The organism is Pseudomonas sp. 8(2025), from assembly GCF_052665325.1.
Genome location: NZ_JBQOIE010000010.1, coordinates 56527 through 285254, shown reverse-complemented (window position 1 = coordinate 285254; position 228728 = coordinate 56527). Strand labels below are relative to the sequence as shown.

204 protein-coding genes, 1 tRNA gene, 1 other RNA gene and 1 pseudogene (1 of these 207 running past the window's edge) are annotated in these 228728 nt (G+C 61.3%); 124 read left to right on the top strand and 83 right to left on the bottom strand.

Annotated elements, in window-relative coordinates; translation table 11 throughout:
* Window positions 1–196 precede the first annotated feature (196 nt).
* Window positions 197–829, bottom strand: coding sequence for a LysE family translocator (locus tag ACUXVH_RS20455; RefSeq protein ID WP_015634690.1), 633 nt, complete (start codon window positions 827–829; stop codon window positions 197–199).
* A gap of 41 nt (window positions 830–870) precedes the next feature.
* Window positions 871–1497, bottom strand: coding sequence for a hypothetical protein (locus ACUXVH_RS20450; RefSeq protein WP_011060090.1), 627 nt, complete (start codon window positions 1495–1497; stop codon window positions 871–873).
* An 89-nt stretch (window positions 1498–1586) separates the two neighbouring features.
* On the opposite strand from ACUXVH_RS20450, the gene ACUXVH_RS20445 reads away from it, so the two are divergent.
* Window positions 1587–2540, top strand: coding sequence for a LysR family transcriptional regulator (locus ACUXVH_RS20445; RefSeq protein ID WP_011060091.1), 954 nt, complete (start codon window positions 1587–1589; stop codon window positions 2538–2540).
* 106 nt (window positions 2541–2646) lie between these two features.
* Here ACUXVH_RS20445 and ACUXVH_RS20440 read toward each other — a convergent pair whose 3' ends face one another.
* Both ACUXVH_RS20440 and ACUXVH_RS20435 read right to left on the bottom strand, forming a co-directional pair.
* A complete protein-coding gene (locus tag ACUXVH_RS20440) occupies window positions 2647–3054 on the bottom strand; it encodes a PA2817 family protein (RefSeq protein WP_011060092.1) in 408 nt (135 codons plus the stop codon).
* An 86-nt stretch (window positions 3055–3140) separates the two neighbouring features.
* Window positions 3141–5588, bottom strand: coding sequence for an acyl-CoA dehydrogenase (locus ACUXVH_RS20435; protein ID WP_065363414.1), 2448 nt, complete (start codon window positions 5586–5588; stop codon window positions 3141–3143).
* Between the two features lie 214 nt (window positions 5589–5802).
* Here ACUXVH_RS20435 and ACUXVH_RS20430 point away from each other — a divergent pair, with 214 nt between their 5' ends.
* From ACUXVH_RS20430 to ACUXVH_RS20415, 4 genes are all read left to right on the top strand, one after another.
* On the top strand, window positions 5803–6462 hold the full coding sequence (locus ACUXVH_RS20430; protein ID WP_011060094.1) for a transglutaminase-like domain-containing protein: 660 nt from the start codon (window positions 5803–5805) through the stop codon (window positions 6460–6462).
* Window positions 6463–6504: 42 nt separating this feature from the next.
* Window positions 6505–7128: a glutathione S-transferase family protein gene (locus tag ACUXVH_RS20425; RefSeq protein ID WP_011060095.1), complete on the top strand. Its 624-nt coding sequence runs from the start codon at window positions 6505–6507 to the stop codon at window positions 7126–7128.
* Window positions 7129–7260: 132 nt separating this feature from the next.
* Window positions 7261–8193: an ABC transporter ATP-binding protein gene (locus tag ACUXVH_RS20420; RefSeq protein ID WP_011060096.1), complete on the top strand. Its 933-nt coding sequence runs from the start codon at window positions 7261–7263 to the stop codon at window positions 8191–8193.
* Complete coding sequence (locus ACUXVH_RS20415; protein ID WP_011060097.1) at window positions 8190–8969, top strand: ABC transporter permease; 780 nt, start codon at window positions 8190–8192, stop codon at window positions 8967–8969. The genes ACUXVH_RS20420 and ACUXVH_RS20415 overlap by 4 nt, the downstream gene beginning before the upstream one ends.
* A 53-nt stretch (window positions 8970–9022) precedes the next feature.
* Here the strand turns inward: ACUXVH_RS20415 and ACUXVH_RS20410 are convergent, their stop codons facing one another.
* On the bottom strand, window positions 9023–9538 hold the full coding sequence (locus ACUXVH_RS20410; RefSeq protein WP_015634695.1) for a DUF2062 domain-containing protein: 516 nt from the start codon (window positions 9536–9538) through the stop codon (window positions 9023–9025).
* Between the two features lie 139 nt (window positions 9539–9677).
* Between ACUXVH_RS20410 and ACUXVH_RS20405 the strand changes: the two genes are divergently transcribed.
* From ACUXVH_RS20405 to ACUXVH_RS20350, 12 genes are all read left to right on the top strand, one after another.
* The gene (locus ACUXVH_RS20405) at window positions 9678–11915 is read left to right on the top strand and encodes a DNA internalization-related competence protein ComEC/Rec2 (protein WP_065363415.1); all 2238 of its coding nucleotides are present in this window, start codon (window positions 9678–9680) and stop codon (window positions 11913–11915) included.
* A 102-nt stretch (window positions 11916–12017) separates the two neighbouring features.
* The gene (locus tag ACUXVH_RS20400) at window positions 12018–12653 is read left to right on the top strand and encodes a MotA/TolQ/ExbB proton channel family protein (RefSeq protein WP_011060100.1); all 636 of its coding nucleotides are present in this window, start codon (window positions 12018–12020) and stop codon (window positions 12651–12653) included.
* On the top strand, window positions 12650–13078 hold the full coding sequence (locus ACUXVH_RS20395) for an ExbD/TolR family protein (RefSeq protein WP_011060101.1): 429 nt from the start codon (window positions 12650–12652) through the stop codon (window positions 13076–13078). Before ACUXVH_RS20400 ends, ACUXVH_RS20395 begins: the two co-directional genes overlap by 4 nt.
* Window positions 13078–14088 carry a tetraacyldisaccharide 4'-kinase gene (gene lpxK, locus ACUXVH_RS20390; RefSeq protein ID WP_011060102.1) on the top strand — a complete coding sequence of 337 codons (1011 nt, stop codon included), beginning with the start codon at window positions 13078–13080 and terminating at the stop codon, window positions 14086–14088. The genes ACUXVH_RS20395 and lpxK overlap by 1 nt, the downstream gene beginning before the upstream one ends.
* Window positions 14089–14112: 24 nt before the next feature.
* A complete protein-coding gene (locus tag ACUXVH_RS20385; protein ID WP_011060103.1) occupies window positions 14113–14298 on the top strand; it encodes a Trm112 family protein in 186 nt (61 codons plus the stop codon).
* Window positions 14295–15059 (top strand): 3-deoxy-manno-octulosonate cytidylyltransferase, encoded by a 765-nt coding sequence (kdsB, locus tag ACUXVH_RS20380; protein WP_011060104.1) that lies wholly within the window; start codon window positions 14295–14297, stop codon window positions 15057–15059. The genes ACUXVH_RS20385 and kdsB overlap by 4 nt, the downstream gene beginning before the upstream one ends.
* Complete coding sequence (locus ACUXVH_RS20375) at window positions 15059–15523, top strand: low molecular weight protein-tyrosine-phosphatase (protein WP_015634698.1); 465 nt, start codon at window positions 15059–15061, stop codon at window positions 15521–15523. The genes kdsB and ACUXVH_RS20375 overlap by 1 nt, the downstream gene beginning before the upstream one ends.
* On the top strand, window positions 15520–16539 hold the full coding sequence (murB, locus tag ACUXVH_RS20370; protein WP_011060106.1) for a UDP-N-acetylmuramate dehydrogenase: 1020 nt from the start codon (window positions 15520–15522) through the stop codon (window positions 16537–16539). The genes ACUXVH_RS20375 and murB overlap by 4 nt, the downstream gene beginning before the upstream one ends.
* Window positions 16540–16781: 242 nt before the next feature.
* The gene (locus tag ACUXVH_RS20365) at window positions 16782–17252 is read left to right on the top strand and encodes a (2Fe-2S)-binding protein (protein WP_011060107.1); all 471 of its coding nucleotides are present in this window, start codon (window positions 16782–16784) and stop codon (window positions 17250–17252) included.
* Window positions 17249–19564: a xanthine dehydrogenase family protein molybdopterin-binding subunit gene (locus ACUXVH_RS20360; protein ID WP_065363416.1), complete on the top strand. Its 2316-nt coding sequence runs from the start codon at window positions 17249–17251 to the stop codon at window positions 19562–19564. The genes ACUXVH_RS20365 and ACUXVH_RS20360 overlap by 4 nt, the downstream gene beginning before the upstream one ends.
* Window positions 19564–20559 (top strand): XdhC family protein, encoded by a 996-nt coding sequence (locus ACUXVH_RS20355; protein ID WP_019092974.1) that lies wholly within the window; start codon window positions 19564–19566, stop codon window positions 20557–20559. Before ACUXVH_RS20360 ends, ACUXVH_RS20355 begins: the two co-directional genes overlap by 1 nt.
* Window positions 20556–21167, top strand: coding sequence for a nucleotidyltransferase family protein (locus tag ACUXVH_RS20350; RefSeq protein ID WP_065363417.1), 612 nt, complete (start codon window positions 20556–20558; stop codon window positions 21165–21167). Before ACUXVH_RS20355 ends, ACUXVH_RS20350 begins: the two co-directional genes overlap by 4 nt.
* Before the next feature lie 50 nt (window positions 21168–21217).
* Here ACUXVH_RS20350 and rne read toward each other — a convergent pair whose 3' ends face one another.
* Window positions 21218–24418 carry a ribonuclease E gene (rne, locus tag ACUXVH_RS20345; RefSeq protein ID WP_445495735.1) on the bottom strand — a complete coding sequence of 1067 codons (3201 nt, stop codon included), beginning with the start codon at window positions 24416–24418 and terminating at the stop codon, window positions 21218–21220.
* 714 nt (window positions 24419–25132) lie between these two features.
* Here rne and rluC point away from each other — a divergent pair.
* Genes rluC through sppA form a run of 3 tightly spaced genes read left to right on the top strand, consistent with a single transcriptional unit; the run spans window position 25133 to window position 27752 of the window.
* Window positions 25133–26089, top strand: coding sequence for a 23S rRNA pseudouridine(955/2504/2580) synthase RluC (gene rluC / locus ACUXVH_RS20340; protein ID WP_011060111.1), 957 nt, complete (start codon window positions 25133–25135; stop codon window positions 26087–26089).
* Entirely contained in the window at window positions 26079–26741 is a 663-nt protein-coding gene (locus ACUXVH_RS20335; protein WP_047284721.1) for an HAD-IA family hydrolase, read from the top strand. The genes rluC and ACUXVH_RS20335 overlap by 11 nt, the downstream gene beginning before the upstream one ends.
* A gap of 21 nt (window positions 26742–26762) precedes the next feature.
* Window positions 26763–27752 (top strand): signal peptide peptidase SppA, encoded by a 990-nt coding sequence (sppA, locus tag ACUXVH_RS20330; protein ID WP_011060113.1) that lies wholly within the window; start codon window positions 26763–26765, stop codon window positions 27750–27752.
* Window positions 27753–27805: 53 nt separating this feature from the next.
* Here the strand turns inward: sppA and ACUXVH_RS20325 are convergent, their stop codons facing one another.
* Window positions 27806–28384 carry a Maf family protein gene (locus ACUXVH_RS20325; RefSeq protein ID WP_041116791.1) on the bottom strand — a complete coding sequence of 193 codons (579 nt, stop codon included), beginning with the start codon at window positions 28382–28384 and terminating at the stop codon, window positions 27806–27808.
* 105 nt (window positions 28385–28489) lie between these two features.
* On the opposite strand from ACUXVH_RS20325, the gene ACUXVH_RS20320 reads away from it, so the two are divergent.
* The 20 genes from ACUXVH_RS20320 (at window position 28490) to ACUXVH_RS20225 (ending at window position 46498) form a co-directional block, all read left to right on the top strand.
* Window positions 28490–29017: a YceD family protein gene (locus tag ACUXVH_RS20320; protein WP_011060115.1), complete on the top strand. Its 528-nt coding sequence runs from the start codon at window positions 28490–28492 to the stop codon at window positions 29015–29017.
* Window positions 29018–29030: 13 nt separating this feature from the next.
* Window positions 29031–29213, top strand: a complete 183-nt coding sequence (gene rpmF / locus ACUXVH_RS20315; RefSeq protein WP_003179396.1) for a 50S ribosomal protein L32 — start codon at window positions 29031–29033, stop codon at window positions 29211–29213.
* Window positions 29214–29216: 3 nt separating this feature from the next.
* On the top strand, window positions 29217–30227 hold the full coding sequence (gene plsX, locus ACUXVH_RS20310; RefSeq protein ID WP_072451636.1) for a phosphate acyltransferase PlsX: 1011 nt from the start codon (window positions 29217–29219) through the stop codon (window positions 30225–30227).
* 126 nt (window positions 30228–30353) lie between these two features.
* A complete protein-coding gene (gene fabD, locus ACUXVH_RS20305) occupies window positions 30354–31292 on the top strand; it encodes an ACP S-malonyltransferase (protein ID WP_011060117.1) in 939 nt (312 codons plus the stop codon).
* Between the two features lie 16 nt (window positions 31293–31308).
* Entirely contained in the window at window positions 31309–32049 is a 741-nt protein-coding gene (fabG, locus tag ACUXVH_RS20300) for a 3-oxoacyl-ACP reductase FabG (protein WP_011060118.1), read from the top strand.
* 196 nt (window positions 32050–32245) lie between these two features.
* The gene (acpP, locus tag ACUXVH_RS20295; protein ID WP_003175607.1) at window positions 32246–32482 is read left to right on the top strand and encodes an acyl carrier protein; all 237 of its coding nucleotides are present in this window, start codon (window positions 32246–32248) and stop codon (window positions 32480–32482) included.
* A gap of 110 nt (window positions 32483–32592) precedes the next feature.
* Window positions 32593–33837 (top strand): beta-ketoacyl-ACP synthase II, encoded by a 1245-nt coding sequence (fabF, locus tag ACUXVH_RS20290; protein WP_011060119.1) that lies wholly within the window; start codon window positions 32593–32595, stop codon window positions 33835–33837.
* A complete protein-coding gene (gene pabC, locus ACUXVH_RS20285) occupies window positions 33837–34652 on the top strand; it encodes an aminodeoxychorismate lyase (protein WP_019092971.1) in 816 nt (271 codons plus the stop codon). Before fabF ends, pabC begins: the two co-directional genes overlap by 1 nt.
* 3 nt (window positions 34653–34655) lie before the next feature.
* A complete protein-coding gene (gene mltG, locus ACUXVH_RS20280; RefSeq protein ID WP_065363421.1) occupies window positions 34656–35849 on the top strand; it encodes an endolytic transglycosylase MltG in 1194 nt (397 codons plus the stop codon).
* Between the two features lie 19 nt (window positions 35850–35868).
* Window positions 35869–36501 (top strand): dTMP kinase, encoded by a 633-nt coding sequence (tmk, locus tag ACUXVH_RS20275; protein WP_011060122.1) that lies wholly within the window; start codon window positions 35869–35871, stop codon window positions 36499–36501.
* Entirely contained in the window at window positions 36494–37480 is a 987-nt protein-coding gene (locus ACUXVH_RS20270; protein WP_065363422.1) for a DNA polymerase III subunit delta', read from the top strand. The genes tmk and ACUXVH_RS20270 overlap by 8 nt, the downstream gene beginning before the upstream one ends.
* 84 nt (window positions 37481–37564) lie before the next feature.
* Window positions 37565–38350, top strand: coding sequence for a TatD family hydrolase (locus ACUXVH_RS20265; protein WP_065363423.1), 786 nt, complete (start codon window positions 37565–37567; stop codon window positions 38348–38350).
* 812 nt (window positions 38351–39162) lie between these two features.
* A complete protein-coding gene (locus tag ACUXVH_RS20260; RefSeq protein WP_011060125.1) occupies window positions 39163–39801 on the top strand; it encodes a TetR/AcrR family transcriptional regulator in 639 nt (212 codons plus the stop codon).
* Between the two features lie 139 nt (window positions 39802–39940).
* Window positions 39941–40909, top strand: a complete 969-nt coding sequence (locus tag ACUXVH_RS20255) for a GTP 3',8-cyclase MoaA (protein WP_011060126.1) — start codon at window positions 39941–39943, stop codon at window positions 40907–40909.
* Between the two features lie 100 nt (window positions 40910–41009).
* The gene (locus ACUXVH_RS20250) at window positions 41010–41612 is read left to right on the top strand and encodes a DUF4823 domain-containing protein (RefSeq protein WP_011060127.1); all 603 of its coding nucleotides are present in this window, start codon (window positions 41010–41012) and stop codon (window positions 41610–41612) included.
* A 22-nt stretch (window positions 41613–41634) separates the two neighbouring features.
* Window positions 41635–42198 (top strand): DUF1285 domain-containing protein, encoded by a 564-nt coding sequence (locus tag ACUXVH_RS20245; protein ID WP_065363424.1) that lies wholly within the window; start codon window positions 41635–41637, stop codon window positions 42196–42198.
* Window positions 42199–42268: 70 nt separating this feature from the next.
* Window positions 42269–42982, top strand: coding sequence for a GntR family transcriptional regulator (locus tag ACUXVH_RS20240; RefSeq protein ID WP_011060129.1), 714 nt, complete (start codon window positions 42269–42271; stop codon window positions 42980–42982).
* The gene (locus ACUXVH_RS20235) at window positions 42979–43977 is read left to right on the top strand and encodes an ADP-ribosylglycohydrolase family protein (protein WP_011060130.1); all 999 of its coding nucleotides are present in this window, start codon (window positions 42979–42981) and stop codon (window positions 43975–43977) included. Before ACUXVH_RS20240 ends, ACUXVH_RS20235 begins: the two co-directional genes overlap by 4 nt.
* A 141-nt stretch (window positions 43978–44118) precedes the next feature.
* Window positions 44119–45585: a purine-cytosine permease family protein gene (locus ACUXVH_RS20230; protein WP_041116809.1), complete on the top strand. Its 1467-nt coding sequence runs from the start codon at window positions 44119–44121 to the stop codon at window positions 45583–45585.
* Window positions 45578–46498, top strand: a complete 921-nt coding sequence (locus ACUXVH_RS20225; protein ID WP_015634716.1) for a PfkB family carbohydrate kinase — start codon at window positions 45578–45580, stop codon at window positions 46496–46498. Before ACUXVH_RS20230 ends, ACUXVH_RS20225 begins: the two co-directional genes overlap by 8 nt.
* A gap of 26 nt (window positions 46499–46524) precedes the next feature.
* Here the strand turns inward: ACUXVH_RS20225 and ACUXVH_RS20220 are convergent, their stop codons facing one another.
* The 3 genes from ACUXVH_RS20220 to ACUXVH_RS20210 form a co-directional block, all read right to left on the bottom strand.
* Window positions 46525–46905 carry a Rho termination factor N-terminal domain-containing protein gene (locus ACUXVH_RS20220; RefSeq protein ID WP_019094643.1) on the bottom strand — a complete coding sequence of 127 codons (381 nt, stop codon included), beginning with the start codon at window positions 46903–46905 and terminating at the stop codon, window positions 46525–46527.
* Window positions 46906–46958: 53 nt separating this feature from the next.
* Entirely contained in the window at window positions 46959–47285 is a 327-nt protein-coding gene (locus tag ACUXVH_RS20215; RefSeq protein WP_011060134.1) for a hypothetical protein, read from the bottom strand.
* 84 nt (window positions 47286–47369) lie between these two features.
* Entirely contained in the window at window positions 47370–48587 is a 1218-nt protein-coding gene (locus ACUXVH_RS20210) for an MFS transporter (protein WP_065363425.1), read from the bottom strand.
* A gap of 212 nt (window positions 48588–48799) precedes the next feature.
* Here ACUXVH_RS20210 and ACUXVH_RS20205 point away from each other — a divergent pair, with 212 nt between their 5' ends.
* Complete coding sequence (locus tag ACUXVH_RS20205) at window positions 48800–49279, top strand: GNAT family N-acetyltransferase (protein ID WP_011060136.1); 480 nt, start codon at window positions 48800–48802, stop codon at window positions 49277–49279.
* A 92-nt stretch (window positions 49280–49371) separates the two neighbouring features.
* Here the strand turns inward: ACUXVH_RS20205 and ACUXVH_RS20200 are convergent, their stop codons facing one another.
* Complete coding sequence (locus tag ACUXVH_RS20200) at window positions 49372–50424, bottom strand: NAD(P)-dependent alcohol dehydrogenase (RefSeq protein WP_019094642.1); 1053 nt, start codon at window positions 50422–50424, stop codon at window positions 49372–49374.
* Window positions 50425–50604: 180 nt separating this feature from the next.
* Between ACUXVH_RS20200 and ACUXVH_RS20195 the strand changes: the two genes are divergently transcribed.
* The gene (locus tag ACUXVH_RS20195) at window positions 50605–51495 is read left to right on the top strand and encodes an AraC family transcriptional regulator (RefSeq protein WP_011060138.1); all 891 of its coding nucleotides are present in this window, start codon (window positions 50605–50607) and stop codon (window positions 51493–51495) included.
* A gap of 169 nt (window positions 51496–51664) precedes the next feature.
* On the opposite strand, the gene ACUXVH_RS20190 is transcribed toward ACUXVH_RS20195, so the two are convergent.
* Window positions 51665–53329, bottom strand: a complete 1665-nt coding sequence (locus ACUXVH_RS20190; protein ID WP_065363426.1) for an electron transfer flavoprotein-ubiquinone oxidoreductase — start codon at window positions 53327–53329, stop codon at window positions 51665–51667.
* A 549-nt stretch (window positions 53330–53878) separates the two neighbouring features.
* Here ACUXVH_RS20190 and ACUXVH_RS20185 point away from each other — a divergent pair.
* The 14 genes from ACUXVH_RS20185 (at window position 53879) to ACUXVH_RS20120 (ending at window position 65453) form a co-directional block, all read left to right on the top strand.
* A complete protein-coding gene (locus ACUXVH_RS20185) occupies window positions 53879–54628 on the top strand; it encodes an electron transfer flavoprotein subunit beta/FixA family protein (protein WP_015634720.1) in 750 nt (249 codons plus the stop codon).
* 2 nt (window positions 54629–54630) lie between these two features.
* A complete protein-coding gene (locus ACUXVH_RS20180) occupies window positions 54631–55560 on the top strand; it encodes an electron transfer flavoprotein subunit alpha/FixB family protein (protein WP_011060141.1) in 930 nt (309 codons plus the stop codon).
* 81 nt (window positions 55561–55641) lie between these two features.
* The gene (locus ACUXVH_RS20175) at window positions 55642–56466 is read left to right on the top strand and encodes a substrate-binding periplasmic protein (RefSeq protein WP_011060142.1); all 825 of its coding nucleotides are present in this window, start codon (window positions 55642–55644) and stop codon (window positions 56464–56466) included.
* A gap of 9 nt (window positions 56467–56475) precedes the next feature.
* The gene (locus ACUXVH_RS20170; RefSeq protein WP_011060143.1) at window positions 56476–56832 is read left to right on the top strand and encodes a DUF4398 domain-containing protein; all 357 of its coding nucleotides are present in this window, start codon (window positions 56476–56478) and stop codon (window positions 56830–56832) included.
* A complete protein-coding gene (locus ACUXVH_RS20165; protein ID WP_011060144.1) occupies window positions 56829–57641 on the top strand; it encodes an OmpA family protein in 813 nt (270 codons plus the stop codon). Before ACUXVH_RS20170 ends, ACUXVH_RS20165 begins: the two co-directional genes overlap by 4 nt.
* A 205-nt stretch (window positions 57642–57846) precedes the next feature.
* Window positions 57847–59286, top strand: coding sequence for an aminotransferase-like domain-containing protein (locus ACUXVH_RS20160; protein ID WP_011060145.1), 1440 nt, complete (start codon window positions 57847–57849; stop codon window positions 59284–59286).
* A gap of 77 nt (window positions 59287–59363) precedes the next feature.
* Window positions 59364–59864, top strand: coding sequence for a translation initiation factor 2 (locus tag ACUXVH_RS20155; protein WP_065364693.1), 501 nt, complete (start codon window positions 59364–59366; stop codon window positions 59862–59864).
* A gap of 170 nt (window positions 59865–60034) precedes the next feature.
* On the top strand, window positions 60035–60289 hold the full coding sequence (locus ACUXVH_RS20150) for a YkgJ family cysteine cluster protein (RefSeq protein ID WP_011060147.1): 255 nt from the start codon (window positions 60035–60037) through the stop codon (window positions 60287–60289).
* Between the two features lie 43 nt (window positions 60290–60332).
* The gene (locus ACUXVH_RS20145) at window positions 60333–60941 is read left to right on the top strand and encodes an START domain-containing protein (RefSeq protein WP_011060148.1); all 609 of its coding nucleotides are present in this window, start codon (window positions 60333–60335) and stop codon (window positions 60939–60941) included.
* 143 nt (window positions 60942–61084) lie between these two features.
* Window positions 61085–61318 carry a hypothetical protein gene (locus ACUXVH_RS20140; protein WP_015634724.1) on the top strand — a complete coding sequence of 78 codons (234 nt, stop codon included), beginning with the start codon at window positions 61085–61087 and terminating at the stop codon, window positions 61316–61318.
* Window positions 61319–61530: 212 nt separating this feature from the next.
* Entirely contained in the window at window positions 61531–61872 is a 342-nt protein-coding gene (locus tag ACUXVH_RS20135; RefSeq protein WP_011060150.1) for a ribonuclease E inhibitor RraB, read from the top strand.
* 439 nt (window positions 61873–62311) lie between these two features.
* Window positions 62312–63721 carry a circularly permuted type 2 ATP-grasp protein gene (locus ACUXVH_RS20130; protein WP_065363427.1) on the top strand — a complete coding sequence of 470 codons (1410 nt, stop codon included), beginning with the start codon at window positions 62312–62314 and terminating at the stop codon, window positions 63719–63721.
* Window positions 63722–63732: 11 nt separating this feature from the next.
* Entirely contained in the window at window positions 63733–64683 is a 951-nt protein-coding gene (locus ACUXVH_RS20125) for an alpha-E domain-containing protein (RefSeq protein WP_011060152.1), read from the top strand.
* Window positions 64680–65453: a transglutaminase family protein gene (locus ACUXVH_RS20120; RefSeq protein ID WP_019093261.1), complete on the top strand. Its 774-nt coding sequence runs from the start codon at window positions 64680–64682 to the stop codon at window positions 65451–65453. Before ACUXVH_RS20125 ends, ACUXVH_RS20120 begins: the two co-directional genes overlap by 4 nt.
* A 69-nt stretch (window positions 65454–65522) precedes the next feature.
* Here the strand turns inward: ACUXVH_RS20120 and ACUXVH_RS20115 are convergent, their stop codons facing one another.
* From ACUXVH_RS20115 to ACUXVH_RS20105, 3 genes are all read right to left on the bottom strand, one after another.
* Window positions 65523–66329 carry a c-type cytochrome gene (locus ACUXVH_RS20115; protein WP_065363428.1) on the bottom strand — a complete coding sequence of 269 codons (807 nt, stop codon included), beginning with the start codon at window positions 66327–66329 and terminating at the stop codon, window positions 65523–65525.
* Window positions 66326–66775 carry a rhodanese-like domain-containing protein gene (locus ACUXVH_RS20110; RefSeq protein ID WP_011060155.1) on the bottom strand — a complete coding sequence of 150 codons (450 nt, stop codon included), beginning with the start codon at window positions 66773–66775 and terminating at the stop codon, window positions 66326–66328. Before ACUXVH_RS20110 ends, ACUXVH_RS20115 begins: the two co-directional genes overlap by 4 nt.
* Before the next feature lie 101 nt (window positions 66776–66876).
* The gene (locus ACUXVH_RS20105; RefSeq protein WP_015634727.1) at window positions 66877–67032 is read right to left on the bottom strand and encodes a hypothetical protein; all 156 of its coding nucleotides are present in this window, start codon (window positions 67030–67032) and stop codon (window positions 66877–66879) included.
* A gap of 352 nt (window positions 67033–67384) precedes the next feature.
* On the opposite strand from ACUXVH_RS20105, the gene ACUXVH_RS20100 reads away from it, so the two are divergent.
* From ACUXVH_RS20100 to ACUXVH_RS20090, 3 genes are all read left to right on the top strand, one after another.
* Window positions 67385–68590: an acetyl-CoA C-acetyltransferase gene (locus ACUXVH_RS20100; protein WP_011060156.1), complete on the top strand. Its 1206-nt coding sequence runs from the start codon at window positions 67385–67387 to the stop codon at window positions 68588–68590.
* 25 nt (window positions 68591–68615) lie between these two features.
* Window positions 68616–70760, top strand: coding sequence for a 3-hydroxyacyl-CoA dehydrogenase NAD-binding domain-containing protein (locus ACUXVH_RS20095; RefSeq protein WP_065363429.1), 2145 nt, complete (start codon window positions 68616–68618; stop codon window positions 70758–70760).
* A 105-nt stretch (window positions 70761–70865) separates the two neighbouring features.
* Entirely contained in the window at window positions 70866–71588 is a 723-nt protein-coding gene (locus ACUXVH_RS20090) for an amidotransferase (protein WP_015634730.1), read from the top strand.
* 43 nt (window positions 71589–71631) lie between these two features.
* Here the strand turns inward: ACUXVH_RS20090 and ACUXVH_RS20085 are convergent, their stop codons facing one another.
* From ACUXVH_RS20085 to ACUXVH_RS20075, 3 genes are all read right to left on the bottom strand, one after another.
* Entirely contained in the window at window positions 71632–72603 is a 972-nt protein-coding gene (locus tag ACUXVH_RS20085) for a magnesium and cobalt transport protein CorA (RefSeq protein WP_019093266.1), read from the bottom strand.
* 145 nt (window positions 72604–72748) lie between these two features.
* Window positions 72749–73471, bottom strand: coding sequence for a lysophospholipid acyltransferase family protein (locus ACUXVH_RS20080; protein WP_011060160.1), 723 nt, complete (start codon window positions 73469–73471; stop codon window positions 72749–72751).
* Between the two features lie 218 nt (window positions 73472–73689).
* Complete coding sequence (locus tag ACUXVH_RS20075) at window positions 73690–74379, bottom strand: crotonase/enoyl-CoA hydratase family protein (RefSeq protein ID WP_011060161.1); 690 nt, start codon at window positions 74377–74379, stop codon at window positions 73690–73692.
* 318 nt (window positions 74380–74697) lie between these two features.
* Here ACUXVH_RS20075 and ACUXVH_RS20070 point away from each other — a divergent pair.
* A tRNA-Ser gene (locus ACUXVH_RS20070) sits at window positions 74698–74787 on the top strand.
* A 182-nt stretch (window positions 74788–74969) separates the two neighbouring features.
* Here ACUXVH_RS20070 and ACUXVH_RS20065 read toward each other — a convergent pair.
* On the bottom strand, window positions 74970–75239 hold the full coding sequence (locus ACUXVH_RS20065) for a hypothetical protein (protein ID WP_019093267.1): 270 nt from the start codon (window positions 75237–75239) through the stop codon (window positions 74970–74972).
* Between the two features lie 918 nt (window positions 75240–76157).
* Between ACUXVH_RS20065 and ACUXVH_RS20060 the strand changes: the two genes are divergently transcribed.
* The 4 genes from ACUXVH_RS20060 to ACUXVH_RS20045 all read left to right on the top strand — a co-directional run bounded on the left by ACUXVH_RS20060 (window position 76158) and on the right by ACUXVH_RS20045 (window position 78481).
* On the top strand, window positions 76158–76598 hold the full coding sequence (locus ACUXVH_RS20060) for a hypothetical protein (protein ID WP_065363430.1): 441 nt from the start codon (window positions 76158–76160) through the stop codon (window positions 76596–76598).
* A 399-nt stretch (window positions 76599–76997) separates the two neighbouring features.
* On the top strand, window positions 76998–77363 hold the full coding sequence (locus ACUXVH_RS20055) for a glycine zipper domain-containing protein (protein WP_073698924.1): 366 nt from the start codon (window positions 76998–77000) through the stop codon (window positions 77361–77363).
* Between the two features lie 108 nt (window positions 77364–77471).
* Window positions 77472–77633, top strand: a complete 162-nt coding sequence (locus ACUXVH_RS20050; protein WP_011060168.1) for a hypothetical protein — start codon at window positions 77472–77474, stop codon at window positions 77631–77633.
* Between the two features lie 152 nt (window positions 77634–77785).
* Complete coding sequence (locus ACUXVH_RS20045; RefSeq protein ID WP_011060169.1) at window positions 77786–78481, top strand: HAD-IA family hydrolase; 696 nt, start codon at window positions 77786–77788, stop codon at window positions 78479–78481.
* 83 nt (window positions 78482–78564) lie between these two features.
* On the opposite strand, the gene ACUXVH_RS20040 is transcribed toward ACUXVH_RS20045, so the two are convergent.
* Window positions 78565–79311: a 3-oxoacyl-ACP reductase family protein gene (locus ACUXVH_RS20040; protein ID WP_065363432.1), complete on the bottom strand. Its 747-nt coding sequence runs from the start codon at window positions 79309–79311 to the stop codon at window positions 78565–78567.
* 123 nt (window positions 79312–79434) lie between these two features.
* Between ACUXVH_RS20040 and ACUXVH_RS20035 the strand changes: the two genes are divergently transcribed.
* Entirely contained in the window at window positions 79435–80358 is a 924-nt protein-coding gene (locus ACUXVH_RS20035) for a LysR family transcriptional regulator (RefSeq protein ID WP_065363433.1), read from the top strand.
* Window positions 80359–80394: 36 nt separating this feature from the next.
* On the opposite strand, the gene ACUXVH_RS20030 is transcribed toward ACUXVH_RS20035, so the two are convergent.
* The 3 genes from ACUXVH_RS20030 to ACUXVH_RS20020 all read right to left on the bottom strand — a co-directional run bounded on the left by ACUXVH_RS20030 (window position 80395) and on the right by ACUXVH_RS20020 (window position 83942).
* On the bottom strand, window positions 80395–81123 hold the full coding sequence (locus ACUXVH_RS20030; RefSeq protein ID WP_123397605.1) for an aspartate/glutamate racemase family protein: 729 nt from the start codon (window positions 81121–81123) through the stop codon (window positions 80395–80397).
* A gap of 54 nt (window positions 81124–81177) precedes the next feature.
* A complete protein-coding gene (locus tag ACUXVH_RS20025) occupies window positions 81178–82719 on the bottom strand; it encodes an NCS1 family nucleobase:cation symporter-1 (protein WP_065363435.1) in 1542 nt (513 codons plus the stop codon).
* 488 nt (window positions 82720–83207) lie between these two features.
* A complete protein-coding gene (locus ACUXVH_RS20020; RefSeq protein ID WP_011060174.1) occupies window positions 83208–83942 on the bottom strand; it encodes a phosphoadenylyl-sulfate reductase in 735 nt (244 codons plus the stop codon).
* A 175-nt stretch (window positions 83943–84117) separates the two neighbouring features.
* Here ACUXVH_RS20020 and thrH point away from each other — a divergent pair, with 175 nt between their 5' ends.
* Window positions 84118–84735: a bifunctional phosphoserine phosphatase/homoserine phosphotransferase ThrH gene (thrH, locus tag ACUXVH_RS20015; protein WP_011060175.1), complete on the top strand. Its 618-nt coding sequence runs from the start codon at window positions 84118–84120 to the stop codon at window positions 84733–84735.
* Between the two features lie 337 nt (window positions 84736–85072).
* On the opposite strand, the gene pabB is transcribed toward thrH, so the two are convergent.
* The 4 genes from pabB to rloA form a co-directional block, all read right to left on the bottom strand.
* A complete protein-coding gene (gene pabB, locus ACUXVH_RS20010) occupies window positions 85073–86416 on the bottom strand; it encodes an aminodeoxychorismate synthase component I (protein WP_065363436.1) in 1344 nt (447 codons plus the stop codon).
* Between the two features lie 176 nt (window positions 86417–86592).
* Window positions 86593–87579: an alpha-L-glutamate ligase-like protein gene (locus ACUXVH_RS20005; RefSeq protein ID WP_015634740.1), complete on the bottom strand. Its 987-nt coding sequence runs from the start codon at window positions 87577–87579 to the stop codon at window positions 86593–86595.
* Window positions 87579–89111 carry an osmotic stress tolerance membrane protein RloB gene (rloB, locus tag ACUXVH_RS20000; RefSeq protein ID WP_011060178.1) on the bottom strand — a complete coding sequence of 511 codons (1533 nt, stop codon included), beginning with the start codon at window positions 89109–89111 and terminating at the stop codon, window positions 87579–87581. The genes ACUXVH_RS20005 and rloB overlap by 1 nt, the downstream gene beginning before the upstream one ends.
* A gap of 5 nt (window positions 89112–89116) precedes the next feature.
* Window positions 89117–89653: a retropepsin-like aspartic peptidase RloA gene (gene rloA, locus ACUXVH_RS19995; protein WP_011060179.1), complete on the bottom strand. Its 537-nt coding sequence runs from the start codon at window positions 89651–89653 to the stop codon at window positions 89117–89119.
* Between the two features lie 267 nt (window positions 89654–89920).
* On the opposite strand from rloA, the gene ACUXVH_RS19990 reads away from it, so the two are divergent.
* The 6 genes from ACUXVH_RS19990 to prpD all read left to right on the top strand — a co-directional run bounded on the left by ACUXVH_RS19990 (window position 89921) and on the right by prpD (window position 98545).
* A complete protein-coding gene (locus tag ACUXVH_RS19990; protein WP_065363437.1) occupies window positions 89921–90643 on the top strand; it encodes a GntR family transcriptional regulator in 723 nt (240 codons plus the stop codon).
* Window positions 90640–91533 carry a methylisocitrate lyase gene (prpB, locus tag ACUXVH_RS19985; protein ID WP_011060181.1) on the top strand — a complete coding sequence of 298 codons (894 nt, stop codon included), beginning with the start codon at window positions 90640–90642 and terminating at the stop codon, window positions 91531–91533. Before ACUXVH_RS19990 ends, prpB begins: the two co-directional genes overlap by 4 nt.
* Before the next feature lie 174 nt (window positions 91534–91707).
* On the top strand, window positions 91708–92835 hold the full coding sequence (gene prpC / locus ACUXVH_RS19980; RefSeq protein WP_011060182.1) for a bifunctional 2-methylcitrate synthase/citrate synthase: 1128 nt from the start codon (window positions 91708–91710) through the stop codon (window positions 92833–92835).
* A gap of 201 nt (window positions 92836–93036) precedes the next feature.
* The gene (gene acnD, locus ACUXVH_RS19975; protein ID WP_065363438.1) at window positions 93037–95631 is read left to right on the top strand and encodes a Fe/S-dependent 2-methylisocitrate dehydratase AcnD; all 2595 of its coding nucleotides are present in this window, start codon (window positions 93037–93039) and stop codon (window positions 95629–95631) included.
* A 61-nt stretch (window positions 95632–95692) separates the two neighbouring features.
* On the top strand, window positions 95693–96883 hold the full coding sequence (prpF, locus tag ACUXVH_RS19970; protein WP_015634743.1) for a 2-methylaconitate cis-trans isomerase PrpF: 1191 nt from the start codon (window positions 95693–95695) through the stop codon (window positions 96881–96883).
* Window positions 96884–97060: 177 nt separating this feature from the next.
* Complete coding sequence (gene prpD, locus ACUXVH_RS19965) at window positions 97061–98545, top strand: 2-methylcitrate dehydratase (protein WP_011060185.1); 1485 nt, start codon at window positions 97061–97063, stop codon at window positions 98543–98545.
* 118 nt (window positions 98546–98663) lie between these two features.
* Here prpD and ACUXVH_RS19960 read toward each other — a convergent pair whose 3' ends face one another.
* Window positions 98664–99617 (bottom strand): DMT family transporter, encoded by a 954-nt coding sequence (locus ACUXVH_RS19960; protein WP_065363439.1) that lies wholly within the window; start codon window positions 99615–99617, stop codon window positions 98664–98666.
* 93 nt (window positions 99618–99710) lie between these two features.
* On the opposite strand from ACUXVH_RS19960, the gene ACUXVH_RS19955 reads away from it, so the two are divergent.
* Window positions 99711–101135 carry an aminotransferase-like domain-containing protein gene (locus ACUXVH_RS19955; protein ID WP_065364694.1) on the top strand — a complete coding sequence of 475 codons (1425 nt, stop codon included), beginning with the start codon at window positions 99711–99713 and terminating at the stop codon, window positions 101133–101135.
* Window positions 101136–101183: 48 nt separating this feature from the next.
* Here the strand turns inward: ACUXVH_RS19955 and ppsR are convergent, their stop codons facing one another.
* Window positions 101184–102002: a posphoenolpyruvate synthetase regulatory kinase/phosphorylase PpsR gene (ppsR, locus tag ACUXVH_RS19950; RefSeq protein ID WP_011060188.1), complete on the bottom strand. Its 819-nt coding sequence runs from the start codon at window positions 102000–102002 to the stop codon at window positions 101184–101186.
* Window positions 102003–102176: 174 nt separating this feature from the next.
* Here ppsR and ppsA point away from each other — a divergent pair, with 174 nt between their 5' ends.
* The 8 genes from ppsA to ACUXVH_RS19910 all read left to right on the top strand — a co-directional run bounded on the left by ppsA (window position 102177) and on the right by ACUXVH_RS19910 (window position 110304).
* Window positions 102177–104552, top strand: a complete 2376-nt coding sequence (gene ppsA, locus ACUXVH_RS19945; RefSeq protein ID WP_041116859.1) for a phosphoenolpyruvate synthase — start codon at window positions 102177–102179, stop codon at window positions 104550–104552.
* Between the two features lie 102 nt (window positions 104553–104654).
* On the top strand, window positions 104655–105644 hold the full coding sequence (locus ACUXVH_RS19940; protein WP_065363440.1) for an alpha/beta fold hydrolase: 990 nt from the start codon (window positions 104655–104657) through the stop codon (window positions 105642–105644).
* A 247-nt stretch (window positions 105645–105891) separates the two neighbouring features.
* Window positions 105892–106383, top strand: coding sequence for a ribonuclease E activity regulator RraA (rraA, locus tag ACUXVH_RS19935; protein ID WP_011060191.1), 492 nt, complete (start codon window positions 105892–105894; stop codon window positions 106381–106383).
* 25 nt (window positions 106384–106408) lie between these two features.
* Window positions 106409–107404 (top strand): zinc transporter ZntB, encoded by a 996-nt coding sequence (locus tag ACUXVH_RS19930; protein WP_015634750.1) that lies wholly within the window; start codon window positions 106409–106411, stop codon window positions 107402–107404.
* Between the two features lie 63 nt (window positions 107405–107467).
* Entirely contained in the window at window positions 107468–107713 is a 246-nt protein-coding gene (locus ACUXVH_RS19925; RefSeq protein ID WP_011060193.1) for a hypothetical protein, read from the top strand.
* A 2-nt stretch (window positions 107714–107715) separates the two neighbouring features.
* Window positions 107716–108540 carry a mechanosensitive ion channel family protein gene (locus ACUXVH_RS19920; RefSeq protein WP_011060194.1) on the top strand — a complete coding sequence of 275 codons (825 nt, stop codon included), beginning with the start codon at window positions 107716–107718 and terminating at the stop codon, window positions 108538–108540.
* Between the two features lie 88 nt (window positions 108541–108628).
* Window positions 108629–109219, top strand: coding sequence for an RNA polymerase sigma factor SigX (gene sigX, locus ACUXVH_RS19915; RefSeq protein ID WP_011060195.1), 591 nt, complete (start codon window positions 108629–108631; stop codon window positions 109217–109219).
* Window positions 109220–109326: 107 nt separating this feature from the next.
* Window positions 109327–110304 (top strand): OmpA family protein, encoded by a 978-nt coding sequence (locus tag ACUXVH_RS19910; protein WP_011060196.1) that lies wholly within the window; start codon window positions 109327–109329, stop codon window positions 110302–110304.
* On the opposite strand, the gene ACUXVH_RS19905 is transcribed toward ACUXVH_RS19910, so the two are convergent.
* Window positions 110292–110495 carry a hypothetical protein gene (locus ACUXVH_RS19905; RefSeq protein ID WP_073698925.1) on the bottom strand — a complete coding sequence of 68 codons (204 nt, stop codon included), beginning with the start codon at window positions 110493–110495 and terminating at the stop codon, window positions 110292–110294. The genes ACUXVH_RS19910 and ACUXVH_RS19905 overlap by 13 nt on opposite strands.
* Before the next feature lie 232 nt (window positions 110496–110727).
* Between ACUXVH_RS19905 and ACUXVH_RS19900 the strand changes: the two genes are divergently transcribed.
* Complete coding sequence (locus tag ACUXVH_RS19900) at window positions 110728–111747, top strand: quinone-dependent dihydroorotate dehydrogenase (RefSeq protein ID WP_065363441.1); 1020 nt, start codon at window positions 110728–110730, stop codon at window positions 111745–111747.
* A gap of 133 nt (window positions 111748–111880) precedes the next feature.
* On the opposite strand, the gene rmf is transcribed toward ACUXVH_RS19900, so the two are convergent.
* Window positions 111881–112096, bottom strand: coding sequence for a ribosome modulation factor (gene rmf, locus ACUXVH_RS19895; RefSeq protein WP_015634760.1), 216 nt, complete (start codon window positions 112094–112096; stop codon window positions 111881–111883).
* 544 nt (window positions 112097–112640) lie between these two features.
* Between rmf and rlmKL the strand changes: the two genes are divergently transcribed.
* On the top strand, window positions 112641–114905 hold the full coding sequence (gene rlmKL, locus ACUXVH_RS19890) for a bifunctional 23S rRNA (guanine(2069)-N(7))-methyltransferase RlmK/23S rRNA (guanine(2445)-N(2))-methyltransferase RlmL (RefSeq protein WP_053150032.1): 2265 nt from the start codon (window positions 112641–112643) through the stop codon (window positions 114903–114905).
* Window positions 114906–115041: 136 nt separating this feature from the next.
* On the top strand, window positions 115042–117441 hold the full coding sequence (locus ACUXVH_RS19885) for a sensor domain-containing diguanylate cyclase (protein ID WP_065363442.1): 2400 nt from the start codon (window positions 115042–115044) through the stop codon (window positions 117439–117441).
* 42 nt (window positions 117442–117483) lie between these two features.
* On the opposite strand, the gene dacB is transcribed toward ACUXVH_RS19885, so the two are convergent.
* A complete protein-coding gene (dacB, locus tag ACUXVH_RS19880; RefSeq protein WP_015634763.1) occupies window positions 117484–118944 on the bottom strand; it encodes a D-alanyl-D-alanine carboxypeptidase/D-alanyl-D-alanine endopeptidase in 1461 nt (486 codons plus the stop codon).
* A 234-nt stretch (window positions 118945–119178) separates the two neighbouring features.
* Between dacB and ACUXVH_RS19875 the strand changes: the two genes are divergently transcribed.
* A complete protein-coding gene (locus ACUXVH_RS19875; RefSeq protein ID WP_011060201.1) occupies window positions 119179–119523 on the top strand; it encodes a YggL family protein in 345 nt (114 codons plus the stop codon).
* Window positions 119524–119713: 190 nt separating this feature from the next.
* Here ACUXVH_RS19875 and ACUXVH_RS19870 read toward each other — a convergent pair whose 3' ends face one another.
* Complete coding sequence (locus tag ACUXVH_RS19870; protein WP_065363443.1) at window positions 119714–120904, bottom strand: benzoate/H(+) symporter BenE family transporter; 1191 nt, start codon at window positions 120902–120904, stop codon at window positions 119714–119716.
* Window positions 120905–121223: 319 nt separating this feature from the next.
* Here ACUXVH_RS19870 and ACUXVH_RS19865 point away from each other — a divergent pair, with 319 nt between their 5' ends.
* The 3 genes from ACUXVH_RS19865 (at window position 121224) to ACUXVH_RS19855 (ending at window position 124129) form a co-directional block, all read left to right on the top strand.
* Window positions 121224–121988, top strand: a complete 765-nt coding sequence (locus ACUXVH_RS19865) for a GntR family transcriptional regulator (RefSeq protein WP_011060203.1) — start codon at window positions 121224–121226, stop codon at window positions 121986–121988.
* A gap of 208 nt (window positions 121989–122196) precedes the next feature.
* A complete protein-coding gene (locus ACUXVH_RS19860; RefSeq protein ID WP_015634765.1) occupies window positions 122197–123147 on the top strand; it encodes a LysR family transcriptional regulator in 951 nt (316 codons plus the stop codon).
* A 148-nt stretch (window positions 123148–123295) separates the two neighbouring features.
* Window positions 123296–124129 carry a hypothetical protein gene (locus ACUXVH_RS19855; protein ID WP_015634766.1) on the top strand — a complete coding sequence of 278 codons (834 nt, stop codon included), beginning with the start codon at window positions 123296–123298 and terminating at the stop codon, window positions 124127–124129.
* Window positions 124130–124213: 84 nt separating this feature from the next.
* On the opposite strand, the gene guaD is transcribed toward ACUXVH_RS19855, so the two are convergent.
* The 4 genes from guaD to xdhA form a co-directional block, all read right to left on the bottom strand.
* Entirely contained in the window at window positions 124214–125518 is a 1305-nt protein-coding gene (gene guaD, locus ACUXVH_RS19850; RefSeq protein ID WP_041116876.1) for a guanine deaminase, read from the bottom strand.
* Window positions 125519–125542: 24 nt separating this feature from the next.
* Window positions 125543–126385: a xanthine dehydrogenase accessory protein XdhC gene (xdhC, locus tag ACUXVH_RS19845; RefSeq protein WP_445495710.1), complete on the bottom strand. Its 843-nt coding sequence runs from the start codon at window positions 126383–126385 to the stop codon at window positions 125543–125545.
* Window positions 126386–126470: 85 nt separating this feature from the next.
* Window positions 126471–128870: a xanthine dehydrogenase molybdopterin binding subunit gene (xdhB, locus tag ACUXVH_RS19840; RefSeq protein ID WP_065363444.1), complete on the bottom strand. Its 2400-nt coding sequence runs from the start codon at window positions 128868–128870 to the stop codon at window positions 126471–126473.
* Window positions 128863–130317, bottom strand: a complete 1455-nt coding sequence (xdhA, locus tag ACUXVH_RS19835; RefSeq protein ID WP_019095887.1) for a xanthine dehydrogenase small subunit — start codon at window positions 130315–130317, stop codon at window positions 128863–128865. Before xdhA ends, xdhB begins: the two co-directional genes overlap by 8 nt.
* A gap of 266 nt (window positions 130318–130583) precedes the next feature.
* Between xdhA and ACUXVH_RS19830 the strand changes: the two genes are divergently transcribed.
* The 7 genes from ACUXVH_RS19830 to ACUXVH_RS19800 all read left to right on the top strand — a co-directional run bounded on the left by ACUXVH_RS19830 (window position 130584) and on the right by ACUXVH_RS19800 (window position 140643).
* Entirely contained in the window at window positions 130584–131243 is a 660-nt protein-coding gene (locus ACUXVH_RS19830; RefSeq protein ID WP_011060210.1) for a GntR family transcriptional regulator, read from the top strand.
* Between the two features lie 2 nt (window positions 131244–131245).
* The gene (gene smc / locus ACUXVH_RS19825; RefSeq protein WP_053157085.1) at window positions 131246–134734 is read left to right on the top strand and encodes a chromosome segregation protein SMC; all 3489 of its coding nucleotides are present in this window, start codon (window positions 131246–131248) and stop codon (window positions 134732–134734) included.
* Between the two features lie 257 nt (window positions 134735–134991).
* Entirely contained in the window at window positions 134992–135846 is an 855-nt protein-coding gene (gene zipA / locus ACUXVH_RS19820; RefSeq protein ID WP_047284900.1) for a cell division protein ZipA, read from the top strand.
* Between the two features lie 125 nt (window positions 135847–135971).
* Window positions 135972–138338, top strand: a complete 2367-nt coding sequence (gene ligA / locus ACUXVH_RS19815; protein WP_065363445.1) for an NAD-dependent DNA ligase LigA — start codon at window positions 135972–135974, stop codon at window positions 138336–138338.
* Between the two features lie 120 nt (window positions 138339–138458).
* Window positions 138459–139625: a zinc-binding metallopeptidase family protein gene (locus ACUXVH_RS19810; protein ID WP_065363446.1), complete on the top strand. Its 1167-nt coding sequence runs from the start codon at window positions 138459–138461 to the stop codon at window positions 139623–139625.
* Window positions 139626–139850: 225 nt separating this feature from the next.
* An RNA gene (ffs, locus tag ACUXVH_RS19805) (signal recognition particle sRNA small type) lies at window positions 139851–139947 on the top strand.
* 192 nt (window positions 139948–140139) lie between these two features.
* The gene (locus tag ACUXVH_RS19800) at window positions 140140–140643 is read left to right on the top strand and encodes a GrpB family protein (protein ID WP_065363447.1); all 504 of its coding nucleotides are present in this window, start codon (window positions 140140–140142) and stop codon (window positions 140641–140643) included.
* Window positions 140644–140696: 53 nt separating this feature from the next.
* Here the strand turns inward: ACUXVH_RS19800 and ACUXVH_RS19795 are convergent, their stop codons facing one another.
* Entirely contained in the window at window positions 140697–141563 is an 867-nt protein-coding gene (locus tag ACUXVH_RS19795) for a LysR family transcriptional regulator (protein ID WP_065363448.1), read from the bottom strand.
* A 105-nt stretch (window positions 141564–141668) separates the two neighbouring features.
* Here ACUXVH_RS19795 and ACUXVH_RS19790 point away from each other — a divergent pair, with 105 nt between their 5' ends.
* Complete coding sequence (locus tag ACUXVH_RS19790; protein ID WP_065363449.1) at window positions 141669–142598, top strand: DMT family transporter; 930 nt, start codon at window positions 141669–141671, stop codon at window positions 142596–142598.
* A gap of 55 nt (window positions 142599–142653) precedes the next feature.
* Here ACUXVH_RS19790 and ACUXVH_RS19785 read toward each other — a convergent pair whose 3' ends face one another.
* The 3 genes from ACUXVH_RS19785 to ACUXVH_RS19775 form a co-directional block, all read right to left on the bottom strand.
* Window positions 142654–143547 carry a DUF2167 domain-containing protein gene (locus tag ACUXVH_RS19785; RefSeq protein WP_065363450.1) on the bottom strand — a complete coding sequence of 298 codons (894 nt, stop codon included), beginning with the start codon at window positions 143545–143547 and terminating at the stop codon, window positions 142654–142656.
* Between the two features lie 132 nt (window positions 143548–143679).
* Complete coding sequence (locus ACUXVH_RS19780) at window positions 143680–144051, bottom strand: VOC family protein (RefSeq protein WP_015634775.1); 372 nt, start codon at window positions 144049–144051, stop codon at window positions 143680–143682.
* A 146-nt stretch (window positions 144052–144197) separates the two neighbouring features.
* Window positions 144198–144512: a helix-turn-helix domain-containing protein gene (locus ACUXVH_RS19775; RefSeq protein WP_011060220.1), complete on the bottom strand. Its 315-nt coding sequence runs from the start codon at window positions 144510–144512 to the stop codon at window positions 144198–144200.
* Between the two features lie 444 nt (window positions 144513–144956).
* Here ACUXVH_RS19775 and ACUXVH_RS19770 point away from each other — a divergent pair, with 444 nt between their 5' ends.
* Window positions 144957–146522, top strand: coding sequence for a methyl-accepting chemotaxis protein (locus ACUXVH_RS19770; protein ID WP_011060221.1), 1566 nt, complete (start codon window positions 144957–144959; stop codon window positions 146520–146522).
* Window positions 146523–146540: 18 nt separating this feature from the next.
* Window positions 146541–148259 carry a putative bifunctional diguanylate cyclase/phosphodiesterase gene (locus ACUXVH_RS19765; RefSeq protein WP_445495709.1) on the top strand — a complete coding sequence of 573 codons (1719 nt, stop codon included), beginning with the start codon at window positions 146541–146543 and terminating at the stop codon, window positions 148257–148259.
* On the opposite strand, the gene ACUXVH_RS19760 is transcribed toward ACUXVH_RS19765, so the two are convergent.
* On the bottom strand, window positions 148232–149002 hold the full coding sequence (locus ACUXVH_RS19760) for a substrate-binding periplasmic protein (protein WP_019093852.1): 771 nt from the start codon (window positions 149000–149002) through the stop codon (window positions 148232–148234). The genes ACUXVH_RS19765 and ACUXVH_RS19760 overlap by 28 nt on opposite strands.
* A 139-nt stretch (window positions 149003–149141) precedes the next feature.
* On the opposite strand from ACUXVH_RS19760, the gene dnaX reads away from it, so the two are divergent.
* The 5 genes from dnaX (at window position 149142) to ACUXVH_RS19735 (ending at window position 154791) form a co-directional block, all read left to right on the top strand.
* A complete protein-coding gene (gene dnaX, locus ACUXVH_RS19755; protein ID WP_065363451.1) occupies window positions 149142–151220 on the top strand; it encodes a DNA polymerase III subunit gamma/tau in 2079 nt (692 codons plus the stop codon).
* A gap of 66 nt (window positions 151221–151286) precedes the next feature.
* Window positions 151287–151625 carry a YbaB/EbfC family nucleoid-associated protein gene (locus ACUXVH_RS19750; protein WP_015634779.1) on the top strand — a complete coding sequence of 113 codons (339 nt, stop codon included), beginning with the start codon at window positions 151287–151289 and terminating at the stop codon, window positions 151623–151625.
* 210 nt (window positions 151626–151835) lie between these two features.
* Window positions 151836–152879: an NADP-dependent oxidoreductase gene (locus ACUXVH_RS19745; protein ID WP_011060226.1), complete on the top strand. Its 1044-nt coding sequence runs from the start codon at window positions 151836–151838 to the stop codon at window positions 152877–152879.
* A gap of 58 nt (window positions 152880–152937) precedes the next feature.
* The gene (gene recR, locus ACUXVH_RS19740; RefSeq protein WP_011060227.1) at window positions 152938–153540 is read left to right on the top strand and encodes a recombination mediator RecR; all 603 of its coding nucleotides are present in this window, start codon (window positions 152938–152940) and stop codon (window positions 153538–153540) included.
* Between the two features lie 102 nt (window positions 153541–153642).
* Window positions 153643–154791, top strand: a complete 1149-nt coding sequence (locus tag ACUXVH_RS19735; RefSeq protein WP_011060228.1) for an acyl-CoA dehydrogenase family protein — start codon at window positions 153643–153645, stop codon at window positions 154789–154791.
* A gap of 7 nt (window positions 154792–154798) precedes the next feature.
* Here ACUXVH_RS19735 and ACUXVH_RS19730 read toward each other — a convergent pair whose 3' ends face one another.
* Complete coding sequence (locus ACUXVH_RS19730) at window positions 154799–155347, bottom strand: adenine phosphoribosyltransferase (protein ID WP_011060229.1); 549 nt, start codon at window positions 155345–155347, stop codon at window positions 154799–154801.
* Between the two features lie 81 nt (window positions 155348–155428).
* Window positions 155429–156163: a Crp/Fnr family transcriptional regulator FnrA gene (fnrA, locus tag ACUXVH_RS19725; protein WP_011060230.1), complete on the bottom strand. Its 735-nt coding sequence runs from the start codon at window positions 156161–156163 to the stop codon at window positions 155429–155431.
* Between the two features lie 153 nt (window positions 156164–156316).
* On the opposite strand from fnrA, the gene ACUXVH_RS19720 reads away from it, so the two are divergent.
* A complete protein-coding gene (locus ACUXVH_RS19720; protein WP_065363452.1) occupies window positions 156317–156796 on the top strand; it encodes a hypothetical protein in 480 nt (159 codons plus the stop codon).
* Here ACUXVH_RS19720 and hemN read toward each other — a convergent pair.
* The 14 genes from hemN to ccoN (ACUXVH_RS19650) form a co-directional block, all read right to left on the bottom strand.
* Window positions 156793–158175 (bottom strand): oxygen-independent coproporphyrinogen III oxidase, encoded by a 1383-nt coding sequence (gene hemN, locus ACUXVH_RS19715; protein ID WP_011060232.1) that lies wholly within the window; start codon window positions 158173–158175, stop codon window positions 156793–156795. The two genes, ACUXVH_RS19720 and hemN, sit on opposite strands and share 4 nt — an antisense overlap.
* A 148-nt stretch (window positions 158176–158323) precedes the next feature.
* Window positions 158324–159007, bottom strand: coding sequence for a sulfite exporter TauE/SafE family protein (locus tag ACUXVH_RS19710; protein WP_011060233.1), 684 nt, complete (start codon window positions 159005–159007; stop codon window positions 158324–158326).
* Window positions 159000–159230, bottom strand: coding sequence for a cbb3-type cytochrome oxidase assembly protein CcoS (gene ccoS / locus ACUXVH_RS19705; protein ID WP_011060234.1), 231 nt, complete (start codon window positions 159228–159230; stop codon window positions 159000–159002). The genes ACUXVH_RS19710 and ccoS overlap by 8 nt, the downstream gene beginning before the upstream one ends.
* Window positions 159231–159251: 21 nt before the next feature.
* The gene (locus ACUXVH_RS19700) at window positions 159252–161702 is read right to left on the bottom strand and encodes a heavy metal translocating P-type ATPase (RefSeq protein ID WP_065363453.1); all 2451 of its coding nucleotides are present in this window, start codon (window positions 161700–161702) and stop codon (window positions 159252–159254) included.
* Window positions 161703–161801: 99 nt separating this feature from the next.
* Window positions 161802–162338, bottom strand: coding sequence for a FixH family protein (locus ACUXVH_RS19695; RefSeq protein ID WP_011060236.1), 537 nt, complete (start codon window positions 162336–162338; stop codon window positions 161802–161804).
* 11 nt (window positions 162339–162349) lie between these two features.
* Complete coding sequence (gene ccoG / locus ACUXVH_RS19690) at window positions 162350–163765, bottom strand: cytochrome c oxidase accessory protein CcoG (RefSeq protein ID WP_065363454.1); 1416 nt, start codon at window positions 163763–163765, stop codon at window positions 162350–162352.
* 393 nt (window positions 163766–164158) lie between these two features.
* Window positions 164159–165136 (bottom strand): cytochrome-c oxidase, cbb3-type subunit III, encoded by a 978-nt coding sequence (gene ccoP / locus ACUXVH_RS19685; protein WP_011060238.1) that lies wholly within the window; start codon window positions 165134–165136, stop codon window positions 164159–164161.
* Complete coding sequence (locus ACUXVH_RS19680; RefSeq protein WP_011060239.1) at window positions 165133–165318, bottom strand: CcoQ/FixQ family Cbb3-type cytochrome c oxidase assembly chaperone; 186 nt, start codon at window positions 165316–165318, stop codon at window positions 165133–165135. The genes ccoP (ACUXVH_RS19685) and ACUXVH_RS19680 overlap by 4 nt, the downstream gene beginning before the upstream one ends.
* 5 nt (window positions 165319–165323) lie before the next feature.
* Entirely contained in the window at window positions 165324–165932 is a 609-nt protein-coding gene (gene ccoO, locus ACUXVH_RS19675) for a cytochrome-c oxidase, cbb3-type subunit II (RefSeq protein ID WP_011060240.1), read from the bottom strand.
* Window positions 165932–167374, bottom strand: coding sequence for a cytochrome-c oxidase, cbb3-type subunit I (gene ccoN / locus ACUXVH_RS19670; RefSeq protein WP_011060241.1), 1443 nt, complete (start codon window positions 167372–167374; stop codon window positions 165932–165934). Before ccoN (ACUXVH_RS19670) ends, ccoO (ACUXVH_RS19675) begins: the two co-directional genes overlap by 1 nt.
* A gap of 498 nt (window positions 167375–167872) precedes the next feature.
* Complete coding sequence (gene ccoP / locus ACUXVH_RS19665) at window positions 167873–168814, bottom strand: cytochrome-c oxidase, cbb3-type subunit III (RefSeq protein WP_011060242.1); 942 nt, start codon at window positions 168812–168814, stop codon at window positions 167873–167875.
* Window positions 168811–169041, bottom strand: coding sequence for a cbb3-type cytochrome oxidase subunit 3 (locus ACUXVH_RS19660; protein ID WP_011060243.1), 231 nt, complete (start codon window positions 169039–169041; stop codon window positions 168811–168813). The genes ccoP (ACUXVH_RS19665) and ACUXVH_RS19660 overlap by 4 nt, the downstream gene beginning before the upstream one ends.
* Before the next feature lie 3 nt (window positions 169042–169044).
* Complete coding sequence (gene ccoO / locus ACUXVH_RS19655; RefSeq protein ID WP_011060244.1) at window positions 169045–169653, bottom strand: cytochrome-c oxidase, cbb3-type subunit II; 609 nt, start codon at window positions 169651–169653, stop codon at window positions 169045–169047.
* 10 nt (window positions 169654–169663) lie between these two features.
* A complete protein-coding gene (gene ccoN / locus ACUXVH_RS19650) occupies window positions 169664–171088 on the bottom strand; it encodes a cytochrome-c oxidase, cbb3-type subunit I (protein ID WP_011060245.1) in 1425 nt (474 codons plus the stop codon).
* Window positions 171089–171187: 99 nt separating this feature from the next.
* Here ccoN (ACUXVH_RS19650) and ACUXVH_RS19645 point away from each other — a divergent pair, with 99 nt between their 5' ends.
* On the top strand, window positions 171188–171883 hold the full coding sequence (locus tag ACUXVH_RS19645) for an alpha/beta family hydrolase (protein WP_065363455.1): 696 nt from the start codon (window positions 171188–171190) through the stop codon (window positions 171881–171883).
* Window positions 171884–172051: 168 nt separating this feature from the next.
* Here ACUXVH_RS19645 and ACUXVH_RS19640 read toward each other — a convergent pair whose 3' ends face one another.
* Window positions 172052–173617 carry a methyl-accepting chemotaxis protein gene (locus ACUXVH_RS19640; RefSeq protein ID WP_047284945.1) on the bottom strand — a complete coding sequence of 522 codons (1566 nt, stop codon included), beginning with the start codon at window positions 173615–173617 and terminating at the stop codon, window positions 172052–172054.
* A 476-nt stretch (window positions 173618–174093) separates the two neighbouring features.
* On the opposite strand from ACUXVH_RS19640, the gene ACUXVH_RS19635 reads away from it, so the two are divergent.
* Window positions 174094–175542, top strand: a complete 1449-nt coding sequence (locus ACUXVH_RS19635) for a mannose-1-phosphate guanylyltransferase/mannose-6-phosphate isomerase (protein ID WP_015634788.1) — start codon at window positions 174094–174096, stop codon at window positions 175540–175542.
* 42 nt (window positions 175543–175584) lie between these two features.
* Here ACUXVH_RS19635 and ACUXVH_RS19630 read toward each other — a convergent pair whose 3' ends face one another.
* From ACUXVH_RS19630 to ACUXVH_RS19585, 10 genes are all read right to left on the bottom strand, one after another.
* Window positions 175585–176697 carry a glycosyltransferase family 4 protein gene (locus ACUXVH_RS19630; protein ID WP_065363456.1) on the bottom strand — a complete coding sequence of 371 codons (1113 nt, stop codon included), beginning with the start codon at window positions 176695–176697 and terminating at the stop codon, window positions 175585–175587.
* A 12-nt stretch (window positions 176698–176709) separates the two neighbouring features.
* Window positions 176710–177453: a glycosyltransferase family 2 protein gene (locus tag ACUXVH_RS19625; RefSeq protein ID WP_041116914.1), complete on the bottom strand. Its 744-nt coding sequence runs from the start codon at window positions 177451–177453 to the stop codon at window positions 176710–176712.
* Window positions 177454–178389 carry a GDP-L-fucose synthase family protein gene (locus ACUXVH_RS19620; RefSeq protein ID WP_041752055.1) on the bottom strand — a complete coding sequence of 312 codons (936 nt, stop codon included), beginning with the start codon at window positions 178387–178389 and terminating at the stop codon, window positions 177454–177456.
* Window positions 178390–178396: 7 nt separating this feature from the next.
* Window positions 178397–179482 (bottom strand): GDP-mannose 4,6-dehydratase, encoded by a 1086-nt coding sequence (gene gmd / locus ACUXVH_RS19615; RefSeq protein ID WP_015634792.1) that lies wholly within the window; start codon window positions 179480–179482, stop codon window positions 178397–178399.
* Window positions 179483–180328: 846 nt separating this feature from the next.
* Window positions 180329–181339, bottom strand: a complete 1011-nt coding sequence (locus tag ACUXVH_RS19610) for an FkbM family methyltransferase (RefSeq protein WP_015634793.1) — start codon at window positions 181337–181339, stop codon at window positions 180329–180331.
* The gene (locus ACUXVH_RS19605) at window positions 181332–182675 is read right to left on the bottom strand and encodes an ABC transporter ATP-binding protein (protein WP_065363457.1); all 1344 of its coding nucleotides are present in this window, start codon (window positions 182673–182675) and stop codon (window positions 181332–181334) included. The genes ACUXVH_RS19610 and ACUXVH_RS19605 overlap by 8 nt, the downstream gene beginning before the upstream one ends.
* Window positions 182665–183495 (bottom strand): ABC transporter permease, encoded by an 831-nt coding sequence (locus ACUXVH_RS19600; RefSeq protein ID WP_041752056.1) that lies wholly within the window; start codon window positions 183493–183495, stop codon window positions 182665–182667. The genes ACUXVH_RS19605 and ACUXVH_RS19600 overlap by 11 nt, the downstream gene beginning before the upstream one ends.
* A complete protein-coding gene (locus tag ACUXVH_RS19595; protein ID WP_065363458.1) occupies window positions 183492–185435 on the bottom strand; it encodes a glycosyltransferase family protein in 1944 nt (647 codons plus the stop codon). Before ACUXVH_RS19595 ends, ACUXVH_RS19600 begins: the two co-directional genes overlap by 4 nt.
* 57 nt (window positions 185436–185492) lie before the next feature.
* The gene (locus tag ACUXVH_RS19590) at window positions 185493–186494 is read right to left on the bottom strand and encodes a GDP-L-fucose synthase family protein (protein WP_041116927.1); all 1002 of its coding nucleotides are present in this window, start codon (window positions 186492–186494) and stop codon (window positions 185493–185495) included.
* 876 nt (window positions 186495–187370) lie between these two features.
* Complete coding sequence (locus ACUXVH_RS19585; protein ID WP_065363459.1) at window positions 187371–189251, bottom strand: acyltransferase family protein; 1881 nt, start codon at window positions 189249–189251, stop codon at window positions 187371–187373.
* 211 nt (window positions 189252–189462) lie between these two features.
* On the opposite strand from ACUXVH_RS19585, the pseudogene ACUXVH_RS19580 reads away from it, so the two are divergent.
* A pseudogene (locus tag ACUXVH_RS19580) lies at window positions 189463–190598 on the top strand (IS3 family transposase).
* Between the two features lie 243 nt (window positions 190599–190841).
* Here the strand turns inward: ACUXVH_RS19580 and ACUXVH_RS19575 are convergent.
* The 7 genes from ACUXVH_RS19575 to acnA all read right to left on the bottom strand — a co-directional run bounded on the left by ACUXVH_RS19575 (window position 190842) and on the right by acnA (window position 200251).
* A complete protein-coding gene (locus ACUXVH_RS19575) occupies window positions 190842–193271 on the bottom strand; it encodes a hypothetical protein (protein WP_073698927.1) in 2430 nt (809 codons plus the stop codon).
* Between the two features lie 23 nt (window positions 193272–193294).
* Window positions 193295–193684, bottom strand: coding sequence for a GtrA family protein (locus tag ACUXVH_RS19570; protein ID WP_081305188.1), 390 nt, complete (start codon window positions 193682–193684; stop codon window positions 193295–193297).
* Window positions 193681–194409, bottom strand: coding sequence for a class I SAM-dependent methyltransferase (locus ACUXVH_RS19565; RefSeq protein ID WP_015634799.1), 729 nt, complete (start codon window positions 194407–194409; stop codon window positions 193681–193683). The genes ACUXVH_RS19570 and ACUXVH_RS19565 overlap by 4 nt, the downstream gene beginning before the upstream one ends.
* A complete protein-coding gene (locus ACUXVH_RS19560; RefSeq protein WP_015634800.1) occupies window positions 194406–195383 on the bottom strand; it encodes a glycosyltransferase family 2 protein in 978 nt (325 codons plus the stop codon). Before ACUXVH_RS19560 ends, ACUXVH_RS19565 begins: the two co-directional genes overlap by 4 nt.
* A 39-nt stretch (window positions 195384–195422) precedes the next feature.
* Window positions 195423–196403, bottom strand: a complete 981-nt coding sequence (galE, locus tag ACUXVH_RS19555; RefSeq protein WP_041752059.1) for a UDP-glucose 4-epimerase GalE — start codon at window positions 196401–196403, stop codon at window positions 195423–195425.
* 141 nt (window positions 196404–196544) lie between these two features.
* A complete protein-coding gene (locus ACUXVH_RS19550) occupies window positions 196545–197333 on the bottom strand; it encodes a CPBP family intramembrane glutamic endopeptidase (RefSeq protein ID WP_065363460.1) in 789 nt (262 codons plus the stop codon).
* A 176-nt stretch (window positions 197334–197509) separates the two neighbouring features.
* Window positions 197510–200251, bottom strand: coding sequence for an aconitate hydratase AcnA (gene acnA / locus ACUXVH_RS19545; protein ID WP_011060249.1), 2742 nt, complete (start codon window positions 200249–200251; stop codon window positions 197510–197512).
* Between the two features lie 208 nt (window positions 200252–200459).
* Here acnA and rlmM point away from each other — a divergent pair, with 208 nt between their 5' ends.
* Window positions 200460–201533, top strand: coding sequence for a 23S rRNA (cytidine(2498)-2'-O)-methyltransferase RlmM (gene rlmM, locus ACUXVH_RS19540; RefSeq protein ID WP_015634804.1), 1074 nt, complete (start codon window positions 200460–200462; stop codon window positions 201531–201533).
* A 192-nt stretch (window positions 201534–201725) separates the two neighbouring features.
* Window positions 201726–201977, top strand: coding sequence for a sulfurtransferase TusA (gene tusA, locus ACUXVH_RS19535; RefSeq protein ID WP_011060251.1), 252 nt, complete (start codon window positions 201726–201728; stop codon window positions 201975–201977).
* Here the strand turns inward: tusA and ACUXVH_RS19530 are convergent.
* Window positions 201974–203383: an MATE family efflux transporter gene (locus ACUXVH_RS19530; RefSeq protein WP_019093726.1), complete on the bottom strand. Its 1410-nt coding sequence runs from the start codon at window positions 203381–203383 to the stop codon at window positions 201974–201976. The two genes, tusA and ACUXVH_RS19530, sit on opposite strands and share 4 nt — an antisense overlap.
* A 190-nt stretch (window positions 203384–203573) precedes the next feature.
* On the opposite strand from ACUXVH_RS19530, the gene pdxB reads away from it, so the two are divergent.
* Window positions 203574–204716, top strand: coding sequence for a 4-phosphoerythronate dehydrogenase PdxB (gene pdxB, locus ACUXVH_RS19525; RefSeq protein WP_053157146.1), 1143 nt, complete (start codon window positions 203574–203576; stop codon window positions 204714–204716).
* Window positions 204717–204773: 57 nt separating this feature from the next.
* On the opposite strand, the gene ACUXVH_RS19520 is transcribed toward pdxB, so the two are convergent.
* Window positions 204774–204953: a PA1571 family protein gene (locus tag ACUXVH_RS19520; protein ID WP_011060254.1), complete on the bottom strand. Its 180-nt coding sequence runs from the start codon at window positions 204951–204953 to the stop codon at window positions 204774–204776.
* Between the two features lie 259 nt (window positions 204954–205212).
* Here ACUXVH_RS19520 and ACUXVH_RS19515 point away from each other — a divergent pair, with 259 nt between their 5' ends.
* On the top strand, window positions 205213–206976 hold the full coding sequence (locus ACUXVH_RS19515; RefSeq protein ID WP_162470467.1) for an ABC transporter transmembrane domain-containing protein: 1764 nt from the start codon (window positions 205213–205215) through the stop codon (window positions 206974–206976).
* Between the two features lie 203 nt (window positions 206977–207179).
* Here ACUXVH_RS19515 and ACUXVH_RS19510 read toward each other — a convergent pair whose 3' ends face one another.
* Complete coding sequence (locus ACUXVH_RS19510) at window positions 207180–209108, bottom strand: transglycosylase SLT domain-containing protein (protein WP_011060256.1); 1929 nt, start codon at window positions 209106–209108, stop codon at window positions 207180–207182.
* A 213-nt stretch (window positions 209109–209321) separates the two neighbouring features.
* Between ACUXVH_RS19510 and ACUXVH_RS19505 the strand changes: the two genes are divergently transcribed.
* The gene (locus tag ACUXVH_RS19505; RefSeq protein ID WP_011060257.1) at window positions 209322–211241 is read left to right on the top strand and encodes an ATP-binding cassette domain-containing protein; all 1920 of its coding nucleotides are present in this window, start codon (window positions 209322–209324) and stop codon (window positions 211239–211241) included.
* A 95-nt stretch (window positions 211242–211336) separates the two neighbouring features.
* Here the strand turns inward: ACUXVH_RS19505 and ACUXVH_RS19500 are convergent, their stop codons facing one another.
* Entirely contained in the window at window positions 211337–211774 is a 438-nt protein-coding gene (locus ACUXVH_RS19500) for a universal stress protein (RefSeq protein WP_011060258.1), read from the bottom strand.
* A 100-nt stretch (window positions 211775–211874) separates the two neighbouring features.
* On the opposite strand from ACUXVH_RS19500, the gene ACUXVH_RS19495 reads away from it, so the two are divergent.
* From ACUXVH_RS19495 to ACUXVH_RS19450, 10 genes are all read left to right on the top strand, one after another.
* Window positions 211875–212312 (top strand): hypothetical protein, encoded by a 438-nt coding sequence (locus ACUXVH_RS19495; RefSeq protein ID WP_015634809.1) that lies wholly within the window; start codon window positions 211875–211877, stop codon window positions 212310–212312.
* A 555-nt stretch (window positions 212313–212867) separates the two neighbouring features.
* Entirely contained in the window at window positions 212868–215015 is a 2148-nt protein-coding gene (fadB, locus tag ACUXVH_RS19490) for a fatty acid oxidation complex subunit alpha FadB (protein ID WP_011060260.1), read from the top strand.
* 28 nt (window positions 215016–215043) lie between these two features.
* Complete coding sequence (gene fadA / locus ACUXVH_RS19485) at window positions 215044–216219, top strand: acetyl-CoA C-acyltransferase FadA (RefSeq protein ID WP_011060261.1); 1176 nt, start codon at window positions 215044–215046, stop codon at window positions 216217–216219.
* A 98-nt stretch (window positions 216220–216317) separates the two neighbouring features.
* Window positions 216318–216554: a DUF1653 domain-containing protein gene (locus ACUXVH_RS19480; RefSeq protein ID WP_019093731.1), complete on the top strand. Its 237-nt coding sequence runs from the start codon at window positions 216318–216320 to the stop codon at window positions 216552–216554.
* Between the two features lie 114 nt (window positions 216555–216668).
* On the top strand, window positions 216669–219281 hold the full coding sequence (gene topA, locus ACUXVH_RS19475) for a type I DNA topoisomerase (protein WP_011060262.1): 2613 nt from the start codon (window positions 216669–216671) through the stop codon (window positions 219279–219281).
* A 164-nt stretch (window positions 219282–219445) separates the two neighbouring features.
* Window positions 219446–219970 (top strand): DUF6586 family protein, encoded by a 525-nt coding sequence (locus ACUXVH_RS19470; RefSeq protein WP_047336171.1) that lies wholly within the window; start codon window positions 219446–219448, stop codon window positions 219968–219970.
* 50 nt (window positions 219971–220020) lie between these two features.
* Window positions 220021–221055 (top strand): hypothetical protein, encoded by a 1035-nt coding sequence (locus ACUXVH_RS19465; RefSeq protein WP_065363461.1) that lies wholly within the window; start codon window positions 220021–220023, stop codon window positions 221053–221055.
* On the top strand, window positions 221055–222071 hold the full coding sequence (locus tag ACUXVH_RS19460; protein WP_065363462.1) for a hypothetical protein: 1017 nt from the start codon (window positions 221055–221057) through the stop codon (window positions 222069–222071). The genes ACUXVH_RS19465 and ACUXVH_RS19460 overlap by 1 nt, the downstream gene beginning before the upstream one ends.
* A gap of 3 nt (window positions 222072–222074) precedes the next feature.
* The gene (locus tag ACUXVH_RS19455) at window positions 222075–222632 is read left to right on the top strand and encodes a LemA family protein (protein ID WP_011060266.1); all 558 of its coding nucleotides are present in this window, start codon (window positions 222075–222077) and stop codon (window positions 222630–222632) included.
* Between the two features lie 158 nt (window positions 222633–222790).
* A complete protein-coding gene (locus tag ACUXVH_RS19450; protein ID WP_011060267.1) occupies window positions 222791–223024 on the top strand; it encodes a hypothetical protein in 234 nt (77 codons plus the stop codon).
* A gap of 106 nt (window positions 223025–223130) precedes the next feature.
* On the opposite strand, the gene sulA is transcribed toward ACUXVH_RS19450, so the two are convergent.
* Both sulA and lexA read right to left on the bottom strand, forming a co-directional pair.
* A complete protein-coding gene (gene sulA, locus ACUXVH_RS19445) occupies window positions 223131–223604 on the bottom strand; it encodes an SOS-induced cell division inhibitor SulA (RefSeq protein WP_011060268.1) in 474 nt (157 codons plus the stop codon).
* A gap of 10 nt (window positions 223605–223614) precedes the next feature.
* A complete protein-coding gene (gene lexA / locus ACUXVH_RS19440; protein WP_011060269.1) occupies window positions 223615–224220 on the bottom strand; it encodes a transcriptional repressor LexA in 606 nt (201 codons plus the stop codon).
* Between the two features lie 251 nt (window positions 224221–224471).
* Here lexA and ACUXVH_RS19435 point away from each other — a divergent pair, with 251 nt between their 5' ends.
* A complete protein-coding gene (locus tag ACUXVH_RS19435) occupies window positions 224472–225179 on the top strand; it encodes a TetR/AcrR family transcriptional regulator (protein ID WP_011060270.1) in 708 nt (235 codons plus the stop codon).
* Between the two features lie 180 nt (window positions 225180–225359).
* Window positions 225360–226358 (top strand): beta-N-acetylhexosaminidase, encoded by a 999-nt coding sequence (nagZ, locus tag ACUXVH_RS19430; protein ID WP_176707084.1) that lies wholly within the window; start codon window positions 225360–225362, stop codon window positions 226356–226358.
* Window positions 226359–226412: 54 nt separating this feature from the next.
* Here nagZ and ACUXVH_RS19425 read toward each other — a convergent pair whose 3' ends face one another.
* On the bottom strand, window positions 226413–228728 hold the 3' portion of the coding sequence (locus ACUXVH_RS19425) for a DEAD/DEAH box helicase (RefSeq protein WP_011060272.1). Its footprint extends 375 nt past the window's final position; the window shows 2316 of its 2691 coding nt (coding positions 376–2691); the start codon falls outside the window, past its right edge — the gene reads right to left on this strand; its stop codon occupies window positions 226413–226415.

Sequence of the window (228728 nt, the reverse complement as noted above, 5' to 3'; positions counted from 1 at the left end):
CGGGAATAGCTCAGTTGGTAGAGCACGACCTTGCCAAGGTCGGGGTCGCGAGTTCGAGTCTCGTTTCCCGCTCCAAATTCACAAGAACGCCGCTCATTGAGCGGCGTTTTTGTTTGCCTGCGATTCAACACTGCAGCCAGTGCCCAGAAAAAAGGCCCGCCAGTACACCTGTGCGGGCCTTTGTCGTTTGCCTTGTCTACAGCGACAGCAGCAACCGCCCGGCGAACAGCAGCAGGATCAGCCCCATGCAGCGCTCGAACCAGTGCCCCAGGCGCATGAACAGCAAGCGCACCCGAGAGCTGGAGAAGAACAGCGCGACGATCACGAACCACAGCGCATTCACCAGGCACATCCAGGCGCCATATAGGGCCTGGATGCTCAGTGGGGTGGTGGCGCTGACCAGGGTGGTGAAGATCGCCAGGAAAAACAGGGTCGCCTTGGGGTTGGTGGCATTGGTCAGAAACCCCGTGGTAAAGGCTCGCAGCAAGGTCTGTTGGGGCTCATCGGTGGGCGCCTCGCCGGGAAGGCTGGTCTTGGCCTTGCTGCGCAGCAGGCTGATACCCAAGTACAGAATGTAGGCGCCGCCCAGCAGCTTGGCCGCGCTCAGCAACCAGGGCGTAGCGTGCATCAGGGCGCCCACCCCCAGCAGGGTGTAGAGCACGTGCACCGAGATGCCGGCGCCGATGCCCAGGGCGGTACAGACCCCGGTCATGCGGCCAAAGCGCACGCTCTGGCGGATGGTCACGGCAAAATCCGGCCCGGGAGCGACCACCGCGAGAAAGTGAACCAGGGCCAGGGCGAGGAACTCGCCAAGATAGTTGGACAGCATGCGGACTCCGCAAAGCAGGATGATTGAGTGGCAGGCCGTTTTCAGTCGAGGCTATAGCTGACCGAAAGGGTGCCTTTCTTGAGTGAGACCGCGGTGATGAGCACCGCGCCCAGCTGCTGCAGGTGGCTGACGTGGGTGCCGCCGCAACCATAGGCCGGCAGTTGGCCAAAGCTGATCTGGCGCGAACCGTCCGCCATTGTGCTATGCCGTTCCAGGTCGGCCTCTATCCACTGCGCAATCGCGTCCTGCACGCTGGCGCCGTCGATCTCCCGGGGCTGCTCTGCCGGTTTGAACGACACCCGGCCTTCACCTGGCCAGTGATGGGCCTTGATCGGTATCCAGCCCTGGCTTTGCACGAAGTGGCCGATCAGGTGCCCGGCGGAGTGCATGCGGCTGTTGAACAGGCGCGCGGCCTCATCGACCCGGGCCTCGAAAATGCCCGGCTCCAGCGGCTGGTCCAGGTAATGCACGATCTGCTCGCCTTCCTGGGCCACCCGCAGAACGGCGGCCTGGCCGATCCAGCCGGTATCGCTGGGCTGGCCGCCACCCTGGGGGTGGAAGGGCGTGGCGTTGAGGGTGATCGCGAATTGCTGTTCGTGGGGGATGCAGCTCAGGACCTCGACGGAGGTCAGTAACTGGTCATTGTCGTAATACAGGCGCCGCGTCATTTCTCTAACCCTGGAATTCAGTGTTTTTTTATTATGCGGCCTGGGCAATTGCGTGATAATCCGTTCGAAACTCAATGGACTATTGCGTCATGAGCATAAATCTACCCCTGCCTTTGCTGGCAGAAATGGCCATTTTCGTCAGGGTCGTGGAGACCGGCAGCTTCTCCGAGGCGGCACGCCAGCTGGGCTCCTCGCCTTCGGCGGTCAGCCGCAGCATCTCGCGCCTGGAAAAGGCCCTGGCCACCCGGTTGTTGCAGCGCACCACACGCAAGTTGCGCTTGAGCGACGGTGGCGAAGAGGTGTTCAAGCGTTGCAGTGAAATGGTCAGTGCGGCCCGTTCGGTGATGGAGGTCAGCGGCCAGTTCACCCACGAAGCCGAAGGCGTGGTGCGGGTCAGCGTGCCCAAGGCGGTGGGGCGTTTCGTGGTGCACCCGCACATGCCGGAGTTTCTGCGGCGCTATCCCCAGGTCGATGTGGAACTGCTGCATGAGGACCGCGATGTCGACCTGATCGACGACAACGTCGACCTGGCGATCCGCATCACCGATCGCCCGCCGCCCGGGTTGATCGGCCGCCAGCTGTTGCGCATCGATCACCTGCTCTGCGCCACCCCGCAGTACCTGGCCGAGCACGGTACGCCGGCCCATCCCCAGGACCTGCGCCAGCACAGTTGCATCTACCTGGGCGAGACCCCCAGCGATGCGCGCTGGAAGTTCACCCAGGGCAGCAAGGCGGTCACGGTGGGGGTGCGCGGGCGCTATGCGGCCAACCACACCGGGGTGCGCCTGGATGCGGTGCTGCAACACCTGGGGATCGGCAGCCTGCCGTACTTCACCGCGCGCCATGCCCTGGAGCAGGGGCTGATCGTCCAGGTGCTGCCGGAGTGGACCTTCCTGGCCTCCTACCACGGCGGTGCCTGGCTGCTGCATTCACCGACCCGTTACCTGCCGCCCAAGTTGCGGGTTTTCATCGACTACCTGGTGGAGTGCCTGGCCAAGGAGCCGACCCTCAACCGCCCGGGCAAAGCGGAACGCCCGCTGTAGGAGCTGGCTTGCCAGCGAATTCTCTGACAGGCCGGCGCTAAAAGGCGCCCATGAAAAAGGCCCGCCGGGCGAACCGTGCGGGCCTTGGCTGCGCCGGGCGCAGTGATCAGTGCTTGCTGTCCTGGGCAGAAAGCGCCAGCAGCTGCTTTTCCTGGTTCCAGTCGAAGGGCTCGTCGTTCTGCTCGGCTTCGAAACGGCGCTCTTCCAGGGCCTGGTACAGGTCGATTTCTTCATCGGGCATGTAGTGCAGGCAGTCACCGGCGAAGAACCACAGCAGGTCACGAGGCACCAGGTGGGCGATCTGCGGGTAGCGCTGCATGATCTGGCACAGCAGGTCCTGGCCCAGGTACTGGCTTTCGATCGGGTCGATCGGCAGCGAGGCGCGCAGTTCGTCGAAGCGCTCCAGGAACAGCGCGTGGCTTTCCTCGGGCACCTGTTCGGCTTCACCTACGGCGACCAGGATGCTGCGCAGGTGGTCCAGCAGGACGAGATGATCGGCGACGATGTTGGACATGACAGGGTCCTCAAGAGCAAAACGGGCGCGGGAGTATATAGCTCCCGCGCCCGGTTTCATAATCGACCTGCCCCGAAGGCGGCCGTCTAGCGGGTCTTGCCTTCGCTCAGGGTCAGCTCCTCCTTGGCAAAATCATCCACATTGATGACCTTGCGCCGCGCCGCCTCGGCCTCGTGCAGGCTCTGGGCCTCGGCGGCCTGCAGCACGCCGGCTTCCAGCGCCGCGTCGATGGCCGATTCGCCGGCAGCCGGTTTGACCTGGCCGCTTTTCAGCGCTTCGTGGAGCTTCTTGTGCAACGGGTGTACGGCGCTCAGCAGGTTGCTGGCATGTTGCAGGGCGCCCACCGGGTCGTCCTTGGATTGCGGGCGGTAGCAGCCGGCAAGCACCGCTTCCAGGGCCGGATCGCCCTGGGCTCGACCGATGATCGCCGCCACTTCGGCATCCAGCTGGTCCGATGGCCCGGTATGGCGACGGCCGAAGGGGAACACCAGCACCCGCAGCAGGCAACCGAACACCCGGTTGGGGAAGTTGCTGAGCAACTCGTCCAGGGCCCGTTCGGAATGCCCGAGGCTCTCTTCCATGGCCCAGGCCAGCAGGGGGCGCAGGTATTCCGGGGAGTCCAGGTCGTGGTAGCGCTTGAGCGCTGCCGACGCCAGGTACAGGTGGCTGAGCACATCCCCCAGGCGGGCGGAAAGGCGCTCGCGGCGTTTGAGTTCGCCCCCCAGCAGCATCATCGAGAAGTCCGCCAGCAGGGCGAAGGCCGCGGCCTGGAGGTTCAGGGCACGGAAGTAGCCCTGGCTGACCTTGTCTCCCGGAACGTGTTCGAAGTGGCCCAGGCCGAGGTTCAGCACCAGGGTGCTGGCGGCGTTGCTCACGGCGAAACCTATGTGCTTGAGCAGCAGGGCGTCGAACTCCTGCAGCGCCTGGTCGTGGTCTTCGCGACCGGCCAGGGCCATTTCCTTGAGCACGAACGGATGGCAGCGGATTGCCCCCTGGCCGAAGATCATCAGGTTGCGCGAAAGGATGTTGGCGCCTTCCACGGTGATGAAGATCGGCGCTCCTTGCCAGCTGCGGCCCAGGTAGTTGTTGGGGCCCATGATGATGCCCTTGCCGCCGTGCACGTCCATGGCGTGGCTGATGCACTCGCGGCCGCGCTCGGTGAGGTGGTACTTGAGGATCGCCGACAGCACCGAGGGTTTTTCCCCTAGGTCCACGGCGTTGGCAGTGAGCATGCGTGCACTGTCCATCAGCCAGGCATTGCCGCCGAGGCGGGCCAGAGCCTCCTGGATGCCCTCGAAGGCGGCGAGGGGCACGTTGAACTGCTCCCGCACCTGGGCGTACTGGCCGGTCACCAGGCTGGTGAATTTGGCGGCGCCGGTGCCCACCGCGGGCAGGGAGATCGAACGGCCCACGGACAGGCAATTCATCAGCATCATCCAGCCCTTGCCGAGCATTTCCTGGCCGCCGATGAGGAAGTCCAGGGGAATGAACACGTCCTTGCCGGAGTTCGGGCCGTTCATGAAGGCCGCGCCCAGGGGCAGGTGGCGGCGGCCGATATCCACCCCGGGGGTGTCGGTGGGGATCAGTGCCAGGCTGATGCCCAGGTCTTCCTGGTCGCCCAGCAGGTGGTCCGGGTCATGGGCCTTGAAGGCCAGGCCGAGCAGGGTGGCCACCGGGCCCAGGGTGATGTAGCGCTTTTCCCAGTTCAGGCGCAGGCCCAGTGTTTCTTCACCCTGCCATTGGCCTTTGCAGATGATCCCGGTGTCGGGCATGGCCCCGGCATCGGAGCCGGCCAGGGGGCCGGTGAGGGCGAAGCAGGGAATGTCGTCGCCCCGGGCCAGCCGCGGCAGGTAGTGATTGCGCTGTTCGTCGGTGCCGTAGTGCAGCAGCAGTTCGGCCGGGCCCAGGGAGTTGGGCACCATCACGGTGGAGGCCAGGTCGCCGCTGCGGGTGGCCAGCTTCATGGCCACCTGGGAGTGGGCGTAGGCCGAGAAGCCCTTGCCGCCGAACTCCTTGGGAATGATCAGGGCAAAGAAACCGTGCTCCTTGATGTGGGCCCAGGCTTCGGCCGGCAGGTCCATGTGCTGGCCGATCTGCCAGTCGCTGACCATGGCGCACAGCTCCTCGGTCGGGCCGTCGATGAACGCCTGCTCTTCTTCGGTCAACTGGGCCTTGGGGTAGGCCAGCAAGGTATTCCAGTCGGGGCGGCCACTGAACAGCTCGCCGTCCCACCAGACGGTGCCGGCATCGATGGCATCGCGCTCGGTCTGGGACATCGGCGGCAGAACCTTCTGGAACCAGCTGAATAGCGGCGCACTGAAATACTTGCGCCGCAGATCGGGCAGCAGCAGAGGGGCGGCGACCGCTGCCAGCAGCACCCAGAAAATCAGCAGCAGCCAGCCGGGGGCGCGGCTAAAGGCGCCCATGGCCAAGAGGTAGATGGCGACCACGCCCAGGGCGGGCAGGGGGGCGGTACGGCGATGGGCCAGGTAGGCCACTGCGAGCACCAGAACCAGTATCCACAACAACAGCATATTCAATCCTCCGTGAAACCAGGGGTGAAATCACCCTCAGAGCGTAGTCGGCCTTCGACAGCGCGGGTGAGCAGGGCAGTGCGGGTGCAATGCAAGTCTGTATCTTGCGGGCCAGGCCCGGTTGATCGTGGGGGCCATGATCTTTGGCCGATACGTCGTTATCACTGGGGCGGACGCCTCGATAGACTCAGGCTTCCTCTCGGAGGTCATGCCCATGCACGAGTACCTGCGTCCCAGCCGCTTCATCGATAGTGACCACCCGGCGGTGGTGGAGTTCGCCGAAACTCATCGCGGTGCCAGCCGCGATCCCCGACAGCAAGCCGTCAGCCTCTATTACGCGGTGCGCGAGGCCGTACGCTACAACTTCTACAGTTTCAGCCGTGATCCCCAGACCTTGCGCGGCAGCCATGCCCTGGCCACCGGCGAGAGCTATTGCGTGCCCAAGGCCACCTTGCTCGCCGGTTGTGCCCGGCATTGCGGGATACCGGCGCGCATCGGCCTGGCCGATGTGCGCAATCACCTGTCCACACCCAGGCTGCTGGAGCTGCTGCGCAGCGATGTATTCGCCATGCACGGCTACACCGAGTTCTATCTGCAGGGTCGTTGGGTCAAGGCCACGCCGGCGTTCAACCGGCAATTGTGTGAAATGTTCGATGTGGCGCCGCTGGATTTCGACGGCCTGGAGGACAGCGTTTTCCAGCCTTTCAATCGCCAGGGCGAACAGTCGATGGAGTACCTGGTGGACCACGGGCAGTTTGCCGACGTGCCGCAGGAGCTGTTTTTCGGCCACCTGGAAAAATGCTACCCGCACCTGTTCGACGCGCAGCAGCCGCAAGTGCTGGCAGACCTGCGCGGCGATTTGAGTCGCGGCTGATCAGGCGTAGACTGCCCCGGCATTCATTACTGAGGGATGGTCATGCTGAAGATCTGGGGTCGCAAGAACTCGTCGAATGTCAGGAAGGCACTCTGGTGCGCGCAGGAACTGGGGCTCGCCTATGAGTCCCTGGACGCCGGCGGCGCCTTTGGGGTGGTGGACACCCCGGCGTACCGGGCGCTGAACCCCAATGGCCGGATTCCACTGATTGAAGACGGCGACTTCGTGCTCTGGGAGTCCAATACCATCGTGCGCTACCTGGCTGCGCGCTACGCCGCCGATAGCCACTGGTACCCGGCCGACGTGCAACTGCGGGCCAGCGCCGAGAAGTGGATGGACTGGACCACCTCGACCTTCGCTGAACCCTTCCGGCATCTGTTCTGGGGCGTATTGCGCACCCCGGCCGAGCAGCAGGACTGGGCGCAGATCAACGCCGCCAAGGCCACGTGTGCCGAGCTGCTGGCGCGGGTCGATCAGGCCCTGGGCGAGCAGCCTTACCTGTCCGGGCAGGAGATCGGCGTAGGCGACATTCCCCTCGGCAGTTTCATCTACGCTTGGTTCGAGATGCCCATCGAGCGTCCTTCCATGCCCCATCTGCAAGCCTGGTATGAGCGCTTGAAACAGCGCCCGGCCTATCGCCAGGCCGTGATGACCGCGTTGACTTAATACCCACTATCGATACGGGTGACTGTACTTGCACGACGCAGGCACGCAACATGGCGGGCGTCCGGCGTCGTTGCAATCGGCTCGGGCCGCCCTTACTTATAAAATTCCCCCTTCTTGGTGCATGAATCCGATATGAGTTCCGCTCTGTCCATCCGGCAGCTAACCAAAACCTACGGCAACGGTTTCCAGGCCCTGAGTGGTATCGATCTGGATGTCGCCGAAGGTGACTTTTTCGCCCTGCTCGGCCCTAACGGGGCCGGCAAATCCACCACCATCGGCATTCTCTCGACCCTGGTGAACAAGACCAGCGGTACGGTGAGCGTCTTCGGCCACGACCTGGATCGTGAGCCGGCGGCGCTCAAGCGTTGCATCGGCGTGGTGCCGCAGGAATTCAACTTCAACCAGTTCGAGAAAACCTTCGACATCGTCGTGACCCAGGCCGGCTACTACGGCATTCCGGCGAAGATCGCCAAGCAGCGCGCCGAGCAGTACCTGACCCAGCTCGGCCTGTGGGACAAGCGCGATGTGCCTTCGCGTTCCCTGTCCGGTGGCATGAAGCGGCGCCTGATGATCGCCCGCGCGCTAGTGCATGAACCGCGCCTGTTGATCCTTGACGAACCTACCGCCGGGGTCGATATCGAGCTGCGCCGTTCCATGTGGAGCTTTCTCACCGAGCTCAACCAGAAAGGCATCACCATCATCCTCACCACCCACTACCTGGAAGAGGCTGAGCAGCTGTGCCGCAACATCGGCATCATCGACCACGGCACCATCGTCGAGAACACCAGCATGCGCCAGTTGCTCAGCCAGCTGCATGTGGAGACTTTCCTCCTCGACCTGAAGAACGACCTGAGCGTGGCGCCGCAACTGGCCGGCTATCCGACCCGGCTGGTGGACAGCCATACCCTGGAGGTCCAGGTGGACAAGGCCGTGGGCATCACCGCGCTGTTCGGCCAACTGGCCCTGCAGAACATCGAGGTGCTGAGCCTGCGTAACAAAACCAACCGTCTTGAGGAGTTGTTCGTGTCCCTGGTGGAGAAGAATCTGTCGAAGGTGGCGGTATGAGTTCGGAGTTCAAACCCAACCTGGTGGCGCTCAACACCATTGTCTATCGCGAAGTCCGGCGCTTCACCCGGATCTGGCCGCAGACCCTGCTGCCCCCGGCCATCACCATGGTCCTGTACTTCGTCATCTTCGGTAACCTGATCGGCCGGCAGATCGGCGACATGGGTGGTTTCACCTACATGGAGTACATCGTCCCGGGGCTGATCATGATGTCGGTGATCACCAACTCCTACGGCAACGTGGTATCGAGCTTCTTCGGCAGCAAGTTCCAGCGCTCCATCGAGGAGTTGATGGTCTCGCCGTTGTCGCCCCATACCATTCTCATCGGCTACACCTTGGGCGGGGTGCTGCGGGGGCTGATGGTGGGGGTCATCGTGACGCTGCTGTCGCTGTTCTTCACCACGCTGCAGGTGCACCACCTGGGCATCACGGTGCTGGTGGTAGTGCTGACCGCGACCATCTTCTCGCTGCTGGGCTTCATCAACGCAGTCTTTGCACGCAACTTCGACGATATCTCGATCATCCCGACCTTCGTGCTGACGCCCCTGACCTACCTGGGCGGGGTGTTCTACTCGATCAACCTGCTGCCGCCGTTCTGGCAGACGGTGTCCCTGGCCAACCCGGTGCTGCACATGGTCAACGCCTTCCGTTTCGGCATCCTCGGGGTGTCGGACATCAAGATCAGCATCGCCATTACCTTCATGCTGGTGGCCACCCTGGTGCTGTATATCGGTTGCGCACGGCTGCTGGTGAGCGGGCGCGGCATGCGTCAGTAAATGCCTTTAGTGCGTCATGCAAACGGCCTCCCTCGGGAGGCCGTTTTCGTTGGTCACTGCCGTTGCTGCTTGCGCCTGGACCATTGGCGCGCGACCCACCAGCGCCAATAGAGCATGGTCAGGCAATAGGCAGTGGCCCCCAGCACCAGCCCGGCCACCACCGAGCCGAGGAGGAAGGGTTGCCACAGGGTTGCCAGCTGGCTGCTGATCCACTCCCAGGTCAGCTCGTCGGGCAGGGTGCGCGGCGGCACGTTCATCAGCCAGGCCCCCAGTTGGTAGGTGCAGAAGAACACCGGCGGCATGGTGATGGGGTTGGTCAACCAGACCAGGCTGACACTGATGGGCATATTGCCGCGTAGCCAGATGGCCAGTACCGCAGCCAGCAACATCTGCATTGGAATGGGAATAAAGGCGGCAAACAGGCCCACGGCCATGGCCCGGGCCACCGAGTGTCGATTGAGGTGCCAGAGGTTGGCGTCATGCAGCAGGGTGCCGAGAAAGCGTAAGGACTTGTGTTCCCGGATGCTGGTCGGATCTGGCATGTAACGTTTGAATAAGCGCCGGGGCATAAGGCTTCTCGGTCGGGTCAGGCGACGATTATGACCGGATTCTAGTCGGCGAAAATTCAGACATTGTGACAAATGATAAAGCCGCGCTGCCCATCCTCGACTAAGCCAAGAGTATGAACTCCCAAGGAGGGGCGGGCGGATGCGTAGCGCAATGCTGGCGCTGGCTGCGGGGCTGCTGGCGCTGGGTTTCATGCCGGCCTTGCCCCCAGGCTGGCTGCTGCTGTGTATGGCGATACTGGCCTTGATGCTGTTGCCGTTTCGTACACATCCAGTGGCATTTTTCCTGTTCGGTTTCACCTGGGCCTGTGTCTCCGCGCAGTCGGCCCTTGATGATCGCCTGGCGCCGCGCCTGGAGTCACAGACCCGCTGGCTGGAGGGGCGGGTGAGCGGCCTGCCGGAGCAGGCGGGCGGCGTGGTGCGTTTCGAGCTGGAAGATGCCCAGGCCCGCCGTGAGCGGCTGCCCCGGCGCATGCGCCTGGCCTGGCATGAGGGCCCGGCGCTCAAGAGTGGCGAGCGCTGGCGGCTGGCGGTCAAGCTTCGCCAGCCGATGGGTTTGTTGAATCCCCAGGGCTTCGATTACCAGGCCTGGCTGCTGGCGCGCCGTATCGGCGCCACCGGCACGGTCAAGGCCGGGCAGTTGCTGGCACCGGCCCCGGCCCCGCAGGCCTGGCGGCAAGGCTTGCGCCAGCGCTTGCTAGAGGTCGAGGCTCAGGGGCGCGGTGCGGGGTTGGCGGCGCTGGTGATGGGCGACGGTTCCGGCCTGACGCGGCAAGACTGGCAGCTGTTGCAGGACACCGGCACCGTCCACCTGATGGTGATTTCCGGGCAGCACATCAGCCTGCTGGCTGGGGTGATCTATTTCGCGGTGGCCGGGCTGGCCCGCCATGGTCTCTGGCCCGAGCGCTTGCCGTGGTTGCCCTGGGCCTGTGCCCTGGCCTGGCTCGGCGCCCTGGGCTACGGCCTGCTGGCGGGGTTCGATGTGCCAGTGCAGCGCGCCTGTGTGATGGTCGCCCTGGTACTGCTCTGGCGCATGCGCTTTCGCCATCTGCGGGCCGGCTGGCCCCTGCTGCTGGCGTTGAATGCGGTGTTGCTGGCCGAGCCGCTGGCCAGCTTGCAGGCGGGGTTCTGGCTGTCCTTTGCCGCAGTGGCAATCCTGATCTTGATCTTTGCCGGGCGCCTGGGGGCGTGGAGCTGGTGGCAGGGCTGGACCCGGGCCCAATGGTTGATCGCCATTGGCCTGCTGCCGCCGTTGCTGGCTCTGGGGCTGCCTATCAGCCTCAGCGGGCCGCTGGCCAATTTGCTGGCGGTGCCCTGGATCAGCTTTCTGGTGTTGCCGCCGGCTTTGCTCGGCAGCCTGCTGCTGCCGGTGCCTTATGTGGGTGAGGGCCTGTTGTGGCTGGCCGGTGGATTGCTGGGCGGGTTGTTCCGCTTGCTCGGATTGATTGCCGGTGGGTGGCCGGCCTGGGTGCCGCCGCAGATCCCTCTGTGGCTATGGAGCATGAATGCTCTGGGCTGCCTGTTGCTGCTGTTGCCCAGGGGCGTGCCCATGCGGGTTCTGGGTTGGCCGCTGTTGCTCCTGGCGGTCTGGCCACCCCTGGCGCGCGTGCCCGAAGGCGAGGTGGAGGTCTGGCAGCTTGATGTGGGGCAGGGCCTGTCATTCATCCTGCGGACCCGTGATCACGCCCTGCTGTATGACGCTGGCGCGCGGGTCGCCGAGTTCGACCTGGGAGAGCGAGTGGTAGTGCCGACCCTGCACAGGCTCGGCATCCGGCGGCTGGACCTGATGCTGCTCAGCCATGCCGACAACGACCATGCCGGTGGCGCCCAGGCGGTGCAGCGCGCAATGCCCGTGGGCGAGGTCCGCGGAGGCCAGCCCGACGCCTTGCCCGCGGGCCTGCAGGCAAGGCCTTGCGACAGTGGGCTGAGCTGGGTGTGGAATGGCGTGCGCTTTCGCCAGTGGCAATGGGCGGCGGCGACCGACGGCAATCAGGCTTCGTGCGTGCTCCAGGTCGAGGCTGCCGGCGAGCGCCTGCTGCTCACCGGGGACATCGACGCCCGTGCCGAGCGAGCCTTGCTCGACAGCCCGCTGGCGGTGCGGACCCACTGGCTGCAGGCCCCCCATCACGGCAGCCGCACCTCTTCATCCATGGCCTTACTGCAACGGCTGGCCCCCGACGCGGTGCTGATTTCCCGTGGGCGGGGCAATGCCTTCGGCCATCCCCATCCTCAAGTGCTGGCACGCTATCGGCGCCTGGACATGGCAATTTATGACAGTGCCGAACAGGGCGCCCTGAGGCTGCAACTGGGGGCCTTCGGAGCGGCGCATGGCCTTCGCGAGCAGCGGCGATTCTGGCGTGAGCCGCCCGCAATGCCTTAAATAACCGTGGGTTATTAAAGCCTGTGAGCATGCGACATCACGGTCTTCGGTGCGTCCGGCCCCTATGTTAGAGTGGCGCACTTTTTCGAGGGGGCTGTCACTGTGTGGGAATTGGTCAAATCCGGCGGCTGGATGATGTTGCCGATCATTCTGAGTTCCATTGCTGCCGTGGGCATCATTGCCGAGCGTCTGTGGACCCTGCGGGCCAGTCGTGTCACCCCGCCCCACCTGCTGGGGCAGGTCTGGCGCTGGATCAAGGACAAGCAGCTGAACAAGGAAAAGCTCAAGGAACTGCGCGCCGATTCGCCCCTGGGCGAGATTCTGGCGGCGGGCCTGGCCAACTCCAAGCATGGCCGCGAGATCATGAAGGAATGCATCGAAGAGGCTGCCGCCCGGGTCATCCATGAGCTGGAACGCTACCTCAACGCCCTCGGCACCATTGCCGCCATGGCACCGCTGCTGGGGCTGCTGGGCACCGTGCTGGGCATGATCGACATCTTCAGTTCGTTCATGGGCTCGGGCATGACCACCAACGCGCACATCCTCGCAGGCGGTATTTCCAAAGCACTGATCACCACCGCCGCCGGCCTGATGGTGGGCATTCCCTCGGTGTTCTTCCACCGCTTCCTGCAACGCCGGGTCGATGAACTGGTGGTGGGCATGGAGCAGGAGGCGATCAAGCTGGTGGAAGTGATCCAGGGCGACCGCGATGTCGATCTGGCCGAGGGCAAAGCGTGAAATTCCGTCGCAAGCCCCGGGAAACCGTGGACATCAACCTGGCGTCGTTGATCGACGTGGTGTTCATCCTGCTGCTGTTCTTTGTTGTCACCACCACCTTCACCCGGGAAACCGAGCTGCGGGTCGACCTGCCGGAAGCGGTCAGCGGCTCGCCGGCCGAAGACCAGCAGGTCAAGCAACTGGATATCGCCATCAGCGCCGACGGCGTGTTTTCGGTGAACAACCAGGTCCTGCCCAAAAATGACCTGGAGACCTTGATCGAGGCCCTGCAGAAGGAGTCGGCGGGCGACACCAACCTGCCGCTGTCCATCAGCGCCGACGGCAAGACCCAGCATCAAGCGGTGATCACTGCCATGGATGCAGCCGGCAAGCTCGGTTTCAGCCACCTGCGCATGACCACCGTCGAGGCGGACCCGGCACCCTGATGGCACTTTCCGATCGCCTGCTCAATGCCTGGTACAACGGCCACCCCGCGCTGAAACTGCTGCGCCCCCTGGAATGCCTGTATCGCCGAGTGGTGACGGGCAAGCGCCAGCGCTTTCTTGCCGGTGAGGGGGCGATCTATCAACCACCTGTGCCGCTGATCGTGGTGGGCAACATCACCGTCGGCGGCACCGGCAAGACGCCGTTGATCCTGTGGCTGGTGGAGCACTGCCAGCGCCTCGGATTGCGGGTCGGGGTGGTCAGCCGCGGCTACGGTGCCAAGCCGGCGCAACTGCCCTGGCGCGTCAGCGCCGAAGATTGCGCCGCGGTGGCCGGTGATGAGCCGCTGCTGATCGTCCAGCGCTGCGGCGTGCCGCTGATGATCGATCCGGATCGCGGCCGCGCGGTACAGGCCCTGTTGGCCGCCGAGCCGCTGGACCTGATCCTGTCCGACGACGGCCTGCAGCACTACCGCCTTGCCCGTGACCTGGAGCTGGTACTGATCGATGCCGCCCGCGGCCTGGGCAACCGCCGCTGCCTGCCTGCCGGGCCGCTGCGCGAGCCGGCGGAGCGTTTGCAGAGCGTCGACGCGGTGCTCTACAACGGCGCAGTTGATGACCGTGACGACGGGTTCGCCTTTCATCTCAAGCCCTCGGTGCTGGTCAACCTGCGCAGTGGCGAGCGCCGTGCGCTGGAGCATTTCGCCCCCGGCCAGGCGCTGCATGCGGTGGCGGGCATCGGCAATCCCCAGCGTTTCTTCAACACCCTTGAAACGCTACACTGGCGGCCTGTTCCCCATGCATTTGCCGATCACGCTCAATACAGTGCGCAGGCCTTGACCTTCACCCCGTCATTGCCGCTGGTCATGACCGAGAAAGATGCGGTCAAGTGCCGGGCTTTCGCGGCAGACGACTGGTGGTACCTGGCGGTCGATGCCCAGCCTTCGCCGGCCTTCGTCGCCTGGTTCGACACCCAGTTGATGCGCCTGCTGCCTGATCGTCTGCTGCCTTAATTCGCTTTTATCCAGGGAATCCTCATGGACACCAAACTGCTCGACATCCTCGCCTGCCCGATCTGCAAAGGCCCCCTCAAACTCAGCGCCGACAAGACCGAGCTGATCAGCAAGGGCGCGGGCCTTGCCTATCCGATTCGCGATGGCATCCCGGTGATGCTGGAAAGCGAGGCGCGCACCCTGACCACCGAAGAGCGCCTGGACAAATGAGCAGCGCCTTTACCGTTGTCATCCCGGCGCGCTACGCCTCCACTCGCCTGCCAGGCAAGCCGCTGCAACTGATCGCCGGCAAGCCGATGATCCAGTGGGTCTGGGAACAGGCGCGCAAGAGCAGCGCCGAGCGGGTCGTGGTGGCCACCGATGATCAGCGCATCGTCGAGGCCTGCCAGGGCTTTGGCGCCGAGGCGCTGCTGACCCGGGAAGATCACAACTCCGGCACCGACCGGCTGGCGGAAGTCGCCGCCCAGCTGGGCCTGGCCGCGGATGCGATCGTGGTCAACGTACAAGGCGACGAGCCGTTGATCCCGCCGTCGGTGATCGATCAGGTAGCGGCCAACCTGGCAGCCCACACCGAAGCGCGCATGGCCACCCTGGCCGAGCCGATCGAGGATGTGCAGACCCTGTTCAACCCCAATGTGGTCAAGGTGGTCAGCGACCTCAACGGCCTGGCCCTGACCTTCAGCCGCGCCACCTTGCCCTGGGCTCGGGATGCCTTTGCCCAGAGTCGTGAGCAACTGCCCGAAGGCGTGCCTTATCGCCGTCACATCGGCATCTATGCCTACCGCGCCGGCTTTCTTCACGACTTCGTCAGTTGGGGCCCGTGCTGGCTGGAAAACACCGAATCCCTGGAGCAACTGCGTGCCCTGTGGCATGGCGTGCGGATCCACGTGGCCGACGCCCTGGAAGCACCGCCTACCGGCGTCGATACCGCCGAAGACCTTGAGCGCGTTCGGCGCCTGCTGGAGGCCTGATGCGGGTTCTGTTCGTCTGCCTGGGCAATATCTGCCGCTCGCCCACCGCCGAAGGCGTGCTGCGCCGCAAGTTGCACGAGGCCGGCCTGGGTGACCAGGTGCAGGTCGCCTCTGCGGGCACCAGCGACTGGCACATCGGCAAGGCCCCGGACAAGCGCAGCCAGCAGGCTGCCTTGCGGCGCGGCTACGACCTGTCGGCGCAACGGGCGCAGCAGGTCGGCAGCGCCGATTTCGCTGCCTATGACCTGATCTTCGCCATGGACCAGAGCAACCTGCGCAACCTCAAGGCCCTGCAACCGGCCCGGGGCAAGGCCGAGCTGGACCTGTTCCTGCGTCGCTACGAGGCGGCGCTGGATGAAGTGCCGGATCCGTACTACGACGGCGAGCAGGGTTTCGAGCAGGTGCTGGACCTGATCGAGGATGCCTGCGACCGGCTGGTGGTCGAATTGAAGGGGCGGCTATGACCCTGGACATTCAGGCCGATGTGTCCCTCAAGCCGTTCAACAGCTTCGGGGTCGAGGTCAAGGCGAAGTGGTTTGCCCAGGCCCACAGCGACGACGAGGTACGCGAGGCCCTGGCCTATTGCGCTACCCACCAGTTGCCGCTTCTGGTGATCGGCGGCGGCAGCAACCTGCTGCTGACGGCGGATATCCAGGCCCTGGTGCTGCGCATGGCCACTCGTGGCATTCGCCTGCTCAGCGATGACGGGCAGCGGGTGGTGGTCGAAGCCGAGGCCGGGGAAACCTGGCATCCCTTTGTCCAGTGGACCCTGGAGCAGGGCCTGTCCGGGCTGGAGAACCTGAGCCTGATTCCCGGCACCGTCGGCGCCGCACCGATGCAGAACATCGGCGCCTATGGGGTGGAGATCAAGGACGTGTTCGCCGGCCTGACTGCCCTCGATCGGCAGACCGGCGAGCTGCGGGAATTCGACCTGGCGCAGTGTCAGTTCGCGTACCGCGACAGCCTGTTCAAGCATCAGGCCGGTCGCTGGTTGATCCTGCGGGTGCGCTTTGCCCTGAACCGTGTCGATCATCTGCACCTGGAATACGGTCCGGTGCGCCAGCGCCTGAGCGAGCAGGGCATCGAACAGCCGACGGCCAGCGATGTCAGCCGGGCGATCTGCAGCATTCGCAGCGAGAAGCTCCCGGACCCTGCCGTGCTGGGCAATGCCGGCAGCTTCTTCAAGAACCCGGTGGTGCCGGCGGCACTGGCGGCGCAGATCAAGCAGTCGCATCCGGGGCTGGTGGGTTACCCCCAGGCCGATGGGCAGGTGAAGCTGGCGGCCGGTTGGCTGATCGAACAGGCGGGCTGGAAGGGCTTTCGCGAGGCGGATGCCGGGGTCCATCGCTTGCAATCGCTGGTGCTGGTCAACTATGGCGGCGCCAGCGGCCTGCAGTTGCTGGAACTGGCGCGGCGGATCCAGCGCGATATCGCCGAGCGTTTCAGTGTCGAGCTGGAGATGGAGCCCAACCTCTATTAACGAGAGCCGGCTTGCGGTGGATAGCAAAAAGCCTTGCCCGGCTGACGTTCGGGCAAGGCTTTTTTGTTAATTGCGGCTTAACTTAGCAGGCTAAGAATCAGCATTCTGCTGTTCCCAAGGGCCCGGTGAAGCCTGTCTTCACAAGAGAGCCCGATTAGCCTGAGCCGATCTGCGTGCACCGCAGCCGCGGTACTGCACGGCGGATGACTCGACCCCATCACTCAGAAAATGCGGGCGTGCCCATGATTACCCTGAAGCTCAACGGTCAAGATCATCAACTGGACGTCACCGAGGACATGCCGCTGTTGTGGGCTATCCGCGACGTGGCGGGCTACAACGGTACCAAGTTCGGCTGCGGCATGGGCCTGTGCGGCGCCTGTACGATTCATATCGATGGCGACCCGGCGCGCAGTTGCATCACACCGATAGGCTCGGTGCAAGGCAAGAACGTCAGCACCATCGACAACCTGCATACCGACCCGGTCGGGCAGGTGGTGCAGCAGGCCTGGCTGGATACGGCGGTGGCCCAGTGCGGTTACTGCCAGGGCGGGCAGATCATGTCGGCCACTGCCTTGCTCAAGGTCCACCCCAACCCCAGCGACGAGCAGATCGAAGAGGCGATGCTCGGCAATATCTGCCGCTGCGGCACCTACAACCGGATCAAGACCGCGATCCGACAGGCTTCCAGCCATCTGCAGGAGGCCAAGGCATGAACCGCCTACCGCAGGATTTTGCCCTGAGCAACCTCAGCCGCCGGGGCTTTCTCAAAGGTGTGGGGGCCACCGGGGCCCTGGTGCTGGCTGCGAGCTGGGGCTGGCAGGAAGCCTTTGCCGAGGACAAGAAATTCGGTGCCGACGGCATGCCCCACGGCTGGGTCGATGACCCCAAGGTCTACGTGAGCATTGCCAGCGACGGCAGCGTCACGGTGATCTGCAATCGCTCGGAGATGGGCCAGGGCGTGCGCACCAGCCTGAGCATGGTGGTGGCCGATGAACTGGACGCCGACTGGACGCAGGTCAAGGTTCGCCAGGCACCGGGTGACGAGGTGCGTTTCGGCAACCAGGACACCGACGGCTCGCGCAGCATGCGTCATTGGTACGAGCCCATGCGCCGCTGTGGCGCGGCTGCGCGGACCATGCTGGAACAGGCCGCCGCTGCGCAGTGGCAGGTGCCATTGGCGCAGTGTCGGGCGCAGTTGCACAAGGTGGTTCACCAGCCCACCGGGCGTGAGCTGGGCTATGGCGCCCTGGCCGCTGCGGCAGGCGCCCTGGCGGTGCCTGCCCGGGATAGCCTGCGCCTGAAGCAGCCCGGGGAGTTCCGCTACATCGGCAAGGAGGCCACCCGGGCCATCGATGGCCAGGACATCGTCAACGGCCGTGCGGTGTACGGCGCCGATGTGCATTTCGACGGCATGCTGTTCGCGGCGGTGGCGCGGCCCCGGGTGTATGGCGGCAAGGTCAAGTCGGTGGATGACAGCGCAGCCTTGAAGGTACCGGGGGTGATCAAGGTCGTGCCCATCGACAGCCGCCCCTTGCCTTCGGAGTTCCAGCCCCTGGGCGGCGTGGCTGTGGTGGCGAGCAACACCTGGGCGGCGATCAAGGGCCGCGATGCCTTGAGGATCGAGTGGGAGGATGGTGCCAACGCTGGCTACGACTCCATCCAATACCGCAAGCAACTGGAGGCGGCGGCGCGGCAACCGGGCAAGGTGGTGCGCAGTACCGGCAACCTGGATGAGGCCCTGAAGGGCGCCGAGAGCAGCCTGGAGGCCAGCTATTACCTGCCGCACCTGGCCCAGGCGCCGATGGAGCCGATGGTGGCCGTGGCGCGATTCCAGGACGGTCGCTGCGAGGCGTGGGCACCGAGCCAGGCGCCACAGGTGACCCGCGAGCGAATCGCCGAACGCCTGGGGATCGGCTTCGAGCAGGTCTCGGTGAACGTCACGCTGCTGGGCGGCGGCTTCGGGCGCAAGTCCAAGCCCGACTTCATCCTGGAGGCTGCGATCCTGGCCAAGGCCTTTCCCGGCAAGGCGGTGCGGGTGCAGTGGACCCGCGAGGACGATATCCACAACTCCTACTTCCATACCGTGTCGGCGGAATACCTCAAGGCCGGGCTGAACAAGGACGGCCTGCCGGCGGCCTGGCTGCACCGCACCGTGGCGCCGAGCATCACCGCGCTGTTCGCCCCGGGGATGAATCACGAAGGCGCCTTCGAGCTGGGCATGGGCTTTACCAACATGGCCTACGCGATTCCCAACGTGCGCCTGGAAAACCCCGAGGCCGCGGCCCATACCCGGGTCGGCTGGTACCGTTCGGTGTCGAACATTCCCCATGGCTTCGCGATCCAGAGTTTTGTCGACGAACTGGCCCACAAGGCCGGCCAGGATCCGCTGCAGTACCAGCTCAAGCTGCTGGGGCCGGATCGTCAGATCGACCCCCGAACCCTGAGCGAGGAGTGGAACTACGGCGAATCCCCCGAGCGCTACCCCATTGATACCGGGCGCCTGCGCACGGTGCTGGAAACCGCAGCCAAGGCGGCCGGCTGGGGGCGCTCGCTGCCCAAGGGGCGCGGTCTAGGGCTGGCCGTGCACTACAGCTTCGTGACCTATGTGGCGGCGGTGATCGAGGTGGAGGTGAAGGACGATGGCACGCTGATCGTGCATCAGGCCGATATCGCCGTGGATTGCGGCCCGCAGATCAACCCCGAGCGTATCCGCTCGCAATTCGAAGGGGCCTGCGTCATGGGCCTGGGCAATGCGGTGCTGGGGGAGATCAGCTTCAAGGAGGGCAAGGTCCAGCAGGACAATTTCCATATGTACGAAGTGGCGCGCATGTCCCTGGCGCCGAAACAGGTGCAGGTGCACCTGGTGACGCCGCCGGGGGACGTGCCCCTGGGCGGGGTGGGAGAGCCCGGTGTGCCGCCGATTGCGCCGGCCCTGTGCAACGCGATCTTCGCCGCCACCGGCAAGCGCATACGCAACCTGCCGGTGCGCTACCAGTTGCAGGGCTGGCAGCAGGCGAGCGCCTGATGGACAGCGTCGACCTGAATGTCCTGCGCAGTGTCCTGGAATGGCGGCGCGCCGGGCGCGGCGTGCTGCTGTACAGCGTGGTGCAGACCTGGGGCAGCGCGCCGCGGCCACCCGGCGCCATGCTGGCCTTGCGCGACGACGGGGTGGTGATCGGCTCGGTGTCCGGAGGCTGTATCGAGGATGACCTGATCAGCCGCCAGGGCGATGGGCGCCTGTCTCGCCACGGGCCGCCGGTGCAACTGGTGACCTACGGCGTGACCCTGGAGGAAGCGGCGCGATTCGGCCTGCCCTGTGGCGGCACCTTGCGCCTCACCGAAGAGCGGGTTGGCGACCCGGCCTGGGTCGCCGAATTGCTCCAGCGCTGCGAGGCACACCAGATCGTGGCCCGGGAGCTGAACCTGGGCACCGGCCAGGTGCTGCTCAAGACGGCGAACCGCGGCGATGAATTGGCGTTTGACGGGGTCACCCTGCGGGCGATCTACGGACCGCGCTGGCGCTTGCTGCTGATCGGCGCCGGGCAGTTGTCGCGCTATGTGGCGCAGATGGCCCGCTTGCTGGATTTCGAAGTGCTGATCTGCGATCCGCGCCAGGAGTTCGTGCATGGCTGGGAGGGGCAGGATGGACGTTTTGTCGCCGGGATGCCCGACGATGCGGTGCTGAGCATCGAGCCCGACGAGCGCACGGCAGTGGTGGCCCTGACCCATGATCCGCGCCTGGATGACATGGCGCTGCTGACGGCGCTCGACTCCCGGGCATTTTACGTCGGCGCCCTGGGTTCCCGGGCCAACAGCCAGAAACGCCGGGACAATCTGGCGCTGCTGGGTCTTTCGGCGCAGGCCATCGAGCGCTTGCACGGGCCGGTCGGATTGCCCATCGGCAGCCATACGCCGGCGGAGATTGCCTTGTCGTTGCTGGCGGAAATCGTCGCGCTGAAAAATGGCGTCGAACCGCTGCAGAAGAAGCTCCCGGTGCGAGTGGCGGAGACGGTGAGGTGAGCCGCAAGCCTTGCGCGATCATCCTGGCGGCGGGGCAGGGCAGGCGTTTTCGCCAGGTGGCCGGGGCCGGGCAGGACAAGCTGTTGGCGCCCTGCCGCGGGCGTGACGGGGTGCAGCGGCCGGTGCTGGAGCAGGTGCTGGTGAGCCTGCCGGTGGACGTTGCCCAGCGAGTACTGGTGACCACGGCGGATCGACCCCAGGTGGTGGATCTGGCGCGTGCCTACGGTTGTCAGGTACTGGTGCTGGAGTCCGTGGGCATGGGGCATAGCCTGGCCGCGGCAGTGGCTGCCTGCGCCGATGCTCATGGCTGGATGGTCTGGCTGGGGGACATGCCCTTTATCCTGCCCGCCACCGCCAGTCGGGTGATGGAGGCAATGACCGAGGAGGGCATCAGCGTGCCGCGGCTGGGGGATGAGTTGGGTCATCCGGTGGGCTTTGGCCGGTCTTATGGCGCAGCGTTGCAGGGCCTGTCTGGTGATCGGGGAGCCCGGCCGCTGTTCGCTTCGGGGCGGGTGGTGGAAGTTCCGGTGACGGATCCGGGGGTGACCTGGGATGTGGACGTTCCGCAGGCGTTGCTGTTTCCGGATTGTCAGGTGCTCCAGGTATAAAAAAGCCCCGCCCGGTTACCCGGGCGGGGCTTTTTCATGGGCTGCTGGAATCAGACGAGAGGTTTAGGCTCGTGCTGTTCTTCCTCGGCATGCACAGCGTGCTCGACAGCGCGCGGTGCTTGCTCAGCCACAGGGGCCGATTCTTCCACTGCAGGTTCGGCCACTGGCGCCGGTGCAGTCTCTTTGGCTGGCGCAGGGGCGGCCTCGACCACCTCCGGCGCTTCTACCGGAGCCGGCTCGGCGGTCACCACGGCTTCAGCCGGAGCAGCAGCGGCAGCCAGCTCGGCTTCCTTCTGCAGGCGCTCGGCTTCACGCTTGCGGCGACGCACTTCGCGTGGGTCGTTCGGTGCACGGCCATTGCTGGTCAGGGTGCTGACCGGCGCGGCTTCAGCTTCGACAGCGGGTGCAGGCTCTTCGGCCACCACCGGTGCTGCAACCGGAGCCGGCTCTTCAACCTGGGCAGGATGCTGGGCCGCTACAGGCTCTTCAACCACCACTGCTGGCTCGGCAACCGGGGCTGGCGCAGGGGCTTCCTGAACCGGCTCGATGGCCTTTTCTTCAGCCACTGGCGCCTGGGCTACAGGTTCTGCTGCCGGTTGTTCGGCAACCACAGGCTGGGCTTCGGCAGCCACTTCAACCTGAGCCTGCTCTTCAGCCACTGGAGCCACTTCCACTGCAGGAACCACTGGGGCTTCTACCGGCGTGGTGGCTTCAACCACTGGGGCTTCCGGAGCCTTGTCTTCTACAGCGGCAGTCGCACGTTCGGCTTGCTGGTGAGCTTCGGCTTCAGCGTTGGCGCTGATGGCGGTGCTGGCAACCGCGGCAGTTACCGCAAGGCCGGCAGCCAGATCGGCGCTGCTTGGCTCTTCGGCGTTTTCTTCCGAGCCTTCGATCACATTGCCGTTGGCATCACGTTGACGCTCGCGACGGTTGCTGCGACGACGCTGGCCGCGGGAGCGACGACGTGGGCGTTCGCCTTCGGCGTTGTCCTGGCCGTCTTCCTGCAGTTGCTCTTCGTTCGGCAGCGCTTCTTCTTCGCTGGCGGCAGCGGCTTGAGCCTGTTCGGCACGTGGTTGGCGCTCTTCACGTGGCGCACGTGGCTGGCGCTCTTCGCGAGGCTGGCGCGCCGGACGTTCTTCGGCAACAACGGCGGCGGTAGCAGCGGCTGCAGCTGGAGCGGCGTCCAGAGGCTCGCGCAGTTCACGCACGCGTTCTTCACGCTCGCCACGTGGCTTGCGCTCTTCACGCGGGGCGCGTGGCTGGCGTTCTTCGCGCGGTGCACGGGGTGCGCGTTCTTCGCGGGCTACCGCTTGAACTTCTTCACGGGCTTCGCGAACTTCGCGTGGCTGACGCTCTTCCCGTGGTGCGCGTTCTTCTCGCGGAGCACGTTCTTCGCGCGGCTTGCGCTCTTCATCGCGGCGACCGTTACGGTTGCGGCTCTGCTGGCGGCCATTGCGACGCTGTTCTTCGTTGCTGCGAGCAGGGCGCTCGGTCACTGGCTTCTCGACCACGACCGGTGCGGCTGGCTCTTCCTTGGTAGCGAACAGGCTGACCAGGGACTTCACCAGGCCTTTGAACAGGCTTGGTTCGGCCACTGGAGCCGGTGCAGCTACAGGGGCAGCGACGACTTCGGTCGGAACCGGAGCGTTGGCGCGGGCCGGGGCAGTCTTCACTGCCGCTTCCTGGCGAACCAGGGTGCGGGTGGCGGCGGTTGGCTGGACTTCTTCGGCTTCGGCGGCGGCCGCTGCGATTTCGTAGCTGGACTGGTTGGTGTTGGCTTCCGGGCTGTCATCACGCAGGCGCTGAACTTCGAAGTGTGGCGTTTCGAGGTGATCGTTCGGCAGGATGACGATGCGGGCACGGGTGCGCAGTTCGATCTTGGTGATCGAGTTGCGTTTTTCGTTGAGCAGGAAAGCGGCGACCGGAATCGGCACTTGGGCGCGCACTTCGGCGGTGCGGTCTTTCAGGGCTTCTTCTTCGATCAGGCGCAGGATCGCCAGGGACAGCGACTCGACGTCACGGATGATGCCGGTGCCGTTGCAGCGCGGGCAGACGATGCCGCTGCTTTCGCCCAGGGATGGACGCAGGCGCTGACGGGACATTTCCAGCAGGCCGAAGCGCGAGATGCGGCCGATCTGCACGCGGGCGCGGTCGGCTTCCAGGCATTCGCGGACTTTTTCTTCCACGGCACGCTGGTTCTTGGCCGGGGTCATGTCGATGAAGTCGATGACGATCAGGCCGCCGATGTCACGCAGGCGCAGTTGGCGAGCGATTTCTTCCGCTGCTTCCAGGTTGGTCTGCAGGGCGGTTTCTTCGATGTCGCTGCCTTTGGTAGCGCGGGCCGAGTTGATGTCGATGGACACCAGGGCTTCGGTCGGATCGATGACGATGGAGCCGCCGGAAGGCAGTTCGACCACGCGCTGGAAAGCGGTCTCGATCTGGCTTTCGATCTGGAAACGGTTGAACAGCGGCACGCTGTCTTCGTACAGCTTGATCTTGCTGGCGTACTGCGGCATCACCTGGCGAATGAAGGTCAGGGCTTCGTCCTGGGCTTCAACACTGTCGATCAGCACTTCGCCGATGTCCTGGCGCAGGTAGTCGCGGATCGCGCGGATGATCACGTTGCTTTCCTGGTAGATCAGGAATGGCGCGGAACGATCCAGGGACGCTTCCTTGATGGCGGTCCAGAGTTGCAGCAGGTAGTCGAGGTCCCACTGCATCTCTTCGCTGCTGCGGCCCAGGCCGGCAGTGCGCACGATCAGGCCCATGTCGGCGGGTGCCACCAGGCCGTTCAGCGCTTCACGCAGTTCGTTGCGCTCTTCGCCTTCGATGCGGCGGGAGATACCGCCGGCACGCGGGTTGTTCGGCATCAGTACCAGGTAACGGCCGGCGAGGCTGATGAAGGTGGTCAGGGCGGCGCCCTTGTTGCCACGCTCTTCTTTCTCGACCTGGACGATGACTTCCTGGCCTTCGCTCAGGACGTCCTTGATGTTGACGCGGCCTTCGGGGGCTTTCTTGAAGTATTCGCGGGAGATTTCTTTGAGGGGCAGGAAGCCGTGGCGCTCAGAGCCGAAATCGACAAAGGCAGCCTCGAGGCTTGGTTCGATGCGAGTGATGCGGCCTTTATAGATGTTGGCCTTTTTCTGCTCGCGGGCTCCGGACTCGATGTCCAGGTCGTAGAGGCGCTGGCCGTCTACCAGAGCAACACGCAACTCTTCGGGTTGAGTTGCGTTAATCAGCATTCTTTTCATGTAGTACCGTCGGTTTCCGGGCTGCCGGAAACGGCGTTCGGCACACACGACTTCTCACGGTCGGTGTCAGGTGCGTCAGGAGTGGTTGACCACTCGAGTGTCTAGCGAGGTTCGTCCGGGTAACTAAGAACGAAGTCGCGACTTACGCGTCCTGCTTGCTGTGGTGACTAAGGCACCGCTTAAGCAAAAGTCTGTCAGGAGGAGGAATCAACCGGCGACTGTGGACGAGATGAAGCGTCTTGATAAAGCCTAATGCTACACAGTCCGACGGTTGTGCATCTCCACCCTACACGTATCCCTGATAATTCGGGTGCTGCCGCGCGCAGAATCCGCAGCGGGTTGGCATTTACCGTGAACTCCGAAAGGGGAGGTCACGCATCATGGCTAAAGGCGTTGTTTCCGCAACTTTCGCTCGGGATCGTTTGTCGCTGACTGCACTTTGTGAACTGGCCGTTAATCGCTGCGTAAAAGGCGAGTAGTCACTCTGCTTTCTACGGGTTTCAGGCCTCATGTCACCTGCGCTTGTTACAACGCCGAACTCTTCCGTTAGATAGTGAAAACTGCGTAGGACGGCCTTGCGTCCTTATGAATTGCGTTGGTCAGGGCCGGCTGTTTGCCGCTGTTCCTCTGCCCAGCCGCTTTTGGCGGCGTTCGCGACTATAGCAGCAATCATTAAGTGCTTCAAATCCATAAAAAATTGTTATCATTCGCGCCATGACGACTACTGCCCCCTCGACTCCAGGCGTTCAATTGCTTGAGGTCTCGCCGGAATATGCCGGCCAACGTATTGATAACTTCCTTCTCGCCCGGCTCAAAGGCGTGCCCAAGACCTTGATTTACCGCATTTTGCGTAAAGGCGAAGTGCGAGTGAACAAGGGGCGGATCAAGCCCGAGTACAAGCTGCAAGCGGGTGATGTGGTGCGCGTGCCTCCCGTGCGGGTGCCCGAGCGCGATGAGCCGGTGCCGTTGGCTCAAGGGCTGCTGCAGCGCCTGGAAGCCTCGATCGTCTTCGAAGACAAGGCCCTGATTGTGATCAACAAGCCTGCCGGGATTGCCGTGCATGGCGGCAGCGGCTTGAATTTCGGGGTGATCGAAGCCTTTCGTCAGTTGCGCCCGGACGCCAAGGAGCTGGAGCTGGTGCATCGCCTCGATCGGGACACCTCCGGCCTGCTGATGATCGCGAAAAAACGCAGCATGCTGCGTCATCTGCATGCCGCGCTGCGGGGCGATGGCGTGGACAAGCGCTACATGGCGCTGGTCCGTGGCCATTGGGCCACGGCGGTGAAGCAGGTGCGTGCGCCGCTGCTCAAGAGCAACCTGCGCTCCGGCGAGCGCATGGTGGAGGTCAACGAAGAGGGCAAGGAGGCCTTGACCGTGTTCAAGGTGCTGCGCCGCTTCGGTGATTTCGCCACCATGGTCGAGGCCAAGCCGGTGACCGGGCGTACTCACCAGATTCGTGTGCACACCCTGCATGCCGGGCACTGCATTGCCGGTGACAGCAAGTACGGCGATGACGATTTCACTCGCGAGATCCGTGAGCTGGGCGGCAAGCGCCTGTTTCTCCATGCCTATATGTTGACGGTGCCGCTGCCCGATGGCGGCGAGCTGAAATTGCAGGCCCCGGTGGATGAGATGTGGGCCAAGACCGTGGAGCGCCTGAGTGCACCCTGATTACAAACTGCTGATCTTCGACTGGGACGGCACTCTGGCCGATTCCATTGGTCGGATTGTCGAGTCGATGCACGCATCTGCTGATCGTTCCGGCTTTCCTCGCCGCGATGACTACGCCGTCAAGGGCATTATCGGTCTGGGATTGCCAGAGGCGATTCGCACACTGTATCCGGAAATAGATGATGGGCAGTTGGTAGCCTTTCGTCAGCATTATGCGGATCACTACATTGCCCTCGAGGCCGAGCCTTCGCCTCTGTTTGCTGGTGTGGTGCAGTCTCTCGACGCCTTTCGGGATGAGGGATATCAGCTGGCTGTCGCCACCGGCAAGGCCCGGCGAGGGCTGGATCGAGTGTTGAAGGCCCATGGTTGGGAAGGGTATTTCGATATCACCCGGGCGGCCGACGAAACCGCCAGCAAGCCTCATCCGTTGATGCTGGAGGAAATCCTTGCTCATTGCGGGGTTGGGCCGCGGCAGGCTTTGATGGTTGGCGATTCGTCCTTTGATCTGTTGATGGCGCGCAATGCCGGAATGGATTCGGTGGCCGTGAGCTACGGTGCTCAGTCCATCGAGGCCTTGCAGGCATTCGAGCCGCGCTTGTCCATCGACCGTTTTCCTCAATTGCACGCCTGGCTGAGCCAGGGTGCCGATTAAGTTTTTGCTGGGGTAGCAGGCATGACCGACGAATGGAAGGCGCCGAGCAAGGCGGGCGCTGAAGGTGGTGATGATAAAAGCTGGAAACTGCTGGAGAAGACGCTGTTGGCCAGTGTCCAGGAACAGCGTCGCTCGCGGCGCTGGGGCATTTTCTTCAAGCTGTTGACCTTTGTTTATCTGTTCGCGGCGCTGGCGTTGTTCACGCCGCTGATGACCATGGAAAAGAATGCCACTCGTGGCGGTAGCTACACCGCGGTGATCGATGTCACGGGGGTGATTGCCGACAAGGAATCGGCCAGTGCTGACAATATTGTCGGCAGCCTGCGTACTGCGTTCGATGATCCCAAGGTCAAGGGTATTGTGCTGCGTATCAACAGCCCTGGCGGCAGCCCGGTGCAGTCCGGCTACGTCTATGACGAGATCCGTCGTCTGCGGGCTTTGCACAAGGACACCAAGGTCTACGCGGTGATCTCGGATCTCGGGGCGTCGGGTGCTTACTACATCGCCAGCGCTGCTGACGAGATCTATGCGGACAAGGCGAGCCTGGTGGGTTCCATTGGTGTGACGGCGGCCGGCTACGGCTTTGTCGGCACCATGGAGAAGCTGGGGGTTGAGCGTCGCACCTATACCTCGGGCGAGCACAAGTCGTTCCTGGATCCGTTCCAGCCGCAAAAGCCTGAAGAGACCCAGTTCTGGCAGGGCGTGCTGGACACCACTCATCGCCAGTTCATTGCCAGCGTCAAGCAGGGCCGTGGCGATCGCCTGAAGGACAAGGAGCATCCGGAGCTGTTCTCCGGCCTGGTGTGGTCGGGCGAGCAGGCGCTGCAATTGGGGTTGATCGATGGCCTGGGCAATACCAGTTCGGTGGCGCGGGATGTGATTGGCGAGAAAGAGGTGGTGGACTTTACCGTCCAGGAATCGCCATTTGATCGCTTCTCGAAGAAGCTCGGTGCCAGCGTGGCAGAGCAGATCGCCATGTGGATGGGCTTTCAGGGCCCAACCTTGCGCTGATCGGGTGTTGCTCAATAAAAAGCCGGCTTGAGTGCCGGCTTTTTTATGGCGGCTCAGGGTGTCTCTACGCCCTCGGCCAGCAGCATGTCCACGAGGCGGATCAGTGGCAGGCCTATAAGGCTGGTGGCGTCGCTGCCGGCGGTGCTCTGGAACAGGCTGACCCCCAGGCCTTCGGCCTTGAAGCTGCCGGCGCAATCATAGGGCTGTTCGGCGTGCAGGTAGCGTTCGATGCGGGTGCTGTCCAGGGTGCGCATGTTGACCGTGAACGGGACGCAGTCGACCTGGCAGTGGCCGGTCTGGCTGTTGAGCAGGGCCAGGCCGGTGAGGAAGGTCACACTGGCGCCGCTGGCGTCCAGCAGTTGCTGGCGGGCTTTTTCGAAGGTATGGGGTTTGCCGATGATGCGCTCGCCGAGCACCGCGACCTGGTCGGAACCGATGATCAGGTGGGCTGGATGGCTGCTTGCCAGGGCGCGGGCCTTTTCCTCGGCCAGGCGTTTCACCAGGGCCGTGGCAGACTCTCCGGGACGATGGCTTTCGTCGATGTCAGGAGAGCTGCAGGTGAAGGGCAGGCGCAGGCGGGACAGCAATTCCCGGCGGTAGGCCGAGCTTGAGGCGAGTAATAAAGGCAGCATGTGCGTCTCCTGAGGCAGGCCGGGAATTCTAGCGAGGCTTGCAAGTGACGGACAGGGCTGAATTTCCTTTGACATGGCCTGGGGCATCCCTATAATGCTGCGCCTATGTTGAATGACCCGATTCCACCTCACGTTGACCCGCGCAAATTGGCTGACCGTGGCACCACCCTTCAAGGTGAGCTGCTGCTGGCCGATTTGGAGAGACTCTGCGACCCGCTTTCCGACAATGTCGGTACGGTGCAGGCTAAATTCGTTTTCGAGCGTGACGAGCGTAAAGCTGTAGTTATCCACAGCTCCATCGACGTCGAAGTCAAAATGGTTTGCCAGCGTTGTCTTGAGCTGGTCACCCTGCCGATCCACAGTGAGTGCAGTTACGCTGTGGTGAAGGAGGGTGCGAATACCCAGTCGTTGCCGAAAGGTTATGACGTGCTGGAACTGGGCGAAGATCCTTTGGATCTGCAGGCGTTGGTCGAGGAAGAGCTTTTGCTTGCCTTGCCAATCGTGCCTGCTCATCATCCGGAAGAATGCCAGCAGCCGGCGGGGCTCGATGAGCCCGAACCGAGCGAGGACGAGGTAACGCGGTCCAACCCGTTCAGTGTATTGGCGCAGTTAAAGCGTGACCCAAACGTTTAGGAGTTAATCAATTATGGCTGTTCAGCAGAACAAAAAATCCCGCTCTGCCCGTGACATGCGTCGTTCCCACGATGCTCTCGAGGCTAGCACCCTGTCCGTAGAAAAGACCACCGGTGAAGTTCACCTGCGTCACCACGTATCGCCAGAAGGCGTATACCGTGGTCGTAAAGTGATCGACAAGGGCGCTGACGAGTAATCCTTGTCCGCTCAAGTCATCGCGATTGACGCAATGGGCGGGGACTTCGGTCCCCGCAGCATTGTTCAGGCGAGTATTGCTTGTCTGTCTGCTACCCCCTCGCTGCACCTGACCCTGGTTGGTCAACCCTCCCTTCTTGAAGAACTGATTTCCGGTCAAACGGCTGTGGATCGCGCGCGCCTGACGATTACCCCGGCAAGCGAGGTGATCACCATGGACGAAAAGCCTTCCCAGGCCCTGCGGGGCAAGCCGGACTCTTCGATGCGGGTGGCCCTTGAGCTGTTGCGCGATGAGAAGGTCCAGGCCTGCGTCAGTGCCGGTAATACCGGTGCGCTGATGGCGCTGTCGCGTTATGTGCTGAAAACCCTGCCCGGAATCGATCGGCCGGCGATGGTGGCTGCCATCCCTACTCAGCGTGGCTATTGCCAATTGCTGGATCTGGGAGCCAACGTCGATTGCAGTGCCGAGCACCTGTTGCAGTTCGCCATCATGGGCTCGGTTGCGGCGGAAACCCTGGGCATCGTGCGGCCGCGGGTGGCCTTGCTGAATATCGGCACCGAGGACATCAAGGGCAACCAGCAGGTCAAGCTGGCGGCGAGCTTGCTGCAGCAGGCCCGCGGCCTCAACTACATCGGTTTCGTCGAGGGCGATGGGTTGTATCGGGGCGAGGCGGACGTGGTGGTATGCGACGGTTTTGTCGGCAACATCCTGCTCAAGTCCAGCGAGGGGCTGGCGACCATGATCGCCGCTCGTATAGAAGCCTTGTTCAGGCAGAATCTGCTGTCCCGGGCTGTTGGGGCGCTGGCCTTGCCGCTGATGCGCAGGCTGCAGGCGGATCTGGCGCCGGCGCGGCACAACGGTGCGAGTTTCCTCGGCTTGCAGGGGATCGTGGTGAAAAGCCATGGTTCTGCAGGCGTTCAAGGTTTCCAGAGTGCCATTCAGCGGGCGTTGATCGAGATCCAGGAAGACCTGCCGCGCCGCTTGCATGGGCGTCTTGAAGACTTGTTGCTTTAGGCGTTTTCCCTGTGGAGTGCTTAAATGTGACCGCTCAGTTCAATTGGCCATCCAACTGTCAGTTTCTTGCGTCCACCACGGTGTGACGTCAATTCTCCGACGACAAGATCATTAGGGGCTTGTTACATGTCTGCATCCCTCGCATTCGTCTTTCCAGGACAGGGCTCGCAGTCCCTCGGCATGTTGGCCGAGCTGGGCGCGCAGTACCCACTGATCCTCGATACGTTCAAAGAAGCCTCCGATGCTCTGGGCTACGACCTCTGGGCTCTGACCCAGGAAGGTCCTGCAGAGCTGCTCAATCAAACCGACAAGACCCAGCCGGCCATCCTCACCGCGTCCATCGCCCTGTGGCGTGTATGGCTGGCCGAAGGTGGCGCGCGCCCGGCTTTCGTCGCCGGTCACAGCCTGGGTGAATACAGTGCCCTGGTCGCCGCTGGCAGCCTGACCCTGGGTGAAGCGGCCAAGCTGGTCGAGCGTCGTGGCCAGTTGATGCAGGAAGCCGTGCCGGCAGGGCAGGGCGGCATGGCTGCAATTCTCGGCCTGGAAGATGCCGATGTGGTCGCCGCCTGTGCTGAAGCCGCGCAGGGCGAGGTGGTCAGCGCCGTGAACTACAACTCCCCTGGCCAGGTGGTGATCGCCGGGGCCAAGGCGGCTGTGGATCGCGCCATCGAGGGCTGCAAGGCGCGGGGCGCCAAGCGCGCCATGCCGCTGCCGGTCAGCGTGCCTTCCCACTGTGAGCTGATGCGCCCGGCCGCCGAGCGTTTTGCCGAGTCGATCGCTGCGATCAACTGGCAGGCACCGCAGATTCCATTGGTACAGAACGTCAGTGCCGCTGTGGCCGCCGACCTGGACACCCTCAAGCGCGACCTGCTGGAGCAGTTGTACAAGCCGGTGCGTTGGGTCGAGTCGGTCCAGACTCTGGCAGCCAATGGCGCCACCGAGCTGGTCGAGTGCGGCCCGGGCAAGGTCCTGGCCGGCCTCAACAAGCGCTGCGCCGAAGGCGTGTCGACCTCTAACCTGAACACCCCAGATGCTTTCGCTGCCGCCCGTGCAGCGTTGGCCTGAACTAGGAGAAGCTTGCATGAGTCTGCAAGGTAAAGTTGCACTGGTGACCGGCGCCAGCCGTGGTATCGGCCAGGCCATCGCGCTTGAGCTGGGGCGTATGGGCGCCACCGTGGTGGGTACCGCCACGTCCGCTTCGGGTGCCGAGCGCATTGCTGCCACTCTCAAGGAAAATGGCATCCAGGGCACCGGCCTTGAGCTGAACGTTACCAGTGACGAGTCCGTGGCTGCAGTCCTGGCCAGCATCACCGAGCAGTTCGGTGCGCCGGCGATCCTGGTGAACAACGCCGGGATCACTCGCGACAACCTGATGATGCGCATGAAAGATGACGAATGGTACGACGTGGTCGATACCAACCTGAACAGCCTGTATCGCCTGTCCAAGGGCGTTCTGCGTGGCATGACCAAGGCTCGTTGGGGTCGAATTATCAGTATTGGCTCGGTTGTGGGTGCCATGGGCAACGCAGGCCAAGTAAACTACGCGGCCGCCAAGGCCGGTCTCGAAGGTTTCAGCCGTGCCCTGGCCCGTGAAGTGGGTTCGCGGTCTATCACGGTGAACTCGGTTGCTCCAGGTTTTATCGACACCGATATGACCCGCGAACTGCCGGAAGCGCAGCGTGAAGCGCTGCTGACGCAAATTCCGCTGGGTCGTCTGGGCCAGGCTCAAGAGATCGCGCAAGTGGTCGCTTTTCTGGCATCCGACGGTGCGGCATACGTTACTGGGGCTACAATCCCGGTCAACGGCGGGATGTATATGTGAGTCAAATGTGACGGATTGCTTCAAAAAAATGTCATACGAGCTGTCTAAAATCCGTTATAAAGCTGCAATCAATTTATAGGCAGATGGCCAAAGGGTTTGAGGGACAAAGCTTTCAGTTGAAAAGCTGAAAAGCCTTTCTATACACTTACCCACTGGCCAGCTGCCTGAATTTGTCCATTAGGAGTGAAAACAAGGTATGAGCACCATCGAAGAGCGCGTCAAGAAAATCGTTGCTGAGCAACTGGGCGTTAAAGAAGAAGAAGTTGTTAACACCGCTTCCTTCGTTGAAGACCTGGGTGCCGACTCCCTTGACACCGTTGAGCTGGTGATGGCTCTGGAAGAGGAATTCGAGACCGAAATCCCTGACGAAGAAGCTGAAAAGATCACTACCGTTCAAGCAGCTATCGACTACGTTACCAGCCACCAGGCTTAATCGTTTGTAGTCGTCTTTTGCTGTCATGGAAAAACCGCACTGCCGTTACGGCGTGCGGTTTTTTCTTTAGGCCTGATACAAAGTGTCGTCATTAGAAAAAGGAGAGTGCTGTGTCGCGTAGACGCGTCGTAGTCACCGGTATGGGTATGTTGTCGCCACTGGGTACGGATGTGCCAAGCAGCTGGCAGGGCATTCTGGCTGGCCAAAGTGGCATCGGTCTGATCGAACACACCGACCTTTCTGCCTATTCCACCCGTTTTGGCGGCTCGGTAAAGGGCTTCAATGTCGAGGAATACCTGTCGGTCAAAGAGGCCCGCAAACTCGACCTGTTCATTCAATACGGCCTGGCAGCCGGTTTCCAGGCGGTACGCAACGCCGGTCTGGAAGTCACCGATGCCAACCGTGAACGCATCGGCGTGGCCATGGGCTCGGGTATTGGCGGTTTGACCAATATCGAGGAAACCAGCCGCATCCTGCACGATTCCGGCCCACGACGGATTTCTCCGTTCTTCGTGCCTGGCTCGATCATCAACATGATTTCCGGTTTCCTGTCCATCCACTTGGGTGCCCAGGGGCCGAACTACGCCATTTCCACTGCGTGCACCACCGGTACCCACTGCATCGGCATGGCTGCGCGCAACATCGCCTACGGCGAAGCCGACGTGATGATCGCTGGCGGTGCTGAAATGGCTGCCTGTGGCCTGGGCATGGGCGGCTTCGGCGCGTCCCGTGCACTGTCGACCCGCAACGACGAGCCGACCCGCGCCAGCCGTCCCTGGGACAAGGGGCGTGATGGCTTCGTCCTGTCCGACGGCGCCGGCGCCCTGGTTCTGGAAGAGCTGGAGCACGCCAAGGCTCGTGGGGCCACCATCTATGCGGAGCTGATCGGCTTCGGCATGAGCGGTGACGCCTATCACATGACGTCGCCTCCCGCCGATGGTGCCGGTGCTGCGCGCTGCATCGCCAATGCCCTGCGCGACGCCAAGCTCAACGTGGACCAGGTGCAGTACATCAACGCCCATGGTACTTCGACCCCGGCCGGCGACCTGGCCGAGGCCGAAGCGATCAAGAGCGTGTTCGGCGATCACGCCTACAAGCTGGCGGTCAGTTCCACCAAGTCTATGACGGGTCACCTGCTGGGTGCCGCGGGGGCGATCGAGGCGATCTTCAGTGTGCTGGCAATCAACAGCCAGGCCGCGCCGCCCACCATCAACCTGGATGAGCCGGATGAAGGCTGTGACCTCGATTTCGTGCCTCACACCGCGCGCAGCATGGACATCGACGTAGTGCTGTCCAACTCCTTCGGTTTTGGTGGCACCAACGGCTCCCTGGTGTTCCGCCGGTTCTCCGAGTGATGCACAGCTGGGTCGACGGTCAGCCGGCTGACGCACTGTCGCTCAAGGACCGCGGCCTGGCTTACGGTGATGGTCTGTTCGAGACCATTGCCGTCAAATCCGGGCGCCCGCAGCTGCTGGAGCGGCATCTGCAGCGTCTGGCCGAAGGATGCCGGCGCCTGGCGCTGACGGCGGATCAAGCCCTGATCCGCAGTGAGCTGCAGGCTTATGCGGCGGCTTTGGGGGAGGGTGTGCTCAAGCTGATCCTGACCCGGGGCGACAGCCAGCGCGGCTATGCCGCCGATCCTGCAACCGCTGCACGGCGGATTCTCCAGGGCTCCGCATTGCCGGTGTATCCCCTGGCCCATGCCGAGCAAGGCATTCGTCTGTTTCCCTGTACCACGCGCCTGGCCGAGCAGCCGCTGCTGGCCGGTCTCAAGCACCTCAATCGTCTGGAGCAGGTTCTGGCTCGTGCCGAGTGGCGTGATGCCGAGCATGCCGAAGGCTTGATGCGAGATACCTCTGGGCGAGTTATCGAAGGCGTGTTCAGCAACCTGTTCCTGGTCAGCCAGGGGCGGCTGCTGACGGCTGACCTGGGGCGCTGCGGCGTGGCCGGGGTGATGCGCGCTGAAATATTGTTTCAGGCCGAGTCATTGGGCATCCCCGCGCAAGTCGGGGATATCAGTCTCGATCAACTGCAACAGGCTGATGAAGTCTTTGTCTGCAACAGTGTCTATGGCGTCTGGCCAGTGCTTGGCTGTGCCGGGATGAGCTGGTCGGCGGGTGCGCTCACCCGTAAACTGCAGGGCATTACCCGCGCACTACTGGATGCTTGATTCGTGAGACGTAAATTACTGCTCCTGCTGGAAACCGGACTGGTCCTGGCAGGACTGCTGTTGGGTGCGAGTGCCTGGAAACTGTACTCGGCCCTGGAACAACCGCTTAACCTGAGCCAGGAACAGTTGCTCGATGTTCCCGCCGGCTCGACGCCCACCGGCACCTTCAATCGTCTGCAAGCCGAGGGTGTGCTCGATGATGCCTTCTGGCTGCGCCTGTACTGGCGCTTCAATATGGCGGGCCAGCCTCTGCACAGCGGCGAGTACCGCATGACCCCAGGCATGACCGCCGAAGGCCTGATCGGCCTCTGGCAGCGCGGTGAGGTGGTGCAGTACAGCCTGACCCTGGTGGAAGGCTGGAATTTCCGCCAGGTACGCAGCGCCCTGGCCAAGAGCGAAAAATTGCAGCAGACCCTGACGGGGCTCAGCGACAGCCAGGTGATGGAAAAGCTCGGGCATCCCGGGGTTTTCCCTGAAGGGCGTTTCTTCCCTGACACCTATCGTTTCGTTCGGGGCATGACCGACGCCGAGCTCCTGGAAAAAGCCTACGACCGCCTGGACGATGTGCTGGCCAAGGAGTGGAGCAAGCGTGCCGACGATGCGCCTTACAGCGATCCTTATCAGGCGCTGATCATGGCCTCGCTGGTGGAGAAGGAAACCGGCGTACCCCAGGAGCGTGGGCAGATCGCAGGCGTGTTCGTGCGTCGCATGCAGATTGGCATGCTGCTGCAGACCGATCCTACGGTGATCTACGGCCTCGGTGAGCGTTACGCCGGCAAGTTGACCCGGGCTCATCTCAAGGAAGCCACGCCCTATAACACCTACGTGATTGCCGGCCTGCCGCCGACGCCGATCGCCATGGTCGGACGCGAGGCGATCCACGCCGCCCTCAACCCGGTGCCCGGCAAGAGCCTGTATTTTGTCGCGCGGGGCGACGGCAGCCATGTGTTCTCCGATGACCTGGATGCCCACAACAGCGCGGTGCGCGAGTTTCAGCTCAAGCGTCGCGCCGACTACCGTTCCAGCCCGGCCCCAGCCGCCACGCCAGCGGTTCCCGAAGCGGCAGGTCAGGCACCGGAGACGCCTGCATCCCCTGGCCCGGAGACGGCTCCGGCAAGCGCCCCGCAAGCTGCGCCCGAGCCGCCTGCGACTCCTGCCGAGCCTGTGCCCGAGCCCGCGGCGAAAAGCCCGCAATGACATTGATTAAGGACTGCCCGTGACTGGCTTGTTTATTACCCTGGAAGGCCCGGAAGGCGCGGGCAAAAGCACCAATCGCGAGTACCTCGCCGAGCGCCTGCGCGCTGCGGGGATCGAGGTGCTGTTGACCCGTGAGCCTGGTGGCACGCCGCTGGCCGAGCGGATTCGCGATGTACTGCTGACCCCGGTGGAAGAGGTCATGAATGCCGATACCGAGCTGTTGCTGGTGTTCGCCGCGCGTGCCCAGCACCTGGCAACGGTGATTCGCCCGGCCCTGGAGCGCGGTGCGGTGGTGCTGTGCGACCGTTTCACCGACTCCACCTACGCCTACCAGGGCGCGGGCCGCGGCCTGAGCCTTGCGCGCATTGCTGCGCTGGAGGATTTCGTCCAGGGCGAGTTGCGCCCCGACCTGACCCTGGTCTTCGACCTGCCGGTGGATGTCGGCCTGGCGCGAGCCAGTGCCCGTGGCCGGCTGGATCGCTTCGAGCAGGAAGGCCAGGCCTTCTTCCAGAAGGTTCGCGAAGCCTTCCTGGCCCGCGCCGCAGCGGCGCCGCAGCGTTATGTGCTGGTGGATGCGGCGCAGCCCCTGGCCCAGGTCCAGCAGTCCCTGGACAGCTTGTTGCCGCAATTGCTGGAGCGCGCCCGTGGCTGAAGTCTTCCCCTGGCAGGACAGCCTCTGGCAGCAATTGGCGGGGCGTACCCAGCATGCCCATGCCTACCTGTTGCATGGCCCAGCGGGTATCGGCAAGCGGGCCCTGGCCGAGCGGCTGATGGCGCGCTTGCTGTGCCAGCGCCCGGAAGGCCTGGACGCCTGTGGTCAATGCAAGTCCTGCCTGTTGCTGCTGGCCGGCAGCCACCCGGACAACTACGTGCTGGAGCCGGAGGAAGCGGACAAGGCGATCAAGGTCGACCAGGTCCGCGAACTGGTGAGCTTCGTGGTCCAGACCGCCCAGTTGGGGGGGCGCAAGGTGGTGCTGATCGAGCCGGTGGAGTCGATGAATATCAACGCCGCCAACGCCCTGCTCAAGAGTCTCGAGGAGCCTTCCGGCAACACTGTGCTGTTGCTGGTAAGCCACCAGCCCAGCCGGTTGTTGCCCACGATCAAGAGCCGTTGCGTGCAGCAGGCCTGCCCGCTGCCCAGCGAGGCCATGAGCCTTGAGTGGCTGGCCCAGGCCCTGCCTGATTGCTCCGAGGAGGAGCGGGTGGAGCTCTTGACCCTGGCTGCCGGTTCGCCGCTGGCAGCGGTCAGCCTGCAGGCCCAGGGTGTTCGCGAGCAGCGGGCGCAAGTGGTGGAAGGGGTGAAGAAGCTGCTGAAACAGCAGCAGTCGCCCACGCAACTGGCCGAATCCTGGAGTGCCATTCCCTTGTTGCTGCTGTTCGACTGGTTCTGCGAATGGTCGAACCTGGTCCTGCGCTATCAACTGACCCAGGATGAGCAGGGACTGGGCCTGCAGGACATGCGCAAGGTGCTGCAATACCTGGCGCAGAAGTCCGCCCAGGCCAAGGTGCTGAACATCCAGGACTGGATCCTGGCCCAGCGCCAGAAGGTCCTGAGCAAGGCCAACCTCAACCGCGTGCTGTTGCTGGAAGCCTTGCTGGTGCAGTGGGTGGCCCTGCCTACCCAGAATTGACCCGCAGCGCCTAGACTCAGCGTTGTTTCCGCCCGGGCGCCACAACCCGGGCCTTTCATTGATCGGATGTAGTTGTAGCCTCCTATGCTCGTAGATTCCCATTGCCACCTTGACCGCCTCGACCTCGCCGCTCATGACGGCTCCCTGGATGCCGCGCTGGCTGCCGCCCGCCAGCGGGGGGTAGGGCACTTCCTGTGCATCGGTGTCAGCGCCGACAACGCGGCGGACGTCAAGGCCCTGGCCGATCGTTATGACGATGTCGACTGCTCGGTGGGCGTGCATCCGCTGGATGTGCAGCCCGGCGCAGCGCCGGCCCTGGACTGGCTGCTGGATGAACTGAATCACCCCCGGGTAGTGGCCATTGGCGAGACTGGCCTGGACTATCACTACGAGCCGGAAGCCGCCGAGCTGCAGCAGGAATCCTTCCGCCTGCACCTGCAGGCCGCCCAGCAGACCGGCAAGCCGGTGGTGGTGCACACCCGCGGCGCCCGCGCCGACACCCTGACACTGCTGCGCGAGGCGGCATTGCCCAATGCCGGTGTGCTGCATTGCTTCACCGAAGACTGGGAAATGGCCAAGGCGGCCCTGGACCTGGGTTTCTATATTTCCCTCTCGGGGATTGTCACCTTCCGTAATGCCGATGCCCTGCGGGACGTGGCCCGACAGGTGCCGGCCGACCGCCTGCTGGTGGAGACCGATTCGCCTTACCTGGCGCCGATCCCCTATCGCGGCAAGCCCAACCTGCCGCAGTACGTGCGCGAGGTGGCGGAGTTCCTGGCGATGCTGCGGGGCGAAAGCTATGAAGCCTTTGCCCAGCAGACCACGGCCAACTTCAAGCGTCTGTTCCCCTTGGCGCGGGTCAAGGGCTGAGCCTGGGTCGCACGGTGCACTGGCGCTGAATGGCGGGCAAAAAAAACCCGGGTTCTGGGGGGTGAATCCGGGTTAAGACCATTAGGAGTAAAACTAAGGCACGCGGTCCTTCGGTACCTTGATCGGCGTTTCACTTGGGGGAGATGTCCCGCCGACAGTTGAAGTATTGATCACTATTGCATTCAGTCCAGTTGCCCCTGCTCGTTTTTTAAACAAATTTGGAATACGCGCGCTTCGCTTGAGTTCTCATTTGGGTTGCCTGTATCGCAGTTTTCGACGCGATCGCTGAATATCACCTGATTTTTAGCTGATAAGACTAAAAATAGCCGAATTTTCCTGAAAGTTGCCTACATGATCTGTTGCAGTTTGCTGTACCTGCCCGGCTGGCAGTTATCAACGCCATCGATACTTTCGGATTATTCTTCCGCTCTTCTAGGGCTTCTCTGATGCTGTGGGATGGCAGTTGCATTGGCCCCCCGCTGAGCGACGAATCAGCCGGGCAATGATGGAATTGCGACTTATCGAGGCCTTTGCGTCGCACGCAGGGCGTGGGGCAATCCAGGGTGCTGGGTGCGGGAAAAACCAGACTTCGCGGTCTGATCCGGAGCTTGGCGGCTGTGGAAGTTTGCTATTTGAACCCTGGCCCGGCCCCGTATTCACGGGATTTCCCTGGCTTTCGGCGCCTGTCTGGAAGGTTCTGACGGGGCGGCTTTTGCGCCAGAAACACCAGCAACGATGGATGATCCGTGCATTTTGGCGCAAGTTAGGCATAATACGCGGCTTCGATTTTGACCCCGAACAGACCTTTTCTTATGCAGAAAGAACCTCGTAAGGTCCGTGAGTTTCGTCGCCGCGAGCAAGAAATTCTCGATACCGCGCTCAAGCTGTTCCTCGAACAAGGTGAAGACAGTGTCACCGTCGAGATGATTGCGGATGCCGTGGGTATCGGCAAAGGGACCATCTATAAGCATTTCAAGTCCAAGGCGGAGATCTACCTGCGCCTGATGCTCGACTACGAGCGCGACCTGAACGAGCTGCTGCACTCGGCCGACGTCGACAAGGACAAGGAAGCCCTGTCCCGGGCCTACTTCGAATTCCGCATGCGTGACCCGCAGCGCTATCGGTTGTTCGACCGCCTGGAAGAGAAGGTGGTCAAGGGCAACCAGGTGCCGGAGATGGTCGAGGAACTGCACAAGATCCGTGCGTCCAACTTCGAGCGCCTGACCCTGCTGATCAAGGGTCGCATCAGTGAAGGCAAGCTTGAAGACGTGCCGCCGTACTTCCACTACTGTGCCTCGTGGGCGCTGGTGCATGGTGCGGTTGCGCTGTACCACTCGCCGTTCTGGAGCAATGTGCTGGAAGATCAGGAAGGCTTCTTCCAGTTCCTGATGGACATCGGTGTGCGCATGGGCAACAAGCGCAAGCGCGACCCCGACACCTCGAACAGCTAAGGCATTCAGCCGCTGTATTGCGCCATCGACAAACTGTATGGCGCAGTGTCCGAGGAATATACTCAGGCATGGGACTTGCCAAAACCTGATTTTTGGGTCAGGTTTTGCCCGGTTCTCCCTTCCTACGCCGGAGTCATCCATGATCGTTGATCGTCAAGGCAGGCGCTTTCGCAACTTGCGGATCAGTCTGACGTCTGCCTGCAACTACGCCTGTACCTACTGCGTGCCCAACGGCAAGCGGCTGGTGGCTGCCCAGGACGAGTTGTCGGCCGAGGCAATGGCTCGCGGCGTGGCGTACCTGATGGAAGCGGCGGGCATCGAGCGCTTGCGCATCACCGGTGGCGAACCCCTGGTCAGTCCCAAGCTGGAAGCCTTCATGGGCGCGGTGGGGCGCATGGGGCTGGACGACATCAGCCTGACCACCAATGGCCAATTGCTTGCGCGCAAGCTGCCGTTGCTGGTGGAGGCCGGTATCCGCCGGATCAACGTTTCCCTCGATACCCTGGATGCGACGGCTTTTCGCAGCATTGCCCGTGGCGGCGACCTGGCCACGGTGCTCGATGGCATGCAGCAAGCCCGCAGTGCCGGTTTGAAGATCAAGGTCAACATGGTGCCGTTGCGCGGGCAGAACCTGGATCAGGTGATGCCGTTGCTGGATTACTGCCTGGAACGGGGTTACGAGCTGCGTTTCATCGAGCTGATGCGCATGGGCCACCTGGCCAATGATGGCAACGCTTTCCTGCAGCAGTTTGTCAGCCTGCAACAGTTGCTGGACCTGATCGGGCAGCGCTACGAATACCTTCAGGCCGATGCACCGGTGGATGCTACCGCGGTGCGCTACGCCATTCCCGGGCACGGTCATTTCGGCGTGATCGCCAACGAAAGCGTGCCGTTCTGCCGCACCTGCTCGCGTTTGCGGCTGTCCTCCACGGGCTGGCTGCACGGCTGCCTTTCTTCGAGCAATCGTCACTATGTCGGCGACCTGCTGGACAAGCCGCGCCATCAGGCTCTGCCGGCCTTGCAGCGGCTGCTGGTCAAGGCCTTGGGGGACAAGCAGGAGCTGGCCTTTTCCGGCGGAGCCACGGTGATGAAGATCATTGGCGGCTGAGGCGCTTTGCCGACGAATTCCCTTCCTTGGCGGAGCTGGCGCGGAAGCTGCATCCCGTGGCCATTCGCCGGTTTTCCGTCACCGGATTTTGGAGGGTAGGATGCGTAGCCTGGTTTTGCTGCTGGCCTTTTTGGCACTCGGCGGCTGCATGAATGTCAGTGATATGGGCGAAGGGGTGCGCTATCACCTGAGTGATGCGGGGGTGCTCGATCACAGTGATACACGCCGCACCAGCTCGTTCCGCATTCAGCCGGATTCGTTCATTTTCATTGCCCAGGGGCATTTCGTACCGCCGGGTGGCGCTTATCCGCGGCCCAACGTGGTAGCCGAGGAAGCCTTCAACGGCTTTGTCGAGTATTTCCCCATGGTGCGTCGGGCCAAGGCGCCCGAGGGCCTGAATGAAGCCATGGCCGAAGCCCGGGAAGCGGGGGCGCACTATCTGCTCTACGCCCGTTTCGCCAAGGCCGATGACCGTATCGGTAACTCTGACGAGTGGCTGGATCAGGAAGCCGTGGACCGCCTGGGGGTGGATACCAGTACCATCCAGATCATGTTGATCGAAACCAGTACCCAGTACCTGATCGATTCCGCGCGGATTCGCAGCCGTGGCGGTTTACTGACGTTCCACGACAACAAGCCACAGGATCTGCTTGGTCCGCCGTTGCAGCAATACGCGCGCGGCCTGCTGGGCCTGAGCGACTGATTGATTGAGGGAGGAGAGCGGTATGAGTGGTCCAGGCAAGGCCAACGACCTGTTGGCGCAGATTCCCAAGGCTGAAAAAGGCTTGCCGCCGGTCCACCTGTGGAACCCCGACTTCTGCGGCGATATCGATATGCGCATCGCCCGCGACGGCACCTGGTATTACCTGGGTACGCCGATCGGCCGCAAACCCATGGTCAAGCTGTTCTCCACCATCATTCGCCGCGATGGCGATGACTATTTCCTCATCACTCCGGTGGAGAAGGTCGGCATCAAGGTCGATGACGCACCCTTCGTCGCCGTGACCCTGGAGGTCGAAGGGCAGGGCGAGGCTCAGGTACTGCGCTTTTCTACCAATGTCGAGGAGCAGGTGGTCGCCAATGACGAGCACCCGCTGCGGGTGGTGATCGACTCCCTGACCCAGGAACCGGCGCCTTACCTCCTGGTTCGACACAATCTTGAAGCGCTGATCCATCGCAACGTCTTCTACCAACTGGTGGAGCTGGCGCAGACCCGCCAGATCGACGGCCAGAATTGGCTGGGGGTGTGGAGTTGCGGGGTGTTCTTTCCCATTGGTCTTGAACCCTGACGGGCGTTTCAGACGGCTGTAAGAAGATATTTCTTGCTCTGGCTCGGGCCTTTCATGTATCAAGCCGGACATGATCAAACATGTCCGATTCGATAAGAAAACAAGGGTGGTCGACGAGTTGATCCGGCGTATTGAAAGCGGCCTGTTGGAGGACGGCTTTCAACTGCCGGGCGAGCATCAGTTGGCCGAAGAATTCGGTGTCAGCCGTGGCACCTTGCGCGAGGCCCTGGCCGAGCTCAAGCGGCGCAACTACATCGCCACGCAAAGCGGCGTAGGCTCCATCGTCACCTTCGACGGTGTTGCCCTGGATCAGCATCATGGCTGGGCCCAGGCCCTGGCCGACAGCGGTGCGCTGGTCAACACCGAGGTGCTGCGCCTGGAGGCGATCCAGCGCCCGGACCTCAAGCATCGCCTGGGCACCGACCAGTTCATCGCCCTCGATCGCCGGCGCCGCAGCACCGATGGCCGGGTGCTGTCCCTGGAGCGCTCTCTGATCCCGGCTTCCGGCGAGCTGGAAGGCCTGCCTAGGGTCGGCCTGATCGATGATTCCCTGACCATTACCCTGGCCGCCTACGGCTATATCGGCGAGCGCGGCGATCAGTGGATCGGCGCCGAGCCCTTGAATGCTGAAGATGCCCAATTGCTCGGACGTGCTCCGGGCGAAGTCTTCCTCAAGGCCCTGCGTACCACCTACGACCGTCAGGGGCGCTTTATGGAGCAGGTCGAAAGCCTGCTGGACCCGCAGCATTTTCGCATGCACCTGCAGTTCGGAGAGCCGCGGTGAATGCATTGCAGCGCGCCCTGGGCGCCTTCTACGGGCTGGCCCTGGGCGATGCGCTGGGCATGCCGACCCAATCCTTGAGCCGGGAACAGATCCAGCAGCGCTTCGGCGTCATCCGCACCCTGGAGGACGCCGGCCCGGACCAGCCGATTGCCGCGAACATGCCCCGGGGCTCCATTACCGACGATACCGAGCAGGCGATCCTGGTGGCTCGCCTGTTGGTCCGGGGGCAGGGCCGGATCGCTCCGGCGGCCCTGGCCCAGAGCCTGATCGAGTGGGAGGCGCAGATGCAGGCCAAGGGTTCCCAGGATCTGCTGGGGCCTTCCACCAAACGCGCCATTGAAATGATCCTCGCCGGGGAGTCCGTTGAAGAGGCGGGCCGCTATGGCACCACCAATGGCGCCGCCATGCGCATCACGCCGGTGGGCATCGCCGCCGATGTGGCTCGGCCCGAGACCTTTCTGCAGGCGGTGGTCGAGGCCTGCCAGGTGACGCACAACACCAGCCTGGGCATTGCCAGCGCGGCGGCGGTGGCGGCGGTGGTGTCCGCCGGAATCAACGGCCAGCCTCTGGCCGAAGCCTTGGCACTTGGTGTGCAGGTCGCCCGGCAGGCCCAGGCCCAGGGGCACTGGGTAGCGGGTGCCACCATCGGTGCTCGCTTGGACTGGACCAGCACCCTGCGTGTCGACGGCGATCGGGAAGGCTTTGCGCGGATGCTCTACGAGCTGATCGGCACCTCGGTGGCTTCCCAGGAATCGGTGGTGGTGAGTTTCGCCCTGGCCCGACAAGTGGCCCTGGGGCAATTGCCGGCCTTCGAGGCACTGTGCATGGCCGCCGGCCTTGGGGGCGACACCGACACTATCGCGGCGATTCTCGGTGCCATGCTCGGCGCTTGCCTGGGGATGGAGATCTGGCCTGGCGAACTGATCGGGCAGGTGCGAAAGGTCAATGAGCTGGACCTGCAGCCTCTGGTGGAACAGCTGCTGGCGCTGCGTTGAGCCGCCTTTAAGGTACAGGCCGCGGTGTGCGGCCATGTTGCCGATCGCTATGGAAAGCTATGACACGGCCAGGAATGCCGGGATGTTCTGTGACTTCCGAAATTGCCCAATACCCCTAACAACGGCAACAGGAGTTTTATCATGAGTTCATCCACGGCCGGATCAGGCGCCGGGCAACTGGAAACCCGCGGTATCGAGCCGGTTCCCGAGGCAGAGTGCGACGGGCACCCGCTGCAGCTGTTCTGGGTCTGGTTCGCGGCCAACATCAGTATTCTCGGCCTGCCCCTGGGGGCGACTCTGGTGGCGTTTCGCGGTTTGTCGATCTGGCAGGTGCTGCTGGTGGCCATCCTGGGGTCGGTGGGGTCGTTCGCCGTGGTCGGCCTGATCTCGGTAGCCGGCCGGCGCGGGCGGGCGCCGAGCCTGACCCTGTCCCGGGCAATCTTCGGGGTGCGGGGCAATATCGGCCCGACCCTGGTGTCGATGCTTTCACGGGTTGGCTGGGAGACGGTCAATACCACCACGGCGGCCTTCGTCCTGCTGTCCCTGAGCTCGATCCTGTTCCAGACCCCGGCCTCGGCCAAGGATGCGCCGCTGCTGACCCTGCTGTTCATCGGCATCTTCGTGCTGATGACCCTGAGCGTCTCCGGCCTGGGCCACGCCACCTTGCTGGTCATCCAGAAGTGGGCCACCTACGGCTTTGGTGCCCTGAACGTGCTGGTGGGCGGTTTCCTCTGCGCCACCATCGACTGGGCGGCGGTCTTCAATGCCGCGCCGGCCCCCATGAGCGCGATGATCATCGGCGTCGGCACCATGGCCGCCGGGACCGGGATTGGCTGGGCCAGTTCCGGGGCCGATATGTCGCGTTATCAGCACCGTTCGGTAACGGCCGGGCGCCTGGTGGCTTCGGCGGCGTTTGGCGCCGGCATTCCGCTGGTGTTGCTGATTACCCTGGGCGGATTGCTGTCGGTGGGCAACGACCACCTGGCCTCGGCAGTGGACCCGATCATCGCGATCCGCGACATGCTGCCGACCTGGATGGCGGTGCCCTACCTGGTCGCGGCCTTTGGCGGCCTGCTGCTGTCCAACAACCTCTCTGTGTATTCCGCCGGCCTCACCGCGCTGACCCTGGGCCTCAAGGTCAAGCGGGTCTATGCGGTGCTGGTGGATATCGTGGCGATCTTCCTCGGCTCGATCTATTTCATGCTGATTGCCGACAGCTTCTATGGCCCTTTCATCAGCTTCATCTCCCTGCTGGCGGTGCCGATCACCGCCTGGGTGGGGATCTTCGTGGTGGACCTGATCCATCGTCATCACTACAGCGCCGATGATCTGCTCAACGTCGGCCCGAGCAGCGCCTACTGGTACCGGGGCGGCATCGAATGGCGAGCGTTTGGCGCCTGGGTGCTGGCGATTGTGCTGGGCTTCTGTTTCACCACCATCGGCACCACTGCCGAAGACGTCTGGTTCACCGGGCCCCTGGCAGATTCCTGGCTGGGGCATAACGGCCTGGGCTGGATCGTCACCTTCCTGGTGGCCGGCGGCGGTTACGCTCTACTGGGCGGTGCCCGGGACCGGCGCGCGGCCTTTGTCGAGAACGCCAATGCCTAGGTTGCTGCACACCGGCCAGGTGATAGTCGACCTGGTGATGGCGGTAGAGCGCCTGCCGGCCTCCGGAGGCGATGTGCTCGCGCAATCTGCGGGCTTCGAGGCCGGTGGCGGCTTCAACGTGATGGCCGCCGCGGCGCGCAACGGGTTGCCGGTGGTCTACCTCGGGCGCCACGGGCAGGGGCGCTTTGGCGACCTGGCGCGGGCGGCGATGCAGGGCGAAGGCATTCAGATGAGCCTGGAGCCCGGCAGGGGGGCTGATACCGGTCTGTGCGTGGCCCTGACCGAAGCCTCTGCTGAACGCACCTTCATTTCCCATATCGGCGCCGAGGGCGAATTGTCGGCCGAGGATCTGGCCCGGGTCCGGGTGGAGGCGGGGGATTACCTCTATGTCAGCGGCTACAGCCTGTTGCAGGAGTGCAAGGCACGGGCCCTGCTGGACTGGTTGCTGGCGCTGCCTCGTTCGATCCCATTGATGTTCGACCCGGGGCCGTTGGCCGGTTCGGCAGATTCACCCTTGATGGCGGCGCTGTTGCCACGGATCGACATCTGGAGCAGCAACCGCGCCGAGGCATTGCAATTGACCGGTACTTCGCAGATTGCCCAGGCGCTGGCGCAGCTCGAAAGCTGGTTGTCACCTGCGGCGTTGCTGGTGCTGCGTGATGGCCCCCGCGGCTGTTGGGTCAGCCGCCAGGGGCAGGCGGTGCAGGTGCCGGGGTTCAAGGTGGAGGCGGTGGACAGCAACGGTGCCGGTGATGCCCACGCCGGGGTCTTGGTCGCCGGGCTCGCAGCGGGCCTCGAGCCGCTGATGGCGGCTCGTCGGGCCAACGCCGCGGCGGCGATTGCCGTCACCCGGCGTGGCCCGGCCACCGCTCCGGGCAGTGCCGAAGTGGATGCCTTGCTGGCGCGCGGCTGAGTCAGCGGCGAGCAGCTGGCCGTGGGTCAGCCGGCCTTGCTCAAGGCTTCGATCAGCTCCTGCTTGCGCATGCGCGAGCGTCCCGGAATCTTCTTCGCCCGAGCTTCGCGCATCAGGCTGTCCTTGCTCTGGGTGCCCAGGGACGCCGCGCTGTTGCGGGCATGCCCGTGGCGTGTGGCCACCGCGCGCCGGGCCGACTCGCTGCGGGCCCGGGCCTTGTCTGCCGGGCTTTTGTCCCGACCGGAGCCACCCGCCCGTTCACCGCCGCCGGACTGCTTGTTCACCGTGGCCCAGGCCCGTGCTTCGGCCTGCTCCGGCGAGAGCCCGCGTTCTTCGTAGCTGGCTTCGATGGCCGCGGCCTTGCGGCGCTGGGCCAGGGTGTATTTCGCTTTGCTTCCTCGAGTCATGACATCTCTCCTCAAGGCCCTGGCGCACAGGGCCTGCTGGATTGAACCGGCGGTTACTGGCTGCTGCCTTCAGAACCTGAGCCGCCGGTGGTGGTTTTCGAGCCGGTACCGGTCTTGCCACTGTCGGGTGTGCTGGAGTCCATGGTGCCGACACCGCCCTGGCGGCCGTTGTCGTTGCCCTGAATGCGCGGGTCGGTCCCGGTCGCCGGTGGCAATGAGCCTTCGTCCATGGCCGGTGGGTTGATGTTGATCTTCGGCGTGCCCTGGGTGGCCGGGGATTTCGGGCCTTCAACCGGGTTGGTCGGGCCGGTGGCGCCGGCCAGGGCAGCAGTGGACAGCAGCCCGGCCAGGGCCAGGGCGCAGAGTTGGACCTTGATCATGGTGTCGCCTCCATTCGTTAGAGTCGTTACCTGATATTGGTCCGCTGCCGGGGCCGGTTGGTGCCTGATGATCGACGAACGGTGTTATGCACCGGCTGCCATACGCCAGTGGCCCAGGCGCCGCCAGCCCAGGCGGCCAAGGCTGATCAGCCAGTTCAGCAACGCCACGCCGAGCACCGTGAACAGCAGCGCCTGGATGCCGGCTTCGACGATGATCCGCCCGGCCAGCCAGGGAAAACCGAAGACCCCGATGAAGTACGACAGGCTGAACAGCAGCAACGCCTGGGAGGTGCAGCCGGCTGGCGCTTCGTTGGCCGCCAGGCCGTTGATCACCGAGTAGGTCAGGCCATAGCCCACCCCCAGGGTCACGGCAGCCAGCAGGTAGCTGGCGCTGCTGTCGACAGCAAATAAAAAGAGCAGGATCGACACCAGCATCAGCCCCGAGAGCAGGGAGGCAGCACGAAAGGGATCGCGCTTGACCACGATCCCGGCGATCAGCAGGCGGCTGGCGATGGCGGCGCTCATGAAGCCGAGGAAGAACAGCGAGTAGTCGACGCCGCGGGAGGGGCCGTAGCTGGTCTGGAAGCTCGACAGGCCGCCGAATACGCAACCTCCCAGGCCCACCATGAGAATCGGCCAGACGGCGCGGGAGGACAGCACCTGCGCGGTGCCAGCCCAGGTGATGCCAGCCGCCGAGGTGCCCAGGTGGTTGGCCTGCTGGCGCAGCCGGCCGCCCAGCCGCCAGAAGATCAGCACACCCAGCAGGCTGGCGCCGGCGGCGATCAGAAAGGCGCTGGTCAGTGGGTAGCCCAGGGCACTGGCCAGGCGCCCCAGCAAGGGGCCGGAGCCGATGCCGGTCATCATGCTGCCCGACAGCAATGCGAAGTAGCGGGCCCGTTGCGCGGGCTCCACCAGCATCGCCACGATGATCGGTCCCAGGGTATAGAACACCCCCCAGCCCAGGCCCAGGGTCAGGCCGAAGAACAGCAGGCCGGGGCCGACCCCCGGGGTCAGGGCAAAGCCCAGGCTGGCCACCGCCAGCAGGCAGCCGAACACTGCCACCGAGCGCGCGGCGCCGAGGCGGTCCGAGAGGTGCCCGGAGCCGATCACCGCAACAAAGGTGCTGAGCATGGCTGTGGAAATCACCGTGCCGGCATCGTGTTCATTGCCGCCACGGCTGCCGATCAGCAGCGACAGGAGAAAGGTCGAGCCGTAGGACAGCGACAGCAGGTAGCTGCCCAGGCAGAACAGGCCGAATAACGGGGCCGAGACCCGGGACTGCTGCGGGGTGCACGCTGACATGAAAGTGCCTCTTTATGCTTGAAGTCATGTCGGGCTTTCTAACATGGCGCCTCCCGGTGTTTGTTGTGTTCCTGCAGGCCTCAGGGTTAGTCGGCAGCGGAGTAAGTGCCGTGCGCAAGGAACTGGGCCGGGGGGGCTTGGCATAAATGGTCGTGCATGTATTTCTGCCGCCGTTCTAATATGGCCGCCTGATTCCAACAAGAGAGCCGTCGATGACCGTAGAAATCCGTCCTGCACTGCCCAGCGATGCCCCGCAGATTCTTGCGTTCATCACCGAACTTGCCGATTACGAGCGGGCCCGCCATGAAGTGATCGCCAGCGTCGCCGATATCGAACGCAGCCTGTTCAGCGAGGGGGCCACGGCCCATGGCCTGATCTGCCTGCGCGAAGGCGTGCCGATCGGCTTTGCGGTGTTCTTCTTCAGTTATTCCACTTGGCTGGGCAGCAATTGCCTGTACCTGGAGGACCTTTACATCACTCCGGAACAACGGGGCGGCGGGGCGGGCAAGCAACTGTTGCGGCATCTGGCGCAGATCGCCTGTGACAATGATTGCGGGCGCTTCGAATGGAGCGTGCTGGAGTGGAACGAGCCGGCGATCCAGTTCTACAAGTCCCTGGGCGCCCAGCCTCAGGAGGAATGGGTCAAGTACCGCATGGATGGCGAAGTGCTGCGCGCCTTTGCTCGCGGCTGACCTCCGCTGGCTCGTGGAGGAGCCGGCGTGCCGGCGAAGGCGCACGCCATCGGCGCCCCCGGCGACAAGCCATGCTTTGACGGTGTCGAGAATCAGCCTTTCAAGGTTGCCATGTCGATCACGAAGCGGTACTTCACATCACCCTTGATCATGCGCTCATAGGCTTGATTGATCTGGCGGATGTCGAGCATTTCGATATCGCAGGTGATGCCGTGCTCGGCGCAGAAGTCCAGCACTTCCTGGGTCTCGGCAATGCCGCCGATCAGCGAGCCGGCCAGCACCCGGCGGCTCATCACCAGCTTGCCGGCGTGCAGCGCCGGGTCCACCGGTTCGATCAGGCCCACCAGGATATGCACGCCATCGAAGCGCAGGGTGTCGAGGTAGGGGTTGAGGTCGTGGGGCACCGGGATGGTGTCCAGGAGAAAGTCGAAGTGCCCGGCCACCGACTGCATCTGCGCCACGTCGGTGGATACGATCACATGGTCGGCACCCTGGCGGCGGGCTTCTTCGGCCTTGCTCGCGGAGCGGGTGAACAGGGTCACTTCGGCGCCCAGGGCCTTGGCGAACTTGATGCCCATGTGGCCCAGGCCGCCCATGCCGAGAATCCCCACCTTGTCACCGGGCTTGACCCCGTAATGCTTGAGTGGCGAGTAGGTGGTGATGCCGGCGCAGAGGATTGGCGCGGCGCTGGCCAAGTCGAGTTTCTCCGGAATGCGCACCACAAAGTGCTCGCTGACCACGATGCTGTCGGAGTAGCCGCCCATGGTGTTGCTGCCATCGACCCGGTCCGGGGTGGCGTAGGTCATGGTCGGGCCTTGCAGGCAGTATTGCTCCAGGTCGGCGGCGCAGGCCTCGCAGTGGCGGCAGGAATCCACCATGCAACCGACGCCCACCAGGTCGCCGACCTTGTGCTTGCTGACGTTGGCGCCGACGGCTGTGACCTTGCCGACGATCTCGTGGCCCGGCATCAGCGGGTACACGGCGATGCCCCATTCGTTGCGGGCCTGATGGATGTCGGAGTGGCAGACGCCGCAGTAGAGGATCTCGATGGCGACGTCGTCCGCACGCGGACTGCGGCGCTGGAAGCTCATGGGGGCGAGGGGAGTGGTGGCCGATTGGGCGGCATAACCGATGGCGGTGTACATGGTGGACCTCGCAAAAGCATTGACGATTGAGGCGTGGCATTCTCGGCGTCGGGCCCTGGGCCAACCATGGCGATTCCTCGGCATGTCATGCCTATTCCTCCGGCATTGGCGGTTTTCACGCGGCATTGGCGTACAGACCTGCGATGATGTTTTCGTCCCTTTTTCCGTGAAGTTTTCCCCATGCTGCTGACCCGCCATCTGGACGCCAACGCCACCCTGGTCTCGCTGATCCAGCCCCTTGCCAGCCGTGACGGTTTCGTTGCCACCGCCTTGCCCGGGGTCCAGGTGCTGCGGGCCAGTTGCGATGTGGCGCGGGGCCCGCAGATCTATGAGCCGAGCCTGATGATCATTGCCCAGGGCAGCAAGCTGGCCTACCTGGGCACGCGAACCCTGGAGTACGGTGCAGGGCATTACCTGATCCAGGCCCTGTCGGTGCCCTTCGAGTGCGAAACCTTCGCCTTGCCCGATGCGCCGCTGCTGGGGGTTTCCATCGCCATCGACCGGGCGGTATTGAGCGAGCTGGTGCTGGCCATGGGCGTCACCGAAGGCCGGGCGGCTTCGGCGCAGACCCTGGAGTCGATGACCTCGGCTGTGCTCGACGACGCCATGCGTGGTTGCGTGGAACGCCTGTTGCGCTGCCTGCACGATCCTCTGGAGTGCAAGGTCATGGGCCCTTCACGGGTGCGCGAGTTGCTCTTTGCCGCTTTGCGCGGGCCCCAGGCCGATGCGCTGCGGGCGCTGGTGGAGCAGCAGGGGCAGTTCGCCCGGGTTGCGGCTTCGCTCAATCACCTGCACGAGCACTACACCGAGCCGTTGAACGTCGAGACCCTGGCCCGCTGCGCCAACATGAGCACCTCGACCTTCCACGAGCATTTCAAGCGCAGCACCCTGCTGTCGCCGGTGCAGTACCTCAAGCGCCTGCGCCTGCTCAAGGCCCAGCAGTTGCTGCTGGGAGAGGGGCTGGGCGTGGCCCAGGTGGCTCATCGGGTGGGGTATCAAAGCACTTCGCAGTTCAGCCGCGAGTACAAGCGCTACTTCGAACGCAACCCGGGCGAAGAACGCGCCGCTTGAAAACATCGCCCCCCTTGTAGGAGCTGGCTTGCCAGCGAATGCGCCCTTGGGCCGGAGCAAGGCTTGGGGGGCTCTTCGCCGGCAAGCCGGCTCCTACAGGTGGCGGTGTCGCTGAATCCCGGGCATGAAAAAGGCCCCCATAAAGGGGGCCTTCTTTTATCGCACCGGCTTACATGTTCGGGTAAGTCGGGCCGCCGGCGCCTTCCGGAGTGACCCAGGTAATGTTCTGGGCCGGGTCCTTGATGTCGCAAGTCTTGCAGTGCACGCAGTTCTGCGCGTTGATCTGGAAGCGCTTCTCGCCATCTTCCTGGGTGATCACCTCATACACGCCGGCCGGGCAGTAACGCTGGGCAGGTTCGTCGTACAGCGGCAGGTTGCGGCTCAGCGGGATGCTCGGGTCGGTCAGCTTCAGGTGGCAAGGCTGTTCTTCTTCATGGTTGGTGCCGGAGATGAACACCGAGCTCAACTTGTCGAAGCTGAGTTTGCCGTCGGGTTTCGGATAGTCGATCTTCACGCAGTCCTTGGCCAGCTTCAGGCAGGCGTAGTCCGGCTTGGTGTCGTGCAGGGTGAACGGCAGTTTGCCGCCGAAGATATTCTGGTCCATCCAGTTGAAGCCCGCGCCGATGATCGGGCCGAACTTGTGCATGGCCGGGCCGAAGTTACGGCTGGCGAACAGCTCTTCATACAGCCAGCTGGCCTTGAACGAATCGACGTAGCTCTTGAGTTCGTCGGCTCCTTCGGAGCCGGCGAACAGCGAGTCGGCTACCGCATCGGCGGCCAGCATGCCGGACTTCATGGCGGTGTGGCTGCCCTTGATCTTGGCGAAGTTCAGGGTGCCAAGGTCGCAGCCGATCAGCGCGCCACCCTTGAACACCATCTTCGGCAGCGAGTTCAGGCCGCCCTTGCAGATGGCGCGGGCGCCGTAGCTGACGCGCTTGCCGCCTTCCAGGTACTGCTTGAGCACCGGGTGATGCTTGAGGCGCTGGAACTCGTCGAACGGCGACAGGTAAGTGTTGGCGTAGGACAGGTCGACGATCAGGCCCACTACTACCTGGTTGTTTTCCAGGTGATAGAGGAAGGAGCCGCCAGTGTTCTCGTTGCTCATGATATCCAGCGGCCAGCCGGCGGTGTGCACCACCAGGCCAGGCTGGTGCTTGGCCGGGTCGATTTCCCAGATTTCCTTGAGACCGATGCCGTAGTGCTGGGCGTCGGCGTCGCTGTCCAGCTTGAACTGCTTGATCAGTTGCTTGCCGATATGGCCACGGCAGCCTTCGGCGAACAGGGTGTATTTGCCGCGCAGTTCCATGCCGGGGGTGTACATGCCCTCTTTCGGCTGGCCTTCACGGTCGACACCCATGTCGCCGGTAAGAATCCCGCGGACTACGCCGTTTTCGTCGATCAGGGCTTCCTGGGCGGCAAAGCCCGGGTAGATTTCCACGCCCAGGTTCTCGGCCTGCTGGGCCAGCCAGCGGCACAGATTGCCCAGGGAAATGATGTAGTTGCCTTCGTTGTGCATGGTCTTGGGCACAAAGAAGTCTGGAACCTTGGTGGAGGTTTCGCTGCTGCGCAGGACATAGATGTCGTCGCGGGTGACCGGGGTGTTGAGCGGGGCGCCCAGTTCCTTCCAGTCCGGGAACAATTCATTCAGGGCCCGTGGTTCGAACACGGCACCGGAAAGGATGTGAGCACCGACTTCGGAGCCTTTTTCAACCACGCAGACGCTGATTTCCTTCCCGGCTTCAGCGGCCTTCTGCTTAAGGCGGCAAGCGGCGGACAAGCCTGCGGGGCCGGCACCGACGATGACCACGTCGAATTCCATGTATTCGCGTTCCACTAGGCTATCTCCTACTCAAGGCTCAACGGTTTTTTCTAATTGGAGGTTTGGCGTTGCATCCCCGCTTTCTCCCATCGCGCATGGGGGGGAGAAGGGGAGGACGGCCGACCTTTCTCTCTGGGCGGCGCATTATATCTACACCACTCTCAGCGTCCAATACAAACGTTTGTTTGAATTTGCCGCAGCCCAGGTAAATCAAAGAAGCGCGGCTTATAAACGGCTATTTTGCCGTATTGACCGGAAAAGGCGTTCCGGTCAAGATACGGTCGGTTTTGCGCTCGCCGTAGGCTGACTGTTGGTTTCAAGAGCACCTCTAAAGACAGGGCAAAGGCAGTAAAGGTGACGCGCGCGCAGCTTGAAAGTGCGCAGTCTACACGCCGCGATAATGAATGACTCGTCGGTCACCACTGACGAACGGTCATCACCCCGTGAGCAAGGTCAACCTTTTTGTGCGCCAGCGTTTTTGGAGGTGCCCTTGTGCCGATGAGCATCAACCGCCAGGTTCTCGCCTAGGCGACTTTCTTTTCACCGGAGAGTAACGAGGAATCCATGAAGGTTCTTGTAGCTGTCAAACGAGTGGTCGACTATAACGTCAAGGTTCGCGTCAAAGCGGACAACTCCGGCGTCGACCTCGCCAACGTCAAGATGTCGATGAACCCTTTCTGCGAAATCGCAGTGGAAGAAGCCGTACGCCTGAAAGAGAAAGGTGTAGCGACTGAAATCGTCGTCGTCTCCATCGGTCCTGCTACTGCTCAAGAGCAACTGCGTACCGCCCTGGCACTGGGTGCCGATCGCGCGATCCTCGTCGAGTCCGCTGAAGAGTTGAACTCCCTGGCCGTGGCCAAGCTGCTCAAGGCCGTGGTCGACAAGGAACAGCCACAGCTGGTGATCCTCGGCAAACAGGCCATCGATAGCGACAATAACCAGACCGGCCAGATGCTGGCAGCCCTGAGCGGCTACGCTCAAGGCACCTTCGCCTCCAAGGTCGAAGTGTCCGGCGACAAGGTCAACGTCACCCGTGAAATCGACGGCGGCCTGCAGACCGTTGCGCTGAACCTGCCAGCCATCGTCACCACCGACCTGCGTTTGAACGAGCCGCGCTACGCGTCTCTGCCAAACATCATGAAAGCCAAGAAGAAGCCGCTTGAAACGCTGACTCCTGATGCTTTGGGCGTTTCCACCGCCTCCACCAACAAGACCCTGAAAGTCGAAGCGCCGGCTGCACGCAGCGCGGGCATCAAGGTCAAGTCGGTGGCTGAACTGGTCGAGAAACTGAAAAACGAAGCGAAGGTAATCTGATCATGACTATCTTGGTAATCGCCGAACACGATAACAAGGCGCTGGCTCCGGCCACCCTGAACACCGTTGCCGCCGCCGCCAAAATCGGTGGTGACGTGCATGTATTGGTAGCCGGCCAGGGCGTTGGCGCCGTGGCTGAAGCCGCGGCCAAGATCGCTGGCGTGGCCAAAGTGCTGGTGGCCGACAACGCCGCCTACGCTCACCAACTGCCGGAAAACGTTGCGCCGCTGGTGGCCGAACTGGGCGCTGGCTACAGCCACATCCTGGCTGCCGCTACTTCCAACGGCAAAAACATCCTGCCGCGGGTTGCCGCTCAGCTGGACGTCGACCAGATCTCCGAAATCATCTCGGTAGAAAGCGCTGATACCTTCAAGCGTCCGATCTATGCCGGTAACGCCATCGCTACCGTGCAGTCCTCGGCTGCCGTAAAAGTCATCACCGTACGTGCCACCGGTTTCGACGCTGTTGCCGCTGAAGGTGGTTCGGCTGCAGTCGAAACCGTCGGCGCCGCTCACGATGCCGGCAAGTCGAGCTTCGTTGGCGAAGAGCTGGCCAAGTCCGATCGCCCTGAACTGACCGCAGCCAAGATCGTCGTTTCCGGCGGCCGCGGCATGCAGAACGGCGACAACTTCAAGCACCTGTATGCCCTGGCCGACAAGCTGGGCGCTGCTGTCGGCGCGTCCCGCGCTGCGGTGGACGCAGGTTTTGTGCCCAACGACATGCAGGTCGGCCAGACCGGCAAGATCGTTGCGCCACAACTGTACATCGCCGTCGGTATCTCCGGCGCGATCCAGCACCTGGCGGGTATGAAGGACTCCAAAGTGATCGTCGCGATCAACAAGGACGAAGAAGCGCCAATCTTCCAGGTAGCCGACTACGGCCTGGTAGCGGACTTGTTCGAAGCCGTACCTGAGTTGGAGAAGCTGGTCTAATCCGGCGTCTTCACTTATAAAGAGCCCGGCCTTTTGGCCGGGTTTTTTTATGTGTGTTTTTTGCCGGGGGAGGGTTTCGCCATGGATCTGCGCCGCATGAGTGGCTGGCCAGTGCTGTTGGGCCTGACGTTGTTGCCATCGTTGTCGATGGCGGCGGGCAAGTGCGAGCGTCTGGTGGTCACTGGCAGCCCCGATGCACCGCCTTACCTGTGGCGTGACCCTCAGGACCCCAAGCACCTGATGGGTGCCAGCGCCGACCTGCTGCAGCAGGTGGCCGGGGAGCTGGGGCTGAAGGTCGAGGTGCTGTATGCCGGCAAGCGCTCCGAGGCGCTGGACGAGGTACGCACCGGGCGCATGGACCTGCTCGCCGATGCACCGCTGACCCTCAATGAGCTGGAATCGCTGGACTACATCCACCCGGCGCTGGTGCAGAACGACTATCTGGTCTGGACCCGCAAGGATTCGACCCTCAGCTACACCCAGCCGGGAGACCTGGCAGGCCATCCGGGCGCCGTGTCGGAAAAGGCCCGACTGACTCAGCCCTTTGTCGCCATGGCCAAGGAGCATCTGCAACTCAAGCGCCTGCCGAATCTGACCCAGGTCTTCCAGACCTTGCTCCTGGGGGAGGTGGACTATGTGCTGGCGCCTCGCTACGCAGGCATGGCCATGGCCCAGACCCTGGGCATGACGGCGGATCTGGCGGCGTTTCCCCAGCCCATCGACAAACCGGGGCTGTTCCTTGCGCTGTCCCATAACTCCGCCTGCAATGACCCATGGTTGCGCGGACAGTTGGCCAAAAAGATGACAGAATTGCCCGCGTCCGGTCTGACGGAGACCTTGCTGCAGCGCAATCTGGAGCGCTGGAAGGCCCAGTTGCAGCAACCCGTCAGCAGCCCAAAACAGTAGGAATCTTGTGTGACTATTCGACCTCTTTTCGCCGCCATGGCTGTTCTCGCCCTGGCGGGTTGTGCAACCGACCCGGCGCCCATCGAGCAGATGCGCCTCACCGCGCAGACGCTGGAGCAGGCCAAGGCCGTGGGGGCTTCTGCCGAGGACATGCCCGAGTTGAAACTGGCCGAAGACAAGTTCTCCCGGGCACAGGGCAACATGCAGGATGAGTCCTACAAGAAAGCGCGGATGCGCGCCGAACAGGCCGAACTGGATGCGCGCCTGGCCGAAGCCAAGGTCCTGACCCGCAAGAGCCAGGAACAGGTGAATGCACTCAATACCCGCATCACTCGCCTGCGCAAGCAACTGGGAGATGCCCAATGAATCTGTCTACCCGGATCATCGGCAGTGCAGTGCTCCTGGCATGCGCCGGACTCTATGGCTGCGCTGGCCAGCACAGTGAAGAAGCCCTGCAGCAGGCCAGTAACGACTTCCAGAAGGTCAAGGAAGACTCCAACGTGCTGCGTATCGCGCCCAAGGACGTGATCCGTGCCGGGGAGTCCCTGGCACGTGCCGATCGCCTCTCCACCTATTGGGGCAGCGGTGGCGATGTGGAGCATTACGCCTACCTGAGTCGGCGCTACAGCGAAATCGCCCGTGAGCATACCGAACAGGCACTCAATAACGAGCGTGCGGCCAAGCTCGAGCTGGAGCGCCAGCGCCTGCAACTGGCCCTACGCGAAGCCAAGTTGCTCAGCGTGCAGCAGCAGGGCAAATGGCTGGAAGAACAGATCATCAGCCTGGCCACCACCCAGACCGATCGCGGTCTGGTGATGACTCTGGGGGATGTGCTGTTCGATACCGGCGAAGCGGAACTGAAGAACTCGGCGAACCGCACTGTGCTCAAGGTGGTGCAGTTCCTCCAGTTGAACCCCAAGCGCGTGGTGCGCATCGAGGGTTACACCGACAACACCGGCGAGCGCCAGAGCAATCTGCAGCTGTCCAAGGACCGCGCCCAAGCCGTGGCGGATGTGCTGGTGGACCTGGGTATCGATGAAAAACGCATCCAGGTCGAAGGCTATGGCGACGACTATCCGGTGGAGGCCAATGCTTCCGAGCGGGGAAGGGCGCAGAACCGTCGGGTGGAGATCGTGTTCTCCGACGAAAAAGGCCAGTTGGGCGCTTCTCGCTGAAGCTGCGCCAGTGCCACGGAAAAACCCGACGCCTTGCTCGCGTCGGGTTTTTTTATGCCTGCCAAGAGGTTCACAAAAACCCTACAGTTATGCTTTTCACTGCCCCGTGTCCTCGACTATTGTAGAAACTGTCCCAGTACACTTCTAAACTGTGCCGGTATTGTTTCACACAAGAATAAAACGCCGTGAAATCGAGTGCTGCGCCATGACCAATCTCTTGCTCTATCAACGTATCGCTCAGCAACTGGCTGAGGATATTCGCCGTGGTGTCTACCAGCCGGGGGAGCGCGTACCGTCGGTACGCAAGATGAGCTCGCAGCTCAATGTCAGCCACGCCACGGTACTCCAGGCCTATGCCAACCTCGAAGACCAGGGGCTGATTCGCGCGCGCCCGCAGTCGGGCTACTACGTGCACCAGACGCCGGCGCTGACCGCGCCCACGCCGGATATCGCCCGGGTCGAGCGCCCGGGGCTGGTGACCCGCAGCAGCATCATTCAGCAGGTGCTGGTGGAGTCCCGTCGCGAAGGTGTGTTTCCGTTGGGGGCCGCAGTGCCCAGCGTCGACTATCTGCCAGTGCGGGCGCTGCACCAGCAGTTGGCCAAGGTCACCCGGTTCCACAGCCCCCGGGCATTCAGTTACATGTTCAGCCCGGGCTTCGAGCCACTGCGGCGTCAGGTGGCCATTCGCATGCGCGATGCCGGGGTGGTGGTCGACCCGTCGGAAGTGGTGATCACCCACGGCTGCGTCGATGCCCTGCAGATGTCATTGCGGGTACTGACCCGGCCCGGGGACCTGATTGCTGCGGAGTCGCCGACCTACTACGGCCTGCTGCAACTGGCGGACTTGCTGGGGCTCAAGGTCATCGAGATTCCCAGTGATCCGTCCACCGGCATGAGCCTGGAAGCCCTGCAACTGGCGGCCAACCAATGGTCGATCAAGGCCCTGGTGCTGACCACACGCCTGAGCAATCCCCTGGGCGGCACCATGCCCGAGGAGCGGCAGAAGCAGTTGCTGCGCCTGGCATCGGATTTCGATATCCAGGTGGTCGAGGACGATATCTATGGCGAGTTGATGTTCGAGGTGGGGCGTACCAAGGCCCTCAAGGCCTATGACCGCCTGGATCGGGTGATCTACTGTTCGAGCTTCTCCAAGACCCTGTCTCCCGGCGTGCGCATCGGCTGGATGATTGCCGGCAAGTACCAGCAGGAGATCCAGCGCCTGCAGACCTTCAGCACCCATTCTGCGTGCAGCGTCACCCAGATGGGGGTTGCGGCCTACCTGGAAAACGGCGGTTATGACCGGCATTTACGGTACATCCGCCAGGAATACCGGAAGAATCTCAGCGCCTTTCAGCTGGCGGTGCAGCAGTACTTCCCTGAGGGCACGCAGATCACCCGGCCCAACGGGGGCTTCATTCTCTGGGTCAGCCTGCCGGGGCGGGTCAACACCCAGGAGCTTCATGTGCGAGCCTTGCAGCAGGGCATCAGCATCGCCCCGGGGCTGATCTTCAGCAACACCGAGCAGTTCAACCACTGTGTGCGGCTCAACTGCGGTACGCCCTGGAATCGCGAGGCCGAGCGGGCCCTGATGACTTTGGGAATGCTTGCCAGCCAGTTGTGCCAGGAGGCGGCGGGCGGATTTTAATCAGTGTGGCCCTGTGCTTGTCATGGGGCCTGCAACAAGCGAGCATAGAGGACCTTTTGTCGATCTACCTGTCTTTCATGAAAGCCTTTCTACCTGCCCTCTGGTTAAGTGTCTGTCTGTTGGGAACCGCCTTCGTGGCTCCTGTCCAGGCGGCTTCCTCCCAGGACAAGCCGGCTGCCGGGGCGGCCCATGCCACTAAGGCGGCCCCTGCCAAGAAGGCTCCGGCCAGCAAGGCCAAGCCTTCGGCCAGTGCCAGCAAGAGCAAGTCCGCGGCCAAGAAGGCGCCCGCCAAGCCCAAGTCCAAATGGGCCTATCAGGACATCAAGAAGCCGTTGCCCAGCGCCAAGGTGGACTTGAGCCTGCCGCCGGAAATGGTCAAGCACCTGCAGCCGGTGGGCAGTGTGCCGCTACCCAAGCGCGAGCCGCTGCTGCCGCAGATGTTTGGCGAGAAGCCCAAGGAAAGCAGCCCGTTCCAGCTCAACGGCCGCTTGCTCAGCAATGAAATGCAATTGCAGCTGCGCAACGAGGAACGTCGGGATATCGAAGGCGCGGCCCTGGATTTCGAGTTCAAGCAGTAAATTCTTCATCCTCTTCTGTGACGGGTTGGCTCGACACTTTGTCGGAGACTGATCAGTCACGCACGGTTGTGCGTCAAATCCGTTCTTTGAGTAATTTTAAACGGCTGTTTTAGCGGTTACTCTTGGCGGGCGTCATTCAACACTCTGCTTGTCGCAAGGAGCTTTTCCTCATGAACTGCCGTGAAGGTTGTGGCGCCTGCTGCATCGCCCCTTCCATCAGCACCCCGATTCCCGGAATGCCCCAGGGCAAGCCGGCGGGAGAACGTTGCCTGCATCTTTCTGTCGAACACCTGTGCGGGCTGTTCGGCCTGCCGGAGCGGCCGGCGGTGTGTGGGGCGTTCCTGGCGGATCCCGAGGTGTGTGGCGAAAGCCGCGAAGAAGCCATCCGCCTGATTGGCTGGTGGGAACAAGTGACCGCGGCATAGAGTGTTCTCAATGAACGGAACTTCAACAATAAGGAATAAGACAATGGGTTCGCTGCAACGAATGGCTGTGCTCTGTGGTTTAACCGTGCTCTTGTCGGCAACGGCCCACGCCGAAGACTGGCAAACCGCCAAGGATGAAGACGGCATCAAGGTCTCCTTGAGTGAAGTGGCCGGCTCCAAATACAAGGCCTACCGTGGTGTGACCACCATGAAGACCTCCATCGCCAAGCTCCGCGCGCTTCAGGAAGACGTGGCGGGCGCCTGCTCCTGGATCCATGAGTGCAAGACCCAGAAACTGCTCAAGCACGAGGGCGATCAAAGCTGGACCTACACCCAGTTCAACACCCCGTGGCCAGTCACTGCCCGTGATTCGGTATTGCACATCACTACCAGCGAAGCGGCCGACGGCAGCCTGACCCGCAAACTGGAGGGCGTGCCCACCTACATCCCTGAAGAGAAAGGCTTCGTGCGGGTGGCCCAGGTCGAGGGCTACTGGAAGTTCGTACCCAAAGGCGCCGACCAGGTGGAAGTGACTTACCAGGTGCACACCGAGCCGGGTGGTAGCGTGCCGTCCTGGCTGGCCAACAAGTTCGTGGTGGATGCGCCGTTCAACACCCTGAAGGCACTCAAGGCTCGCGCCGAAAAGCCTTGATCGGCTGAGTTTTGCCAGCATTACCAGGGCCGCCTTCGGGCGGCCTTGTCATTGCTGTGTTCCGGCAGCGCGGTGGAACGATTGCCCGTTGCTCAGGGTCGAGATGTTGTCAGCCCACTCATGGGGCTATCGAGGAGGCACTGATGCAAAAGTGGCAAGTCACTTTCGTTGACGATCATGGTGTCCAGTCCGTCGAGCATTTCGACTGCGACCAGCAACCGACGATGGAGCGCGCCGCACAACTGGTGCGGGCCAAGTTGTTGCCAGTGAGTGCCGAACTGGACCTGAACGATCTGGACGGGCGCACCGAGGATCCCACCCTCAAGAGCCTGAAAGAGCAGAACAGCATTCAGATTCTCAGTATCACGCCGATCTAGAGAGGGTAGAGCGCGCTTCGCAGCAATTTCTGGCGACGTCCAGAGCAAGGCGCTAATCTGCAAACGAGATCAGCGAATTCTTCGCTAGGCTCTGATCTTGTCAGCTCCATGCTTGTTTCCTGACGACCCGCCCCGGGTCGTGATGCCGGTCCCTTTGGCCGGCGGTTCGGGAAGCACGGAAAGTCTATCCATCGGTTTGAGGAGGACGTTTCATGAGCACAGCCGTTCAAGAAGACATCAGCAGCAGTGTGCTGCGCCGCATGAAAGAAGGCGGTTTCGACTTTTCACGATTCCATCCCATCGAGTTCTACGCCATTTTTCCGGATGAGGAGCGGGCACGCAGGGCGGCAGGACATTTTCGCGGTGAATCCTTGAATGCCCAGGTCAGCGTGCGTGACGACGGCGCCTGGTACCTGGAACTGAGCAAGGTGATGTACGCCACCTATGGCGGCATCGGGGATTTTGAACAGGACTTCGAGGCGGTGGTCGAGCCCCTGGGCGGCATCATTGAGGGCTGGGGAGTGAAACAGGAGATCCGTGGACGGCTGGTATAGCCTGCGCTAGATATATCGAGACAGACAATTGGCTGGCCCCTGGGCCGGCCAATTGTGTTTTCGGGGCCCGCACAAGGTAAAAAAAAGCCACCCGAGAGGGTGGCTAAAAGGGAAGACCGGTCAGGAGAGGGAACCGGTCGGGAGAGCCCGGACCCGGTTGTCATCGGCGTCATCAAGGTTGCAGCAGCGACTTCATCAGGCTTGGCGAAGTGTTTGCTCGATGGACGCGATTATCCCCAGTGGCCAGCGGGCAGTGAAATCAACTCTGACTATGCTGGTGATAGCCAAGACCGGTGCCAGCCATGGCCGGGGCAGGGCGGTCCGCATGCATCGGTTATGCGGGCATCGGCCTTGGGCTGCAACGGACTGATTTTGGGGCGCTTGTGCCGAAGGCACAGGGCTGGCGAAGCCCGGGTGTGCAGGTGACAGGGAGTACGGCATGAACCACAGCGCTGTTGATGAAATGCATGGGGCCGACGGCCAGGTTCGCGAGCATTACCGCGAGTTCGCCCGCTGGCTGGCCAATACCCCCGACGAACTCCTGGCCCGCCGCCGTCGCGAGGCCGACCTGCTGTTCCACCGTGCCGGCATCACCTTCACCCTGTACGGCGACGAGCAGGGCACCGAGCGGCTGATTCCCTTCGACACCATTCCCCGCATCATCCCGGCACGGGAATGGCGGATCATCGAACAAGGGTGCATTCAGCGGGTACGGGCGCTGAACCTGTTTCTGGCCGATCTCTACCACCAGCAACGAATCATCCGCGCCGGGATCATTCCCGCCGAGCAGGTCCTGGCCAATCAGCAGTACCAGCTGGCCATGCAGGGCCTGGACCTGCACGGTGATGTCTATGCCCATGTCTGCGGAGTTGATCTGGTACGCGACGGCGACGGCCGCTACTGCGTGCTCGAGGACAACCTGCGCACCCCCAGCGGCGTCAGCTACATGCTCGAAGACCGCAAGATGATGATGCGCCTGTTTCCCGAGCTGTTCGCCGCCCAGCGCATCGCCCCCATCGACCATTACCCGAACCTGTTGCTCGATACCCTGAAAAGCTCCAGCCCCCTGGACAATCCGACGGTGGTGGTACTGACCCCGGGGCGCTTCAACAGCGCATTTTTCGAGCATGCGTTCCTGGCGCGGGAGATGGGGGTGGAGCTGGTGGAAGGTGCCGACCTGTTCGTGCGTGACGACCGGGTGTTCATGCGCACCACCGCCGGCCCGCAGGCGGTGGATGTGATCTACCGTCGCCTCGACGATGCCTTCCTCGACCCCCTGGCGTTCAACCCCGATTCCCTGCTCGGCGTGCCCGGCCTGTTGGCGGCCTACCGCTCGGGCACTGTGGTACTGGCCAACGCCATCGGCACCGGGGTGGCCGATGACAAGTCGGTGTACCCCTATGTCATCGAGATGATCCGTTTCTACCTGGACGAAGAGCCGATTCTGCAGAACGTGCCGACCTGGCAGTGCCGCCGGCCCGCCGAGCTGTCCCATGTGCTGGCCAACCTGGCGCAACTGGTGGTCAAGGAAACCCAGGGTTCCGGCGGCTACGGCATGCTGGTGGGGCCGGCGGCCACGGCGGCGCAGATCGAGGAGTTCCGCGTACGGATCAAGGCCCGGCCCGAGGCGTACATCGCCCAACCGACCCTGGCGCTGTCCACCTGCCCGACCTTTGTCGAAAGCGGCATCGCCCCGCGGCATATCGATCTGCGGCCCTTTGTCCTTTCTGGTGGTGAAACCCGTGTGGTGCCCGGTGGTCTTACCCGTGTGGCCCTGCGTGAAGGTTCGTTGGTGGTGAATTCCTCACAGGGCGGCGGGACCAAGGACACTTGGGTGGTCGAGGATTAAGGAAGCCTGCCATGTTGAGTCGAACCGCGTCGGACCTGTACTGGATGTCACGCTACCTGGAGCGCGCGGAAAACCTGGCGCGGATGCTCGATGTCAGCTATTCCCTGTCGCTGATGCCCCAGGACGGGCGCGGCGATGGCCTGCACGAGCTGGCCATGCCACTGCTGATCACCGGCACCCTGGAGGATTACCACGCCCGCCACCAGGCCTTGCACGCCGAGCAGCTATTGCAGTTCTTCGCCCTGGACCCGGCCAACCCCGCCAGTATCTACAGTTGCCTGGGATCGGCCCGGGCCTGCGCCCATGCCGTGCGCGGGCGGATCACCGCCGACATGTGGGAAAACGTCAATGCCACCTGGCTGGACATCCACCAGATCGCCAGCCAGGGCCTCAGTGCCTATGGCATGAACCGCTTCTGCGAATGGATCAAGGAGCGCTCCCATCTGTTTCGTGGCGCCTCCTACGGCACCATCATGCGCAACGACGCCTTTCGCTTTATCCGCCTGGGAACCTTCATCGAGCGCGCCGACAACACCCTGCGCCTGCTGGACGCACGCTACGAGATGGCCGGCGACCAGGCCGATGCGGTGTGCGACGGCACCGCCCATGCCTATTACCAGTGGAGTGCGTTGCTGCGGGCCTTGTCTTCCTTCGAGGCCTACACCGAGGTCTATCGCGAGGCGCCCGGTGCCCGGCATGTGGCCGAGCTGCTGTTGTTGCGCGCCGACGTGCCGCGCTCGCTGCGGGCCTGTACCGAGGAGATCGACCAGATCCTCGCCAGCCTGCCCGGCGACAACGGGCGCCCGGCCCAGCGTCTGGCGGCGCAGATGGATGCACGCCTGCGCTACATCGGTATCGATCAGATTCTCGACGAAGGCCTGCACGCCTGGCTGACCGACTTCATCCCCCTGGTGCGCCAGTTGGGCAACGCGATTCACCGCTCTTATCTGGAGGCGGCATGAGACTGTCCGTGAGCCATGAAACCACCTATCGCTACGCCGATCCGGTAGGCGCCAGCATCCAGTACCTGCGCCTGACACCCCACGACAGCGAGCGCCAGCAAGTGCTCTGCTGGCAGCTGGATCTGCCACGACCGGTGCGTGCGCAGCGGGACCCCTTCGGCAACATCCTGCACGTACTGACCCTGGACGAGCCCCACGAAGCAGTGATCATCGGCGCCCGTGGCCAAGTGGATATCGATGAGCTGCGCGAGGCCGAGCATGAATGCCAGTCGCCCTTGCCGTTCCTGCGTTTCACCAGCCTGACCGAGGCGGATGCTCAACTGCGCGAGTTCGCCGGCCGGCAATGCGCAAGGCGGCGTGATCGCACAGGGTTGATCGACCTGATGCATGGGCTGCACCAGCTCATGGCCTACACGCCTGGGGCAACGGACGTGGCCACCAGCGCGGCGCAGGCTTTCGCCGGGCGCGCCGGGGTCTGCCAGGACCACACCCACGCTTTCCTTGCCTGTGCCCGTAGCCTGGGCGTTCCGGCACGTTTTGTTTCCGGTTATCTGTACCGCGAGGACAGCGGGCAATTACTTGGCCACGCCTGGGCCGAAGCCTGGCTGGAAGGCGCCTGGTACAGCTTCGATGTGACCCACCAACTGGCGCGGCCCGAGCGCCACCTCAAGCTGGCGGTGGGCCTGGACTACCTGGATGCCTGCCCGGTACGCGGCATGCGCCGGGGCGCCGCCGGTGAGCAGATGCACGCCAGGGTGCTCCAGCAGTAACACGCGTTTTCGCTAGGAGTCGGCTTGCCGGCGAAGGCGCCAGAGGTGGCAAAGGCGATGTCGCAAGGCTCAGGGAACCTGCTTGCGCCCCGCCATGTGCCTAAGATACCCCAGCAGCAGGTCCAGCTCCTGATCCGGCAGCACGTTGTTGTTGAACCCGGGCATCTTCGCCTGGGGCCAGCGCCTCATGCTTTGCGGATCGCGGATATAGCGCTTGAGGAAATCGCCGCTGAAATACTCGGTGGGGCTGTAGGGGATATTCAGGTCCGGACCGAACTGTGAATCGCCGGCACCGTTGAGCCGGTGGCAGGCCAGGCAGTTTTTCTGGAACAGGGCAAAGCCCTGGTTGATTGGATCAGTGGCCGCCAACTGCGGATCCGGAAGCAGGGTCGGGAAGCGCTGCGCCACTGGCTCCAGGCGCTGGATGCGCGCCACCTGGAACGGCCATTGCTCCGGGCTGATATGCCCGGCGGCAGGATCGGTCCACACCAGATAGAAAGGCCCGGCGCTGGGTTTGTCGGCAGCCAGCGCAGGCCATGGCCGGCTCGGGTCCTCCACGGCCAGCCAGGCCTGGGCGCCCTGGCGTTCAAGCAGCGGCGCGGCGCTGAGCTCCGCGGCAAAGCCGTCCAGGGCCACGGCTTGAAGATGGTCTTCGGCCTTCAGGCCCTTGAGCAGGGTCGCCATGGGCACGGCGCGGTACTGCATGTCGCGCTTGTAGGACACATCGTCCTTGATGGTAATGGTCTGGGCCTGGGGGTGCCTTAGCAGTTCTTCGGTCTGCCAGGTGTGGCTGGCGGAGCCCAGGTCGATCAGCAGTTGCGCGGCGTGCAGCGGGCTGCTCAGCAGCAGGGCAGCGCCAAGGAGGAATACTTTCAATTGATGGCCGTCGGGTCGTCGTCAGTGGGTTCGTCGCCGGGAAGCACGTCGTCTGGTCGCGACACATGGTCGAACAGGGCGTCCCGGAGCTCTTCGTAGTTGCCGCCGTTCACGATACCGAAATAGCCGTGCTTGACCAGCGTGTCTTCGGCTTCAAGGGCGTGCTGGTTGGTGTCGCTGTAGATCACCACGGTGGCGTTGGGGTCCAGCACCACTTTGCGCAACTGGTAGGCCAGGCCCTCGGCGCTGATGCCGGTGCCGTCCTCCAGTTCGAGATTGACCTGTAGCGAGTTGTGCACATTGCCGGCGGCAAAGTCGCTCTCGTTGCGCAGATCGAGGATCAACGCCCCATCATTGATTTCGTCCACCGCGCGGTTGACGTCGATGATTCCGGCGTGAGCGTGAAAGGCGCTCAGGAGTGTGGCGAGTGCAATCCAATGGCGCATGAGTCTTCCCCTTGGTGTTCCTCAGGAAGACTGGCACACAAGTCCGTGCCCCGGTAGGAACCGGGGCCAATTTTCCGTCTCGTTGATCGAGCAGCCACAGATCAGCCGATCACTTTGGTGAGATTCGGCAAGATCAACAGCAGTGTGGTTGCGAAAAGAATGAGCCCCGCCTGACGTACTTTCGAATGCTTGAACATGGCTGAATGCCTTTTGTTGTTATTCCTGAGCGTCAATGCATGCCGGTGGGTGAACTCCATTACGAGTCACTATGAACCGGCTATGTGTCCTTTTTCTTACTTGCCCCAGTGCAGAATCCGTCTGGAACTTCCTACAGTTTCTACCTTAGGGGCCTTGAATCCTCTGGCTTAGATCCAATTCATATGAATTTATATTTCTGATTTATTAAAAGGCTATATATCGGCCCGGGCGTGCCTTGGCCGCCCTCTGGCTAGACAGCTCGCGACCCTTCATCGGCAGAGCCCTTAGCTGCCTACCGTTCGTCTGAGCGTCGGCGTCAAGGCGGCTGAGCGCATCGGTCATTGAATCCGGCGCTGCCGCGCCTAAGGTGGGAGCTCGACATTTTCCCCTGCACAGCGGTTCGAGGACGTCATGACCCAAGCTTTGATATTCGATGCGTTACGCACGCCCCGCGGCAAAGGCAAGGCCGATGGCGCCTTGCACAGCGTGAAACCGGTGAACCTGGCCGCGGGCCTGTTGCGCGCCCTGCAGCAGCGCTGCGAACTGGACACCAGCCAGGTGGACGACGTGGTCCTGGGCTGTGTGACGCCCATCGGTGATCAGGGCGCCGATATCGCCAAGACCGCGGTCCAGGCTGCGGATTGGGATGTAAGCGTGGCCGGGGTGCAGATCAATCGCTTCTGCGCTTCCGGGTTGGAGGCGGTCAACCTGGGGGCGATGAAGGTGCGTTCCGGGTTCGAGGAACTGGTGGTGGTTGGCGGCGTCGAGTCCATGTCGCGGGTGCCCATGGGCAGCGACGGCGGGGCCTGGGTGCTGGACCCGGAGACCAACCTGCACAGCCATTTCACCCCCCAGGGGATTGGCGCCGACCTGATCGCGACCCTGGAAGGCTTCTCCCGGGAGGACGTCGACCGCTTTGCCCTGCACTCCCAGCAGAAGGCCGCCCGCGCCCGGGCTGGCGGGGCCTTTGCCAAATCCCTGGTGCCGGTGCAGGACCAGAACGGCATCGTGCTGCTGGACCATGACGAGTTCATTCGCGCCGATTCGACCCTGGAGGGCCTGGGCAAGCTCAAGCCGAGTTTCGAGATGATGGGGCAGATGGGCTTCGATGCCACGGCGCTACGGGTCTACAGCCATGTGGAGCGGATCGACCATGTGCACACCCCCGGCAACAGCTCGGGCATCGTCGACGGCGCGGCGCTGATGCTGATCGGCTCCGAAGCCAAGGGCCGCGAGCTGGGGCTCAAGCCCCGGGCGCGGATCGTGGCCACGGCGGTCACCAGCACCGACCCCACCATCATGCTCACCGGCCCGGCGCCGGCCACCCGCAAGGCCCTGGCCAAGGCCGGGCTGCGGGTCGAGGACATCGACCTGTTCGAAGTCAATGAAGCCTTCGCCTCGGTGGTGCTCAAGTTCATCAAGGACATGGCCATCGACCCGGCCAAGGTCAATGTCAACGGCGGCTCCATCGCCATGGGCCACCCGCTGGGGGCCACCGGCTGCGCGATCCTCGGCACCTTGCTCGATGAGCTGGAAACCCGGCGCCAGCGCTATGGCCTGGCGACCCTCTGTGTCGGCGGCGGCATGGGTATCGCCACCATCATCGAACGCCTCTGAGCCCCGACTTCAAGGAATCCCTTTCATGACCGATGCCATCCGTTACGAAAAAGGCCAGGACCAGATCGTCGTCCTGACCATCGATATGCCGGGCCAGAGCGCCAACACCATGAATGCCCTGTACCGCGACGCCATGGCCGGTGCCGTGGCGCGCTTGCAGGCCGAGCAGGAATCGATTGCCGGGGTGATCATCACCTCGGCGAAAAAGACCTTCTTCGCCGGCGGTGACCTCAATGAGCTGATCAAGGTCGGCAGGCCCGAGGCCAAGGCTTTCTACGACATGGTGCTGGCCCTCAAGGGCCAGCTGCGAGCCCTGGAAACCCTGGGCAAGCCGGTGGTCGCTGCAATCAATGGCGCGGCCCTGGGCGGCGGCTGGGAAATCTGCCTGGCCTGCCATCATCGCGTTGCACTGGACGATAAATCGGTACAGGTCGGCCTGCCGGAAGTCACCCTGGGCCTGTTGCCCGGCGGCGGCGGGGTGGTGCGCATGGTGCGCATGCTGGGCCTGGAAAAGGCTCTGCCCTATCTGCTGGAAGGCAAGAAAGTGCGCCCGCAGCAGGCGTTGCAAGCAGGCCTGATCGATGCCCTGGCGACGGACCGCGACGACCTGCTGGCCAAGGCTCGGGCCTGGATCCTCGCCAACCCGGGCGCGCAGCAGCCCTGGGATGTGCGCGGCTACCAGATCCCTGGTGGCACGCCGTCGAACCCGAAGGTTGCGCAGATGCTGGCCATCGCCCCATCGATTCTGCGGACCAAGACCCAGGGTTGCTTCCCCGCGCCGGAAAAGATCCTCTGCGCGGCGGTCGAAGGCGCCCAGGTGGATTTCGACACCGCGCAACTGATCGAGACCCGTTACTTCACCGAGCTGACCACAGGGCAGGTGGCGAAGAACATGATCGGCACCTTCTGGTTCCAGCTCAACCAGATCAATGCCGGCAGCTCACGGCCACAGGGCGTGCCGCCGCAGGTCACGAAAAAGCTCGGGGTGCTTGGCGCCGGCATGATGGGCGCGGGCATTGCCTATGTCAGTGCGGTGGCGGGTATCGAGGTGGTGCTCAAGGACATCAGCCCCGAAGCGGCCGAGAAGGGCAAGGCCCACTCGGCGGCGCTGCTGGAGAAAAAGGTGGCTCGCGGGCAGTTGAGCCGTGAGCAGCGGGACGCCACCCTGGCGCGGATCCGCACCACCGCCGAGGATGCCGACCTGGCCGGATGCGACCTGATCATCGAGGCGGTGTTCGAGGATCGCGAGCTCAAGGCCAAGGTCTCCCGGGCTGCGCAGCAGGTGGTCGGCGGTGACGCGGTGATCGCCTCCAACACTTCGACCCTGCCCATCACCGGTCTGGCTACGGCGGTGCCGAACCCGGACAAGTTCATCGGCCTGCATTTCTTCAGCCCGGTGGAAAAAATGCCCTTGGTGGAAATCGTCAAGGGGGCGAAAACCAGCGATGAAACCTTGGCCCGCGGCTTCGACTTTGTCTTGCAGATCAAGAAGACCCCGATCGTGGTCAATGACAGCCGTGGCTTCTTCACCTCCCGGGTGTTCGGCACTTTCACCAACGAAGGCATCGCCATGCTCGGCGAGGGTATCGCGGCGCCGATGATCGAGACCGAAGCGCGCAAGGCCGGGATGCCGGTGGGGCCGCTGGCGATTTCCGACGAGGTTTCCCTGAGCCTGATGAGCCATATCCGCCAGCAGACCGCCAAGGACCTGCAGGCCGAGGGCAAGCCGGCCATCGAACATCCGGCATTTGCCGTGATCGACCTGCTGCTCAACGAATACAAGCGCCCGGGCAAGGCGGCCGGTGGCGGTTTCTACGATTATCTGGCCAGTGCCCAGAAGCATTTGTGGCCGCAGTTGCGCACGCGCTTCTACAAGGCCGACGGGCAGATCTCGCCCCAGGATGTGCGGGATCGCCTGCTGTTCGTCCAGGCCATCGAGACCGTGCGTTGTGTGGAGGAGGGAGTGTTGCACTCCACGGCGGACGCCAACATCGGCTCGATCTTCGGCATCGGCTTTGCCGCCTGGAGCGGGGGCGCCCTGCAGTTCATCAATCAGTACGGGGTGCAGGATTTCGTCGCCCGTGCGCAGTACCTGGCCGAGCAATATGGCGAACGTTTCCGGCCGCCGACGCTGCTTCTGGAAAAGGCTCGCCTGGGCCAGTTGTTCTGACACCGACAGGCGCTCAATGAGCTGATCCGGGGCTTGCCTTGCCGTGGTATTTCAAGGCAGGCTCTGGACTGTTCATTATTGCCATCGCCTTGTCAGGAATTTTTTATGTCGCTACGCATCTGCATTCTTGAAACCGATATCCTGCGTCCCGAACTGGTCGATCAATATCAGGGTTACGGGCAGATGTTCCAGCGCCTGTTTTCCCAGCAGCCCATCGCTGCCCAATTCAGCGTCTACAACGTGGTCCAGGGGGAGTACCCCAGCGATGACCTGGAATTCGACGCCTATCTGGTGACGGGCAGCAAGGCCGATTCGTTCGGCACCGATCCCTGGATCCAGACCCTCAAGACCTACCTGCTGGGGCGCTACGAGCGTGGCGACAAGCTGTTGGGCATCTGCTTCGGCCATCAGTTGCTGGCCTTGCTGCTGGGGGGCAAGAGCGAGCGCGCGAGCCAGGGCTGGGGTGTCGGTACCCACAGCTACAAGCTGGCGGCCAAGGCGCCGTGGATGAGCCCGGTGGTGGAGGAGCTGACGCTGCTGATCAGCCATCAGGACCAGGTTACTGCCTTGCCGGAGAATGCCACGGTGATCGCCTCCAGCGATTTCTGCCCGTTCGCGGCCTACCATATCAATGATCAGGTGCTGTGCTTCCAGGGCCACCCCGAGTTCATCCACGACTATTCCCGCGCCTTGCTGGACCTGCGCCAGGAGTTTCTCGGCGAGCAGATCTACCAGAAGGGCGTGGCCAGCCTTGAGCACGACCATCACGGCACCACTGTGGCGGAGTGGATGATGCGTTTCGTCGCTCACAAGCCCGAGGCTGCCTGAACCCGGCCATGGCCCTGCCGCAAGGCGCAGGGCCGTCGCTCCCTCAGAGCCAGCCGGAACGCTTGAAGCTGGCCCAGAGGCCGACACAACCCACGCTGATAAAACCCAGGACGCCAAAGTAGCCGTAGTGCCAACTCAGCTCCGGCATGTTCTGGAAGTTCATCCCGTAGATTCCCGCCACCGCCGTCGGAAACGCCAGGATCGCGGCCCAGGCGGCGAACTTGCGTTGCACGATGCTTTGCCGTGAAGCCTCCAGCAGTACGCCGATCTCGATGGTCTGGCTGGCGATATCGCGCAGGGTCGAGAGGTCTTCCATCTGCCGGGTGACGTGAATCTGCACATCCCGGAAGTACGGCCGCATGTTCTTGTCGATAAAGGGAAAGCTGAGCTTCTGCAGCTCTTCGCTGATCTCCACCATGGGCGCTACATGCCGGCGCAGGCGCAGCACGTCGCGGCGCAGGCCGTGCAGGTGCTGGATGTCCCGTTCGTTCAGCGAGTCGCAGAGGACGTTGCGTTCCAGCTCGTCGATTTCCGCGTGGATGGCTTCGCTGACCGGCTGGTAGTTCTCGGTAACGAAGTCCAGCAGGGCATAGAGCACGAAGTCTTCACCGTGCTCCAGCAGCAGCGGGCGCGCCTCGCAGCGCTGGCGCACGTAGCCATAGGAGGCCGAGTGGCCGTTGCGCGCGGTGATGATGTAGCCGTTGCCGGCAAAGATGTGGGTTTCGATGAACTCCAGCTTGCCCTGCTCGCGCACCGGCGAATAGGTGACGATGAACAGCGCGTCGCCGAAGGTTTCCAGCTTCGGCCGGCTGTGCTTTTCCAGGGCATCCTCGATAGCCAGTTCATGCAGGTTGAACTGGCGCTGCAGGTTGGCCAGCTCGTGGGCGTTGGGTTCCTCCAGGCCGATCCAGACGAAGTGGCCGGGCTTGGCGGCCCAGGCGGCCCCTTCGTCGAGGCTGATATCCGTGACTTTTTTTCCGCCGCTGTAGACGGCGGCAGCAACAACTCTACCCATGGTTCCGGTTCACTTCTTCTTATCAAGGGGGCGGTGACAGATAAGGTGCAGCTTAGCCTGCAATGCTCCATCAGAGTCACTGGCCGCGAGGGAGTTCGCGGACAAATAAAAGCCCGCGCAAGGCGGGCTTTTTGTGGCGCCGGGGTCAGGCGGCCTGCAGCTGGCGGTCCATGCTGGCGATGCATTCGCGCATCTGTTCGCGGCACTGGGCGATCAGCAGGGGCATGTCGTCCAGGGTCAGCCCGGCCGTGGGGATGGCCGGCAGCGAGCGGATCAGGATTTTGCCGCTGTTCCAGCGATCCAGGCGCATGTGCTTGATGTAGCTGCTGACGCACACCGGGACTATGGGCACGCCTGCGGCGATGGCCATCTGGAATGCACCTTTCTTGAAGGGCAGCAGCTCTTCCCCGAGGTTGCGGGTGCCTTCCGGGAAGACCCAGATCGAGGTGTCCTTGTGCTGCAAGGTGTGGGTGGTGGTGAGCATCGAGCGCCGGGCCTTGTGCGGGTTGCCACGGTCGATCAGCACGTTGCCTGCCAGCCAGAACAGCTGGCCGAACAGCGGCACCCATTTCAGGCTCTTCTTGCCGATGCACACGGTCCTTCGCGGCACCACGTTGCCGAATACGAACAGGTCGTAGTTGGACTGGTGGTTGGCGATGATCACGCAGCCCTGGGGTTTGTCCATCAGCGGGCCGACCTCGGCCTTGACCCGCAAGCGCAGGATGCACATCGCCGGCCAGGCGTAGAGGCGGGCGCACAGTCGGCTGTTGTCCGGGTTGAATGGGCGGCACAGGCCGAGCAGCAGGCCCAGGCTGCCTGCCAGGATAAAGTGCAAGCCCATCAACGACATACGAAGCAGATACAGCATCTAAACGGCCCACCCGGGGACAAAAGGTGGCGCAGTGTACGGATGTGCACTGTTTTCGGCAATTGCCGTTCTCAGCCGGGAGATGGGCGATGTTTAAGTACATGTTTCCAGCAATGGCTGGCGATGGTGATCTAGAGCGGTCGCGGCTTGTTGGCAAGGCATGCAGTAAAAAGCCCGGCGCGAAGGCCGGGCTGGTTCAGGTAGCAAATCCGCGGGTTTCAGCCCAGGTGCTCCTGGTCCTGGATGATCGCGTTGTCCAGGGCATCCAGCAGTGCCTTGCGCACCTTCAGCTTGGTGTTCTTGTGCGCCACCATGTTGATCTTCTTCAACTGGCGTGCAGCGGCCAGGGCGGCGCCTTGCAGTTCATCGGGCGCTACCACCTTGTCGAGGAAGCCGGCATCTACCGCGCTTTGCGGGTCGAACATCTCGCCATTGATTACCGAGCGATGCAAAGCCGAGCGACGCAGGCGGTCACGGGCCAGCTCGATACCCGCGTGGTGCATGGTCATGCCGATCTGCACTTCATTGAGGCCGATGCTGAAGGGGCCTTCGACACCGATGCGATAGTCCGCCGACAGCAGCAGGAACGCGCCCTTGGCCACCGCGTGCCCCGGGCAAGCGACGATCACCGGGTAGGGGTGGGAAAGCAGGCGGCGGGCCAGGGTCGAACCCAGGGTTACCAGAGCCACGGCCTCCTTGGGGCCGGCTGTCATGACCTTGAGGTCGTAGCCGCCAGAGAGAATCCCCGGCTGGCCGGTGATGATCACCACCGCGCGATCGGCGGTAGCCTGATCCAGCGCCGCATTAAAGGCGGCAATCACGTCCGGGGAGATGGCATTGACCTTGCCATTGCTCAAGGTCAGGGTCGCGATACCGTCTTCGAGATGGTAGGAAATCAACTCACTCATGACGCAATTCCTTGTATTGAAGTGCTGCAGAAGTTACCCACCACGGTAGCTGCGGTAAAGCGCCATGACTGACTGGTGAGTCAGCCCCGAGGCCGCCAAGGGCCCTGCATCACACAGCGGGTAACGCATGGTTTCTTCTATAGGGTTGTGGGCAAGGCTGAAGAATGGCCGGTTTGCCTTATTGCATGGGGGGCTGCATTGCCCTTGGCCGGGGATCGAGCTTAAGCGCATGAAAATTCTGAAAAAAAAGTTTGCCATCTGAAAAGCGATCGACTACATTAGCGCGCCTCGACAGACTGAATCGGTTTGAAGAGATACGGTGAAGTGTCCGAGTGGCTTAAGGAGCACGCCTGGAAAGTGTGTATACAGGAAACTGTATCGAGAGTTCGAATCTCTCCTTCACCGCCACATTCTACAAACACAAACCCCTGACTTTCCTAAAGAAAGTCGGGGGTTTGTGGTTTTTGGCGTCTGAAAAATGGCCCGATGGAGCGGGTAGGGGGAGTTGTGTTGGGTTGACCCGGGGCGGCCTGTAGCAGGCTCTGGTGCGCGCTCATTCGGCAAGCCACGCACCAGCTACGCCTGAAGAGTTACCACTGGCCGCTTATGAGGCAGCCGACGATTTCCCAGCCGCTGTATTCCCACCAGGAATACCGGCTATCGGAGCAGCTTCTGGCCAAGCTGGCCATCTGGATTTCGCCCGCTGCCTTTTGGGTTCCGAAAGGGGTGTCAGTAGAAGCTGTCACCTGATTGACGGTCTGCGGAGCCTTGATCGGGGTTGGATGTACGGAAGCGTTCGCGACAGTTGCGGTGAAAGCGATCGTCGCGGATACGGCCAGAGCAGTTATGGACTTTTTCATGTGCGAATCCTTTCAGTCATCTGACAAGCGGCTTGTACCTGAGCCTGACCTGCCTTTATCAATAGCCTGAACAGATCGGGCGCTCGCATGGTGTGACGCCAGGAAAGCCTAGCACTGCGTTATTTCCCGCACAGTCGCTCAACGGCACTATTGACAAAGATATAAAAAGCTGGGTTTTTTCAGGTGGTGGCGGCTGGTGAAGTAATGTAGAGCTTGAGCACATGCTTCCAGGCTGGTCTTCAAAGCTTTAATGCCAGCTGCAGTAACCCGATGACAACCGGCCCATTTTCAGCTGTTACGTGCGGTCGGGAGGTGGAGCGATCCATCGTCGCCCATGGCGTGCAGCCACTCGTCGGCGCCTGTCTGTTTTGAACGGCGGGTCGGCAAATGACTGTCTAGTCTGAAATGCCGTGACGAGCAGTATTTTCCAGGCAATCAGGAGCTTGCCGGTACTGGTCGGTTGTTGGAGGGAGCTGGGTATGAGGAGTCTTGCTTATATTGAAGACAACGGGGATGAGTTCCCAATCAACAACTTGGTGCGTTGCGGTCAGGCTGCATTCGAAGCAGAGGTTGAATCTTCTGGCACAGTTGTCAGCAAGAGAAAGGCGGCGGTGCCTGTGGCCAGCAACAAGATGTTTTTCCCCAGGGCGTTGCCGAAGAGAAGGTAACGCAGGGTGCAGACAGCCTCGCTTTATGCGGGGCTTTTTATTGCCTGGAGGTTTTTCAGGGGAAAGGTTGGCGAGGACCCCTTGTTCGCCAGGGAGCTTTTTGGGCTATTTATTAAGATGTTTTCTGTGTGTTTCGGAATTTTCTTATCTCAATTTGTTATAAGTAACGATATGTTCCTTATCCCGACTCAAACGGGGCTGCGCATCCAGCGATGATGCTTTTTATATGTAGCGTGATAAGGAAATAAACGTGAAAGCCATTTTCAAACTCCTCGCACTGTCCACTCTTGTTGCCACCGCTGCAGGTTGCACCAGCTACAACATCAGCCAGCCATCTTCGCCAATCGACAGTCAGGTCAAGGCTGACCTGAAGGCGGATGTAGTAGTGGGCGAAGCGATTTCCGGTCAGTCGTCGGTCAACATCCTGTTTGGTTTCCTGAAGTTCGGTGGCGATAGCCAGTTTGCCGACGGTGTGGCTTACGGTGGTGACGGCAGTGGTGCACTGGGCGGCCTGGGCTTTGATCCGGTTAGTGCGGTCAAGTCCGCCGCGGCTTTCAAGGCAGTCAAATCTTCGGGCGCTGACCTGATCGTTGCTCCGCGTTATGAAGTGAGTGAAGAAAACTACTTTGTCTTCAAGAAAGTCTCGGTCACGGTCAAAGGCAATAAAGGCAGCATCCGCAGCATTCGTTGAGTGCAACTGCGTTCGAGCCTCTGTGGCGGGGATCGGGGCGTTGCACTGGTAACGCTCCAAGGCGTTGCCTGCCAGCGGCCCGGTCTGAACATTTTCGGTAAGGTGAGCTGAAGATGCCTCGGGATGGGTGAAGCTCAAGGTCTGTTGGTGTTGCTCCCACTGACAGGCTCTTTTCACATAATCTTCACATCTGCCTGAGTAGGCTCGAACCATCCGTTAAAAGCAGCATCCCTAGCCCGTTCCCCAGCGGGCTTTTTTTTGCGCGGGGATAAAACTCTTTTAAAATCAGCTGTCCAAGGCACCTGGGAGCAACCCGGGTGCGGCCGCGATAGCTCGAATTGGCCAGCGTGGCACTGGGCTTTCTTGTCAGTCCGACAGTCTTTCTTTGAGGTTCAAGTCATGCGTTTAACTCTACCTGCCCTGGTTGTGGGACTTCTGCTGGCTCAAGGCGCTATGGCCGGCGATGGCACTGCGGCCATTGGTGGCGGGCTTGGCGGCGCGTTGGGCAATGTGGTCGGGCAGCAGCTCGGTGGCAGTACCGGTGCGGCAATCGGCGCGGGTGTCGCCGGTGCGGCAGGCAGTGCGGCCGGGGCGCGCAAAGGCAGCCGGGCCAAGGCGGCCATCGGTGGTGGCCTGGGTTCGGCCGGTGGCTCGCTGATCGGTAATCGCCTGGGCGGTAGCACCGGCTCGACCGTCGGTGCCGGTATCGGCGGCGCGGCCGGTGGCGCCCTGGGTAGCAGCATGGGTCACAAGAAGCGTCACTGATTCTGCCTTGCCTGAAGAAAACCCGGCCCTGCGCCGGGTTTTTTGTGTGGCTTGCCCCAGGCTTCGCCATACTCAAGGCTCTGAGTCCCGATGTTCAAGGAGACGATCATGCCCCGCGAGACGCCAGGCCAGGCACAGCCCGCTTCCGACGAGCCGGAGGTGATCAACGACCCCGGGAATGAAGACCCCGGTTCATTGCAGGACGATGCACGCGTACCTCTGCAAGAGGCGCCGGAAGGCGACAAGAGCCCGCCTGGTGCAGCCGACTAAGATCCGCAGCAACCGCCGTCCAGCCCCCTCGGTTGCTCCCGACCCAAGCCCGCCGCTATGCTGCTGAATCCTTTAATTGATGAATTGCCAAGAAGAACTGGCCGTACCTGAGCCGCTCCCTGGAATGTACTTTTGCTAACGGATCAGATGCGATGAATGCACAGTTGAATGATTTGGGGCCGATCAAGGCCGTCATTTTCGACATGGACGGCTTGCTCCTGGACACCGAGGGCATCTACACCGAGATCACCCAGTTGATCGCCGAGCGTTATGGCCGCACCTACGATTGGACCATTAAGCAGAACATCATCGGCCGGGGAGCCGGCGACCTGGCGCGCTATGTGGTCCAGGCCCTGGACCTGCCCATCAGCGCCGAAGAGTTCCTGGTGATGCGCGAACCGTTGATGCGTGAGCGCTTTCCCCGTGCCCAGGCCATGCCCGGGGCCCAAGAGCTGGTGCGGCACTTGAAGGAGCACCGGATCCCCATTGCCGTGGGCACCAGTTCGTCGCAGATGTCGTTCGGCGAGAAAACCACCCGCCATGGCGACTGGTTCGCGCTGTTCGACACCATCGTCACCGCCGACGATCCGGAAGTGACGGCGGCCAAGCCGGCGCCGGATATCTTCCTCACGGCTGCCCGCCGCCTGGGGGTGGCCCCGGCCGAGTGTCTGGTGTTCGAGGATTCGCCGTTTGGCGTGACCGCGGCCAGGGCCGCTGGCATGAGCGTGATCGCAGTGCCCGATCCGGCCATGGCCGATAGCAAGTTTGCCCATGCCCACGGAATCATCCGTTCCCTCAAAGGCTTTCAGCCGGCTGCCTGCGGCTTGCCCCACCTGCACTGGGACTGATGGCTGAGCGGTAGCAAACCGCTGTTTTAAAGGCACTGAAAAACGGGCCGCCGGTCACCGGCGGCCCGTTTTTTTGTGGGGTATCAGGCGCCGAAGCCACCGTCGATGGTCAGGCTGGCGCCGGTGATATAGCCCGCTTCGGCGCTGGCCAGGTAGGCGACGAAACTGGCGACTTCCTCGGCATGGCCATAGCGACGGATAGCCATCAGGTCCATCAGGCTCGCGGCGAAGTCACTGTCCGCCGGGTTCATGTCGGTGTCCACCGGGCCGGGCTGGACGTTGTTGATGGTGATGCCCCGCGGGCCAAGGTCCCGGGCCAGGCCCTTGGTCAGGCCCACCAGTGCGGCCTTGCTCATGGCGTAGGGGCCGCCACCGGCGAAGGGCATGCGGTCGGCGTTGGTGCTGCCGATGTTGATGATGCGGCCACCTTCGCCCATGTGTCGTGCGGCTTCCTGGGTGGCGATGAATACGCTGCGCACGTTGATGGCCAGGGTCCGGTCGAAGTCCTCCAGCTTGAACTCGTCCAATGGCGCAATGGCCAGCACCCCGGCGTTGTTGACCAGGATATCGAGTCGGCCAAAGGCCTTGACGCTGTCGTTCACTGCGCGGCGGATGGCCTCGGCGTCGGCGCTGTCGGCGTGGATCGCCAGGGCCTTGCCACCCTTGGCGATGATGCTGTCCTGCAGGGCCTGGGCCTTGCTCGCCGAACTGACGTAGGTAAAGGCGACGCTGGCACCTTCTGCCGCCAAGCGCTCGACAATGGCTGCGCCAATGCCACGGGAACCGCCTTGGATCAAGGCTACTTTGCCGCTGAGGTCATATGTGCTCATGTGCTTCTCCAGAGATTCAAGGCCGGGTGTCTTGTGCTTGGAGCGAGTATCTGCCGCGGATTAGCCTCTGTGTAGCCGGTAATTTCTATACTCTGTGTAAACCAGAAGTTTAGAGTGGCCTCTATGGAAGCCTTTAGCAGTATCGAATGTTTTGTCCGCAGCGCTGAAGTCGGCAGCTTTGCCGAGGCGGCGCGGCGGCTCGGCCTGACCCCGGCGGCGGTGGGCAAGAGCGTGGCCAAGCTGGAAACCCGGGTTGGTGTGCGCCTGTTCCAGCGCAGCACCCGACGCCTGACCCTGACCGAGGCCGGCCGCCTGTTTCTCGCGGAAGTCGCCGACAGCCTGCAGACCATCCAGAACGCGGTCAGCACCCTGGCCGATGCCCAGGGGCGCCCGGCGGGGACGCTCAAGGTCAGCATGGGCACGGTGTTTGGCGGGCTGTACATAGTGCCGATGCTCGGCGCCTTTTTGCGCCGCTACCCGGATATTCATCCCGACTGGCATTTCGACAACCGCCAGGTGGACCTGATCGGCCAAGGTTTTGATGCGGCCATTGGCGGCGGTTTCGAATTGCCCCAGGGAGTGGTCGCCCGGCGGCTGTCGCCGGCTCACCGGGTGCTGGTGGCAAGCGCCGATTACCTGCGGGGGCGGGCACCGATCAACGGGCCCGAAGACCTGCGGCATTGCCGGGGGATTCTTATCCGCTCCCCCCAGACCGGGCGCATCCGCACCTGGCAGATGACCGGTCGGGGAGGGCTGATGTGCCCGCTGGAGCTCAAGGCCAGCATGACCATGAGCGATTCCGAGGCCGCCTGCATCGCCGCGGTCCAAGGGCTGGGCCTGGCCTTGGTGAGCATGCCGTTTGCCGTCAATTACCTGCGTTCCGGGGCCTTGCAGCGGGTGTTGCCGGACTGGTACGTGGACGATGGCTTTACCTCGATCTACTACGCCGAGCACAAGATGCTCCCGGGCAAGACGCGGGCCTTCGTCGACTTCGTCATTGAGCAGTTCGCCGAGCAAGGCCTGGCTCAGGCCTTCAGCGCCTTGTAGGAGCCGGCCTGACGACGACTCTATGTACCGCCGGCCTCAGCGGCCCGCCCGCAAGGGCCAGCCCAGCACTCGCTTGGGCCGGGGCGTGGCATAGGTGCGTACCTTGGAGGTGGATAGCCCCAGACGCACCAGGGACTCGGCAATGGTCACTGCTGCCGTTACTCCGTCCACCACCGGCACGCCGGTGCGCTGGCGAATCTGTTCATCCAGGCCGGCCATGCCCCCGCAGCCCAGGCAGATGACTTCGGCCCTGTCCTCGGTCACCGCCCGTTCGGCCTGGCGCACGATGGCTTCCACGGCGCGCAGCGGGTCTTCCTCCAGCTCCAGTACCGCCAGGCCGCTGGCGCGCACCGAGGCGCAGCGGTCATAAAGGCCGGAGAGCTTGAGCCGGTCTTCGATCAGCGGCACGGTGCGGTCCAGGGTGGTGACCACCGAGTAGGCGTGGCCAAGGAACATGGCAGTGCTGGCGGCGGCGTCGGTGATGTCCACCACTGGCACGTTCAGCAGTTCCTGCAAGCCTTCGCGGCCGTGCTCGCCGTAGCCGGCCTGGATCACCGCGTCATAGGGCTGGTCGTAGGCCAGCACCCGGTCCATTACGGCGATGGCCGCCAGGTAGCTTTCGAAGTTGCCTTCCACCGATTCGGCACCGAAGTAGGGAGTCAGGCCGATGATCTCGGTACCCGGCGCTGCCACGCTTTGTGCCTGGTGGGCGATGGCCTGGGTGATGGAGTCGGTGGTGTTGACGTTGACCACGAGAATTCGCATGAGGGTTCCTTGCAGGTTGGGCAGTTCAGGCCCGGCGCGCCGGGCTGGGCAGGTTCAATGGCTGACGTTGTCCACGGCGATGCTTTCGCCGCTGACGTCCGCGTAGCCGGGCTGGCGCTTGGCGATGATCAGGTAGAGCATCCCGGCGATGCCGGCTCCGATCAGCCAGGAGAATGGCGAGACGCTGGCAAAACCCGGCACCAGGGCCAGTACGATGGCGATCAGCGCCGCGGGAATAAAGGCCGCCACTGCCCGCAGGTTGACCCCGCGGTTGTAGAAATAGGCGCCTTGCGGGTCTTCGCTATAGAGCTGCGGCACGTTGACCTGGGCTTTGCGCAGGATCCAGTAGTCCACCATGATCACCCCGTACAGCGGGCCGAGCAGGGCGCCCAGGCCGGAGAGGAAATACACGATCACCAGCGGGCTGTTGTACAGGTTCCACGGCAGGATCAGCACCGCCAGCGCCGCGCTGATCAGCCCGGCGCGGCGGAAGGTCAGGTACTTGGGCGCCAGGTTGCTGAGGACGAAGGCCGGGGCGACGAAGTTGGCCATGATGTTCACCGCCACGGTCACGATCAGAAAGGCCAGGCAGCCCAGGACCAGGAACAGTGTGTTGGGGATCGAGGCGATGATCTCCGTGGGGCTTTCGATGACCCGGCCATTGATCTGGAACTGCGCGCCGCACAGCAGCACGGTGATGGTGGCGAACACCAGGATGTTCACCGGCAGGCCCCAGAAGTTGCCGACCTTGATGGTCTTGCGGCACGGCGAGGAGCGGGCAAAGTCGCAGAAGTTGAGGATCAGGGTGCCGTAGATTGCCAGCCACAGGGCGCCGCCGGCGAAGATCTGCCGCCACATTTCGCTGCCGGTCAGAGGTTCGCGGATCGACCAGGCGATCTGCCCGTCGGCCTGGGTGTACATCCAGGCGGCCAGGCAGGCCACGGTCAGCAGGATGATCGGCCCGGCGAAGGCTTCGTAGCGCCGGATCATTTCCATGCCATAGGCGAGGATCGCCAGTTGCACCAGCCAGATCACCAGGAAGCAGGCCCAGCCCAGGGTCGAGAGGCCGAGGATCGAGTTGTGGTCGTAATCGGCGAAGCCCGGATGGATGGCCGTGAGCAGCACGCGAAACACCACCGAGGCCAGGTAGGTCTGGATGCCGAACCAGGCGATGGCGATCACTGCCCGGATGAGTGCCGGAATCTGCGCGCCATGGATGCCGAAGCTGATGCGGCTGATCACCGGGAACGGCACCCCGGTCTTCTGCCCCATGTAGCCGGACAGGTTCATGAAGAAATACACCAGCGCCGCGCCTATCCCCAGGGACAGCAGGATCTGCCAGCCGCCCAGGCCCAGGGCGTAGAGGCCGATGGCGAAGGAGTAGTTGGCGATGTTGTGCACATCGTTGGTCCACAAGGCGAAGATGCTGTAGCCACCCCAGCGCCGGCCTTCGACCTTGGTCGGTGCCAGGTCGCGGTTGTGCAGGCGTGGGCTGAGCGCGATGGGGGCCGCATCGGCGACAGGTTGTTGGACGTTGTGCGAATGCAGCGAGGAGGGCAGATCCAGTGCGATGTTGTTGGAAGGGCTGGTACGCATTCCGGCATGCTCCTGACTCCGGCCCTGGATGACTGTGCTTGAGCGAGGGGGCTCGACAATCTTCGTCACAGGGGAGGAATCACTGGGTTCGGGGCATCTGCAGCTTGAGTCGTGGGTCAGGCGTGCGGACGGTTAGTGTATGTATGTTTTGGTTTTTTTGTATACAAAACATAAATCCACTAAAGCCACTTCTGTGCCAATTTCACGACTATGAAATTGGCTGCTGATTTCGTTTTGTTATGGGTTATTCCTAACCTTCTGAAAAGACGAGATTAAAAATTGACCGTTTGAACAGGTATTTATTTTTCGCCAGGCACGGCTTGGCGCCCAATGGATATCGGCGCAGGAAAGTCTTGTAACCTTTTGGGGCGGGGAATCTTTGAAGTGCACACAAAAATGGCACCGACGGTGACATTCTTGTGTACAGATTTTGCTGCGGGTTGGCTTTCAGTGCGGACGTCCTTCAGGCGCGCCCGCAGGGAAGGGGGTCAGGCTTTGCTGATGATGTTGCCGGCGTGCAAGCCGCATTCTTTCTGGGTGGCTTCCTCCCACCACCAGCGGCCTTCGCGCTCGTGCTGGTTGGGCAGTACCGGGCGGGTGCAGGGCTCGCAGCCGATGCTGATGAAGCCGCGTTCATGCAGGCTGTTGTAGGGCAGTTCGAGCATGCGGATGTAACCCCAGATCTCCTCGCTGCTCATTTGTGCCAGTGGGTTGAACTTGTACAGGGTGCGCTCCGGCGTGGAGAAGGCTGTGTCGACTTCCAGCACCGCCACCTGGCTGCGGGTACCCGGGCTCTGATCACGGCGCTGGCCGGTGGCCCAGGCGCTGACGGTGGACAGCTTGCGCCGCAGCGGTTCGATCTTGCGGATACCGCAGCACTCGCCATGGCCGTCCTTATAGAAGCTGAACAGGCCCTTTTCCTTGACGAAGGGTTCGAGCTTGCTGTGGTCCGGCGAGATCAGCTCGATCTGGATCTTGTAGTGTTCACGCACCTGATCGATGAAACGGTAGGTTTCCGGGTGCAGGCGGCCGGTATCCAGGCTGAACACCTTGACGTTCTTGTTCAGCTTCCAGGCCATGTCCACCAGCACCACATCCTCGGCACCGCTGAAGGAAATCCACAGGTCATCGCCGAACTGGGCAAAGGCCAGTTTGAGAATGTCCTGGGCGGATTTGTTGGCATAGGTCGCGGCGAGTTCAGCGACGTCGAACGATGGGGTCATCAGGGCGGTTTCCTACAGGTCGGTGGCGCTGTGCGCTCTATAGGGGGGCGATCTTAACAAAATCCACACCGCCCTGGCGCGCTCCTCTGCGTTGCGCCTGTGCAGGCGAATCGCTAGAGTTCGGCAGTCCTTTTGCTCGCTCAATTTAAATAATCAGAACCAATGGGAGTGTCTTGTGGAAATTGCCTGTCTCGATCTGGAAGGTGTACTGGTCCCGGAAATCTGGATCGCCTTTGCCGAAAAAACCGGGATTGAATCCCTCAAGGCAACCACCCGGGATATTCCCGACTACGACGTGCTGATGAAACAGCGCCTGCGGATTCTCGACGAACACGGCCTGAAGCTTTCGGACATCCAGGAAGTGATCGCCACCCTCAAGCCACTGGACGGCGCGGTGGAATTCGTCAACTGGCTGCGCGAGCGCTTCCAGGTGGTGATCCTTTCCGACACCTTCTATGAATTTTCCCAGCCCCTGATGCGCCAGCTGGGCTTTCCGACCCTGCTTTGCCACCGCCTGATCACCGATGACGGCGGCCGGGTGACCGGCTATCAGTTGCGCCAGAAAGACCCCAAACGCCAGTCGGTGCTGGCCTTCAAGAGCCTGTACTACCGGGTGATTGCGGCGGGGGATTCCTACAACGACACGACGATGCTCGGTGAGGCGGATGCTGGCATCCTGTTCCACGCCCCGGACAACGTGATCCGCGAGTTCCCGCAGTTCCCGGCGGTGCACAGCTTTGCCGAGCTGAAGCAGGAGTTCATCAAGGCTTCCAATCGTCCCCTGAGCTTGTAAACCGGTTCGCCGGCGAAGAGACCCTTGGATTTTGCGCAAATCCTGCCGACGCCTTCGCTGGCAAGCCAGCTCCTACGGGGGGAGAGCGACGCGCTCTTGTAGGAGCCGGCTTGCCGGCGAAGGGACCCCTGGATTTTGCGCAAATCCTGCCGACGCCTTCGCTGGCAAGCCAGCTCCTACGGGTGGGAGAACGACGCGCGCTTGTAGGAGCCGGCTTGCCGGCGAAGAGGCCTTTGGATTTTGCGCAAATCCTGCCGACGCCTTCGCTGGCAAGCCAGCTCCTACGGGTGGGAGAACGGCGCGCGCTTGTAGGAGCCGGCTTGCCGGCGAAGAGGCCCTAAAGCCCCTGCAATGTCTCTAGCAACACCCGCACCTTGGTGATGGATTCCTGGTATTCCTCCTGCCAGTCGGAATCCGCGACTATTCCGCCGCCGCCCCAGCAACAGATCTGCCCATCCTTGGCCAGCAGGCTGCGGATGGCGATCGAACTGTCCATTTCTCCGCGCACGTCCAGGTACAGCAGCGAACCGCAGTACAGCGCACGTCGCGTGGGCTCCAGTTCGTCGATGATCTGCATCGAGCGGATCTTCGGCGCGCCGGTGATCGAGCCGCCGGGAAAGCTGCCGGCGATCAGGTCCAGGGCGTCCTTGCCGTCCGCCAGCTCGCCAGTGACGCTGCTCACCAGGTGGTGCACGTTGGGGTAGCTTTCCAGGCTGAACAGCTCCGGTACCCGTACCGAGCCTATGCGGCAGGTGCGCCCCAGGTCGTTGCGCAGCAGGTCGACGATCATCAGGTTTTCCGCCCGGTCCTTGGGGCTGGCCAGCAGCTCGGCGGCATTGGCCGCGTCCTGCGCGGCATCCCGGCCGCGGGGGCGTGTGCCTTTGATCGGGCGGGTTTCCACCCGGCCCTGGCTGACGTGGACGAAGCGCTCCGGCGACAGGCTCAGCACCGCACCGCCTTCCGGCAGCCGCTGGAAACCCGAGAACGGGGTCGGGCAGGCGGCGCGCAGGGCGCAATAGGCCGCCCAGGGATCCCCCTGGTACTGGCCGCGAAAGCGTTGGGCGAAGTTCACCTGGTAGCAGTCGCCGGCCTGGATGTAGTGCTGGATGCGCTGGAACGCCTGGCGGTAGTCCTCGGCGCTCAGATCAGCCAGCATGGCGCCGGTCAGCTTGAATGCCGGCTGCGACGCGGGCAGCGGCTGGCTGAACAGTTGAATCAGGCGCTGGCGCTCGGTGGCATCCAGGCTGGGGTGGAACACCAGCTGGCTGGTGCCTGCCTGGTGGTCGTTGATCAGCGCCCAGGCATACAGGCCAAAGCGTGCGTCGGGCAGTTGCAGGTCATCCCGGGCCTGGCTTGGCAGGCGCTCCAGATGGCGGCCGAAGTCATAGCTGAGGTAGCCGATCAGGCCGCCGGCGAAGGGCAGTTCATAAGGAGCGGGTAGTTGCGCCGGGCCCAGTTGCCCCAGGTTGTCCCGCAGGCGCTGGAGAAAGCCCCTGCCGCTTTCTTCGGCGGCCACGGTCAACTGTGCCAGGGGCCAGGCGCTGAGCAGGTCATAGCGCCCGCGCTCGGCGCTGGGCCGGCCGCTGTCCAGCAGCACGGCGCCGGGGGCGTGCTCGATTGCCGCGAAATACTCGGCGGGGTTGGTGCGGTAGGGGAGCGGGTGTACGGAACAGGTCAACATGCGGGGCAAATCAGCCATCGGAGCGCGGTTGGCGATTGTATGCCTCTGCAGGAGTTGCTCCTAGAGGGGATGTCGGTGTTTGCCCGGTTCGTGGCGTATTCACCGACCTGCAGCTGCTGCCGCAGGCTGCGAAAAGGTCCGCAGGACCTTCCGTTCGCACCCTGCGGCAGGCGCTATCAGCCTTCCACGGCAGGGATATGGCCGAACAGTTCCTGGGCGAAGCGTACCCGCTCCTCGACGCTTTCCTCGATGCCCTGGGCCTTGAGCTCCTCAAGGTGGGCTTCGATGGCGTGGGTGCGCTGGGTCAGGCCGCAGTCGTTGGCGATCTGGATGTTCAGCCCCGGCCGCGCGTTGAGTTCGAGAATCAGCGGGCCCTTGTCCTGGTCCAGCACCATGTCCACGCCGATGTAGCCCAGGCCGCAGAGTTCGTAGCAGCCGGCCGCCAGCTTCATGAAACCGTCCCAGTAGGGCAGTTGCACGCCGTCCACCGCGTTGGTGGTGTCCGGGTGCTTGGTGATGATGTTGTTCAGCCAGGTACCGCGCAGGGTCAGGCCGGTGGCCAGGTCGACCCCGACGCCGATGGCGCCCTGGTGCAGGTTGGCCTTGCCCCCGGACTGGCGGGTCGGCAGGCGCAGCATGGCCATCACCGGGTAGCCCATGAGCACGATGATGCGGATGTCCGGCACGCCTTCATAGCTGATGCTCTTGAAGATCTGGTCCGGGGTCACCCGGTACTCGATCAGCGCCCGGTCGCGGTGGCCGCCCAGGGAATACAGGCCGGTGAGGATGCTGGAGATATGGTGCTCGATCTCTTCGTGGCTGATGATCTTGCCGGACACCGTGCGATAGCGGCCCTCGAAGCGGTCGGCGATCACAATGATCCCGTCACCTCCGGCGCCCTGGGCCGGCTTGATCACGAAGTCGTTGCGCCCTTTGAGGATCTCGCCGAGCTTGTCGATTTCCTTCTCGGTGGAGATCACCCCGTACAGTTCCGGCACATGGATACCGGCCTTGATCGCCCGTTCCTTGGTGATGATCTTGTCATCGACGATGGGGTACAGGCTGCGCTTGTTGTACTTGAGCACGTAGTCGGCATTACGCCGGTTGATACCCATGATTCCCCGCGCTTCCAGGGCTTTCCAGGTCTTCCACAGGCCGAACATCAGGAGTCGGCCTTGACGAAGGCTTTGAAACGCACCAGCTCCGTCAGGCGGTAGCCGCGGTAGCGACCCATCGCCAGCATGAAGCCCACCAGGATCAGCAGCATCGCCGGGAAGGTAAAGACGAAGTAGGTGAGTTCCGGCACGCTCATGATCAGGTGCGCCAGGGAGGCGGCGAACAGGGTGCCGATGGCGACTTTCATCGCATGGCCGCCGCCGCGCTCTTCCCAGGTGATGGACAGACGTTCGATGGTCATGGTCAGGATCACCATCGGGAACAGCGCCACCGACAGGCCGCGTTCCAGGCCCAGCTTGTGGCTGAACAGGCTGATGGCGGCGATCAGCACCACGACGAAGGTCAGTACCACCGAGAGTCGCGGCAGCATCTGCAACTTCAAGTGTTCGAGGTAGGAGCGCAAGGACAGCCCGAGCGCGGTGATCACCGTGAACAGCACGATGCCAAAGCCCAACTGGGTCTCGCGGAAGGCCAGGGCGATCAGCACCGGGGTGAAGGTGCCGAGGGTCTGCAGGCCGATCAGGTTGCGCAGCACCAGGATCACCAGCACGCCGATGGGGATCATCACCATGATCATGAAGGTCTGCTGGGTCTGCAGCGGCAGGCCGTACAGCGAGTATTCGAGGAAGTTGGCGTCGGTGTTCTCGTCGGTCAGCTTGGCCAGGCGAATGGCGTTCATTTCGCTGTTGTTGAGGCTGAAGGTGACGTTGGCTTTCTTGCCGCCATCGACGGTGATCAGGTTGTCGTCGCCGGTCCACCACAGCAGGCGGTCGCTGGGCATGCCCTGCTCACCGGTTTCCGGGTTGAAGTACAGCCAGTCGGTGCCGTTGAAGCTGCGCAGCCAAAGCTCCGGGGTCTGCGGCTGGTCGGCCACCAGGCGGATGGTGTGGACCTTTTCCACCGGCACGTGGGCGATGGACAGCAGCAGCTCGACAATCTTCGCCTTGTTGGTGCTGGACGGATCGCCGGCCAGCAGCAGCTTGGCGTTGTCGTCATTGGCGTTGTTGACCCGCTTGATGGCTTCGCTGATGAAGGTCTCGACGTCCGCCGAATGCTGGCGGATCGGCGCCAGCAGGGCGTCGGCGGCGATCTTTTCCGGGCCTTCCACGGCCATGCTGTCACGGAAGGTCGGGCCCTTGACCTTGGCTTTCTCGGCGCTGTAGCGCTTGGTCAGCACCAGGCGGTAGTACAGGGTCTGGTTGCCCTTGGCCCGGCGCGCCGACCAGGTGACCTTGCGGTTGCCGTCGACGCGGTTCACCGCCACCCCGTAGTTGTTGGAAATGAAGCTCTCGTTGAGGCTCACGTAATCGCGGCTCAGGGGCGGCACGAACATCTGGATCTTGATCGGGTCCTTGCCGTTGGCGACGAACTCGACCTTGGCATCGATGTTCCACAGATCGTCGGTAGCGTCTTCGGTCACCGGAATGCCGAGCACGAAGATCTGATAGGCCGTGATCGAAATGCCCAGCACCACTAGGATGGCGATCAGGACTTTCAGATGAAGGGTAAGAGAGCGCATTGGAATTACTCTGCGGTATGAGCGTCGGTGGCGCAGGCGGGTTTGCCAGCAGCGTATTTAAGACTGGGGTCGACCAGCGCATCGAAGCGTTTCAGGGCTTCGGAGCCGATCAGGAGCGGGTATTGGAATGCGCTGCGGTCGGTCAAGTTCACTTCGATGCTGCGCAGGGCGCTGCCCATGCAGACATCCAGGGCGATGACCGGCCGTGCGGTGTAGTTCTTGTCCTCATCGGGGTCGTAGTCGCCGGCACGGCGCTTGATCTTGCTGACCCGGGCCAGAGGCCGTTCGATGGGATGGGAATGGGCGGCGTCGATCGCCAGGTAGAAACGCACCCAAGACTCGCCATTGCGCTTGAAGCGCTTGATGTCGCGGGCACTTAAGGAAGCGGTCTTGGCCCCGGTGTCGAGCTTGGCCGCGACCTCCAGGTCGATGCCGGACAGCCGAGCGTATTCATTCAAGCCGTAGACAGTCTTGCCGGCGGCGGCGCTGATGCCGGGCAGGGCAAGCAGGCAGAGCAGTAGGGGAAGGGCCTTGAGTCTCATAGATCCTGATGGGCATGGGTTCTTCAGTTCAAGGCGACCGGCATTGCTGCGCAAGCTCCCTCGTATGCGTGCCATAAAACGATGACAGGCCAATGCGGGCGGCATTCTAGCATGCTGGTTTTATGGCGCCAGCGCCCGGGGCGGGCCTTTTGTCTTGCTCTGGCGCTTAGGGTTATTAGACGATTGTCGACAATCTCTATTTTTCCTTTGACTGTTTTCGGTGTATTGGCTAATTTTTGCCTCATTGATTTTAAAGGTGTCGACAATATGCTGGGTCAACTCGAACACCCGATGCAGGCACAGGACGATTCTGAAACCCTGTCCGAAAACGTCTTCCGGCGGATCCAGGCGGCCATCGTCAAGGGCGAGATCGCCCCGGGCAGCAAGATCTCCGAGCCTGAACTGGCGCGCACCTACGGCATCAGTCGCGGCCCGCTGCGCGAGGCCATCCACCGCCTGGAAGGTCAGCGCCTGCTGGTGCGGGTGCCCCATGTCGGCGCCCGGGTGGTGTCCCTGAGCCATGCCGAGCTGATCGAACTCTACGAAATCCGTGAGTCCCTGGAAGGCATGGCCTGTCGCTTGGCGGCCGAGCGCATGACCACCGAGGAAATCGACGAACTGCGCCGGGTGCTCGATACCCACGAACGCGATGCGGCGTTCCAGGCCGGCGTCGGCTACTACCAGCAGGAAGGGGACTTCGACTTCCACTACCGGATCATCCAGGGCGCCGGCAACCGCACCCTCACGCAGATGCTCTGTGGCGAGCTGTATCAACTGGTGCGCATGTACCGCATCCAGTTTTCCGCGACCCCCAATCGCCCGCACCAGGCCTTTGCCGAACATCACCGGATTCTCGATGCCATTGCCGATCGCGACGGCGAACTGGCCGAGTTGTTGATGCGCCGCCACATCGGCGCCTCGAAACGCAATATCGCGCGTCACTACCAGGACAGCGCCCATCAGACAGCCACTCCACGAGGTGAGTCATGAGTTCCAACAAGAGCACTCCAGGCCAGCGTTTCCGCGATGCGGTCGCCAGCGAACAGCCGTTGCAAGTGGTCGGCGCGATCAACGCCAACCATGCCCTGCTGGCCAAGCGCGCCGGTTTCAAGGCCATCTATCTGTCGGGCGGCGGGGTCGCTGCCGGCTCCCTCGGCGTGCCTGACCTGGGCATTACCGGTCTGGACGACGTCCTCACTGATGTGCGTCGTATCACCGACGTCTGCGACCTGCCGCTGCTGGTGGACGTGGACACCGGTTTCGGTTCGTCGGCCTTCAACGTGGCGCGTACCGTCAAGTCGATGATCAAGTTCGGCGCCGCGGCGATCCATATCGAAGACCAGGTCGGCGCCAAGCGCTGCGGTCACCGCCCTAACAAGGAGATCGTTTCCCAGCAGGAAATGGTCGACCGAATCAAGGCCGCGGTGGATGCCCGTACCGACGACAGCTTCGTGATCATGGCGCGCACCGACGCCCTGGCGGTGGAAGGCCTGGAGTCGGCCCTGGAACGCGCCGCGGCGTGCATCGAGGCCGGCGCCGACATGGTGTTCCCGGAAGCCATCACCGAGCTCGAGATGTACAAGATCTTCGCCGATCGGGTGAAAGCCCCGATCCTGGCCAACATCACCGAATTCGGCGCCACACCGCTGTACACCACCGAACAGTTGAAATCCGTGGATGTTTCCCTGGTGCTGTACCCGCTGTCGGCGTTCCGTGCCATGAACAAGGCCGCAGAAAACGTCTACACCGCGATCCGTCGCGACGGTACCCAGCAAAATGTGATCGACACCATGCAGACCCGCATGGAACTGTACGAGCGCATCGATTACCACAGCTTCGAGCAGAAGCTCGATGCGCTGTTCGCGCAGAAGAAAGGCTGAATCAATCCCTGTGGGAACGAGCTAGCTCGCGATGGCCGTCAGCGATAACGCGCAGCCCCTGATTCGCTGGGGCGCGCGGGCCCGGATCGCGAGCAAGCTCGCTCCTGCACTGTCGGGGGAGCCCCGACCCGTGAAGTTGCCAAGTCCCTAACAAATTCAAGATTGGAGAGAGCAATGGCCGAAGCAAAAGTATTGAGTGGTGCAGGTCTGCGCGGCCAGGTGGCCGGGCAAACCGCGCTGTCCACCGTGGGCCAGGCCGGTGCCGGGTTGACCTACCGCGGCTATGACGTGCGCGAACTGGCGGCCGATGCGCAGTTCGAGGAAGTCGCCTACCTGTTGCTGTACGGCGACCTGCCGACCCAGGAACAACTGGCCGCCTACAGCGCCAAGCTGAGCAAGCTGCGCGACCTGCCACAGGCGCTGAAGGAAGTGCTGGAGCGCATACCGGCCCAGGCCCATCCGATGGATGTGATGCGTACCGGTTGCTCGTTCCTGGGCAATATCGAGCCGGAGAAGGATTTCTCCCAGCAGCACGACGTCACCGACCGCCTGCTGGCGGCCTTCCCGGCGATCATGTGCTACTGGTACCGCTTCAGCCACGAAGGCGTGCGCATCAATTGCGTCAGCGACGAGCAGACCATCGGTGGCCACTTCCTGCACCTGCTGCATGGCAAGAAGCCCAGTGACTTGCACGTCAAGGTGATGAACGTCTCGCTGATCCTCTATGCCGAGCACGAATTCAATGCCTCCACCTTCACCGCCCGGGTCTGTGCCTCGACCCTGTCGGACCTCTATTCCTGTGTCACCGCGGCCATCGGTTCGCTGCGCGGCCCGCTGCACGGCGGCGCCAACGAAGCGGCGATGGAGCTGATCGAGCGCTTCCAGAGCCCCGAGGAGGCGACTGCCGAGTTGCTGCGGATGCTCGAGCGCAAGGACAAGATCATGGGCTTTGGCCATGCAATCTACAAAGACAGCGACCCGCGCAACGAGGTGATCAAGGGCTGGTCGCAGAAGCTGGCTGACGAAGTCGGTGACAAGGTGCTGTTCCCGGTGTCCGAAGCCATCGACAAGACCATGTGGGAGCAGAAGAAACTCTTCCCCAATGCCGATTTCTACCACGCCTCGGCGTACCACTTCATGGGCATCCCGACCAAGCTGTTCACACCGATCTTCGTCTGCTCGCGCCTGACCGGCTGGGCCGCCCACGTGTTCGAGCAGCGTGCCAACAACCGCATCATCCGTCCAAGCGCCGAGTACATCGGCGTTGAACAGCGCAAGTTCGTGCCAATCGAGCGCCGCTGACCGGGAGGGCGCCGGTACTGTTGATTGAATGCACCGCAGCACCTGCAGGAGCGAGCTTGCTCGCGATAGCGATGGACCAGCCGACAGCGATGTCGGACCTGATTCAGTCATCGCGAGCAAGCTCGCTCCTGCAAGGGATAGATGCCCATTCAACACGGTGCCAGGCGCTCCCTTTGAAACTACCGTGACCGAGCCCTGACCATGAACAGTGAATTTCGCAAGACGCTGCCCGGCAGCCAACTGGACTATTTCGACGCCCGGGCGGCGGTCGATGCGCTTAAGCCAGGCGCCTACGACAGCCTGCCCTACACCTCCCGCGTACTGGCGGAAAACCTGGTGCGCCGTTGTGATCCGGCAACCCTCAACGCTTCCCTCGGCCAACTGATCGAACGCCGCGACGACCTGGACTTCCCCTGGTTCCCGGCCCGTGTGGTGTGCCACGACATTCTTGGCCAGACCGCACTGGTGGACCTGGCCGGCCTGCGCGACGCCATCGCCGACCAGGGCGGTGACCCGGCGCTGGTCAACCCGGTGGTGCCGACCCAGTTGATCGTCGACCACTCCCTGGCGGTGGAGTGCGGCGGTTTCGACCCGGACGCCTTCGACAAGAACCGCGCCATCGAAGACCGGCGCAACGAAGACCGGTTCCACTTCATCAACTGGACCAAGAAGGCCTTCAAGAACGTCGACGTGATCCCGCCCGGCAACGGCATCATGCACCAGATCAACCTGGAGAAAATGTCCCCGGTGATCCAGGTGCTCGACGGTGTGGCCTTTCCTGATACCTGCGTCGGCACCGACAGCCACACCCCCCACGTGGATGCGCTGGGGGTGATCGCCATCGGCGTGGGCGGCCTGGAAGCCGAGAGTGTCATGCTCGGCCGCGCCTCGTGGATGCGCCTGCCGGACATCATCGGTGTCGAGCTCACCGGCAAGCTGCAACCGGGCATCACCGCCACCGACATGGTGCTGGCGCTGACCGAGTTCCTGCGCAAGCAGAAAGTGGTGGGGGCCTGGCTGGAATTCTTTGGCGAAGGTGCCGCTGCGCTGACCCTGGGCGACCGCGCCACCATCTCCAACATGGCTCCGGAATACGGCGCCACGGCGGCGATGTTCTACATCGACCAGCAGACCATCGACTACCTCAAGCTCACCGGCCGTGAAGACGAGCAGGTGCGTTTGGTCGAAAGCTACGCCAAGCACACCGGCCTGTGGGCCGACAGCCTGAAGAGCGCACGCTACGAGCGCGGCCTGCAGTTCGACCTGTCATCGGTGGTACGCAACATGGCCGGGCCGAGCAACCCGCACGCCCGGGTCGCCACCAGCGACCTGGCGGCCAAGGGCATCGCCGGGCAGTGGTCCGAAACCCCGGGGCAGATGCCGGACGGCGCGGTGATCATCGCCGCCATCACCAGTTGCACCAACACCAGCAACCCGCGCAACGTGATCGCCGCCGGCCTGCTGGCGCGCAACGCCAACAAGCTGGGGCTGACCCGCAAGCCATGGGTCAAGTCGTCCCTGGCCCCGGGTTCGAAAACCGTGGCCATGTACCTGGAAGAGGCCGGCCTGGGCCATGAGCTGGAGCAACTGGGCTTTGGCGTGGTGGCTTTTGCCTGCACCACCTGCAACGGCATGTCCGGTGCCCTCGACCCGGTGATCCAGAAGGAAATCATCGACCGCGACCTGTACGCCACCGCCGTGCTCTCGGGCAACCGCAACTTCGATGGGCGCATCCACCCTTACGCCAAGCAGGCGTTCCTGGCTTCGCCGCCGCTGGTGGTGGCCTACGCCATTGCCGGCACCATCCGTTTCGATATCGAAAAGGACGTGCTGGGCCTGGACGCCAACGGCCGGGAAATCCGCCTCAAGGACATCTGGCCGAGCGATGAGGAGATCGATGCGGTGGTCAAGGCGGCGGTCAAGCCGGAGCAGTTCCGCAAGGTCTACATCCCGATGTTTGCCATCCACGAAGACACCGGCCCGAAAGTCGAGCCGCTGTATGAGTGGCGCCCGCAGAGCACCTACATCCGCCGTCCGCCGTACTGGGAAGGGGCCCTGGCCGGCGAGCGCAGCCTGACCGGGATGCGCCCGCTGGCGGTGTTGCCGGACAACATCACCACCGACCACCTGTCGCCGTCCAACGCCATCATGGCGGGCAGCGCGGCCGGCGAGTACCTGGCGAAAATGGGCCTGCCGGAAGAGGACTTCAACTCCTACGCGACCCACCGTGGTGACCACTTGACCGCTCAGCGCGCGACCTTCGCCAACCCGAAACTGTTCAACGAAATGGTCCAGGAAAACGGCAAGGTCAAGCAGGGTTCCCTGGCGCGGATCGAGCCGGAAGGCAAAGTGACGCGGATGTGGGAAGCCATCGAAACCTACATGCAGCGCAAGCAGCCGCTGATCATCGTTGCCGGTGCCGACTACGGCCAGGGCTCGTCCCGCGACTGGGCAGCCAAGGGCGTGCGCCTGGCGGGGGTGGAAGCCATCGTCGCCGAAGGCTTCGAGCGCATCCACCGTACCAACCTGGTGGGCATGGGCGTGCTGCCGCTGGAGTTCCTCGCGGGCACCGACCGCAAGACCCTGGGTATCGACGGCACTGAAACCTACGACGTGATCGGCGCGCGCACGCCTCGGGCGCAACTGACCCTGGTGATCAACCGCAAGAACGGCGAGCGGCTCGAGGTGCCGGTGACCTGCCGCCTCGACACCGCCGAAGAGGTATCGATCTACGAGGCGGGCGGGGTGCTGCAACGCTTCGCCCAGGACTTCCTGGAATCGGCAGTAGCCAGCTAAGCAACGTACCGGGGGCGGGCCGCAAGGCGCCACCCCCGGTCATTATCGGGACCTGAAATTCATGGCATTCGTAGCGCAGATCAAGATTCCCGCCACCTACATGCGTGGCGGCACCAGCAAGGGCGTGTTCTTCAACCTGCAGGACCTGCCCGAGGCGGCCCAACTGCCGGGCGCAGCCCGTGATGCCCTGCTGTTGCGGGTGATCGGCAGCCCCGATCCCTATGACAAGCAGATCGACGGCATGGGCGGCGCCACGTCCAGCACCAGCAAGACGGTGATCCTGTCCAGGAGCATCAAGGCCGACCACGACGTCGACTACCTGTTCGGCCAGGTGGCCATCGACAAGGCCTTTGTCGACTGGAGCGGCAACTGCGGCAACCTCTCGGCGGCAGTGGGCTCCTTCGCCATCAGCAGCGGCCTGGTGGACCCGGCGCGCATTCCGCAGAACGGCGTGGCGGTGGTGCGCATCTGGCAGGCCAATATCGGCAAGAGCATCATCGCCCACGTGCCGATCACCAACGGCGAGGTCCAGGAAACCGGCGACTTCGAGCTGGACGGCGTGACTTTCCCGGCGGCCGAAGTGCAGCTGGAGTTCCTTGACCCTGCAGCCGAGGAAGAGGGTGCGGGCGGTTCGATGTTCCCCACCGGCAACCTGGTGGACGACCTGGAAGTGCCCGGTGTGGGCACCTTCAAGGCGACCCTGATCAATGCCGGGATTCCGACGATCTTCGTCAACGCGGCAGACATCGGCTATCGCGGTACCGAGCTGCAGGGCGATATCAATGGCGACCCCAAGGCCCTGGCGATGTTCGAGACCATCCGCGCCCATGGCGCCCTGCGCATGGGCCTGATCAAACACCTGGATGAAGCCGCCCAGCGCCAGCACACGCCGAAAGTGGCCTTTGTCGCCGCGCCTGCGGACTACCAGGCCTCCAGCGGCAAGGCGATCAAGGCCGGGGACGTCGACCTGCTGGTGCGGGCCATGTCCATGGGCAAGCTGCACCACGCGATGATGGGCACCGCGGCGGTGGCCATAGGTACCGCGGCGGCGATTCCCGGGACCCTGGTCAACCTGGCGGCCGGTGGTGGCGCGCGCAGCGCGGTACGTTTCGGCCATCCCTCGGGCACCTTGCGCGTCGGCGCCGAAGCCACCCGGAGCGGCGGTGACTGGACGGTGGTCAAGGCCATCATGAGCCGCAGCGCGCGGGTGCTGATGGAAGGCTGGGTGCGAGTGCCCGGCGACAGTTTCTAGGAAGAGAAGCGCTTGCTGTGGAGGGGCTTGCTGTCCAGCGGGAGCAAGCTCCCTCGCCACAGCCGCTGGTTGTGATTGAATCGCTGAGCAGGCGCAGACCTGCGATGCCGTTATTGACCTGAACCTGTCACTGAGGAATCGACACCACCTACCATCCTGTACTGGAGTGAAGCGCTCATGAGCAGCAACGTTGACCTGAACAACCGTCCCGATTACGACCAGGTCCTGCAGGACATTGCCGATTACGTCCTGGATTATTCCATCGACTCCCGAGAGGCCCTCGATACCGCACGCAATTGCCTCATGGACACCCTAGGCTGCGGCCTGCTGGCCCTGCGTTTTCCCGAATGCACCAAGCACCTGGGGCCGATCGTCGAAGGCACCGTGGTGCCTTTCGGTGCCCGGGTGCCCGGTACCAGCTATCGCCTCGACCCGGTGAAGGCGGCCTGGGACATCGGCTGCATCGTGCGCTGGCTGGACTACAACGACACCTGGCTCGCGGCCGAATGGGGCCACCCCTCGGACAACCTCGGGGGAATTCTCGCGGTGGCCGATCACCTGTCACAAAAGCGCGTGGCCAATGGCGAAGCACCGCTGACCATGAATGATGTGCTCAAGGCCATGATCATGGCCCATGAGATTCAAGGCGTGATTGCCCTGGAAAACTCCTTCAACCGTGTCGGCCTCGATCATGTGCTGCTGGTGAAAGTGGCTTCCACCGCAGTGTGCGCCAAGCTGATGGGGGCCAATCGCGAGCAGTTGCTGGCGGCACTGTCCCAGGCCTTTGTCGATGGCCAGGCGCTGCGTACCTATCGCCATGCACCCAATGCCGGTTCGCGCAAATCCTGGGCGGCGGGGGATGCCTCCAGCCGTGGAGTGCGCCTGGCGGATATCGCCCTGCGTGGCGAGATGGGCATTCCCGGCGTCCTGACGGCGCCGCAGTGGGGCTTCTATGACGTGCTGTTCAGCCATACCAACAAGGACCTGGCGCTCAAACCCGAGGGCCAGCGGCAGTTCAGCCTGACGCAGAAATACGCCAGCTACGTGATGGAAAACGTGCTGTTCAAGATCAGTTTCCCGGCAGAATTCCATGCGCAAACGGCCTGCGAAGCGGCGGTGACCTTGCATCCTCTGGTGCGCAACCGCCTGCACGAAATCGACCGCATCGTCATCACCACCCATGAGTCGGCGATCCGCATCATTTCCAAGGTCGGGCCGCTGGCCAATGCCGCCGACCGCGACCACTGCCTGCAATACATGACCGCCGTGCCCCTGGCCTTCGGCACCCTGGTGGCCGAGCATTACGAGGACGATTTCCATGCCGCGCACCCGATCATCGATCAGTTGCGCGAGAAGATGCATATCGTCGAAGAGCCTCGCTACACCCGTGAATACCTGGAGGCCGACAAGCGCTCCATTGCCAATGCGATCCAGGTGTTCTTCAAGGACGGCTCCAGCACCGAGCAGGTCGCGGTGGAATACCCCATTGGCCACCGGCGCCGCCGCGCCGAAGGCATCCCGCTGCTGGAAGACAAGTTCAAGGCCAACCTGGCCACGCGTTTCACGGCCCAGCGTTCGACGCAGATTTTCCAGCTGTGCAAGGATCAGGCGCGGCTTGAGGCGACGCCGGTGCACCGGTTCGTCGACCTGCTGGTGATCTGAAACCCACCCTTGTAGGGGCGAGCTTGCTCGCGATGAACGTCAATGATGACGTGGGCTCGCTGGGCGGACGCGGTGTCCTAAAAGCCTTCGCGAGCAAGCTCGCTCCTACAGAATCTCTTTAGCGTCGGGCGGGCTTTCCGGACAGCCATTTGTCCAGGGGCAGTTTGGTGATGGCGAAACCGCCGAGCAAGGTCGAGGAATACAGCAGCAGGTCCCGGGACAGGCTCTGGCCTTCGTACCAGGCGCCGATGATCACCGCGAACACCGGAAAAATGATGAACACGAAGGACAGGATCACCGGGTTCAGTCGTTTCAGCAGGAAAAAATAGACAATGAACCCACCCACCGAAGCCGCCAGCCCCAGATACAGCAGGGCGCCCCAGGAACGCGGGCTGATGGCGGAAAAGTCCGGGTGCTCGATCCCCAACCCCGCCAGGCACAGCAGTAGACCGGCGATGCCGATCGGCAAGGTGTTGTAGGTGATGACGCTGATGGCGCTGCCGTGTTTCTTGGTGACCACGTAACACAATGCATGCAGCAGCGCCGCGCCGAGAATTGCCAGTACTCCCGAGAGTTCATTGTGGTCGCTGAGCAGGCCCTGGCCGCGAATGATCTGGAACAGGCTGGCAAAGCCGATGGCGATGCCGAGCAGTTGCGCCAGGTGAATCTTCTCCCGCAGCAGCAGGGCGGAAAAAATCAGGATGAACACCGGCATGCAACTGAACAGCAGCGCGGTCAGGCCGGAGGAAACGTGCACCTCGCCGTAGTTGAGCAGGGTGTAGGGCAGGCTGAAGTAGCACAGGGTGACGAATACCAGGAAGCCCCGGCTGCCCTTGGGAAACATCAGCGGCTCGCGGCGCAGCCAGGCAAAACAGGCGAACAGCGGAAAGGCAATCAGAAAGCGCAGGCCTGCGGCGGTCAGTGGCGGCACGCTTTGCACCGCAATCTTGATGCCCAGCCAGGTGGTGCCCCAACTCAGGCAGACAATCAGGAACAGGGTGCAGGTCACCAGGGTGGCAAGCCAGGGGCGGGGCAGGGCCCGGGTGTCGGATATGACGGTGCTGTTATTCACGCAGGCATTCCTTTCGTGATGAGCAATTGACCTCTATATTGGGCGAGTCATTTGCGGTAATTGAGCCCTTGAGCAACGCTATTGGTGAAAATGATGGCTGTCAAAGTAAGTATTGACACAGTGTCAATGATGCGTTCCGCATTGCAGGAAGGGGTGGGCGCCAAATACAAGCGACTGGCCGAGACCCTGGAAAAGGCCATTGCCGAGGGTACGCTGGCCCCCGGTAGCAAACTGCCGCCCCATCGCCTGCTGGCGGACAAGCTGGGCGTGACCATTGGCACCATCAGCCGCGCGTACGCCGAGCTGGAACGCCTGGGACAGGTGGTGGCACGGGTCGGCGATGGTACTTATGTGCGCCAGGACGGTTTGCAGCGCCAGCGCGACAGCGGCTTTCGCAACGTCGCCGAGGAGCCGGAGGCGCTGTTCGACATGAGCCGCAACACCCATATTCCCGGCCAGGAAAGCCATTTCATCGCTCAGGGCTTGCGGGCATTGGCAGAAGATCCTTTGGGACTGCAGCAAATCGCCCGTTACAGCGCCGAGGCCGGTCTGGCGCGGTATCGCGCCGCGGGTGCGCGCTGGCTGACCCAGGATGGCCTGCAGGCGGATCCCGAGCAGGTGATTTGCGTCAACGGCGCCCAGCACGGCTTGCATGTCGCCTTGCTGGCACTGCTCAAGCCCGGCGATACCCTGGCCACTGAACACCTGACCTATCCGGGCTTGATCAGCACGGCGCGAATGTTGGGCATCAAGCTCCTGGGGTTGCCGATGGACGCACAGGGGCTGTTGCCGGAGGCCCTGGACGAAGCGTGCCGGCAGCACCGCATTTCAGCGCTGTATTGCACCCCGACCCTGCAAAACCCCACGGCTGCGGTGCAGTCCGCTGCGCGGCGCGAGGCCGTGGCAGAGCTCTGTCGCCGGCATAACCTGTTGATTCTGGAGGATGAAACCCACGCCGTGCTGATGGAGCGGCGCCCGGCGCCCCTGGCCCATTTCGCAGCGGAGCGCACGGTGCTGATCAGCAGCCTGAGCAAGGCCGTGGCGTCAGGGCTGCGGGTCGGTTTCCTGCATGCGCCGTCGCCCCTGGTGGGACGTTTGGCCGCAGCGGTACGCGCCACCTGCTGGATGGCCACGCCTTTGCCGCTGGAGCTGGTAGCGGGCTGGATCGACACGGGAGTTGCCGAGCGCCTGCGTCAGCAGCAGATGGCCGAAATCGCCCGGCGCAAGGAGCTGGTCACGGAGGTGTTGCAGGGGCTGGAGTGGCGCAGTCCGGAGGGTTGCCCGCATTTCTGGATCAGGGTTCCGGAGCCGTGGCGTGCCTCTGAAATCGAGGCGGATCTCAAGCATCAGGGATACCTGGTGGCCACTGCCGAAGCCTTTGCCGTGGGCCAGGCGGCGGTGCCGCAATTCGTCCGGGCAAGTGTCTGCAATACCTCCGCGGATGATCGTCGGCTGCAGGACGGCTTTGCCGCGTTGGCCGCGGCCTTGAAGCAGGAGAGCGGGCTGTCCCGCTGGTAGGGCGGCAGGCGAGGGGCAGTGAGGGCCTCGCCTTCGGTCGCGCAGAGGTTACTTGAAGCGCCGTTCCACGCCTTTTTCCACGAGGATCTTGGCCGAGATCTCTTCCACCGAGAAATGGGTGGAATTGATGTGGGGGATGTTTTCGCGGCGGAACAGGTTTTCCACTTCGCGCACTTCGAATTCGCACTGGGCGTAGCTGGAATAGCGGCTGTTGGGCTTGCGCTCGTTGCGGATCGCGGTGAGGCGGTCGGGGTCGATGGTCAGGCCGAACAGCTTGTGCTTGTGGGCGCGCAGGGCATTGGGCAGCTGCAGGCGCTCCATGTCTTCCTCGGTCAGCGGGTAGTTGGCCGCGCGGATGCCGAATTGCATGGCCATGTACAGGCAGGTCGGGGTCTTGCCGCAACGCGACACGCCCACCAGGATCAGGTCAGCCTTGTCGTAGTAGTGGGTGCGGGCGCCGTCGTCGTTGTCCAGGGCGAAGTTCACCGCCTCGATCCGCTCCATGTAGTTGGAGTTGTGGCCAATGGAGTGGGATTTGCCGACGGAGTAGGAGGAATGTTCGCTCAGCTCCTGTTCCAGGGGCGCGAGGAAGGTCGAGAAGATGTCGATCATGAAACCATTGGAGGTCGCGAGGATCTCACGAATGTCCTGATTGACGATGGTGTCGAAGATAATCGGGCGATGGCCGTCTTTTTCGGCGGCTATATTGATTTGTTGTACCATGGCCCGCGCTTTTTCCATGCTGTCGATATACGGCCGCGTGAATTTGCTGAAGGTAACGTTTTCGAACTGCGCCAACAGGCTCTGGCCGAGGGTTTCCGCTGTGATGCCGGTACCGTCGGAGATAAAGAAAGCAGATCGTTTCATTTGCGGCTTGGGCCTTAAGCTAGTGACGATTCTTGGATATGATAGGCGCGATTTGTCGGCCGGGAATGGCCCGCATTCTCACTTATTTTCCAGGTCCAGGCCATATAGCGGGCAAACGCTCCCTGGAGCAGCCGGCTTCTGAGCTTTTCCAACACAGTTAGTGGAGAGATCACCTTGGTAGAGTACGTAGTTTCCCTCGATAAGCTCGGCAAACACGATGTTGAGCATGTGGGGGGCAAGAACGCATCCCTGGGCGAGATGATCAGCAACCTCGCAGGTGCGGGCGTATCGGTCCCTGGTGGCTTCGCCACGACAGCTCAGGCTTATCGTGATTTTCTTGAGTTGAGTGGTCTGAACGACCAGATCCATGCAGCGCTCGATGCGCTGGATGTCGATGACGTCAACGCCCTGGCCAAGACCGGCGCGCAGATCCGTCAGTGGATCATGGAGGCCGAGTTCCCCGAGCGCCTCAACACCGAGATCCGTACCGCCTTCGCCGCACTGTCGGCGGGCAATCCCGACATCGCCGTGGCCGTGCGTTCCTCGGCCACTGCCGAAGACTTGCCGGACGCCTCCTTTGCCGGCCAGCAAGAAACCTTCCTCAATATCCGTGGCGTGGACAATGTGATTCGCGCTGCCAAGGAAGTGTTCGCCTCGCTCTTCAACGACCGCGCCATTTCCTACCGCGTGCACCAGGGGTTCGACCACAAGCTGGTGGCCCTGTCTGCCGGTGTGCAGCGCATGGTGCGTTCGGAAACCGGCACTGCCGGCGTGATGTTCACCCTCGACACCGAATCGGGCTTCCGTGACGTGGTCTTCATCACCGGCGCCTATGGCCTGGGTGAAACCGTGGTACAGGGCGCGGTCAACCCGGACGAATTCTACGTCCACAAGAACACCCTTGAAGCCGGTCGTCCGGCCATCCTGCGCCGCAACCTGGGCAGCAAGGCGATCAAGATGATCTACGGCGACGAAGCCAAGGCTGGTCGCTCGGTGAAAACCGTGGACGTGGACGCCGCCGATCGCGCGCGTTTCTGCCTGACCGATGCTGAAGTCAGCGAGCTGGCCAAGCAGGCGATGATCATCGAGAAGCACTATCAGTGCCCGATGGACATCGAATGGGCCAAGGACGGCGACGACGGCAAGCTGTACATCGTCCAGGCTCGTCCGGAAACCGTGAAGAGCCGTACCCAGGCCAATGTCATGGAGCGCTACCTGCTCAAGGAAACCGGCACCGTGCTGGTGGAAGGCCGTGCCATCGGCCAGCGCATTGGCGCCGGCAAGGTGCGGATCATCAAGGACGTGTCCGAGATGGACAAGGTCCAGGCCGGCGACGTGCTGGTCTCCGACATGACCGACCCGGACTGGGAACCGGTGATGAAGCGCGCCAGCGCCATCGTCACCAACCGCGGCGGCCGGACCTGCCACGCAGCAATCATCGCTCGCGAGCTGGGCATTCCGGCAGTAGTGGGTTGCGGCAACGCCACCGAGCTGCTGAAAGATGGCCAGGGCGTGACCGTTTCCTGCGCTGAAGGCGACACCGGTTTCATCTTCGAAGGCGAACTGGGCTTCGACATCAAGCAGAACTCGGTGGATGCCATGCCGGAGCTGCCGTTCAAGATCATGATGAACGTCGGCAACCCGGACCGTGCCTTCGACTTCGCCCAGCTGCCGAACGCCGGCGTGGGCCTGGCCCGCCTGGAGTTCATCATCAACCGCATGATCGGCGTGCACCCCAAGGCACTGCTGAACTACGCCGGGCTGCCACAAGAGATCAAGGACAGCGTCGACAAGCGTATTGCCGGCTACCACGATCCTGTGGACTTCTACGTCGACAAGCTGGTTGAAGGCATCAGCACCCTGGCTGCGGCGTTCACACCGAAGAAGGTCATCGTGCGCCTGTCGGACTTCAAGTCCAACGAATACGCCAACCTGATCGGTGGCAAGCTCTACGAGCCGGAAGAAGAGAACCCGATGCTGGGCTTCCGCGGTGCTTCGCGTTACATCAGCGAATCCTTCCGTGACTGCTTCGAGCTCGAATGCCGCGCCCTGAAGCGCGTGCGCAACGAGATGGGCCTGACCAACGTCGAAATCATGGTGCCGTTCGTGCGCACCCTGGGCGAGGCCAGCCAAGTAGTTGATCTGCTGGCTGAAAACGGCCTCAAGCGCGGCGAGAACGGCCTGCGCGTGATCATGATGTGCGAACTGCCGTCCAACGCCATTCTGGCTGACGAGTTCCTGGAGTACTTCGATGGTTTCTCCATCGGCTCCAACGACCTGACCCAACTGACCCTGGGCCTGGACCGTGACTCGGGGATCATCGCCCACCTGTTCGACGAGCGTAATCCTGCGGTCAAGAAGCTGCTGGCCAATGCCATTGCCGCCTGCAACAAGGCTGGCAAGTACATCGGCATCTGCGGCCAGGGGCCTTCGGACCACCCGGACCTGGCCAAGTGGCTGATGGAGCAGGGCATTGAAAGCGTTTCGCTGAACCCGGACTCGGTACTGGAAACCTGGTTCTTCCTGGCTGAAGGTCAGGGCGCGGCGTAATCGGTGAGTGCAGAGCCGGTCGGTCGCAAGGCTGGCTGGCTCTTGAAGATTCAAGCAGGGCGTGCTTCTTCTGGATGCCGCCCTTTTTTGTGCAAGAAGAATATGCAAAGCAGCAGCAACCTATTTCCGGTCGCCTTGATCAGTGCCGAGCGTCGAGGCGACCTCAGCGAAGATGTCTATCGCTTGAAGCCCGGCAACAGTCCCGACCCTTCCGTGGAGTTGGCCGTCACCCGCCTGGGGCTGGCCGATGAGCCTGAAGCCCGGGGGATCCCCGTGGTCCTGCTGCATGGCAGCTTTTCCAATCGACGTTTCTGGTATTCGCCCAAGGGCATCGGGCTGGGGGCCTATCTGGCCCGCGCAGGCTTCGATGTGTGGATTCCTGAAATGCGCGGTCACGGTTTGTCGCGCCGCAATGCCGACTACCGCAAGAACCGTGTCGCCGACTACGCTCGGTACGATTTGCCGGCAATTGCCGCCTTCGTCCGTGAGCAAAGTGCGCAGGTTCCCCATTGGATCGGTCATTCCCTGGGCGGCACTACCCTGGCGGCGGCCTTGGGCGGGCAGTACCTGGGTGATGCGGGCGTGGCTTCGGCGGCGTTTTTCGGTACCCAGATCAGCCGTACCTACTGGCCCTTGAAGATCCCGATGGTGGAGTGGGGTGGGCGCCTGGTGATCAAGCGCTTTGCTCAGTTGTCCGGCTCGCGGCTCAAACGCGGCCCCGAGGACGAGCCCATCGGGCTGGCTCTGGAGAGCATGCGTTGGCATGGATTGTTTGGTCGTTTCGGCGATGCCGACAAGGATTGGTGGGCGGGCCTGGCGCAGGTTACGGTGCCGGCACTGGCAGTCAGTGCCGCAGGGGATCATCAGGATCCGACCTGGGCCTGTCGCAAGTTGTTCGAGCAGTTTGGCAGCGAGCAGAAACAATTTGTCTGCCTGGGACGCGAGCAGGGATTCAGCGGTAATTTCGGTCACGTCGAGATGCTGGTGAGCAAACCGGCGCAGACTGAGGTCTGGCCGCTGGTCGCGTGCTGGCTCAAGGATCAGCAGGCTCCATTGCTGGTTTCTGTTGCCGAACCCGTGGCTGCGGTTTGAGGCGAAGGCTCTGACAAGGGCATTTCGCTCGATAGCGCTTGCGGCTAAGATATGACGCATTGAGCTGTTCTGGTCACATTCAGTTATTGAGTCGGCTTTCCGTTCCGCTGGCCTGGCTGCGAAAATACGGGGCAGGCGGGTTCGCTCATCAGGCCTTGCAGGTTAAACATCTGCGGTCTGGGCGCGTATCTATATAAGGCAGCACCGACACCTTCGATCGTGTTCTTTCTGTTACAGGAGTTTCTCGATGAACCATTACCTCACTCCCGACCTGTGCGACGCCTACCCGGACCTGGTGCAGGTGGTAGAGCCGATGTTCAGCAATTTCGGTGGTCGCGATTCCTTTGGTGGCGAAATCGTCACCATCAAGTGCTTCGAGGACAACTCGCTGGTCAAGGAACAAGTGGAACTCAAGGGGCAGGGCAAGGTGTTGGTGGTGGATGGTGGCGGCTCGCTGCGCCGCGCCCTGCTGGGCGACATGCTGGCCGAGAAAGCCGCAAAAAACGGTTGGGAAGGATTGGTGATCTACGGTTGCATCCGTGATGTGGATGTCATCGCCCAGACCGATCTTGGCGTCCAGGCCCTGGCCAGCCACCCGATGAAGACTGACAAGCGCGGCATCGGCGACCTCAATGTGGCGGTGACCTTTGCCGGTGTGACTTTCCGCCCTGGCGAGTATGTCTACGCCGACAACAATGGCGTGATCGTTTCGCCAAGCCCGCTGAAAATGCCTGAATAAACAATCGACCTGACAAGGGATGCGGATGTTCGAGGAAGAAAACGCGCAATGGGGGCTGGTACATGCCCTGGTGCTGGATGGTGAAGGCGGTGCGCGTTCGATTGCCCGGACTGAGCTCGACGACCTGCAACTGCAGGCCCATGAAAGCCTGTGGCTGCATTGGGATCGCAGTCATCCGCAGACCCAGACCTGGTTGCGTCGCTCCAGCGGCCTGAGCGAGTTCAGCTGTGACCTGCTGCTGGAGGAAAACACCCGGCCACGCTTGCTGGCGCTCCCGGACTCGGAGTTGCTGCTGTTTCTGCGGGGTATCAACCTGAACCCGGGGGCCGAGCCGGAAGACATGGTCTCGGTGCGGATCTTTGCCTCTGCCCAGCGGGTGATTTCATTGCGCCTGCGTCAGTTGCGCGCCACCGATGAGCTGTTGGTGCAGCTTGCCGAGGGCCGAGGGCCGAAGACGTCTGCCGAACTCCTCCTTTATATGGCCGAGTACCTGACCCACAAGGTGCAGAATCTGGTCAGCGACCTCTCGGAAGTGGTCGATGGCGAGGAAGAAAAACTGGATGCCGACGAACGGTATACCCCCGAGCACGGCAGCATTTTGCAGATCCGTCGGCGGGCTGCCGGGCTCAAGCGCTTCCTGGCTCCGCAGCGGGATATCTTCGCCCAGTTGAGCCGTATAAAACTGCCCTGGTTCGCCGTGGATGATGGTGATTACTGGAACGAGTTGCACAACAGTCTGACCCGTTACCTGGAAGAGCTGGAATTGACCCGAGAGCGCGTGGGGCTTGTGCTGGAGGCCGAAGACCGGCGTTTGAGCGTGCGCATGAATCGCACCATGTACCGCTTCGGGATCATTACCGGGATCTTCCTGCCGATGAGTTTTCTCACCGGCCTTTTGGGGATCAACGTGGGCGGCATTCCGTTCTCGGCCAGCCCTTATGGTTTCATCATCGCCTGCCTTTTATTGGTGGCGGTGGCCGTGGGGCAATGGTGGTTGTTTCGTCGTTTGCGCTGGGTGTGATGATGCTTCATGTGACCCGAATAAATCTGATCGCGTCTTCTTCAGACATCACCAGAGGTGCGTATGCACGATCCGTTTGAACAGTCTTTGCGTGACATGCTCAAAGCCTCGCCATCGAGCCGCGATGACGATGCCTGCCTGGGCCGCGTACTGAAAACCGCCAACCGTCAGGTGGGGGCGGGGGATCTGTTCAGCCTTCTGGGCCGCTGGCTGCCGGCGTTGATGATCGCCTTGAATAACGGATCGGCTCATATTGCGCCGGTTTCTCGTCGTAAATCTTCTGCTCGCACTGCTGATAAGGCTGATTGAATATGGAACTGGATCTCTGGACGCAGAGCCTCGTCACGGCGATGACCGCCTTGTGGACCAAGGTGGCGAACTTCATTCCGAACCTGTTCGGCGCGTTGGTGGTGCTGTTGCTGGGCTTCGTGGTGGCCAAGCTGCTCGATACCCTGCTCTCGAAATTGCTGGCCAAGCTGGGCCTGGATCGCCTCATGGGCGGCACCGGCCTGACCAAGTTGCTGTCTCGTGCGGGTTTGCAGGTACCCATCTCGACCCTGATCGGCAAGATCGTCTATTGGTTCGTTTTGCTGATTTTTCTGGTTTCTGCTGCTGAATCCCTTGGCCTTGAGCGAGTTTCGGCTACGCTCGATATGCTTGCGCTGTATTTACCGAAGGTTTTCGGTGCTGCGCTGGTGCTGCTGGTGGGGGTTTTGCTGGCGCAACTGGCCAATGGCCTGGTGCGCGGCGCCGCAGAAGGCGTAGGCCTGGATTACGCCGGCGGCCTGGGGCGAATTGCCCAGGGGCTGGTGATCATCATCAGTATTTCCGTGGCGATCAGTCAGTTGGAGGTCAAAACCGACCTGCTCAACCATGTGATCGTCATTGTATTGATTACCGTTGGTCTGGCTGTTGCGTTGGCCATGGGGTTGGGAAGCCGGGAAATTGCCGGGCAGATTCTTGCGGGAATCTATGTGCGTGAGTTGTATCAGGTTGGGCAACAAGTACGTGTTGGTGAGGTCGAAGGCCAGATCGAAGAGATTGGCACGGTTAAAACTACATTGCTGACCGATGAGGGTGAGCTAGTCTCTCTCTCCAATCGGATCCTGCTGGAGCAGCATGTAAGTAGCCGCTAACCCGGCAAACCCTGCTAATGTATGCCGCCGCAAAATGCCCGTCATCGGGCTGCGGCGGACATTGACCTGACTGTCGGCACGACTCGTTTTGAATAAAACCCAATCGCTATCCACGCGCTATGACCCCCGTGAGCTCTCTGATGAGGAGTTGGTTGCGCGCTCACATACGGAGCTGTTTCACGTAACACGCGCCTATGAAGAGTTGATGCGGCGCTATCAGAGGACCCTATTTAATGTTTGTGCACGTTATCTGGGGAACGATCGGGATGCGGATGATGTCTGTCAGGAAGTGATGTTGAAGGTGCTGTATGGCCTTAAGAACTTTGAGGGTAAATCGAAGTTCAAGACATGGCTATATAGCATCACGTACAACGAATGCATCACGCAGTATCGCAAGGAGCGGCGCAAGCGTCGGTTGATGGACGCTTTAAGTCTTGACCCCCTCGAGGAGGCGTCTGAAGAGAAGGCGCCGAAACCTGAGGAAAAGGGTGGACTTGATCGCTGGTTGGTGCATGTGAACCCGATTGATCGGGAAATTCTGGTGCTACGATTTGTCGCAGAGCTGGAATTTCAAGAGATCGCGGACATCATGCATATGGGGTTGAGTGCTACAAAGATGCGTTACAAACGTGCTCTTGATAAATTGCGTGAGAAATTTGCAGGTATTGCTGAAACTTAGTTCGGCGCAAATATCTCTTACGTCTAGGTGAGTTCTGATAGACTTACCGCCGAGTTGTCCCCCGGTATGTGGGACTGCTTTACAATCACCAGATGGGGATTTAACGGATGAAACTGAAAAACACCTTGGGCATTGCCATTGGTTCTATTGTTGCCGTGACTTCGTTCGGCGTTCTGGCGCAAGGCCAAGGCGCGGTCGAGGGTGAACTGTTTTACAAAAAACAGTACAACGACAGCGTTAATCACGTTGAAGACGGCTTCAACCCAGGCGCATCGATCGGCTACTTCCTGACCGACGATCTGTCGTTGAACGCCACCTACGACAAGACCAACCACACCCGTTCCAACGACGGTACTGGTAACCAGAAAATCAAAGGCGACAACTTCGGCCTGAACGCTCAGTACCACTTTGGTACCGTGGGTGACGCTCTGCGTCCATACGTTTCCGGCGGTGTTGCTCACAAGAGCATGACCAACGTTGAGGCCGACGGCCACAGCGGTCGCGACCAGTCGACTTTCCTGACTGCAGGCGCTGGTGTTAAGTGGTACATCACCGACAACCTGTTCGCCCGTGCTGGCGTTGAAGCTGACTACAAGCTGGACAACGGCAAGTGGGACTACGCTCCTACCATCGGTCTGGGTGTGAACTTCGGTGGCAGCGGCGGCAAAGTCGCTCCAGCTCCAGTAGCGCCAGCTCCAGCTCCAGAGCCAGCTCCAGAAGCTCCAGTTGCTGAAGTGGTTCGTGTTGAGCTGGACGTGAAGTTCGACTTCGACAAGTCGGTCGTCAAGCCTAACAGCTACGCTGACATCAAGAACCTCGCTGACTTCATGAAGCAGTACCCACAGACCACCACCGTTGTTGAAGGTCACACTGACTCCGTCGGTCCTGACGCTTACAACCAGAAGCTGTCTGAGCGTCGTGCAAACGCCGTTAAACAAGTTCTGGTTAACCAGTACGGCGTTGGCGCTAACCGCGTTCAATCCGTTGGTTACGGTGAGTCCCGCCCAGTTGCCGACAACGCAACTGAAGCTGGTCGCGCAGTTAACCGTCGCGTAGAAGCCTCGGTAGAAGCTCAAGCTAAGTAATTAGCCTTGTAGCTTGGAAAAACCCGGCCTAGGCCGGGTTTTTCTTTGCCTGCGATTTGTCTTCCCGGTGCGGGTCGTCCTAGGTCGGTGCTCGGTCTATGTTGCTCCGCGAAGCCCAGGTCGATGGCGGACTTTTCCGGGGCATCGCTGCCGTTGACCCAGGCCGACGGGGTGTTGGGAAGATCGGTCATGGCATGGCACCTTGCATCAAAAAGCGTCGTACCCGCCGGCCGGGTGAAGCAGGGGCGGGTGACGACGCCATTGTCCTGGCACCTCAGCCGTCCTTGGCCGAGGTCTGCATGCACAAGAGAGTGCAAGGCATATGCCAGCCCGGTGGGGATTTTACTTCGCGCCTCGCCTGCAAGCCCCGGGGCCGGCTATAATCGGCGCCCTATTTCGCCGCCAACCGAGTTCATCCCGCCCATGTATACCCTGGCCCGCCAGCTGTTGTTCAAACTCTCCCCGGAAACCTCCCACGATCTGTCCCTGGACCTGATCGGCGCGGGCGGGCGTTTGGGCCTTAACGGGCTGTTGTGCAAGGCCCCGGCGCAGATGCCGGTCAAGGTCATGGGGCTGGAGTTTGCGAACCCGGTAGGGCTGGCTGCGGGCCTGGACAAGAACGGCGCAGCCATCGACGGCTTCGCCCAATTGGGGTTTGGTTTTGTCGAGATCGGCACCGTCACCCCACGCCCGCAAGCGGGCAACCCCAAGCCGCGGATCTTCCGCCTGCCCCAGGCCGAGGCCATCATCAACCGCATGGGCTTCAACAACCTGGGGGTCGACAACCTGCTGGCACGGGTCGCGGCCTCGCAATACAAAGGCGTGCTGGGGATCAATATCGGCAAGAACTTCGACACCCCGGTGGAGCGGGCGGTGGATGATTACCTGATCTGCCTGGACAAGGTCTATGCCCACGCCAGCTATGTCACGGTCAACGTCAGCTCGCCCAATACCCCGGGCCTGCGCAGCCTGCAATTTGGCGAGTCGCTCAAGCAACTGCTGGCGGCCTTGAGCCAGCGCCAACAGGAACTGACTGCGATCCACGGCAAGCGTGTACCGCTGGCCATTAAGATCGCTCCGGACATGAGCGACGAGGAAACCGTGGAAGTGGCCCGCGCCCTGCTTGAAACCGGCATGGACGCAGTGATCGCCACCAACACCACTTTGAGCCGAGAAGGTGTCGAAGGCCTAGAGCACGGCGCCGAGGCCGGCGGCCTGTCCGGCGCACCGGTACGGGAAAAGAGCACCCACACGGTCAAGGTACTGGCTGCTGAACTGGCCGGCCGTTTGCCGATCATCGCCGTGGGCGGCATCACCGAAGGCAAGCACGCGGCTGAGAAGATCGCTGCGGGCGCCAGCCTGGTGCAGCTGTATTCGGGGTTCATCTACAAGGGGCCGGCGCTGATTCGCGAGTCGGTGGATGCCATCGCGGCCATGGGCTGAGAGGGAAGGACGGCACGCGGGCATAAAAAAGGGCTCCTCGAAGGAGCCCCTGGGCCGAAGCCCGCCGCCCGGATGGGGCGTGCGTGGTTAAGTCGTCATCTATTCAAGTTTTAGGTGTCGGAATGTGCCCTGATCAGCCGACAGCGCGAAGTTCGTTGAGTCTGTGGATGCCCGCAGTGCCTGTCATACCGTCCCAGTTGTCGCCGCGTCCTTCTCGCCAGCCGTTAATCCAGGCTTGGCGCACCGACGGTAGAGTAAATGGGCAAAGCTCACGGGACTTGCCATTAACGCCATACTGATATCCGCGTAAAAACGCTTTTTCCAACGGATCACGCTTTAGTCTTCTCATAGGGTGTTTCCCTCACTTGTTGACTGCTTTATGTCCCGTCGACCTTCGTTGAGGTCGGGCAGATTGCTTCTGCCGTTGGTGCTCGCTGCCGGCGTCGCGAGCTTTGATGTTGACGCCGTTGCGGCGCCAACCTGTGTTGAGTTCTAACCAATAGGTCACAGCAAGTGAATGATCGTTTTGTCATAAGGACGTAACGATAATGCTGTCCAGGCCATAAGCCTGGGGCGGTTTTGTATCGTGCCTGTCACGCAAAGCCCCCTGTGATCAGCCTCTCACTAGATGATGAGGTTAATGCTTTAGTGAGAATGTCGAACGGTTGCACTCAACTACTATTCGACGAAGGGTCGACTTATGTCATTTTGTTGCCCTGACTTTTTATCTGTCCCGGCCTCTAAGCTCTTTTGCCCTGCAAGAAAGCCAGCCTGCCGGGGTGGGACGGCGCAGTTTCGCGCCACACGAGCGCTCTTGAAGAAAAGCGCTTGATTGAAAAACGAACGGGCGATGCGTTGCCCGTTCACTTATTGCTAAAGGCCCTGGTATTCCCATGTCGGATCGTTACGAAATCTTCCTCACCTGTCCCAAAGGCCTTGAAGGCCTGCTGATCGAGGAAGCCGTCGGGCTTGGCCTTGAGCAAGCGCGTGAGCACACTTCTGCCGTGCGCGGCATGGCCGACATGGAGACAGCCTATCGCCTGTGCTTGTGGTCGCGCCTGGCCAACCGGGTGCTGCTGGTGCTCAAGCGCTTCCCGATGAAGGACGCCGAGGATCTCTACCACGGCGTGCTGGATGTCGATTGGCAGGACCACATGCTGGCCGACGGCACCCTGGCCGTGGAGTTCAGCGGCCATGGCTCGGGCATCGACAACACCCACTTCGGCGCCCTGAAGGTCAAGGACGCCATTGTCGACAAGCTGCGCACTCCGACCGGCGAGCGCCCTTCGGTGGACAAGCTCAACCCCGACCTGCGCATCCACCTGCGCCTGGACCGCGGCGAAGCCATCCTCTCCCTGGACCTCTCCGGCCACAGTCTGCACCAGCGCGGCTACCGCCTGCAGCAAGGCGCCGCGCCGCTCAAGGAAAACCTGGCGGCGGCGATCCTGATCCGTTCCGGCTGGCCGCGCATCGCTGCTGAAGGAGGTGCCCTGGCCGACCCGATGTGTGGCGTGGGCACCTTCCTGGTGGAGGCGGCGATGATCGCCGCCGACATCGCCCCCAATCTCAAGCGTGAACAATGGGGCTTCACTGCCTGGCTCGGCCACGTGCCGGCGCTGTGGCGCAAGCTGCACGACGAAGCGCTGGCCCGGGCCCAGGCCGGCCTCGCCAAGCCACCACTGTGGATCCGCGGCTACGAAGCCGATCCGCGTCTGATCCAGCCCGGCCGCAACAACGTAGAGCGCGCCGGCCTGAGCGAGTGGATCAAGATCTACCAGGGCGAAGTGGGCACCTTCGAGCCGCGCCCGGACCAGAACCAGAAAGGCCTGGTGATCTGCAACCCACCCTACGGCGAGCGCCTGGGTGACGAAGCCAGCCTGCTGTACCTTTACCAGAACCTCGGCGAGCGCCTGCGCCAGGCCTGCCTGAACTGGGAAGCGGCGGTGTTCACCGGCGCTCCGGACCTGGGCAAGCGCATGGGCATCCGCAGCCACAAACAGTACTCGTTCTGGAACGGCGCCTTGCCCTGCAAGCTGCTGCTGATCAAGGTCCTGCCGGATCAGTTCGTCACCGGCGAGCGCCGCACTGCCGAGCAGCGCCAGGTGGAACGCGAGCAGGCCCAGGCCGCCGCGGACGAAGCACCCGTGCGCCAGTACAACAAGAATGGCAACCCGATCAAGCCGGCCCCGGCTCCTGCTCCCGTGGTCGAGCAGGCGCGCCTGAGCGAGGGTGGGCAGATGTTCGCCAACCGCCTGCAAAAGAACCTCAAGCAACTGGGCAAGTGGGCCAAGCGCGAGGGCATCGAGTGCTACCGTGTCTACGATGCCGACATGCCGGAATACTCCCTGGCCATCGACCTCTACCAGGATTGGGTGCACGTGCAGGAGTACGCGGCGCCCAAATCGGTGGACCCGGAAAAGGCCCAGGCACGTCTGTTCGATGCCCTGGCGGCGATTCCCCAGGCGTTGAATGTCGACAAGAGCCGGGTGGTGATCAAGCGTCGCGAGCGCCAGAGCGGCACCAAGCAGTACGAGCGCCAGAGTGCCCAGGGCCAGTTCACCGAAGTCCGTGAAGGCGGGATCAAGCTGCTGGTGAACCTTACTGACTACCTGGATACCGGGCTGTTTCTCGATCACCGGCCGATGCGCATGCGTATTCAGCAAGAGGCGGCGGGCAAGCGTTTCCTCAACCTGTTCTGCTACACCGCCACCGCCAGTGTGCACGCGGCCAAGGGCGGCGCGCGCAGCACCACCAGCGTCGACCTGTCGAAAACCTATCTGGACTGGGCACGCCGCAATTTCTCGCTCAACGGTTTCTCCGACAAGAACCGCCTGGAGCAGGGCGATGTGATGGCCTGGCTGGACAGCTGCCGTGACGAGTTCGACTTGATCTTCATCGACCCGCCGACCTTCTCCAACTCCAAGCGCATGGAAGGGGTGTTCGACGTGCAGCGTGACCAGGTGCAGTTGCTGGACCTGGCCATGGCACGCCTGGCGCCGGGGGGCGTGCTGTATTTCTCCAACAACTTCCGCAAGTTCCAGCTGGATGAAAACCTCGCCGCGCGCTACCAGATCGAGGAGATCACGGCGAAAACCATCGACCCGGATTTCGCCCGCAACGGCAAAATCCACCGTGCCTGGAAAGTCACCGCGCGCTGATGGCCGGATATGTCCCCGAGGCCTGTTTTTTCAGGTTTCGGGGGCTGTTTAGCGCTGGTCAAATTAGTGGCTAATAGCTATAACTCACACTTGGTCCGGATGATGCCCAAACTCGCTGGCGTGATGAGTTCTGCTTATGCCTCTGCATGTTGTACGCCCGAAAATCCTGGGTTTCATAAGTGAAGAGGTATCTGCCTGGCTGGTGGCGGTGCTGGTCCTGGTTGCGGGCGGCATCCTCACCGGGCTCTTGGCCTGGTCCACCTACAGCCTGAACAAGCAGCAGGTGCGCCAGCGCTTCCAGTTGCTGGCCGGCGAACGCTACAGCCGCATCGAAGAACGCTTTCAAGACCAGGAACAACGCCTTGACGGCTTGCGGCGCTTCTTTGTCAATTCCGACCTGGTGACCCGCCAGGATTTCGATGGCTACGCCAAACCCTTGTTACGCCGCACCCAGGCCTATGCCTGGGCGCCTCTGGTGAGCCGCGCCCAGCGCCCGGGGTTCGAGCAGTCGATTCGCGATCAGGGGCTGCCGGGTTTTTCCATTTTGCAGTTGAATGCCACGGGCCAGATGGAGCCGGCCGGCGAGCACGATGACTACGCGCCGGTGCTGTACAGCCAGACCCAGAGCCCCCTGGGGTCGCCCCTGGGTTACGACCTCCTGGCTCAACCCCTGCGCCGAGCCACCCTGGAACGTGCCCGGGAACTCAATGGCCTGGCGGTCTCGCCGCCTTTGCAACTGGTGGCCGTGGACCAGGCCTATGCGCGAGGGGTGCTGCTGGCGGCGCCGGTCAGGCGCGCGCAGGATGCTTCCGGCCCCCAGGACCGGCCCTACGGCTATGTTCTGGCGATCATCAGCCTGCGGCAACTGGTGGCGGACGGCCTGCCGGTTCCTGCCAGCGATAACCTGTCGGTGCGGATTCTCGACCTGTCCACCGAGGGCCAGCACGAGGTGCTCTACGAGTCGAACAACCCGCCCATCAGCAGCAGCCTGACCGCCAGCCGCCTGCTGCGCCTGGCGGACCGGGACTATCAGGTGGACATCCGCCCCAGCGCGGCCTTCCTGCACGCCAACCATTCAGCCCAGGGTAGCCTGGTGATTCTTGGCGGCATGCTCAGCCTGCTGCTCAGCGCCTTGCTCTACGTCCTGGTCAGCCAGCGTCAGCGGGCTCTGGCCCTGGTGGAGCAGCGCACCGAGGAGCTGCGTAGCAGCGAGCAGGCGTTGCGCGGCACCCACAGCCAGTTGCGCTGCGTGCTCAATGCCGCCACTCAGGTAGCGATCATTGCCACCGACCTGCGCGGAGTGATCAGCACTTTCAATGCCGGGGCCGAGCAGATGCTTGGCTACAGCAGCAGTGAGGCGGTGGGGCACCTGACCCTGGAAAGCCTGCATTTGCCCGAAGAGCTGGAAGGCTGGGCCCAGAGCCTCACCCAGCGTTACGGCAAAGCCATCCCGGTGTCCCAGGCGATGCTGGTGGAAGAGGGCATGGCCGGCGGGCATGAAGCCCGGGAATGGACCCTGGTGCGGCGTGACGGCAGCCATCTGCAAGTCAACATGCTGGCCACCCCGGTGCTTGACGACCAGGGGTTGTGGATCGGCCATCTGGCCATCTGCATCGATATCACCGAACGCAAGCGCGTGCATGAAGCCCTGGCCGCCCGTGACCGCTTGCTGCAGCGGCTCAGCGCCCACGTGCCCGGCGGGATCTATCAGTTCAAGCTGGACGCCGACGGGCATACCAGTTTTCCCTATGCCAGCGATGGCCTGCGCGAGATCTACGAGATCGAGCCGCAACTGCTGCAGCAGGATGCCGAGGCGGCATTCGAGCGCATCCATCCTGAGGATGTGGAGCGGGTGCGTGAGTCGATCCGGGTTTCGGCGCAGCAGCTCAGTCCCTGGCGCGAGGAGTACCGGGTCTGCCTGCCGCAGCGGGGGGTGCGCTGGATGCGCGGCGCAGCGAGCCCGGAAAGCCTGCGGGGCGGCGGTGTGCTCTGGCACGGCTATATATCGGATATCTCCGATCTCAAGCGGGTCGAGGAGGAACTGCGGGCATTGTCGGTCACCGACTCCCTGACCGGTATCCACAACCGACGCTATTTCCAGGAGCGGCTACAGGCCGAGATGCACCGCCTGGAGCGAGGTGGTGGCGTCATGGCGGTGATCATGCTGGACATCGACCATTTCAAGCGGATCAACGATCAGTACGGTCACGGTGTGGGGGATCAGGTGCTGCGCGGGTTGTGCGAGCGCATCGGCCGGCGCCTGCGGCGCATCGACGTCTTCTGCCGTCTGGGGGGAGAGGAGTTCATGGTCCTGTGCCCGGACACCAGCGGCCAGCAAGCGCTGATTCTGGCGCAGGAGCTGTGGCACGGTGTGCGCAGTTCGCCGATCGGGCCGGTGGAGAGTGTCACCGCCAGTTTCGGTATCGCCAGTTGGCGTGCGGGGGAGGGTGCAGATGAGCTGCTGCTGCGGGCCGACTCTGCGGTCTATGCCGCCAAGCAGGCGGGGCGGGACCGGGTCCTGATGGAACAGCCGTGAACACTGGCGGCGCGCAAGGCTTGCCGCCGCCAGCGTCGCCGCTTACAGCACCGAAGCGCTGGTCGCCAGTTTCGGCTGGCGGTACAGGTCCAGCAGGACCTGGTCGAGTACCGAAGAGGCGCCGAATGGCCGTGGGTCGTTGAGGATTGCCACCACCGCCCAGGTATTGCCGTTGTCGTCGCGGCTGTAGCCGGCGATGGCGCGCACGGTGTTCAGGGTGCCGGTCTTGATGTGCGCCTCACCGGACATGGCGGTGCGCTTGAGGCGCTTGCGCATGGTGCCATCCATGCCGGCGATCGGCATCGAGCTGATGAACTCGGCGGCGTAGGGGCTTTTCCACGCCGCTTGCAGCAGGCCGGCCATTTCCCGGGCACTGACCCGCTCGGCACGCGACAGGCCGGAACCGTTCTCCATCACCAGGTGCGGCGAGGTGATGCCTTTCTTCGCCAGCCATTGGCGCACCACACGCTGGGCCGCCTTGGCGTCGTCGCCATCGGCTTCGTTGCGGTACTTGGCCCCCAGGCTCAGGAACAACTGCTGGGCCATGGTGTTGTTACTGTATTTGTTGATGTCGCGGATGATTTCCGCGAGGTCCGGGGAGAAGGCGCGGGCCAGGACCTTGGCATCCTTGGGTACCACGGCCAGGCGATCCTGGCCCTGGATGCTGCCGCCCAGCTCGCTCCAGATCGCCCGCACCGCGCCGGCGGTGTAGGTGGCGTGGTCCAGCAGCGACAGGTAAGTCTGGGAACTGCAGCCATCACCCAACTGCCCGCCGACGGTCACGATCACGCTGCCATCGGCCTGGGTGACGGGGTTGTAGCGCACGTCTCCGGTGCACTGCTTGGTGTTGACCGCCTTGACCTGGTTGTCGATGCGGATCTTGGCGATCGGCGGCTCCACCGAAACCAGGACCCGCCCTGAGTCATTGCGGGCAACGAAGCGCAGGGCCTTGAGGTTGACCATCAGGGCGTCCGGCTTGACCAGGAACGGCTTGTTCTCGTCGTTGCCATCGTCATTGAATTCCGGCAGTTGCGGCTGCACGAAGAAGTTGCGGTCCAGCACCAGATCGCCAGTGACTTGCTGTACGCCATTGGCCCGCAGGTCACGCATCAGCAGCCAGAGCTTCTCCATGTTCAGCTTGGGGTCGCCGCCGCCCTTGAGGTACAGGTTGCCATTGAGGATGCCGCCGCTGAGGGTGCCGTCGGTGTAGAACTCGGTTTTCCACTGGTGGGTCGGGCCGAGCATTTCCAGGGCTGCGTAGGTGGTCACCAGTTTCATGGTGGAGGCCGGGTTCACCGATACATCGGCGTTGAAGATGGTCGGGGTGCCGGGGCCGTTCAGGGGAATCATCACCAGGGACAGGGCGTTATCCGGAAGTTTGCTGGCTTTGAGGGCTTGCTGGACCTTGGGGGTCAGGGTGGTGTTGACCGGAGCCGCGGAAACGGGAAAGGCCAGGGGGAGAAAAACACTGGCCAGCAACAGAGGACGCAACGATTTGATCATATGAAATGGAACCCTGCAGTCGAGGGGAAAAAAGGCGAGGGCATGCAGATAAAATCCCTCAGTGGTCATGAAAGTGTCGGCATTATGCCCCAAGGTATAGCGGCTTGTGCCGTGCCACGGGCCCCTGGGGCGGTATTTTTTTTACCAATGGCAGGGTTGCATCCTCATAGAGTCAGGCAATCGCCTGCCTAAACTGGTAAAGTGCCGCCCGTTATTACTTATGAGGATTGTTCCATGGCCACTAACCGTTCCCGCCGTCTGCGCAAAAAACTCTGCGTAGATGAATTTCAGGAGCTGGGTTTTGAGCTGAACCTGGATTTCAAAGAAGGTCTGGCTGACGAAGCTATCGACGCTTTCCTCGACGCATTCCTCAAAGAAGCGATGGAAGCCAACGGCCTGGGCTATGTAGGCGGCGACGACTTCGGTCTGGTTTGCCTGAGCAAGCGCGGTTCCGTCAGCGAAGAGCAACGTGCCACCGTTGAAGCCTGGCTCAAGGCGCGCACCGAGCTGACCACCGTTGAAGTCAGTCCGCTGCTGGACGTGTGGTACCCGGACAACGCGATCAACCCAGTCGCGTGATGTCATGCATGAGCGACCCGTCCGGGTCGCTCATGCGTTGTTGCCCGAGGGCAACCTGTCGATTTTCCCCTTTGTATCCTTGCCTCTGCCACGGGCCAGCCCCGGGCGTTGTCGTGGGCGCCGTTCGCCGGCAAGCCGGCGCGTGAGCGAGCGCCGGTCGGTGTAGAAGCCGGCTTGCCAGCGAAGCCCTTCAGGCGCTGCGCCAGTTCAGGATCATCAGGGTCACCACCCCGGCAACAATTCCCCAGAACGCCGAGCCGATGGAGAACAGCGTCAGCCCCGACGCCGTGACCATGAAGGTGATCAGCGCCGCTTCCCGTTCCTTCACTTCGCTCATGGCGATGCTCAGACCGTTGATAATCGAACCGAACAACGCCAGGGCCGCGATGGACAGCACCAGCTCCTTGGGCAGGGCGGCGAACAGCGCCGCCAGGGTGGCGCCGAAGACCCCGGCGATGCCGTAGAAAATCCCGCACCACACCGCCGCGGTGTAGCGCTTGCTGTGATCCTCATGGGCGTGGGGGCCGGTGCAGATGGCGGCACTGATGGCCGCCAGGTTGATGCCATGGGAGCCGAAGGGCGCCAGCAGCAGCGAGGCCAACCCGGTGGCGGTGATCAGCGGCGAAGCCGGAACTTTGTAGCCGTCGGCCCGCAGCACGGCGATCCCCGGCATGTTCTGCGAGGTCATGGCCACCACGAACAGCGGAATGCCGATGCTGATGGTGGCGGCCAGGGAGAAGTGCGGCGTGGTCCATACCGGGGTCGCCACTTCCAGGTGAAAGCCGCTGAAGTCCAGCAGGCCCATGGCCCCGGACAAGGCCGTACCGATCAGCAGCGCAGCCAGTACCGCATAGCGCGGCGACAGGCGCTTGACCACCAGGTAGGTGAGGAACATGCCCAGCACCAGGCCGGTGCGGTGCTGGGCGGCGACGAAGATTTCACTGCCGATCTTGAACAGGATCCCCGCCAGCAGGGCCGCCGCCAGGGACGCCGGGATCTTTTTCATCAGCCGCTCGAAGCTGCCTGTCAGGCCGCACAGGGTCACCAGCACGGCGCAGGTGATATAGGCGCCGATGGCTTCGCCGTAGGTCACTCCGGACAGGCTGGTGATCAGCAGGGCGGCGCCGGGGGTCGACCAGGCGATGGTGATGGGGGTGCGATAGCGCAGGGAGAGGCCGATGCTGCACACCGCCATGCCGATGGAAATGGCCCAGATCCATGAGGAAATCTGACCGCTGGTCAGCCCGGCGGCCTGCCCGGCCTGGAACATCAGCACCAGGGAACTGGTATAGCCGGTCATCATGGCGATGAAGCCGGCCACTATGGCAGACGGCGAAGTGTCGGCCAGAGGGCGTAACTGCGCGGGAGTGGCATCGGACATTACTGCTGTTCCTTGTTCTTGAAAGACGCAAAAAACCACATCCGGCGCGCATTGATCGAGGCGGGCTCGAGCAATGGGCCAGTAATGGGGTTCAAGGTCCAAGCCTAAACTTAAAAGTAACTTTGCATTGCAATACAGCCGTGACTACAAATAGCCGTACAGTCGTTGAACAAGTCGCGGGCCCGACAACACTTTTTGCTAGTGATGGCCATGGGTTGTGTACAATGTGCCCCTGTTTTAACGCGATACTTGCCAGCGACCCACCGTGGCGTATTAAAGTCACGCTGAAATCGCCGCAGTCCTCCCGACCCGAGTGCCCATGAACGAACAGTTGCAACCTCTCAAGAAACAACCGCGAGCAGGCAAAGCCGGTCGCAGCGGAACCCAGGACGATATTGTCTACGCGCACATCTTTGAGGCCATCCTCGAGCAGCGCCTGGCGCCGGGCACCAAATTGAGCGAAGAGGCGCTGGGGGAGATTTTCGGAGTCAGTCGGACCATCATCCGTCGCGCGCTGTCGCGCCTGGCCCATGAAGGCGTGGTCCTGCTGCGGCCCAACCGTGGCGCGGTCGTCGCCAGCCCGAGCGTCGAGGAAGCCCGCCAGGTATTTCTCGCACGGCGCCTGGTGGAGCGGGCCATTACCGAACTGGCCGTGCAGCATGCCACTGCCGAGCAGTTGCTGGAGTTGCGGCAGATGGTCAACGAGGAACGCGACAGCTTTTCCCGCGGCGATCGTGGTGCCGGTATCCGCCTTTCCGGGGAGTTTCACCTGAAGCTGGCGGAAGCGGCGAAGAATGCCCCGCTGATCAGCTTCCAGCGCAGCCTGGTGTCCCAGACCTCGCTGATCATTGCCCAGTACGAAAGCGGCAACCGTTCGCACTGCTCCTACGATGAGCACACCCAACTGATCGATGCCATCGAAGCCCGGGACGGCGAGCTGGCGGTGAACCTGATGATGCACCACATGGACCACATCGACAGCAAGCTCAACCTCGACGAGGAAAGTGCCTCGGACGACCTGCATGCGGTGTTCTCGCACTTGCTGCAGACCAAGAAACCGGGGCGGCCAAGCGCCAAGCTCTAAGCTGCAAGCCTTGCGTTTCAAGCAATCCCTCGCTTCGTGTGCTGCACGGAGCGAGGGATTCTTGTTTCTGCGGCCCCTTGCCGGGCCTTGGCTTGGGCATTTTGTTGCGGTTTTTGTTTCGGATTGTATACAGTGCCTGCTTCGAGGCGCATGGCCCGGCAGCAGTCGGCCAAGGCTCGCCTCTCGCCCTGCGAAAGGAGCCCGCGGCATGAGCGGCAGAACGCTACGTATTCATTCCTCCGCGATCCACTATTTCGACATGGTCCGGCGCTGCCGCTCGATCCGCGAGGCTGCCCGGCGCTTGAATGTCGCGTCCTCGGCAGTGAACCGGCAGATTCTCAAGATCGAGGACGAGATCGGCGCGCCGCTGTTCGAGCGCTTGCCCGGCGGCCTGCGCCTGACCATGGCCGGGGAGATTCTCAGCCGTCACGCCAACCTGGTGTTGCAGGACCTGGAGCGGGTACGCCTGGAGTTCGACGCCTTGCGCGGCCTGAAAAGCGGCCACGTCGAGATCGCCACCGCCGAAGGTGCCACGGTGGATCTGCTGCCCTCGGTGCTCAAGCGCATGCGTGATCACTACCCGCAAGTGACCATCGGTGTGACCGTGCAGGGTTCGCAATCCATTCCCCAGGCCCTGATCAACAGCCGCGCCGACCTGGGCCTGGCCTTTGCTGTGCCACGGGCCGCGGAAATCCGCCAGTTGAGTGTCGGGCATTTCCGCCTCGGGGCGCTGGTCAGTCCGGACCACCCGCTGGCCGAGCGCGGCAGCGTCAATTTCGCCACCTGTGCCGAGCACGGGCTGATCCTGGCCAAGAGCGAGCTGTCGATCCATCACCTGCTGGCGCCGCTGCACAAGCGTCTGGGCCTGCTGGACAAACCGCCGCTGCAGAGCAACTCCATGGAGCTGGCGCGGCAGATGGCCCGGCACAACATGGGGGTGGCGTTCCAGACCCGGGTCGGGGTCGAGGCGGATCTGCAAAAGGGCGAGCTGTTGCATATTCCCCTGAGCGACCAGGGCGGCATCTACAGCGACCTGGGGCTTTACGCCCGCAGCGGGCGCGACCTGCCCAGCGCGGTGGAGGCGCTGGCGCATTTGCTCAGTGAGGAGATCGCTCTTCGCGAACGGGCCGAGCGCGCCTTCGGCCAGCCGGTGCTCTGAGTCCGGCCTCCTGGGCCTGTGTTGCCATTTCGGCAGCGCCCTGGTCGATATTCTGTGCTTTGGGCGCTGTAGCGCTTGTGTCGATACTGCGTGCGGTCGGCAGCCAGCGAAGCTGCCTAAAGCCACACCGCCACAGGACATAATAAAAATGAAAAAGGCACTACAAGGCGCAACCCTGCTGATGAGCATGATCGGAGCAGGGGAAGCGGCCGCCCTCGAGTGGATGAACAACAGCGTCGGCTTTCGATACGGCAAGGAGTTCACCAACCCGAACAACCCGCACTACATCAGCAAGCGCATCTACAGCTTCACCCACGCCAGCGGTTACCAGTACGGCAGCAACTACCTGCACCTGGATGTGCTGCTCTCCGACAACGACGACCCGCGCAAGGGCACCAACAAGGGCAGCAGCGAGGTCTACGGGGTCTATCGCCACCAGCTCTATTCCTCCCGGGTATTGGATACGCCGCTGGGCACCGGCCTGATCAAGGACTACGCGCTGACCATGGGTTTTGACGCCAGCCGCAACAACAACCTGGGGTCGGCGAAAAAGCGTGCCCTGGTCTTCGGCCCGACCCTTAAGTTCAACACCGTCGGGGTGCTGGACCTGAGCCTGCTGTACTACAAGGAAAACAACCATTCCGGGATCCCCGGGGCCAAAGACCCGGATCACACCTTCGACGACACCTACCTGCTCAACCTGGCCTGGATGCGACCTTTCGAAGTCGGCACCCACGCTGCCAAGTTCCAGGGTTTCGTCAACTACACCGGGGAGAAGGGCCACGACTACAACTACCGCGACACTGCCCCCGAAACCCTGATGCGTACCTCGTTGATGGTGGCAGTGCTGCCGGGCAAGAACGTCAAGCCCAACCTGTATCTGGGTGTCGGCTACGAGTACTGGCACAACAAGTTCGGGGTGGACGGCGGCCGTGGCAGTCGCACCTCGACACCGACCCTGAACATGGAAGTGACCTTCTAGGCTCGCCCGCAGTCCGGGCCTGGATGCAGGCAAAAAAAATCCCCCGTACGCGTCTGGCCAACGGGGGATTTTCATTTTCCGGGGTTAGCGCTGGTGGACCTGCTGGCCGGCGGCAAAGGTCTGCAGCACGGTGCGATCGTCGCCCAGGGTCATCAGCACGAACAGGGTTTCGGCAATGCTGTTGGCTTGCTTGAGGCGGTAGCTGAGCAGCGGAGTGGCGTGGTAGTCGAGGACCAGGAAGTCGGCGTCGGTGCCCGGATGCAGGGTGCCGATCTTGTCTTCCAGGCGCAGGGCCCGGGCGCCGCCGAGGGTGGCCAGATACAGCGACTTGAACGGGCTCAGGCGCGCGCCTTGCAGTTGCATGACCTTGTAGGCCTCGTTGAGGGTCTGCAGCAGCGAGAAGCTGGTGCCGCCACCGACGTCGGTGCCCAGGCCGACATTGAGCTTGTGCTTTTCCGCCATCGGCAGGTTGAACAGGCCGCTGCCGAGGAAGAAGTTCGAGGTGGGGCAGAAGGCCACGGCCGAACCGGTTTCAGCCAGGCGTGCGCATTCGTCGTCGCACAGGTGCACGCCGTGGGCGAACACCGAACGCTCGCCGAGCAACTGGTAGTGGTCGTACACGTCCAGGTAACCCTTGCGCTCCGGGAACAGCTCCTTGACCCATTGGATTTCCTGCAGGTTCTCACTGATGTGGGTCTGCATGTAGAGGTCGGGGTATTCGGTCAGCAACTGGCCGGCCAGGGTCAGTTGCTCCGGGGTGCTGGTGGGGGCGAAGCGCGGGGTGACTGCGTAGTGCAGGCGGCCTTTGCCGTGCCAGCGCTCGATCAGCGCCTTGCTTTCCTGGTAGCCGGATTCGGCGGTGTCGGTCAGGTAGTCCGGGGCATTGCGGTCCATCATCACCTTGCCGGCGATCATCCGCAGGTCAAGCTTCTCGGCGGCGGCAAAGAAGGCATTGACCGACTGCGGATGCACGCTGCCGAACACCAGGGCGGTGGTGGTGCCGTTGCGCAGCAGTTCCTTGATGAAGATGTCCGCCACTTCATTGGCGTGATCCGGGTCGGCGAACTGGCTTTCGCAGGGGAAGGTGTAGGTGTTGAGCCAGTCCAGCAACTGCTCGCCATAGGCGCCCACCATGCCGGTCTGCGGCAGGTGGATATGGGTGTCGATGAAGCCCGGTGTGATCAGGGCATCGGGATAGTGCTCGACCTGCACCCCGGCGGGCAGACCGGGCAGCAGTTCGCTGGCGTGGCCGAGGGCACTGATCCGGCCGTTTTCTACTACCAGCAGGCCGTCTTCGAAGTACTCATAGGAGGCTTCGATGCCGACTTCGGCCGGGTCGGCGATGCTGTGCAGGATGGCGGCACGGTAGGCTTTGCGAGTCAAAGGCATGGGGGATTCTCAGTGTGTGGCGTGTCAGTTTGCAGCCTGGCTGCGGCGTGATACCGGCAGCAGTATGGCAATGGGTTCGGCACTGGCGCTGGGCTGGCCGAAATGGGCGTTATAGGTGGCGATGATCTCGCCGGCAATGGAGATGGCGATTTCCACAGGCAACTTGCCTTTGACTTCGCCGAGCCCCATCGGGCAGCGCATGCGCTGCAAGGTTTCGGCGTCGAAACCGCGGTCACGCAGGCGGTGTTCGAACTTGACCCGTTTGGTCTTCGAGCCGATCAGGCCGAAATAGGTGAAATCGTTGCGCTTGAGCAGGGCCGCGGTCAACTCCAGGTCCAGCTGGTGATTATGGGTCATGACGATGCAATAGCTGCCGGCGGGCAGGTTGTCGATTTCGTCCACCGGTTCTTCGCTGACGATCTTGCGTACTCCAGGGGGGATCTGCTCGGGAAACTCCTGCTCCCGGGAATCGATCCAGCGTACCCGGCAGGGCAGGCTGGCCAGCAGTGGCACCAGCGCGCGGCCGACATGCCCGGCACCGAACACGGCGATCTGCGCCTGCACCTGGCCCATGGGTTCGAACAGCAGCACCGTGGCACCGCCGCAGCACTGACCGAGGCTGGCGCCGAGGCTGAAGCGCTGCAGATGGGTCGCCTGCTTGCCGGCAGCGAGCATGTCCCGGGCGATCTGCATGGCCTTGTATTCCAGGTGCCCGCCGCCAATGGTGTCGAAGGCCTGGGTGGCGCTGACCACCATTTTCGAGCCGGCATTGCGCGGCGTCGAGCCGAGCTCCTCGATGATGGTCACCAGCACGCAGGGTTCACCCTGGGTCTGCAGGTCGGCGAGGGCGCTGATCCAGTTGTACATGTTCACCTCGACATCTTGGTTGTCTGTGTGGGCCTCTTCCTCGGCAAGCCGGCTCCTGCAGGAGCCGGCTTGCCGACGCGGGCCGTTACAGCGGCGCCAGCTCGGCTTGCGGGTCCGCGGCCCTGGTCACCTGCAAGCGACGCATCTGCTCGCAGCCCCACAACACTCGCTCCGGTGTCGACGGCGCATCGATCTGCGGCTGGTGGCGGTAGTCGCCGAGGCTCGCCACCGCATCCTTGATCGCGCACCAGGCGGCGATACCCAGCATGAACGGCGGTTCGCCCACGGCCTTGGAATGGAACACCGTGTCTTCCGGGTTCTTGCGGTTTTCCACCAGCTTGACTCGCAGGTCCAGGGGCATGTCGGCCACTGCCGGGATCTTGTAGCTGGCCGGGCCGCAGGTCATCAGCTTGCCCTTGGTGTTCCACACCAGTTCCTCGGTGGTCAGCCAGCCCATGCCCTGGATGTAGCCGCCCTCGACCTGGCCGATGTCGATGGCCGGGTTCAGCGAGGCGCCGACGTCATGCAGGATGTCGGTGCGCAGCATCTTGTACTCGCCGGTCAGGGTGTCGACTATCACCTCGGCGCAGGCCGCGCCGAAGGCGAAGTAGTAGAACGGCCGGCCCCGGGCCTGGGCACGGTCGTAGTAGATTTTCGGGGTCTTGTAGAAGCCGGTGCTGGAGAGCGACACCTGGGCAAAATAGGCCTGCTGGATCAGTTCCTCGAAGGTCAGGATATGCTCGCGGACCCGCACGTGGCCGTTGTGGAATTCCACATCTTCTTCGCTGACCTGATACTTGCGCGCGGCAAATTCCACCAGGCGGTTCTTGATGGTCTGAGCCGCGTTCTGCGCGGCCTTGCCGTTCAGGTCGGCACCACTGGAAGCGGCGGTGGGCGAGGTATTGGGCACCTTGTCGGTATTGGTGGCGGTGATCTGCACCCGGTCGATGTTCACCTGGAACACCTCGGCCACCACTTGCGCCACCTTGATGTTCAGGCCCTGGCCCATTTCGGTGCCGCCGTGGTTCAGGTGGATGCTGCCGTCGGTGTAGACATGGATCAGCGCGCCGGCCTGGTTGAGGAAGCTGGCGGTGAAGGAAATACCGAATTTCACCGGGGTCAGTGCCAGGCCCTTTTTCAGGATCGGGCTGTTGGCGTTGTACAGGCGGATGGCTTCGCGGCGCTCGGCGTACTGGCTGCTGGCTTCCAGTTCGGCGGTCATTTCCTCGAGCATGTTGTGCTCGACGGTCTGGTAGTAGTGGGTGACGTTGCGCTCGGTCTTGCCGTAGTAGTTGGCCTTGCGTACCGCCAGAGGGTCCAGGTGCAGATGGCGGGCGATGGCGTCCATCACCTCCTCGATGGCGACCATGCCCTGCGGGCCACCGAAGCCGCGATAGGCAGTGTTCGACGCCGTGTTGGTCTTGCAGCGGTGGCCGTTGATGGTGGCATCGCCCAGGTAGTACGAGTTGTCGGAGTGGAACATGGCACGGTCGACGATGGATGCCGAGAGGTCCGGTGAACAGCCGCAGTTGCCCGCCAGTTCCAGCTGGATGCCGTGCAGGCGCCCGCTGCTGTCGAAGCCCACGTCGTATTCGACGTAGAAAGGGTGGCGCTTGCCGGTCATCAGCATGTCTTCGACCCGTGGCAGGCGCATCTTGGTCGGCTGGCCGGTCAGGCGTGCCACCACCGCGCACAGGCAGGCGGGGCTGGCGGCCTGGGTTTCCTTGCCGCCGAAGCCGCCGCCCATGCGCCGCATGTCCACCACTATCTTGTTCATCGAGACGTCCAGCACTTCCGCCACCAGCTTCTGCACTTCGGTGGGGTTCTGGGTCGAGCAGTAGACGATCATGCCGCCGTCTTCGGTGGGCATCACCGAGGAGATCTGGGTTTCCAGGTAGAAGTGTTCCTGGCCGCCGATGTGCAGCGTGCCCTGGATGCGGTGCTCGGCACTGGCGAGGGCGCTGGCCGAGTCGCCGCGCTGGTGGGTGTGGCTGTCCAGCACGAAGTGGCGCTTGCGCAGGGCCTCGACCACGTCCAGCACCGGCTCCAGGTCTTCGTATTCGATGATCGCGGCCATGGCCGCCTTGCGCGCGGTTTCCAGGTCCCTGGCGGCCACCGCCAGCACCGGCTGGCCGACGAACTCCACGGTGTCGATGGCCAGCAGCGGGTCGCCGGGCAGCAGCGGGCCGATATCCTTGAGGCCGGGAATGTCCTCGTGGGTAATGGCGATGCGCACGCCTTCGAAGGCGTAGCAGGGGGCGGTGTCGATGCTGATGACCTTGGCGTGGGCCCGATCCGACAGTCGCGCGTAGACGTGCAACTGGTTGGGGAATTCCAGGCGGTCGTCGATGTACACCGCTTCGCCGGACACATGTTTGTCGGCGCTGTCGTGCTTGACGCTGCGGCCGACGCCGCTGGTCAGGTCCTGGTGAAACAGGGCCGTGAGTTCGGCCTGGGTCTTCTCGACCTTGTGATGATTAGACATAAGCGGTCACCCGGGTCTCGATGTGCGGTGCATGCAGTTCGATGAAGTATTTGCGCAGCAGGTTCTGCGCGCTCAGCAGGCGGTATTCCTTGCTGGCGCGAAAATCCGAGAGCGGGGTGAAGTCTTCTGCCAGGGCGGCGCAGGCCCGCTCGATGCTCGATTGATTCCAGGGCGCGCCGATCAGTGCGGCTTCGCAGCTCTTGGCGCGCTTGGGGATCGCCGCCATGCCGCCGAAGGCGATGCGCGCATCGCTGACCACGCCGTTGTCGATGCGCAGGTTGAAAGCCGCGCAGACCGCGGAAATGTCGTCGTCCAGGCGCTTGGAGACCTTGTAGGCGCGGAACAGCCGTTCGGCGCTGGCCCGGGGCACGATGATCTTCTCGATGAACTCGCTTTCCTGGCGGGCGGTGACCCGGTAATCGATGAAATAGTCTTCCAGGGCCAGGGTGCGGCGCACTTCGCCCTTGCACAGGACGATCTGCGCGCCCAGGGCAATCAGCAGCGGCGGCGAGTCGCCGATGGGCGAGGCGTTGCCGATGTTGCCGCCCAGGGTGCCCTGGTTGCGGATCTGCAGCGAGGCGAAGCGCTGCAGCAGTTCGCCGAAGTCCGGGTACTCGGCGCGCAGGGCGTCGTAGCAGTCGGTGAGGGCGGTGGCGGCGCCGATTTCCAGGCGATCGTCGAAGTGCTCGATGCGCTTCATCTGGGCAATGTTGCCGACGTAGATCATCACCGGCAGGGTGCGGTGGAACTGGGTCACCTCCAGGGCCAGGTCGGTGCCGCCGGCCAGCAGCCGGGCTTGCGGGTAGGCGTCATAAAGGTCGGCCAGATCGGCCACCGTCAGCGGCACCAGGCAGCGCTTGTCGCCACTGTTGAGCTCACCGGTGTCCTTGGGCGCAATGGCCTTGAGGCGGCTGATGGTCTCTGCCTGGCGCGCATCGAACTGATCGCTCTGCCCACCACAGCAGGCCTGCTCGGCGGCGGCGAGGATCGGCCGGTAGCCAGTGCAGCGGCAGAGGTTGCCGGCCAGGGCTTCATGGGCCTTGTGGGCGTCGGGCTGGCTGCTGTTTTTCTGCAGGGCGAACAGCGACATGACGAAGCCCGGGGTGCAGAAGCCGCACTGCGAGCCGTGGCAGTCGACCATGGCCTGCTGCACGCTGTGCAGTTGCCCCTGGTGCTTGAGGCCTTCGACGCTGATCAGGTGCTTGCCGTGCAGGGAGGAAACGAAGGTCAGGCACGAATTGAGGCTGCGATAGCGAATGCTTTCGCCGCCTTGCGCATCCGTCTGCAACTCGCCCACCACCACGGTGCAGGCGCCGCAGTCGCCGCTGGCGCAGCCTTCCTTGGTGCCGGGCTTGCCCAGGTGCTCGCGCAGATAGTTGAGCACGGTCAGGTTGGGGTCCAGGGCATGCTCGCTACGGAGTTCCTGGTTGAGTAAAAACTGGATCACGGAAGGCCTCGCAGACTCATTATTGTTGTTAATCGACGTCAGCCGAATTTAGTCATGTCTGACTTTTCGGTCAATGATTTTCTGACTTCAGGGTCAGGAAATTTTCGACTCCAACAATTCAAGTATGAACGGCTATGGAAAATTGCTCGGATCACGGTCAATTTGCTTATTTCGTGCCAAATTCCGCCCCTTGGGCACTCCGCGATGAAGTGGCAATTGCGCTACACTGCGCGGCTTGTGCCGATTAAAGATTTTGAAGGAAAACCATGACGTTCAAGGCGCCGGACAGCCTCGCCGAGCAAATTGCTCACCACCTCGCCGAACGTATCATTCGCGGGGATCTCAAGCCTGGGGAGCGCATTCAGGAACAGAAGGTCACCTTGGCCCTCAATGTCAGCCGTGGTTCGGTCCGCGAGGCCTTGCTGATCCTCGAGCGCCGCCATCTGATCGCCATCCTGCCGCGCCGTGGTGCCCATGTGACCGAGCTCACCGAGCACAAGGTCCGCAGCCTGTGCACGCTGATGAGCGAGCTGTACATCCTGCTGGGCAACTCGGTGGCCAGCGGCTGGACACAGCAGAGCGACATGACGCCATTCCTGCAGATCCAGCAGCGCCTGGAGAGTGCCTATGAACGCCAGGACATCCGCGCCTTCGTCGAAGACAGCTTCAGCGTGATGCGCGCGGCCTATCCGTTCGCCAACAACCCCTACCTGCAGGAGACTGTCGAGAACCTGCAGCCGGCCATGAGCCGCGCCTATTACCTGGCGCTGGACCAGCGCAAGGCATCCATGAGCGAGTACCTGGCGTTGTTCGAGCAACTGCTGGCCGCGGTATTGGCCCGTGACCTGGTGCAGATCCGCCAGGTGCTGACGGCCTACGCCGAGCGCAGCAGCGATCTGGTGGTATCTGCGTTGGCGGATGCGTAAACGTGCGACTCAAGTGCATCAAGCTGGCGGGGTTCAAGTCCTTCGTCGATCCAACCACGGTGAACTTCCCCAGTAACATGGCGGCGGTGGTCGGGCCCAATGGCTGCGGCAAGTCGAACATCATCGACGCCGTGCGCTGGGTCATGGGCGAAAGTTCGGCGAAGAACCTGCGCGGCGAGTCGATGACCGACGTCATCTTCAACGGCTCCACCAGCCGCAAGCCGGTGAGCCAGGCCAGCATCGAACTGGTGTTCGACAACTCCGATGGCACCCTGGTGGGCGAGTACGCCGCCTATGCGGAAATCTCCATTCGCCGCAAGGTGACCCGCGACAGCCAGAACAGTTATTTCCTCAACGGCGCCAAATGTCGCCGTCGGGATATCACCGACATCTTCCTCGGCACCGGCCTGGGGCCACGCAGCTACTCGATCATCGAGCAGGGCATGATCTCCAAGCTGATCGAAGCCAAGCCCGAGGATTTGCGCAACTTCATCGAGGAAGCCGCGGGCATCTCCAAATACAAGGAGCGCCGGCGCGAGACGGAAAACCGCATCCGCCGCACCCACGAGAACCTCGCCCGCCTGACCGACCTGCGCGAAGAGCTGGAGCGTCAGCTCGAACGCTTGCATCGCCAGGCCCAGGCCGCCGAGAAGTATCAGGAGTACAAGGCCGAGGAGCGCCAGCTCAAGGCGCAACTGTCGGCCCTGCGCTGGCAAGCCCTGAATGAGCAGGTGGGCCAGCGCGAGTCGGTGATCGGTAGCCAGGAAGTCAGTTTCGAGGCCCTGGTGGCCGAGCAGCGCAATGCCGATGCTGCTATCGAACGCTTTCGTGACGGGCACCACGAGCTCTCCGAACGCTTCAATCTGGTGCAGGGGCGCTTCTATTCGGTGGGCGGTGACATCGCCCGGGTCGAGCAGAGCATCCAGCATGGCCAGCAGCGCCTGCGGCAGTTGCAGGACGACCTCAAGGAAGCCGAGCGCGCGCGCCTGGAAACCGAGTCGCACCTGGGGCACGACCGCACTTTGCTGGCGACCCTGGGGGAAGAACTGGCGATGCTCGAGCCCGAGCAGGAAGTCACCGCCGCCGCAGCCGAAGAAGCCGCCGCGACCCTGGAAGAAGCCGAAACCACCATGCACGGCTGGCAGGAGCAGTGGGACGCCTTCAACCTGAGCTCCGCCGAGCCGCGGCGCCAGGCGGAAGTGCAGCAGTCGCGCATCCAGCAGCTCGAAGGCAGCATGGAGCGGCTGTCCGAGCGCCAGCGGCGCCTGGGGGAGGAGCGCGAGTTGCTTTCGGCCGACCCGGAAGACGCGGCGATCCTCGAACTCAACGAACAACTGGCCGCCAGTGAGGCGACCCTGGAAGACCTGCAAGCCAGCGAGGAGTCCCAGGTCGAGCGCCTGGAACAACTGCGCCAGCAATTGCAGCAGGCAACCCAGGCACAGCAGCAGGCCCAGGGTGAATTGCAGCGCCTCAATGGCCGGCTGGCTTCCCTGGAAGCCTTGCAGCAGGCCGCACTGGACCCCGCCACGGGTACCGCCGAGTGGTTGCGTGAGCAGCAGTTGGCCGAACGCCCGCGCCTGGCCGATGGCATGCATGTGGAAGCAGGTTGGGAGCTGGCGGTGGAAACCGTGCTTGGCGCGGATCTGCAGGCGGTGCTGGTGGACGATTTTACCGGTCTTGACCTCGCGGGTTTCCAGCAAGGCGATCTGCGCCTGCTGAGCCAGCAAGGCGATGCAATGCGCATCCCCGGCAGCCTGCTGGACAAGGTGGAATCCACGGTGGATCTGTCGCCTTGGCTGGGTCAGGTCAAACCGGTGGAAAACCTCGAACAGGCCCTGGCCTTGCGGGGGCAACTGGCTGCCGGACAGAGCCTGATCAGCCGCGATGGCTACTGGGTCGGCCGGCATTTTTTGCGGGTGCGCCGCGCCAGCGAAGCGGAAAGCGGCGTGCTGGCCCGGGGTCAGGAAATCCAGCAATTGACTCAGGAGCGCGATGAGCGCGAAGCCAGTGTCGAGGCCCTGGAAAGCCAGTTGCTCAACCTGCGGGCCCAGCAGCGCCAGCAGGAGAACGGTCGCGAGCATCTGCGCCGTCTGCTGCAGGACGAAGCCCGCCAGCAAGGTGAGCTGAAGGCCAAGCTGTCTGCCGGCAAGGCCAAGGCCGAACAACTGACCTTGCGGCGTACCCGTCTCGATGAAGAGCTGGTGGAGCTTGGCGAACAGCGCGAGCTGGAACACGAACAGATTGGGGAGGCGCGCCTGCAATTGCAGGACGCTCTCGACAGCATGGCCCTGGACACCGAGCAGCGTGAGCTGCTGCTGGCCCAGCGCGACAGCCTGCGCGAGCGTCTTGACCGGGTGCGCCAGGAAGCGCGCCAGCACAAGGATCACGCCCACCAGTTGGCAGTGCGCATGGGCTCGCTCAAGGCCCAGCACGATTCCACCCGGCAGGCTCTGGAACGTCTGGAGCTGCAATCCGAGCGTCTGACCGAGAAGCGCGAACAACTCAGCCTCAACCTGGAAGAAGGCGAGGCGCCATTGGAAGAGTTGCGCCTGAAGCTCGAAGAGCTGCTGGAAAAACGCATGACCGTGGATGTGGAGCTCAAGACCGCGCAGATCGCCCTGGAAGATGCCGACCGCGAACTGCGCGATGCCGAGAAGCGCCGCAACCAGGCCGAGCAGCAGTCGCAGTTGATTCGTGGCCAGTTGGAGCAGCAGCGCATGGAATGGCAAGCCCTGACCGTGCGCCGCAAGACCTTGCAGGAGCAACTGCTGGCCGACGGCTACGACCTGGACGGCGTGCTGGCGACCCTGACCGCAGAAGCCAGCGAGCAGGCCGCCGAAGAAGAGCTGGAACGGATTGCCGCACGGATCCAGCGCCTGGGCGCAATCAACCTGGCGGCCATCGACGAGTATCAGCAGCAGTCCGAGCGCAAGCGCTATCTGGATGCCCAGGATGCCGACCTGGTGGAGGCCCTGGAAACCCTGGAGAACGTGATCCGCAAGATCGACAAGGAAACCCGTAATCGATTCAAAGATACCTTTGATCAGATCAACGGCGGTTTGCAGGCACTCTTTCCAAAAGTTTTCGGTGGCGGCAGCGCTTATTTGGAACTGACGGGCGAAGATCTACTCGATACAGGGGTAACGATCATGGCGCGTCCTCCGGGCAAGAAGAACAGCACCATTCATTTGCTCTCCGGTGGCGAAAAGGCATTGACCGCATTGGCCCTGGTATTTGCCATCTTCAAGTTGAACCCGGCGCCGTTCTGCATGCTCGACGAAGTTGACGCACCGCTGGATGACGCTAACGTTGGACGCTACGCGAGATTGGTTAAAGAGATGTCGCAGACCGTGCAGTTCATCTATATCACCCACAACAAGATCGCCATGGAAATGGCTGATCAGTTGATGGGGGTAACGATGCACGAACCCGGTTGTTCGCGCCTGGTAGCCGTGGATGTCGAGGAGGCGATGGCGATGGTGGACGCTTGAGTCCGGGCGACTGAGGCGACTGTGGGGGGCAAGTAGGGGGGATTTTTCCCATTCCCCAGCTGGCCAATCGATATATTGGCCCTAGCCGTTGCGACAGACGGTGTAAAGTTGCCTTTGGTCGTGCTAGTTTAATGTCAATTTTTCCTATGCGTGGGCAAAACGCCATTCAGAACATAGAGTTGGCGCCACGTTTTAAAGCGGTTTGCAGATTGTAAACCCCTTATTTTTCAGCATTTTTTATAGAGGCACGGGATTACATGGAAATCGGTCTGCGCGAGTGGCTGATCGTCATCGGCATTATTGTTATCGCCGGTATTCTTTTTGATGGCTGGCGGCGTATGCGCGGCGGCAAGGGGAAGTTGAAGTTCCGTCTTGATCGAAGTCTTTCCAATCTGCCGGACGATGAAGGCAGTGCCGAGCTGCTGGGCCCGCCCCGCGTTCTGGATACCCATAAAGAGCCGCAGTTGGACGAGCATGACCTGCCGTCGGTCAGCATGCCTGCCCGCGAACCGCGGGAAAGTTCTTCGTCCAAGCGCGGCAAGCGCGGTGGCGAGCCGCATCAGGGCGACCTCAACCTGGACCTGGATCTGGACAGTGGCCCGAGCTTCAGCAGCCGCGACGATGATTTCCCGGCCGAGGAAAGCAAGTCCGCGAGCCACAGCGACAAGGACCAGCCGCAAGCCGAAGAAGTGCTGGTGATCAGCGTGATCTGCCGCGACGCTGCCGGCTTCAAGGGGCCGGCCCTGTTGCAGAACATCCTGGAAAGCGGCCTGCGTTTTGGCGAGATGGATATTTTCCACCGCCACGAAAGCATGGCTGGCAACGGCGAGGTGCTGTTCTCCATGGCCAACGCGGTCAAGCCGGGCGTGTTCGACCTGGACGATATCGACCACTTCAGCACCCCGGCTGTCAGCTTCTTCCTCGGCCTGCCGGGCCCGCGTCACCCCAAGCAAGCCTTCGACGTGATGGTGGCGGCGGCGCGCAAGTTGTCTCAGGAGCTCAATGGCGAGCTCAAGGACGATCAACGCAGCGTCCTGACTGCCCAGACCATCGAACACTACCGCCAGCGCATCGTCGAATTCGAACGCCGCGCCCTGACCCAAAAGCGCTAAGCTCCTGAAGCCAGCCCCTCCATGTAGGGGCTGGCTTGTACAGGAACTGGCTTGCCAGCGAAGTCCTTGCCCCAATCTTCAGATCGAGCAGCCTAGGCTGCTCTTTTGCTTTGTGAGAGAACCCCATGACCGCCGCCGAAACCCGCATTCTTGAGCTGCGCGCTGAGCTGGACCAGCACAACTACCGCTACCACGTACTGGATGAACCCAGCATCCCGGATGCGGAATACGACCGGCTGTTCCGTGAGCTCAAGGCCCTGGAAGCCGAGCACCCTGAACTGGTGACCAGCGATTCGCCAACCCAGCGTGTCGGCAGCGCAGCGCTTTCGGCCTTCACCCAGGTGCGTCATGAAATCCCCATGCTCAGCCTCGGCAACGCTTTCGAGGAAGTCGACATGCGCGAGTTCGATCGCCGGGTCAACGAAGGCCTGGACCTGCCGGCCGGTGATCTGTTCGGTGGCGGCGCGGCGGTGGAGTACAGCTGCGAGCCCAAGCTCGATGGCCTGGCAGTCAGCCTGCTGTACCAGGATGGCGTACTGGTGCGCGGCGCCACCCGTGGCGATGGCACCACCGGTGAAGACATCAGCGTCAATGTGCGTACCGTGCGCAACATTCCCCTCAAGCTGCAAGGCAGTGGCTGGCCGGCAACCCTGGAAGTGCGCGGTGAAGTGTTCATGTCCAAGGCCGGCTTCGAGCGCCTGAACGCTGCGCAACTGGAAGCGGGCGGCAAGACCTTCGCCAACCCGCGCAACGCAGCGGCGGGCAGCCTGCGCCAGCTGGATTCGAAGATCACCGCCAGTCGGCCCCTGGAGTTCTGCTGCTATGGCCTGGGCCAGGTCAGCGCGGACATCGCCGACACCCATATCGGCAACCTTGAACGGTTGAAGCAGTGGGGCATGCCCATCAGTCGTGAACTGCGGCTGGCCAAGGGCATCGACGAATGCCTGGACTACTACCGCGAGATCGGCGAGCGGCGCAATGCGTTGCCTTATGAGATCGACGGCGTGGTGTTCAAGGTCAACAGCATCGCCTCCCAGCGGGAACTGGGTTTCCGTGCCCGGGAACCGCGCTGGGCCATCGCCCACAAATTCCCGGCCATGGAAGAGCTCACCGAGCTGCTGGACGTGGAGTTCCAGGTCGGTCGTACCGGCGCCGTGACGCCGGTGGCGCGCTTGCAGCCGGTCAAGGTGGCCGGGGTCACTGTATCCAACGCTACTTTGCACAACATGGATGAAGTGGCGCGCCTGGGCTTGATGATCGGTGACACGGTGATCATCCGCCGTGCCGGCGACGTGATTCCGCAAGTGGTGCAAGTGGTGACCGAGCGTCGTCCGGAGAACGCCCGCCCGGTGCAGATCCCCGAGAGCTGCCCGGTCTGTGGTTCCCACGTAGAGCGCACGCAACTGGTCAAGCGCAGCAAGGGCCGGGAAACCGTCAGCGAAGGTGCGGTGTATCGCTGCGTTGGCCGGCTGGCCTGCGGGGCCCAGCTCAAGCAGGCGATCATCCATTTTGTATCCCGTCGTGCCATGGATATCGAAGGCCTGGGGGACAAGACCATCGAACAGTTGGTGGACGAGAACCTTATTGCCTCGCCGGCTGATCTCTACAGGCTCAGATACGAGCAGATCATCGACCTGGAAGGCTTTGCCGAGGTGTCCAGCAACAAACTGCTCAAGGCCATCGAAGACAGCAAGCGTCCGGCCCTGGCGCGCTTCATCTATGCCCTGGGTATCCCGGATGTCGGCGAGGAAACCGCCAAGGTCCTGGCACGCTCCCTGGGCAGCCTGGAGCGGGTTCAGCAGGCACTGCCGCAAGTGCTGACCTATCTGCCGGATGTCGGTCTGGAAGTGGCTCACGAAATCCACAGCTTCTTTGAGGACAGTCATAACCAGGAAGTCATCGGTTCCCTGCTGGCGGCAGATCAATGCGGCCTGGTGCTGCAGGGTCAGGGCGAACTGGGCGCCGAATTCGCCGCCAGCACCACCCTGGGCGGCATGCTCGACAAGCTCAACATCCCTTCAGTAGGCCCGGGCGCCGCGCAGAAACTGGCCGACAAGTTCGGCTCACTGCAAGGCGTGATCGAGGCCGACTGGCTGGATATGCGTCAGGCGCTGCCAGAGAAGCAGGCCAAGGCGGTGCGTGAATTCTTCGACAACCCGGCCAATGCACAACTGGCCCAGGCCATCGAACAGCAGCTGCAGGCCTTTGGCATGCATTGGCAGAGCGAGAAGAAGGTGGTTGCGGGCCTGCCGCTGGCGGGGCAGACCTGGGTGCTTACGGGCTCCCTGGAACTGATGAGCCGCGACGTGGCCAAGGACAAGCTGGAAAGCCTTGGTGCCAAGGTGGCGGGTTCGGTCTCGGCGAAGACTCACTGCGTGGTGGCCGGCCCCGGCGCCGGTTCCAAACTGGCCAAGGCCAACGAACTGGGGCTCAAGGTGCTGGACGAAGAAGCCTTCGTGGCTTTCCTGACCGAGCACGGCGTGCCGACCTGACCTGTAGCCGCTGCCGTGCCTTCGGGTGCGCCTCGTCGCCAGCGGCGCAGTGGTACGAATCTTGGAACCCCACAGGCTTGCCCATGATCTAGTCTTGGCAAGCCCCAGGGAGGATTCGCCATGTACCGCTTCTTCGAGCAGCTCAGTTCCCGGATCGCCGCACCCTTCGTCGGCGACCGTTCACGTAATAGCAAACTCTGGTCCTGCCGCTGCGGGCAATCGCTGTTCTTTCGCAACAGCCAGTGCCTGGCCTGTTCGGCACTGCTTGGCTATGCACCGCACCTGGGACTGCTGTCTTCCCTGCAGCCCGGGCCGGCGGGCGATACCTGGGTGCTGGATGCCAAGCCCGAAGCCGGCGCCTTCAGGCGTTGCGCCAACCTCGATACCCCGGCAGCCTGCAACTGGCTGCTGCCGGCGCATCTGACCGACAGCCTGTGCGTGGCCTGCAAGCTCAATCGCACCATTCCCGACCTGTCCATAGCCGAGAACCCGGAGCGCTGGCGCAAGGTGGAAATTGCCAAGCGGCGGTTGGTGGCGCAATTGCTTGACCTGGGGCTGCAGGTGATCCCCAAGGGCGAGGATGAGCAGGCCGGGCTGGCCTTCGATTTCATCGGTGTCGATCTGGAGGGCAGGGCGCCGGTTACCGGGCATGCCAACGGCCTTATTACGCTGGATATCAAGGAAGCCGACGACGCCCACCGGGAAAAGATCCGTGCCCAGATGCATGAGCCTTACCGCACCCTGCTCGGGCATTTCCGTCACGAAGTGGGGCATTACTACTGGGACCGGTTGATAGCCAACAGCCCCTGGCTGGAAGCCTTTCGCAGCCTCTTCGGCGATGAACGCTACAGCTACGCGCAAGCTCTGGAGCGGCACTACCAGAGGGGCGCGCCGGCTGGCTGGCAGCAAAGCCATGTCAGCGCCTACGCCACCATGCACCCCTGGGAAGACTGGGCGGAGACCTGGGCTCACTACCTGCACATGGTGGACGCAGTGGACACCGCCTTGGGTTTCGGCATGAGCGCCCGGGACGTCGACCTCGACTACCAGCCGTTTCCCTTGAGCAGCCTCTATGATCCGCAGCATCCAGGCGGGCCGGCGTTCCTGGCTTTCGTCAACGCCTGGATCGAACTGGCGGGCATGCTCAACGAACTGTCCCGCAGCATGGGCCAACCGGATTTCTACCCCTTCATCCTGCCGCCTGCGGTGATTGCCAAATTGCATTTCATCCACCTGGTGATCCAGCAGGAAGGCGGCCGCGCCGACGAAGTCCTGTCCCTGGACTGATCCTCGCCGTCCTGTAGGGGCGAGCTTGCTCGCGAAGGCCCCAGCGCGATTTCCCTGGTGCACCGCGATGCCTGTTTCGCCAGCAAGTTCGCCCCCACGGCAGGTGGGCCACGGCCAAGTGCTTGAAGCCCATCGAATTTTAATCTGCAGCCAGCGGTTGTAAGTTCGACTCAGATAGGTACAATGGCGCGGCTCGCCGTCAGGCGAGCGTCGTTATGGTGACCCCATCGGTCCCCCCGCAACGATTACCCGTGAACCTGGTCAGAGCCGGAAGGCAGCAGCCACAGCGGGAACATTGTGTGCCGGGGTGTGGCTGGTGGGGTTGCCTCCATAATGCTCCTCGTTGGTCCTCAACGAGATGAATCAAAATTCCTGCCAACCTTCGAGCTCGTGCAGCATTTCTGTTGACGTGCCGTTGTCGTGCGCCTTGTTTGTGGTTCGCCAATCCCTGTGTCCTGTTGGCTCGGGCGGCGGGCTCCTGGAATATCCAACGCCTTTGCATCAAGGAGTGGTCATGGCGCTAACCAGTAAGATCTCCCTCTATGACGATCGTTGGCCTGCGGCATTTGCAGGGGAGAAGGCGCGCATAGCCAAAGGCTTCGGCTGCGAGCTGATGGATATTCATCACGTGGGGAGCACTGCTGTTCCAGGATTGGCGGCCAAGCCGGAAATCGATCTGCTGGTGGTGGTCTCGGAGCAGGTGGATGAAGCCGCGCGCAATGCCTTCATGGCGACCCTGGGGTATGTCCGGGGTAGCAATCTGTCCCCCGGGCATCATTTTTACCGCCGCGATGTAGAGGGTATACGCACCCACAAGGTGCATGTCTGTGTCGCCGGTCATGAGCAGGTGGGGCGTATGCTGCGCTTTCGCGATCTGTTGCGTCAGGACAGCGGCATCCGCCAACAGTATCAGGATCTGAAGTTTCGGCTTGAGGCCAGCAATCGCGAGGGCATTGGCGAGTACCTTGCGCAGAAGGCCCCCTTTATCGACGCCCTGATGGGGGCTCAGTCATCGTGACTGCCTCGTTGTGCCCAAATGCTCGGTGTTGCCTGCAAGGTTGCTGCGGGCTGTCAGGCCCCCAGCTGCTCCCTCAGCAACTGCGCAAAGGCGTCCCTGGCGCCATGGTGTTGTACATCCTTGTGCCAGACAAAACGGTTATCCACCGGTAGCAGGTCGTCGAAGCGCTGCACGCTCAGGTTGGCCGATTGCGAATAGCGCTCCAGCACCCCTTCCGGTATCAGCGAGACCCCGGCCCCCACGCTGACGCAGCCGATGATGGTGCCCCAGCTGGCATAGCCGGTGATGGGCAGGTTCAGACCGTGCCTGCCCAGCCAGTTTTCCAGGGCGCGGCGATAGGGGCAGCCCGGCGGCCACATGAACAGGTTGTGGTGCTGCAAGTCGCTGGCGCTGCGGATAGGGGCGCTGTTTCCGCTGGAGATCAGCACCAGGGGTTCGTGGTAGAGCACGGTCTGTTGCAGTTTGGCCGGCAGGCTGTCGATGGCCACCAGGGCGCCGTCGATGCGTTGGTGCAGCAGCTCTTCAAAGAGTTGCGACCAGGTTCCGGTCACCAGCTCCACGCTCACCTTCGGATAGCGCTTGTGGTATTGCGCCAGCAGGGGAGGCAGGCGCCCACCGGCGCATGACTCGATCGAGCCCAGGCGCAACAGGCCGCTGGGTTCGGCCTGGTTGTCCACCGCACGTTTGGCTTCATCCACCAGGGCCAGGATGCGTTCACTGTAGCCGAGGAAGATTTCCCCGGCGGGGCTGATCCGCAGGCCGCGTCCGACCCGGGTAAACAGCGAGGTGCCCAGCTCGCCTTCCAGCTGCTTGAGGCGGTTGGTGATATTGGACGGCACGCAATGCAGTTGCTCGGCCGCTCGGGCAATGCTGCCGGTGCGGGCCACAGCCTTCACCATTTTCAGTTGGGTCAGTTCCATTGCTCATTTCCAGTGAGGAATAACCTCAGTATCGGTTAATTGTGGTGAGTTGTGCAGGGCGGGACACTGCAGGTCCTCTTCTTGCCTCTGGATATCTGTGTCGTGATGCTCTCGCCCCTGTTCAAGCTGGTGCTGGCCACCGCTGCGGTGATTCTGTGTTGGGCCTATTCGCCGGTGGGTATCCATATCGGCCTGGGGGGCTACAGCCCCGGGCACCTGGCCTTGCTGCGGTTCCTGATTGCCTCGCTGTTCATGGCCGCAATGGCGCTGGTGCTGAAGATCTCCCTGCCGCGCTGGCGCGACCTGTCCTGGTTGCTGGTACTGGGTTTCTTCGCCATCGCTTTTCATCACGTCAGCCTCAACTACGGCCAGCAAGGGCTGAGCGCCGGAGCATCCAGCGTGCTGGCGCAGTCCGCGCCGATCTTCAGCACGCTGATCGCGTTTTTCTGGCTCAGGGAGCCGGTCAGTGGCTGGCGCTGGCTTTGTGTGGTGATCGGGCTGTTGGGGGCGGTGCTGGTGGTGGCCGGTGACAAGGGTCTGGGGGCGATCGAGCCGCGAGGGCTGCTGGTGCTTCTGGCGGCGTTTTCCTGGGGGCTGTACTTCGTCTTGCAGCGGCGCTTTTCCGGGCGCTATGGGGTATTGACCACTGTCTGCTACATGGTCTGGGGCGGTACGCTACTGCTCTTGGTGTATGCCCCCGGGCTGACGCAGGCGGTGGCCCAGGCATCACTACGGGTGAACCTCGCGGTGCTATTGCTGGGGCTGTTTCCCAGTGCATTGGCTTACCTGGCCTGGGCCTATGTGCTGGCTCGGGTCGAGGTCAGCCGCGCGTCGATCGCGATGTACCTGATCCCGCCGGTGGCGATGCTGCTGGCGGCGACGGTGCTGGGCGAAACTCTGCAGTCCAGCGTGGTGCTGGGGGCGGCGGTGGTGCTGGGTAGCGTGATGGCGATGCAATTGGACGGGCGTTGGCGGTGGCGCCGGCGCTTGTCGGCGACACCTGCCAATGAGGTGCCTGCCGGGCAAGGCCGCTAGTGCCGGCCTTGCAAGTGCCAGCGCCGCGCAATGGCGGGGCGCTGCCGGGCGGGATTCAGCTCTTTTTCTTGAACAGGCGGCCGATGAAGGCGGCAAGGCCCAATACCCCCAGGACGATGAATTTCTTGCCGGCCAGGAGCAGTACGCCGAGCTTGGCGAAGAGCCCGGCCTTGCTGGCGAGGCCGCCGGCCACCAGGGCGGCGAGGCCATAGGAAGCCAGTTTGTCGGTGCTCGGGTTGTAGTCGGCGTAGCGGTTGCCGTCGGTGAAGTTGGTAAAGGCCAGCACCTTGGGAATCTCGCGCTTGATGGTGTCCAGGTCGTCCATTGAAGCCACGGCATTGAGTTCCAGCACGCCTTCGCGGCCCAGCACGCGGATGCTGTAGTTCAGGGTGTGGCTCTGGGCGCCTTCGGCCTTGAGTTCACGGGCCCAGTACATCTTGTGCGATTGCGCGTCATAGCTTGGCTGCTCGGCCCAGCCCAACAGGTGAATGGCGCCGTAGCCCTGTTCCTGGCGCTGCTTGTTGTCTTCCTCGTCCGCTTCCTGCATCTGCTTGAGCAGGTCCTGGTAGTCGATCTTCGCGGCGTCGTCGTCGGAGATGTGCCCATCGTTCTTGTAGCTGATGATCACGCCCCAGCCTTCGGCGGACAGCGGGCTGACGGCGCTGGGCACGATCATGCCCAGGGTGGTGAAGCCAGGTGGATTGCCCCAGCCCTCGGTGAGCAGCTTCTCGGTGTCCTTGGGGTTGAGGTAGTAGAACTCCTTGCTCAGATCGAGGCTGGCGATATCCCCGGGCAGCTTGACGTTGCCGTGGCGTGGGGAGAGCGAGGCGAGAAACTGTTCGGCGGTCTGGGGTTCGGCGTCCTTGCTCTCGGGCGCGGTGGCGGCGCTGGCAAGAAAGGGCATGGCGCAGAGGGCGGCCATGGCCATGAGGAGGCGCAGGTACTTCATCGTATTCCCTTACATTTTGTGACAAGTTGGCGGGGAGGATAACGATGAGTGCCGGGCGGCTCAATGTGGCGGTCGGTTTTATTTTGCTGCAGGGTCGGGCGCCGATGCCGGCGCCGTTTACGGGCTGGCGACTCAGTCGATGGTCAGGTACAGCACCCGCAGGCGGTGGCCGTCCGGGTCGAGGGCCACCAGGGTGTAGCCGAAATCCATCTGGGTCGGCGGCTGGGCGATGGCCATCCCCAGGGCTTGCCAGTGCCGATGCAGTTCATCCACCGCTTCGCGGCTGTCCACGGCCCAGCCCAGTTCGCCGCCACCGCCGACGGCCTGAGCGCTCGGCTGGACAGTGTGTCGGGACCAGAGGCCAAGCTTGATCCCCGAGTCGAGGATGAACAAGGCGAAAGTCGGGCCGGATTCCACCGGCGGTTTATCCAGCAAGCGGCTGTAGAACTCTGCGCTGAGGGCAGGGCTGTCCACGTAGAGCAGGAAATAGGTGTTGGTGATCATGGCGACTCCAGAGGCCTTTGGGTTGTGCGTTGGGCGCAAGCTTAGGGGGCTGGCCTGTCAGTTCCTGTCAGGAGTCGTCGATTGAAAAAGAGGCCGGCTTATCGGTGTCGATAAACCTGCCTCTTGGAGTTGATTTGTTGCGGGGCTCAAGGCTTGGACAAGGCCTGGTCTACCGCTGCTATCAGCTTTCCCAGATCCTTCGGGGTGGCTTTGTGAATGACACCGAACAAATAAGCCCGCTGTTCCTCTTCGTCGCCCAGATCGGCGAAGAAGGCTTTCAGCTTCACTCCCAGTACTTCGGCTAGCAGAAATAGAGCTTCAACGCTGGGGGTGTAGGTGCCGGTTTCGAAGCGGCTGATGGTTTTTGGGTCAAAACCGGTTTTTTCACCTAGTTCAGCCTGAGTAAGCCCCGCTACCTTTCGATAGCGCTTGATGGCTGCACCCAAACTTGAAATTTGCATCGCTCAATTCCCATTTAGAATCAAGAACTTAACGATAAATATTGGCATTAGACAACACCATGGTTCATCACCTTGCTTTGCAAAATGTGATGCATTTCGTAGAATCGGCGCTTCGGACAGGTATTTGGTGATCTAGTTTCAGAAGGCTGGTTTATGAAACAAGAAATCATTGCATTTCCCTTGTTCACCTAAACCAAGGACTTGGCAGAGGCTCGAACGTCTCGTAAATCCCGCCAACGCTCCGTCCGCCGTCCCCACCTGACGCCTCATCTGATCCTAGTTGATCTCCGTCGAATCGATGGTCAACTGCCGCGCAAACCGCTGTACGGCTGCAATCAGGGCGAACCTTCCGATTGAGCCGTACCGCCAGGAAAGTACATCGCGAATCAGCCTCTTGCCGGGTGCCGGTAACTGTTGATCGCAGGCTGTCTATGGAGTTCTAAAGTGCGTCTCAATTTGCCGGTCACCTCTGTTGAGCAGACCTTTCCCGACCAGCAGCGGCTCATATCCGCCACCGACATCAACAGTCACATCACGTACTGCAACGCCGAGTTCGCAGCGATGAGCGGTTTCAGCCAGGCCGAACTGATCGGCAGCACCCATAACCTGGTTCGCCACCCGGACATGCCGGCGGCGGTGTTCGAGTCGATGTGGGGTTACCTGAAGGCTGGCCAGAGCTGGATGGGTGTGGTGAAGAACCGTTGCAAGAACGGCAATTTCTATTGGGTCAGCGCCTATGTCACGCCGATCCTGGAGGACGGAAAACTGGTGGGCTACGAGTCGGTGCGGGTCAAGCCAAGCCGAGAGCAGGTCAGCCGCGCCGAAACCTTGTATGCGCGCCTGCGGGCCGACAAGGCGCCGGTTTGCGCCTGGCGCCGCATCGAGGCCGCAGCCCGGCCCTTGCTGCTGCCGGTGGCGGTGGCGGTAGGCTGCCTGGCCGCCTTCCACTGGCTACCGACGCTGGCCGCCCAGGGCCTGACCGTCGCGGGTTTCGTGGCTGTCGGGCTGCTGGCCCAGCGCCGCCTGGGGCAGCAGCTCAAGCAGATTGTCAGTAGCACACCGAATACCTTTGCCGATCCGATCTGCGCCCTGGCCTACAGCGAAGCACTGGGGCCGGCGGCGCAGTTGCAGATGATCCTGATCAGTGAGGAGGCGCGCCTAAAGACCGCCCTGACCCGCCTCAGCGATCTGGCCCGGCAGATGGCTACCGCAGCGGCCGATTCCAGCCAATTGTCCAGCCGCACCGAGTCGGCGCTGCTGGAGCAGCGGGCGGAAACCGACATGACCGCGGCCGCCATGACCCAGATGGCTGCTTCAATCACCGAGGTCGCTGAACACGTCCAGCACACCGCCAGCGAAGCCCACACCGCCAACCTGCTGGCTCGGCAGGGCAGCGAGGTGGCCGGCACCTCGCGGGATGCCATCCAGTTGCTGGCGCGCACCGTGACCCAGATCAACCAGGCCGTGGGCGATCTGGCCGGGCAGACCCAGGAGATCATGGTGGCGGCGAGCATGATCCAGGCGATTGCCGACCAGACCAACCTGCTGGCCCTGAATGCGGCCATCGAGGCAGCCCGAGCTGGTGAGCAGGGCCGTGGTTTTGCCGTGGTCGCCGATGAGGTGCGGGCCCTGGCCGGCAAGACCCGCGAGTCGACCCAGCAGATCCAGGGCATCATCCAGAGCCTGCGCGCCGGGGCCGACGAAGCCGTGCAGATCGCCAGCCTGGGCATCGAGGAGGCGGAGCAGGGCGTGCAGCAGGTGGTCCAGGCCCAGCAGGCGCTGCAAGGCATCGGCGCGGCAGTGGAGCGCATTACCGATATGAGCCAGCAAATGGCCGCGGCATCCCAGGAGCAGTCCCATGTAGCCGAATCGGTGTCCGAACAGATCAACAGTGTCGCCGTCACTGTGCAGCGCACTGCCGAGAATGCCAGCGCCGGAGTGGTTCGCGGCGCCGAGCTGGAAAACATCTCTTCCGGGTTGCGTGCCCTGGTCGAGCGGTTCAACCGCTAGCGACAGTGAGTTCGACTCATGGATGAGAAATACCGCAGGGCCGTCGATGCCGCCGCCATCTTCTCCGAGACGGACCTGGGCGGCAGCATCACTTATGTCAACGATCTGTTCTGCCAGGTCTCGGGCTACAGCCGTGAAGAACTGATCGGCGCCAACCACCGCATGCTCAGTTCCGGGCTGCATCCGCCGGAGTTCTTTGCCGAGTTGTGGCAGACCATTACCCAGGGCCGGGTGTGGAAGGGCGAGATCTGCAACCGCGCCAAGGACGGCAGCCTGTACTGGGTCGACAGCACCATGGTGCCGCTGGTGGATCAGCGCTCCGGGCAGGTGGTGCGTTATGTGTCGATCCGCTTCGATGTCAGCGAAAAGCGTCAGCTGTTGCATTCGTTGCAATGGCGGGTCGGCCACGACGTGCTGACCGGGCTGCCCAACCGGGCCTTTCTCTCGGACCTGCTGCACCAGGCTCTGGATTTCTCCCGGGCGCAGGATATTCCCCTGGCGGTCTGCATGCTCGACCTGGATGGCTTCAAGGCGGTCAATGACGGCTATGGCCACGCCTGTGGCGACCTGCTGCTGGTGGAGGTGGCTGCGCGGCTGCGCTCGATCATCCGCGGCGAGGACGTGGTGGCTCGCCTGGCCGGCGACGAGTTCGTGCTGATTTTGCGTTACGTGCGCGACATGCTGGAGCTGCGCGCGGCGTTGCAAAGGGTATTGGCGACCATTTCCCAGCCGTACTCGATCCAGGGCAAGGACATCAACGTCTTCGCCAGCATCGGCGTGACCCTGTACCCCACCGACAACCACGACGCCGACACCTTGTTGCGCCACGCCGACCAGGCCATGTACGTGGCCAAGCAGAGCGGACGCAACCGCTTCCACCTGTTCGATGTACTGCGCGACCGTGAAGTGATGGTCACCTATCAGACCGTCGAGCAGGTGCGCCAGGCCTTGCTTGCAGGCGAGTTGCGCCTGTACTTCCAGCCCAAGGTGAACATGCGTACCGGTGAGGTGGTGGGCTTCGAGGCGATGCTGTGCTGGCAGCACCCGCAGCGCGGCATGCTGGGGGCCCAGGAGTTTCTGCAGCAGGTGGAGGAGACCGACCTGATCGTCGAGATCGGCGAATGGGTCATGGACCAGGTGATGACCCGCCTGCAAGGCTGGCAGCAGGCGGGGCTGGGCTGGCCGGTGAGCCTGAACGTGGCGGCCCGGCATTTCCAGCGCCCGGACTTCGTCGAGCGGCTCAAGGACATGCTCGATCGCTATCCGGATGTGTTGCCGGCGTTGCTGGACCTGGAAATCGTCGAGTCGGTGGCCATCGACAATATCCAGCGGGTCAGCGATTGCCTCGATGCCTGCCAGGGATTTGGCGTGCAGTTCTCCCTGGGGGACTTCGGCACTGGCCATTCGTCCCTCAGCTACCTCAAGCGCCTGCGCACCCAGACCATCAAGATCGACCGGCTGTTCGTGCGCGACATGCTGCACGACGCGGACGATCAGGCGCTGATCCAGGCGTTGGTGGGGCTGGCCCAGGCCTTTGGCCGGCGCGTGGTGGCCGAGGGGCTGGAAAGCCTGGCGCATGGCGAGCGCTTGATGGCCCTTGGCTGCGACGTCGCCCAGGGGGATTTCATTGCGCCGCCAATGCCCGCCGAGGCGGTGCTGGATTGGGTGCGCAGCTTTGAGCCACCGCGGGCATGGCGAAGCGACGAGCTTCAGGGCGAGGCGATGTCGGGAGGCTGAGCGTCGTCCTGAGGGCCGACGTAACGCTGGATGATGGCGTCGATCTCGCCGGACATCTTCATCCGCAACAGGGTGCGCAGGATGCGCTGGGCCGGCACTCTCGGATCGTTGCGTACATAGCAGCCGACGGCCTGCTCCTGCAGCACCGCGACGCTGTACAGCGGGTTGCCGGTGGCCTGGGTCTTGTTGAACCAGTCCAGGGTCCACTGGCTGGCGATGGCGTAGCGGTAACGCCCGACCACCAGTTTCTGCAGCACCTGCTCCTCGTTGCGGGCGTCGTCGCGTATCAGCTGGTTGGTGTCGAACAGCGGCTGCAAGGGGGTGTAGGTATAGCTGAGGACGGTGCCGATATGCTGGCGCGACAGTTGCTGCAGGTTGACCACCGAGGGCTCCGGATGGGTGCTCACCAGCAGGTTGCGCTGGATGAACAGCGGCACGCTCCACAGGTAATCCCCGGAGAGGTTCGGCAGCCAGGCCTGGGCCGCGTAGCAGCGCACATCGACTTCGCCCTGGGCCATGGCATTCTGCACCCGGGCCCTGGCCAGGACATGAAACTGCGCCGGGGTACCCAGGTGCCGGGCCAGGCTGTTCATGGTGTCGAAAAGGATGCCATCGGTGGGCTGGTCGCCTTCGACCTCGATGGCCGGCATGGTCCAACTGTCGGCGATGGCAAAGCGCAGGGGCGGCTCTGCGGCTTCCAGGCTGGCGCTGAAGAGAAACAGGGCGCACCAGGTCAAACGCATACAGTCTCCAGGGTGTCGGCGGGCGAGCAATCCTTTGCAAAATGCAAGCTTAGACAGATTAGACGAGCGCGCCGGATGCAATTTCGCCCTTGCTCCGCTAGCATTACCGGCTTCCGCTTTCCAGTTGCGACGGTTTTCGATGAGTTATCAGGTTCTTGCACGTAAATGGCGTCCGCGCTCGTTCCGCGAAATGGTCGGCCAGACCCATGTGCTCAAGGCTCTGATCAATGCCTTGGACAGCCAGCGGCTGCACCACGCCTACCTGTTTACCGGCACCCGCGGGGTGGGCAAGACCACCATCGCGCGAATCATTGCCAAATGCCTGAACTGTGAAACAGGTATCACTTCCACGCCCTGTGGCACCTGTTCGGTGTGCTGCGAGATCGATGAGGGGCGCTTTGTCGACCTGATCGAGATCGACGCCGCGAGCCGGACCAAGGTCGAGGATACCCGTGAATTGCTGGATAACGTGCAATACGCACCGAGCCGCGGGCGCTTCAAGGTCTACCTGATCGACGAAGTGCACATGCTCTCCAGCCACTCGTTCAACGCCCTGCTCAAGACCCTCGAGGAGCCGCCGCCCTACGTCAAGTTCATCCTGGCGACCACTGATCCGCAGAAGCTGCCGGCGACCATCCTCTCGCGCTGCCTGCAGTTCTCCCTCAAGAACATGACCCCGGAACGGGTGGTGGAGCACTTGAACCACGTCCTGGGCGTGGAGAACGTGCCGTTCGAGGATGACGCCCTGTGGCTGCTGGGCCGCGCCGCCGATGGCTCGATGCGCGATGCCATGAGCCTCACCGACCAGGCGATTGCCTTCGGTGAAGGCAAGGTCATGGCGGCCGATGTGCGGGCCATGCTCGGCACCCTCGATCACGGCCAGGTCTACGACGTGCTGCATGCGCTGATCAACGGCGACGCCAAGGCATTGCTGGAGGCGGTGCGGCACCTGGCGGAGCAGGGGCCGGACTGGAACGGCGTGCTTTCGGAAATTCTCAACGTGCTGCACCGGGTGGCGATTGCCCAGGCATTGCCGGAAGGGGTCGACAACGGGCACGGCGATCGTGACCGGGTGCTGGCCCTGGCCCAGGCCCTGCCTGCCGAAGACGTGCAGTTCTATTACCAGATGGGCCTGATCGGTCGACGCGACCTGCCGTTGGCGCCGGACCCGCGCGGCGGCTTTGAAATGGTCCTGCTGCGAATGCTGGCCTTCCGCCCAGCCGATACCGCGGATGCACCGAGACAGCCGCTAAAGCCAGTGGGGATCAGCCAGGCCACAGTTGATTCCGCCCAAGCCGTGGCGGCGCCGGCACCTGCCGTGCCTGTAGCGACCGTTGCCCCGGCTCCGGTTGTGAGTGCTCCAGTGGCGCCAGCACCTGTTGCCGCGCCCGAACCTGTCGCGCCCCCTGTGGCCGAAGCGGTCGCTGTCGAACCCGAGCCGGTGGTTGCCGAAGCGGTGGTCGACCTGCCCTGGAACGATCCGGTGGAGCCACAGATCGAACAGCAGCCAGCGGTCGAGCCGATGCTGGAGGTGGCCGCCGAGCAGCCTGAGCTGACGCCGATGCCGACCCCGACGCCGGACAGCGTGGTGCCGGACGCGCCGGAGTGGGTCAGCGCCCCGGTGCCGGAACCCACGGTGGCGGAAGTCGACGCCGCCACCCCGGGTATCGACCTGGACGACGAGCCGCCGCTGGACGAGGACTATATCGAGCCGGACATGGATTCGGCCTACAGCTACCTGGACGAACTGGCCAGTGAGCACGCAGCCGATCCGGCGCCGGAACCCGAGCCCGAACCTGCTGCCAAGCCGGCCACTGGCCTGGCCCTGGAATGGCTGCAGCTGTTCCCGAAACTGCCGATCTCGGGCATGACCGGCAGCATCGCCGCCAACTGCACCCTGATGTCCGTGGACGGCGACCATTGGCTGCTGCACCTGGACCCGGCCCACAGCGCACTGTTCAACGCTACCCAGCAGCGTCGCCTCAACGACGCCCTGAACCAGTACCACGGGCGTACCCTGACCCTGGCGATCGAGCTGATCAAGCCCGAGCAGGAAACCCCGGCCCAGGCTGCATCACGGCGCCGTGCCGATCGTCAGCGCGAGGCCGAGGAGTCGATCCATGGTGATCCGTTCATCCAGCGGATGGTCCAGGAGTTCGGTGCAGTGGTGCGCCACGATACTATTGAACCTGTCGAGGCCCTAGCGGCTCAGGGTTGATCATTCAAAGGGCGCCGGGCCAGGGGCCGGGCGCCGTTTCCATCCCCGTACTTTGAGGTAATTCCCATGATGAAAGGTGGCATGGCCGGCCTGATGAAGCAGGCACAGCAGATGCAGGAAAAAATGGCCAAGATGCAGGAAGAACTGGCCAACGCCGAAGTCACCGGCAAGGCAGGCGGCGACATGGTCACCGTAGTCATGACCGGCCGTCATGACATCAAGCGCGTGAGCATCGACCCGAGCCTGCTGGAAGGCGTCAGCGAAGATGATCGTGAAGTGCTCGAAGACCTGTTTGCCGCTGCGGTGAACGACGCCGTGCGCAAGATCGAGTCCAACAGCCAGGAAAAGATGTCCGGCATGACCGCCGGCATGCAACTGCCTCCAGGCATGAAATTGCCGTTCTGATTCGCGCAAGCGCATCGGATGGACTACATAAAGCCAGGCCTTGAGCCTGGCTTTTTTTTGCCCTGGCGATCAGCACTGCGCGGTGGGTAGCAGCCGGCTAGCCGGCGAAGGCAACAGCAGATCCATCTGCAGAAACATCGAACGTGATGCTATTCACAGGGTCTGCAACCTATACCCTTTCATTCAACCTTCCCTAAAGGAGTGTCCATGATGCCGCAAACATTGACCCTCAATCAGCGCGTGGTACTGGTCTCTCGGCCCGAAGGCGCGCCGGTCCCGGAGAATTTCCGCCTGGAGCGGGTGGCCTTGCCGGAACTGGCTGATGGCCAGGTGCTGTTGAAGACCCTCTACCTGTCCCTGGACCCCTACATGCGCGGGCGCATGAGTGATGCCCCGTCCTATGCGGCGCCAGTGGAAATAGACGAGGTCATGACCGGCGGTGCAGTGAGCCGGGTCGAGCGTTCGCTCAACCCCAAGTTCCAGGAGGGCGACCTGGTGGTGGGCGCCACTGGTTGGCAGAGCCACTGCATTTGCGATGGCCGCAACCTGATCCCGGTGCCCTCTGGCCTGCCCAGCCCTTCCATGGCCCTGGGTGTGCTCGGCATGCCCGGAATGACCGCCTACATGGGGCTGATGGACATCGGCCAGCCCAAGGCCGGGGAAACCCTGGTGGTGGGTGCGGCCTCCGGCGCCGTGGGGTCGGTGGTGGGGCAGGTGGCGAAGCTCAAGGGGCTGCGGGTGGTGGGCGTGGCCGGTGGCGCCGACAAATGCCGCTATGTGGTCGAGGAGCTGGGTTTTGATGCCTGCATCGATCACAAGAGCCCCGACTTTGCCGACGAACTGGCCCAGGCCTGCTTCAAGGGCGTGGACATCTATTTTGAGAACGTCGGTGGCAAGGTCTTCGACGGGGTACTGCCCCTGCTCAACCCCAGGGCGCGTATTCCCCTGTGCGGGCTGATCGCCCAGTACAACGCCCAGGCGCTGCCGCCGGGGCCGGATCGCCTGCCACTGCTGCAGCGCACCTTGCTCACCAAGCGGGTACGCATCCAGGGCTTTATTGTCTTCGACGACTATGGCGACCGCCATCCGGAGTTCATCAAGGCCATGGCGCCCTGGGTGCGCGAAGGCAAGGTCAAGTTCAAGGAGGACGTGGTCGAGGGACTGGAGCAGGCACCAGAAGCCTTCATTGGCCTGCTGGAGGGGCGCAACTTCGGCAAGCTGGTGGTCAAGGTCGCCCCGGACGCGAGCATTTGACGCTACCCCGAGGCGCGGGTATAAACCGCGTCTCGTTGTTTTTGTCGGACCTTTGCCCATGAGCTTCAGCCCCCTGATTCGCCAACTGATCGATGCCCTGCGCACCTTGCCGGGCGTGGGTCAGAAAACCGCCCAGCGCATGGCCCTGCAACTGCTCGAGCGTGATCGCAGTGGCGGCTTGCGCCTGGCGCAGGCCCTGAGCCAGGCCATGGAAGGCGTGGGGCATTGCCGCCAGTGCCGGACCCTGACCGAAGACGAGCTGTGCCCGCAGTGTGCCGACCCGCGTCGCGACGACACCCTGCTGTGCGTGGTGGAAGGGCCGATGGATGTGTACGCGGTGGAGCAGACCGGCTATCGCGGGCGCTACTTCGTGCTCAAAGGCCACCTGTCGCCTCTGGATGGCCTGGGCCCGGAAGCCATCGGCATTCCGCAGTTGCTGGCGCGTATCGAGGAGCAGGGCAGCTTCAGCGAAGTGATCCTGGCCACCAACCCGACGGTGGAAGGCGAAGCCACTGCGCACTACATCGCCCAACTGCTGACCAACAAGGGCCTGATCACCTCGCGCATCGCCCACGGCGTGCCTCTGGGCGGCGAGCTGGAACTGGTGGATGGCGGCACCCTGGCTCACTCCTTTGCCGGGCGCAAACCCATAGCGTTGTAAGGCTGCGGAAGCCGGCTGACTGGCGAAGGATGCGCCACGCATTCTCTTGAAAACCAAGCAAGCGCTTGGTAAGTTCCTTCGACCCTTCAGAGGAGCTTGCCGATGTCTGCCTGCCAGGAATACTTCGACCCCAGCCACCAGTTGGTCCGCGACAGCGTGCGACGTTTCGTCGAGCGTGAAATCCTTCCCCAGATCGACGAGTGGGAGGAGGCCGGCAGTTTCCCCCGTGAGCTGTACCTCAAGGCAGGGGCCGCCGGGCTTCTGGGCATCGGTTACCCCGAGGCCCTGGGCGGCAGCCATGAGGGTGATCTGTTCGCCAAGATCGCCGCCAGCGAGGAGTTGATGCGCAGTGGCTCCGGCGGCCTGGTGGCGGGCCTCGGCTCCCTGGATATCGGCCTGCCGCCCATCGTCAAATGGGCCCGCCCCGAATTGCGCGAGCGAGTCGCACCGCTGGTGTTGTCCGGGGAGAAGATCAGCGCCCTGGCGGTCACCGAGCCCGGCGGCGGCTCGGACGTGGCCAACCTGCAGACCCGCGCCGTGCGCGATGGCGATCATTACCGGCTCAGTGGCAGCAAGACCTTCATCACCAGTGGCGTGCGCGCCGACTTCTACACCGTTGCGGTGCGCACCGGCGAACCTGGCTACGGCGGTATCAGCCTGTTGCTGGTCGAAAAGGGCACGCCGGGCTTCACTGTGGGTCGGCAGTTGAAAAAGATGGGCTGGTGGGCCTCGGATACCGCCGAGCTGTTCTTCGACGATTGCCGGGTGCCGGTGGGCAACCTGATCGGCGCCGAGAACATGGGCTTTGCCTGCATCATGGGCAACTTCCAGAGCGAACGCCTGGCCCTGGCCCTGATGGCCAACATGACCTCACAGATGGCCCTGGAGGAAAGCCTGAAGTGGGCGCGCGAGCGGGAGGCGTTCGGCAAGCCCATCGCCAAGTTCCAGGTGCTCAAGCACCGTCTGGCGGAGATGGCCACGGCCCTGGAGGTTTCCCGGGAGTTCACCTATCGCCAGGCGGCGAAGATGGCCGCCGGCAAGAGTGTGATCAAGGAAATTTCCATGGCCAAGAACTTCGCCACCGATACCGCCGACCGTATTACCCACGATGCGGTGCAGATCCTCGGTGGCATGGGCTACATGCGCGAAAGCCTCGTGGAGCGCCTGTATCGCGACAACCGCATTCTGTCGATCGGCGGCGGCACTCGCGAGGTGATGAACGAAATCATCAGCAAGCAGATGGGGCTGTAGGTGCAGGCTAGCGCTCGGTCAGGGAAAACTGGGTCAGGCAGAAGGTCGGGATCCCCATGTCCTGCAGCTTCTGCGAGCCGCCCAGTTCCGGCAGGTCGATGATCGCCGCGGCTTCATAGACCTTCGCCCCCATGCGCCGTACCAGATTGGCGGCGGCGATCAGGGTGCCCCCGGTGGCGATCAAGTCATCGATCAACAGCACCGAGTCGCCTTCACACAGGCTGTCGGCGTGGACTTCAATGAAGGCTTCGCCGTACTCGGTCCGGTAGCCCTCGGCCAGGATGTCGGCCGGCAGCTTGCCCTGTTTGCGGAACAGGATCAGCGGCTTGTTCAACTGGTAGGCGATGATCGAGCCGATCAGAAAACCCCGTGCGTCCATGGCGCCGATGTGGCTGAAGTCTTCTTCGACATAACGCTGGGCGAAGCTGTCCGCCACCAGGCGCAGGGCCCGGGGAGACTGGAACAGGGGGGTGATGTCGCGGAAGATCACGCCCGGTTTCGGGAAGTCGATGACGGGGCGGATCAGGGATTTGATGTCGAAGGAATCGAAGGCCATCTTCAGGTGTCCTGGCGGGCAAATAGGCCGCGCCAGTATACCCGCGACCGAGCCGCCTGGCTCAGCCGCACAGGCTGTGGATCAGCCCTCCACCGAGCCGCCGGCGAGGGCGCAGAGCTGGATCGGATCGAGGATGTGCACTTCCTTGCCTTCGGCGGCAATCAGCTCGTTCTGCTGGAAACGGGTGAACACCCGGGACACGGTTTCCACCGCCAGGCCCAGGTAGTTGCCGATTTCGTTGCGCGACATGCTCAGGCGGAATTGGTTGGCCGAGAAGCCCCGGGCGCGGAAGCGCGCGGACAGGTTGACCAGGAACGTGGCGATACGCTCGTCAGCGGTCTTTTTCGACAGCAGCAGCATCATTTGCTGGTCATCGCGGATTTCCCGGCTCATGACCCGCATCAGCTGGCGACGCAGCTGTGGCAGTTGCAGTGCCAGCTCATCGAGGCGTTCGAAGGGGATTTCACACACCGAGGTGGTTTCCAGCGCCTGGGCCGAGACGGGATGGCTTTCGGTGTCCATGCCTGACAGGCCTACCAGCTCGCTGGGGAGATGGAAACCGGTGATCTGTTCTTCGCCGCTGTCGCTCAGGCTGAAGGTTTTCAGGGCGCCCGAACGCACGGCGTACACCGAGTCGAAGCCGTCACCCTGACGGAACAGGAATTCGCCTTTTTTCAATGGGCGGCCACGTTTGACGATTTCGTCCAGCGCGTCCATGTCTTCCAAATTCAGCGAAAGTGGCAGGCAGAGGGGTGCCAGGCTGCAATCCTTGCAATGGGCCTGGTTGTGAGCGCGCAGTTTAACTGGCTCGGACATTCTAGAATCCTTGTGGGAAAACACACATAAGCCGTAAGGGTAACTCACGGGAGGAGGTTCCGGCCAGTCCGTGCCGTATTGACTGTTAGTCGTAAAGCTATCCTTTTATGGGTCGATAACCTGTTAACGAAAGTAACTTGGAAGGCTGAAATTATGTCGTCCGTTGGCGCTATTACTAATGGCAGCAATAACTTGCAGTCACTTCAAGAGCCCTCGACAAGTCAGGTTGACGAGCAACTAAGAGTTTCTCCATTAGTTGCAGAGCCAGTGATCGGGGAGGGCGTCAAAGTGTCGCTGTCTGGCGCCGGCCTGAACAAATCCGCCGCCGCCAAAGGGCGTGACAGTGATATCGAGGAAAGCGGCCTGCCGGAAAACATTCAGCAGATCCTCAAGATGATCAGAAAATTGCAACAACAGATTGCCGAGACCCTCGCCCAGCTCCAGGCGGTCATGGCCGACAAGCACCTGAGCCCAGAAGAAACCAAGGTCCGGATCGGCAGCCTGCAATCTGCCCTGGCAATACTCAACGGCGGTTTGCTGACCGCCAATGCCTCCCTGGCCAAGGCAATGAAAGAAGCGGGCTTGAGCCCTGAGCAGGTGATGAAGGCTGCATCCTTGATCATGAAATCCTAGATCACCCGGGAAAACCGCTGGCGGTTCTGCTGGCCCAGGTATGCATCGAACACCATGCACACCGAGCGCACCAGTAGGCGACCGGCTGGCAGCACGATGATTGCTTCGCTGCCAAGTTCAATCAGGCCGTCGTCGGCCATCTCTTCCAGTTCCGGCCAGAGTTCATTGAAGTAGCCGCGAAAGTCGATATTGAAAGCCTGTTCGATCTCTTCGAACTTAAGACTAAAGTTGCAGATCAGTTGCTGAATAACTTCCCGGCGCAGACGGTCATCGGCGTTGCATACCAAGCCGCGACTGGTGGCCAGTTGTGCGCCAGCCAAGGCATTTTGATAGTGCGTCAGGTCGCTGCTGTTCTGGCAGTAGAGATCGCCGATCTGGCTGATGGCTGAAACACCGAGCCCAATAAGGTCGCAATGACCATGAGTGGTGTAGCCCTGGAAGTTGCGTTGCAGGGTGGACTCTTCCTGGGCAATGGCCAGTTCATCATCGGGCAGGGCGAAATGGTCCATGCCGATGTAGCGATAGCCGGCAGCCGTCAGCTGTTCGATGGTGCGTTGCAGCATCTGCAGCTTTTCCGCCGGGGCAGGCAGTTCGCTGCCGTTGATCCGTCGCTGGGGCATGAAACGCTCCGGCAGGTGGGCGTAATTGAACACCGAGAGCCGGTCCGGTTGCAGGCTGATGACTTCTTCCACGGTGCGGGCGAAGTTTTCCGGGGTCTGCTTGGGCAGGCCGTAGATCAGGTCGATGTTGATGGAACGGAACTGCAGGGTGCGGGCCGCTTCGATCACCGCCCGGGTTTCGTCCAGGCTTTGCAGGCGATTGACCGCGCGTTGCACTGCCGGGTCCAGGTCCTGCAGGCCGATGCTGACCCGATTGAAACCCAGCTCCCGCAACAGGCCCATGGTCGACCAGTCGGCTTCCCGGGGATCGATCTCGATGCCGTAGTCGCCGGAGTCGTCGTCCAGCAGGTTGAAGTGCTTGCGCAGCAGGGCCATCAGTTGGCGCAGTTCATCGTGGTTGAGAAAGGTCGGGGTGCCGCCGCCGAAATGCAGTTGTTCCACCCGCTGGTTGGGGGCCAGGTGGCAGGCGATCAGTTGCATCTCCTGTTCCAGGCGCTGCAGGTAGGGCAGGGCGCGGCTGCGATCCTTGGTGATGACCTTGTTGCAGGCGCAGTAGTAGCAGATGTTGGCGCAGAACGGGATGTGCACGTACAGCGACAGCGGGCGCTGCGCCTTGCGGCTGTCGCGCAGGGCGTGCAGCAGGTCGAAGGCGCCGACCTGGCTGTTGAACTGTACTGCGGTCGGGTATGAGGTGTAGCGCGGTCCCGCCAGGTCGTAGCGGCGGATCAGATCTGTGTCCCAACGAATGGCGTCGAGCATGCGGGAATTCCCCCGGATAGGCTGGCAGTGTTCGCGAGTCTAGGAGGTTCAGGCCAGGGCCATCTTGACTTGTATCAAGGGTGTTCGGGAGCCGCCGGAGCAGTGCCGACGAGGCGTGCAGGCCCGGTTGCCGGGCGCCTCCCTGAGGTCAGTGGCCCATCAGCCAGTGCTGGTGAGGACCGGGCAGGGTCCAGATGCCGAAGAGAATGACCAGCACGCCGCCAGCCATGCGTACGCTACGCCGACGCAGCAAGGCGGTGATCCGTTCGGCTGCCAGCCCGGTGGCCAGCAGCACGGGCCAGGTGCCCAGGCCGAAGGCCAGCATCAACAGCGCGCTGTCCAGGGCGCTGCCCTGGCTCGCCGACCACAGCAGGGTGCTGTACACCAGACCGCACGGCAGCCAGCCCCACAGCGCCCCCAGGAGCAATGCACGGGGCAGGCTGGAAACCGGCAACAGGCGGCTGGCCAGCGGCTGGATATGCCGCCACAAGCCCTTGCCAAGGCCTTCGATGCGGGTCAGGCCACTCCACCAGCCGGCCAGGTACAGGCCCATGGCAATCAACAGCAACCCAGCCAGCACTCGCATGAATAGCGCCAGTGGGCTGTTGGCTACAGCCCAGCCCGCCAGGCCCAGCAGCAGGCCGGCCAGGGCGTAGCTGAGGATGCGGCCCAGGTTGTAGGCCAGCAGCAGGCGCAGGCGTCGGCTGCGCTGTTCCGGGGGGATGGCCAGCGTCAGGGCGCCCATCAGGCCGCCGCACATGCCCAGGCAGTGGCCGCCACCCAGCAGGCCGAGGATCAGCGCAGAGACCAGCAGAGGGGCCAGTTCAAGCATGGGGCGGTTCCGATTTTCTGGCGGGGTCGGCTTCGCTGCTCGGTTGGCCCTTGGCCTCATCCACCGCGGCGGTGTGGCTTGGGTCCTGGTCGTCGAACAGGATGCTGTGGGCCGGGCCGTCGAGATCGTCGTACTGGCCGCTGTCCACCGCCCAGAAGAAGATGTAGATGGCGATGGCCACGATCAGCAGGGCGGCCGGGATCATCACGTAAAGAGCTGGCATCTGGACTCCAGGCCCGGCGGCTCAGGCCGGCAACGGGCGGGTTTCGGGGGCGTCGGCGCTGTCGGCCGGCCGCGGCATGCGGGTCAGGCGCAGGGCGTTGAGCACCACGGTCAGGGAACTGATGGACATGCCGACCGCCGCCCACACCGGAGTGATCCAGCCGAGGGCGGCGAACGGCAGCATCAGGCCATTGTACAGCCCGGCCCAGAGCAGGTTCTCGATGATCACCCGGCGCGTGCGGCGGGCCAGGCTGAAGGCCTGCACCAGGGCGTCCAGGCGATTGGACAGAAGTACCGCATCGGCGCTGGTCTTGGCCAGGTCAGTGGCCGAGCCCATGGCGACGCTGATATCGGCGGCGGCCAGCACCGGCACATCGTTGACCCCATCGCCGAGCATCAGCACCTTGCGGCCCTGCTGGTGCAGCTGTTGCAGCACTTGCAGCTTGTCATCGGGGCGCAGGCCGCCCCGGGCTTCGTCGATCTGCAGTTCCGCAGCGACACTGGCGACCATCGGCGAGCTGTCCCCGGACAGCAGCAGGGTGTGCCAGCCACGGGCCTTGCAGGCCGCCAGCAGGGCCGGAGCATCACTGCGCAGGCGGTCGTCCAGCACCAGCCAGGCGAGAGCCCCCTGGCTGTCACCGAGCAATAGCCATTGGCCGGCTTCATCGGGCATGGGCGGAGCGGTACAGCCACTGAGCTGGCAAACGTAGGCTGGTTGCCCGATGCGCAAACGCTGATCGCCCACCAGGCCTTCCAGGCCCAGGCCGGGGCTGCTGGTAACTTCCTCGGCGGCCACTGGGGCACGGCCGAAAGCCCGGGCGATCGGGTGCTCGGAACGGTTTTCCAGGGCTGCGGCCAGGCTCAGGCAGTCATCGCTGGACAGGGCGCCCAATGGCCGGATGGAACGCAGCGCCAGCCGCCCTTCGGTGAGGGTGCCGGTCTTGTCGAAAATCACTGTGTCGATCTGGTTCAGGCCTTCCAGTACATGGCCGCGGGTCAGCAGCAGGCCGAGCTTGTGCAAGGTGCCGGTGGCGGCGGTGAGCGCTGTGGGCGTGGCCAGGGACAGCGCACAAGGGCAGGTCGCCACCAACATGGCCAGGACGATCCAGAACGCCCGTGAGGCGTCTAATTGCCACCACAGCAGCCCGATGGCGGCCGCGGCGATCAGCGAGAACAGCAGGAACCACTGGGCTGCACGATCGGCAACCTCCGCCAGCCGCGGTTTCTCTGCCTGGGCCCGGTCCAGCAGGCGCACGATGGCCGATAGCCGGGTGTCCTGGCCCAGGGCCTGAACCTGCACTGTCAACGCACCTTCGACGTTCAAGGTACCTGCGGTCACCCTATCGCCCAGGCCACGGGGCTGCGGCAGGTATTCACCGGTGAGCAGGGATTCGTCGATGCTCGATTGGCCGTCGAGGATCTTGCCGTCTGCCGGCAGTACTGCGCCGGGATGCACCAGCACCCGGTCGCCCAGGCGCAATTCGCTGAGCAGGATGCGTTCACTCTGGCCGTCTTCATCCAGGCGCAGACAGGAAGCTGGCAGCAGATTGACCAGTTGCGCGGTAGCCGCCGCGGTGCGCTCCCGGGCCCGGCGTTCCAGGTAGCGGCCGGCGAGCAGGAACAGGGCGAACATGCCGACGGCATCGAAATACAACTCGCCAATGCCGCTGATGGAGGTCCAGATGCCGGCCAGGTAGGCCCCTCCGATGGCCAGAGACACCGAGACGTCCATGGTCAGGTGGCGGGTGCGCAAATCGCGCATGGCGCCCTTGAAGAACGGTGCGCAGCTGTAGAAGACGATGGGCGTGGTGAGAAACAGCGCGACCCAGCGCAGGATCGTATGCAGCTCGGGGCTCAGGTCGATGTTGAATTCCGGCCAGGTGGCCATGGTCGCCATCATGGCCTGGAACCACAGCAGGCCGGCGACGCCCAGCTGGCGCAAGGCCAGGCGGTTTTCGCTGGCCAGTTGCTCGGAGGCGCGATCCGGCTGATACGGGTGGGCGGCGTAGCCGATGTGGCGCAGCTCGCTGAGCACCTGGCTCAAGGGCAGTTGGCTGTCGGCCCAGCGCACGTGCAGGCGGTGGTTGGACAGGTTGAGCCGGGCTTCAGCCACCGCTGGCAGGCTGCGCAGGTGTTTTTCGATCAGCCAGCCGCAGGCGGCACAACTGATGCCCTCCATGAGCAGCGTGGTTTCCGCCAGCTCGCCTTCGTGCCGGACAAAGGGCTGCTGCACGTCGGCGCGGTCGTACAGCGCCAGTTCGTCCACCAGTTGCACGGGCAGGGCTTCAGGGTTGGCCGAGGCCTCGCTGCGATGGCTGTAGTAGTGCTCCAGACCGCCAGCGACTATGGCTTCGGCCACTGCCTGGCAGCCCGGGCAGCAGAACTCCCGGGGTTGGCCAAGCACGACGGCGGTGAACCGGCTACCGGCAGGAACCGGCAGGGCACAGTGGTAGCAAGGCAGTGGCGTGGTCATCGGCGGTCTTTGTTATGTGGGAAAAACTCATCGCCGGCGCACCGGTCCCGCTGCAAGGGCAGGGGAGGCGACGGGCCGGCGATGTACGGCAGGTACTGCTCAGTTCAGGTCTTCGGCACCTTGCAGGGGCTCGTCGCCCAGCAGCAGGTCCTTGTCATGGCTGACCTGTTCTTCTTCGAACATGCGCCAGGTCTTGTCGCCCTCGACCCCCAGCAGTTCGACGAAGCGCCGCCCTTCGACCTGGTCGGTCAACTGGCCGATGTAGCGCCCGTGTTCGGTTTCGCTGCGGGCCAGGGTGATCTTGCGGTCCTTTTCCGGCTGGGTGGGCGAGATCAGGTTCAGCTCCAGGGTCTTGGGCTGGCTGTCACCGCTCAGGCGCAGTTCGACTTCGCCGGTCAGCTCATCGAGGTGCACGTTGGCGCGCATCTTCAGGGTCTGGGCCAGCAGCTCGCGGTCCAGGGAGCGGTTGATGCCCTTGCCGGCCTCGTAGTAGTTGTCGTTGACCAGGTTGTCCGGGTTGTTCACGGCAATGGTCACCATGGACAGGGTCAGGGTCACGGAACAGGCGAGGATGCCGATGATGATCCAGGGCCAGAGGTGCTTGTACCAGGGGCTTGCGGCGGTGGCTGCGGGCATGATCACTTCTCTTAACGAATTTGTGGGCCGATGAACCGGCTCTTGGCTTCAACATGGACGCTGTCATCGTCGGCATCCTTGAGGATGAATTTCACCTCGTTGGTGGTCGATGGCAGCTGTTCGGGAGCAATCGACAGCTCCACCGGCATGCTGACGATATCGCCGGCCACCACGTGGATTTCGCGCTTGCCCTGCAGCTTCAGGTCCGGCAGGCCGGAGGCGTCCAGCACATAGGTGTGATCGCGCTGGTCCTTGTTCATGATCTTCAGGCTGTAGACGTTTTCGATCCGGCCTTCGGCGTTTTCGCGGTACAGCACCCGGTCCTTGCTGACATCGAAGCCCACCAGCGAACGCATGAAAAATGCCGCAACCAGCAGGCTGATCATGGCCAGCAGCACCAGGGCATAGCCGATCAGGCGCGGGCGCAGTTTATGGGTTTTCTGCCCCGAGAGGTTGTGTTCGGTGGTGTAGCTGATGAGCCCGCGGGGGTACTCCATCTTGTCCATGATGCTGTCGCAGGCGTCGATGCAGGCTGCGCAGCCGATGCATTCGATCTGCAGGCCGTCACGGATGTCGATGCCGGTGGGGCAGACCTGGACACACATGGTGCAGTCGATGCAGTCGCCCAGGCCCTGGGCCTTGTAGTCGGCGCCTTTCTTGCGCGGGCCACGGGCTTCGCCACGGCGTGGGTCGTAGGAAACGATCAGGGTGTCCTTGTCGAACATCACGCTCTGGAAGCGTGCATAGGGGCACATGTAGATGCACACCTGTTCCCGCAGCCAGCCGGCGTTGCCGTAGGTGGCCAGGGTGAAGAAGCCGACCCAGAAGTAGGACCAGCCATCGGCCTGGCCGGTGAAGAAGTCGATGACCAGTTCGCGGATCGGCGAGAAGTAGCCGACGAAGGTCATGCCGGTGACGAAGCCGATCAGCAGCCAGAGGCTGTGCTTGCTGAATTTGCGCAGGAACTTGTTGGCGCTCATGGGCGCCTTGTCCAGCTTGATGCGCTGGTTGCGATCGCCTTCGGTGACCTTTTCGCACCACATGAAGATCCAGGTCCAGACACTCTGCGGGCAGGTGTAGCCGCACCAGATGCGGCCGGCATAGACGGTGATGAAGAACAGGCCGAAGGCGGCGATGATCAACAGGCCCGAGAGCAGGATGAAGTCCTGGGGCCAGAACGTGGCGCCAAAGATGAAGAATTTGCGTTCCGGCAGGTTCCACCAGACAGCCTGGTGGCCGCCCCAGTTGAGCCACACGGTACCGAAGTACAGAAGGAACAATCCGGCGCCGCCAAGCATGCGCAGATTGCGGAACAGGCCGGTGAAGGCACGGGTGTAGATTTTTTCCCTGGAGGCGTAGAGGTCGACGCTGTTGGTCGCGTTTTTGGCAGGCGGGGTAACGTCGTGTACGGGAATCTGGTTGCTCATCATTGCATCCCACGGCAGTGGAAAAATGCCTCGGTCGATGCGTGCCGACCGCGGTCAAAAGGGGTGTTGCAGTGGCGCAATGATACGCCTGTAGCTCTAGCGCAAGGGTGCGACCTTTGGTCGCGTTGGGAGAAATCAACTGATGGTGTAATGACTTGAATCAATTGACTTGTGGATTATGGACCCTTTTGCACGTCGCGCCGTTCAATTCTTCCAGGGAGTGAGCAGGCGTACGCCGCAGGTCTCGAAGTCCGCCATATTGTCGAATCCTGGCTACCGGGTTGCCGGAAAGGGTGATCCGCCGTCGAGCGTCAGCCGATGCCAGGCGCAAACAAAACGGCCCCGCCAATGTTGATTGGCGGGGCCGTCGGGTGTTGCTTTCAGGCGTCGGTCTTACTCGGCGTCGGCCTGCTTGTCACCGTGGGACAGGCTGTAGACATAAGCCGCCAGCAGGTGAACCTTGTCGTTGCCTTGCAGTTGTTCCTGCGCTGGCATCACGCCTTGACGGCCGTAACGAATGGTCTGCTGCAGTTGGGCGAAGCTCGAACCGTAGATGAAGGCTGCCGGGTGAGTCAGGTTAGGCGCGCCCATGGCTGGGGTGCCTTTGCCTTCCGGACCGTGGCATACCGCACAGTTGGCGGCGAACAGCTTCTGGCCGTTGACCGGGTCGGCCTTCAGGCCTTCCGGCAACTTGCGGCCGTCGAGGTTGGTCAGGACATAGGCGGCAACGTCACTGACGCCTTGTTCCTTGATCACGTCCAGCCAGGCCGGCATCACTGCGTGACGGCCGCCCATGATGGTGGTCTTGATGGTTTCCGGCTCGCCGCCCCAGCGCCAGTCGGCGTCGGTCAGGTTGGGAAAGCCATAGGCGCCCTTGGCGTCGGAACCGTGGCAGACCGAGCAGTTGGATGCGAACAGACGGCCACCCATTTTCAGGGCTTGCGGGTCCTTGGCCACTTCTTCGATAGGCATGGCAGCGTACTTGGCGAAGATCGGACCGAACTTGGCGTCCGACTTGGCCATTTCCTTTTCCCACTCGTGGACGCCGGTCCAGCCGGACTGGCCGTTGGCGAACGGGGTCTGCTTCTCGTTATCGAGGTAGTTGTAGCCCGGCAGAACGCCTTTCCAGTTGCCCAGGCCCGGGTACAGCACCAGGTAGCCCAGGGCGAAGACGATGGTGCCGACGAACAGCATGAACCACCATTTCGGCAGGGGGTTGTCGTACTCCTCGATCCCGTCGAAGGAGTGGCCGACCGTCTCGTCGGTCTGCTCGGCGCGCTGGCCCTTGCGGGTCGACAGCAGCAGCCAGGTCAGGGCGAAGATGGTACCCAGACTGAGGACTGTGACGTACAGACTCCAGAACGTAGTCATTCTTTGTTACTCCTAGAAGCTTGCTCGACGTGCTTGATGGCGTCGGGATCATCCGCGAACGGCAGCAAGGTTGCGTCTTCAAACTCGGACTTGCGCTTGGGGCTGAACACCCAGAGCGCCAAACCGATGAAGGCCACCATCACAACAAGGGTGCCCAGGCCACGAATCATCCCGATATCCATCTAGATCACCGTTTGCTTTTGATGATGGTGCCCAGGCCTTGCAGATAGGCCACCAGCGCGTCCATTTCGGTTTTGCCCTTCACGGCATCCTTGGCACCGGCGATGTCTTCGTCGGTGTAAGGGACTCCGAGCGTGCGCAAGACTTCCATTTTCTTCGCGGTGTCTTTGCCGTCGAGCTTGTTTTCTACGAGGAACGGATAAGCCGGCATCTTCGACTCGGGCACCACGTTGCGCGGGTTGTACAAGTGCGCACGCTGCCAGTCATCGGAGTAACGACCGCCCACTCGGGCCAGGTCCGGGCCGGTACGCTTGGAACCCCACAGGAACGGGTGGTCCCAGACGCTCTCACCAGCCACCGAGTAGTGACCATAGCGTTCGGTTTCAGCGCGGAACGGACGGATCATCTGCGAGTGGCAGCCGACACAGCCGTTGGCGATGTAGACGTCGCGGCCTTCCAGTTCCAGTGCGGTACGCGGCTTCATGCCTTCCACCGGCTTGTTGGTGACGTCCTGGAAGAACAGCGGGACGATCTGGGTCAGGCCGCCGATGCTGACGGCGATGACCATGAAGAAGGCCAGCAGGCCAATATTCTTCTCGACTACTTCGTGCTTCATCAGTGAGCTCCAACTACAGCGATCTGAGCAGCGGCTTCAGCTTCAGCCGGGTTCGAGGCGCGAACGGTACGGAACACGTTGTACGCCATGATCAGCATGCCGGTGGCGAAGAACGCACCGCCCAGAGCACGGACGATAAAGCCCGGGTGGCTGGCTTGCAGCGCTTCGACGAAGGAGTAGGTGAGGGTGCCGTCATCGTTGATTGCACGCCACATCAGGCCCTGGGTGATGCCGTTGACCCACATCGAGGCGATGTAGAGCACGGTACCGATGGTAGCCAGCCAGAAGTGGGTGTTGATCAGGCCGATGCTGTGCATCTGCTGACGACCGAAGACTTTCGGGATCAGGTGGTACAGGGCGCCGATGGAGATCATCGCTACCCAGCCCAGAGCGCCGGCGTGTACGTGGCCGATGGTCCAGTCGGTGTAGTGCGAGAGCGAGTTGACGGTCTTGATCGCCATCATCGGACCTTCGAAGGTCGACATGCCGTAGAACGCCAGGGATACCACCAGGAAGCGCAGGATCGGGTCGGTGCGCAGCTTATGCCAGGCGCCCGAGAGGGTCATCATGCCGTTGATCATGCCGCCCCAGCTTGGCGCCAGCAGGATGATCGACATGGCCATGCCCAGGGACTGAGCCCAGTCCGGCAGCGCGGTGTAGTGCAGGTGGTGCGGACCGGCCCAGATGTACAGGGTGATCAGCGCCCAGAAGTGCACGATGGACAGGCGATAGGAATAGATCGGACGCTCGGCCTGCTTGGGTACGAAGTAGTACATCATCCCCAGGAAGCCGGTGGTCAGGAAGAAGCCCACGGCGTTGTGGCCGTACCACCATTGGATCATCGCATCAGTCGCACCGGCGTAGGCCGAGTAGGACTTGAAGAAGCTGACCGGCAGGGAAGCGTGGTTGACGATGTGCAGCATCGCGGTCACCACGATGAAGGCACCGTAGAACCAGTTGCCCACGTAGATGTGCTTGGTCTTGCGCTTGGTGATGGTGCCGAAGAATACCAGGCCGTAGGTGACCCAGACGATCGCCAGCAGGATAGCCAGGGGCCATTCCAGTTCGGCGTATTCCTTGGTGGTGGTGTAACCCAGTGGCAGGGTCACGATCGCGCCGACGATCACCGCTTGCCAACCCCAGAAGGTGAAGGCCGCGAGGCTGTCGGAAATCAGTCGCGTCTGGCAGGTTCGCTGCACGACATAGTAAGAGGTGGCAAACAATGCACATCCACCGAAGGCGAAGATCACCAGGTTGGTGTGCAGCGGGCGCAGGCGTCCAAACGTCGTCCACGGCAGACCGAAGTTCAACTCCGGCCATACCAGTTGTGAGGCGATGAAGACACCGAGCCCCATGCCAAGGATCCCCCAGACCACCGTCATGATGGCGAACTGGCGGACTACCTTATAGTTATAAGCAGTCGGACTGATTGCTGTGCTCATTCTAAGGTTCCACGGTTTGGGTGTTTTATTAGGGATAAAAATCGGTCGCAAGTATGGAGAAAGCAGGGGGTCATTGCAACGCGCTATGACCTGGGTCAATGCGTTCCATGCCTGATTCTGCGGCCTTTCCCTATGCCGAGTAGGGACAAAAAATTGCCCTCGGACAAGCTGTCGCCATGGACAGGAAACGGGGGGTGTCAGGTCGGTTGTAACCGGGTGTGTGGAAGCTGATGGATCAGCTGACAGGCGGTAAGAGAGTCGACAGCCGGTATAAACCAGCCTTTGCGGCCTGTCATCGAGCAGAAGCTTCGAACGTCACGGATACCGTTGGCCTGTGACCAGCCCGTGCCAGTCCCCATCGGGGCAAGCTTAGACCTGAATCAGATGAGTGCAAACGCGCTGCGGGAGAGGGTGCGACACTTGGTCGCAAAGGAGCGGGAGGTTGAACCACGAGCGGCAAGCTGCAAGTCGGGAACCCGCAGCTTGCCGTGACTCGTCTTACTGGGTGTTTTCAGCCTGTGGCTTGTTGCCGTGGGAGAGGCTGTAAACGTAGGCGGCCAGCAGTTGCACCTTGTCATTGCCGAGCAGTTCGCTCTGCGCTGGCATGTGGCCCTGGCGACCATGGCGGATGGTCTGTTGCAGTTGGGCCAGGCTGGTGCCGTAGATGAAGCCGGCGGGCTGGGTCAGGTCGGGCGCGCCCATGATCTGGGTGCCTTTGCCGTCAGCGCCGTGGCAGGCCACGCAGGTGGTGCTGAACGCTTGCTGTCCGGCTACCAGGTCGGCATCGCTGTCGGCTGGCAGGGGCAGGCCGGCCAGGTCATGGCGAACGTAAGCTGCCACGTTCTTCACGCCTGCTTCCTTGAGCACTTCGCCCCAGGCCGGCATGGCCGCCATGCGGCCGCCCATGATGGTGGCCTTGATGGTGTCGGCGCTGCCGCCCCACCGCCAGTTGTCGTCCGCCAGGTTCGGGAAGCCGAAGGCACCCTTGGCGTCGGAACCGTGGCAGACCGAGCAGTTGGAGGCGAACAGGCGTCCGCCCATTTTCAGCGCTTGCGGGTCCTTGGCCACTTCTTCCACCGGCATGGCCGCGAATTTGGCGAAGATCGGACCAAACTTCACGTCCGCCTTGGCCATCTCCTTTTCCCATTCCTTGGTCTGGGTCCAGCCGTCTTCATAGCCCGGCAGGATGCCTTTCCAGTTGCCCAGACCCGGGTAGAGGATCAGGTAGCCAACGGAAAACACCAGGGTCCCGGCGAACAGCAGGAACCACCATTGCGGCAGGGGGTTGTCGTACTCCTCGATGCCATCGAAGGCGTGGCCCATGGTCTGGTCGACACTGCCCTTGGTCTCGCCCTTGCGGGTGCCGACCAGCAGCCAGGTCAGGCCGATCAGGCTGCCAATGGTCAGTACGCAGATCCACGTACTCCAGAAGGTGGTCATGGCCGAATGCTCCTTGTTGCAGGCTCTTGAGGTTGAGCGTCATCAGTTGTGTTACCGGCCGGTGCCGTGCCCGGCATCGGGTCATCGGCGAAGGGCAGCAGGCGGGCCTGGGCAAACTCGGGATTGCGCTTTGAGTTGAACACCCAGATCGACAGGCCGATGAAGGCGATCATCACCACCAGGGTCCCGAGGCCGCGGATCATGCCGCTATCGAGTTCAAAACCCATGGCTCACCTCTTGCTCTTGATCGAAGTGCCAAGCACTTGCAGGTAGGAGACCAGGGCGTCCATTTCGGTCTTGCCCTTGAGCGTGGCGGTGGCGCCGGCGATGTCTTCGTCGGTGTACGGCACGCCCAAGGTGCGCATGACCTTGAGCTTGGTTTCGGTGTGGCTGCTGTCCACCGGTGCGGTCACCAGCCATGGGTAGGCCGGCATCTTCGACTCGGGCACCACGTTGCGCGGGTTGTACAAGTGCGCACGGTGCCAGTCATCGGAGTAGCGGCCGCCCACCCGGGCCAGGTCCGGACCGGTACGCTTGGAACCCCACAGGAACGGGTGGTCCCAGACGCTTTCACCGGCCACCGAGTAGTGACCATAACGCTCGGTCTCGGCGCGGAACGGACGGATCATCTGCGAGTGGCACTGTACGCAGCCTTCGCGGATGTAGATGTCGCGGCCTTCCAGCTGCAGGGCGGTGTAGGGCTTCATGCCTTCCACCGGCTTGTTGGTGACGTCCTGGAAGAACAGCGGGACGATCTGGGTCAGACCGCCGATGCTCACCGCGAAGACCATCAGCAGCATCAGCAGGCCGACGTTTTTCTCAATCGTTTCGTGTTTCATGGCGGACTCCTCAGGCCATCTGCGCAGCGGCGTTGACTTCGGCTGGCACTGCGGCACGCACGGTGCGCCAGGTGTTGTAAGCCATCAGGAACATGCCGCTGAGGAAGATCGCACCACCCACCAGTCGCACGATGAAGCCTGGGTGGCTGGCCACCAGGGTTTCGACGAAGGAGTAGGTGAGAGTGCCGTCCTCGTTGACCGCACGCCACATCAGGCCTTGGGCGATACCGTTGACCCACATCGAAGCGATGTAGAGCACGGTGCCGATGGTAGCCAGCCAGAAGTGGGTGTTGATCAGGCCGGTGCTGTACATCTGCTCGCGGCCGAAGACTTTCGGGATCAGGTGGTACAGCGCGCCGATGGAGATCATCGCTACCCAGCCGAGGGCGCCGGCGTGTACGTGGCCGATGGTCCAGTCGGTGTAGTGGGAGAGGGCGTTGACGGTCTTGATCGCCATCATCGGACCTTCGAAGGTCGACATGCCGTAGAACGCCAGGGATACCACCAGGAACCGCAGGATCGGGTCGCTGCGCAGCTTATGCCAGGCGCCCGAGAGGGTCATCATGCCGTTGATCATGCCGCCCCAGCTTGGCGCCAGCAGAACCAGCGACATCACCATCCCTAGGGACTGAGCCCAGTCCGGCAGCGCGGTGTAGTGCAGGTGGTGCGGGCCGGCCCAGATGTACAGGGTGATCAGTGCCCAGAAGTGCACGATCGACAGGCGATAGGAGTACACCGGGCGCTCGGCCTGCTTGGGTACGAAGTAGTACATCATCCCCAGGAAGCCCGCGGTCAGGAAGAAGCCCACGGCGTTGTGGCCGTACCACCATTGCACCATCGCATCGGTCGCACCGGCATACACCGAGTAGGACTTGGTGAAGCTGACCGGCAGTTCCAGGTTGTTGACGATGTGCAGGATGGCCACGGTGATGATGAACGCGCCGAAGAACCAGTTACCCACATAGATGTGCTTGGTCTTGCGCTGCATCAGGGTGCCGAAGAACACGATGGCGTAGGCCACCCAGACAATGGTGATCAGGATATCGATCGGCCATTCCAGTTCGGCGTATTCCTTGGAGCTGGTGTAGCCCAGTGGCAGGCTGATGGCCGCCAGGAGGATCACCAGTTGCCAGCCCCAGAAGCAGAACGCGGCGATTTTCGGCGCGAACAGCGTGGTCTGGCAGGTGCGTTGCACCGAGTAGAACGAGCTGGCAAACAGCGCACAGCCGCCGAAGGCGAAGATCACCGCGTTGGTGTGCAATGGCCGCAGACGGCCGAAGCTGGTCCACGGTAAATCGAAGTTGAGTTCGGGCCAGACCAACTGGGCAGCGAGAAAAACCCCGAGCCCCATGCCGACGATGCCCCACACCACCGTCATAATGGCGAATTGGCGGACCACCTTGTAGTTGTAGGCGGTACTGATAGAAGTGTTCATGGTTCCCCATCCACGGTTCAGTTGAAGTGAAAGCGACTGCGCACGGCAAGGCGCGCTCACTTCGTCTGGAGTTATAGGCAGACTAAAAGCGAGGCAAGCATGAGCAATGAGCACAAGGCCAGTATTGACGGGGGTCAATGGGCGCAGTGTGTGCGGGAGCGGGGCTGGTTGTGGGATGTCGCGCAGGGCGTCGAGGTGCAGTCGGCGCCGACCCTGATCCTCGCCCATGGCGCCGGCGCGCCCATGGACAGTGGGTTCATGAACGATATTGCTGTACGCCTTGCGGGGCATGGGGTGAACGTCTTGCGCTTCGAGTTTCCCTACATGGCCCAGCGGCGCCTGGACGGCGGCAAACGCCCGCCCAACCCGGCGCCCAGGTTGCTGGAATGCTGGCGCGAGGTGCATGCCCTGGTGCGACCTTATGTCACTGGGGTGTTGGCGTTGGGCGGCAAGTCCATGGGCGGGCGCATGGCCAGTTTGCTGGCCGATGAACTGCAGGCCGATGCATTGGTGTGCCTGGGCTATCCGTTCTATGCCGCCGGCAAACCGGAAAAACCGCGGGTGGCGCATCTGGCCGATCTATCAGTGCCGAGCCTGATCGTGCAGGGCGAGCGTGACGCCCTGGGCAATCGCCAGGCGGTCGAGGCCTATATATTGGCACCCGGTATCGAGTTGTACTGGCTGGCGGCCGCTGATCACGATCTCAAGCCCCTGAAGGCCTCGGGTTTCAGCCATGGGCAGCATCTGGAATCTGCGTCGCTCAAGGTTGCTGCCTTCCTGAAAGCGTTGAGCTGATCCTGCAGGAGCGAGCTTGCTCGCGAAGCGTTCACCCGGCCTTCGAATTTGGAGCGCGGTGAAGATTTATCGCGAGCAAGCTCGCTCCTACGGTTGTCGGGTGGATTTGCGGGCATAAAAAAACCGGAAGCCTTGGCTTCCGGTTTTTTGTTGCCGGCCCTAGGGGGCTTAACGGTTGAAGCGCTCCACCAGCGAGTACTGGGTGTGTGCGGTGCGGGTCAGCGCTTCGCTGAGCTCGGCCGAATGCTGGGCCTGCTCCGAAGTCTGGTCCGCCAGTTGCGCGATGGTGCTGATGTTGCGGCTGATCTCTTCGGCCACCGAGCTTTGCTCTTCGGTGGCGGCAGCGATCTGGGTGGTCATGTCGGTGATGTTGGCCACCGCTTCGCTGATGCCCACCAGTGCCTGGTCGGCTTCCAGAACCCGGGCCACGCCTTCTTCGGCCTGACGATGACCGGCGTCCATGGTCTGCACGGCGGTGGCGGCTGTCTGCTGCAGCTTGGCGATCAGGGTATGGATCTGCCCGGTGGACTCACTGGTGCGCTGTGCCAACTGACGCACCTCGTCGGCCACCACGGCAAAGCCGCGGCCCATTTCACCGGCGCGGGCGGCTTCGATGGCTGCGTTCAGGGCCAGCAGGTTGGTTTGGTCGGCAATGCCTTTGATCACGTCGACAACGCCGCCGATTTCGTCACTGTCCTTGGCCAGTTGGGTTACCGTCAGCCCGGTTTCGCCCACCACCACCGACAGGCGCTGGATGGCTTCGCGGGTTTCCCCGGCGATATCGCGGCCACGGCCGGTCAGGCGATTGGCTTCCTGGGTTGCGTCGGCGGTGCGTTGCACGTGGCTGGCCACTTCCTGGGTGGTGGCGGCCATCTGGTTGACCGCGGTGGCCACCTGCTCGGTCTCGACCCGTTGGCGCTCCAGGCCGCTGGAGCTGTTGTGAGCCAGGGTGTCGGACTGTCGGGCTTGTTCGTTGAGGTGCTCGGCCGTGTCCTGCAGGCGGGTCAGGCAGGTCTTCAGGCGCGCTTCCTGGCTCAGGATCGACATCTCCAGGCGGGCCTGGGCGCCGCGGCTGTCGGTGTACATCTGAGCGATCAGCGGGTCGGAGGTGGTCTGCTCGGCCAGGCGCAACAGGCGCTTGAGGCCGCGCTGCTGCCAGCTCAGGCCCAGCAGGCCCAGGGGCACCGAGAGGGCTGCGGCCAGGGCAAAGCCCCAGTGGGAGTTGAGCCAGGCGCCGATCATGAAGCTCAGCTGGCTGACCAGGATGAACGGCAGCCAGTCCTGCAGCACCGGTAGCCACTTGTCACGCTTGGGAATGGCCGACTTGCCAGTGTTGATGCGCTGGTAGAGGGCTTCGGCGCGGCGCACCTGTTCGGCGGTGGGCTTGACCCGGACCGACTCGTAACCTACCACCTGGCTGCCTTCGAAGATCGGTGTCACATAGGCGTTGACCCAGTAGTGGTCGCCGGTCTTGCAGCGGTTCTTGACGATGCCCATCCATGGCAAGCCTTGTTTCAAGGTGCCCCACATGTGCGCGAACACCGCCGCCGGCACATCAGGGTGACGTACCAGGTTGTGCGGTGCGCGAACCAGTTCTTCACGGGAGAACCCACTGATCTCGACAAAGGCGTCGTTGCAGTAGGTGATCACGCCTTTGGCGTCGGTGGTGGAGATCAATCGTTGCTGAGCGGGGAAGGTACGTTCGCGCTGGGTAACGGGTTGGTTATTACGCATGAGTTTTCAATCCGCAAGGCTTTCATCGGTTATCGGCAGGTTTCCGGAATAGTTGAAGGAAATTTCTCTAAATGTCCGGTGACGGTTTGCGAGCTTTTTGTACGTCGTAATATCCCGATGCGTGCGAAATCCGAGAGAAAAGTAATAAAGATCAATGACACGATTTGTAAGGCGGTGTGTCTTAATCTTCAATGAAGTGAGCCGTTGTGAATGGTAGGTCAGTTTTTATCCATCTGAATACGGGTAGCTGCGCGGGTATAGATCCGGCTTTTCCTAGACAAAAATTACCATCCAGTGAAGAATATGCCCCTATTTTTGTAAGAAAAGTGATTTGCTTTTCTTCATGTCCAGCATTTTCTCGGTTAGGTTTGTCTAGGGTCAGCTAGGCTCTAAGTCGCTTCCTTCGAGCCCGCAGTATTTATGTTGGTGAGTTTTTGGCCTGATAAATGATGTGATATTTAGTAAAGGAGTACAGCGTGACACTCGTTCCAGTCATTATTTGTGGCGGTTCAGGCAGCCGTCTATGGCCTGTTTCACGTACTGCTCATCCCAAGCCGTTTATCGAATTGCCCGATGGTGGCAATTTGATTCGAAAAACATACAGTCGCGCTTTGGCGTTAAATGACGTAACAGAAGTATTGACGATCACAAACCGTGATCTCTACTTCAAAACCCTTGATGAATATGTTGCCACTGCGCCGAACTACACCAACTTGGGTTTCGTACTCGAGCCTTTTGGCCGCAACACCGCTGCTGCGGTCGCATTAGCGGCGCAGGAAGTGGCCCGAACTCACGGCCCTGACGCGATTATGCTGGTGTTGCCGGCGGACCACCTGATCGACAATCAGGCGGCGTTCGCTGCAGCAGTCGAGTCTGCATCGCAGCAGGCCCGGGACGGCTGGCTGGTGACTTTTGGGGTGAAGCCCGAATATCCGGAAACTGGCTACGGGTACATTCAAAAAGATACCGACGCGTCATTAGTCAACGGCTTCAAGGTCAAGCGTTTCGTCGAAAAACCAGATTTGGATACTGCGAAAGACTACCTGGCGTCCGGTGAGTATTACTGGAACTCCGGTATGTTCTGTTTCCGTGCGGGCACACTTATTGAAGAAATGGCGCTCTGTGCGCCGGATGTCGCCAGCGCCGTAGATCTATGCCTTGCTGGCTCCGGTGTGATGCAAGGCAGCAGCCATCGCAGCCTGCATCTGGAGCCGGAAAGCTTTGCCAAAGTACCGGACATTTCCCTCGATTTCGCACTGATGGAACGCTCAAACAAAGTGGCGACCATACCTTGTGATATTGGCTGGAGTGACATTGGCTCTTGGAAGGCCATGAGTGAACTCTCGCCAGCGGACGAGCAAGGCAACCGTATCGAAGGCGAAGCCATCCTTCATGCCTCCACCAACAACTACGTGCGCAGCCAGCGTCGACTGGCCGCGTTAGTCGGGGTTGAAAACCTGATCATTGTCGATACGCCGGATGCTTTGTTGGTCGCGCACAAGGACCATGCCCAAGACATCAAGGTAATCACTGCGCAGTTGAAGAAAAACGGTCATTGCTCGCACTTGGACCACACTACGGTGCAGCGTCCCTGGGGGGCTTACACTACCTTGGAAGAGGGCACTCGCTTCAAGATCAAGCGCATTGTCGTAAAACCTCAAGGCTCGTTGTCGCTCCAAATGCATCACCATCGCAGTGAGCACTGGATTGTGGTCAGTGGTATGGCATTGGTCGTTAACGACCAACAACGGTTCTTGCTCAATACCAATGAGTCCACGTATATACGTGCTGGGCACACGCATCGTCTGCAAAACCCGGGGATGATTGACTTGGTATTAATTGAGGTGCAGTGCGGCGATTACCTAGGGGAAGATGATATTGTCAGGTTCGAGGATAGCTACGGTCGAGCTGAAGGCAGTAGGTAATCCGCTAATCATTAGCCCGAGTCAAATCGGGCTGGTGTTTCATTACGTGTTCAGCAGGTCCTGATAGACCTCGATGTGGGCTCGTGTCATTTGCTCCCCCGTGAATAGCAGGTTGTAACGACTCTGCGCTTTTTCGCCCATTACCAATGCTTCTTGCGGGTTGTCCCAAAGGTGTTGCATCGCTTGGCGAAGCGCTGTCGGGTGCTCTGGTGGAACTACCAGCCCGGTTTCGCCGGCAATGTTGATGTACGTAGTGCCCGTACCAATCTCGCACGAGATCATCGGCTTTCCATACATTGCCCCCTCCAGTAGTGACACTCCGAACGCTTCGGAACGAAGGTGCGAGGGGAATACGATGGCTGTTGAAAGTTGAATTAGCGCGACTTTGTCTGCTTCTGGAAGACGGCCCAAAAAGTGGACGTTTTGAAGCCCCATACTTTTTGCTTGCGCCATGAGTTCTTGTTTCTTTGGTCCATCTCCTACGATGACCATAGGGTATCCAGTGCCTTGGAGGGCTTCCATCAATGTGTGAAGCCCTTTGTAGTAGCGCAATACGCCAACAAACAGGAAGAACCGCTCGCTCATTTCTTCCGCCCAGCGTGTCGTTAGAGCAGTGGAGGGGATTGGGTAGCTTTCCCTGTTGAGACCTATAGGAATAATTGTGGTTTTGTCATGAAATGCAGAAAGCTCAGCACTTGATTCCAGGTAGTTGGGGGATGAGACAATGATCCGGTTGACGCTACGCAGAAATATATTTTGGAGTGGGCGGTAGAGCTTTAAGAGAAATTTCTGGTTGATGATGTCAGAGTGGTATGAAACAACGCTGGGTTTTCCGGTACAACTGGCAAAGTGGATCAAGTCCATGAATGGCCATGGAAAATGGTAATGAATGATATCCGCATTCCGCGCAAGTTCTTTAAACTTCGAATAAACCTCTAACGAAAAGCCTGTTGAGGCAATATTAAGGTTTTCTTTAACGCGATGAACCCGATAACCGTTCATTTCTATTGTGGCTGGAATTGGGTTGGGAGACAGCGTAAGGACTTCGCAGGTCGCCCCCATACGATGAGACTGCTGACAAATTTGATCAATCACTTGCTCTATGCCGCCCATGGTGTCAGGAAGGGCGGTTTTAAAAAAATGCAGAATGCGCATGGTAACTTCCGGCTATGGAAAGATGGATTTGAGCCAGACGGCGTAGGGCTGAAAAAGCCACCACTTTAAGGGAACGCTACCGTGATACTTACGCACCACCGCCATAGCTTCCTGATAATGGCGGCGGCGCAAAGTTTTTGTTTTGGTCGCTTCATGTTCTCGATTGACCGCTACAAACGCGTCGATATATTTGAGAGGGCCCACTATTTTGAAGAGTCGCCACCAAAGATCGTAGTCCATAGCCATATGCAAGGTGGGGTTCACGCCGCCAATATTCAGCCATGCGGATCGTCGAATCAGCGTCGCTGGTTGGGAAATAATGCAGCGAAGCGCTAGCCTGCGCTCGCTGAACGGCTCAACCCAAACCGGTTTGCGTTTTCCGGTATTTTGAATAACGTTCCAGCATTTCCCATAAACGGCTGAGGCCTCAGGTGCTGTTTCAATGGCACTGATCAGTCGTTTTAGTCCGTCCGGCTCGAACCAGTCATCGCTATTCAGCCAGCAGACATACGGTGCTTTACCTTGAAGGATACCTTCGTTGATAGCAGCTGCTTGGCCTTTATCTGGATAGCTGCGCCAACCAGCTAGCTTGTGTTCCCATTTACGGATGATTTCCACCGAGTTATCGGTGGAACCACCATCCAGAACAAACACCTCCACAGGGACATTTTGTTCAAATATGGACCTTAAGGCGTCGTCGAGATAACGCCCTTGATTGAAGGAGGGGACTGTAATCGTAACCAAGGGTTGATGCATTCAGTGGCGATCCAGACGGCTGAGAAAATCTTGGTAGGTCAATGCTATACCTTCACGCAGTTGCGTTTTGGCAGCCCATCCCAAGTTCTTTAGGCGATTGATGTCGAGTAGTTTACGGGGTGTACCGTCAGGCTGGCTCTGGTCGTATACGATCTGCCCGTTATACCCGACCACCTCCATAATTAACTCTGCTAGTTCGCGGATGGATAGATCACTGCCCATTCCAACATTGAATAGTCCGCTGTCAACGTTGGATTCCATCAAGTGTAGACAAGCATCGGCCATGTCTTCGACGAAAAGGAACTCGCGCTTTGGCTTTCCCGAACCCCAAACTATTAACTCTGATGCGCCGCTAATTTTTGCTTCATGGGCTTTGCTAATCAGTGCCGGCAGCACATGACAGTTTTCCAGGTTGTAGCTGTCATTGGGGCCATAAAGATTTGACGGCATAACGGCTATGAACTTTGCACCGTATTCGCGGTGGTAGTTCTCGCACATCTTTACACCCATGATCTTGGCGAGGGCGTAAGGTTCATTGGTTTGTTCCAGCGGTCCGGTTAACAGGTGGTCTTCGTGGATCGGCTGGGGGCAGTCCCGTGGGTATATGCAACTGGAGCCCAAAAAAAGAAGTCGTTCGACGCCATGTTTCCAAGCGCTGTGAATTACGTTCGCCTCTATCATCAGGTTTTGATATATAAATTCAGCTCTAAAGTTGTTGTTGGCTTTGATTCCGCCTACCTTGCCGGCTGCTAAGTACACAATCTCAGGTTTTTCTGTTGCGAAAAAAGCATCGACAGCAGCCTGTTGAGTCAAATCAAGTTCAGCATGCGAGCGGGTGACGAAATTGCTGAATCCAGCGGCGGATAGCCGCCGCTGGATCGCAGAGCCAGCCATACCGGCATGGCCTGCGATGTATATTTTGGCGCGTTTATCCACCTAACTATTACTCGTGGTAATCGTAAACGGAGTAGCCGTGCTTTTTTACCAACTCATCACGGGTCGCTGACTTGAGGTCCTCGGTCATCATTTCATTGACCAGATCCTCAAAGGTGATTTTAGGCGTCCATCCCAGTTTCTGCTTCGCTTTGGTTGGGTCGCCCAGCAATGTTTCCACCTCGGTTGGACGGAAGTACCGCGGATCCACGGAAACTATGCATTTACCGGTTGCGTCGTAGCCTTTCTCATCGACGCCCTGACCTTTCCAGGTAATGTCGATTTCGGCGTGTTTCGCTGCCGCGTTGACGAAGTCGCGAACGCTGTATTGCTTGCCGGTTGCAATAACGAAGTCTTCCGGAGTTTCTTGCTGCAGCATCAGCCATTGCATCTCGACGTAGTCTTTCGCATGGCCCCAGTCGCGCAGTGCATCAAGGTTGCCCAGATACAGACAGTCTTGCAGGCCCAGCTTGATGCGTGCGAGTGCACGGGTAATCTTGCGAGTGACGAAGGTCTCGCCGCGCACCGGGCTTTCGTGGTTGAAGAGAATGCCGTTACAGGCATAGATACCGTACGCTTCCCGGTAGTTGACGGTAATCCAGTATGCGTACAGCTTTGCTACTGCATAAGGGGAGCGTGGGTAGAAAGGTGTGGTCTCCTTCTGTGGAGTTTCCTGCACCAAGCCGTACAGTTCGGAGGTTGAAGCCTGATAGAAGCGGGTCTTCTTCTCGAGCCCCAGGATCCTGATCGCCTCAAGGATACGCAAGGCACCCAGCGCGTCCGAGTTGGCAGTGTACTCTGGCTCTTCGAACGAGACCGCAACGTGGGACTGGGCAGCCAGGTTATAGATTTCGTCGGGTTGTATTTGTTTGATGATGCGGATCAGGCCGGTCGAATCGGTCATGTCGCCATAGTGCAGGACCAAGCGACGATCTGACTCATGGGGGTCTTGGTAAAGGTGATCGATACGGTCGGTATTGAAGGATGATGCCCGGCGCTTTATACCGTGCACTTCGTAACCTTTTTCGAGAAGCAACTCGGCCAGGTAGGATCCGTCTTGACCTGTTACTCCAGTAATAAGCGCAACTTTTTTCATATGCTTCTCTTAACGTATTTGATTCAAAAAATCTTCTTTAGGTACGTAAGCGGGTAGATAGTTCCGCATGATCAATTTGCTCGATCCGGGCCCAAATCACGATCGTCTATACTGCCTCAATGGGGCTGAATTCTCAATGTATCCTGGTAGCTTGTGACTTCTACGGTGTATGGGCAGGCGGCTTTAATTGCTTGTGGCTGAAAATCACGGCGAAGTTGGACATTTATCGCCAGAAAATCAGACATCTCCCTCATACCGCCACTGGAAATGCATTGGTTTTTTGAGAGCTCGTTATTGCCGAAGTGCAAATTTTTTTGATCCAGAACGAATCACTTAATCCTCTCGATCGAGTTTGCCTGGCTTGATAGTCCTAATCGAAGGATGGCACTTTGCCTCTTTTGCCTAGGGAGCATGTCTTGAAGCTGGCAGTGAGAGGGATGTGACGTTGAGTGACGCTATCGCAGCGATGCTTGGCAAGCACCAGCGTAGTATCACTCTGCAATATTCCTCGATATCGATTAGGCACGAGGTTTCTCTTCGAAAGAAGAGTATAGGCAAACTGATCTGGCGAGTATCACAGACAGGTTTGTGATGGTTACGAAAAAAAGCAAAAGTTTTGCTAGATTGTTCACACGGTTGAAATATTAAAGTGCATTGATTCAAGTCATCAGAAGCGTTGCCTTGAACTGTCCTTGCTATCCTTTATATATAGCGACAACAAATATAGGCGTATATACGCAAGTATGCCAAGATTTCTGTATTTAGTCTCTGCAGGCCCTGATCGAGAAGCTACACCTCCGATGCTGCCCCGCCACTGAGGCCCATTCCTTTGCCGCAGGTGCAAATTTAAAATGGTTGCCAGCTTTCGTCAGGCATAAGCCAGAAAGCATCATCAATCGCTGAAAATACTGGATGGGAGTCAAATGCTTCTTTTGGATTCAGAGCAGTCAAATTGCCTTTGGCGATGTCTTCGCGTACGAAGAAAGCATTGAAGCAGCAGGTTCCCACTGCGCAGAGTTCGTAGCCCTTTGGCTTCAGAAGGGTCGTCCAGGCGGTCAGGCTTGCTGCCCCTGATTGCTGCCATCTACGGTTGAATTGCTCTCGGTCACGCTGGACGACGCTGTGCCGTTCGCGAAAGCGCTTTTCAAACTCTACGACAATTACGCGAGGTCTGATGTCACGCAGGTTTTCCATGACTGCGAAGTCACCGCCATCGATGTCGATGATGAAGAGGTCGGGTTCCGGTTCCGGGTTGTTTGCCATGAGCAGGCCGTTGATATTTTCCGGGCTAATGGCTTGCTGAACGATCTTCGGCGAGTAGTATTCGGTTTCGCCCTCTCGAGTCCAATGGTAATGCCGCGTCGAAGCTGTGCGCGCGAAAAAGTAACGCATTCTGCTGCACTCAGTTGCATCGAGTTCAAAAATTGTTCCATGCCAGCCATGATTGACCAGCAAATTTGTCGACAGGTTTTCCGGAATCCCAACATCAGAATCGCTGCAGTTGCTGCCAATTTCGATGACATAGCGATTGGTGCAGCCAATATGTGTGAATAGGCGCAACAAGATTCCGTCTTCATCATTTTGCGAAAACGCACGAAACCCGCTTTCCACCAAATCTGAAGGCTCAAGCACTCGTGGGGAGTTATGTTTCCACGTATGCATCAAGTGCTTTTGTTGGGCTGCGTCAGCATTGCTGACGAAATTGCGACGTAGTAGGGGGTTAAAACTTCCTACGTCCTCAGTCGAAAGGCCTTTGTTCAGAAGAATCGTTTCAAAGTGAATCTGACGCTCGCTCAAAGCCTTCAATTCTTGCAGGGCTTCTGCGAGCTGTTGGGACAGTGTATTGAGATCAGACATTTTGTTTTTCTTCCAATAAATCCACTGAGACAACCGGGTGCATATTGAAAATCCCGCCATAGAACGCTGCCAGCGGCGATTCGGTAACCTGCAGCTGTTCAACGTCATGCATCAGCAAGCTGTACTCTTCAAATTCGCTTCTAGAGAAACCTTTATTTGCAACACCCACCGAAAATGAATATTGACCCGCCTTTAGATTCAGATTGAGGTTGAATCTTACGAGGACCTGGGCGCCTTCTTCGCATGGCGCTTCGGGCATTTGCAAGGCAAAAGTGCTGGTCTCAAATATCGAGCGTCCCAAACGGTCCCTGACTATAAGGCCATAGGCAGGGCGCTCGAAGTCCTTGTTCAGTTTGACCACGTATCGAACGGTTAACTGAGTTTCGCTTTCAATGTGGGTGACAGGCTGGTTTTCGGCGTTCAGGAGGGCGAAGTCGATAAGTTCGGCGTCGCCGTTGGTCGTGATGGTTGTAGCTTTTGTCCACGCCTTGGGGCGCTCAATCGCTTTGAGGCTCTCAGTTGCAGGAGCAATGCTCTGATCGATAGATACCTCGCCGCTACTCATGTCGGTTTTTTTGGCAACCAACCCTTGATACAAATCGATCACGTCTCGAGGTGCACCAAAACTGAGTGTTCGGCCATGGCTCAGTAGCAAAGCCTTGTTGCAAATGTGTTTGATCGTGTTGGCATCATGGGACACGAACAGTAACGTCCCCCCGCGTGCGCGAAAGCTTTCCAGGCGTTGGAAACACTTTTGCTGAAAGTAGGCATCGCCTACCGCCAACGCCTCATCAATAATCAAAATGTCGGGCTCGAACGCCGTCGAAACGGCGAAGGCGACACGCATTTGCATGCCACTGGAATACGATGAAACGGCTTGTTCGAAGTGCTCACCAATATCAGCAAACGCCTCTATGTCGGGTATTTTTGCTTCGATTTCACGACGGCTGAAGCCCAGTAGTGCTCCGTTCATATAAACATTTTCGCGGCCGCTGAACTCAGGATTGAAGCCTGACCCCAGTTCAAGTAAAGCAGCTACACGACCGTTGATGCTCACCTTACCTGTAGTGGGGGTGAGGGTGCCGGTGATGATTTGCAAGAGAGTGCTTTTACCGCTGCCGTTCAGTCCGACGATTGCACAGGACTCGCCTTTGCGAACTTCAAGGAAAATTTCGCGAAGAGCCCAGAATTCCTTGAAGTAGTTACGACTTGGCCTGCGGAGCAGGCGACGCAGCCTCGGGTAAATGAATTGCTTGAGTTGATCACGAGGGTGTTCAAATATTTCGAATCGCTTGGAAACGGCTTCCACACGAATTGCGAATTCATTAGAGGACATTCGCGAATCCTTTTCTGGTCTTCTGGAACCAGCCATATCCCGCCCAAGCAAAGCTCAAGGCCACAACAGCATAAACTGCGAGGCCAGCGAAGTTAGGCATTGAACCACTGATTAGTATCGCTCGGGCTTGCTCGATAATGAAGGTGAGGGGATTGAGCATCAGCCAAGGTTGGATTTCGACGGGTAGAGCGGAAATGGGGTAAAAAACCGGAGAGGCGAACAGCAGCAAGGTCATAAGCAGGCCAATGGGGTGGGCGACATCGCGTAAATACACCCCAAGCGATGCAAGTATCCAGGCCAGGCCTAAAGACAGCACGATCAGCGGTGCTATCACCAGTGGCAGAAAAACGACTGTCCAGGGGATGGTGCCGTGAACCAGAAGTTGTGCGACCAACAATACGCCAATACTGACCAACGCGTGGAAGAAGGAGGTGCCCATGGCAATGATAGGGAGAATCTCCAGAGGGAAGACCACCTTCTTTACGTAACTTACGTTGCTCAAAATTAGCGTGGGGGCCCGAGTCAATGTCTCGGCAAACAAGCTATGAACGATCATTCCGGTGAATAGCAGAATCGCAAACTCACCTTTGCTGCCAGGCTCGCCGGTTCCCCAGCGAGCCTTGAACACGACTGAAAAGACCAGCGTGTAAATCACCAGCAACAGTATCGGGTTCGCGAATGACCACAGAATACCCATCATCGAACCTTTGTATCGTCCGATGACATCCCGTTTGGTCATTTGCTGGATCAGGTGCCAGTTTGACCAAACGCTTTTGATCAGTGACAACAGCGAGACGGGGGCGGGTGAGTGCGGGTTCATCTCAGCTTCCGCTTCAGTATTTCAAAGCGAGCCCTGAAGCCTTGGGTCTTGATCGCCTGGATCTGAGCCTTGACCCATGCCTTGTTAAGGAACAGCCGGGCGATGTGCTGCCGCGGCGACTCTACGACGACAGGGGTGGGTACTTCAGGCATGTAGAACCCTGCCGAAACCTTAAGTACTCCAGGATTGAAATCCTTGATTAGTTCGGTTTCTGCGGCCTCATCCCAAGTTCTTTCGGGGAACGACTGACGGATATCCAATGTGACGGTAGCAGGCAGCAGGTGCTTGATTTTACCGCTGATCATTGCCGCCAGTGGCCGCCCGTCAAGATAATGGAGTGCGATACCCAGGTCGGCAGGGAGCGACGCAGTCCTGAAAATGAAGCGGCCATATCCGGGTGGGCCGGCAGCGTCCACATGACCAAAGTCGATCAACTCGTGAACGGTATGCACAGGCGAGTGACCATCGTCCATGATCACCGCGGTTGCCGCGCAGTTCACTTGATCGTCGCTTTGCAAGGCGCCAGCTAGAACGGTCAGGTGGTTGAAGAACAGCTTTTCATTCGGTGCGACAAATATGATCGCGTCGGATTCCGCTGCGTCGTTTACCAGTTCCTGAAGAATTTCTCCTAGCGGACGTTTGCTCTTGATTCCAGGATGAATGCCGTACCTGTAGGCTTCAACTTCCTTTATCTGAATCGGAATAGGCGAGGCGCTGAGGATTCTTGAAATTTCCGGTTTCAGGCTGCCAGCGATTACCTTATCGATGACCAGCGTGGCGGTGAAGTTTCTGTAATCCTGATGGCGGACACTTTCGACGTGTGCTTTCAGAGCCGCAGTAGAGTACTCGGGCATCAAGAGGTTTAGGCTGATATGTGTTTTTTCGCCTTCGGTCCCAAGATGTCGTGTGACTAATTGTTGCTTGCGCTCCTTCAGGCCACTGTACAGTTCCTTCAAGCTGCCGATCAGCGAGTAATGGCCGTTGAAGATAGCCTGTGCCTTTTTGATCTTGGCCATGGCCTCTTCGGGATTGCTTTTTATCCAGCTGAGGTGGGCTGTGATATCGCCGTAGATCTGCTCCATCGGAGACCGGCTGTCGATATAAAGAAGTGAATCGCCAAAGAATTTTTGCGCGAAAGGATTCTCATCGCAGATGACAAGGGTGCCAGCAGCAATGGTTTCGAACAGACGGTTCGACATCATTTCCGAGTCGCGGTGGGCCTGGGAGGACAGTACCAGTGCCGCCCCCGCTTTGGCGATCTCGTTGATCATGGAGTTTCCGTCGAACGGAATCTCTCGAACGTAGCTCTGATAACCTTCCCATACACGTACGCCCTGAAAAATAGTTGGGCCGTAGATTTTCAGCAGACCGGTAGGGTCGAGTCGCTTGAGCACTTCCTGCTGGCGCGATTGACGACTGCTGACGATCGCTTCCCAGTTAATACCGGCGTAGAACAGTTTGCCGTCACCCAGCGAAGGTTCATGTACGATCTGGGGGGTGGAGTGGTACAGCTTGAAGTGTGCGGGTAAGTGCGTCGTAGCGCCACGTACCATTCGGGCCACATGGTCATCGGCGGCAATGGAGCTGCAACTGAGGAAGTCATCGTGCGTGGTCAGGTTGCGCGAGCAACGTTGATAGCCCCACTCATGGTAGAACTTCAGCGGGTTCCAGAGTGCGACAAAGGAAAACGCGTCGTAGCGCTTTGGGGTGTCGTAGTGGAGGTGAATCACAAAATCGACATTCGCCTTGGACGCTTTTATATCCGGAGCGGAGACGAAGCCGCCATCGGCGAGGATTTCAACGCATTCAACCCCAATGGCTTTGGCTGCCAGTTTTAGACGTGCGATGCACTCATCTTCTGCGGTTTTAATACCTGGCCAAAGTTTTACAACTCCGAAGCGACCAAATAAACCCTCGGGCAGAGGGAAATCATTGTTCATTACATTGGATCCAAATGTAGGAAATTAAAAGATGACGGTTCGCCTGCGGTGCTTGCATCAGATGTCGATACGTGCGTCCGGGGTCGGCGACTCAAGCAAGTTCAAGAAGTCCTCGTAGGCGCTTTTGAGCCCTGTTTTTTCATCAATTTTAGGTTTCCATCCAAGCGCTCTAATCTTGCTGCTATCCAGTAGCTTGCGGATAGTGCCATTTGGTTTGTTCGTGTCGTAAACGATTTTTCCCTCATAGCCGACGACCTCCGCAATCATCGCAGCAAGGTCGGCGATGGCGATATCGTGATTACAGCCGATGTTGTAGAGGTCGTCAGTGGTTGGCGCGAGCATTACGCACTTCATTGCGTCGGCAAGGTCGTCAACATGCAGGAGCTCGCGTCGTGGAGTGCCATCGCCCCAAACGACGAACTCTTTCTGCTGCAGGACTTTGGCCGCATGCGTACGACGGAGAATTCCCGCAACGACATGGCTGTGTTGAGAGTGGTAGTTGTCGCCGGGGCCATAAAGATTTGGCGGGATAACGGAGACGAAGTCACAGCCATATTGTTTGCGGTAGGCCCGGCACATTTCAATGCCAGCAATTTTGCTGACAGCGTACGCGCGGATACTATCTTCCAAAGGGCCCGTGAGTAGCGTCTCTTCGGTAATAGGTTGTGCTGCATTTTTGGGATAGGTGCAGTTGGTGGCGACAAAGAGTAATTTTTTGGTCCCGAACTTGTGAGCGCCAGAGATGACGTTCGTTTGAATCATCAAGTTGTCGTAAATGAACGATGCAGGCAGCGTTGCGTTGGCATGAATGCCGCCGACCTTGGCGCCGACATGAAAGATATAGTCCGGGCGGTGCTCTGCCATCCAATCGTATACAGCAGCCTGGTTGGTAAGATCCAAATCGGCCCTAGACGTCAGCAGTAGTTGGGCATCCTCGTCTTTAAAATTCCGGACTACAGCAGAGCCAAGCATTCCTTTGTGCCCTGTAATCCAAACTTTTTTTCCGGCGAAGTGTGGTACGGAACCCTGTACTGATGCCTTGACGCTTGTTGCAGACATTTGATCATCCTAATTATTTGGAAAGCTTCGCAAATTCACCTTCACCCTGCATCCGTTCGTCCTGCGCCGCCATCAAGGTAAGTTATCGGTACCCTGCGCAGCGTGCGGTCAAGCAAGCCTTTTTGCCCCACGTACAACACACTCATCTCAGAAGGGGAGCTCAGGTCGAAAGTCGCCTTTATTGATCCCAGCACGGTAATTGCGAGCTCCGTTTTCTGTTGTCCACTCTGGTCGGAGGACTGTGGGTTTGTATCCTGTCAAAGTGCCATTCGGTAAACTTGGGTTGATGGCTATTTGCCCACTTTGTATCGTTCACCAGCGACCTACTTTAATCAAAATCAAGACATTAGCTCATCTCGCGCTGCCTAGAGGGTCTGTATGGGGGAAGGGTAACAGTGAGGTCGGTTTTGGCAACCGCCTCTTCCTGTAGCCCTTCTGCAGAGGTGCTGCGTTACATCGGCGATGTTACCACGTCGTATTTTTTTTTCCTCCCCGACAAGGGCATTGGCACATTTTGCCCACTGACGCGGCACTGGCCGCTGATCGGGTTGGGGTGAGTCCAGTGGACGCTGCATCGTAAACGTTAACCTTCTGACATTGCTCTGCAAAAGGCCATGTTTGTTCAGGTAAAGACACAGCCTGGGCCAGACAAGTTCAGATTGTCAGCGTCAAATATCAGGTCGTATTGCCGCGCGATGGATTTTCTTTGATCATGGGCGCGCCAGGTGTTCGTTGGGAGATACCCCCACAGATCTGCCCGAAACTGATGAGGCTCTCGGGCCTGCGGTAACGTGGTCAGATATCTCACACGAACATCCTGTTCGCCACTGGATACTTTTGCGATGACTAAAGTCGTATTGATAACGTATTGAGGCATTAATTTACGATCAACGGTGTTATTTCCTTGGCGTATAGACCTGATCCTTCTGGTGTCAGGTGCACGATGTCATAGATCAGGGGTTTTTCATCGGGAGATGCCATTGGGCAGGACCCGTTAGGGCATACCGCTTTTGTCAGTGATACATAAGCAATACGGTTGTGATGAGAGACCACCTCACTGACGGCAGCCTCGGACCGTTGCATGACCTCCCAATCAACATCATTTGACGAGTTGAAGTTGAACATCTTGCCTTTTATCCTATCAATCATGATCAAGGGAACGCTGCGTTTGAAAAGTGGCGCTTCACCTATTACAACCACTTTAGTCAAGTTCAAGGTGTCTACTTTATCCAGCGTTCGATCTAAGGACGCCATGTATTCGGGCGATATTGGCCAGCCGGCAGTAATGATTAGAATATCGGGTCGAGCGGCCTCGATTTTTTTTAAGAATATTTCGTTTGCATTCTTGCAGTAAGGGCGTGCCGGCATATCCATGCCTAGAATCGGAGCGCATGCTGAGGCCGTTAACTGCCCAAGTGAGATGTTATGTTCGCCAAGTGTTTTACGTAGCCCCATATAGAGGTGTGCGGCATGACTGTCTCCCCAAAGAAGCGCCATTTTCTTTTTTCCAGAGGGTACACAATGTAGGAGGTCCGTTTTAGCGGGATCTTGATCCGGGTCTAGAAAACATTCCCCCGCTTGATAATCCTTAGTTGGATTGTAGGACATCGTCGTAAGCACTTGATCGATTCGACTTTGGGAAGATGAGGGGAAGCCGTGTTTGTGTGAGACGAACCATCCTATGGCTACCACTAGGCAAAGAGACATAGATGCGACTGACAAGATGTGTGCAGGCGTCCATTGCTTTTTTGCGTAACGGAAAGTTTGCTCAATCAGTTTGTAATTTAACCAAGCTAAAAGAATGGCCATTGCAAAAATCACCAGTGCGGCGATCTCTTTGTCTGCATTAGGGAATGCGCGTTTGGCGAATACAATCAAAGGCCAGTGAACGAGATACAGGGAGTACGATATTTTTCCCACGAATACCATCGGTCGGGAGCCCAAGAGCATCGACATCCTGTCGCCTTGCTCGCCAGCCATGATAATGAGCGCTGCGCCTAAGCACGGTAGGGCTGCGGCGATTCCAGGGAACGGGGTTTGACTATTGTAGAAGAATATTGGGTAAGCCAATCCGGCCATGCCCAGCGCAAACAGGCATAGCGAGATTATCGGAGGTTTTTTTAGGTGTAGCGCAGGAAGTGCAATCAAACTCCCGATAAGAAGCTCGAATGCACGAAACGGCAGAAGATAAAACGACGCGGTTGGGTTTGTAGAGAGTAATTGCTGCGAGAAAAACAACGATACAGCCAGCATGATAACGATGGTTGCGGGTATCAACCGTTTTGAAACTTTCGAAAGTCCCAGGATGATTAACGGGAAGAAGATATAGAATTGCTCCTCGATACCAAGTGACCAAAGGTGCAGAAGCGGAATCTCATCCGCGGAGGGCGAAAAATAATTGAGGGTGGTATAGAAGTAGATGTTTGCGGAGAAAAGCGCTGAGGCGATAGCGGATTTTGCGTAGTTTGCAAGTTCACTTGGATACTGTAGGCAATAGGCGGCAATCGATGTTGTGACTATCACCGACAGAAAGGCAGGCAGGATCCGGCGTGCTCGTCTTACGTAGAAATTCGCGATGGAGAATGAGTCGTTGCTAGTCTCTGTGTAGATGATCTTCGAAATAAGGTAGCCAGAAATCACGAAAAATATGTCGACCCCGACAAATCCGCCAGGAAGTAATCCGACATTCAAATGGAAAATCACCACACTCAGGACGGCTATCGCCCGGAGTCCATCAATATCTGAACGGTACTTCATGTCTTGGAAAAATCCTTGTGGTTACTCAGTTTATGGGGGGGATTCTAACCGTGAAAATGACTTTTTTGATCTGTTTTTCGTTCCGGATTCGGAATTAGGATGGATTAACCAAATTCTGCACGGGGTAGTTTTCGCCACAAAAAATGATGTGAATCGCCCCGAGTTTCGTAGGCACCTCTTTGCCTTAGAATGAGGCCAATCAGGAGGTGCCATGAGCAACCCACGTTATCCCGAAGAATCCAAAATCCAAGCAGTCAATCAAGTGACCGAAAACAAGCTACCCGTTGCTGAGGTAGCTGCCCGTCTCGGCGTGTCGACGCATAGCCTCTATGCCTGAATAAAGCGCTACAGCAAACCTCAAGTAGAACGGCAGCAGGATGATGATCAGCACGCTGAATTGCGTCGCCTGCGAGCGGAATTCAAGCGCGTCACTGAAGAGCAGGCATATTAAAAAAGTCCGCCGCATACTTTGCCAAGGAGTGCGGCTGAAGTACGCCTTTATCAAGCTGCGCGCGGGCGACTATTCGATTCGACGGCTTTGCCTGGCGCTGAAAGTCCATCCCAGCGGTTATTACGCCTGGCTGGCTGAGCCGCAATCTGTACGTGCCAAAGACGACCAGCGACTGCTGGGTTTGATCAAGCATTTCTGGCTGGAGAGCGGCGGCGTTTATGGCTGTCGCAAAATCCATGACGATCTGCGCGAGGTCGGTGAAGACTGTGGTCGGCACCGTGTGGCGAGGCTAATGCGTCTTGCGGGACTGCGCTCTCAGACAGGTTATCGACGTCGCCCAGTAAAGTACGGCGGTAAGCCAGCGGTCGCCTCGCCCAATTTGCTGAAGCGCCAGTTCGATGCCGTAGAACCCAACAAAGTTTGGGGCATCGACATCACCTACATTCGCACGTATGAAGGCTGGTTGTATTTGGTGGTGGTGCTGGATCTGTTTTCTCGTCAGGTCGTTGGCTGGTCAATGAAGTCGCAGATGACCAGTGATCTAGCTATTGATGCGTTGTTGATGGCGGTTTGGAGGCGTAAACCGAAGCAAGAGGTGATGGTTCATTTCGGCCTGGTAGCCAGTACAGCAGCTCCGATTGGCGCAGCTTTAATTTGATTGCCGCATGAGTCGCCGAGGCAACTGTCATGACAATGCTGTGGCCGGGAGCTATTTCCAGCTTCTGAAACGGGAACGGATCAGGCGGAAAACCTACACCACGCGGGAAGATGCTCGTAGTGATGTGTTCGATTACATCGAGATGTTCTACAACGTTAAACGTCGGCATGGCTTCAACAAACAACTGTCGCCGGTAGAGTTTGAAAAGCGTTACGCAATGAGTTTGCAAGGTGTCTAGAGAGTCCGGGGCGATTTAATTTTATTCTCGGGAGGCCGTGAGCAATAGGAGCAACCGTTAGGAGGTGGTTCTCCCCAGAGTGCGAAACTTTATCACATGAGTAATCGTGAGCACTGCTGCTTACTCTACCCGGCTCTGATCCCGTGGGGGGGCAGGGCCGGGCTTTAATCGGATCTAAAGATCTGTGGGGGACGAGCACTGCCTTCAGCTGGATCTCTGGCCGTTAGGGGGCAACGCTCGCCATCAAAGCGGAATAGTGCAACTGATGTTAGAGAACCAGGCATTGCCATCCTGTACCAGAGCGAATCGTAACTGTGATGATTCGGTCTTGCTAGCGCTCGGTAACTGGAGGGCACTGAGAGGGACTGTTAGCGTCTCGCTTTCGCCCGGCGGTAGAACGCGATTACTCGATGCACGATATCCATTGTCCCATTGAGTGACTGCTCCATCTGTTCTTTCAATGTGATATCCGATTTTTATCGGGAATTGTCCTGCCCCTATGCTCCAGTTGAAGTTACTTTCATTGGTTAAAGTCAATGTCAGGTTTTTATATGAAGATGTACCTTCTTCTCGGGTGCAGGAGAGACTGCCTTTCATGGCTTCAAGTGGAGTAATCGCAGAATCACCCGTGCCCTTTGTTAATACTGATCCGTCCAGAAATAATTCTGGGTGCGTCTTGTTGTCGACAGTAACTGGGATGTCTCCAGGGTAACTATGGATAAAGGCGACAAGCATGTCCCGGTTTAACAATATAGGGTAAAGATTTTTGTTTGCCGCTTCTTTTGAATTGATTTCAATAGTGCTGATATTTTTGTAGTCAGGTTCGTAGTGTATACGGTATCCAGGATCATCCAGGAGTGCGTAGGCAAGATTGCTCGCGTCGTCCTCGACTACCTTGTAGTTACGCGCCTGTAAGGTTTGGTGAATTGCCGAATACTCCTCGCCTTTGACGACAGTTCGGTCGATTACAATAGATTTGAAACCCAATGCTTCGATTTCGGTCAGTTGTTGCGTGAAAGTGAGTTTAGATATCCTGTAATTCCAGTCATCTGCTGGGCTATTTTTCGCGCCACCATTGCTCCAGTGAATTGTGTGTGAGTTTAGGTAAAGGCGGACTTGGGAAAAAGCGCCCCACCCGTAGTAAGGGCTTTCGCGTAAATATTGAGCGTAAGGGTATTGATAGACCATTGAGTTTTTTGGAATGGTCTGTTCTAACTGGCTAACGAAATTGCGCTCTGCTTTATACTGATCTGCAAAGGGTTGATTTCTGCGGTTCGAAGTCGCAGGGATCTGATCGAACAGTCCTACGATAGTAATAGTTAGAATCAGTACTGAAGCGATCATTCGTCCTTTTTGTTCTTTGCGATCTCGCCATCCATCAGCTATTCGGGCGCCGAATAATAGTAGGAAGAAAATAAGGAGTACGGCGAAACGATCATAGGCACGGATGGTAGGGAATATCAAAGCTACCAGAGTGCCAATGCCTCCAAATATGCAGCACAGCAATGAAAATAGGATTAAGGGGAGTAGGGTGTCGATCAAGCTCAATTGATTATTGGTTGTGGCGGAGGTGTCAGCTTTTCTGAGTATGGGAAGTGCTAGAGCGGTGAGTGCTGCCGCAAGTAATAGTGATCCCAAAAGGCCGAGAGAGACTGCGGCAACGGATGAGTATTTTCTTGCGGCGGTATTAGAGCTTAGGATTTTCTCTCCTGCTTTTGCGATTGACGGTATTCTATGATTGGTGGCGGGAGCGATAAGTTGCTTCAGGCTTGTGCTATAAACTTCAGCCTCAAAAGGGTGCTTTATCAACACGGGATCCGCTGTATTTCCCGTGGGGTAAAACTCACTGTGATGATTTTTTTTGTAAGTGTAGAGTGGTAGCTGTATCAGTAATGACGCTGCGACAAGCAGCAAAATATAGATGGTAGAGGGGGTAAGCAGGATAGGTTTTTTCCAGCCCACCAATACAGCTCGGGCACCAGCGGAAAATCCGAGTGTGAGTAGTATGAAAAACGCGTAGTACCCATCGGATATCGCTATGAGTAAAATGAAAAGTGCGCCGAGCAGAAAAAAACGATCAGTTATAAGTTTTTTGGGGGCTGCCAAAAGTATGTGATCAAATTTTCCCTGTAGAGTCCATATTACAGAAACGAGGGCAAGAGGAACTATGAAATAATTGGGTATAAAAGAGTAAATAAGAAAATTTATTCTGAAGGTAGTAAAGGCAAATAGGAAGGCGACACAAACCCCGCAGAGCCTAGAGATATTAAGCAGTCTGCAAGCAGTGAAAGATGTGAGTGCGATCAATGAAAAGTTCAGCAGGTAGTAGAATTGCTGAAGGTAAATTGGGTCTTTGATAAAAAAGTTTAGACCCAGCATGATGACTGAGTGCAGTGCGCTGGTTTGTGCGGCGGCATTGTGATGCCAGCTTGCAACTTCTGGTGCTCCTAGGAATGGATTGCTAAGCACCCATCCCGTATCGGTTAATACTTTCGTCAGGGTCAATTGCCATATGTCATCCCCATTTCCATATATCATAGGGATCGACATGTCCCAATGGTTAAGCCCTAGAACATAGTAGCCTAGCACCATCGGTAGAATTATCAGAAGGCCAATGTAAATTCCCAGTTTTTTTAGTAATGGCTTTTTGTTTTGGCGCAATGCTTCTTGCATCCTGGAATGTACCTTGTGTTTTTTTAACTTGCGTTATTTTTGAAGATGAATAATTTGCAGGCGATGAACATCACGGTGCTGTAAATTACTATTCCACAGAGTTGCGCAATGTAAGGATTGATTTTCAGGGCGTTTAACGCGAGTAACACTGCAGCTGCGTTCAATAAATAGGCGATAATGGCGCACAGTATATATTTAGGGAACGAGTGCCTCGCAGGGTTCGTGCTTTTAAATGTCCAGATGCTATTCAGGGTAAAGCTAATGGCCAAGCCTACGGCATAACCCACAGCATTAGCCGTCAGCGGGCCGAGGGATGTAAAGTACATGATTGCATAGATAGCGGCCAAACCTGTCAGCGTGTTTAACACGCCGACAAGTAAGAATTTCATCGTCTGAATGGCCAGTGCAATCATTCTGGCGCTCGCGCAGACATACGGTACTGAGCACCTAGTGCGAGCCAATTCAACTTCCGCTCCAGCGGGCGCAGATAGCTCAAGAAGGCCGGAAAGAAAAGTTTGTAGTCAACGCTGGGTTTTGCCCAGCCACCGGCAGTTGCGCGCTTCGCCATAGTCCGCCCCAGAATCAGTTTTGCGTTTACATCAAGGGGGCAGGTGTTCACCGCTTTTACGGTCAGTGGATTCAGCGGGTTATGCTCATATATCGTTAGAATTCCTCCTGGTTTGGTGATGCGTAGCAACTCCTTTAACCAGTGATCATGGTCTTCGTGCGGTATATGGTGAAAGACGCAAGCTGTGAATACGATATCCTGGCTGTGTGTAGGCAAAGGGATAGTGTTTTCAATCTGTACGTATCTTTCGTCACCGGGGAATCTGATTTTTGCGATTTCAATACTGCGAGATGAGACATCCCCGCAAGTAATCGCACTGCCAGGGAAATATTTTCTGAAGAAGGGTAATGAGTTTCCGATACCGCTGCCGAAGTCAAAAACAGAGGCCGAGGGCAGTTTTTGATCTGCTACTAGCGCTGCCAAGTCTGCAATTTTGTATTCAGAAAAAAACTCCGGGTTTTCGCCGGTAATTGCGACGTTCTCTTTATGCTGATCATGGTACTCGTCAGCAAGTAGATCGAATTCGGCACGTACGCGTTGATCTTTATCCGGGTTGATATTATCGCTCAATTCGATGTCTCCTTGTTGGGCTCCGTTTTGATCTCCTTGTCCAGAGATGAGACTATCTCTTGAATAATAAACAAAGGTCGGCCTTTGGTTTCTATATAGAGTCTTCCCAAATACTCTCCCATGACACCAGCAACAAATAACTGCATGCTGCCCAGCGCCAGCATGATCACTGCCAGGGATGTCCATCCTTCTACACTGTTGCCTGTGAAGTAGTGAAGCAACACATAACCCAATAGCAGTACTGTGGCCGCCCCGAAGCCAATGCCTAAATACGATGCCATGCGCAAAGGGCGTACAGAGAATCCGGTGATTGCATCTATTGCAAACTTAATCATCTTCGACAACGGGTACTTTGTTTCCCCGGCGAATCGTGCTGCGCGCTCATAGGGAAGGGCTTCTTGCTTAAGACCGATCCAACTGACCATTCCGCGAATAAAGCGATGATGCTCAGGCATTCCGTTCAGCAAGTCGACGGCTCGACGACTCATCAGGCGGAAGTCCCCGGTATCTGCAGGGATGTCGATGTCTACCATCCGGTTAAGCATGCGATAGAAGAAGTGAGCCGAAGCCTTTTTGAACATCGTCTCGCCGTCGCGTTTAATCCGCTGGCCGTAGACAACGTCGCATCCGTGGTCCATTCGTTCCATCATTTTTGATAGCAGTTCTGGAGGATCCTGAAGGTCGGCGTCGAGGATGAAAACCCGATTGCCCCGACAGAGTTGCAAGCCGGCTGACAATGCAAGTTGATGACCATGGTTGCGTGAGAGATTGATGGCAACCACGCGGCGATCAATTTGCGACAGATCCTGCATGATTTTCCACGTTGAATCCCTGGATCCATCATTGATCAGGACGAGTTCGTAGTCATCGTTAAGTTGCTCTGTACAGACGGCGGTAACTCGTCGGTGCAACTCGAGAATCCCGTCTTCCTCGTTATAACAAGGAATGACTACAGATAATGTTGGCCCTGCCATTGATTCATCCTTAATTCTGAAAAGATTGCGTCATTTGCGTTACATGGACGAATGCCATGCATAGGCATGGGCAATGATATCGTCTAGAGCAGGGTAACGTGGGGTCCAGTTCAAAGCCTTCCTTGCCTGTGCGGAGTCCGCGACGAGCACTGATGGGTCGCCCATGCGCCTGGCTACAAACTCATGAGGAACTGCCTGGCGAGTGATTCGTTGCACGCTATTCAGAACATCTTTAACGCTATAGCCGGCGCCGTTCCCCAGGTTCAGCTTCAGGGAGTCGCCCTGATTTCGCAAATGATTCAATGCCGACAGGTGGGCGGCGGCTATGTCGCAGACGTGAATGTAGTCGCGCACGCATGTGCCATCGGCAGTTGAGTAGTCATCGCCAAAAATTTTCAGCGAAGGGCCGTTGCCCAGGGCGGCATTGATTGCCAAAGGTATCAAGTGCGTTTCCGGCTCATGGCGCTCGCCTAGCGAACCGTCTGGTTGAGCGCCTGCAGCGTTAAAGTACCGCAGGCACACGTGACGTATACCGTAGGCCTGTTCGTAATCAGGTAGAACCTGCTCGACTGCGAGCTTGGATCGGCCATAAGGATTTATCGGAACGGTTTGGTGAGCCTCGCAAATAGCGCCATTGGTAGGGCTCCCAAAAATGGCCGCAGTAGATGAAAATATGAAGTTCTTGATCTGATGGTGCGCCATGCTCGCCAGCAAGGCGAGGGTCTTGCTCAGATTGTTCTCGTAATACTTCGCAGGCTGCAGGACCGATTCCCCCACTTGAATGTAGGAAGCAAAATGCATTACTGCGTCGATCTCATGTTCCTGAAAAATTTGCTCGAGGAGTTCGCGATTACCAGCGTCCCCGACAATAAGAGGCACGCTCTGAGGCACGGTGTCGGCAAACCCGGAACTCAGGTCGTCGAGCACGACGGCTCCCAAGCCCTCTTCAGTCAGCATTCTCACCATGTGAGAACCTATATAACCGGCGCCCCCAATAACCAGTACATTTTTCGCCGTCACACCGCCTCTCCTTCGATGGCTTAGAGTCCGTTTTGCACATTCAATAAAATGGCGCTTGTTAATCCTTCTGACACTATATCAATCTTGGTGCGTGCCTGGGCCTTGCAGCATGCGCTTTGAACGTTTTTTGACGCTGCAGGTTCAAGCCAACATCGGATAAGTAAACAACCCAAAATGCAGCAAATTCAGCCCGAAATGCGTAACAACCGCGGCCCCCAACCCCCCGAACCGATACGCTAGTCCATACCCGACGCCAGCAATAGTCGCCAGCAACGTCCATTGCCATCCCGCACCTAAGTGCACCAACCCGAACAGCAACGCCGCCAAAAACAGCGCCAGATTCTCCCCATACGGCAACTGCTTGAACCGACGGCTTAACCCGCCCTGGATGTACCCGCGAAATAGCGCTTCCTCCACCAGCGTCACCAGAAGCAGGTTATTCAAAACCCATAGCCAAGCCTGTTCCGGCCACTTCGGCGCCCAACTGATGACGCCCAACAACGCAGCGCCGCCCAATGCGGCAATCGCCGTCAAGGCCAACGCCAGCGCCATGGCACAGATCGACAGGCGCAGGGAGCGGCGTGCAACAATCCACGGGCATACCAGCAGCAGCCAGAAGCCGATCAGCGGCTTGTCCTGGTTCAGGTACAGGGAGAAGGGCACGGCATCGTCGGTGAAGCGTTGCGGGTCGATGGCCCGGCCATTGTAGAACCCAGGCAGCCAGTGCATGGCCAGGGCCAGGGCGAGCACCACGAACAGGCCGTGGCCCAGGTACTGGCCGACGCGGCTGCGTTGCTGGCGCACGGCAAAGCCGGCAGCCAACAGCAGCAAGATCGACAGGGCGGCCAGCAGGCCCAGTTGCCCGTAGCTCAGGGCCAGTGCGTAGCCAATGGAAAGAAGTGCCAGGTACATCCATGGCAGAGCGGTCATGGGGAATCCTTGTTGCGTAAGAATGGGTATTGCAGAGACGTAGTACTGCGCCGGATCTGTAGTCGCCATTGCGACCGGTGAGTCAGATTTGGCGGGCGCGCAGTATAACCACCTCGTCCTGGCACGGCAGCCCAATGCAAAACACCGCCCGAAGGCGGTGTTTTTTTCAGGCAGCGTCAGGAGGCAATCAGTTGCCGCAGAACGTAGTGCAGGATCCCGCCGGACTTGAAGTATTCCACTTCATTCAAGGTGTCGATGCGGCACAGCACCTCGATCTTCTCCTGGCTGCCATCCTCACGGGTGATCACCAGGGTCAGGTTCATCCGCGGCGTCAGTTCCGTACCGCTGAGGCCGAGAATGTCCAGGGTTTCCTTGCCGGTCAGCTTCAGGCTCTTGCGGTTCTGGTCCAGCTTGAACTGCAAGGGCAGGACGCCCATGCCCACCAGGTTGGAGCGGTGGATACGTTCGAAGCTTTCGGCGATCACCGCCTTGACCCCCAGCAGGTTGGTGCCTTTGGCCGCCCAGTCGCGGCTCGAACCGGTGCCGTATTCCTGGCCGGCGATCACCACCAGCGGCGTGCCGTCGGCCTGATAGCGCATGGCTGCGTCATAGATCGCCAACTTCTCGCCGGTGGGAATGTACAAGGTGTTGCCACCTTCCTCGCCGCCGAGCATTTCGTTGCGAATGCGGATGTTGGCGAAGGTACCGCGCATCATCACTTCGTGGTTGCCGCGCCGTGAGCCGTAGGAGTTGAAGTCCCGCGGTTCCACGCCCTTGTCCCGCAGGTAGCGGCCAGCCGGGCTGTCGGCCTTGATGTTGCCGGCCGGGGAGATGTGGTCGGTGGTCACCGAGTCCCCCAGCAGGGCCAGTACTCGGGCGCCGCTGACATCGGTGATCTGCGGCAGCGGGCCGGCGATGTCATCGAAGAACGGCGGGTGCTGGATATAGGTGGAGTCGTCCTGCCACACATAGGTGGCGGCCTGCGGCACTTCGATGGCTTGCCACTGTGCATCCCCGGCGAACACTTCGGCGTACTCCTTGTGGAACATCCGAGTGTTGACCTGGGCCACGGCGTCGGCGATCTCCTTGCTGCTGGGCCAGATGTCCCGCAGATACACCGGCTGGCCGTCCTTGCCTTGGCCCAGAGGCTCGCTACTGATGTCGATGCGCACCGTGCCCGCCAGGGCATAGGCCACGACCAGGGGCGGCGAGGCCAGCCAGTTGGTTTTCACCAGTGGATGCACCCGGCCCTCGAAGTTGCGGTTGCCCGACAACACCGAGGCCACGCTGAGGTCGGCCTGCTGGATGGCTTTCTCGATCGGCTCCTGCAGCGGGCCGGAGTTGCCGATACAGGTGGTGCAGCCGTAGCCCACCAGATCGAAGCCCAGTTGGTCCAGGTAGGGCGTCAGGCCGGCAGCCTTGTAGTAGTCGGTCACCACCTTGGAACCTGGAGCCAACGAGCTCTTGACCCAGGGTTTGCGTTGCAGGCCTTTTTCCACGGCCTTCTTCGCCACCAGGCCGGCGGCCATCATGACGCTGGGGTTGGAGGTGTTGGTGCAGGAGGTGATGGCCGCGATCACCACGGCACCGTTTTTCAGGCGATAGGTCTGGCCGTCGTACTGGTAGTCGGCTTCGCCCACCAGGTCCGCGTTGCCCACCGCCACACCACCGCCACCTTCGCTTTCCAGGCGGCCTTCTTCCTTGCTGGTGGGTTTGAACTGCAGGTCGAGGAAGTCAGTGAAAGCCTGGGCAACGTTGGGCAGTGCAACCCGGTCCTGCGGCCGTTTGGGGCCGGCGAGGCTGGCCTCCACGGTGCCCATGTCCAGCGCCAGGCTGTCGGTGAATACCGGCTCCTTGCCCGGCAGGCGCCACAGGCCCTGGGCCTTGCTGTAGGCCTCCACCAGTTTCACCAGTTCGTCGGGGCGCCCGGACAGGCGCAGGTAGTCCAGGGTGATGTCATCCACCGGGAAGAAACCGCAGGTGGCGCCGTATTCCGGCGCCATGTTGGCGATGGTGGCACGGTCCGCCAGGGGCAGGTCGGCCAGGCCGTCACCGTAGAACTCGACGAATTTGCCGACCACGCCTTTCTTGCGCAGCATCTGGGTCACCGTCAGCACCAGGTCGGTGGCGGTGATACCTTCCTTGAGCTTGCCGGTGAGCTTGAAGCCGATGACTTCGGGAATCAGCATCGACACCGGCTGGCCGAGCATCGCCGCCTCGGCTTCGATCCCGCCCACGCCCCAGCCCAGTACGCCAAGGCCATTGATCATGGTGGTGTGGGAGTCGGTGCCCACCAGGGTGTCGGGGAAGGCGTAGGTGCGGCCGTCCTCGTCCTTGGTCCAGACCGTGCGCCCCAGGTATTCCAGGTTGACCTGGTGGCAGATGCCGGTGCCCGGCGGTACCACGCTGAAGTTGTCGAAGGCGCTCTGGCCCCAGCGCAGGAAGGCATAGCGCTCGCCGTTGCGTTGCATCTCGATATCGACGTTCTGCTCGAAGGCGCTGCTGCTGGCGAATTTGTCCACCATCACCGAGTGGTCGATCACCAGGTCCACCGGTGACAGCGGGTTGATCCGCTGTGGATCGCCACCGGCCTTGGCCATGGCGGCGCGCATCGCGGCCAGGTCGACCACCGCCGGCACCCCGGTGAAGTCCTGCATCAGCACCCGTGCGGGGCGGTACTGGATCTCGCGGTCGGAGCGGCGCTCCTTGAGCCAGGCCGCGATGGCTTTGAGGTCGGCGCCGGTGACGGTCTTGTCGTCCTCCCAGCGCAACAGGTTTTCCAGCAGGACTTTCAGCGACATGGGCAGGGTGTCGATATCACCCAGGCTCCTGGCGGCGTCCGGCAGGCTGAAATAGTGATAAGTCTTGTCGTCGACTTTTAGGGTCTTAAGGGTTTTCAGGCTATCGAGGGATGGCATTGAATGACTCCTTGTGGCCCGCACGGCTACGGGCCTGTGATACGGACAGAGAGTTAACCTAGCTCTGTTTGGGGCTTATAGCTAATCACTGGACTGCTGGGCTCAGTCCAAGGTTCCGAACTCGGTTATCATGCGCCGGTTTTCGTGACAGGCTTTGCTACAGGGCAGGTTTGCGCATCGATTCATCGCCATTTGCCCAGGAGATTCAATGAACACCCTGTTTATCCATTGCCGGCCCGGCTTCGAGGGCGAAGTCTGCTCCGAGATCGCCGACCATGCGGCCCGGCTGAATGTCGCCGGTTATGCCAAGGCCAAGCCCAGCACCGCCTGCGCCGAGTTCATCTGCACCGAGGACGACGGGGCCCAGCGTCTGATGCAGGGCCTGCGCTTCCCGGAGCTGATCTTTCCCCGGCAGTGGGCCCGGGGCGGTTTCATCGACCTGCCGGAAACCGACCGCATCAGCGTGATCCTTGCCTACCTGGCCAACTTCCCGCAGTGCGGCAGCCTGTGGCTGGAAGTGGTGGACACCAACGATGGCAAGGAGCTGTCCAACTTCTGCAAGAAGTTCGAAGCCCCCCTGCGCAAGGCCCTGACCGCTGCCGGCAAGCTGGTGGACGACGCGACCAAGCCGCGCTTGTTGCTGACCTTCAAGAGCGGTCGGGAAGTCTTCGTCGGCCTGGCTGATGCCGGCAACTCGGCCATGTGGCCCATGGGCATTCCACGGCTGAAATTCCCCCGGGAAGCGCCGAGCCGCTCGACCCTGAAGCTGGAAGAGGCCTGGCACCATTTCATTCCTCGGGACCAGTGGGACGAGCGCCTGCATGGCGACATGACCGGCGTCGACCTGGGGGCTGCCCCGGGCGGCTGGACCTGGCAACTGGTCAACCGCGGCATGCTGGTGACCGCCGTGGACAACGGCCCCATGGCTGAAAGCCTGATGGACACCGGCCTGGTGCAGCACCTGATGGCGGACGGCTTTACCTACAAGCCCAGGCAGCCGGTGGACTGGATGGTTTGCGACATCGTCGAGAAACCGGCGCGCAACGCCGCGCTGCTGGAGACCTGGATCGGCGAGGGGCACTGCCGCGAGGCGGTGGTCAACCTCAAGCTGCCGATGAAGCAGCGCTATGCCGAAGTGAAGCGCTTGCTGGAGCGCATCGAAGAAGGCTTCAAGGCCCGGGGCATTCGCGTGGCCATTGGCTGCAAGCAGCTGTACCACGACCGCGAGGAAGTCACCTGCCACCTGCGGCGCCTGGATCTGAAAAAGCCCAAATCGGCGTAGTACCCGCAACACCGCCCGCTTCCTGGTCGGAGCCGGCTTGCCGGCGAAAAAGGCCCCGCACTTGTGCAAGGCGTGAGGATGCCTTCGCTGGCAAGCCAGCTCCTACGGCAGGATCGGGGCCGTGGAACGACAGCAACAGATGAACCGATGGCGGTATTGCGCGACAATGCCGGCCAGTTTCAGGAGTGATTCATGAGTCAGATTATCGATACGCCGGTTGACGGCACCCTCGACGCCACCGGCCTCAACTGCCCGGAGCCGGTGATGATGCTGCACCAGCACATCCGCGACCTGCCGCCGGGCGGGCTGTTGAAGGTGATTGCCACCGACCCCTCCACCCGCCGCGACATTCCCAAGTTCTGCGTGTTTCTCGACCATGAACTGGTAGCGCAGCAGGAAGAGGCAGGTACCTACCTCTACTGGATCCGCAAGAAGCTCGATTAACCCGCCGAGCGGCTGATGCGGATCTGCTTGCGCGCGCTGCGGGTCAGGCGGATCGACAGCATCAGCGCCGCGCAGCTCAAGCCCACGATCAGGCCTTCCCACAGGCCACTCGGGCCCCGCGCCGGGCCGAACCAGTCGGTCAGGCCCAGGGCGTAGCCCACCGGCAAGCCAATCCCCCAGTAGGCGAACAGGGTCAGGATCATGGTCACCCGAGTGTCCTGGTAGCCGCGCAATGCGCCGGCCGCCGTGACCTGGATGCCATCGGAAAACTGGAACAGCGCCGCATACACAATCAGCATCGAGGCGACCTGAATCACCATCGGGTCGGTGGTGTAGATGGTGGCGATGGGCTCACGCAGGAAGAACATCAGGCTCGCCGAAAGGCAGGCGTAGGCCAGTGACGTGGCCATGCCGACGCCGGCGCTGAAGCGCGCATTGCGGGGTTGCTGGCGGCCCAGGGCCTGGCCGACCCGCACGGTCACCGCCATGGCCAGGGAGTAGGGAATCATGAACATCAGGGCGCTGACGTTGAGGGCGATCTGGTGCCCGGCCACCACCGTGGCCCCCAGGCTGCCGATCAGCAGGGCGATCACCGCGAAAATGCTCGATTCGGCGAACACTGCAATGCCGATGGGCAGGCCGATGCTCAGCAAGCGCCCGATCATCGCCCCTTGCGGCCAGTCGAAGCGGCTGAACAACTGGATCTTGCGGTAGGCCGGTGCCCAGAAAATCCAGCCGGCCATGCCCAGCATCATGGCCCACATCACGATGGCCGTGGCCCAGCCGCAACCGACGCCACCCATGGCCGGTACACCGAAATGGCCATAGATGAAGATGTAGTTGATGGGGATGTTCAGGGCCAGGCCTCCCAGGCCGATGACCATGCTCGGCACCGTGCGGCCCAGGCCATCGCTGAGGCAGCGCAGCACGTAGTACAGCGCTACCGCCGGCAAGCCACTGGCGATGCCGTGCAGGTAGCCCATGCAGGGCTTGATCAGTTCCGGATCGACATTCATCAGGTGCAGCACCGGCTCGGCACTGATCAGTATCAGCAGGGCCGAGATCCCGGCCACCACGGCGAGCCACAGTGCCTGGCGCACCAGCGGGCCGATCTCGTGCAGGTTGCCGGCGCCGAAGCGCTGCGCCACCTTGGGCGTGGTGGCCAGCAGGGTGCCGGTCATCAGCAGGAACACCGGAATCCAGATCGAGTTGCCCAGGGCGACGGCTGCCAGATCCCGCGGGCCGACCCGGCCGGCCATCACGGCATCGACAAAGCCCATGGCGGTGGTGGCCACCTGGGCAATCATGATGGGCAGGGCCAGTACCAGCAGGTCATGCAGTTCACGGCCGACCCGGGCAGGGCGGCTGGTGGCGGTGGCGGCAGGGGAGTCAGTCACGGAATTCACGGGGCGTAGCGTCCATAGGTGGTGTTGCGCAGGACGCGACAGTCTACGCGTTGACATCTCAGTCAGGAAAACATCCCGTGTTGTGGATTTGTAAGCGCCGGGGGTGGTGAAAATGCCGGTTCGCGCGCATGCCGCGCTAGCCCGGCCTGGCATCTGCGCCTACACTGCGGCTCCGCCAGAGGAGCCTGCCATGTTGATTGTTGCCGACGAAAATATCCCCCTGATCGAAGAGTTCTTTGCCGGTTTCGGCGAGATCCGGCGTTTCCCCGGGCGCGCCATCGACCGGGCGACCGTGGAGCAGGCAGATGTGTTGCTGGTGCGCTCGGTGACCCAGGTCGACCGCCAGTTGCTGGAAGGCAGCCCGGTGCGGTTTGTCGGCACCTGCACCATCGGCACCGATCACCTGGACCTGGAGTATTTCCAGCAGGCCGGGATCACCTGGTCCAGCGCCCCGGGCTGCAACGCCCGGGGCGTGGTGGACTATGTGCTGGGCAGCCTGCTGACCCTGGCCGAGATCGAAGGCGTGGACCTGGCGCAGCGTTGCTATGGCGTGGTCGGTGCCGGTGAAGTGGGCGGGCGCCTGATCGAGGTGCTGCGCGGCCTGGGCTGGAATGTGCTGGTCTGCGATCCGCAGCGGCAGGCGGCGGAAGGCGGCGACTATGTCAGCCTGGAGCAGTTGCTCGAGCGTTGCGATGTCATCAGCCTGCACACACCCCTGACCAAGAGCGGGCAAGACTCCACCTGGCACCTGCTGGATCGCCAGCGGCTGAACCGGCTCAGGCACGGCACCTGGCTGATCAACGCGGCCCGTGGCCCGGTGGTGGATAACCGGGCCCTGGCTGAGGTGCTGCGCCAGCGCGAGGACTTGCAGGCGGTGCTGGATGTCTGGGAAGAGGAGCCGACGGTGGATGCTTCCCTGGCGGACCTCTGCGTGCTGGCGACGCCGCATATCGCCGGTTACAGCCTGGACGGCAAGCAACGGGGCACGGCGCAGATCTACCAGGCCTACTGCCGTTTCCTCGGGCAGGCCGAGCAGGTCAGCCTGTCGGCCTTGCTGCCGGCGCCCTGGGTGCCTCAGGTCAGCCTGAATGCCAATGCGGACCCGGCCTGGGCCCTGGCGATGATCTGCCGTGCCGTGTATGACCCGCGTCGTGACGATGCGGATTTTCGCCGTAGCCTGTCGGACGATGTAGCTCAGCAGCGCAGCGCCTTCGATGGTCTGCGCAAGCATTATCCGGAGCGCCGCGAGATCGACGGCCTGGAAGTGCGCATCCAGGGCGAGTCCGCGGCCTTGAGCCGGATCGTCCGTGCCTTGGGTGCCAGGGAAGCCTGAAACCGCGCATAAAAAACCCGGCCGCAAGGCCGGGTCAAGAGGACGTGAGGCTGTGTGTCAATCTTGCCGAGCAGGCTTGACCAGTCGCTTTTCCAGTTCGCGGCAGGCGTTCTGGATCATGTCTTCAGTAATGGGTACTTCGCGACCCTGGGCGTCGATGATGGCACACCCCAGAGACTGGTTCGGCTGGGTACGGATCACTTGAATCTTGTCATTGCTGCTGTGTTGCAAGGACATGGCCTGTCTCCTCATCAGGTTGTGTGCTTACTCTAGAATGGCCGGGTGACCAAGCTGTTACAGACCGCCGCGAGGGCTGGCCCGGCGACTTCACTCCAACAGAAATGCCCGGGGAGTGCCAGCCACGGATTAGACCGATAATCTCTAGGCTCTAGTGTCAGCGGTCATAATCAACCTGACTCATTGTGATTTACCAAAGTTCCTGCGAATTCATCTCGTTGCCGTTGCTGCAACGAACGGCTCGCCGGTGCGTCAATGGATGAACAGCATGCTTTCTTCTCGTCACCGCCGGGCGCTGCATCTGGCCAGCCGCTTTGTCGCTCCCTACCGTTGGCAGGCGCTGGGCGCCTTGCTGGCACTGATAGTTACCGCCGGCATTACCCTGTCCATGGGGCAGGGCATTCGCCTGTTGGTGGACCAGGGCTTCATGACTCAATCGCCCCATCTGTTGAACCAGTCCATCGGCCTGTTCCTGCTGCTGGTGCTGGCGCTGGCGGTGGGCACCTTCGTGCGCTTTTACCTGGTGTCGTGGATTGGCGAGCGTTGCGTGGCGGATATCCGGCGCCAGGTGTTCAATCACCTGATCTACCTGCATCCCGGGTTCTACGAAAACAACCGCAGCTCGGAAATCCAGTCGCGCTTGACCGCGGACACCACCTTGCTGCAATCGGTGATCGGGTCTTCGCTGTCGCTGTTTTTGCGCAATGCGCTGATGGTGCTGGGGGGGATCGTGCTGCTGTTTGTCACCAACCCCAAGCTCACCAGCATTGTGGTCATCGCCTTGCCGCTGGTGCTGGCGCCAATCCTGATCTTCGGTCGGCGGGTGCGCAGCCTGTCGCGCCTGAGCCAGGACCGGATTGCCGATGTCGGCAGCTATGTCTCGGAAACCCTCGGCCAGATCAAGACGGTCCAGGCTTACAACCACCAACCCCAGGATGAACGGCGGTTTGCCGTGACCGTGGAGCAGGCGTTCGACACGGCGCGCAAGCGGATTGTCCAGCGTGCCTGGCTGATCACCCTGGTGATCGTCCTGGTGCTGGGGGCGGTGGGGGTGATGCTCTGGGTCGGTGGCATGGACGTGATTGCCGGACGCATCTCCGGCGGCGAGCTGGCGGCATTCGTCTTCTACAGCCTGATTGTCGGCAGTGCCTTCGGCACCCTGAGCGAAGTGATCGGCGAGTTGCAGCGCGCGGCCGGCGCGGCGGAGCGGATTGCCGAATTGTTGCGGGCGGACAATATCATCCAACCGCCCGCCGACGGGCTGGTAAGCCTGCCTGCGCGGGTGCGGGGTGATCTGGAGCTGGACGGTCTGCGGTTTTCCTATCCGTCGCGGCCCGACCGCTTCGCGATCGATGGTTTGAGCCTGAGCATCCGGGCCGGAGAGACTCTGGCGTTGGTGGGGCCTTCCGGGGCCGGTAAATCCACCCTTTATGATCTGTTGCTGCGCTTCTACGACCCGCAGCAGGGAAGGATCCTGCTGGATGGCGTGGCCCTGACCCAGCTCGACCCGCTGGACCTGCGTCGCTGCTTCGCCCTGGTTTCGCAAAGCCCGGCGCTGTTCTACGGCAGCATCGAGGAGAACATTCGCTACGGCAATCCCGAGGCGACCCTGGCCCAGGTCCAGGAAGCGGCGAAGATCGCCTATGCCCATGAGTTCATCGAACAGATGCCCGAGGGTTACCAGACCCACCTGGGGGATGCCGGGCTTGGCCTTTCGGGCGGCCAGCGCCAGCGCCTGGCGATAGCTAGGGCCTTGCTGGTGGACGCGCCGATCCTGCTACTGGACGAAGCCACCAGCGCCCTCGACGCGCAAAGCGAGCACCTGATCCAGCAGGCCTTGCCCAGCCTGATGAAGAACCGCACCACCCTGGTGATCGCCCATCGCCTGGCCACGGTGAAGAATGCCGACCGGATCGCGGTCATGGACCAGGGCAGGCTGGTCGCGGTGGGTACCCACCAGCAACTGATTGCCAGCAACCCCTTGTATGCGCGCCTGGCGGCCCTGCAATTCAGCGATGGCTGAGCCCACGCATCCCTGAGCCCTGTAGTCGCTGCCGCGCCTGCGAGGCTGCGCACGAGCACGTAGTCCTCGCCAACGTAGCGAGTGCTTTACGGCCACTTCGCGCCCGGTCGCAGGCTCGGCAGCGGCTACAGGTATTGGGGGGTGTTGGGGGAGATACAAAAATGCCCGCATTGCTGCGGGCATTTTTTGTTGTGGGGCGGTGCTTACTGATCGTCGAAATAGCGTTCGTGCCAGTCCACCAGGGGCTGCGGCGAATTGAGCTTCTGGCCGTAGATCACCGAGTAGGACAGTACGTTCTGCACGTACTGGCGGGTTTCGTCGAAAGGAATGCTTTCCACCCAGACATCGAAACTCAGGTGGTCGGCCCCCTTGAGCCACTGGCGCACCCGCCCGGGGCCGGCGTTGTAGGCGGCGGAAGCCAGTACCCGATTGCCGTTGAACTGGCTGTGGACCTGGCTCAGGTAGGCGGCGCCCAACTGGATGTTCTTGTCCGGGTCCAGCACTTGCTGGGGCGAGGCTAGGGGAATGCTGAACTTGCGCGCGGTTTCCTTGGCGGTGCCGGGCATCAGCTGCATCAGGCCGCTGGCGCCGACGCCGGAACGGGCGTCGTCCATGAAGGCGCTTTCCTGGCGGGTAATGGCGAACACCCAGCTGGAATGCAGGCCGCGAACCTTGGCTTCGCGCACCAGGGTGTCGCGGTGGGCCATGGGGAAGCGGATGTCCAGGTCATCCCAGTACTGGGCCTGGCTGATGGTGCGAATGGCCGGGAAGTACCATTTCAGGTCGTAGGCCAGCTTGGCCTGGGCAACCATTTCGTCGCGGTTGAAATGCCGGCTGACGTGGTACCACTCGCGGCGGCCGTCGACGATCTGCCCGCGGGCATGCAGCTCCAGGGCGCGGCGTACACCCGGGGTGTTGCGTACCTTGTTGATCACGGCCTGGCTGAGCATCAGCGGTTGGTTGTTGAGCTGGTAGGGCGCCTTGGCGTGATCGGCGGCAAGGAAACCGTAGAAATCCCGCTCCCGGGCCAGGCCCTTGAACAATACCTGGGCCTGAGGGTTCTTCGGTTCGGCCAGTTCCAGGCTACGGGCCTGCCAGTAGCGCCAGCGGTTGGTGGTGGCCAGGTCCTGGGGCAGCTTGCGGGTCAGCTGGTAGGCGTCTTCCCAGCGCGCCAGGCGCAGCAGCAGGCGCAGGCGCCATTCGGAGACGGTGTTGTCCCGCAGTTCGGGATCGTACTTGGTCATCACGTCCAGGGCGCGGCTGTCGAAGCGCCGTGCCAGGGTCAGGCCGATCTCGCGGGCGATGGCCACTTTTTCGTCACGGGAAAAGTGCATGCTGCTGGCATAGCCATCCAGCAGGGCCATGGCCTTGTCCGGATCCTGGCGCGCCAGGCGGCGCAGGCCGAGGCCAACCACGTCGGACATGGCTTCATCGGCAGGCTGGAAGCGCGAGGGCTGGCTCAGCAGTTCGGGTTTTTGCGCCACGTCCACCAGCAGGCGGCCCTGGGGCGCCAGGGTGGTCATGCTCTTTACCAGGCTGTTGGCCAGGGGGTAGTTGCGGGCCTCGGCGGCCAGTTTGGCTCGCTGCCAGCGCTTCTGTTCGGTCAACTGGCCTTCGGCGGCCCACTGGGCGAACAACGCGTCGCAGGCAGCAGGTTGGGATTTGCCGGTCAGCCAGAGCTTCTCGGTGGCGGCGTAGCCTTCGGCCTTGAGGTTGTGCCCCAGCTGGTACTGGCCATTGAGGCAGTCCAGTTCGGTGAAGTTGAGTTTCGGATCGTAGTACTTGGTGAAGGTCGCCCAGTCGCCGCGTTCGGCCAGCCAGCGCAACCAGCGCAGTTTCATCCAGTTGGCCTGGGGCAGGTCGCCATGTTCGGCGAGGAACTTCTCGATCTCGGGGTTGCTGGCGGATTTCAGCCGGGCGGTGAGCTCGTCGTAGGCCAGGTAGGGCTCCAGCGGATAGTCGCGCAGCGCATCGGCATAACGGAAATAGGGGCCGGAATCGCCTTTGGCCAGGGCGCGCTTGGCTTCATCGTAATACTGGCGCTGTAGAGTCAGGTCTGCCGCCTGGGCGCAGTGGACGGCTGTGGTGGAAAGAAGCAGGCAAGATAAAACACTGAAAAGGCGACTGCGCATGAGACATCCGGGCAGAGAAATCATGACAAGTGCCGACAGGGCCAACACTGATTGCTCACTAGCTTAGCCTTTTGCCAGCAACCGGTGAAAGCTTTGCCGGCCTGCTGGCATCAGTTGGCAAAAAATGTGCCGCGAGCGCCCTTGTGGGCGAAATACCCGGCCTTCTGCGGGCTCAACTCAGGTAGAATGCGCGCCCGGTTTTTGGAGAAGAACATGACCCTGCTCAAATTCAGCGATGTGTCCCTTGCTTTCGGCGCCATGCCGTTGTTGGACAAGGTGTCCTGGCAGATCGCCCGTGGTGAGCGGGTGTGCATCATCGGCCGTAACGGTACTGGCAAATCCAGCATGATGAAGCTGGTCAAGGGCGATCAGAAGCCCGACGACGGCTCCGTATGGCGCGCACCCGGTCTGAAGATCGGCGAATTGCCCCAGGAATTGCCGGTGGCCGACGAGCGGACCGTGTTCGACGTGGTCGCCCAGGGCCTGGACGGTGTCGGCGAGTTGCTGGCCCAGTACCACCACCTGAGCCAGAACATCGTCACCGACGCCGATCTGGAAAAACTGATGCACGTCCAGCACGACCTCGAAGCCCGTGACGGCTGGCGCCTGCAACAATTGGTGGACAGCACCCTGAGCCGCCTGCAACTGCCGGCCGACAAGACCCTCGCCGAGTTGTCCGGCGGCTGGCGTCGTCGCGTGCTGCTGGCCCAGGCCCTGGTGTCCGAGCCGGACCTGCTGCTGCTCGACGAGCCCACCAACCACCTGGACATTGGTGCCATCGCCTGGCTGGAAGAGGCGCTGAAGGATTTCCAGGGGGCGGTCCTCTTTATTACCCACGACCGTTCCTTCCTGCAGAACCTGGCCACCCGCATCCTCGAACTGGACCGCGGCGGCCTGATCGACTGGAACGGCGACTACGCCAGCTTCCTGGTGCACAAGGAAGCCATGCTGGCGGCGGAAGAAACCGCCAACGCGCTGTTCGACAAGCGCCTGGCCCAGGAGGAAGTCTGGATTCGCCAGGGCATCAAGGCCCGGCGCACCCGCAACGAAGGCCGCGTGCGCGCCCTCAAGGCGCTGCGTGTCGAGCGCAGCGAACGTCGCGAGCGTACCGGCAAGGCCAATATCCAGCTGGAAACCGCAGACAAGTCCGGCAAGCAGGTGATGGTGCTGGAGAACGTCAGCTTTGCTCACCCGGACGGTCCGTTCCTGGTCAAGGACTTCTCCATGGTCCTGCAGCGCGGCGACCGCATCGGCCTCTTGGGCGCCAACGGTACCGGCAAGACCACGCTGCTCAAGCTGATGCTCGGTGGCCTGGTGCCCAGCAGCGGTAAGGTGGAAGAGGGTACGCGTATCGACGTGGCCTACTTCGACCAGTTGCGCCATCAGCTGGATCTGGAAAAGACCGTGATCGACAACGTTGCCGAAGGTCGCGACTTCATCGAGATCGATGGCCAGAGCCGCCACGTGCTGAGCTACCTCGGCGACTTCCTGTTCAGCCCGCAGCGTGCTCGCACGCCGGTCAAGGCGTTGTCTGGCGGCGAACGTGCGCGGTTGCTGCTGGCCAAGCTGTTCAGTAAACCGGCCAACCTGCTGGTGCTCGATGAACCGACCAACGACCTGGATGTAGAAACCCTCGAACTGCTGGAAGAGGTGCTGCTGACCTTCCAGGGCACTGTGCTGATGGTCAGCCACGACCGGGCATTCCTCGACAACGTGGTGACCAGCACCCTGGTCTTCGAAGGGGAAGGCAAGGTGCGCGAGTACGTCGGCGGCTACCAGGACTGGTTGCGCCAGGGCGGTTCGCCGCGGTTGCTGGGGGTGACCGAGAACAAGTCCGGCAAGGCCGAGCTGAACTCTGCAGTGGTGGCACCGGTACAGGCGGCTCCGGCTCCTGCCCAGGAAGCGCCGGCGGCGAAAAAGAAGCTCAGCTACAAATTGCAGCGCGAGCTTGAGGCTTTGCCGGGGCAGATCGATGCCATGGAGCAGCAGATCGCCGGGGTCGAGGCGGAAATGGCCGACGCTGGTTTCTATCAGCGCCCGGCGGCGGAAACTGCAGCGGTAATTGCCCGCCTTGAGCAGTTGAATGCCGAACTGGAGCAGATGGTCGAGCGCTGGGCCGAACTGGATGCCTGAGTGACCGGTTGCTGATAAAAAAGCCCGACTGCAGAGTCGGGCTTTTTTTCAGTGCGCTTGCCAGCTTTTGGGAGCCGGCAACCCTCGGGGCGGGTTCAGCGTTTGACCAGGTGCACGGCCAGCACGTCGCAAGGCGCGCCGTGCAGGACGTCATTGGCGGTGGAGCCCAGTAGCAGGGCCAGGCCATGTCGGCCGTGGCTGCCGACCACGATCAGGTCGCATTCCTGTTCCTTGGCCAGGTGATGGATTTCCTGGCGCGGCTGGCCGTAGGTCAGGTGGCTGTATTCCTTGGTCAGCTCCGGGTACTTGTTGATCAGCCGATCAAGACGCTCCCGGGCCTGGTCGAACTGTTGCTGCTGCAATTGCGAAAGATCCATGGGGACGTCGCCCCCGAAGGCCATGGCCATGGGTTCGACAATGTGCACCAGGGACAGCTTGGCTCCATTGCTCACCGACAGTTCGCGAGCACGGTGGATAACAGGATCGCACTCTTCGGTTAGATCTACGGCGACCAGAATATGGTGGTAGGGCATGAGGTGCTCCTCCTGAGGGTTGCAATAGCTTCAAGTATGGCTGGTTTCAAGCGGGTTGGTTTGACCCAGGTCCCGCTCATCAAAAATCGAGAGTACAGATATGACGGTCTGGATAGTGGTGTCAATCCTTGCGGTAGTTCTCAGTCCGCTGGCGTGGTTGCGACCTTCTCGTCGCCAGAGCGGGTTGATCGCCTTGCGCATGGAGGCGCGACGCATGGGCCTGGCCATGCAACTGGCCCCTCAGGAGTGGCCGCACTGGCTGGGCCAGGAGCCGCCCAACCCTTGCCCGCAGTATCACCGGCCACGACGCAGCGGGCAGCCTGTGTGTTGGAGTTATTGGCAGATCGCGCCGGGCAACTGGGTCAACCAGTGGCGCGAGCCCTGTGTCGATGAGCCACTGCTCAAGCACTTCCAGGCCTTGCCGGCAGGGGTGTTCAAGGTCGAGGCGGACAAGCAGATGATCGCCCTGTACTGGAACGAGCGTGGCGAGGTCAGTGTTTTGCAGGATATTGCCTCGGTGCTCAAGGCGTTGGCCTGAGTCATCCAGGGGAGGGTGCGCGCGGCAATCGCGGGCAGCCGGCAATAAAAAGCCCGATATCAGCATCGGGCGGGGATGGCCAGGCAGGCCGGTAATCTCGTGGCTGCCACCCGGGGTGGCCTCTTGCAGAATGGGGCGGTGCCCCTGTCGCACAAACTGTGCGGCTTCTTCAGATATTTTCCCAGCGTAGTCGCTCTTTCTCCCATTCAGTGGGAGATTTAGGGCGCATTTTCTAAATATAGATCCTATGAATGGTTATGAATGCAGGGGCGTGTTGATCGTTCAGGGAGCAATGGAGTGACCGCAAAGTCGCGTTTCAAACAGCATTTTGGACGATTGACAATTGCTGGATTTTCCCTGAATGTGGCGTACCCAAATCAAACGGGCGTATGAAATGAGCGTTTGCATCGCAGGCGGCTCTATACAGAATCCCGACTATCGCGTTGGCGGGTGTGCCTGGCGGATTGGCGTTAGCATCGACGGTGACGTTAGTGCCATGCCAGAAGTCAGCGTCCGACGTGTACTGTTCAGCTTCCATATCGTGGAGATCAGTTGATGATTTACGAAGGTAAAGCCATCACGGTTAAGGCTCTTGAAAGTGGCATCGTCGAATTGAATTTCGACCTCAAGGGTGAGTCCGTCAACAAGTTCAACCGTCTAACCCTGAACGAATTGCGTCAGGCTGTTGACACCATCAAGGCAGATGCTTCGATCAAGGGCGTGATCGTCAGCAGCGGCAAGGACGTGTTCATCGTCGGCGCCGACATCACCGAGTTTGTCGACAACTTCAAGCTGCCGGATGCCGAGCTGGTGGCAGGCAACCTCGAAGCCAACAAGATCTTCAGCGATTTCGAAGACCTCAACGTGCCAACCGTTGCCGCGATCAACGGCATCGCCCTGGGCGGCGGCCTGGAAATGTGCCTGGCGGCGGACTACCGCGTCATGGCTGCCAGTGCCAAGATCGGCCTGCCGGAAGTCAAGCTGGGCATCTACCCGGGCTTCGGCGGTACCGTGCGCCTGCCGCGTCTGATCGGTGCCGACAACGCCATCGAGTGGATTGCCGCCGGCAAGGAAAACCGTGCTGAAGACGCGCTGAAAGTTGGTGCCGTCGACGCCGTGGTTGCTCCCGACAAACTCAAGGACGCCGCTCTGGCCCTGGTCAAGCGCGCCATTTCCGGCGAGTTCGACTACAAGGCCAAGCGCCAGCCTAAGCTGGAAAAGCTCAAGCTCAACGCCATTGAGCAGATGATGGCTTTCGAAACCGCCAAAGGTTTCGTGGCCGGCCAGGCTGGCCCGAACTACCCGGCACCGGTCGAAGCGATCAAGACCATTCAGAAAGCCGCCAACTTTGGCCGCGACAAAGCCTTGGAAGTAGAGGCCGCCGGCTTCGTCAAACTGGCCAAGACCTCTGCTGCGCAAAGCCTGATCGGCCTGTTCCTGAACGATCAGGAACTGAAGAAAAAGGCCAAGGCCTACGACGAAATCGCCAAGGACGTGAAGCAGGCCGCCGTACTCGGCGCCGGTATCATGGGTGGCGGCATCGCCTACCAGTCGGCCTCCAAAGGCACGCCGATCCTGATGAAGGACATCAACGAACACGGCATCGAGCAGGGTCTGGCGGAAGCCGCGAAACTGCTGGTGGGCCGCGTTGACAAAGGCCGCATGACCGCCGCGAAGATGGCTGAAGTGCTCAACGGCATTCGTCCGACCCTGTCCTACGGTGACTTCGGCAACGTCGATCTGGTGGTTGAAGCCGTGGTCGAGAACCCAAAGGTCAAGCAGATCGTGCTGGCTGAAGTGGAAGGCCAGGTCAAGGAGGACACCATCCTGGCGTCCAACACCTCGACCATTTCCATCAGCCTGCTGGCCAAGGCCCTCAAGCGTCCGGAAAACTTCGTCGGCATGCACTTCTTCAACCCGGTGCACATGATGCCGCTGGTGGAAGTGATCCGTGGCGAGAAGTCCAGCGAGCTGGCGGTAGCGACCACCGTTGCCTACGCCAAGAAAATGGGCAAGAACCCGATCGTGGTCAACGACTGCCCGGGCTTTTTGGTCAACCGCGTGCTGTTCCCGTACTTCGGCGGTTTCGCCAAGCTGGTCAGCGCCGGTGTGGACTTCGTGCGCATCGACAAGATCATGGAGAAATTCGGCTGGCCAATGGGCCCGGCGTACCTGATGGACGTGGTCGGCATCGACACCGGCCACCACGGTCGTGACGTCATGGCCGAAGGCTTCCCGGATCGCATGAAGGACGATCGCCGCTCGGCCGTGGACGTGCTCTACGAAGCCAAGCGCCTGGGCCAGAAGAACGGCAAGGGCTTCTACGCCTACGAAACCGACAAGAAGGGCAAGCAGAAGAAGGTGGCCGATCCGTCGGTGCTGGAAGTGCTCAAGCCGATTGTCTACGAGCAGCGTGAAGTCACCGACGAAGACATCATCAACTGGATGATGATCCCGTTGTGCCTGGAAACCGTTCGTTGCCTGGAAGACGGCATCGTTGAAACCGCTGCCGAAGCTGACATGGGCCTGGTCTACGGCATTGGTTTCCCTCCATTCCGTGGCGGTGCGCTGCGCTACATCGATTCCATCGGTGTTGCCGAGTTCGTTGCCCTGGCCGACCAGTACGCCGATCTGGGCGCGCTGTACCACCCGACCGCGAAGCTGCGTGAAATGGCCAAGAACGGCCAGAGCTTCTTCGGTTAAGCGCCCACACTAGAGCGAGAGTGAACATATGAGCTTGAATCCTAGAGACGTCGTGATTGTCGACTTCGGTCGTACTCCGATGGGCCGCTCCAAGGGCGGCATGCACCGCAACACCCGCGCCGAAGACATGTCGGCGCACCTGATCAGCAAACTGCTGGAACGCAACGCCAAGGTCGACCCGGCGGAAGTCGAGGACGTGATCTGGGGCTGCGTCAACCAGACCCTGGAGCAGGGCTGGAACATCGCACGCATGGCGTCGCTGATGACCCAGATCCCGCACACCTCGGCCGGCCAGACCGTCAGCCGCCTGTGTGGCTCGTCCATGAGTGCTTTGCACACTGCCGCGCAAGCGATCATGACCGGCAACGGTGACGTGTTCGTGGTCGGCGGCGTCGAGCACATGGGCCACGTGAGCATGATGCACGGTGTCGATCCGAACCCGCACATGTCCCTGTACGCAGCCAAAGCCTCCGGCATGATGGGCCTGACCGCCGAGATGCTGGGCAAGATGCACGGCATCACCCGTGAGCAGCAGGACGCCTTTGGCGTGCGCTCCCACCAGCTCGCCCACAAGGCGACTGTGGAAGGCAAGTTCAAGGATGAAATCATCCCGATGCAGGGTTACGACGAGAACGGTTTCCTGAAACTGTTCGACTACGACGAAACCATCCGTCCCGAGACCACCCTGGAGAGCCTGGCGGCCCTGAAGCCGGCGTTCAACCCTAAAGGTGGTACCGTGACTGCCGGTACTTCGTCGCAGATCACCGACGGTGCCTCGTGCATGATCGTGATGTCGGCCCAGCGTGCCCAGGACCTGGGTATCCAGCCGATGGCGGTGATTCGTTCGATGGCCGTTGCAGGTGTGGATCCGGCCATCATGGGCTATGGTCCAGTACCGGCCACGCAGAAAGCCCTGAAGCGCGCGGGCCTGGGCATCAACGATATCGACTTCTTCGAGCTCAACGAAGCTTTCGCTGCACAGGCCCTGCCAGTGCTGAAAGATCTGAAAGTGCTCGACAAGATGAACGAGAAGGTTAACCTGCACGGCGGCGCGATCGCCCTGGGTCACCCGTTCGGTTGCTCCGGCGCACGTATCTCCGGGACCCTGCTCAACGTCATGAAGCAGAATGGCGGCACCTTCGGGGTGTCCACCATGTGCATCGGCCTTGGCCAGGGTATCTCGACCGTCTTCGAACGCGTTTAAGCGTTGGGTTGATGGAAGCCGGGGCCCAGTGCCCCGGTTTTTGTTTTTCTGAAGATTTGTTTGTCTTTATTTTGAAAAAATTGCACGAGGGCCAGAGCATGCAGTTACAACCCGGGCTCTATCAGCATTACAAGGGGCCGCAGTACCGCGTTTTCAGCGTGGCGCGGCACTCGGAAACGGAAGAAGAAGTGGTGTTCTACCAAGCCCTGTATGGGGATTACGGCTTTTGGGTGCGGCCCTTGAGCATGTTCCTGGAGTCGGTCGAAGTTGACGGCGAGCAGGTCCCGCGCTTTGCTTTGGTGCAGGCCGAACCCAGTCTTTTTTCACCGGCATGAGTACAGGTCGCGCAGTACCCTGCGCTTGACCTCACCCTGTTGCCACTATATATAGCGGTGCCGCGTCAGGCGCCAACCGCCTTTCACTTCTCGAATTCAGGAATTTTCTGATCCATGGGCAAATCGCTGGTCATTGTGGAATCCCCGGCTAAGGCCAAGACCATCAACAAGTACTTGGGTAACCAATACGTGGTGAAGTCGAGTATCGGCCATATCCGAGACCTGCCCACCAGCGGTTCGGCAAGTGCCGCCAAGGAGCCAGCCGCCAAGCGTGGCAAGGCCGCTGCGGGCGAAGCCCCGGCTCTGTCGCCGAAGGAAAAGGCTCGCAAGCAGCTGGTGTCGCGCATGGGCGTCGATCCCGAGCACGGCTGGAAAGCCAAGTACGAAATCCTCCCTGGCAAGGAAAAGGTCATCGAAGAGTTGCGCCGCCTTGCCAAGGATGCCGACACCATCTATCTCGCAACGGACTTGGACCGCGAAGGGGAAGCCATTGCCTGGCACCTGCGGGAAGCCATCGGCGGTGATGACAGCCGCTACAAGCGCGTGGTGTTCAACGAAATCACCAAGAAGGCGATCCAGGAAGCCTTCTCCCAGCCGGGCGAGCTGGACATTGATCGAGTCAATGCCCAGCAGGCGCGACGCTTCCTCGACCGCGTGGTGGGCTACATGGTTTCGCCGCTGCTGTGGGCGAAGATTGCCCGGGGCCTGTCTGCCGGTCGCGTGCAGTCGGTAGCCGTGAAGCTGGTGGTGGAGCGCGAGCGTGAGATTCGTGCCTTCATCCCGGAAGAATACTGGGAAGTACACGCTGACCTGGGCACTGCCAAGGGCTCGAATGTGCGTTTTGAAGTGGCCCGTGAAAACGGCGAAGCCTTCAAACCGCTCAACGAAGCACAGGCCATGGCCGCCCTGGAGAAGCTCAAGGCCTCGGCCTACAGCGTCGCCAAGCGTGAAGACAAGCCCACCAGCAGCAAGCCATCGGCGCCGTTCATCACCTCCACCCTGCAGCAGGCTGCGAGCAATCGCCTGGGCTTCGGGGTGAAGAAGACCATGATGATGGCCCAGCGTCTGTATGAAGCCGGCTACATCACCTATATGCGTACCGACTCCACCAACCTCTCGGCCGATGCCGTGGCGATGGCGCGTACCTATATCGAAGACGAGTTCGGCAACAAGTACCTGCCGGCTTCGCCCAATGTCTACAGCAGCAAGGAAGGGGCCCAGGAGGCGCACGAAGCGATTCGTCCGTCCGATGTGAACACCCACCCAAGCAAGCTGTCGGGCATGGAACGTGACGCTGAGCGCCTCTACGAGCTGATCTGGCGCCAGTTCGTCGCCTGCCAGATGCTGCCGGCGCAATACCTGTCCACCACCGTCAGCGTCGCCGCTGGCGACTTCGAGCTGCGTGCCAAGGGCCGCATCCTCAAGTTCGACGGTTACACCCGGGTCATGCCGCAGATGGCCAAGCCGGGCGATGACGATGTGCTGCCGGAAATGGCCCAGGGCGAAGTGCTGAAGCTGATCAAGCTCGATCCGAGCCAGCACTTCACCAAGCCCCCGGCGCGTTACTCCGAAGCCAGCCTGGTGAAGGAAATGGAAAAGCGCGGCATTGGTCGTCCTTCGACCTATGCGGCAATCATTTCGACCATCCAGGATCGCGGCTATGTGACCCTGCACAACCGTCGTTTCTATTCGGAAAAGATGGGCGACATCGTCACTGAGCGCCTTTCCGAGAGCTTCTCCAACCTTATGGACTACGGCTTCACCGCCGGCATGGAAGAGAACCTCGATGACGTGGCCCAGGGCGAGCGCGACTGGAAGAACGTCCTCGACGAATTCTACGGCGACTTCAAGAAGAAGCTCGAAGTGGCCGAGGGCGCCGAAAGCGGCATGCGCGCCAACCAGCCGGTAATGACCGATATCCCATGCCAGACCTGCGGCCGGCCGATGCAGATCCGTACCGCCTCCACTGGCGTGTTCCTCGGCTGCTCGGGCTACAGCCTGCCACCCAAGGAGCGTTGCAAGGCCACCGTCAACCTGGTGCCGGGCGACGAGATCGCCGCGGATGACGAAGGCGAGTCCGAATCCCTGGTGCTGCGCGGCAAGCATCGTTGCCCGATCTGCAGTACGGCGATGGATGCCTACCTGCTGGACGAAAAGCGCAAGCTGCACATCTGCGGTAACAACCCGGATTGCGCCGGCTACGAGATCGAAGAGGGCAGCTACCGGATCAAGGGGTATGAAGGCCCGAGCCTGGAGTGTGATAAGTGCGGCAGCGAGATGCAGCTCAAGACCGGCCGTTTCGGCAAGTTCTTCGGTTGCACCAACCCGACCTGCAAGAACACTCGCAAGCTGCTGAAAAGCGGTGACGCGGCGCCGCCGAAGATGGACCCGGTGAAGATGCCCGAGCTCAAGTGCGAGAAGGTCAACGACACCTACATCCTGCGCGATGGCGCTTCGGGCCTGTTCCTGGCGGCCAGTCAGTTCCCGAAAAACCGCGAGACCCGTGCGCCGTTGGTGCTGGAACTGATCCCGCACAAGGATGAGATCGATCCCAAGTACCACTTCCTCTGCGAAGCTCCGCAGAAGGACCCGGACGGCCGCCCTGCGGTGGTGCGCTACAGCCGCAAGACCAAGGAGCAGTACGTGCAGACCGAAGTCGACGGCAAGCCGACCGGCTGGCGTGCCTTCTACGACGGCGGTAAATGGAAGGTCGAAGACAAGCGCTAAGTGCTTGGCCTGCCGAGGGCTAGCTTCTCGGTGTAGCGACCAACAGGGCCGCATGACTCCTTCAAGGGGGCATGCGGCCTTTCTTTTGCTTGCGGCAAGCTGGAGTGATCCCTGAAACTGTGCCGTCTGCATCTGGTTCTCTTTTCGCAGTGGAGGCTGCCCATATGGCCCACGAGCTCTATACCCGTACCAATCAGAAAATCTACTTTGCCGGTCTGTCGCTCGAAGCCCTGGCACGCGCTGAGGAAGGGCGGGCCATGAATGCCCAGGCGCAGGTCCAGGCGGGGCGCGAGTCGGTGCTGTTCCACCTGTACGGGGCCTTGCTGGGGCTGTGCCATGAAATTGCCGGGTTCTATCGGCTGCCGCAGGCCAATGCGGCCCGGGTCGAGCAGATCCTCAATCGTGAAGTGCTGCAAAGCATTGCCATTCCCGAGCTGGCAGAGCTGGTGGAATTGGCGCACAGCCCGCAAACCTGGCTGGCGCAACTGCTGTCTGCTTACAGCGAGCTGTTTCAGCCGCCACAGGCGCCGCACAAGCCCAAGGGCGACGTAACCCAGCCACTGATTGTTGCGGTCAATCTGGATGAAGAGGAGCCCGAGCAGGCACTGAGTCGGGAAGAGCTGGAAAGCTGGCGGCAGAACCTCAAGGCCCTGGCCATTCGTTTCAGGGATGGCCTTAACGAGTGTTGATCCTGAGCGCTGCTTGATTGGCGGCGTGACTATTTGATCAAGGAAGATTCATGCTGTTCTTCTTGCGTGACCAGGCGCTGCTTCGCCTGCTGAACGATTGCCGGGTGCGAGTGGTTCGTGCCCAGTCCAATACTGACTTGCTGGAAGTGCTCGACAGGCTGGAGATATTCCCCGGCGGTCTGGAATTCGACCATGTGCAGGCAATAACGCTTCTGGTCCTGGCGTTTGCCTCCCTGGCTGTCGCGCTGCTGATGGACGGCATGGGCGGGATGTTCTGGGTGTTTCTGGCTCTGTGTTTCTTTAGCTATTACGTCAGCAAAGGGGCCTCTGGCTCCTTGACTGATCTGGCGGCAAGCATCGTGCGCAAGTGCGTAATGTTTCATCATGGCTTGAGCGAGTCCGACAGCAGTGCCGACTGGCGCCTGAAAAGGCTGAACAACGAGTTCAGCGATTACCAGCGGGGTAATGAGCGACGCCATATCCAGGACTCGCTCCTGGGTGTCTACCAGGGGCCTCGCCAGTCCTTGGCGTTCGAGTATCACCATCTGCAGTACGTCAATTCCAGGCAAGAGCGTGGTGCCGGCGGCAGCTATCGCACTGTCTACGACACGTACAACCGCTACAGCCTGGTGCTGGATTTCCCGTGGGTGACAGAGATTACGGTTCGCTCCAGTCCCCTGGAAGTGTCATTGGCGGGGCAGCCGTTCAAGACCGGTCGCGACGATTTCGACCAGGTCTTTGTACTGCGCGGTAATGATCAGGCCTGTTGCGAACACTTCGCCAGGCCAGCAATCCTGGACCTCCTGATGGAGCTTTCACGCCATCTTTACCGGGTCAATCTGGAATTTTCCAGTCAAGGGCGGCTCTGTCTGAGCTTTGATAATGCGGACATCATTGCCCATGCCGATCCGGGCTCGCTGAGTGACCTGGCGGTCTTTCGCGAGCGGATCAAGGCGGGTATCGAGTTGCCGAAGCTGTATTCACTGCTGGAGCTGGTGCATCAGTTGGCGCAGTTGCATGACGGCCATGCTCTTGCTGCTGTTCCAGATGTTCCTGAGGCTTGCAACTTGATCAAGGAAATGTAATGCAGTTTCTCAAGCACGATGCCGAGTTGGTGAAGTTGTTGGCCACTAGCAATGCAGAGGTGGCTCGAGCCAAGAGCAACGAGGATCTATTGAGGGTCATCGCCAGGCTCCAGTCCTTCAGGGGAGGGTTGGAGTTCGATCATGCCCAGTCCTGGCTGCTGTTGATGCTGGCTATTGTGTCGGCGATCCCGGCCATGGCGGGTGTGGAGCTGATGTGGTTTGCGACGGCCTGCCTGGGTTTTGCCACCTTGTATACCTGGATGGGCCGTAAAGCCGTGTTAGACGAGTTGCCGCAGAAAATAGCCCGTAAGTGTTCATTTCTCAGTAACGGCCTTTGGGACCCGGGCGGAACCGCCGATGAGCGTTTCGCGCAACTGAGCAGTGAGTTCGACGACTATGATCGCGGCAATGACAGCCGCCGTATCGAGGCTTCAGCCAGGGGGACCTACCAGGGCCCGCGGCATCAGTTGTCCTTTGTCTTTCACCATCTGCGTTATGTGAACTCCCACTACAAACGCAAATCCGATGGCGAGAGCGAGCGGGTCTATGAGAGTTTCGATCGCTTCAGCCTGGTGGTGGACTTTCCTTGGGTCAGAGGGGTGATGGTGCGCAGTGATCTGCCAAATACCAAGAGCAAGAAGCGCAAAGTCTTTGAGACCACTTCCGATGACTTCAACAGAAGCTTCAATTTCACCGGTGATAGTGAGCTGGCTTGCGCGAAGTTCGCAACGCCCACCACCCTGGCTTTCTTGCTGGAACTTCGTCGGCGGCTGAAAAAGGTGAATCTGGAATTCTCCAGCGAGGGCCATTTATGTCTGAGCTTCGATGATGCCGAGGTCATGGCCTACAAGGATCCGGGCACGTTTGACGATCTGTCGAGCTTCTACGCCAATATCGAGCAGGGCCTGCCGTTGCCTAACCTGTTTCCGGTGCTGGCCCTGGTGCATGAGTTGGCGGAGCTGCACGACAACAATTTCGATCTTCCGCTGAAGGTCACTGATGAAATGGAGCAGTAGAGTATGGAGTTGTTGCTGGTCATCGCGATTGCCTTGGGCGTTCTTGCCTATGTGCACTACAACAAGATTGTCGGTGCGCATAACCGTGCCCAGCGGGCCTGGTCGGATGTGCTGACCTACCAGCGCCAGAGGATCAAGGTGCTGGACATGCTGGAGCCGCAAGTGGCTGGCTTCCAGGCCTATGAAAGCCAGTTGCTGGAAAAGATCGTTGGGCTGCGTAGTGCCATTGGTAGCTTGCCATCCGCAGCCGACGGTGATGCGCTCAAGTCGGTAGACCAGGGCACCAAGGCTTTGCTGGGCGGTTTGAATCTTGCGTTTGAGGCCTACCCCGACCTCAAGTCCGTCGAGTTGTTGAGTAACCTGATGCGCGAGGTTGCCGAGCAGGAAGGCAATATCGGTGGGGCGATTACCCTGTTCAACCTGAATGTGGAGCACTTCAACAACTCCATTCAGATGTTTCCCGGCTCCCTGGTCAATCGGTTGGTCCTGAAGAAGTCGCTGATCACGCCGTTTTCCGACAGCCAGGCCTCGGCGGGTTTTGAATACAAGCCGAATTTTTGAAGGGGGCTGGCGCGGGCTTGGGGTCGGTGTGGCTAGGGGTTGATTGCAAGGATCGGGAAGTAATTCCTGGTGAGGGGGCACGATCCCCCTGCAAGATCCTGAGCGGGGCGGGGGTGATGACTGATATAATCCCGCCCTTTCGTGGAGACCAGACCTTTATGCCAACGTCCTTTCTAGAAATTGTCGAGTTGCCAGACGGCCGTATCGAGCTGCGCAGAGCTGAGGACGAGGGTTCTCTGGTTACTTTGGATTTCTCCGAGGATGCCAAAGCCTTTCTGCAAGGTCAGCACGTGGAAGTGGCCAAGGCCATGTTGAGCGTCGGCGTACAGATGGCCGGTCGACTGGTTGAAGGTGAAATTGACAAGGAAGATGGCCCGCGGGTTCTGCACTAAGCCCGTCTATCGGGTTTCTCCGGTCATCCGTCGCATTTGTTCCGGCTTCTCAATCCTGGAGAAGCCTTGTGTCATTCAAGCGTAAATCCCACGCTTTCCCGGTGTTTCATCCCAGGCGAATATTCAGGCTCTGCGCATCGCCAGTCCGTGCGGCGCTGATCAGTTGTTGCCGGGCGCTGGCGCTCAACGGGTTCAACCAGCTGACTACGGTATGACTGCGACCCAGGCGCAGGGCCTCGCAGGCGAGCTGTTGCGGGCTCTGATTGCCCCGGGGGTGCAGCAGCAGGATCCCCTCGCGATTCAGGCCGGCGTCCCGTAGCCAGCTTTGGGTCAGGCTGGAGGGCGGGGCGATCAGTGTCAGCCAGCGCGCGTCCTGGTCCTGGCTGAGTTCCCGAAGGATCGGTGCCAATAGGTTCAGGCAGTTCCCGGCGGCGCCGCGTAACGACAGCTCGCTGAAGGCTTCTGGATCTTTGTTCCAGGGCGATTCGACCACTTCCTTGAGGGCGGGCGCCAATGGCTGGGCCAGGAACGCCTCGAACAGTGGCAGTTGTGCTTGCTGTGGTGTGTGGGGGAACTGCATGGAGCCTCCTTTAGCGGCGAATGACGCCGACACTCAAGCCTTCGATCACCAGATCCTGATCTTTCAGGTTGACTTCGATGGGGGCGAATTCAGGGTTCTCGGCAATCAGCCAGACCTTGCTGCCTTCGCGCTTGAAGCGCTTGACCGTGACCTCATCACCGATGCGCGCCACCACGACCTGGCCATTGCGGGCCTCGCGAGTGGTGTGTACCGCCAACAGGTCACCGTCGAAGATGCCGATGTCCTTCATGCTCATGCCGTGGACGCGAAGCAAGTAGTCGGCGCGAGGGTGGAAGAAGGTCGGGTTGATATTGCAGGACTCTTCGATGTGCTGCTGGGCCAGGATCGGTGCACCGGCGGCGACACGGCCAATGATCGGCAGGGTATCGTCGGCCTTGGCTTCGAAGCCGGGAATGCGGATTCCGCGGGAGGCACCCGGGGTCATCTCGATGGCGCCTTTGCGGGCCAGGGCCTTGAGGTGTTCCTCAGCGGCGTTGGGCGATTTGAATCCCAGTTCCTGGGCAATTTCCGCACGGGTGGGCGGGTAGCCGTTGTCTTCGAGGCAGCGTTTGATAAAAGCCAGAATCTCAGCTTGGCGTGGCGTCAGTTTTAGCATGTCGATCGCTCTGTCTTTTTATACAGTGACTGGGATTATATACAGTGGACGTCGCTTGGCAATCCTCCTTTTGCCTGAGGTGGCCGAGCGGTTGTCATCCGGGTGCCGCAATCCTGCGCCGAAGGCTGGCTACAGTGGCCGGCAGGTGTGATTAAATAGCGCGCCGGACGGCTTGCGCAGAGGCCGGCAGGCTTGACATTGCAAAGCCTGAAACGTATGTTTCAAACAAGTGTTTGTCAGGCGGAGTAGCCATGGCCCAGTCGGAAACCGTTGAACGCATTCTCGATGCTGCCGAGCAGTTGTTCGCGGAAAAAGGTTTTGCCGAAACCTCATTGCGGCTGATCACCAGCAAGGCCGGGGTCAACCTGGCAGCGGTCAACTATCATTTCGGGTCCAAGAAGGCCTTGATCCAGGCGGTATTCTCGCGTTTCCTCGGCCCGTTCTGCATCAGTCTCGATCGTGAGCTTGAGCGCCGTCAGTCCAGGCCGGAGAACAAGCCGAGCCTGGAAGAGCTGCTGGAAATCCTCGTCGAGCAGGCCCTGGTAGTGCAGCCGCGCAGCGGTAACGACCTGTCGATCTTCATGCGTCTGCTGGGGCTGGCGTTCAGCCAGAGCCAGGGGCACTTGCGGCGTTATCTGGAGGACATGTACGGCAAGGTGTTCCGCCGCTACATGCTGCTGGTCAACGAAGCGGCGCCGCGTATTCCGCCCATCGAGCTGTTCTGGCGCGTGCACTTCATGCTCGGTGCTGCGGCGTTCAGCATGTCCGGGATCAAGGCGCTGCGGGCTATCGCCGAAACCGATTTCGGGGTCAATACCTCCATCGAGCAGGTGATGCGCCTGATGGTGCCGTTCCTCGCCGCGGGCATGCGTGCCGAAACCGGCGTCACCGACGAAGCCATGGCCAGCGCCCAGCTCAAGCCGCGCAGCAAATCGGCCCCGGCAGCCGCCAAGGCCTGACCCACGGGTGGGCGCGACAGCTTACATCCGCTAAGCTAGCCGCCCATGCCGATTCTCGTTCTATATCCCGTGCCTTCCCTGCGCCGATGCTGCTCGGCCGGCTGCATCCATGCGGATGCGGCTCGATCAGCGTTGCCTGGAAGCCATCGTAGTGCTTAAGGAATTTCTATGACTGCTGGCCTGCAAGGCTCTTTGATGGTGGACGTCGCCGGTACCTGGCTGACGGCCGAAGATCGCCAACTCCTGCGTCAGCCGCAGGTCGGTGGGTTGATCATCTTTGCCCGCAATATCGAACATCCGCGCCAGGTACGGGAGCTGTGCGCGGCGATTCGCGCGATTCGCCCGGACCTGTTGTTGGCCGTGGACCAGGAGGGCGGCCGGGTGCAGCGTCTGCGCCAGGGCTTTGTGCGCCTGCCGGCCATGCGTGCCCTGGCCGACAATCCGAATGCCGAGTACCTGGCCGAGCAGTGTGGCTGGGTCATGGCCACCGAGGTCCTGGCGGTGGGGCTGGACCTGAGCTTCGCCCCGGTACTGGACCTCGATCACCAGCGCAGCGCGGTGGTGGGCAGCCGGGCTTTCGAGGGCGACCCCGAGCAGGCGGCGTTGCTCGCCGGTGCCTTCATCCGCGGCATGAAGAGTGCCGGCATGGCCGCTACCGGCAAGCACTTTCCCGGGCACGGCTGGGCCGAGGCCGACTCCCATGTGGCGATCCCCAATGACGAGCGCAGTCTGGATGAAATCCGTGCCAAGGACCTGCTGCCCTTTGCTCGTCTGAGCAAGCAGTTGGCGGCAGTGATGCCTGCGCACGTCATCTATCCGCAAGTCGACCCTCAACCGGCCGGCTTCTCGCGCTACTGGTTGCAGGACATCCTGCGTGGCGAGCTGCAATTTGACGGGGTGATCTTCAGCGATGACCTGTCCATGGCCGGCGCCCATGTTGTCGGGGACGCGGCAAGCCGGATCGAAGCGGCGCTGACCGCCGGTTGCGACATGGGGCTGGTATGCAATGACCGTGCTGCCGCCGAGCTGGCCCTGAGTGCCGTGCAGCGCCTCAAGGTGCAGCCTTCGCCACGCATCGCGCGGATGCGTGGCCAAGCCTTCGCCAATATCGAGTACAAGCAGGATCCGCGTTGGTTGGCGGCACTGGGTGCTCTCAAGGATGCCCAGTTGATCGACTGACGACTTCGCAAGGGGGCTTCGGGCAATTCTGGATGCCCCCGCACGTGGCCGGTCTCAGCGGCCGCCCTTGTTGTCCGGCAGTGGGGCGAACAAGGCTTCGATGTCGTCGCTCTGCAGCTTCCAGTCACCGGCCTTGCGCCCATCAAGCACACCTGCCGCCAGGTCCGATTTTTCCTGCTGCAGGTGCTGGATCTTTTCTTCCACCGTACCTCGGGCAATCAGCTTGTAGACGAACACGGGCTTTTCCTGGCCGATGCGATATGCGCGGTCGGTAGCCTGGCTCTCGGTGGCCGGGTTCCACCAAGGGTCGTAGTGAATCACCGTATCGGCTTCGGTCAGGTTGAGGCCGACACCACCGGCCTTGAGGCTGATCAGGAAAATCTGCAGCTTGCCGCTCTGGAAGTCCCGTACCGGAGTGCGCCGGTCCCGGGTCTGGCCGGTGAGCAAGGCGTAGGCGATGTTGCGCCGCTTCAGCTCGGCCTCGATCAGGCTCAGCATCGAGGTGAACTGCGAGAACAGCAGAATCCGCCGGCCCTCTTCGAACAGTTCTTCAAGCATTTCCATCAGGCTGTCGAGCTTGCCTGAGGAGCTGCCCCGTGTGGGTGGCGAGTCGTTGACCAGGCGCAGGTCGCAACACACCTGGCGCAGTTTGAGCAGGGCTTCAAGAATGATGATCTGGCTGCGCGCCACACCTTTGCGGGTGATTTCGTCGCGCACTTTCTTGTCCATGGCCAGGCGCATGGTTTCGTAGACATCACGCTGCGCCTCGTTGAGCTCGACCCAGTGGATGATCTCGGTCTTGGGCGGCAGTTCGGTGGCCACTTGCTCCTTGGTACGGCGCAGCAGGAAGGGCTTGATCCGGCCGTTGAGGTGCTGCAGGCGCACTTCGCTGGCGTGCTTTTCAATCGGTACCCGGTAGTCACGGTTGAAGCTCTTGGCATCGCCGAGCCAGCCCGGCAAGAGGAAGTGGAACAGCGACCAGAGCTCCCCCAGATGGTTTTCCAGCGGCGTGCCGGACAGGCACAGGCGCTGCCGGGCATTGAGTTCCCGAGCAGCCTGGGCGGCCTTGCTCGACGGATTCTTGATGTACTGCGCCTCATCGAGGATCAGCACATGCAGGGGCTGGGCCGCCAGCAGTTCGATGTCCTTGGGCAGCAGCGCATAGGTGGTCAGCAGCAAGTCATGATCGCCCAGCTGGGCGAAGTGTTTCTTGCGCCCGGCGCCATACAGCGCCAGTACCTTGAGCTGCGGGGTGAAGTGCGCGGCCTCGTCCAGCCAGTTGGGAATCAGGCTGGTGGGCATTACCACCATGCAGGGGCGGTCCAGGCGCCCGGCGTTCTTCTCGCTGAGTATGTGCGCCAGGGTTTGCAGGGTCTTGCCCAGGCCCATGTCGTCGGCCAGGATGCCGCCCACTTCCAGCTGGCGCAGTGACTGCATCCAGCTCAGGCCTTCGAGCTGATAGGGGCGCAGGGTGGCGTTCAGGCCCTGGGGCGCCGGCGCCGAGTAGTCGCGGATGTCCCGCAGGCGCTGGGCGAAGGTGCGAATGTGTTCGCCGCCTTCCCATAGCAGTGGCAGGTCCTGCAACGGGTTGAGGCGGGTGGCGTCGGCGCTGCTCAAGCGCAGGGTGGTATCGCCGGGTTCTTGCAGATAGAACTCGCCCAGGGTTGCCAGTACCGGCTTCAGGCGGCCATAGGGCAGTGCCACTTGCAGCGGGCCATGCAGGGAGTTGGGCCGATTGGGAATGTTCACCAGGATCAGCTCGTCGTCGCGGCGCTTGGCCAGGCGCTCCGGATTGAGGATCTCGGTGTGCGAGCGCATCAGGTTGAGCAAAATCGGCAGCAGGCTCAAGCGCTCGCCGTTGACGATGATCCCCAGTTCCAGGTCGAACCAGTCGCGGCCCGGGGCCTCGTCGACACTGGCGTACCAGTCGTCCACCGCCGTCAGGTCGAAGCCGAAGCCCTCGTCGATCTGCAGCTCCCATCCCTGGCTGCGCAGCTTGGGCAGTTCGTTGAGGGTGAAGGTCAGCCAGGCGCTGTCGTTGACCATCTCGAACAGCTCGCCGGCGCTTTCCGGCAGTGCCTTGCTCTGCCGGGTGGCGATCTTGAAGCCCAGGCCTCGCAATTGCTCGCGCCAGCCCTGTTCCAGCTCGGGCTGGCGCTTGATGCGCAGGCTTTGGTGTTCCTGGCGGATGATCACATCGGTGTTCTTCTGCCCGCTGGCGTATTCGCCCCTGTAGTTGAACGACAGTGCGGCGCGGTGCTGGATGTAGCGCTGCATCTTGCCGTTGCGCGGTTCGAAGGCGCTGAACTCGATGCTTGCCAGCCACAGCCGCGGCACCGGGTGCACATCCTCCAGCAGTACCTGGGGCGG

Excerpts from the sequence above, each read along its gene's own strand:
- ACUXVH_RS20455 (WP_015634690.1), bottom strand. The coding sequence starts at position 829 with ATGCTGTCCAACTATCTTGGCGAGTTCCTCGCCCTGGCCCTGGTTCAC.
- ACUXVH_RS20450 (WP_011060090.1), bottom strand. The coding sequence starts at position 1,497 with ATGACGCGGCGCCTGTATTACGACAATGACCAGTTACTGACCTCCGTC.
- ACUXVH_RS20445 (WP_011060091.1), top strand. The coding sequence starts at position 1,587 with ATGAGCATAAATCTACCCCTGCCTTTGCTGGCAGAAATGGCCATTTTC.
- ACUXVH_RS20440 (WP_011060092.1), bottom strand. The coding sequence starts at position 3,054 with ATGTCCAACATCGTCGCCGATCATCTCGTCCTGCTGGACCACCTGCGC.
- ACUXVH_RS20435 (WP_065363414.1), bottom strand. The coding sequence starts at position 5,588 with ATGCTGTTGTTGTGGATACTGGTTCTGGTGCTCGCAGTGGCCTACCTG.
- ACUXVH_RS20430 (WP_011060094.1), top strand. The coding sequence starts at position 5,803 with ATGCACGAGTACCTGCGTCCCAGCCGCTTCATCGATAGTGACCACCCG.
- ACUXVH_RS20425 (WP_011060095.1), top strand. The coding sequence starts at position 6,505 with ATGCTGAAGATCTGGGGTCGCAAGAACTCGTCGAATGTCAGGAAGGCA.
- ACUXVH_RS20420 (WP_011060096.1), top strand. The coding sequence starts at position 7,261 with ATGAGTTCCGCTCTGTCCATCCGGCAGCTAACCAAAACCTACGGCAAC.
- ACUXVH_RS20415 (WP_011060097.1), top strand. The coding sequence starts at position 8,190 with ATGAGTTCGGAGTTCAAACCCAACCTGGTGGCGCTCAACACCATTGTC.
- ACUXVH_RS20410 (WP_015634695.1), bottom strand. The coding sequence starts at position 9,538 with ATGCCCCGGCGCTTATTCAAACGTTACATGCCAGATCCGACCAGCATC.
- ACUXVH_RS20405 (WP_065363415.1), top strand. The coding sequence starts at position 9,678 with ATGCGTAGCGCAATGCTGGCGCTGGCTGCGGGGCTGCTGGCGCTGGGT.
- lpxK (WP_011060102.1), top strand. The coding sequence starts at position 13,078 with ATGGCACTTTCCGATCGCCTGCTCAATGCCTGGTACAACGGCCACCCC.
- ACUXVH_RS20385 (WP_011060103.1), top strand. The coding sequence starts at position 14,113 with ATGGACACCAAACTGCTCGACATCCTCGCCTGCCCGATCTGCAAAGGC.
- kdsB (WP_011060104.1), top strand. The coding sequence starts at position 14,295 with ATGAGCAGCGCCTTTACCGTTGTCATCCCGGCGCGCTACGCCTCCACT.
- ACUXVH_RS20375 (WP_015634698.1), top strand. The coding sequence starts at position 15,059 with ATGCGGGTTCTGTTCGTCTGCCTGGGCAATATCTGCCGCTCGCCCACC.
- murB (WP_011060106.1), top strand. The coding sequence starts at position 15,520 with ATGACCCTGGACATTCAGGCCGATGTGTCCCTCAAGCCGTTCAACAGC.
- ACUXVH_RS20365 (WP_011060107.1), top strand. The coding sequence starts at position 16,782 with ATGATTACCCTGAAGCTCAACGGTCAAGATCATCAACTGGACGTCACC.
- ACUXVH_RS20360 (WP_065363416.1), top strand. The coding sequence starts at position 17,249 with ATGAACCGCCTACCGCAGGATTTTGCCCTGAGCAACCTCAGCCGCCGG.
- ACUXVH_RS20355 (WP_019092974.1), top strand. The coding sequence starts at position 19,564 with ATGGACAGCGTCGACCTGAATGTCCTGCGCAGTGTCCTGGAATGGCGG.
- rne (WP_445495735.1), bottom strand. The coding sequence starts at position 24,418 with ATGAAAAGAATGCTGATTAACGCAACTCAACCCGAAGAGTTGCGTGTT.
- rluC (WP_011060111.1), top strand. The coding sequence starts at position 25,133 with ATGACGACTACTGCCCCCTCGACTCCAGGCGTTCAATTGCTTGAGGTC.
- sppA (WP_011060113.1), top strand. The coding sequence starts at position 26,763 with ATGACCGACGAATGGAAGGCGCCGAGCAAGGCGGGCGCTGAAGGTGGT.
- ACUXVH_RS20325 (WP_041116791.1), bottom strand. The coding sequence starts at position 28,384 with ATGCTGCCTTTATTACTCGCCTCAAGCTCGGCCTACCGCCGGGAATTG.
- ACUXVH_RS20320 (WP_011060115.1), top strand. The coding sequence starts at position 28,490 with ATGTTGAATGACCCGATTCCACCTCACGTTGACCCGCGCAAATTGGCT.
- rpmF (WP_003179396.1), top strand. The coding sequence starts at position 29,031 with ATGGCTGTTCAGCAGAACAAAAAATCCCGCTCTGCCCGTGACATGCGT.
- fabD (WP_011060117.1), top strand. The coding sequence starts at position 30,354 with ATGTCTGCATCCCTCGCATTCGTCTTTCCAGGACAGGGCTCGCAGTCC.
- fabG (WP_011060118.1), top strand. The coding sequence starts at position 31,309 with ATGAGTCTGCAAGGTAAAGTTGCACTGGTGACCGGCGCCAGCCGTGGT.
- acpP (WP_003175607.1), top strand. The coding sequence starts at position 32,246 with ATGAGCACCATCGAAGAGCGCGTCAAGAAAATCGTTGCTGAGCAACTG.
- pabC (WP_019092971.1), top strand. The coding sequence starts at position 33,837 with ATGCACAGCTGGGTCGACGGTCAGCCGGCTGACGCACTGTCGCTCAAG.
- ACUXVH_RS20265 (WP_065363423.1), top strand. The coding sequence starts at position 37,565 with ATGCTCGTAGATTCCCATTGCCACCTTGACCGCCTCGACCTCGCCGCT.
- ACUXVH_RS20260 (WP_011060125.1), top strand. The coding sequence starts at position 39,163 with ATGCAGAAAGAACCTCGTAAGGTCCGTGAGTTTCGTCGCCGCGAGCAA.
- ACUXVH_RS20255 (WP_011060126.1), top strand. The coding sequence starts at position 39,941 with ATGATCGTTGATCGTCAAGGCAGGCGCTTTCGCAACTTGCGGATCAGT.
- ACUXVH_RS20250 (WP_011060127.1), top strand. The coding sequence starts at position 41,010 with ATGCGTAGCCTGGTTTTGCTGCTGGCCTTTTTGGCACTCGGCGGCTGC.
- ACUXVH_RS20245 (WP_065363424.1), top strand. The coding sequence starts at position 41,635 with ATGAGTGGTCCAGGCAAGGCCAACGACCTGTTGGCGCAGATTCCCAAG.
- ACUXVH_RS20240 (WP_011060129.1), top strand. The coding sequence starts at position 42,269 with ATGATCAAACATGTCCGATTCGATAAGAAAACAAGGGTGGTCGACGAG.
- ACUXVH_RS20230 (WP_041116809.1), top strand. The coding sequence starts at position 44,119 with ATGAGTTCATCCACGGCCGGATCAGGCGCCGGGCAACTGGAAACCCGC.
- ACUXVH_RS20225 (WP_015634716.1), top strand. The coding sequence starts at position 45,578 with ATGCCTAGGTTGCTGCACACCGGCCAGGTGATAGTCGACCTGGTGATG.
- ACUXVH_RS20220 (WP_019094643.1), bottom strand. The coding sequence starts at position 46,905 with ATGACTCGAGGAAGCAAAGCGAAATACACCCTGGCCCAGCGCCGCAAG.
- ACUXVH_RS20215 (WP_011060134.1), bottom strand. The coding sequence starts at position 47,285 with ATGATCAAGGTCCAACTCTGCGCCCTGGCCCTGGCCGGGCTGCTGTCC.
- ACUXVH_RS20210 (WP_065363425.1), bottom strand. The coding sequence starts at position 48,587 with ATGTCAGCGTGCACCCCGCAGCAGTCCCGGGTCTCGGCCCCGTTATTC.
- ACUXVH_RS20205 (WP_011060136.1), top strand. The coding sequence starts at position 48,800 with ATGACCGTAGAAATCCGTCCTGCACTGCCCAGCGATGCCCCGCAGATT.
- ACUXVH_RS20200 (WP_019094642.1), bottom strand. The coding sequence starts at position 50,424 with ATGTACACCGCCATCGGTTATGCCGCCCAATCGGCCACCACTCCCCTC.
- ACUXVH_RS20195 (WP_011060138.1), top strand. The coding sequence starts at position 50,605 with ATGCTGCTGACCCGCCATCTGGACGCCAACGCCACCCTGGTCTCGCTG.
- ACUXVH_RS20185 (WP_015634720.1), top strand. The coding sequence starts at position 53,879 with ATGAAGGTTCTTGTAGCTGTCAAACGAGTGGTCGACTATAACGTCAAG.
- ACUXVH_RS20180 (WP_011060141.1), top strand. The coding sequence starts at position 54,631 with ATGACTATCTTGGTAATCGCCGAACACGATAACAAGGCGCTGGCTCCG.
- ACUXVH_RS20175 (WP_011060142.1), top strand. The coding sequence starts at position 55,642 with ATGGATCTGCGCCGCATGAGTGGCTGGCCAGTGCTGTTGGGCCTGACG.
- ACUXVH_RS20165 (WP_011060144.1), top strand. The coding sequence starts at position 56,829 with ATGAATCTGTCTACCCGGATCATCGGCAGTGCAGTGCTCCTGGCATGC.
- ACUXVH_RS20160 (WP_011060145.1), top strand. The coding sequence starts at position 57,847 with ATGACCAATCTCTTGCTCTATCAACGTATCGCTCAGCAACTGGCTGAG.
- ACUXVH_RS20155 (WP_065364693.1), top strand. The coding sequence starts at position 59,364 with ATGAAAGCCTTTCTACCTGCCCTCTGGTTAAGTGTCTGTCTGTTGGGA.
- ACUXVH_RS20150 (WP_011060147.1), top strand. The coding sequence starts at position 60,035 with ATGAACTGCCGTGAAGGTTGTGGCGCCTGCTGCATCGCCCCTTCCATC.
- ACUXVH_RS20145 (WP_011060148.1), top strand. The coding sequence starts at position 60,333 with ATGGGTTCGCTGCAACGAATGGCTGTGCTCTGTGGTTTAACCGTGCTC.
- ACUXVH_RS20140 (WP_015634724.1), top strand. The coding sequence starts at position 61,085 with ATGCAAAAGTGGCAAGTCACTTTCGTTGACGATCATGGTGTCCAGTCC.
- ACUXVH_RS20135 (WP_011060150.1), top strand. The coding sequence starts at position 61,531 with ATGAGCACAGCCGTTCAAGAAGACATCAGCAGCAGTGTGCTGCGCCGC.
- ACUXVH_RS20130 (WP_065363427.1), top strand. The coding sequence starts at position 62,312 with ATGAACCACAGCGCTGTTGATGAAATGCATGGGGCCGACGGCCAGGTT.
- ACUXVH_RS20125 (WP_011060152.1), top strand. The coding sequence starts at position 63,733 with ATGTTGAGTCGAACCGCGTCGGACCTGTACTGGATGTCACGCTACCTG.
- ACUXVH_RS20120 (WP_019093261.1), top strand. The coding sequence starts at position 64,680 with ATGAGACTGTCCGTGAGCCATGAAACCACCTATCGCTACGCCGATCCG.
- ACUXVH_RS20110 (WP_011060155.1), bottom strand. The coding sequence starts at position 66,775 with ATGCGCCATTGGATTGCACTCGCCACACTCCTGAGCGCCTTTCACGCT.
- ACUXVH_RS20105 (WP_015634727.1), bottom strand. The coding sequence starts at position 67,032 with ATGGAGTTCACCCACCGGCATGCATTGACGCTCAGGAATAACAACAAA.
- ACUXVH_RS20100 (WP_011060156.1), top strand. The coding sequence starts at position 67,385 with ATGACCCAAGCTTTGATATTCGATGCGTTACGCACGCCCCGCGGCAAA.
- ACUXVH_RS20095 (WP_065363429.1), top strand. The coding sequence starts at position 68,616 with ATGACCGATGCCATCCGTTACGAAAAAGGCCAGGACCAGATCGTCGTC.
- ACUXVH_RS20090 (WP_015634730.1), top strand. The coding sequence starts at position 70,866 with ATGTCGCTACGCATCTGCATTCTTGAAACCGATATCCTGCGTCCCGAA.
- ACUXVH_RS20085 (WP_019093266.1), bottom strand. The coding sequence starts at position 72,603 with ATGGGTAGAGTTGTTGCTGCCGCCGTCTACAGCGGCGGAAAAAAAGTC.
- ACUXVH_RS20080 (WP_011060160.1), bottom strand. The coding sequence starts at position 73,471 with ATGCTGTATCTGCTTCGTATGTCGTTGATGGGCTTGCACTTTATCCTG.
- ACUXVH_RS20075 (WP_011060161.1), bottom strand. The coding sequence starts at position 74,379 with ATGAGTGAGTTGATTTCCTACCATCTCGAAGACGGTATCGCGACCCTG.
- ACUXVH_RS20065 (WP_019093267.1), bottom strand. The coding sequence starts at position 75,239 with ATGAAAAAGTCCATAACTGCTCTGGCCGTATCCGCGACGATCGCTTTC.
- ACUXVH_RS20055 (WP_073698924.1), top strand. The coding sequence starts at position 76,998 with ATGCGTTTAACTCTACCTGCCCTGGTTGTGGGACTTCTGCTGGCTCAA.
- ACUXVH_RS20050 (WP_011060168.1), top strand. The coding sequence starts at position 77,472 with ATGCCCCGCGAGACGCCAGGCCAGGCACAGCCCGCTTCCGACGAGCCG.
- ACUXVH_RS20045 (WP_011060169.1), top strand. The coding sequence starts at position 77,786 with ATGAATGCACAGTTGAATGATTTGGGGCCGATCAAGGCCGTCATTTTC.
- ACUXVH_RS20040 (WP_065363432.1), bottom strand. The coding sequence starts at position 79,311 with ATGAGCACATATGACCTCAGCGGCAAAGTAGCCTTGATCCAAGGCGGT.
- ACUXVH_RS20035 (WP_065363433.1), top strand. The coding sequence starts at position 79,435 with ATGGAAGCCTTTAGCAGTATCGAATGTTTTGTCCGCAGCGCTGAAGTC.
- ACUXVH_RS20030 (WP_123397605.1), bottom strand. The coding sequence starts at position 81,123 with ATGCGAATTCTCGTGGTCAACGTCAACACCACCGACTCCATCACCCAG.
- ACUXVH_RS20025 (WP_065363435.1), bottom strand. The coding sequence starts at position 82,719 with ATGCGTACCAGCCCTTCCAACAACATCGCACTGGATCTGCCCTCCTCG.
- ACUXVH_RS20020 (WP_011060174.1), bottom strand. The coding sequence starts at position 83,942 with ATGACCCCATCGTTCGACGTCGCTGAACTCGCCGCGACCTATGCCAAC.
- pabB (WP_065363436.1), bottom strand. The coding sequence starts at position 86,416 with ATGTTGACCTGTTCCGTACACCCGCTCCCCTACCGCACCAACCCCGCC.
- ACUXVH_RS20005 (WP_015634740.1), bottom strand. The coding sequence starts at position 87,579 with ATGTTCGGCCTGTGGAAGACCTGGAAAGCCCTGGAAGCGCGGGGAATC.
- rloB (WP_011060178.1), bottom strand. The coding sequence starts at position 89,111 with ATGCGCTCTCTTACCCTTCATCTGAAAGTCCTGATCGCCATCCTAGTG.
- rloA (WP_011060179.1), bottom strand. The coding sequence starts at position 89,653 with ATGAGACTCAAGGCCCTTCCCCTACTGCTCTGCCTGCTTGCCCTGCCC.
- ACUXVH_RS19990 (WP_065363437.1), top strand. The coding sequence starts at position 89,921 with ATGCTGGGTCAACTCGAACACCCGATGCAGGCACAGGACGATTCTGAA.
- prpB (WP_011060181.1), top strand. The coding sequence starts at position 90,640 with ATGAGTTCCAACAAGAGCACTCCAGGCCAGCGTTTCCGCGATGCGGTC.
- prpC (WP_011060182.1), top strand. The coding sequence starts at position 91,708 with ATGGCCGAAGCAAAAGTATTGAGTGGTGCAGGTCTGCGCGGCCAGGTG.
- acnD (WP_065363438.1), top strand. The coding sequence starts at position 93,037 with ATGAACAGTGAATTTCGCAAGACGCTGCCCGGCAGCCAACTGGACTAT.
- prpF (WP_015634743.1), top strand. The coding sequence starts at position 95,693 with ATGGCATTCGTAGCGCAGATCAAGATTCCCGCCACCTACATGCGTGGC.
- prpD (WP_011060185.1), top strand. The coding sequence starts at position 97,061 with ATGAGCAGCAACGTTGACCTGAACAACCGTCCCGATTACGACCAGGTC.
- ACUXVH_RS19955 (WP_065364694.1), top strand. The coding sequence starts at position 99,711 with ATGGCTGTCAAAGTAAGTATTGACACAGTGTCAATGATGCGTTCCGCA.
- ppsR (WP_011060188.1), bottom strand. The coding sequence starts at position 102,002 with ATGAAACGATCTGCTTTCTTTATCTCCGACGGTACCGGCATCACAGCG.
- ACUXVH_RS19940 (WP_065363440.1), top strand. The coding sequence starts at position 104,655 with ATGCAAAGCAGCAGCAACCTATTTCCGGTCGCCTTGATCAGTGCCGAG.
- rraA (WP_011060191.1), top strand. The coding sequence starts at position 105,892 with ATGAACCATTACCTCACTCCCGACCTGTGCGACGCCTACCCGGACCTG.
- ACUXVH_RS19930 (WP_015634750.1), top strand. The coding sequence starts at position 106,409 with ATGTTCGAGGAAGAAAACGCGCAATGGGGGCTGGTACATGCCCTGGTG.
- ACUXVH_RS19925 (WP_011060193.1), top strand. The coding sequence starts at position 107,468 with ATGCACGATCCGTTTGAACAGTCTTTGCGTGACATGCTCAAAGCCTCG.
- ACUXVH_RS19920 (WP_011060194.1), top strand. The coding sequence starts at position 107,716 with ATGGAACTGGATCTCTGGACGCAGAGCCTCGTCACGGCGATGACCGCC.
- ACUXVH_RS19910 (WP_011060196.1), top strand. The coding sequence starts at position 109,327 with ATGAAACTGAAAAACACCTTGGGCATTGCCATTGGTTCTATTGTTGCC.
- ACUXVH_RS19905 (WP_073698925.1), bottom strand. The coding sequence starts at position 110,495 with ATGACCGATCTTCCCAACACCCCGTCGGCCTGGGTCAACGGCAGCGAT.
- ACUXVH_RS19900 (WP_065363441.1), top strand. The coding sequence starts at position 110,728 with ATGTATACCCTGGCCCGCCAGCTGTTGTTCAAACTCTCCCCGGAAACC.
- rmf (WP_015634760.1), bottom strand. The coding sequence starts at position 112,096 with ATGAGAAGACTAAAGCGTGATCCGTTGGAAAAAGCGTTTTTACGCGGA.
- rlmKL (WP_053150032.1), top strand. The coding sequence starts at position 112,641 with ATGTCGGATCGTTACGAAATCTTCCTCACCTGTCCCAAAGGCCTTGAA.
- ACUXVH_RS19885 (WP_065363442.1), top strand. The coding sequence starts at position 115,042 with ATGCCTCTGCATGTTGTACGCCCGAAAATCCTGGGTTTCATAAGTGAA.
- dacB (WP_015634763.1), bottom strand. The coding sequence starts at position 118,944 with ATGATCAAATCGTTGCGTCCTCTGTTGCTGGCCAGTGTTTTTCTCCCC.
- ACUXVH_RS19875 (WP_011060201.1), top strand. The coding sequence starts at position 119,179 with ATGGCCACTAACCGTTCCCGCCGTCTGCGCAAAAAACTCTGCGTAGAT.
- ACUXVH_RS19870 (WP_065363443.1), bottom strand. The coding sequence starts at position 120,904 with ATGTCCGATGCCACTCCCGCGCAGTTACGCCCTCTGGCCGACACTTCG.
- ACUXVH_RS19865 (WP_011060203.1), top strand. The coding sequence starts at position 121,224 with ATGAACGAACAGTTGCAACCTCTCAAGAAACAACCGCGAGCAGGCAAA.
- ACUXVH_RS19860 (WP_015634765.1), top strand. The coding sequence starts at position 122,197 with ATGAGCGGCAGAACGCTACGTATTCATTCCTCCGCGATCCACTATTTC.
- ACUXVH_RS19855 (WP_015634766.1), top strand. The coding sequence starts at position 123,296 with ATGAAAAAGGCACTACAAGGCGCAACCCTGCTGATGAGCATGATCGGA.
- guaD (WP_041116876.1), bottom strand. The coding sequence starts at position 125,518 with ATGCCTTTGACTCGCAAAGCCTACCGTGCCGCCATCCTGCACAGCATC.
- xdhC (WP_445495710.1), bottom strand. The coding sequence starts at position 126,385 with ATGTACAACTGGATCAGCGCCCTCGCCGACCTGCAGACCCAGGGTGAA.
- xdhB (WP_065363444.1), bottom strand. The coding sequence starts at position 128,870 with ATGTCTAATCATCACAAGGTCGAGAAGACCCAGGCCGAACTCACGGCC.
- ACUXVH_RS19830 (WP_011060210.1), top strand. The coding sequence starts at position 130,584 with ATGACGTTCAAGGCGCCGGACAGCCTCGCCGAGCAAATTGCTCACCAC.
- zipA (WP_047284900.1), top strand. The coding sequence starts at position 134,992 with ATGGAAATCGGTCTGCGCGAGTGGCTGATCGTCATCGGCATTATTGTT.
- ligA (WP_065363445.1), top strand. The coding sequence starts at position 135,972 with ATGACCGCCGCCGAAACCCGCATTCTTGAGCTGCGCGCTGAGCTGGAC.
- ACUXVH_RS19810 (WP_065363446.1), top strand. The coding sequence starts at position 138,459 with ATGTACCGCTTCTTCGAGCAGCTCAGTTCCCGGATCGCCGCACCCTTC.
- ACUXVH_RS19800 (WP_065363447.1), top strand. The coding sequence starts at position 140,140 with ATGGCGCTAACCAGTAAGATCTCCCTCTATGACGATCGTTGGCCTGCG.
- ACUXVH_RS19795 (WP_065363448.1), bottom strand. The coding sequence starts at position 141,563 with ATGGAACTGACCCAACTGAAAATGGTGAAGGCTGTGGCCCGCACCGGC.
- ACUXVH_RS19790 (WP_065363449.1), top strand. The coding sequence starts at position 141,669 with ATGCTCTCGCCCCTGTTCAAGCTGGTGCTGGCCACCGCTGCGGTGATT.
- ACUXVH_RS19785 (WP_065363450.1), bottom strand. The coding sequence starts at position 143,547 with ATGAAGTACCTGCGCCTCCTCATGGCCATGGCCGCCCTCTGCGCCATG.
- ACUXVH_RS19780 (WP_015634775.1), bottom strand. The coding sequence starts at position 144,051 with ATGATCACCAACACCTATTTCCTGCTCTACGTGGACAGCCCTGCCCTC.
- ACUXVH_RS19775 (WP_011060220.1), bottom strand. The coding sequence starts at position 144,512 with ATGCAAATTTCAAGTTTGGGTGCAGCCATCAAGCGCTATCGAAAGGTA.
- ACUXVH_RS19765 (WP_445495709.1), top strand. The coding sequence starts at position 146,541 with ATGGATGAGAAATACCGCAGGGCCGTCGATGCCGCCGCCATCTTCTCC.
- ACUXVH_RS19760 (WP_019093852.1), bottom strand. The coding sequence starts at position 149,002 with ATGCGTTTGACCTGGTGCGCCCTGTTTCTCTTCAGCGCCAGCCTGGAA.
- dnaX (WP_065363451.1), top strand. The coding sequence starts at position 149,142 with ATGAGTTATCAGGTTCTTGCACGTAAATGGCGTCCGCGCTCGTTCCGC.
- ACUXVH_RS19750 (WP_015634779.1), top strand. The coding sequence starts at position 151,287 with ATGATGAAAGGTGGCATGGCCGGCCTGATGAAGCAGGCACAGCAGATG.
- ACUXVH_RS19745 (WP_011060226.1), top strand. The coding sequence starts at position 151,836 with ATGCCGCAAACATTGACCCTCAATCAGCGCGTGGTACTGGTCTCTCGG.
- recR (WP_011060227.1), top strand. The coding sequence starts at position 152,938 with ATGAGCTTCAGCCCCCTGATTCGCCAACTGATCGATGCCCTGCGCACC.
- ACUXVH_RS19735 (WP_011060228.1), top strand. The coding sequence starts at position 153,643 with ATGTCTGCCTGCCAGGAATACTTCGACCCCAGCCACCAGTTGGTCCGC.
- ACUXVH_RS19730 (WP_011060229.1), bottom strand. The coding sequence starts at position 155,347 with ATGGCCTTCGATTCCTTCGACATCAAATCCCTGATCCGCCCCGTCATC.
- fnrA (WP_011060230.1), bottom strand. The coding sequence starts at position 156,163 with ATGTCCGAGCCAGTTAAACTGCGCGCTCACAACCAGGCCCATTGCAAG.
- ACUXVH_RS19720 (WP_065363452.1), top strand. The coding sequence starts at position 156,317 with ATGTCGTCCGTTGGCGCTATTACTAATGGCAGCAATAACTTGCAGTCA.
- hemN (WP_011060232.1), bottom strand. The coding sequence starts at position 158,175 with ATGCTCGACGCCATTCGTTGGGACACAGATCTGATCCGCCGCTACGAC.
- ACUXVH_RS19710 (WP_011060233.1), bottom strand. The coding sequence starts at position 159,007 with ATGCTTGAACTGGCCCCTCTGCTGGTCTCTGCGCTGATCCTCGGCCTG.
- ccoS (WP_011060234.1), bottom strand. The coding sequence starts at position 159,230 with ATGCCAGCTCTTTACGTGATGATCCCGGCCGCCCTGCTGATCGTGGCC.
- ACUXVH_RS19700 (WP_065363453.1), bottom strand. The coding sequence starts at position 161,702 with ATGACCACGCCACTGCCTTGCTACCACTGTGCCCTGCCGGTTCCTGCC.
- ACUXVH_RS19695 (WP_011060236.1), bottom strand. The coding sequence starts at position 162,338 with ATGCCCGCAGCCACCGCCGCAAGCCCCTGGTACAAGCACCTCTGGCCC.
- ccoG (WP_065363454.1), bottom strand. The coding sequence starts at position 163,765 with ATGAGCAACCAGATTCCCGTACACGACGTTACCCCGCCTGCCAAAAAC.
- ccoP (WP_011060238.1), bottom strand. The coding sequence starts at position 165,136 with ATGACTACGTTCTGGAGTCTGTACGTCACAGTCCTCAGTCTGGGTACC.
- ACUXVH_RS19680 (WP_011060239.1), bottom strand. The coding sequence starts at position 165,318 with ATGGATATCGGGATGATTCGTGGCCTGGGCACCCTTGTTGTGATGGTG.
- ccoO (WP_011060240.1), bottom strand. The coding sequence starts at position 165,932 with ATGAAGCACGAAGTAGTCGAGAAGAATATTGGCCTGCTGGCCTTCTTC.
- ccoN (WP_011060241.1), bottom strand. The coding sequence starts at position 167,374 with ATGAGCACAGCAATCAGTCCGACTGCTTATAACTATAAGGTAGTCCGC.
- ccoP (WP_011060242.1), bottom strand. The coding sequence starts at position 168,814 with ATGACCACCTTCTGGAGTACGTGGATCTGCGTACTGACCATTGGCAGC.
- ACUXVH_RS19660 (WP_011060243.1), bottom strand. The coding sequence starts at position 169,041 with ATGGGTTTTGAACTCGATAGCGGCATGATCCGCGGCCTCGGGACCCTG.
- ccoO (WP_011060244.1), bottom strand. The coding sequence starts at position 169,653 with ATGAAACACGAAACGATTGAGAAAAACGTCGGCCTGCTGATGCTGCTG.
- ccoN (WP_011060245.1), bottom strand. The coding sequence starts at position 171,088 with ATGAACACTTCTATCAGTACCGCCTACAACTACAAGGTGGTCCGCCAA.
- ACUXVH_RS19645 (WP_065363455.1), top strand. The coding sequence starts at position 171,188 with ATGAGCAATGAGCACAAGGCCAGTATTGACGGGGGTCAATGGGCGCAG.
- ACUXVH_RS19640 (WP_047284945.1), bottom strand. The coding sequence starts at position 173,617 with ATGCGTAATAACCAACCCGTTACCCAGCGCGAACGTACCTTCCCCGCT.
- ACUXVH_RS19630 (WP_065363456.1), bottom strand. The coding sequence starts at position 176,697 with ATGCGCATTCTGCATTTTTTTAAAACCGCCCTTCCTGACACCATGGGC.
- ACUXVH_RS19625 (WP_041116914.1), bottom strand. The coding sequence starts at position 177,453 with ATGCATCAACCCTTGGTTACGATTACAGTCCCCTCCTTCAATCAAGGG.
- gmd (WP_015634792.1), bottom strand. The coding sequence starts at position 179,482 with ATGAAAAAAGTTGCGCTTATTACTGGAGTAACAGGTCAAGACGGATCC.
- ACUXVH_RS19610 (WP_015634793.1), bottom strand. The coding sequence starts at position 181,339 with ATGTCTGATCTCAATACACTGTCCCAACAGCTCGCAGAAGCCCTGCAA.
- ACUXVH_RS19605 (WP_065363457.1), bottom strand. The coding sequence starts at position 182,675 with ATGTCCTCTAATGAATTCGCAATTCGTGTGGAAGCCGTTTCCAAGCGA.
- ACUXVH_RS19600 (WP_041752056.1), bottom strand. The coding sequence starts at position 183,495 with ATGAACCCGCACTCACCCGCCCCCGTCTCGCTGTTGTCACTGATCAAA.
- ACUXVH_RS19595 (WP_065363458.1), bottom strand. The coding sequence starts at position 185,435 with ATGAACAATGATTTCCCTCTGCCCGAGGGTTTATTTGGTCGCTTCGGA.
- ACUXVH_RS19590 (WP_041116927.1), bottom strand. The coding sequence starts at position 186,494 with ATGTCTGCAACAAGCGTCAAGGCATCAGTACAGGGTTCCGTACCACAC.
- ACUXVH_RS19585 (WP_065363459.1), bottom strand. The coding sequence starts at position 189,251 with ATGAAGTACCGTTCAGATATTGATGGACTCCGGGCGATAGCCGTCCTG.
- ACUXVH_RS19575 (WP_073698927.1), bottom strand. The coding sequence starts at position 193,271 with ATGCAAGAAGCATTGCGCCAAAACAAAAAGCCATTACTAAAAAAACTG.
- ACUXVH_RS19570 (WP_081305188.1), bottom strand. The coding sequence starts at position 193,684 with ATGATTGCACTGGCCATTCAGACGATGAAATTCTTACTTGTCGGCGTG.
- ACUXVH_RS19560 (WP_015634800.1), bottom strand. The coding sequence starts at position 195,383 with ATGGCAGGGCCAACATTATCTGTAGTCATTCCTTGTTATAACGAGGAA.
- ACUXVH_RS19550 (WP_065363460.1), bottom strand. The coding sequence starts at position 197,333 with ATGACCGCTCTGCCATGGATGTACCTGGCACTTCTTTCCATTGGCTAC.
- acnA (WP_011060249.1), bottom strand. The coding sequence starts at position 200,251 with ATGCCATCCCTCGATAGCCTGAAAACCCTTAAGACCCTAAAAGTCGAC.
- rlmM (WP_015634804.1), top strand. The coding sequence starts at position 200,460 with ATGAACACCCTGTTTATCCATTGCCGGCCCGGCTTCGAGGGCGAAGTC.
- tusA (WP_011060251.1), top strand. The coding sequence starts at position 201,726 with ATGAGTCAGATTATCGATACGCCGGTTGACGGCACCCTCGACGCCACC.
- pdxB (WP_053157146.1), top strand. The coding sequence starts at position 203,574 with ATGTTGATTGTTGCCGACGAAAATATCCCCCTGATCGAAGAGTTCTTT.
- ACUXVH_RS19520 (WP_011060254.1), bottom strand. The coding sequence starts at position 204,953 with ATGTCCTTGCAACACAGCAGCAATGACAAGATTCAAGTGATCCGTACC.
- ACUXVH_RS19515 (WP_162470467.1), top strand. The coding sequence starts at position 205,213 with ATGAACAGCATGCTTTCTTCTCGTCACCGCCGGGCGCTGCATCTGGCC.
- ACUXVH_RS19510 (WP_011060256.1), bottom strand. The coding sequence starts at position 209,108 with ATGCGCAGTCGCCTTTTCAGTGTTTTATCTTGCCTGCTTCTTTCCACC.
- ACUXVH_RS19505 (WP_011060257.1), top strand. The coding sequence starts at position 209,322 with ATGACCCTGCTCAAATTCAGCGATGTGTCCCTTGCTTTCGGCGCCATG.
- ACUXVH_RS19500 (WP_011060258.1), bottom strand. The coding sequence starts at position 211,774 with ATGCCCTACCACCATATTCTGGTCGCCGTAGATCTAACCGAAGAGTGC.
- ACUXVH_RS19495 (WP_015634809.1), top strand. The coding sequence starts at position 211,875 with ATGACGGTCTGGATAGTGGTGTCAATCCTTGCGGTAGTTCTCAGTCCG.
- fadB (WP_011060260.1), top strand. The coding sequence starts at position 212,868 with ATGATTTACGAAGGTAAAGCCATCACGGTTAAGGCTCTTGAAAGTGGC.
- fadA (WP_011060261.1), top strand. The coding sequence starts at position 215,044 with ATGAGCTTGAATCCTAGAGACGTCGTGATTGTCGACTTCGGTCGTACT.
- ACUXVH_RS19480 (WP_019093731.1), top strand. The coding sequence starts at position 216,318 with ATGCAGTTACAACCCGGGCTCTATCAGCATTACAAGGGGCCGCAGTAC.
- topA (WP_011060262.1), top strand. The coding sequence starts at position 216,669 with ATGGGCAAATCGCTGGTCATTGTGGAATCCCCGGCTAAGGCCAAGACC.
- ACUXVH_RS19470 (WP_047336171.1), top strand. The coding sequence starts at position 219,446 with ATGGCCCACGAGCTCTATACCCGTACCAATCAGAAAATCTACTTTGCC.
- ACUXVH_RS19465 (WP_065363461.1), top strand. The coding sequence starts at position 220,021 with ATGCTGTTCTTCTTGCGTGACCAGGCGCTGCTTCGCCTGCTGAACGAT.
- ACUXVH_RS19460 (WP_065363462.1), top strand. The coding sequence starts at position 221,055 with ATGCAGTTTCTCAAGCACGATGCCGAGTTGGTGAAGTTGTTGGCCACT.
- ACUXVH_RS19455 (WP_011060266.1), top strand. The coding sequence starts at position 222,075 with ATGGAGTTGTTGCTGGTCATCGCGATTGCCTTGGGCGTTCTTGCCTAT.
- ACUXVH_RS19450 (WP_011060267.1), top strand. The coding sequence starts at position 222,791 with ATGCCAACGTCCTTTCTAGAAATTGTCGAGTTGCCAGACGGCCGTATC.
- sulA (WP_011060268.1), bottom strand. The coding sequence starts at position 223,604 with ATGCAGTTCCCCCACACACCACAGCAAGCACAACTGCCACTGTTCGAG.
- lexA (WP_011060269.1), bottom strand. The coding sequence starts at position 224,220 with ATGCTAAAACTGACGCCACGCCAAGCTGAGATTCTGGCTTTTATCAAA.
- ACUXVH_RS19435 (WP_011060270.1), top strand. The coding sequence starts at position 224,472 with ATGGCCCAGTCGGAAACCGTTGAACGCATTCTCGATGCTGCCGAGCAG.